Origin of the sequence: Caldimonas sp. KR1-144, from assembly GCF_049446155.1 — a bacterium.
In the GTDB taxonomy this organism is placed as follows: domain Bacteria; phylum Pseudomonadota; class Gammaproteobacteria; order Burkholderiales; family Burkholderiaceae_C; genus Rivibacter.
Genome location: NZ_JBMSEE010000002.1, coordinates 55,336 through 274,179, shown reverse-complemented (window position 1 = coordinate 274,179; position 218,844 = coordinate 55,336). Strand labels below are relative to the sequence as shown.

The 218,844-nt window shown below is 69.3% G+C and carries 223 protein-coding genes, 2 tRNA genes, 1 other RNA gene and 1 pseudogene (2 of these 227 cut by a window edge); 98 read left to right on the top strand and 129 right to left on the bottom strand.

Annotated features, from left to right (window positions below):
- From ACO2TI_RS05260 to ACO2TI_RS05235, 6 genes are all read right to left on the bottom strand, one after another.
- Positions 1–791: the 5' portion of a D-amino acid dehydrogenase gene (locus ACO2TI_RS05260; RefSeq protein ID WP_423282463.1), read on the bottom strand. It extends 490 nt beyond the left edge of the window; 791 of the gene's 1,281 nt are visible here — the first part of the coding sequence; the start codon lies at positions 789–791; the stop codon falls past the left edge of the window.
- A 5-nt stretch (positions 792–796) separates the two neighbouring features.
- On the bottom strand, positions 797–1,519 hold the full coding sequence (locus tag ACO2TI_RS05255) for an aspartate/glutamate racemase family protein (RefSeq protein WP_423282461.1): 723 nt from the start codon (positions 1,517–1,519) through the stop codon (positions 797–799).
- A gap of 1 nt (position 1,520) precedes the next feature.
- Positions 1,521–2,408, bottom strand: coding sequence for an amino acid ABC transporter substrate-binding protein (locus ACO2TI_RS05250; RefSeq protein WP_423282460.1), 888 nt, complete (start codon positions 2,406–2,408; stop codon positions 1,521–1,523).
- A 119-nt stretch (positions 2,409–2,527) separates the two neighbouring features.
- Positions 2,528–3,139: a DUF2242 domain-containing protein gene (locus ACO2TI_RS05245; RefSeq protein WP_423282459.1), complete on the bottom strand. Its 612-nt coding sequence runs from the start codon at positions 3,137–3,139 to the stop codon at positions 2,528–2,530.
- 77 nt (positions 3,140–3,216) lie between these two features.
- Entirely contained in the window at positions 3,217–5,340 is a 2,124-nt protein-coding gene (locus ACO2TI_RS05240) for a phosphocholine-specific phospholipase C (protein WP_423282458.1), read from the bottom strand.
- A gap of 109 nt (positions 5,341–5,449) precedes the next feature.
- Complete coding sequence (locus ACO2TI_RS05235; protein ID WP_423282456.1) at positions 5,450–6,784, bottom strand: PLP-dependent aminotransferase family protein; 1,335 nt, start codon at positions 6,782–6,784, stop codon at positions 5,450–5,452.
- Between the two features lie 95 nt (positions 6,785–6,879).
- Between ACO2TI_RS05235 and ACO2TI_RS05230 the strand changes: the two genes are divergently transcribed.
- Complete coding sequence (locus ACO2TI_RS05230; RefSeq protein ID WP_423283316.1) at positions 6,880–7,482, top strand: DJ-1/PfpI family protein; 603 nt, start codon at positions 6,880–6,882, stop codon at positions 7,480–7,482.
- Between the two features lie 47 nt (positions 7,483–7,529).
- On the opposite strand, the gene ACO2TI_RS05225 is transcribed toward ACO2TI_RS05230, so the two are convergent.
- Positions 7,530–8,066 (bottom strand): hemerythrin domain-containing protein, encoded by a 537-nt coding sequence (locus ACO2TI_RS05225; RefSeq protein WP_423282455.1) that lies wholly within the window; start codon positions 8,064–8,066, stop codon positions 7,530–7,532.
- Positions 8,067–8,335: 269 nt separating this feature from the next.
- Between ACO2TI_RS05225 and ACO2TI_RS05220 the strand changes: the two genes are divergently transcribed.
- Complete coding sequence (locus ACO2TI_RS05220) at positions 8,336–8,623, top strand: DUF4148 domain-containing protein (RefSeq protein ID WP_423282453.1); 288 nt, start codon at positions 8,336–8,338, stop codon at positions 8,621–8,623.
- Between the two features lie 18 nt (positions 8,624–8,641).
- Here ACO2TI_RS05220 and ACO2TI_RS05215 read toward each other — a convergent pair whose 3' ends face one another.
- The 4 genes from ACO2TI_RS05215 to ACO2TI_RS05200 form a co-directional block, all read right to left on the bottom strand.
- The gene (locus ACO2TI_RS05215) at positions 8,642–11,815 is read right to left on the bottom strand and encodes an efflux RND transporter permease subunit (RefSeq protein WP_423282452.1); all 3,174 of its coding nucleotides are present in this window, start codon (positions 11,813–11,815) and stop codon (positions 8,642–8,644) included.
- Positions 11,812–13,284 carry an efflux RND transporter periplasmic adaptor subunit gene (locus ACO2TI_RS05210; protein WP_423282451.1) on the bottom strand — a complete coding sequence of 491 codons (1,473 nt, stop codon included), beginning with the start codon at positions 13,282–13,284 and terminating at the stop codon, positions 11,812–11,814. The genes ACO2TI_RS05215 and ACO2TI_RS05210 overlap by 4 nt, the downstream gene beginning before the upstream one ends.
- Positions 13,281–14,516: a TolC family protein gene (locus ACO2TI_RS05205; protein ID WP_423282450.1), complete on the bottom strand. Its 1,236-nt coding sequence runs from the start codon at positions 14,514–14,516 to the stop codon at positions 13,281–13,283. Before ACO2TI_RS05205 ends, ACO2TI_RS05210 begins: the two co-directional genes overlap by 4 nt.
- A 78-nt stretch (positions 14,517–14,594) precedes the next feature.
- Positions 14,595–14,987: a hypothetical protein gene (locus ACO2TI_RS05200; protein ID WP_423282449.1), complete on the bottom strand. Its 393-nt coding sequence runs from the start codon at positions 14,985–14,987 to the stop codon at positions 14,595–14,597.
- Positions 14,988–15,122: 135 nt separating this feature from the next.
- Between ACO2TI_RS05200 and ACO2TI_RS05195 the strand changes: the two genes are divergently transcribed.
- Both ACO2TI_RS05195 and ACO2TI_RS05190 read left to right on the top strand, forming a co-directional pair.
- Positions 15,123–15,590, top strand: a complete 468-nt coding sequence (locus ACO2TI_RS05195; RefSeq protein WP_423282447.1) for a hypothetical protein — start codon at positions 15,123–15,125, stop codon at positions 15,588–15,590.
- 79 nt (positions 15,591–15,669) lie between these two features.
- Entirely contained in the window at positions 15,670–16,797 is a 1,128-nt protein-coding gene (locus ACO2TI_RS05190; protein WP_423282445.1) for an acyltransferase family protein, read from the top strand.
- Positions 16,798–16,831: 34 nt separating this feature from the next.
- Here ACO2TI_RS05190 and ACO2TI_RS05185 read toward each other — a convergent pair whose 3' ends face one another.
- Entirely contained in the window at positions 16,832–17,134 is a 303-nt protein-coding gene (locus tag ACO2TI_RS05185; protein WP_423282444.1) for a DUF5676 family membrane protein, read from the bottom strand.
- A gap of 133 nt (positions 17,135–17,267) precedes the next feature.
- On the opposite strand from ACO2TI_RS05185, the gene ACO2TI_RS05180 reads away from it, so the two are divergent.
- From ACO2TI_RS05180 to ACO2TI_RS05150, 7 genes are all read left to right on the top strand, one after another.
- Positions 17,268–17,516: a DUF2933 domain-containing protein gene (locus tag ACO2TI_RS05180; protein ID WP_423282443.1), complete on the top strand. Its 249-nt coding sequence runs from the start codon at positions 17,268–17,270 to the stop codon at positions 17,514–17,516.
- Positions 17,497–18,162: a methyltransferase family protein gene (locus ACO2TI_RS05175; RefSeq protein ID WP_423282442.1), complete on the top strand. Its 666-nt coding sequence runs from the start codon at positions 17,497–17,499 to the stop codon at positions 18,160–18,162. The genes ACO2TI_RS05180 and ACO2TI_RS05175 overlap by 20 nt, the downstream gene beginning before the upstream one ends.
- A 55-nt stretch (positions 18,163–18,217) precedes the next feature.
- Entirely contained in the window at positions 18,218–20,440 is a 2,223-nt protein-coding gene (locus ACO2TI_RS05170) for a copper-transporting P-type ATPase (RefSeq protein ID WP_423282441.1), read from the top strand.
- Positions 20,406–21,443 carry a LysR family transcriptional regulator gene (locus ACO2TI_RS05165; protein ID WP_423282440.1) on the top strand — a complete coding sequence of 346 codons (1,038 nt, stop codon included), beginning with the start codon at positions 20,406–20,408 and terminating at the stop codon, positions 21,441–21,443. Before ACO2TI_RS05170 ends, ACO2TI_RS05165 begins: the two co-directional genes overlap by 35 nt.
- 61 nt (positions 21,444–21,504) lie before the next feature.
- Entirely contained in the window at positions 21,505–21,957 is a 453-nt protein-coding gene (locus ACO2TI_RS05160; RefSeq protein ID WP_423282439.1) for a carboxymuconolactone decarboxylase family protein, read from the top strand.
- On the top strand, positions 21,855–22,316 hold the full coding sequence (locus tag ACO2TI_RS05155; RefSeq protein ID WP_423282438.1) for a carboxymuconolactone decarboxylase family protein: 462 nt from the start codon (positions 21,855–21,857) through the stop codon (positions 22,314–22,316). Before ACO2TI_RS05160 ends, ACO2TI_RS05155 begins: the two co-directional genes overlap by 103 nt.
- A gap of 131 nt (positions 22,317–22,447) precedes the next feature.
- Positions 22,448–25,525 carry a two-component regulator propeller domain-containing protein gene (locus tag ACO2TI_RS05150; RefSeq protein WP_423282437.1) on the top strand — a complete coding sequence of 1,026 codons (3,078 nt, stop codon included), beginning with the start codon at positions 22,448–22,450 and terminating at the stop codon, positions 25,523–25,525.
- Here the strand turns inward: ACO2TI_RS05150 and ACO2TI_RS05145 are convergent.
- Positions 25,459–25,824, bottom strand: coding sequence for a hypothetical protein (locus ACO2TI_RS05145; protein WP_423282435.1), 366 nt, complete (start codon positions 25,822–25,824; stop codon positions 25,459–25,461). The two genes, ACO2TI_RS05150 and ACO2TI_RS05145, sit on opposite strands and share 67 nt — an antisense overlap.
- Before the next feature lie 56 nt (positions 25,825–25,880).
- Here ACO2TI_RS05145 and ACO2TI_RS05140 point away from each other — a divergent pair, with 56 nt between their 5' ends.
- From ACO2TI_RS05140 to wrbA, 3 genes are all read left to right on the top strand, one after another.
- On the top strand, positions 25,881–26,543 hold the full coding sequence (locus tag ACO2TI_RS05140; RefSeq protein ID WP_423282434.1) for a response regulator: 663 nt from the start codon (positions 25,881–25,883) through the stop codon (positions 26,541–26,543).
- A gap of 126 nt (positions 26,544–26,669) precedes the next feature.
- Positions 26,670–27,422 (top strand): DNA-binding response regulator, encoded by a 753-nt coding sequence (locus tag ACO2TI_RS05135; RefSeq protein WP_423282432.1) that lies wholly within the window; start codon positions 26,670–26,672, stop codon positions 27,420–27,422.
- A gap of 34 nt (positions 27,423–27,456) precedes the next feature.
- On the top strand, positions 27,457–28,059 hold the full coding sequence (gene wrbA / locus ACO2TI_RS05130; protein WP_423282431.1) for an NAD(P)H:quinone oxidoreductase: 603 nt from the start codon (positions 27,457–27,459) through the stop codon (positions 28,057–28,059).
- A 42-nt stretch (positions 28,060–28,101) separates the two neighbouring features.
- On the opposite strand, the gene ACO2TI_RS05125 is transcribed toward wrbA, so the two are convergent.
- From ACO2TI_RS05125 to ACO2TI_RS05115, 3 genes are all read right to left on the bottom strand, one after another.
- A complete protein-coding gene (locus ACO2TI_RS05125) occupies positions 28,102–28,659 on the bottom strand; it encodes a flavin reductase family protein (RefSeq protein ID WP_423282430.1) in 558 nt (185 codons plus the stop codon).
- Positions 28,660–28,754: 95 nt separating this feature from the next.
- On the bottom strand, positions 28,755–29,501 hold the full coding sequence (locus ACO2TI_RS05120) for an SDR family oxidoreductase (RefSeq protein ID WP_423282428.1): 747 nt from the start codon (positions 29,499–29,501) through the stop codon (positions 28,755–28,757).
- Between the two features lie 157 nt (positions 29,502–29,658).
- The gene (locus tag ACO2TI_RS05115) at positions 29,659–30,564 is read right to left on the bottom strand and encodes a helix-turn-helix domain-containing protein (RefSeq protein WP_423282426.1); all 906 of its coding nucleotides are present in this window, start codon (positions 30,562–30,564) and stop codon (positions 29,659–29,661) included.
- A gap of 266 nt (positions 30,565–30,830) precedes the next feature.
- On the opposite strand from ACO2TI_RS05115, the gene ACO2TI_RS05110 reads away from it, so the two are divergent.
- On the top strand, positions 30,831–31,667 hold the full coding sequence (locus tag ACO2TI_RS05110; protein ID WP_423282425.1) for an oxidoreductase: 837 nt from the start codon (positions 30,831–30,833) through the stop codon (positions 31,665–31,667).
- Between the two features lie 57 nt (positions 31,668–31,724).
- Here the strand turns inward: ACO2TI_RS05110 and ACO2TI_RS05105 are convergent, their stop codons facing one another.
- Both ACO2TI_RS05105 and ACO2TI_RS05100 read right to left on the bottom strand, forming a co-directional pair.
- Positions 31,725–32,690: an AraC family transcriptional regulator N-terminal domain-containing protein gene (locus ACO2TI_RS05105; RefSeq protein ID WP_423282423.1), complete on the bottom strand. Its 966-nt coding sequence runs from the start codon at positions 32,688–32,690 to the stop codon at positions 31,725–31,727.
- Positions 32,691–32,803: 113 nt separating this feature from the next.
- Positions 32,804–33,442 carry an AraC family transcriptional regulator gene (locus ACO2TI_RS05100; protein WP_423282421.1) on the bottom strand — a complete coding sequence of 213 codons (639 nt, stop codon included), beginning with the start codon at positions 33,440–33,442 and terminating at the stop codon, positions 32,804–32,806.
- 285 nt (positions 33,443–33,727) lie between these two features.
- Between ACO2TI_RS05100 and ACO2TI_RS05095 the strand changes: the two genes are divergently transcribed.
- The gene (locus tag ACO2TI_RS05095; RefSeq protein WP_423282420.1) at positions 33,728–34,138 is read left to right on the top strand and encodes an Atu4866 domain-containing protein; all 411 of its coding nucleotides are present in this window, start codon (positions 33,728–33,730) and stop codon (positions 34,136–34,138) included.
- Positions 34,139–34,527: 389 nt separating this feature from the next.
- On the opposite strand, the gene ACO2TI_RS05090 is transcribed toward ACO2TI_RS05095, so the two are convergent.
- The 3 genes from ACO2TI_RS05090 to ACO2TI_RS05080 are packed head-to-tail and all read right to left on the bottom strand — an operon-like array spanning position 34,528 to position 36,746.
- Positions 34,528–35,316, bottom strand: coding sequence for an alpha/beta fold hydrolase (locus ACO2TI_RS05090; protein ID WP_423282418.1), 789 nt, complete (start codon positions 35,314–35,316; stop codon positions 34,528–34,530).
- Positions 35,317–35,351: 35 nt separating this feature from the next.
- Positions 35,352–35,795 carry a DoxX family protein gene (locus tag ACO2TI_RS05085; protein WP_423282416.1) on the bottom strand — a complete coding sequence of 148 codons (444 nt, stop codon included), beginning with the start codon at positions 35,793–35,795 and terminating at the stop codon, positions 35,352–35,354.
- A 57-nt stretch (positions 35,796–35,852) separates the two neighbouring features.
- A complete protein-coding gene (locus ACO2TI_RS05080) occupies positions 35,853–36,746 on the bottom strand; it encodes a pirin family protein (RefSeq protein ID WP_423282414.1) in 894 nt (297 codons plus the stop codon).
- Between the two features lie 99 nt (positions 36,747–36,845).
- On the opposite strand from ACO2TI_RS05080, the gene ACO2TI_RS05075 reads away from it, so the two are divergent.
- The 5 genes from ACO2TI_RS05075 (at position 36,846) to ACO2TI_RS05055 (ending at position 40,857) form a co-directional block, all read left to right on the top strand.
- Complete coding sequence (locus ACO2TI_RS05075) at positions 36,846–37,736, top strand: LysR family transcriptional regulator (RefSeq protein WP_423282413.1); 891 nt, start codon at positions 36,846–36,848, stop codon at positions 37,734–37,736.
- A gap of 119 nt (positions 37,737–37,855) precedes the next feature.
- Positions 37,856–38,632, top strand: coding sequence for an SDR family NAD(P)-dependent oxidoreductase (locus tag ACO2TI_RS05070; protein ID WP_423282412.1), 777 nt, complete (start codon positions 37,856–37,858; stop codon positions 38,630–38,632).
- 20 nt (positions 38,633–38,652) lie between these two features.
- Positions 38,653–39,084, top strand: a complete 432-nt coding sequence (locus ACO2TI_RS05065) for an ester cyclase (RefSeq protein WP_423282411.1) — start codon at positions 38,653–38,655, stop codon at positions 39,082–39,084.
- A gap of 10 nt (positions 39,085–39,094) precedes the next feature.
- Entirely contained in the window at positions 39,095–39,868 is a 774-nt protein-coding gene (locus ACO2TI_RS05060; protein WP_423282410.1) for an SDR family NAD(P)-dependent oxidoreductase, read from the top strand.
- Positions 39,869–39,900: 32 nt separating this feature from the next.
- Entirely contained in the window at positions 39,901–40,857 is a 957-nt protein-coding gene (locus ACO2TI_RS05055) for a quinone oxidoreductase family protein (RefSeq protein ID WP_423282409.1), read from the top strand.
- Positions 40,858–40,959: 102 nt separating this feature from the next.
- On the opposite strand, the gene ACO2TI_RS05050 is transcribed toward ACO2TI_RS05055, so the two are convergent.
- Both ACO2TI_RS05050 and glmS read right to left on the bottom strand, forming a co-directional pair.
- Positions 40,960–41,550 carry an acyloxyacyl hydrolase gene (locus ACO2TI_RS05050; protein WP_423282408.1) on the bottom strand — a complete coding sequence of 197 codons (591 nt, stop codon included), beginning with the start codon at positions 41,548–41,550 and terminating at the stop codon, positions 40,960–40,962.
- 419 nt (positions 41,551–41,969) lie between these two features.
- The gene (gene glmS, locus ACO2TI_RS05045) at positions 41,970–43,841 is read right to left on the bottom strand and encodes a glutamine--fructose-6-phosphate transaminase (isomerizing) (RefSeq protein ID WP_423282406.1); all 1,872 of its coding nucleotides are present in this window, start codon (positions 43,839–43,841) and stop codon (positions 41,970–41,972) included.
- Positions 43,842–43,949: 108 nt separating this feature from the next.
- Here glmS and ACO2TI_RS05040 point away from each other — a divergent pair, with 108 nt between their 5' ends.
- On the top strand, positions 43,950–44,477 hold the full coding sequence (locus tag ACO2TI_RS05040) for an Lrp/AsnC family transcriptional regulator (RefSeq protein WP_423282405.1): 528 nt from the start codon (positions 43,950–43,952) through the stop codon (positions 44,475–44,477).
- On the opposite strand, the gene ACO2TI_RS05035 is transcribed toward ACO2TI_RS05040, so the two are convergent.
- Together ACO2TI_RS05035 and glmU are read right to left on the bottom strand one after the other, a co-directional pair.
- Positions 44,474–45,052 (bottom strand): J domain-containing protein, encoded by a 579-nt coding sequence (locus tag ACO2TI_RS05035; protein WP_423282403.1) that lies wholly within the window; start codon positions 45,050–45,052, stop codon positions 44,474–44,476. The two genes, ACO2TI_RS05040 and ACO2TI_RS05035, sit on opposite strands and share 4 nt — an antisense overlap.
- A gap of 69 nt (positions 45,053–45,121) precedes the next feature.
- Positions 45,122–46,504: a bifunctional UDP-N-acetylglucosamine diphosphorylase/glucosamine-1-phosphate N-acetyltransferase GlmU gene (glmU, locus tag ACO2TI_RS05030; RefSeq protein ID WP_423282401.1), complete on the bottom strand. Its 1,383-nt coding sequence runs from the start codon at positions 46,502–46,504 to the stop codon at positions 45,122–45,124.
- Between glmU and ACO2TI_RS05025 the strand changes: the two genes are divergently transcribed.
- Complete coding sequence (locus tag ACO2TI_RS05025) at positions 46,503–47,405, top strand: DUF6279 family lipoprotein (protein ID WP_423282399.1); 903 nt, start codon at positions 46,503–46,505, stop codon at positions 47,403–47,405. The two genes, glmU and ACO2TI_RS05025, sit on opposite strands and share 2 nt — an antisense overlap.
- A gap of 15 nt (positions 47,406–47,420) precedes the next feature.
- On the opposite strand, the gene ACO2TI_RS05020 is transcribed toward ACO2TI_RS05025, so the two are convergent.
- The 4 genes from ACO2TI_RS05020 to ACO2TI_RS05005 form a co-directional block, all read right to left on the bottom strand.
- A complete protein-coding gene (locus tag ACO2TI_RS05020) occupies positions 47,421–48,104 on the bottom strand; it encodes a DUF4136 domain-containing protein (RefSeq protein WP_423282397.1) in 684 nt (227 codons plus the stop codon).
- A gap of 62 nt (positions 48,105–48,166) precedes the next feature.
- Complete coding sequence (ttcA, locus tag ACO2TI_RS05015) at positions 48,167–49,126, bottom strand: tRNA 2-thiocytidine(32) synthetase TtcA (protein ID WP_423282395.1); 960 nt, start codon at positions 49,124–49,126, stop codon at positions 48,167–48,169.
- Entirely contained in the window at positions 49,123–49,527 is a 405-nt protein-coding gene (locus ACO2TI_RS05010) for a dihydroneopterin aldolase (protein WP_423282394.1), read from the bottom strand. The genes ttcA and ACO2TI_RS05010 overlap by 4 nt, the downstream gene beginning before the upstream one ends.
- Complete coding sequence (locus tag ACO2TI_RS05005) at positions 49,524–50,330, bottom strand: SDR family oxidoreductase (RefSeq protein ID WP_423282392.1); 807 nt, start codon at positions 50,328–50,330, stop codon at positions 49,524–49,526. The genes ACO2TI_RS05010 and ACO2TI_RS05005 overlap by 4 nt, the downstream gene beginning before the upstream one ends.
- A 62-nt stretch (positions 50,331–50,392) precedes the next feature.
- Between ACO2TI_RS05005 and ACO2TI_RS05000 the strand changes: the two genes are divergently transcribed.
- The 3 genes from ACO2TI_RS05000 to ACO2TI_RS04990 all read left to right on the top strand — a co-directional run bounded on the left by ACO2TI_RS05000 (position 50,393) and on the right by ACO2TI_RS04990 (position 51,869).
- Positions 50,393–51,541, top strand: coding sequence for a class I SAM-dependent methyltransferase (locus ACO2TI_RS05000; protein WP_423283314.1), 1,149 nt, complete (start codon positions 50,393–50,395; stop codon positions 51,539–51,541).
- A gap of 13 nt (positions 51,542–51,554) precedes the next feature.
- Entirely contained in the window at positions 51,555–51,749 is a 195-nt protein-coding gene (locus tag ACO2TI_RS04995; protein ID WP_423282390.1) for a DUF2905 domain-containing protein, read from the top strand.
- A 43-nt stretch (positions 51,750–51,792) separates the two neighbouring features.
- Positions 51,793–51,869 (top strand) — tRNA-Met (locus tag ACO2TI_RS04990).
- Between the two features lie 56 nt (positions 51,870–51,925).
- Here ACO2TI_RS04990 and ACO2TI_RS04985 read toward each other — a convergent pair.
- Positions 51,926–52,444: a hypothetical protein gene (locus ACO2TI_RS04985; RefSeq protein ID WP_423282388.1), complete on the bottom strand. Its 519-nt coding sequence runs from the start codon at positions 52,442–52,444 to the stop codon at positions 51,926–51,928.
- A 2-nt stretch (positions 52,445–52,446) separates the two neighbouring features.
- On the opposite strand from ACO2TI_RS04985, the gene ACO2TI_RS04980 reads away from it, so the two are divergent.
- From ACO2TI_RS04980 to ACO2TI_RS04955, 6 genes are all read left to right on the top strand, one after another.
- Entirely contained in the window at positions 52,447–52,683 is a 237-nt protein-coding gene (locus tag ACO2TI_RS04980) for a hypothetical protein (RefSeq protein WP_423282386.1), read from the top strand.
- A 222-nt stretch (positions 52,684–52,905) separates the two neighbouring features.
- A complete protein-coding gene (locus ACO2TI_RS04975; protein ID WP_423282384.1) occupies positions 52,906–53,322 on the top strand; it encodes an SET domain-containing protein in 417 nt (138 codons plus the stop codon).
- Positions 53,323–53,393: 71 nt separating this feature from the next.
- Positions 53,394–54,620 (top strand): NAD(P)/FAD-dependent oxidoreductase, encoded by a 1,227-nt coding sequence (locus ACO2TI_RS04970; protein ID WP_423282383.1) that lies wholly within the window; start codon positions 53,394–53,396, stop codon positions 54,618–54,620.
- A 65-nt stretch (positions 54,621–54,685) separates the two neighbouring features.
- Entirely contained in the window at positions 54,686–55,099 is a 414-nt protein-coding gene (locus ACO2TI_RS04965; RefSeq protein ID WP_423282381.1) for a hypothetical protein, read from the top strand.
- 16 nt (positions 55,100–55,115) lie between these two features.
- Entirely contained in the window at positions 55,116–56,504 is a 1,389-nt protein-coding gene (gene miaB, locus ACO2TI_RS04960) for a tRNA (N6-isopentenyl adenosine(37)-C2)-methylthiotransferase MiaB (protein ID WP_423282380.1), read from the top strand.
- Positions 56,505–56,635: 131 nt separating this feature from the next.
- Positions 56,636–57,178 carry a hypothetical protein gene (locus tag ACO2TI_RS04955; RefSeq protein ID WP_423282378.1) on the top strand — a complete coding sequence of 181 codons (543 nt, stop codon included), beginning with the start codon at positions 56,636–56,638 and terminating at the stop codon, positions 57,176–57,178.
- Here ACO2TI_RS04955 and bioF read toward each other — a convergent pair.
- Genes bioF through ACO2TI_RS04925 form a run of 6 tightly spaced genes read right to left on the bottom strand, consistent with a single transcriptional unit; the run spans position 57,159 to position 61,690 of the window.
- Complete coding sequence (bioF, locus tag ACO2TI_RS04950) at positions 57,159–58,358, bottom strand: 8-amino-7-oxononanoate synthase (protein WP_423282377.1); 1,200 nt, start codon at positions 58,356–58,358, stop codon at positions 57,159–57,161. The genes ACO2TI_RS04955 and bioF overlap by 20 nt on opposite strands.
- A 7-nt stretch (positions 58,359–58,365) precedes the next feature.
- The gene (gene bioD, locus ACO2TI_RS04945; RefSeq protein WP_423282376.1) at positions 58,366–59,019 is read right to left on the bottom strand and encodes a dethiobiotin synthase; all 654 of its coding nucleotides are present in this window, start codon (positions 59,017–59,019) and stop codon (positions 58,366–58,368) included.
- Positions 59,016–60,323, bottom strand: coding sequence for an adenosylmethionine--8-amino-7-oxononanoate transaminase (gene bioA / locus ACO2TI_RS04940; protein ID WP_423282374.1), 1,308 nt, complete (start codon positions 60,321–60,323; stop codon positions 59,016–59,018). Before bioA ends, bioD begins: the two co-directional genes overlap by 4 nt.
- A complete protein-coding gene (locus ACO2TI_RS04935; RefSeq protein WP_423282372.1) occupies positions 60,323–60,745 on the bottom strand; it encodes a 6-carboxytetrahydropterin synthase in 423 nt (140 codons plus the stop codon). Before ACO2TI_RS04935 ends, bioA begins: the two co-directional genes overlap by 1 nt.
- A gap of 31 nt (positions 60,746–60,776) precedes the next feature.
- On the bottom strand, positions 60,777–61,412 hold the full coding sequence (gene queE, locus ACO2TI_RS04930; protein ID WP_423282370.1) for a 7-carboxy-7-deazaguanine synthase: 636 nt from the start codon (positions 61,410–61,412) through the stop codon (positions 60,777–60,779).
- The gene (locus ACO2TI_RS04925; protein WP_423282369.1) at positions 61,409–61,690 is read right to left on the bottom strand and encodes a hypothetical protein; all 282 of its coding nucleotides are present in this window, start codon (positions 61,688–61,690) and stop codon (positions 61,409–61,411) included. The genes queE and ACO2TI_RS04925 overlap by 4 nt, the downstream gene beginning before the upstream one ends.
- 112 nt (positions 61,691–61,802) lie before the next feature.
- On the opposite strand from ACO2TI_RS04925, the gene hemA reads away from it, so the two are divergent.
- The 6 genes from hemA (at position 61,803) to ACO2TI_RS04895 (ending at position 66,988) form a co-directional block, all read left to right on the top strand.
- A complete protein-coding gene (hemA, locus tag ACO2TI_RS04920) occupies positions 61,803–63,098 on the top strand; it encodes a glutamyl-tRNA reductase (protein WP_423282368.1) in 1,296 nt (431 codons plus the stop codon).
- Between the two features lie 81 nt (positions 63,099–63,179).
- Complete coding sequence (prfA, locus tag ACO2TI_RS04915) at positions 63,180–64,265, top strand: peptide chain release factor 1 (protein WP_423282366.1); 1,086 nt, start codon at positions 63,180–63,182, stop codon at positions 64,263–64,265.
- Positions 64,262–65,104: a peptide chain release factor N(5)-glutamine methyltransferase gene (gene prmC, locus ACO2TI_RS04910; RefSeq protein ID WP_423282364.1), complete on the top strand. Its 843-nt coding sequence runs from the start codon at positions 64,262–64,264 to the stop codon at positions 65,102–65,104. The genes prfA and prmC overlap by 4 nt, the downstream gene beginning before the upstream one ends.
- A gap of 180 nt (positions 65,105–65,284) precedes the next feature.
- Positions 65,285–65,971, top strand: coding sequence for a hypothetical protein (locus ACO2TI_RS04905; protein WP_423282363.1), 687 nt, complete (start codon positions 65,285–65,287; stop codon positions 65,969–65,971).
- Between the two features lie 124 nt (positions 65,972–66,095).
- Positions 66,096–66,416 carry a Grx4 family monothiol glutaredoxin gene (gene grxD / locus ACO2TI_RS04900; RefSeq protein WP_423282362.1) on the top strand — a complete coding sequence of 107 codons (321 nt, stop codon included), beginning with the start codon at positions 66,096–66,098 and terminating at the stop codon, positions 66,414–66,416.
- Positions 66,416–66,988, top strand: coding sequence for a UbiX family flavin prenyltransferase (locus ACO2TI_RS04895; RefSeq protein WP_423282361.1), 573 nt, complete (start codon positions 66,416–66,418; stop codon positions 66,986–66,988). The genes grxD and ACO2TI_RS04895 overlap by 1 nt, the downstream gene beginning before the upstream one ends.
- Here ACO2TI_RS04895 and ACO2TI_RS04890 read toward each other — a convergent pair.
- The 3 genes from ACO2TI_RS04890 to ACO2TI_RS04880 form a co-directional block, all read right to left on the bottom strand.
- Positions 66,883–68,430 carry a PLP-dependent aminotransferase family protein gene (locus ACO2TI_RS04890; RefSeq protein WP_423282359.1) on the bottom strand — a complete coding sequence of 516 codons (1,548 nt, stop codon included), beginning with the start codon at positions 68,428–68,430 and terminating at the stop codon, positions 66,883–66,885. The two genes, ACO2TI_RS04895 and ACO2TI_RS04890, sit on opposite strands and share 106 nt — an antisense overlap.
- 83 nt (positions 68,431–68,513) lie before the next feature.
- Positions 68,514–69,107, bottom strand: a complete 594-nt coding sequence (locus tag ACO2TI_RS04885; protein WP_423283312.1) for a lytic transglycosylase domain-containing protein — start codon at positions 69,105–69,107, stop codon at positions 68,514–68,516.
- 17 nt (positions 69,108–69,124) lie between these two features.
- Positions 69,125–70,882 carry a proline--tRNA ligase gene (locus ACO2TI_RS04880; protein WP_423282358.1) on the bottom strand — a complete coding sequence of 586 codons (1,758 nt, stop codon included), beginning with the start codon at positions 70,880–70,882 and terminating at the stop codon, positions 69,125–69,127.
- Between the two features lie 172 nt (positions 70,883–71,054).
- Between ACO2TI_RS04880 and ACO2TI_RS04875 the strand changes: the two genes are divergently transcribed.
- Complete coding sequence (locus ACO2TI_RS04875) at positions 71,055–71,666, top strand: RNA pyrophosphohydrolase (protein WP_423282357.1); 612 nt, start codon at positions 71,055–71,057, stop codon at positions 71,664–71,666.
- 5 nt (positions 71,667–71,671) lie between these two features.
- Here the strand turns inward: ACO2TI_RS04875 and ACO2TI_RS04870 are convergent, their stop codons facing one another.
- From ACO2TI_RS04870 to rplU, 5 genes are all read right to left on the bottom strand, one after another.
- The gene (locus tag ACO2TI_RS04870) at positions 71,672–72,559 is read right to left on the bottom strand and encodes a DMT family transporter (RefSeq protein ID WP_423282356.1); all 888 of its coding nucleotides are present in this window, start codon (positions 72,557–72,559) and stop codon (positions 71,672–71,674) included.
- A complete protein-coding gene (proB, locus tag ACO2TI_RS04865) occupies positions 72,556–73,674 on the bottom strand; it encodes a glutamate 5-kinase (RefSeq protein WP_423282355.1) in 1,119 nt (372 codons plus the stop codon). Before proB ends, ACO2TI_RS04870 begins: the two co-directional genes overlap by 4 nt.
- A 12-nt stretch (positions 73,675–73,686) precedes the next feature.
- Positions 73,687–74,793, bottom strand: a complete 1,107-nt coding sequence (gene cgtA / locus ACO2TI_RS04860) for an Obg family GTPase CgtA (RefSeq protein ID WP_423282354.1) — start codon at positions 74,791–74,793, stop codon at positions 73,687–73,689.
- Positions 74,794–74,907: 114 nt separating this feature from the next.
- A complete protein-coding gene (gene rpmA / locus ACO2TI_RS04855) occupies positions 74,908–75,165 on the bottom strand; it encodes a 50S ribosomal protein L27 (protein ID WP_423282353.1) in 258 nt (85 codons plus the stop codon).
- A 25-nt stretch (positions 75,166–75,190) separates the two neighbouring features.
- Positions 75,191–75,502 (bottom strand): 50S ribosomal protein L21, encoded by a 312-nt coding sequence (gene rplU, locus ACO2TI_RS04850; protein ID WP_423282352.1) that lies wholly within the window; start codon positions 75,500–75,502, stop codon positions 75,191–75,193.
- A gap of 259 nt (positions 75,503–75,761) precedes the next feature.
- On the opposite strand from rplU, the gene ispB reads away from it, so the two are divergent.
- The 9 genes from ispB to ACO2TI_RS04805 all read left to right on the top strand — a co-directional run bounded on the left by ispB (position 75,762) and on the right by ACO2TI_RS04805 (position 82,833).
- Positions 75,762–76,703: an octaprenyl diphosphate synthase gene (gene ispB, locus ACO2TI_RS04845; RefSeq protein ID WP_423282350.1), complete on the top strand. Its 942-nt coding sequence runs from the start codon at positions 75,762–75,764 to the stop codon at positions 76,701–76,703.
- A 42-nt stretch (positions 76,704–76,745) separates the two neighbouring features.
- Positions 76,746–76,822 (top strand) — tRNA-Pro (locus tag ACO2TI_RS04840).
- A 148-nt stretch (positions 76,823–76,970) separates the two neighbouring features.
- Positions 76,971–78,692, top strand: a complete 1,722-nt coding sequence (gene pilB / locus ACO2TI_RS04835) for a type IV-A pilus assembly ATPase PilB (protein ID WP_423282349.1) — start codon at positions 76,971–76,973, stop codon at positions 78,690–78,692.
- Positions 78,693–78,741: 49 nt separating this feature from the next.
- Positions 78,742–79,971 carry a type II secretion system F family protein gene (locus ACO2TI_RS04830; protein ID WP_423282347.1) on the top strand — a complete coding sequence of 410 codons (1,230 nt, stop codon included), beginning with the start codon at positions 78,742–78,744 and terminating at the stop codon, positions 79,969–79,971.
- 21 nt (positions 79,972–79,992) lie between these two features.
- Positions 79,993–80,847: a prepilin peptidase gene (locus tag ACO2TI_RS04825; protein WP_423282345.1), complete on the top strand. Its 855-nt coding sequence runs from the start codon at positions 79,993–79,995 to the stop codon at positions 80,845–80,847.
- 13 nt (positions 80,848–80,860) lie between these two features.
- Entirely contained in the window at positions 80,861–81,463 is a 603-nt protein-coding gene (gene coaE / locus ACO2TI_RS04820) for a dephospho-CoA kinase (RefSeq protein ID WP_423282343.1), read from the top strand.
- A 68-nt stretch (positions 81,464–81,531) separates the two neighbouring features.
- A complete protein-coding gene (zapD, locus tag ACO2TI_RS04815; RefSeq protein WP_423282342.1) occupies positions 81,532–82,287 on the top strand; it encodes a cell division protein ZapD in 756 nt (251 codons plus the stop codon).
- A complete protein-coding gene (locus ACO2TI_RS04810; RefSeq protein ID WP_423282340.1) occupies positions 82,284–82,496 on the top strand; it encodes a DNA gyrase inhibitor YacG in 213 nt (70 codons plus the stop codon). The genes zapD and ACO2TI_RS04810 overlap by 4 nt, the downstream gene beginning before the upstream one ends.
- 115 nt (positions 82,497–82,611) lie before the next feature.
- Positions 82,612–82,833, top strand: coding sequence for a hypothetical protein (locus tag ACO2TI_RS04805; RefSeq protein ID WP_423282339.1), 222 nt, complete (start codon positions 82,612–82,614; stop codon positions 82,831–82,833).
- Positions 82,834–82,852: 19 nt separating this feature from the next.
- On the opposite strand, the gene ACO2TI_RS04800 is transcribed toward ACO2TI_RS04805, so the two are convergent.
- Genes ACO2TI_RS04800 through argB form a run of 7 tightly spaced genes read right to left on the bottom strand, consistent with a single transcriptional unit; the run spans position 82,853 to position 87,799 of the window.
- The gene (locus tag ACO2TI_RS04800) at positions 82,853–83,287 is read right to left on the bottom strand and encodes an NUDIX domain-containing protein (protein WP_423282338.1); all 435 of its coding nucleotides are present in this window, start codon (positions 83,285–83,287) and stop codon (positions 82,853–82,855) included.
- Positions 83,284–84,159, bottom strand: a complete 876-nt coding sequence (locus ACO2TI_RS04795; protein ID WP_423282337.1) for an ATP-binding protein — start codon at positions 84,157–84,159, stop codon at positions 83,284–83,286. The genes ACO2TI_RS04800 and ACO2TI_RS04795 overlap by 4 nt, the downstream gene beginning before the upstream one ends.
- Positions 84,160–84,197: 38 nt before the next feature.
- Positions 84,198–84,854 (bottom strand): ligase-associated DNA damage response endonuclease PdeM, encoded by a 657-nt coding sequence (gene pdeM / locus ACO2TI_RS04790; RefSeq protein WP_423282336.1) that lies wholly within the window; start codon positions 84,852–84,854, stop codon positions 84,198–84,200.
- 12 nt (positions 84,855–84,866) lie between these two features.
- Positions 84,867–85,520 carry a nucleoid occlusion factor SlmA gene (gene slmA, locus ACO2TI_RS04785; protein ID WP_423282335.1) on the bottom strand — a complete coding sequence of 218 codons (654 nt, stop codon included), beginning with the start codon at positions 85,518–85,520 and terminating at the stop codon, positions 84,867–84,869.
- Positions 85,513–86,214, bottom strand: coding sequence for a pyrimidine 5'-nucleotidase (locus ACO2TI_RS04780; RefSeq protein ID WP_423282334.1), 702 nt, complete (start codon positions 86,212–86,214; stop codon positions 85,513–85,515). Before ACO2TI_RS04780 ends, slmA begins: the two co-directional genes overlap by 8 nt.
- On the bottom strand, positions 86,211–86,876 hold the full coding sequence (locus tag ACO2TI_RS04775; RefSeq protein WP_423283310.1) for a diphthine--ammonia ligase: 666 nt from the start codon (positions 86,874–86,876) through the stop codon (positions 86,211–86,213). Before ACO2TI_RS04775 ends, ACO2TI_RS04780 begins: the two co-directional genes overlap by 4 nt.
- Before the next feature lie 11 nt (positions 86,877–86,887).
- Positions 86,888–87,799, bottom strand: a complete 912-nt coding sequence (gene argB, locus ACO2TI_RS04770; RefSeq protein ID WP_423282332.1) for an acetylglutamate kinase — start codon at positions 87,797–87,799, stop codon at positions 86,888–86,890.
- 96 nt (positions 87,800–87,895) lie between these two features.
- On the opposite strand from argB, the gene ACO2TI_RS04765 reads away from it, so the two are divergent.
- Together ACO2TI_RS04765 and ACO2TI_RS04760 are read left to right on the top strand one after the other, a co-directional pair.
- Positions 87,896–88,183 carry a copper-binding protein gene (locus ACO2TI_RS04765; protein WP_423282330.1) on the top strand — a complete coding sequence of 96 codons (288 nt, stop codon included), beginning with the start codon at positions 87,896–87,898 and terminating at the stop codon, positions 88,181–88,183.
- Between the two features lie 207 nt (positions 88,184–88,390).
- On the top strand, positions 88,391–88,684 hold the full coding sequence (locus ACO2TI_RS04760) for a GYD domain-containing protein (RefSeq protein WP_423282329.1): 294 nt from the start codon (positions 88,391–88,393) through the stop codon (positions 88,682–88,684).
- A 16-nt stretch (positions 88,685–88,700) separates the two neighbouring features.
- Here the strand turns inward: ACO2TI_RS04760 and ACO2TI_RS04755 are convergent, their stop codons facing one another.
- Positions 88,701–89,129 (bottom strand): Cd(II)/Pb(II)-responsive transcriptional regulator, encoded by a 429-nt coding sequence (locus tag ACO2TI_RS04755; RefSeq protein WP_423282328.1) that lies wholly within the window; start codon positions 89,127–89,129, stop codon positions 88,701–88,703.
- 118 nt (positions 89,130–89,247) lie between these two features.
- Here ACO2TI_RS04755 and ACO2TI_RS04750 point away from each other — a divergent pair, with 118 nt between their 5' ends.
- Both ACO2TI_RS04750 and dmeF read left to right on the top strand, forming a co-directional pair.
- On the top strand, positions 89,248–89,907 hold the full coding sequence (locus ACO2TI_RS04750) for a cation transporter (protein ID WP_423282326.1): 660 nt from the start codon (positions 89,248–89,250) through the stop codon (positions 89,905–89,907).
- 44 nt (positions 89,908–89,951) lie between these two features.
- Entirely contained in the window at positions 89,952–90,941 is a 990-nt protein-coding gene (gene dmeF / locus ACO2TI_RS04745) for a CDF family Co(II)/Ni(II) efflux transporter DmeF (protein WP_423282325.1), read from the top strand.
- On the opposite strand, the gene ACO2TI_RS04740 is transcribed toward dmeF, so the two are convergent.
- Positions 90,942–93,494: an ATP-binding protein gene (locus ACO2TI_RS04740; RefSeq protein WP_423282324.1), complete on the bottom strand. Its 2,553-nt coding sequence runs from the start codon at positions 93,492–93,494 to the stop codon at positions 90,942–90,944. It abuts the gene before it with no gap.
- Positions 93,495–93,658: 164 nt separating this feature from the next.
- On the opposite strand from ACO2TI_RS04740, the gene ACO2TI_RS04735 reads away from it, so the two are divergent.
- From ACO2TI_RS04735 to ACO2TI_RS04720, 4 genes are all read left to right on the top strand, one after another.
- Positions 93,659–93,871: a hypothetical protein gene (locus ACO2TI_RS04735; protein ID WP_423282322.1), complete on the top strand. Its 213-nt coding sequence runs from the start codon at positions 93,659–93,661 to the stop codon at positions 93,869–93,871.
- A 31-nt stretch (positions 93,872–93,902) separates the two neighbouring features.
- Positions 93,903–94,253 (top strand): hypothetical protein, encoded by a 351-nt coding sequence (locus ACO2TI_RS04730; protein ID WP_423282320.1) that lies wholly within the window; start codon positions 93,903–93,905, stop codon positions 94,251–94,253.
- Between the two features lie 66 nt (positions 94,254–94,319).
- Complete coding sequence (locus tag ACO2TI_RS04725) at positions 94,320–94,955, top strand: LysE/ArgO family amino acid transporter (protein WP_423282319.1); 636 nt, start codon at positions 94,320–94,322, stop codon at positions 94,953–94,955.
- 132 nt (positions 94,956–95,087) lie between these two features.
- On the top strand, positions 95,088–96,350 hold the full coding sequence (locus ACO2TI_RS04720) for an RCC1 domain-containing protein (RefSeq protein WP_423282317.1): 1,263 nt from the start codon (positions 95,088–95,090) through the stop codon (positions 96,348–96,350).
- An 18-nt stretch (positions 96,351–96,368) separates the two neighbouring features.
- Here the strand turns inward: ACO2TI_RS04720 and ACO2TI_RS04715 are convergent, their stop codons facing one another.
- Complete coding sequence (locus tag ACO2TI_RS04715; protein WP_423282316.1) at positions 96,369–96,701, bottom strand: DnaJ family domain-containing protein; 333 nt, start codon at positions 96,699–96,701, stop codon at positions 96,369–96,371.
- 73 nt (positions 96,702–96,774) lie between these two features.
- The gene (locus tag ACO2TI_RS04710; protein WP_423282315.1) at positions 96,775–98,781 is read right to left on the bottom strand and encodes an SDR family oxidoreductase; all 2,007 of its coding nucleotides are present in this window, start codon (positions 98,779–98,781) and stop codon (positions 96,775–96,777) included.
- A 213-nt stretch (positions 98,782–98,994) separates the two neighbouring features.
- On the opposite strand from ACO2TI_RS04710, the gene ACO2TI_RS04705 reads away from it, so the two are divergent.
- The 3 genes from ACO2TI_RS04705 (at position 98,995) to ACO2TI_RS04695 (ending at position 101,847) form a co-directional block, all read left to right on the top strand.
- A complete protein-coding gene (locus ACO2TI_RS04705; RefSeq protein WP_423282313.1) occupies positions 98,995–99,540 on the top strand; it encodes a phasin family protein in 546 nt (181 codons plus the stop codon).
- 167 nt (positions 99,541–99,707) lie between these two features.
- The gene (locus ACO2TI_RS04700) at positions 99,708–100,508 is read left to right on the top strand and encodes an alpha/beta fold hydrolase (protein WP_423282311.1); all 801 of its coding nucleotides are present in this window, start codon (positions 99,708–99,710) and stop codon (positions 100,506–100,508) included.
- An 85-nt stretch (positions 100,509–100,593) separates the two neighbouring features.
- Positions 100,594–101,847: a patatin-like phospholipase family protein gene (locus tag ACO2TI_RS04695; protein ID WP_423282309.1), complete on the top strand. Its 1,254-nt coding sequence runs from the start codon at positions 100,594–100,596 to the stop codon at positions 101,845–101,847.
- Here ACO2TI_RS04695 and ACO2TI_RS04690 read toward each other — a convergent pair.
- Entirely contained in the window at positions 101,795–102,277 is a 483-nt protein-coding gene (locus ACO2TI_RS04690) for a YqaA family protein (protein WP_423282308.1), read from the bottom strand. The two genes, ACO2TI_RS04695 and ACO2TI_RS04690, sit on opposite strands and share 53 nt — an antisense overlap.
- 99 nt (positions 102,278–102,376) lie before the next feature.
- Here ACO2TI_RS04690 and dusB point away from each other — a divergent pair, with 99 nt between their 5' ends.
- From dusB to purH, 3 genes are read left to right on the top strand one after another with little or no spacing between them, the layout of a single operon-like run.
- Positions 102,377–103,420 carry a tRNA dihydrouridine synthase DusB gene (dusB, locus tag ACO2TI_RS04685; protein WP_423282307.1) on the top strand — a complete coding sequence of 348 codons (1,044 nt, stop codon included), beginning with the start codon at positions 102,377–102,379 and terminating at the stop codon, positions 103,418–103,420.
- Entirely contained in the window at positions 103,417–103,653 is a 237-nt protein-coding gene (locus tag ACO2TI_RS04680) for a Fis family transcriptional regulator (protein WP_423282306.1), read from the top strand. The genes dusB and ACO2TI_RS04680 overlap by 4 nt, the downstream gene beginning before the upstream one ends.
- Positions 103,654–103,655: 2 nt before the next feature.
- Entirely contained in the window at positions 103,656–105,236 is a 1,581-nt protein-coding gene (purH, locus tag ACO2TI_RS04675; protein ID WP_423282305.1) for a bifunctional phosphoribosylaminoimidazolecarboxamide formyltransferase/IMP cyclohydrolase, read from the top strand.
- 100 nt (positions 105,237–105,336) lie between these two features.
- On the opposite strand, the gene ACO2TI_RS04670 is transcribed toward purH, so the two are convergent.
- Positions 105,337–105,606 carry a hypothetical protein gene (locus ACO2TI_RS04670; RefSeq protein ID WP_423282304.1) on the bottom strand — a complete coding sequence of 90 codons (270 nt, stop codon included), beginning with the start codon at positions 105,604–105,606 and terminating at the stop codon, positions 105,337–105,339.
- Positions 105,607–105,746: 140 nt separating this feature from the next.
- Here ACO2TI_RS04670 and ACO2TI_RS04665 point away from each other — a divergent pair, with 140 nt between their 5' ends.
- The 3 genes from ACO2TI_RS04665 to ruvC all read left to right on the top strand — a co-directional run bounded on the left by ACO2TI_RS04665 (position 105,747) and on the right by ruvC (position 108,012).
- A complete protein-coding gene (locus tag ACO2TI_RS04665) occupies positions 105,747–106,370 on the top strand; it encodes a lysophospholipid acyltransferase family protein (RefSeq protein ID WP_423282303.1) in 624 nt (207 codons plus the stop codon).
- Between the two features lie 9 nt (positions 106,371–106,379).
- Positions 106,380–107,357, top strand: a complete 978-nt coding sequence (locus ACO2TI_RS04660; protein ID WP_423282302.1) for a phosphatidate cytidylyltransferase — start codon at positions 106,380–106,382, stop codon at positions 107,355–107,357.
- 94 nt (positions 107,358–107,451) lie between these two features.
- Positions 107,452–108,012 carry a crossover junction endodeoxyribonuclease RuvC gene (ruvC, locus tag ACO2TI_RS04655; protein ID WP_423282301.1) on the top strand — a complete coding sequence of 187 codons (561 nt, stop codon included), beginning with the start codon at positions 107,452–107,454 and terminating at the stop codon, positions 108,010–108,012.
- A gap of 4 nt (positions 108,013–108,016) precedes the next feature.
- On the opposite strand, the gene ACO2TI_RS04650 is transcribed toward ruvC, so the two are convergent.
- The 18 genes from ACO2TI_RS04650 to mraZ all read right to left on the bottom strand — a co-directional run bounded on the left by ACO2TI_RS04650 (position 108,017) and on the right by mraZ (position 129,813).
- Positions 108,017–109,978, bottom strand: coding sequence for an ATP-binding protein (locus ACO2TI_RS04650; protein ID WP_423282300.1), 1,962 nt, complete (start codon positions 109,976–109,978; stop codon positions 108,017–108,019).
- Between the two features lie 204 nt (positions 109,979–110,182).
- The gene (locus ACO2TI_RS04645) at positions 110,183–110,368 is read right to left on the bottom strand and encodes a hypothetical protein (RefSeq protein ID WP_423282299.1); all 186 of its coding nucleotides are present in this window, start codon (positions 110,366–110,368) and stop codon (positions 110,183–110,185) included.
- A 21-nt stretch (positions 110,369–110,389) separates the two neighbouring features.
- Complete coding sequence (gene lpxC / locus ACO2TI_RS04640) at positions 110,390–111,325, bottom strand: UDP-3-O-acyl-N-acetylglucosamine deacetylase (RefSeq protein ID WP_423282297.1); 936 nt, start codon at positions 111,323–111,325, stop codon at positions 110,390–110,392.
- A 108-nt stretch (positions 111,326–111,433) separates the two neighbouring features.
- Positions 111,434–112,657 (bottom strand): cell division protein FtsZ, encoded by a 1,224-nt coding sequence (gene ftsZ / locus ACO2TI_RS04635; protein WP_423282295.1) that lies wholly within the window; start codon positions 112,655–112,657, stop codon positions 111,434–111,436.
- Between the two features lie 100 nt (positions 112,658–112,757).
- The gene (gene ftsA, locus ACO2TI_RS04630) at positions 112,758–113,990 is read right to left on the bottom strand and encodes a cell division protein FtsA (protein WP_423282294.1); all 1,233 of its coding nucleotides are present in this window, start codon (positions 113,988–113,990) and stop codon (positions 112,758–112,760) included.
- 8 nt (positions 113,991–113,998) lie between these two features.
- Positions 113,999–114,805 (bottom strand): cell division protein FtsQ/DivIB, encoded by an 807-nt coding sequence (locus tag ACO2TI_RS04625; protein WP_423282292.1) that lies wholly within the window; start codon positions 114,803–114,805, stop codon positions 113,999–114,001.
- A 12-nt stretch (positions 114,806–114,817) separates the two neighbouring features.
- Positions 114,818–115,789, bottom strand: a complete 972-nt coding sequence (locus ACO2TI_RS04620; RefSeq protein ID WP_423282290.1) for a D-alanine--D-alanine ligase — start codon at positions 115,787–115,789, stop codon at positions 114,818–114,820.
- Positions 115,786–117,198: a UDP-N-acetylmuramate--L-alanine ligase gene (murC, locus tag ACO2TI_RS04615; RefSeq protein WP_423282288.1), complete on the bottom strand. Its 1,413-nt coding sequence runs from the start codon at positions 117,196–117,198 to the stop codon at positions 115,786–115,788. The genes ACO2TI_RS04620 and murC overlap by 4 nt, the downstream gene beginning before the upstream one ends.
- Positions 117,195–118,280 carry an undecaprenyldiphospho-muramoylpentapeptide beta-N-acetylglucosaminyltransferase gene (gene murG / locus ACO2TI_RS04610; protein WP_423282287.1) on the bottom strand — a complete coding sequence of 362 codons (1,086 nt, stop codon included), beginning with the start codon at positions 118,278–118,280 and terminating at the stop codon, positions 117,195–117,197. The genes murC and murG overlap by 4 nt, the downstream gene beginning before the upstream one ends.
- A gap of 703 nt (positions 118,281–118,983) precedes the next feature.
- The gene (gene ftsW / locus ACO2TI_RS04605) at positions 118,984–120,273 is read right to left on the bottom strand and encodes a putative lipid II flippase FtsW (protein ID WP_423282285.1); all 1,290 of its coding nucleotides are present in this window, start codon (positions 120,271–120,273) and stop codon (positions 118,984–118,986) included.
- Positions 120,273–122,162 (bottom strand): UDP-N-acetylmuramoyl-L-alanine--D-glutamate ligase, encoded by a 1,890-nt coding sequence (gene murD, locus ACO2TI_RS04600; RefSeq protein WP_423282284.1) that lies wholly within the window; start codon positions 122,160–122,162, stop codon positions 120,273–120,275. Before murD ends, ftsW begins: the two co-directional genes overlap by 1 nt.
- A gap of 22 nt (positions 122,163–122,184) precedes the next feature.
- Positions 122,185–123,366: a phospho-N-acetylmuramoyl-pentapeptide-transferase gene (gene mraY / locus ACO2TI_RS04595; RefSeq protein ID WP_423282283.1), complete on the bottom strand. Its 1,182-nt coding sequence runs from the start codon at positions 123,364–123,366 to the stop codon at positions 122,185–122,187.
- Positions 123,356–124,771, bottom strand: coding sequence for a UDP-N-acetylmuramoyl-tripeptide--D-alanyl-D-alanine ligase (locus ACO2TI_RS04590; RefSeq protein WP_423282282.1), 1,416 nt, complete (start codon positions 124,769–124,771; stop codon positions 123,356–123,358). Before ACO2TI_RS04590 ends, mraY begins: the two co-directional genes overlap by 11 nt.
- Positions 124,768–126,270, bottom strand: a complete 1,503-nt coding sequence (locus ACO2TI_RS04585; protein ID WP_423282281.1) for a UDP-N-acetylmuramoyl-L-alanyl-D-glutamate--2,6-diaminopimelate ligase — start codon at positions 126,268–126,270, stop codon at positions 124,768–124,770. The genes ACO2TI_RS04590 and ACO2TI_RS04585 overlap by 4 nt, the downstream gene beginning before the upstream one ends.
- Positions 126,270–128,057, bottom strand: a complete 1,788-nt coding sequence (locus tag ACO2TI_RS04580; RefSeq protein WP_423282279.1) for a peptidoglycan D,D-transpeptidase FtsI family protein — start codon at positions 128,055–128,057, stop codon at positions 126,270–126,272. The genes ACO2TI_RS04585 and ACO2TI_RS04580 overlap by 1 nt, the downstream gene beginning before the upstream one ends.
- Positions 128,054–128,404, bottom strand: a complete 351-nt coding sequence (gene ftsL, locus ACO2TI_RS04575; RefSeq protein ID WP_423282278.1) for a cell division protein FtsL — start codon at positions 128,402–128,404, stop codon at positions 128,054–128,056. The genes ACO2TI_RS04580 and ftsL overlap by 4 nt, the downstream gene beginning before the upstream one ends.
- Positions 128,401–129,378, bottom strand: coding sequence for a 16S rRNA (cytosine(1402)-N(4))-methyltransferase RsmH (rsmH, locus tag ACO2TI_RS04570; protein ID WP_423282277.1), 978 nt, complete (start codon positions 129,376–129,378; stop codon positions 128,401–128,403). Before rsmH ends, ftsL begins: the two co-directional genes overlap by 4 nt.
- Positions 129,379–129,384: 6 nt before the next feature.
- Positions 129,385–129,813 carry a division/cell wall cluster transcriptional repressor MraZ gene (gene mraZ, locus ACO2TI_RS04565; RefSeq protein WP_423282276.1) on the bottom strand — a complete coding sequence of 143 codons (429 nt, stop codon included), beginning with the start codon at positions 129,811–129,813 and terminating at the stop codon, positions 129,385–129,387.
- Positions 129,814–130,120: 307 nt separating this feature from the next.
- On the opposite strand from mraZ, the gene ACO2TI_RS04560 reads away from it, so the two are divergent.
- Complete coding sequence (locus ACO2TI_RS04560; RefSeq protein WP_423282275.1) at positions 130,121–130,915, top strand: CHAP domain-containing protein; 795 nt, start codon at positions 130,121–130,123, stop codon at positions 130,913–130,915.
- A 48-nt stretch (positions 130,916–130,963) separates the two neighbouring features.
- Entirely contained in the window at positions 130,964–132,082 is a 1,119-nt protein-coding gene (locus ACO2TI_RS04555) for an MBL fold metallo-hydrolase (RefSeq protein ID WP_423282274.1), read from the top strand.
- A 16-nt stretch (positions 132,083–132,098) separates the two neighbouring features.
- On the opposite strand, the gene ACO2TI_RS04550 is transcribed toward ACO2TI_RS04555, so the two are convergent.
- The 6 genes from ACO2TI_RS04550 to rnpB form a co-directional block, all read right to left on the bottom strand.
- A complete protein-coding gene (locus ACO2TI_RS04550; protein ID WP_423282272.1) occupies positions 132,099–133,397 on the bottom strand; it encodes a DUF4397 domain-containing protein in 1,299 nt (432 codons plus the stop codon).
- A gap of 93 nt (positions 133,398–133,490) precedes the next feature.
- On the bottom strand, positions 133,491–133,961 hold the full coding sequence (locus tag ACO2TI_RS04545) for an SRPBCC family protein (RefSeq protein WP_423282270.1): 471 nt from the start codon (positions 133,959–133,961) through the stop codon (positions 133,491–133,493).
- 12 nt (positions 133,962–133,973) lie between these two features.
- The gene (locus ACO2TI_RS04540; protein WP_423282269.1) at positions 133,974–135,380 is read right to left on the bottom strand and encodes a hypothetical protein; all 1,407 of its coding nucleotides are present in this window, start codon (positions 135,378–135,380) and stop codon (positions 133,974–133,976) included.
- Positions 135,381–135,384: 4 nt separating this feature from the next.
- Positions 135,385–136,575 (bottom strand): hypothetical protein, encoded by a 1,191-nt coding sequence (locus tag ACO2TI_RS04535; protein ID WP_423282267.1) that lies wholly within the window; start codon positions 136,573–136,575, stop codon positions 135,385–135,387.
- Positions 136,562–137,791 (bottom strand): multidrug effflux MFS transporter, encoded by a 1,230-nt coding sequence (locus ACO2TI_RS04530; protein WP_423282266.1) that lies wholly within the window; start codon positions 137,789–137,791, stop codon positions 136,562–136,564. Before ACO2TI_RS04530 ends, ACO2TI_RS04535 begins: the two co-directional genes overlap by 14 nt.
- A gap of 33 nt (positions 137,792–137,824) precedes the next feature.
- An RNA gene (gene rnpB, locus ACO2TI_RS04525) (RNase P RNA component class A) lies at positions 137,825–138,169 on the bottom strand.
- Between the two features lie 49 nt (positions 138,170–138,218).
- Here rnpB and cysK point away from each other — a divergent pair.
- Positions 138,219–139,139, top strand: coding sequence for a cysteine synthase A (gene cysK, locus ACO2TI_RS04520; RefSeq protein WP_423282265.1), 921 nt, complete (start codon positions 138,219–138,221; stop codon positions 139,137–139,139).
- 10 nt (positions 139,140–139,149) lie between these two features.
- Here the strand turns inward: cysK and ACO2TI_RS04515 are convergent, their stop codons facing one another.
- The 9 genes from ACO2TI_RS04515 to ACO2TI_RS04475 all read right to left on the bottom strand — a co-directional run bounded on the left by ACO2TI_RS04515 (position 139,150) and on the right by ACO2TI_RS04475 (position 146,358).
- Positions 139,150–139,464 (bottom strand): EthD family reductase, encoded by a 315-nt coding sequence (locus tag ACO2TI_RS04515; RefSeq protein WP_423282263.1) that lies wholly within the window; start codon positions 139,462–139,464, stop codon positions 139,150–139,152.
- 26 nt (positions 139,465–139,490) lie between these two features.
- Positions 139,491–140,237, bottom strand: a complete 747-nt coding sequence (locus ACO2TI_RS04510; protein ID WP_423282262.1) for an NYN domain-containing protein — start codon at positions 140,235–140,237, stop codon at positions 139,491–139,493.
- 16 nt (positions 140,238–140,253) lie between these two features.
- Positions 140,254–141,303, bottom strand: coding sequence for a dihydroorotase (pyrC, locus tag ACO2TI_RS04505; RefSeq protein ID WP_423282261.1), 1,050 nt, complete (start codon positions 141,301–141,303; stop codon positions 140,254–140,256).
- Between the two features lie 118 nt (positions 141,304–141,421).
- The gene (locus tag ACO2TI_RS04500; RefSeq protein WP_423283308.1) at positions 141,422–142,156 is read right to left on the bottom strand and encodes an amino acid ABC transporter ATP-binding protein; all 735 of its coding nucleotides are present in this window, start codon (positions 142,154–142,156) and stop codon (positions 141,422–141,424) included.
- Between the two features lie 42 nt (positions 142,157–142,198).
- Positions 142,199–142,867 carry an amino acid ABC transporter permease gene (locus ACO2TI_RS04495; RefSeq protein ID WP_423282259.1) on the bottom strand — a complete coding sequence of 223 codons (669 nt, stop codon included), beginning with the start codon at positions 142,865–142,867 and terminating at the stop codon, positions 142,199–142,201.
- Positions 142,864–143,613: an amino acid ABC transporter permease gene (locus ACO2TI_RS04490; RefSeq protein WP_423282258.1), complete on the bottom strand. Its 750-nt coding sequence runs from the start codon at positions 143,611–143,613 to the stop codon at positions 142,864–142,866. The genes ACO2TI_RS04495 and ACO2TI_RS04490 overlap by 4 nt, the downstream gene beginning before the upstream one ends.
- Before the next feature lie 211 nt (positions 143,614–143,824).
- Positions 143,825–144,736 carry an amino acid ABC transporter substrate-binding protein gene (locus ACO2TI_RS04485; RefSeq protein ID WP_423282257.1) on the bottom strand — a complete coding sequence of 304 codons (912 nt, stop codon included), beginning with the start codon at positions 144,734–144,736 and terminating at the stop codon, positions 143,825–143,827.
- Between the two features lie 92 nt (positions 144,737–144,828).
- Complete coding sequence (locus ACO2TI_RS04480) at positions 144,829–145,779, bottom strand: LysR substrate-binding domain-containing protein (protein ID WP_423282256.1); 951 nt, start codon at positions 145,777–145,779, stop codon at positions 144,829–144,831.
- A 21-nt stretch (positions 145,780–145,800) separates the two neighbouring features.
- Entirely contained in the window at positions 145,801–146,358 is a 558-nt protein-coding gene (locus ACO2TI_RS04475) for a YaeQ family protein (RefSeq protein WP_423282255.1), read from the bottom strand.
- A 101-nt stretch (positions 146,359–146,459) separates the two neighbouring features.
- Between ACO2TI_RS04475 and ACO2TI_RS04470 the strand changes: the two genes are divergently transcribed.
- The gene (locus ACO2TI_RS04470; protein WP_423282253.1) at positions 146,460–147,674 is read left to right on the top strand and encodes an esterase/lipase family protein; all 1,215 of its coding nucleotides are present in this window, start codon (positions 146,460–146,462) and stop codon (positions 147,672–147,674) included.
- On the opposite strand, the gene ACO2TI_RS04465 is transcribed toward ACO2TI_RS04470, so the two are convergent.
- Positions 147,671–149,509, bottom strand: coding sequence for an ABCB family ABC transporter ATP-binding protein/permease (locus ACO2TI_RS04465; protein WP_423282252.1), 1,839 nt, complete (start codon positions 149,507–149,509; stop codon positions 147,671–147,673). The two genes, ACO2TI_RS04470 and ACO2TI_RS04465, sit on opposite strands and share 4 nt — an antisense overlap.
- Before the next feature lie 59 nt (positions 149,510–149,568).
- On the opposite strand from ACO2TI_RS04465, the gene ACO2TI_RS04460 reads away from it, so the two are divergent.
- Entirely contained in the window at positions 149,569–149,973 is a 405-nt protein-coding gene (locus tag ACO2TI_RS04460; RefSeq protein WP_423282251.1) for an acyl-CoA thioesterase, read from the top strand.
- Here ACO2TI_RS04460 and ACO2TI_RS04455 read toward each other — a convergent pair.
- The 5 genes from ACO2TI_RS04455 to ACO2TI_RS04435 all read right to left on the bottom strand — a co-directional run bounded on the left by ACO2TI_RS04455 (position 149,963) and on the right by ACO2TI_RS04435 (position 156,080).
- Positions 149,963–150,631: a sulfite oxidase heme-binding subunit YedZ gene (locus tag ACO2TI_RS04455; protein WP_423283306.1), complete on the bottom strand. Its 669-nt coding sequence runs from the start codon at positions 150,629–150,631 to the stop codon at positions 149,963–149,965. The genes ACO2TI_RS04460 and ACO2TI_RS04455 overlap by 11 nt on opposite strands.
- A 13-nt stretch (positions 150,632–150,644) precedes the next feature.
- Complete coding sequence (gene msrP / locus ACO2TI_RS04450) at positions 150,645–151,652, bottom strand: protein-methionine-sulfoxide reductase catalytic subunit MsrP (RefSeq protein WP_423282249.1); 1,008 nt, start codon at positions 151,650–151,652, stop codon at positions 150,645–150,647.
- A gap of 101 nt (positions 151,653–151,753) precedes the next feature.
- Positions 151,754–153,166, bottom strand: a complete 1,413-nt coding sequence (gene ccsB / locus ACO2TI_RS04445; protein WP_423282248.1) for a c-type cytochrome biogenesis protein CcsB — start codon at positions 153,164–153,166, stop codon at positions 151,754–151,756.
- Positions 153,163–155,334 (bottom strand): cytochrome c biogenesis protein ResB, encoded by a 2,172-nt coding sequence (locus tag ACO2TI_RS04440; protein ID WP_423282247.1) that lies wholly within the window; start codon positions 155,332–155,334, stop codon positions 153,163–153,165. The genes ccsB and ACO2TI_RS04440 overlap by 4 nt, the downstream gene beginning before the upstream one ends.
- A gap of 113 nt (positions 155,335–155,447) precedes the next feature.
- On the bottom strand, positions 155,448–156,080 hold the full coding sequence (locus ACO2TI_RS04435) for a c-type cytochrome (protein WP_423282246.1): 633 nt from the start codon (positions 156,078–156,080) through the stop codon (positions 155,448–155,450).
- Between the two features lie 84 nt (positions 156,081–156,164).
- Between ACO2TI_RS04435 and yihA the strand changes: the two genes are divergently transcribed.
- The 4 genes from yihA to ACO2TI_RS04415 all read left to right on the top strand — a co-directional run bounded on the left by yihA (position 156,165) and on the right by ACO2TI_RS04415 (position 159,372).
- A complete protein-coding gene (yihA, locus tag ACO2TI_RS04430) occupies positions 156,165–156,830 on the top strand; it encodes a ribosome biogenesis GTP-binding protein YihA/YsxC (protein ID WP_423282245.1) in 666 nt (221 codons plus the stop codon).
- A gap of 68 nt (positions 156,831–156,898) precedes the next feature.
- Positions 156,899–157,837, top strand: coding sequence for an alpha/beta fold hydrolase (locus ACO2TI_RS04425; RefSeq protein WP_423282244.1), 939 nt, complete (start codon positions 156,899–156,901; stop codon positions 157,835–157,837).
- A gap of 86 nt (positions 157,838–157,923) precedes the next feature.
- Positions 157,924–158,556, top strand: a complete 633-nt coding sequence (locus ACO2TI_RS04420; protein WP_423282243.1) for a DUF1326 domain-containing protein — start codon at positions 157,924–157,926, stop codon at positions 158,554–158,556.
- Between the two features lie 9 nt (positions 158,557–158,565).
- Positions 158,566–159,372: a DUF2182 domain-containing protein gene (locus ACO2TI_RS04415; RefSeq protein ID WP_423282242.1), complete on the top strand. Its 807-nt coding sequence runs from the start codon at positions 158,566–158,568 to the stop codon at positions 159,370–159,372.
- 1 nt (position 159,373) lies between these two features.
- On the opposite strand, the gene ACO2TI_RS04410 is transcribed toward ACO2TI_RS04415, so the two are convergent.
- The 6 genes from ACO2TI_RS04410 to groES all read right to left on the bottom strand — a co-directional run bounded on the left by ACO2TI_RS04410 (position 159,374) and on the right by groES (position 168,595).
- Positions 159,374–160,243, bottom strand: coding sequence for a hypothetical protein (locus tag ACO2TI_RS04410; RefSeq protein WP_423282241.1), 870 nt, complete (start codon positions 160,241–160,243; stop codon positions 159,374–159,376).
- A gap of 138 nt (positions 160,244–160,381) precedes the next feature.
- Entirely contained in the window at positions 160,382–162,622 is a 2,241-nt protein-coding gene (locus ACO2TI_RS04405) for a patatin-like phospholipase family protein (RefSeq protein ID WP_423282240.1), read from the bottom strand.
- Positions 162,623–162,632: 10 nt separating this feature from the next.
- The gene (locus ACO2TI_RS04400) at positions 162,633–164,084 is read right to left on the bottom strand and encodes a capsule assembly Wzi family protein (RefSeq protein ID WP_423282239.1); all 1,452 of its coding nucleotides are present in this window, start codon (positions 164,082–164,084) and stop codon (positions 162,633–162,635) included.
- A gap of 179 nt (positions 164,085–164,263) precedes the next feature.
- A complete protein-coding gene (locus ACO2TI_RS04395; RefSeq protein WP_423282238.1) occupies positions 164,264–166,414 on the bottom strand; it encodes a DUF1631 family protein in 2,151 nt (716 codons plus the stop codon).
- 197 nt (positions 166,415–166,611) lie between these two features.
- Positions 166,612–168,252 (bottom strand): chaperonin GroEL, encoded by a 1,641-nt coding sequence (gene groL / locus ACO2TI_RS04390; RefSeq protein WP_423282237.1) that lies wholly within the window; start codon positions 168,250–168,252, stop codon positions 166,612–166,614.
- Between the two features lie 52 nt (positions 168,253–168,304).
- Positions 168,305–168,595 carry a co-chaperone GroES gene (gene groES, locus ACO2TI_RS04385; RefSeq protein WP_009856121.1) on the bottom strand — a complete coding sequence of 97 codons (291 nt, stop codon included), beginning with the start codon at positions 168,593–168,595 and terminating at the stop codon, positions 168,305–168,307.
- Positions 168,596–169,087: 492 nt separating this feature from the next.
- On the opposite strand from groES, the gene ACO2TI_RS04380 reads away from it, so the two are divergent.
- On the top strand, positions 169,088–169,612 hold the full coding sequence (locus ACO2TI_RS04380; RefSeq protein WP_423282236.1) for a hypothetical protein: 525 nt from the start codon (positions 169,088–169,090) through the stop codon (positions 169,610–169,612).
- A 284-nt stretch (positions 169,613–169,896) separates the two neighbouring features.
- Here the strand turns inward: ACO2TI_RS04380 and ACO2TI_RS04375 are convergent.
- Positions 169,897–170,357: pseudogene (locus ACO2TI_RS04375) on the bottom strand (IS1 family transposase); the annotation flags it as partial.
- On the opposite strand from ACO2TI_RS04375, the gene ACO2TI_RS04370 reads away from it, so the two are divergent.
- The 3 genes from ACO2TI_RS04370 (at position 170,323) to ACO2TI_RS04360 (ending at position 172,712) form a co-directional block, all read left to right on the top strand.
- Entirely contained in the window at positions 170,323–170,538 is a 216-nt protein-coding gene (locus ACO2TI_RS04370) for a hypothetical protein (protein ID WP_423283338.1), read from the top strand. The pseudogene ACO2TI_RS04375 and the gene ACO2TI_RS04370 sit on opposite strands and share 35 nt — an antisense overlap.
- Positions 170,539–170,881: 343 nt before the next feature.
- Positions 170,882–172,450, top strand: coding sequence for an anti-phage dCTP deaminase (locus tag ACO2TI_RS04365; protein ID WP_423282235.1), 1,569 nt, complete (start codon positions 170,882–170,884; stop codon positions 172,448–172,450).
- A 43-nt stretch (positions 172,451–172,493) separates the two neighbouring features.
- The gene (locus ACO2TI_RS04360) at positions 172,494–172,712 is read left to right on the top strand and encodes a hypothetical protein (protein ID WP_423282234.1); all 219 of its coding nucleotides are present in this window, start codon (positions 172,494–172,496) and stop codon (positions 172,710–172,712) included.
- A 329-nt stretch (positions 172,713–173,041) separates the two neighbouring features.
- On the opposite strand, the gene ACO2TI_RS04355 is transcribed toward ACO2TI_RS04360, so the two are convergent.
- Genes ACO2TI_RS04355 through ACO2TI_RS04345 form a run of 3 tightly spaced genes read right to left on the bottom strand, consistent with a single transcriptional unit; the run spans position 173,042 to position 176,693 of the window.
- Positions 173,042–175,018, bottom strand: coding sequence for a DUF3732 domain-containing protein (locus ACO2TI_RS04355; protein WP_423282233.1), 1,977 nt, complete (start codon positions 175,016–175,018; stop codon positions 173,042–173,044).
- Positions 175,015–175,503, bottom strand: coding sequence for a three component ABC system middle component (locus ACO2TI_RS04350; protein WP_423282232.1), 489 nt, complete (start codon positions 175,501–175,503; stop codon positions 175,015–175,017). Before ACO2TI_RS04350 ends, ACO2TI_RS04355 begins: the two co-directional genes overlap by 4 nt.
- Positions 175,500–176,693 carry an ABC-three component system protein gene (locus tag ACO2TI_RS04345; RefSeq protein ID WP_423282231.1) on the bottom strand — a complete coding sequence of 398 codons (1,194 nt, stop codon included), beginning with the start codon at positions 176,691–176,693 and terminating at the stop codon, positions 175,500–175,502. Before ACO2TI_RS04345 ends, ACO2TI_RS04350 begins: the two co-directional genes overlap by 4 nt.
- A gap of 948 nt (positions 176,694–177,641) precedes the next feature.
- Here ACO2TI_RS04345 and ACO2TI_RS04340 point away from each other — a divergent pair.
- The 5 genes from ACO2TI_RS04340 to ACO2TI_RS04320 are packed head-to-tail and all read left to right on the top strand — an operon-like array spanning position 177,642 to position 182,951.
- A complete protein-coding gene (locus ACO2TI_RS04340) occupies positions 177,642–178,313 on the top strand; it encodes a TnsA endonuclease N-terminal domain-containing protein (protein ID WP_423282230.1) in 672 nt (223 codons plus the stop codon).
- Positions 178,267–180,228, top strand: a complete 1,962-nt coding sequence (locus ACO2TI_RS04335) for a transposase (protein WP_423282229.1) — start codon at positions 178,267–178,269, stop codon at positions 180,226–180,228. The genes ACO2TI_RS04340 and ACO2TI_RS04335 overlap by 47 nt, the downstream gene beginning before the upstream one ends.
- Positions 180,225–181,202: an AAA family ATPase gene (locus ACO2TI_RS04330; protein WP_423282228.1), complete on the top strand. Its 978-nt coding sequence runs from the start codon at positions 180,225–180,227 to the stop codon at positions 181,200–181,202. Before ACO2TI_RS04335 ends, ACO2TI_RS04330 begins: the two co-directional genes overlap by 4 nt.
- A gap of 43 nt (positions 181,203–181,245) precedes the next feature.
- A complete protein-coding gene (locus ACO2TI_RS04325) occupies positions 181,246–182,163 on the top strand; it encodes a hypothetical protein (protein ID WP_423282227.1) in 918 nt (305 codons plus the stop codon).
- Entirely contained in the window at positions 182,160–182,951 is a 792-nt protein-coding gene (locus tag ACO2TI_RS04320) for a TniQ family protein (RefSeq protein WP_423282226.1), read from the top strand. Before ACO2TI_RS04325 ends, ACO2TI_RS04320 begins: the two co-directional genes overlap by 4 nt.
- Positions 182,952–183,097: 146 nt before the next feature.
- Here ACO2TI_RS04320 and ACO2TI_RS04315 read toward each other — a convergent pair whose 3' ends face one another.
- The 13 genes from ACO2TI_RS04315 to ACO2TI_RS04255 form a co-directional block, all read right to left on the bottom strand.
- Entirely contained in the window at positions 183,098–184,036 is a 939-nt protein-coding gene (locus ACO2TI_RS04315) for a toll/interleukin-1 receptor domain-containing protein (protein WP_423282225.1), read from the bottom strand.
- A gap of 180 nt (positions 184,037–184,216) precedes the next feature.
- Positions 184,217–185,968: a hypothetical protein gene (locus ACO2TI_RS04310; protein WP_423282224.1), complete on the bottom strand. Its 1,752-nt coding sequence runs from the start codon at positions 185,966–185,968 to the stop codon at positions 184,217–184,219.
- A gap of 10 nt (positions 185,969–185,978) precedes the next feature.
- A complete protein-coding gene (locus ACO2TI_RS04305) occupies positions 185,979–186,710 on the bottom strand; it encodes a hypothetical protein (RefSeq protein ID WP_423282223.1) in 732 nt (243 codons plus the stop codon).
- A 112-nt stretch (positions 186,711–186,822) separates the two neighbouring features.
- Positions 186,823–187,218: a hypothetical protein gene (locus ACO2TI_RS04300; RefSeq protein WP_423282222.1), complete on the bottom strand. Its 396-nt coding sequence runs from the start codon at positions 187,216–187,218 to the stop codon at positions 186,823–186,825.
- A 64-nt stretch (positions 187,219–187,282) separates the two neighbouring features.
- Positions 187,283–187,591, bottom strand: a complete 309-nt coding sequence (locus ACO2TI_RS04295) for a hypothetical protein (RefSeq protein ID WP_423282221.1) — start codon at positions 187,589–187,591, stop codon at positions 187,283–187,285.
- Between the two features lie 8 nt (positions 187,592–187,599).
- The gene (locus ACO2TI_RS04290; RefSeq protein WP_423282220.1) at positions 187,600–187,833 is read right to left on the bottom strand and encodes a DUF2188 domain-containing protein; all 234 of its coding nucleotides are present in this window, start codon (positions 187,831–187,833) and stop codon (positions 187,600–187,602) included.
- Positions 187,834–187,941: 108 nt separating this feature from the next.
- The gene (locus tag ACO2TI_RS04285; protein WP_423282219.1) at positions 187,942–188,241 is read right to left on the bottom strand and encodes a hypothetical protein; all 300 of its coding nucleotides are present in this window, start codon (positions 188,239–188,241) and stop codon (positions 187,942–187,944) included.
- A gap of 100 nt (positions 188,242–188,341) precedes the next feature.
- Positions 188,342–188,464, bottom strand: a complete 123-nt coding sequence (locus tag ACO2TI_RS04280; protein WP_423282218.1) for a hypothetical protein — start codon at positions 188,462–188,464, stop codon at positions 188,342–188,344.
- 179 nt (positions 188,465–188,643) lie between these two features.
- On the bottom strand, positions 188,644–189,261 hold the full coding sequence (locus ACO2TI_RS04275; protein WP_423282217.1) for an ImmA/IrrE family metallo-endopeptidase: 618 nt from the start codon (positions 189,259–189,261) through the stop codon (positions 188,644–188,646).
- The gene (locus ACO2TI_RS04270) at positions 189,258–189,623 is read right to left on the bottom strand and encodes a helix-turn-helix domain-containing protein (RefSeq protein WP_423282216.1); all 366 of its coding nucleotides are present in this window, start codon (positions 189,621–189,623) and stop codon (positions 189,258–189,260) included. The genes ACO2TI_RS04275 and ACO2TI_RS04270 overlap by 4 nt, the downstream gene beginning before the upstream one ends.
- Positions 189,624–190,066: 443 nt before the next feature.
- Entirely contained in the window at positions 190,067–190,429 is a 363-nt protein-coding gene (locus ACO2TI_RS04265) for an antitoxin Xre/MbcA/ParS toxin-binding domain-containing protein (protein ID WP_423282215.1), read from the bottom strand.
- 460 nt (positions 190,430–190,889) lie between these two features.
- A complete protein-coding gene (locus ACO2TI_RS04260; RefSeq protein ID WP_423282214.1) occupies positions 190,890–191,168 on the bottom strand; it encodes a MoaD/ThiS family protein in 279 nt (92 codons plus the stop codon).
- Entirely contained in the window at positions 191,165–192,364 is a 1,200-nt protein-coding gene (locus tag ACO2TI_RS04255; protein WP_423282213.1) for a glycosyl hydrolase, read from the bottom strand. The genes ACO2TI_RS04260 and ACO2TI_RS04255 overlap by 4 nt, the downstream gene beginning before the upstream one ends.
- A 206-nt stretch (positions 192,365–192,570) precedes the next feature.
- Here ACO2TI_RS04255 and ACO2TI_RS04250 point away from each other — a divergent pair, with 206 nt between their 5' ends.
- Complete coding sequence (locus ACO2TI_RS04250) at positions 192,571–192,870, top strand: flagellar basal body rod protein (RefSeq protein WP_423282212.1); 300 nt, start codon at positions 192,571–192,573, stop codon at positions 192,868–192,870.
- Positions 192,871–192,924: 54 nt separating this feature from the next.
- A complete protein-coding gene (locus ACO2TI_RS04245; protein WP_423282211.1) occupies positions 192,925–193,821 on the top strand; it encodes a LysR substrate-binding domain-containing protein in 897 nt (298 codons plus the stop codon).
- A gap of 23 nt (positions 193,822–193,844) precedes the next feature.
- On the opposite strand, the gene ACO2TI_RS04240 is transcribed toward ACO2TI_RS04245, so the two are convergent.
- A complete protein-coding gene (locus ACO2TI_RS04240) occupies positions 193,845–194,699 on the bottom strand; it encodes an oxidoreductase (RefSeq protein ID WP_423282210.1) in 855 nt (284 codons plus the stop codon).
- Between the two features lie 198 nt (positions 194,700–194,897).
- Between ACO2TI_RS04240 and ACO2TI_RS04235 the strand changes: the two genes are divergently transcribed.
- Positions 194,898–195,434 (top strand): TlpA family protein disulfide reductase, encoded by a 537-nt coding sequence (locus ACO2TI_RS04235; protein WP_423282209.1) that lies wholly within the window; start codon positions 194,898–194,900, stop codon positions 195,432–195,434.
- Positions 195,431–196,537, top strand: a complete 1,107-nt coding sequence (locus ACO2TI_RS04230; RefSeq protein ID WP_423282208.1) for a transglutaminase-like domain-containing protein — start codon at positions 195,431–195,433, stop codon at positions 196,535–196,537. Before ACO2TI_RS04235 ends, ACO2TI_RS04230 begins: the two co-directional genes overlap by 4 nt.
- A 70-nt stretch (positions 196,538–196,607) precedes the next feature.
- Here ACO2TI_RS04230 and ACO2TI_RS04225 read toward each other — a convergent pair whose 3' ends face one another.
- The 7 genes from ACO2TI_RS04225 to ACO2TI_RS04195 all read right to left on the bottom strand — a co-directional run bounded on the left by ACO2TI_RS04225 (position 196,608) and on the right by ACO2TI_RS04195 (position 204,590).
- Positions 196,608–198,173 carry a methyl-accepting chemotaxis protein gene (locus tag ACO2TI_RS04225; protein ID WP_423282207.1) on the bottom strand — a complete coding sequence of 522 codons (1,566 nt, stop codon included), beginning with the start codon at positions 198,171–198,173 and terminating at the stop codon, positions 196,608–196,610.
- 68 nt (positions 198,174–198,241) lie between these two features.
- On the bottom strand, positions 198,242–198,769 hold the full coding sequence (locus tag ACO2TI_RS04220) for a hypothetical protein (protein ID WP_423282206.1): 528 nt from the start codon (positions 198,767–198,769) through the stop codon (positions 198,242–198,244).
- A 96-nt stretch (positions 198,770–198,865) separates the two neighbouring features.
- A complete protein-coding gene (locus ACO2TI_RS04215) occupies positions 198,866–200,719 on the bottom strand; it encodes a GGDEF domain-containing protein (protein ID WP_423282205.1) in 1,854 nt (617 codons plus the stop codon).
- Between the two features lie 124 nt (positions 200,720–200,843).
- Complete coding sequence (locus ACO2TI_RS04210; RefSeq protein ID WP_423282204.1) at positions 200,844–201,458, bottom strand: acyloxyacyl hydrolase; 615 nt, start codon at positions 201,456–201,458, stop codon at positions 200,844–200,846.
- 237 nt (positions 201,459–201,695) lie between these two features.
- Complete coding sequence (locus ACO2TI_RS04205) at positions 201,696–202,514, bottom strand: class I SAM-dependent methyltransferase (protein ID WP_423282203.1); 819 nt, start codon at positions 202,512–202,514, stop codon at positions 201,696–201,698.
- Positions 202,515–202,529: 15 nt separating this feature from the next.
- On the bottom strand, positions 202,530–203,741 hold the full coding sequence (locus ACO2TI_RS04200) for a vanadium-dependent haloperoxidase (RefSeq protein ID WP_423282202.1): 1,212 nt from the start codon (positions 203,739–203,741) through the stop codon (positions 202,530–202,532).
- 36 nt (positions 203,742–203,777) lie between these two features.
- Positions 203,778–204,590: a class I SAM-dependent methyltransferase gene (locus ACO2TI_RS04195; protein ID WP_423282201.1), complete on the bottom strand. Its 813-nt coding sequence runs from the start codon at positions 204,588–204,590 to the stop codon at positions 203,778–203,780.
- A gap of 270 nt (positions 204,591–204,860) precedes the next feature.
- On the opposite strand from ACO2TI_RS04195, the gene ACO2TI_RS04190 reads away from it, so the two are divergent.
- The 6 genes from ACO2TI_RS04190 to ACO2TI_RS04165 all read left to right on the top strand — a co-directional run bounded on the left by ACO2TI_RS04190 (position 204,861) and on the right by ACO2TI_RS04165 (position 210,839).
- Positions 204,861–205,394: an OsmC family protein gene (locus ACO2TI_RS04190; protein WP_423282200.1), complete on the top strand. Its 534-nt coding sequence runs from the start codon at positions 204,861–204,863 to the stop codon at positions 205,392–205,394.
- Positions 205,395–205,399: 5 nt separating this feature from the next.
- A complete protein-coding gene (locus ACO2TI_RS04185) occupies positions 205,400–206,392 on the top strand; it encodes an AraC family transcriptional regulator (protein ID WP_423282199.1) in 993 nt (330 codons plus the stop codon).
- Between the two features lie 223 nt (positions 206,393–206,615).
- A complete protein-coding gene (locus ACO2TI_RS04180; protein ID WP_423283304.1) occupies positions 206,616–207,518 on the top strand; it encodes an aldo/keto reductase in 903 nt (300 codons plus the stop codon).
- A gap of 10 nt (positions 207,519–207,528) precedes the next feature.
- On the top strand, positions 207,529–208,218 hold the full coding sequence (locus tag ACO2TI_RS04175) for a DUF6064 family protein (protein ID WP_423282198.1): 690 nt from the start codon (positions 207,529–207,531) through the stop codon (positions 208,216–208,218).
- Positions 208,219–208,278: 60 nt separating this feature from the next.
- Positions 208,279–209,652 carry a pyridoxal-phosphate dependent enzyme gene (locus ACO2TI_RS04170; protein ID WP_423282197.1) on the top strand — a complete coding sequence of 458 codons (1,374 nt, stop codon included), beginning with the start codon at positions 208,279–208,281 and terminating at the stop codon, positions 209,650–209,652.
- 8 nt (positions 209,653–209,660) lie between these two features.
- On the top strand, positions 209,661–210,839 hold the full coding sequence (locus ACO2TI_RS04165) for a trans-sulfuration enzyme family protein (RefSeq protein ID WP_423282196.1): 1,179 nt from the start codon (positions 209,661–209,663) through the stop codon (positions 210,837–210,839).
- Between the two features lie 12 nt (positions 210,840–210,851).
- On the opposite strand, the gene ACO2TI_RS04160 is transcribed toward ACO2TI_RS04165, so the two are convergent.
- Positions 210,852–211,595, bottom strand: a complete 744-nt coding sequence (locus ACO2TI_RS04160) for an SDR family oxidoreductase (protein WP_423282195.1) — start codon at positions 211,593–211,595, stop codon at positions 210,852–210,854.
- A gap of 119 nt (positions 211,596–211,714) precedes the next feature.
- Between ACO2TI_RS04160 and ACO2TI_RS04155 the strand changes: the two genes are divergently transcribed.
- The 5 genes from ACO2TI_RS04155 (at position 211,715) to ACO2TI_RS04135 (ending at position 217,475) form a co-directional block, all read left to right on the top strand.
- Entirely contained in the window at positions 211,715–212,698 is a 984-nt protein-coding gene (locus tag ACO2TI_RS04155; protein ID WP_423282194.1) for a LysR substrate-binding domain-containing protein, read from the top strand.
- Positions 212,699–212,800: 102 nt separating this feature from the next.
- Positions 212,801–214,363, top strand: coding sequence for an FAD-dependent oxidoreductase (locus ACO2TI_RS04150; protein WP_423282193.1), 1,563 nt, complete (start codon positions 212,801–212,803; stop codon positions 214,361–214,363).
- A gap of 85 nt (positions 214,364–214,448) precedes the next feature.
- The gene (locus ACO2TI_RS04145) at positions 214,449–215,510 is read left to right on the top strand and encodes an efflux RND transporter periplasmic adaptor subunit (protein WP_423282192.1); all 1,062 of its coding nucleotides are present in this window, start codon (positions 214,449–214,451) and stop codon (positions 215,508–215,510) included.
- Between the two features lie 13 nt (positions 215,511–215,523).
- Entirely contained in the window at positions 215,524–216,768 is a 1,245-nt protein-coding gene (locus tag ACO2TI_RS04140; protein ID WP_423282191.1) for an ABC transporter permease, read from the top strand.
- Complete coding sequence (locus tag ACO2TI_RS04135; protein WP_423282190.1) at positions 216,765–217,475, top strand: ABC transporter ATP-binding protein; 711 nt, start codon at positions 216,765–216,767, stop codon at positions 217,473–217,475. The genes ACO2TI_RS04140 and ACO2TI_RS04135 overlap by 4 nt, the downstream gene beginning before the upstream one ends.
- Before the next feature lie 93 nt (positions 217,476–217,568).
- Here ACO2TI_RS04135 and ACO2TI_RS04130 read toward each other — a convergent pair whose 3' ends face one another.
- Positions 217,569–218,844: the 3' portion of a putative bifunctional diguanylate cyclase/phosphodiesterase gene (locus ACO2TI_RS04130; RefSeq protein ID WP_423282189.1), read on the bottom strand. The gene runs 422 nt beyond the window's last position; only the last 1,276 of its 1,698 coding nucleotides appear in the window; its start codon lies beyond the right edge, outside the window; the stop codon is at positions 217,569–217,571.

The following is a 218,844-nucleotide window of genomic DNA, read 5'->3' as shown; positions in this document are numbered from 1 at the left end:
AGCACGACGTGGTCGGCCGCGATCTCGCGGCAGGCGCCGTCGAGCGTGAGTCCGCGGATCCTGCCGCCCTCGCGCACGAGGCCGGTGACGCGATGGTTCAGCAAGAGCCGCGCGCGGCTCGCGCCGGCCAGCGCGCGCGCGAGCACGGCGGTGTCGATCACCTCTTCGTCCTCGGTCCAGACGCCGAAGGCGATGCGCTCGCGCCGCGCGGCCGCGAGCGCCGGCTCGAGGCGCAGGCACTCGGCCTCGTCGACGAGGCTTTGCCGGCAGCCCAGCTCGCGCTGCCAGGCGAGCTGGCGCTCGACGCCCGGGCGCAGCTCGGGCTTGCGGTAGATCACGAGCTTGCCGGGCCGCGCATGGCCCGCGGCGCGCGCGACGTGCGGCAGCTCGTCGAGCCAGCGGTGCAGCGTCGCGCGGCTGAGCGACGACAGCGCGAGCAGCGCCGCCGTCGTGCGCCGCACCTGCGATGTGCGGCATGCGAGCACGAAGGCCATCAGCCAGCGCAGGTGCGCCAGATCGGGCCGCGGACGCCAGCGCAGCGGCCCGTCGGATGAGAGCAGCCAGCCCGGCAGCGCGCGCAGCGCGGCCGGCGTGGCCAGCGGCTCGACGTAGCTGTAGCTCAGCTGCGCGCCGTTGGCGAGGCTGGTGCCCTGGCCGGGCGCGGCGAGCGCGTCGACCAGCGTGACGTCCCAGCCTTCGCGCGCCAGCGCGTAGGCGGTCGCGCAGCCGACGATGCCCGCGCCGACGACGCAGACGCGGCGCGCTTGCGCCGGCGGCACTCGACCGTTCATGGGCATCAGTCGTGCAGCGAGCCGCGTTGCGCGAGCGACCACGCGACCGCGCGGCGCGCCAGCGCGCCGGTCGCGTCGATCACCGGCAGCGGCGCGTTGGCGGCATCGAGCACCAGCGGGATCTCGGTGCAGCCGAGGACCAGCACCTCGGCGCCGCGCCGCTGCAGCGCCTGCGCGGCTTGCAGCAAGCGCTCGGCCCCCGCTTCGAGCCGGCCGGCCTTCACGTCGGCGATGCCGGGCATCACGAGCTCCAGCGTCTCGGCGGCCGTGGGCAGCAGCCACCGCACCGACGCCGCGCCGCGATTGACGTAGAGGCCCGAAGCCAGCGTCGCGTCGGTGGCCAGGAGGCCGAGCTTCGCGCCCGCACCCGCGACCGCAACGGCCTCGCCGATTGCGGCCTCGACCAGATGCAGCATCGGCAGGCCGATCGCGCGCTGCAGTTCATCGAACCACAGGTGCGCGGTGTTGCACGGCATCACGATCAACTGCGCGCCGGCGTCGGCGAGGCGCTGGCCGCTGGCCAGCATCGCGTCCAGCGGCGAGGCGCCCTCGCCGCGGAAGGCCTCGGTGCGGTCGGGCACCTGCGGGATCGAGCTCACGACCATCGGCACGTGCTGCTGGTCGCACTCGGCCGGCGTCGCGCGCAGCACCTTGTTCATGAAGTCGATCGTCGCCGCCGGCCCCATGCCGCCGAGCACGCCGACGATGCCGCGCACGTCGGGCTGCATCTCAAGTCGCGGGCTTGTCGGAAAGCAACTTGAGGTTGTCGCGCAGCTCCGGGCTCATCGGCGCATTGAGGTTGATGCCCTTGGGCGGGATCGGCGACTGGAACCACTTCTTGTAGAGCGCTTCGAACTGCCCACTCTTGATCAGCGCGACCAGCGTGTCGTCGACCAGCTTCTTGAACGCCGGATCGTCCTTGCGCAGCATGATCGCGTAGGGCTCGACCTGGATCGACTCTCCGACGATCGCCAGCTCGTTCGGGTTGGTCGCGTTGGCGCGCAGGCCGTAGAGCAGGATGTCGTCCATGCCGAAGGCGTCGGCGCGCTCGGACTGGACCAGCAGCGCCGAGTCGGCGTGGTCCTTCGCGGCGATGAGGTCGAAGCCCAGGCCGCGCTCGGCGTTGACCTTGCGCAGCACCTGGTAGTTGGTGGTGCCGGTGGTCGAGACGACCTTCTTGCCCTTGAGGTCGGCCACGCTCTTGACCGGCGAGCCGGCCTTCACGAGGAAGCGCGTGCCGGTGTAGAAGTAGTTGATCGCAAACGCCACCTGCTTGGCGCGCTCGCTGTTGTTGGTGGTCGAACCGCACTCGATGTCGATGGTGCCGTTTTGCATCAGCGGGATGCGGTTCTGCGAGGTCACCGCCTGCGTCTCGACCTTGAGGTCGGCGCGGCCGGTGGCCTTCTTGACCTCGTCGACGATCTTGCCGCAGATCTCCCAGCCGAAGCCGGTGGGCTGGCCGTCGGCGCCGAGGTAGGAGAACGGGATCGACGACTCGCGGTAGGCGACCGAGATGCTGCCGTTGGCCTTGACCTTCTCGAGCGTGGTCTGGGCGAGAGCGGCGCTGCCGCACGCGGCGGCCACGGCGGCAAAGGCGACGAGGATCGAGTGGCGCATGCGGAATCCTTTCCGGCTGGGTGGCGACGGGGCCATGCTATTCGCCATGCCCGCGACGCGGCCATTCGAGTTGGAGCGAGCGCCATAAGGCCAGCTAATGGCCTGCGGGGCGCGGACCGCTACTGGCCCGTCGTCGGCGCGGACGGCGCGGGCGCCTCCACCGCCTCGGGGTCGGCGTCGCTCAGGAAGCGTTCGACCAGCACGAAGAAGCGCTCGTAGAAGGCGCTCGACGAGATCGTCTCGCTGCCCACCTTGACCATCGACTCGTCGCTCGCCGTCAGCGGCACCGACAGCGAGCCCAGCGCACCGACGCCCAGGCTGGCCGAGTTGGCGGCCTTCTTGAGCGTGTAGCGGTCCTGCACCGCGGTCGCGAAGGCCAGCGAGCTGCGGCCGGTGCGGCCGTCGGGCGCGCAGGCGACGTTGAACTGCAGCTCCATGTGGACCTCGGGGTCGGGCTGGAAGCTCTTGCGCGCGATGACCTGCTCGCGCAGCGCCTGCACGATCAGGTAGCCCTGGCTCAGCAGCGCGCGCCGCGCCGCTTCACAGACCTGCACGGTCGGCGCGTCGAGGCTGCGCAGGTGGGTCTCGGTGGATTCAAAGCGCTCGTGCTGGTAGACGCTGTCGCGCGAGGCGGTGGTCGAGCAGGCGGCGAGCAGGGCCAGCGCCGTCGCCGCGCCGGCGCTGCGGCAGGCGCGAAGCGCGCGGTCCGCGCGGGAGAACACGGTTTCCATGGGCGCCATTCTAGGAAGCGGTGCCCTGCGCCGCCGCGCATGCCGACGACCCCGCGCCGTCGGCATGCCCGCCCTCGTCAGCTCCCGAACGCCGGATCGCTGATGCCGTCACGGCCGTTCTCGACGCGCCCGGCCAGCTGCACGCGGAAGTCGGCGTCGCCGTCGACCGTGATCACCAGGTCGTACCAGCGGCCGCTGCGCTCGACCTCCCACTTCAGGCGCAGCTCGCGGCCGGCGTCGAGCTCGATCTTGCGCGCGCGGCCGCCGTACTGGTCGGCAATCCGCAGCACCGCCTTCTGGGCCGAGCGGTTGACGAAGACCAGCGCCAGCGTCGCGTCGTCGTCGCGGCCGCGCGCGTCCTCGTAGCGCGCGCGCACCTGCACGTTGGCGCGGCTCGCGCCGGCCGATGCGCCTCGGTAGGCGCGCAGGAAGCCGTTGGGGCCGTGCACCTCGAGGTCGTAGCGCGGCTGGCCGGCCCAGGCGGCCTGCCACACGCCCTCGAGCTGCTTGCCCGGCTCGACCGTGTAGCAGCGCGGCAGGTCGGCCGAGTTGCCCGAGCGCACCTGGAACACCGCGGTCGCATCGCCCGAGTTGGACATCGCGATCCTGAACGCACCGCTCGAGCCGTCGAGCGCGCCGTCGGCGTGCAGCTCGTAGGGCAGCGCGCGCGAGCGGCGCAGGCCGCGCTCCTGCCGCGGCAGCGCCTGCGTGCCCGGCACCGCGAGACCCATGTCGGGCTGCTTGGTCTTGTCGACCGGCATGTAGTGCGCGACGCTGGGCAGCGCCGGCAGCGCGGCGTTGGGCGTCCTGAAGTTGAACACCGAGGTGAGGTCGCCGGTGACCGCGCGGCGCCACGGCTGGATGTTGGTTTCGACCAGGCCCGGGTGCTCGTCGGCGAAGCGCTTCTCGATGAATTTGATCACCGAGGTGTGGTCGAACAGCTGCGAGTTGACCCAGCCGCCGCGGCTCCACGGCGAGACGGCGAACAGCGGCACGCGCGGGCCCAGGCCATAGGGCCCGGCCGGATGGCCGGACGCGTCGCCGGGGAAGATCTCGTTCGTCACCGGCACCGTCGAGGCGCCGTGCTGGGCCGACATCGGCGGCGTCGGCGGCACCATGTGGTCGAAGAAGCCGCCCTCCTCGTCGTAGTTGATGAGGAGCACCGTCTTGCTCCACACCTCGGGGTTGGCGACCAGCGCCTCGAGCACGCGCGAGATGTACCAGGCGCCGAAGTCGGTCGGCCAGTTCGGGTGCTCGCTGTAGGCCTCGGGCGCGGCGATCCAGCTCACCTGAGGCAGGCGGTTGGCCATCACGTCGGCGCGAAAGTCCGCCAGCAGCTGCATCGGGTCGCGATTGAGGCTCTTGATCTCGGTGCCGGTCTTCGCGCGCAGTGCCAGCGGCGAGCCGGCCGGCGCGTTCTGGTACTGCTTGAAGTACAGCAGCGAGTTGTCGCCGTAGTTGCCGATGAAGGCGTCGCCGGTCCAGCCCCACCAGACGGTGTCGCTGGCGAACAGGCCGTCGCCGATGTCCTGGTAGACCTTCCAGCTGATGCCGGCCTCGAGCAGGCGCTCGGGAAAGGTCTTCCAGCCGTAGCCGAGTTCGGCGTTGGTGATCACCGGGCCGCCGCCGGAGCCGTCGTTGCCGGCCCAGCCGGTCCACATGTAGTAGCGGTTCGGGTCGGTCGGCCCCATCAGCGCGCAGTGGTAGGCGTCGCACAGCGTGAACGCCTCGGCCAGCGCGAAGTGGTAGGGCACGTCGTGGCGCAGGTTGTGCGTCATCGCGACGATGCCCTTGTTCGCGATCCACTGGTCGTAGCGGCCCTGGTTCCAGGCCGCGTGGCCGTCGTTCCAGCCGTGCGGCGGGTCGGGCAGGTAGTGCGCGCCGAGGTGCTCGACCGGCGGGCGGTAGGGCAGCACTTCGCCGGCGCCTGCGGGCTGGTGCCACACCGGCTTGCCCGACGGCAGCTTCACCGCACGCGGATCGCCGAAGCCGCGCACGCCGCGCAGCGTGCCGAAGTAGTGGTCGAACGAGCGGTTCTCCTGCGTCAGGATGACGATGTGCTGCACATCCTTGATGGTGCCGGTGCGTTGGTAGGCCGGCACCGCGAGTGCCTGCTGGATGCTGTCGGGCAGCGCACTGAGCGAACCGACGGCGGCCAGCGCCTTGAGCACCTCGCGGCGCGAACGTGTATCTCGGGTCATGCAAACCTCTTCGGGCAGACGGGGCGTGGGTCGGCGCACGCCGCAAACGCCCGCGCACGGTAGGCAGCGGTGATGACGGGCCGGTGAAACCCGAGCGCGGCAGCGCGCTTCAGCAGGACTGCGCTTCCACCACCCGGCGCACCGTGCCCAGCGCCGCGCGCAGGCTGTGCGGCGGCACCGAGCCCAGGGCCAGGCGTATGGCATGCGGCACATGCCGGGTCGCCGCGAAGGGTTCAGCGGTGGAGACCGAGACGCCCTCTTGCATCAGCGCCGCGGCGACGCGGTCGGCGCGCGTCTCCTCGGGCAGCGGCAGCCAGACGAAGTACGAGGCCGGATGGCGCACGCAGCGCAGGCCGGCGAGCGCCTGCGCGGCGATCTGCTGGCGCGAGCGCGCATCGGCGCGCTTCTCGGACTCGAGCCGCTCGACGGTGCCGTCGTCCAGCCACTGGCAGGCGATGGCCGTCGTCAGGCCTGGCGTGCTCCAGGTCGTCGCGCGGATCGCGCGCTCGATCTTCGCGACCCACGGCGGCGGCGCGGCGACGAAGCCGAAGCGCAGGCCGGTCGCGACGCTCTTGGACAGGCCGCTGACGTAGACCGTCGACTCGGGCGCCAGCGCCGCGAGCGGCGGCGCCGCCTCGGGCGCGAGAAAGGCGTAGGCGGCGTCCTCGATGACGAGCACGCCGTGGCGCCGGCAGATGGCCGCGACGCGACGCCGCCGGCTTTCGCTCATCACCCAGCCGAGCGGGTTGTGCAGCGTCGGCATCGTGTAGAGCGCGCGCACGCGCCGGCGCTGGCACAGGCGCTCGAGAGCGTCCGGATCGAAGCCCTGGCCCAGGGCCGGCAGCGGCGCCAGCTCGAGCCGCTGCATCTCGGCCAGGACCTTGAAGCCCGGGTAGGTCAGGGCGTCGAGCGCGACCACGTCGCCCGGCTTCAGCAGCGCGAGCACGGTGACGGCCAGGCCCTGCTGTGCGCCGTCGACGATCATCACTTGCGCCGCGTCGGCCTCGACGCCGCGCGCCGCGAGATGCCGGGCGACGCAGGCGCGCTCGTGCGGCCGCCCGCCGTGCGGCGCGTAGCGCAGCAACGGCTCGAGCTCCCCGCTGGCCGCGACCTGCCGCAGCGCGGCGCGCAGCAGATCGGCCTGGCCCGGCAGCGAGGGGTAGTTGAAGTTGAGATCCACCAGCCCGGCCGCCACCGCCTGCTGATCGAGGCCCAGATCGCGCGGCAGCGCCACCTCGCGCACGAAGGTCCCCCGCCCGACCTCGCCGCTCACCAACCCGAGCTCCGCGAGCCGCGCATAGGCGCGCGACGCCGTCACCAGCGCCACGCCGTGGCGCTGCGCCAGCAGGCGGTGCGTCGGCAGCCGCGTGCCGGGCGGAAGACGGCCGCTGCGGATCTGCGCGGTCAGTTCGTCGACGAGCTGCTGGTAGCGGGTCTCGGCCATGGCGCGGCGTGCTGGCGCGATGTACTCATGACAATTTTTTGATTGTATTGATCGCGCGGCCTACGATGGCTTCGCACCCCGACACCGAGGCCGCCATGCACATCGCGATCCTGACCTTCGAAGGCTTCAACGAGCTCGACTCGCTCGTGGCACTGGGCATCCTCAACCGCATCAAGACGCCCGGCTGGCGCGTGAGCCTGTGCTGCCCGGCGGCCGAGGTCACGTCGATGAACGGCGTGACGCTGCGCGCGCAGTCGGCGCTGGAGGAGGCGCGGTGCGCGGATGCCATCATCGTCGGCAGCGGCATCAAGACGCGCGAGGTGGTCGAAGATGCGCATCTGATGAACCGCCTCGCGCTCGATCCGGCGCGCCAGCTCGTTGCCGCGCAGTGCTCGGGCACGCTCGTGCTCGCCAAGCTCGGCCTGCTGGGCAACGTGCCCGCATGCACCGACCTGACCACCAAGCCCTGGGTGCAGGAAGCCGGCGTCGACGTACTGAACCAGCCGTTCTTCGCGCGCGGCAACGTCGCCACCGCGGGCGGCTGCATGGCCTCGCCCTATCTCGCGGCCTGGGTCATCGCGCGCCTGCAAGGGCGCGACGCGGCCGCGGCGGCGCTGCACTACGTGGCGCCGGTGGGCGAGAAGGAGGCCTACGTTGCCAACGCGATGAGGCACATCGAGCCCTCGCTGCCGGCCTGAGCGCCTGGCCCAGCCCGCAACCCTCTCCCCGCCAGCGGGAGCGGGATTCAGTGGCTTGCACCGCCGTCCTTCGAGGCCGGCGGCGGCCGAGCCGCGGCGAGCCGCGACGACATCTCAGAAACCAGCAGCGACCACTCTTCCTGCGTCAGCACGCTCTCGGCGTGGCGGCGCAGCAAGGTCTCCTCCTCGTCCATCTGCTGCAGCAGGACTTCGCGGTAGCCCGACAGCAGCGACTGGCAGGTGCTCTGGGCCAGGATGTCACCGTCGGCCGCCGCTTTCAGCAGCGCCTTGGCATGCATGAGGGCCGCATCGGCGCGCGCGCGCGCCGATGCCATCGCGTCGAGATGCAGGTCGGCCGCGGCCGAGCGGCCCTTCATGGTGCCCAGCATCGTGAGGCCCTTGGGCCGGTGCGTCGCCTTGTCGAAGGCCTCCAGCTCGTCGAGCAGCGGCAGCACGCGCCGCGCCGTGGCCGCATGGCAGGTGCCACCGCCCTGCCCGGCGAGCATCACGGCCTCGTCCAGCATCGCGCGCATGTGGCGGTGCTCCGCTTCAAGCAGGCTCCACGCCATTTGAACGGCCAGCATGGCAAGCCTCGTCTGGGTCAGCTCCCTGATCGTCCCTGCGGGGCCCGGTTGTGATCGCGCCGCACCCAGATTACGCCTTTCACGCCGGCTTGTGCGCGCGCAGAGCCTGCCGCCGACCCGCACTTGCGGGCGGCGATTGTTCGTGCCTGTGCAACGGGCCATTGCCGCGTTTGCCGTTTATCCACGGGCGATGCGTTCCTAGAGTCAAGCCATCGAATCGTTCGTGCCCGTCCGGGCGCCATTCGAGCCACTCGAAGGACATCGCCATCATGAACCGCCAAGCCTTGATCGCCGCCCTCGCCGTTGCGCTGCTGGGCGCCAGCCCGTTTGCCAGCGCGCAGGACGGCCCTGCTCCCAAGACCCGCGCCGACGTGCAGGCCGAAGTGGCCGCCGCGCGCGCGGCCGGCCGCATGGACTTCAGCAGCCGCGAGGTCAGCCTGCCGCCGCCGGTCTCGTGGAGCCTCAAGTCCGGCACGCGCGGCAAGGCCGCCGAGCGCGATGACGGCCGCGACGCGCTCGCGCGCGGCGAGCCGGGCCAGGGCGCCGCCAGCCGCTGAATCCGCCCGCTTCGTGCGTCAAATGGCGGTTTCGCCGGCAGGCGCGCCGAGCGTCCGCCCGCGCCGCGCGGCCGCGAGCCGGCGGCGGTGCACGAGGTACCAAGCTGCAGGCACGACGAGCATGCTGAGCAGCGGCGCGGTCACCATGCCGCCGACCATCGGCGCAGCGATGCGCTCCATGACCTCGGCGCCCGTGCCCTCGCCCCACAGCATGGGCAGCAGGCCGGCGAGCACGATGGCCACCGTCATCGCCTTGGGCCGCACGCGCAGCACGGCGCCTTCGCGGATGGCCTCGAGCAGCGTCGCTTCGTCGTCGGGTTCGCCCGCCGCGCGACGGCGCTGCCAGGCGTTCTCGAGGTAGACCAGCATCACGACGCCGAACTCGGCCGCGACGCCGGCCAGCGCGATGAAGCCCACCGCCGTCGCCACCGACACCGAGTGCCCGAGCAGCCAGATCAGCCAGAAGCCGCCGACCAGCGAGAACGGCACCGCGGCCATCACCAGCAGCGCGTCGGTCGCGTCGCGAAACAGCAGGTAGAGCAGCACGAAGATCACGGCCAGCGTCGCCGGCACGACGAGCTTCAGGCGGGCGGTGGCGCGCTCGAGGTACTCGAACTGCCCCGACCACGAGACCGCGTAGCCGGCCGGCATTGGCACGTCCCGCGCGACCGCGGCCTGCATGTCCTTGACCACCGAGCGCAGGTCGCGGCCGCGCACGTCGACATAGACCCAGCCCGACAGCCGCGCGTTCTCGCTGCGCAGCATCGGCGGCCCGTCCTCGACGCGCAGGCGCGCCACGTCCTGCAGCAGCAGCTGGGCGCCTTGCGCGGTCACGAAGGGCAGCGTGCGCAGCCGTTCGAGCGAGTCGCGGATCTCGCGCGGATAGCGCACGTTGATCGGATAGCGCTCGCGCCCGCTGACGACCTCGCCGACGTTGTCGCCGCCGATGGCGGTCGAGACGACGGCCTGCACTTCGGCCACCGGCAGCCCGTGGCGCGCGGCGGCGGCGCGGTCGACATCGACGTCGATATAGCGCCCGCCGCTGAGCCGCTCGGCCAGCGCCGAGGACACGCCGGGCACGCGCCGCACCGCCTGCTCGATCTGCGTCGTCAGCCGGTCGATCGCCTCCAGGTCGGTGCCGGCGACCTTGATGCCGACCGGCGACTTGATGCCGGTGGCCAACATGTCGATGCGGTTGCGGATCGGTGGCACCCAGACGTTGGTCAGGCCCGGCACCCTCACGACGCGGTCGAGCTCGTCGACCAGGCGCTGCGGCGTCATGCCGGCGCGCCACTGCTCGCGCGGCTTGAACTGGATCGTCGTCTCGAACATCTCCAGCGGCGCCGGGTCGGTGGCCGTGTCGGCGCGGCCCGCCTTGCCGAACACGCGCTCGACCTCGGGCACGGTCTTGATGAGCCGGTCGGTCTGCTGCAGCAACGCGCCGGCCTTGGAGACCGACAGTCCCGGCAGGGCCGAGGGCATGTACAGCAGGTCGCCTTCGTCGAGCGGCGGCATGAACTCGCCGCCCAGGCGCGCGAGCGGGAACGCGGTCAGCGCCAGCACGAGGCCGGCGGCGGCCAGCGCGGCCTTCGGAAAGCGCAGCACCAGCTCCAGTGCCGGGCGGTACGCGGCCATCAGCCAGCGGTTCAGGGGGTTCGCGGCCTCGCGCGGGATGCGCCCGCGCACCAGGTAGCCCATCAGCACCGGCACCAGCGTCACCGACAGCGCCGCCGCCGCGGCCATCGCGTAGGTCTTGGTGAAGGCCAGCGGCGCGAACAGCCGGCCCTCCTGCGCCTCGAGCGTGAAGACCGGCAGGAACGACAGCGTGATGATCAGCAGCGAGAAGAACAGCGCCGGGCCGACCTCGACGCTGGCCTGCGTGACCAGGCGCCATCGCTCCGGCGCCTGCGGCCGCCGCGCGTGTTCATGCTCGAAGGCCTCGATGCGCTTGTGCGTCGCCTCGAGCAGCACGACCACGCCGTCGAGCGCCGCGCCGAGCGCCAGCGCGATGCCCGCGAGCGAGAGGATGTTGGCGTTGAGGCCCTGCCAGCGCATCACGACGAAGGCCGCGCCGACGGCGACCGGCAGCGCGATCAGCGCGACGAGCGCCGAGCGCAGGTGGAACAGGAATAGCGCGCAGACCAGCGCGACGGCGACGAACTCCTCGCCGAGCTTGAGCTTGAGGTTGTCGATCGCGCGGTCGATGAGCTTCGAGCGGTCGTAGGTCTCCACCACCTCGACGCCGGGCGGCAAGCTGGCCGCCAGCGCCGCGAGCCGGGCCTTGACGGCGGCGATCGTCGTGCGCGCGTTCTTGCCCGAGCGCATCACGACGACGCCGCCCGCCACCTCGCCCTCGCCGTCGAGCTCGGCGATGCCGCGGCGCATCTCCGGGCCGATCTGCAGCGTCGCGACGTCGCGCAGCAGCACCGGCGTCGCGCCCGAGACGGCCAGCGGGACGACGCGAAAGTCGTCGAGCGTCTTCAGGAAGCCGCGCGAGCGCACCATGTACTCGGTCTCGGCCAGCTCGACGACCGAGCCGCCCGAGGACTGGTTGGCCCGCTGCAGCGCCTCGATCACCATCGCCTGCGTGATGTTCAGCGCGCGCATGCGGTCGGGGTCGAGCACGACCTGGTACTGGCGCACCATGCCGCCGATCGAGGCCACCTCGGCGACGTCGGGCACGGTCTTCAGCTCGAACTTCAGGAACCAGTCGTTCAGCGCGCGCAGCTGGCCGATGTCGTGGCGGCCGCTGCGGTCGACGAGCGCGTACTCGTAGATCCAGCCCACGCCGGTGGCGTCGGGACCCAGCGCGGCCGACGCGCCGGCCGGCAGGCGGCCTTGCACCTGGTTGAGGCTTTCGACCACGCGCGAGCGGGCCCAGTACGGATCGGTCCGGTCGTCGAACAGGATGTAGACGAAGGAGTCGCCGAAGAACGAGTAGCCGCGCACGGTCTTCGCGCCCGGCACGCTGAGCATGGTCGTCGTCAGCGGGTAGGTCACCAGGTCCTCGACCACCTGCGGCGGCTTGCCGGGGTAGCTCGTGCGCACGATGACCTGCGTGTCCGACAGGTCCGGCAGCGCGTCGACCGGCATCGTGGCCGTCGACCACAGCGCCGCGGCGACCAGGCCCAGCGTCGCGGCGATCACCAGGAAACGGTTCGCGATCGACCAGCGGATCAGCGCGGCGATCATGGCGCGCCTCCGATCTTCTGCGCAGCGACCAGCTCCCAGTCCGTCGGCCCGCCTTGGCGGAACTCGAAGCGCACGACGTCGCCGGCTTGGAGATCGGCGAAGGCCTTCGGGTCCGGCTTGCCGAAGCCCATCGTCATTGCCGGCCACTGCAGTTCGGGCAGAGGGCCGTGCGAGATCGTGATGCCGTCGGCGTCGATGCGCTCGACCTTGCCCTCGGCGCGGTAGACATGCGGTGCGGCGGCCGCCGGGGCCGATGCCGGCGAGCCCGCGGCCATCGCGCCGAGCACCGACTTGAGCCGCGCTTCCGAGTCGACGAGGAACTGCCCGCTGGCGACCACCTGCTCGCCTTCGCTCAGGCCGGCCAGCACCTCGACCTGCTCGCCCAGCTCGGCGCCGAGCGTGATCTCGCGCGGCGCGAACGCGCCCTGGGCGTCGCGCACGATCGCGATCGCGCGCGTGCCGGTGCGGATGGCCGCTTCGGCGGGCATCACGAGGCGCGCGGTCGGCGCGGCGGCCAGCTGCAGCCGCATCAGCATGCCGGGCATCAGCCGCGCGCCGCGGTTGTCGAGCGTGAAGCGCGCCTGCAAGCTGCGCGTGCTCGCGCTCACCTGCGGCAGGATCTCCTCGAGCTTGCCGTCGAAGGCCTGCGACGCGTCGGCCTGCAGCACGGCCCGGACCTTCTGGCCGCGCGCGAGGCGCAGCGCCTGCGCCTCGGGCACCTCGGCCACGACCCAGACCTTGCCCAGGCCGGCGATGCGAAACAGCGTCGTGCCGGGCGCGACGGCCGCGCCTTCTCGCACGCCGAGCTCGGCCACCACGCCGCTCACCGGCGCGGTGAGCGTGAAGCGCGCCTGCGCCGTGCCGGCGGCCTCGCTTTGCCGGACCAGCGAGTCGGGGACCGACATCGCGCGCAGCCGATCGCGCGCGGCGGCCACGATCTCCGGCGCACCGCCAGCGCGCTGCAGCGCGAGCAGCTCGTTGATCGGCGCCAGCCACTCCGGCGCGAACACGGTCGCCAGCGCCTGGCCCTTGCGCACGCGCTCCATCGGCGCGCGCACATGCAGGCGCTCGACGAAGCCGGCCACGCGCGTTTGCACCACCATGCCCAGGCGCTCGTCGAACTGCACGCTGCCGATCGCGTCGATCGACGATGCGAGCTCGGCCTTCTTGACCACCGCGGTGCGGATGCCGAGGTTCTGCTGGACCGTCGGGCTGATCTTCACGCCCGCGTCGCCGGCCTCGTCGGCGTAGACCGGCACCAGCTGCATGTCCATGAACGGCGACTTGCCGGGCTTGTCGAAGCGCGGGCCGGGCACCATCGGGTCGTGCCAATAGAGGACCTGGCGCTCGCCGGCCGGCGCGGTTGGCGGCGCGGCATGGGGCGAGCTGGCGCGCCCCGCAAAGAAGCCGGCCGCGGCCAGCGCCAGGCCGGCCAGCGAGACGGCCGCGAACAACACCGTGCGCTTCATCGGGCACCTCCTTGCGCGAGCGGCTTGAGCGCGAGCTCGACCTGGGCCCGGTCGAGCTCGCGTTGCAGCGCGAGCAGCTTGCGCTGCACCTCCACCTCCATGTGCCTCGCGTCGAACAGCGCGGCGAGCGACGCCTGGTTCGAGCGATACGCCGCCAGCGCGGCCGCGGTGCGCCGCCCCGCCGGCGCGACCACCGCGCGCTCGTAGCGCTGGAGGCGCTGGCGCAATCGATCGGCATCGCCGGCCAGCGCCTGGTACTGCGCGGTGGCGGCGCGCGTGGCCTCGGCGAGTTCGGCCTCGGCCTGGTCGACCAGGGCGAGCTTGGCGGCGATCTCGCGGTCCTGGCGTCGCGCCGGCGCGATCTGCAGCGGGATGCTGACGCCGAAGCTCACCAGGTCCGGGTAGCCGGCGCGCTGACCGTAGGCGAGTTCCCAGGTCCAGTTGGCCGATCGCTCGTGGCGGGCCACGGCGGCATTGCGGCGCGCGAGCTCGGCCTCGCTGCGCAGCGCCACGACGGCGGGATGGCGAGCCACGTAGTCCGCCTCGGAGGGCGGCGTGAGACTCGGCGGCGGCGCAATCGATTCGGGCCGAAAGCCGACCCAGCGCGCCAGCGCCACGAGCGCGCTCGCCTGCTGCTGGCGTGCCTCGTCGCTCTCGTCTTGCGCCATGCCACGAGCGGCGTCCAGTTGCAGCACTTCGGCCGCGGCGCCCGCGGCGCCGGCCCATCGGGCACGCGCCGCCTCGAGCTCTTCGTGGAGGTGATGCTCGGTCTGTGCGGCAAGCCGCAGCGCTGCCTCGGCATACCAGGCCTCCAGATAGGCCTGCGCGGCCTGGAGACGAGCGTCACCCTCGGCCACGCCGCCTTGCGCGGCTTCGCGCTGCGCCATCGCCCGCGCGGCGCCTTCGCGCGCGGCGCGCTTGTCGGCGGCCAGCCACTCCTGGCTGATGCCGATGCGCTTCATCGTCATCGGCTCGACCGCCGTGCGCCAGCGCTCGGCGCCAGTGACCGGCAGGTTCTCGATGCCCGCGCGCAGCATCGGGTCCGGCAACTGGCCGGCGGCACGGGCGGACTCGTCGGCGCCCAGCGCGGCGGCGCGGGCGGCGCGCGCGGCTTCCGAGCGCTGGGCGGCCAGGCTCAGGGCCTGGTCGAACGACAACGGCTGCGCGGCGCACCAGGCCGGCAGGATGGCGGCGGCAGCAACGGCGGCTGCTCGCAAGAAGTTGGACGGCATGACGGCTCCGGAGACGAACAGGACGCAGCCGGTGTGCGGACGAAGCCGCACCCGGCGCCGGTCGGTCGGCGGAGCGGGTCAGACTCGAAGCCTGAGCGTGGCGAGGAAGAGCGGGTCCGGTGGCGGCCGCGCTTCGGGCGTGCTCGCCATGGGCGCGCAGCCGGCGCGGTCTGCGTCGAGCACGAGCGGCCGCTCGAGCACCAGGACCACCATCGGCAGCGAGGCCACCGGCAGCTTGACGGGCTCGAAGGTCTTGCCGGGGTCGGCGGCGTGCTGATGGCACAGCACGGGCTGCTGGGCGTCCATGCCTTCGCAAGGTTCGCCGGCGGCCCCCATCTCGGCCATCATCTCGGCCATCGCCAGCGCATCGGCTTGGCCCGGGCACACGTAGCTCGCCAGTGCCAGCTGCGCGAACAGCAGCGACAGCACCAAGAAGAGTGCAGTCGTCAGGCGGGCATGGCGCGGGCGCATAGGAAAACCGAGTTTAGGGCGACGCAGCGCGTCCGGGCGACTGGCCAAAGCTGCCTTCTGTCCGAAAGCAAGCCGCGCCCTCCCCGAACTGCGGGGCACGCGCCGGCATCGCTTTGCGGCGCAACGGTCTATGGTTTGAGCCGCTGTATCGCCGCCTGCGCCCCGCTTCGCAGGCTCCTGGCCGTGAAGTCTGCTCGCCTTTGGATGTCGATCGCAATCGCGATCCTGCTGCCGATCAAAGGCGCGGTGGCGGCCGCGATGCTGTGTTCGCCCGGCGGCCCCGGCATGCAGGTCGAGGAGCGGGTCGACGCGCCGGCGGGCGGACAAGGCGAGGACGAGGAGCGCGAACACTGCGGCCCCGACCGCCACGGCGCGCCGCCGGGCTCGCATCACGCGAGCGATCAGGCCGGCACAGCTTCCGCCCACGCCGGCGCAGGCAGTTGCGACGCGTGTTCGGCGCTTTGCTCGCTCACGCACATGGTGGGCGAGATCTGGTCGATGCCCGATCACGCCGATTCGGGCACGGTCGTCTTTCCTCGCCTGATCGTGCCCGCGCCAAGCTTCCTCTCGGGCGGCCAGGAGCGTCCGCCACGAACCACGTGACCCATTGAACGGCCTCGCGGGGGGCCGAGGGGGCTCGTCGCGCAACGCGCGGGCCTTTGTTCGCTGGCATGGCCAGCCGATGACTGACGTGGTTCGAAAAATGAAAGAGCTCAACTCCCGGGCAACGCCTGCTGGCACGCCCCGCCCGCCGTCTTCCGGGCCCTTGGACGCCGCCGGCGGCCGTTTGGGCTGGGTCGACTATGCAAGAGGCATCTGCATGGTGGCCGTGGTCGTCTTCTACGCTGCCACCGACCTTCACCACGAGCTGTTGCGGCTGGGCCAGCCGCTGCCTCCGGCCAACTGGCTGGACCACGTGGTCGATTTCGCGCGCCCGTTCCGGATGCCGGACTTCTTCCTGATCTCGGGCCTGTTCCTGGCACGCGTGATCGACCGTCCCTGGCGTTCCTACCTCGACACCAAGGTCGTCCACTACCTCTACTTCTTCCTCGTCTGGACGGTGATCATCTTCACCATCCGCGCCGTCGCTAAGCCCTACCCCGGGATCGATGCGCTGGCCGCGGAGTTCGTGAAGTGGCTGTACCAGCCCTTCGCAATGCTGTGGTTCATCCAGCTGCTGGCCGTGTTCTTCGTGTTCACCAAGCTGACGCGGCGAGTGCCGATGTGGGCGATGTTCGCGTTCGCGGCGGCGCTGCACTTGAGCGAGTATTCGGCGCCCATCAAGCAGTTGCAGAACTTCGGCGAGCGCTTCGTGTTCTTCTATGCCGGCTACGTGTTCGCGCCGCGCTTCTTCCAGCTGGTGGCATGGGTCCAGGCGCACCGCGTCGCGGCCCTCGCCGGCCTGGCGCTGTGGGCGGTCTTCAACGCCAGCATGGTGCTGACGGGATGGTCGACGCTTTCGCCGGTGTCGCTGACGCTCGGCCTCGTCGGCGCCTGCGCGGTGATCTCGATCAGCGGACTGTTCAGCCTGCTGCCGTGGATGCGCTGGCTGCGCTATCTGGGCCAGCACTCGCTGGCGATCTACGTCGGCTTCTACATTCCGCTCAACGCCGTGACGCACTGGGCCGTGACCTCCGGATGGCCGGTCCACAACGGCTGGGGCGGACTGGCGATCGCGGTGTTCAGCATCACGGCCGCGCTGTGCCTGTTCTGGGCGCTGCGCAACACCTGGCTGCGCTGGCTTTACCAACGGCCGGGCTGGGCGCGCCTGCAGCGGGCCGGGCCGAAGGCGGTGGCGCTGGCCGACTGATGCGTCTGGGTGATGAAGGCGGCGCAGCGGCGGCTCAGGCGCCGATGCGCTGACGCAGCCACCCGAAGAAGCAGCCGGCCAGGAACGCCCAGGTCGACAGCACCACCGCGGCCGCGAGAAAGCCGCTCCAGGAGAACGCGGCCTGCGCGACGAGCGGCGTGAAATCGAGGCCGTGGAAAAGGTTGTTCATGAACCGCATGAACGCGACCGGTGCGGCCAGCCAGACCAGGGTGCACAGTGCGTAGAAGAGCGCCACGGTGGCCGCAAACGCGATGCCGGTGCGAAGCGCGGTGGCTGCGACTGAACTGGGCGCCGAGGGAAGTGTGAGCGTGCCCATGGTGTGGCTCCTCAGCGGCGTGACGCCGGCTTTTCGAATCTAGACCGCACGGCCACGGCTGCCTTGACGGCCATCAATCGAGGCAAGTGCGGATGCCGTGAAGCTTGCCCACAAGCGAGCCAAGGAGCTGACCATGGACCATGAACACCAGGAGCCGCCGTCGTTCTGGCGCTCATCCGCTGCGTGGGCTCTGCTCGTCGCCGTCGCGGCCGCCGGCTTCTACCTGGTCACGGAGCACACCGCACACCTCTTCGGCGCGCTGCCGTATCTGGTCATCCTGGCCTGCCCGCTGATGCATGCGTTCATGCATCGAGGCCACGACCGCGGTGGCCCTCCTCGCGGCCACCCCAGGAGCGAAGACCGTGAGCAACACCGGCAGTGATTACGGCTTGTGGAGCTTGGTCGTCCTGAACTCCGTCGTCTTCATCGGCTTCGCCTACAGCTTCTTCAAGCCGCTCAACCTGCGCGACTGGCGCGGCTTCGGGGCCTACAGCGCCTTCATCGTGGCGCTGTTCGCCGAGATGTACGGCTTTCCGCTGACCATCTATCTGCTGTCCGGCTGGCTGGGCTCGAAGTATCCGGACGTGAACCTCTTCGGCCACGAGGCCGGCCACCTCTGGTGGGTGCTGACCGGCCGCCACGGCGACCCGCATTTCAGCGTGCTCCACCTGCTGAGCTTCGCGTTCATCGTCGCCGGCTTCACGTTGCTGTCGAAGGCGTGGCATGTGCTGTATCACGCGCAGCGTGCGCACGCACTGGCGACCTCGGGCCCGTACCAGCGCGTCCGACATCCGCAGTACATCGGCTTCGTCGCCATCATGTTCGGCTTCCTGCTGCAGTGGCCGACGCTGCTGACCTTGGGGATGTTCCCGGTGCTGGTGGTCATGTACGTCCGGCTGGCAATCGCGGAGGAGCGCGACGCCGAAGCAGCGTTCGGACAGGCATGGCGCGACTACGCGGCGGTGACGCCGCGCTTCATTCCCCGACTCTCCAGGCACGCCCGTGCAAGAGCGGCCGACAGCCACTAGAACCAGGGTGACAAACCGGCAAGGCCGACACTGCGGACCAGAACGGGAGAACGCCATGCCGAGCTCTCACGCCGAGCACGACGCCGCGCAGCCAGCGGACCGCGACCACGCAAGCCACCATCACGCCGCAAGAAAGGTGCCGCCGGCGCGGCCGCCCGACGCACAGGTCGAGTACACCTGCCCGATGCATCCGCAGGTGCGCCAGATCGGGCCGGGCCACTGCCCCATCTGCGGCATGGCGCTGGAGCCGGTCGTCGCGAGCGCGCATACGGGCGAGAGTGCCGAGCTGCGCGACATGACGCGGCGCTTGTGGATCGGCACCGCGCTGACGCTGCCGGTGTTCGCGCTGGAGATGGGCGGCCACGTGAGCAACCTGAACCACGTGCTGGGCCAGCAGCTGTCGAACTGGATCCAGCTGCTGCTGGGCACGCCGGTCGTGCTGTGGGCCGGCTGGCCGTTCTTCGTGCGCGCCGCGGCATCGGTGCGCAACCGCAGCCTGAACATGTTCTCGCTCATCGGGCTGGGCACCGGCGCTGCCTGGCTCTACAGCATCGTCGGCACGCTCGCGCCCGGGCTGTTTCCGTCGGATCTGAGGCTGGCCGACGGTGCGGTACAGGTCTATTTCGAGGCCGCCGCGGTGATCACGGTGCTGGTGCTGCTCGGCCAGGTACTCGAACTGCGGGCTCGCGAGAAGACTTCGGGCGCGATCAAGGCGCTGCTCGGACTGGCGCCCAAGACCGCCGTCAAGGTCAACGCCGACGGCTCGGACGAGACCGTGCAGGTCGACGCCATCCAGGTGGGCGACTTGCTGCGCGTACGCCCCGGCGAGAAGGTGCCGGTGGACGGCGAGCTGGCCGACGGCAAGGGCAACGTCGACGAGTCGATGGTGACCGGCGAACCCATGCCGGTGGCCAAGGCCGTCGGCTCCAAGCTCACCGCCGGCACGATGAACCAGACGGGCGGCTTCGTGATGCGCGCCGAGAAGGTGGGGGCGGACACGCTGCTTTCGCAGATCGTCCACATGGTCGCCGCCGCGCAGCGCAGCCGCGCGCCCATCCAGCGCATGGCCGACCAGGTGGCCGGCTGGTTCGTGCCCGTGGTGATCCTGGTCGCGGGACTGACCTTCGTCGCATGGCTGGCGTGGGGACCGACGCCCGCGCTCAGCTACGCGCTCATCACCGCGGTGGCCGTGCTCATCATCGCCTGCCCCTGCGCCCTCGGCCTGGCCACGCCGATGTCGATCATGGTCGGCGTCGGGCGCGGCGCGCAGCACGGCGTTCTGATCCGCGACGCCGAGGCACTGGAGCGGATGGAGAAGATCGACACGCTGGTGGTCGACAAGACCGGCACGCTCACCGAGGGCCGCCCGAAGGTGGTTCATGTCGAGTCGACCGAGGGCTTCGGCGCCGACGAGGTGCTGCGCCAGCTCGCCAGCGTCGAGCGTTCCAGCGAACACCCGCTGGCGATGGCGATCGTGAAGGACGCGCAGGAACGCCAGCTCGCGCTCTCGGCGGTGAGCGACTTCGACTCGCCGGTGGGCAAGGGCGTGATCGGCACCGTCGACGGCCGCATCGTCGTCTCGGGCAGCGCCAAGTTCCTCGCCGAGCATGCCGTCGATGCATCGCCGCTCGCGGCCGCAGCGGAGCTTCAGCGACAGAAAGCCGCCACGGTCATCTTCGTGAGCGTCGGCGCGCGCCTGGCCGGCTTCGTGGCGATCGCCGACCCGATCAAGACGACCACACCCCAGGCGCTGCGGGCTCTCGGGGCGGCCGGCGTGCGCGTGGTGATGCTCACCGGCGACGGCAAGACCACGGCCGAGGCGGTCGGCCGTCAACTCGGCATCGACGAGGTGGTGGCCGAAGTCTTTCCCGAGGACAAGGCGGCCGTGGTGCAGCGGCTGAAGTCCGAAGGCCGCGTGGTCGCGATGGCTGGCGACGGCGTCAACGACGCTCCGGCGCTGGCCGCCGCCGAAGTCGGCATCGCGATGGGCACCGGCACCGACGTGGCGATGGAAAGCGCCGGCGTCACCCTGCTCAAGGGCGATCTGATGGGCATCGTGCGGGCGCGCACGCTGTCGCACGCGACCATGCGCAACATCCGCCAGAACCTGTTCCTCAGCTTTGCCTACAACGTGGCCGGCATCCCGCTCGCCGCCGGCGTGCTGTACCCGCTCTCGGGGCTGCTGCTCTCACCCGCCGTCGCGGCCGCCGCGATGGCGCTGTCGTCGGTGAGCGTGATCGCCAATGCGCTTCGGCTGCGCAGCGTCCGCGTCGACTGACGTCGCCGGGCTTGACCTTGCCATGATGGGAATGTCTACGCTGCGTGTCCATGGCAGGAGACGGGCTGGAGCACGCATGGACACGATCGAAGCAATGAAGGCCTTCACCAAGGTGGCCGAGGCGGGCAACTTCGCGGAGGCTGCGCGTCGCCTCGACGTGGCTCCCCCCTTCGTGACCCGTGCGGTCCAGGCGCTCGAGGCGCGCGTCGGCACACGGCTTTTTCACCGCACCACGCGCCGGGTGACGATGACGGAAGCCGGCCAGCGCTACCTCGTGACGGCCGCACGCACCTTGTCCGAACTGGACGAGCTCGAGTCCATGCTGCGCGGCGAGGCCAGCGGCGAGGTGAGCGGCACGCTGAGCCTCGCGATGCCCGTCGCCCTCGGCACTCGCTACATCGTTCCCCTGCTGACCGAGTTCAAGGCCCGGCATCCGCGCCTGCGGCTCGACCTCGACTTCTGCGATCACCTCGTCGACCCGGTCAAGCGGGGCTTCGACGCGGCGATCCGCGTGGCCACGAGCCTGAGCGACTCGTCGCTCAGCGCACGCCGCATCGCGACCAGCCCGGTCGTGCTGGCGGCCGCGCCGGTCTACCTGGCCCGACACGGCGAACCCGGCACGCTGGAGAGCCTGCGTGATCACCAGGTGCTCGAGGCGCCCTCCGGCCGACCCCTGAGCACCGGCCTGCGCGTCGCGAGCGATGCCGACATGCCCCCGGCCGTTCGCGCCAACAGCGCCGAAGCCTTGAAGGGCTTTGCCGTCGCGGGCCTGGGGATCCTGCGGGCGCCGGCGTTCGTCGTCGCGCAGGAAATCGCGCAAGGGCAACTCGTTCGCGTGCTGCCCGACGCGGCGCTGGGCCAGTATGACGTGACGGTGGTCTTCCCGAGCCGCACGATGATGCCGCTGCGCCTGCGGCGCGTGATCGAGCACTTGGCAGGAGGGCTGGCGTCGTTGTCGGGCGAGGTTCGAGCCGACGGCGGCGCTCGGCCGCTGGCGGCTTGACAGGCTTGTTGACCGGATCGCGCCGCGTTTCATCCCCGCGAGCCGTTGTTCGTCGAAGCGGTTGCGGATCGCGTTGACGAGTGGCACGTGCAGGCCCACGACGAGAAGTCCGCGCCCGCGAAGGCCTTCCTCGACGCCTCGGGCAGCGAAGCCTGGCACACGTCACCCGACGAGCCGGCGAGGTTCCAGGCCGGCGAGACGCAGAAGGAGCTTGGGCAGGCGGATCGGCACCGGACGCAGGCGCGCGCCCGATCTGGCGCAGCTCGCGATCGACTTCGCCTATAGGAAGATCTACTCGCGTCCCGGCCTGGACCTTGCCCAGCGCCAGCTCGTGACGCTGTCCGCACTGGCTGCAATGGGTGGCCTCGAACCGCAGCTGCGGTTCCATGTCGCCGGTGCGCTCAACGCAGGATGGTCGCCCAGGCAGTTGTGCTGCGGCAGGCCTTCAAAGAACGCGGCATCTCGGCCGCGCACACGCAATCTCCGCCTGGCGATTCCTACGAGGCCGGCATGACCGCGCTGCGGGACGTCGACGGCGAAGCCGGAGAGAAGGTCATCACGGCGCTCGAGGACGTCCTACCCGACCTGGGCCGATTCATCATCGACTTCGCCTTCGGACGGATCTACACGCGCGACGGGCTGGGCCTGCACCTGAGAGAAATGGTCACCGTCGCGTCGCTCGCGGCGATGGGCTGCGCCACGCCTCAGCTCAAGGTGCATATGCATGGCTTTCTGAACGTCGGTGGTACGAAGGAGCAGCTTGTCGAGGTGACCATACAGATCGCAGCCTATGCCGGGTTCCCTCGGGCCATCAACGCCGCCCTGACAATCCAGGATGTGCTGAGGGAGCGGGCCGCCAGAGTCAGTGACTGAGACGGGGTGCGCTGGCACATTGGTTGCTGCGCTGGCATGCCATGGCCCAGTAGGAACCGCATGCGAGCCTGGTTGTCGGAGTTCTGAAGTTGATTCATCGAGATTGGCATCGTGACCTTAAGCGGGCCGTGATGCTGTGGTTCGTCGCGCTGGCGCTGCCCCTATTGCCGAACACGGCCGTCGGATCCGACCTGCCGGTGCGCCCCTACCATCACACGGCCTGGCGAGCCAGTTCGGGCACGCCGACCGGGGCCGTCAACATGGCCCAGACACCCGACGGCTTTCTGTGGCTGGCAACACCGACCGGCTTGTATCGCTTCGACGGCCTGAGCTTCGAGAAGATCGATACGCTGGGGGCACAGCGCCTGCTGTCGAACAATGTGTCCGGGATCCATGCCGATCCCAGCGGTCGTCTGATCATCGGCTACCGATTCGGCGGCGTCAGCATTCTTCAGAACGGTCGACTGCGGCACTTTGGCCAGGCCGAAGGCGTGCCACGCGGCTCCGCGTGGAGCTTCACGAGCGGACCGGATGGAGAGCTTTGGGGCGGTTTCGCAGGAGGGATCGCACGGTTCGATGGTGGTCGCTGGCACGTGGCCAAGTTCGGTCGCTCGGATGTCGCTACGGGCATCGTCTCGTTCGATCGCGACGGCACGCTGTGGAATTCCCGCGAGGACGGCGTCTTCTACCGGCGCCGAGGAACGAGCGAGTTTGCGCGTGTCGAGGCCGATCTGGGCAGACGACCGATCGTCACGGATGACGGAGTCGGCCAGGTTTGGGCGTTCGACCGCGATCATGGCGCGTTGCAGCGCCTGGTCTGGGCGGGGGACCGCTACACGGTCGATGGCGCCAAGCTGAAGCTTGCCTACCCCGCCATCACCGAACTTCTCACGTTCGATCAGGAAGGCAATGCGTGGCTTCCTGGCGAATCGGGCGTGCTGCGGCTGCCTGCGATCGCCGCCGCGTCGAACTGGCCGAACGTGGTGGCGGAAGCCTACGATGTGGCGTTCGGATTGAGCGGTTCGGCGGTGACCGCTGTGCTGCCCGACCGTGAGGGCAATGTCTGGGTTGCAACCGATGGCGGACTCGACAGGTTCCGCCGCAGCAAGCTGGTGATGGCAGCGCCGCCTGTCAATACAAACGCCAGTGCGATCGCCCCCGCCACGGGCGGTGACATCTGGATGACCTCGTTCCAGGATGGTCTGCTGCGCCTTGGCGCCGGCACCACCCGAAAGTTCGAGGTGGGCAAGCGCGCCACCAGCCTCTACCGCAGTCCGGGCGGTGCACTGTGGGTCGCCGCCCCCGACCAGCTGTGGCGGGTCGATGCCGACGGGCAGCAGTTGGTGCCGCTGCCTGCCGGAGCGGGTGCGTTGCATGGTGGAACCAGCCTGGATATGGTGCAGGCGATCACCGAAGACGGGAATGGCGCGCTGTGGCTCTCCGTGACGCGCCGAGGTGTCTTCAAGCGCACGGGTGGCGGATGGGAGGTCCCTCAAGCCCTCGGCGAGTTCGGGCGCCAGACCGCCATCTCGCTGACGTCCGATCCCCAGGGCAGGGTCTGGTTGGGCTACACGGACAGCCGCGCCGTGCGGGTGGATCGCGACGGAGGACGGTTGGCACTGGGTGCCGCAGAAGGCCTGCAGATCGGCAATGTGCTCAGCATCTTCGCGGGCGACACCCATGCTTGGTTCGGTGGTGACCGCGGTCTGGCCTACCAGTCCGAGGGCGGCAAGGTGCTGGAACTCGCGATCGACGACGCGCTCGGGCTCTCGGGCATTTCCGGCATCGTTGAATCACGGTCAGGCGACTTGTGGCTTGGCGACGCCTCCGGCTTGATCCATGTCCGGCGGGCGCAGTGGCAGCGCGCCGTCCAGTCGCCGGGATACCGCATGGTCATCAGGCGCTACGACTACAGCGACGGCCTGGTCGGGAAACCGTCGCAGCTGCGGCGCATTCCCACGGTCGTCGAGGCTGAGGACGGCAAGATCTGGATGGCGACCGAGGCCGGCATCGCCCTGGTCGATCCCGCGAGGATGTCGTCTCGCACCGAAGGGCCGGCGACGGTCATCAAGAGCGTCAGTGCCGACGGCACTCGCTACAGCCCCGAGGACGCCGTTGGACTGCCACCGAATACCGGCACCCTCCAGATCGACTACACGGCGACCAGCCTGTCTCAGGCCGAGCGAACGCAGTTCGCATACAGGCTCGAAGGCTACGAGAAGGCCTGGCACTCGGCCGGTACCCGCCGGCAAGCCCTCTACACCCACCTGCCGCCGGGCGACTATGTGTTCCGCGTCGGCGCCACGGATGCCGATGGTGTGACGGGCAAGGACACGGCTTCGGTGCGGATCTCCGTGCGACCCGCTTACTGGCAGACAGGCTGGTTCGCGATCCTGTGCGCCATGGCAGCGTTGGGCATGGTCTCGCTGGCCTATCGCCAGCGACTGCGCCGCGTGACCGCGGCAGTGCGCGCGCGCGTGGAAGCCCGGGTCATCGAGCGTGAGCGCATCGCCCGCGACCTGCACGACACGGTGCTGCAGGGCGTGACCGCCCTCATGCTGCACGTTCGCGCCGCAGTCGAGCAGATGCCCAAGGAATCGCCGATCAAGAACGCGTTGGAGCAGGCGCTTGCCAGTGCGCGTGCGACGCTCACCGAAGGCCGCGACCGCGTGGTGGATCTGCGCAGCACGGGCAGTCTCGACAAGCTCTCCAAGGGGAACCTGGCCGAAGCCGTGGCCGATGCGTGTGAGGAGCTGGGGCGAACCTATTGCGGTCCCTCGTACCGCGTCATCAAGGAAGGCCGAGTCCTGGCGCTGTCACATGAGCAGATGGTCGAGGTGTTCTCCATCGTGCGCGAAGCGCTGACCAATGCCTTTCGCCACGCCGGGGCGAGCCAGATCGAGGTGCTCATCAGCTACCAACCGGACTGCCTGCGCGTGTCGGTTCAAGACGATGGGGTCGGCTTCGACGCCGGCACCGGGAGTTCGAGCAGTCCCCCTGGGCATTTCGGACTTCTGGGCATGCAAGAGCGTGCGCGCGGCATTGCCGCCGCATTGGAGATCCGGTCTGGACCGACAGGCACCGAGTTGCTGCTGACGCTGCCGGTCCATGTGTCGGCTTTCCGGCTGCGGGTGCCCTTTCTTCAACGGCGCCTGCGCACCGACACGACAACCCGTCTTCGCCCGAGCCAACGAGCATCGGCGGAATAGCGGCCCGGCCCGAGTATCGACAGGACGATCAAGGCGAACGCGAGGAAACCGGCAGCGTGGATGGGAACGAGCTCCATGAATTCCGCCAACAACATCGTGAACGCACCGGTCAGGCAGCCTGCCGTGTTGGCGAGACCGGCCGCGATCATCAACACCGACAGACCCGCCATCGCGCACAGCAGGTGCTGCCCGTTCCAATGGCTGGCAGACCACAGCTGCGCGCCGGCAAGCACCGCCCGCAGCGCAAGCAAGCCAAGATCGGCGCGCCGCCCGACATGTGCTGAATCAGACCACCCCATGCGTCACAGTGTGGGGTGCCTCATCGAGGCGCGCATATACAACCTTGAACAGTGCCATGCATGACTTTCTGGGGGCCGACAGGCCCTGCCAAGCGGCCTCTCCAGCGATCTCGATATTGGCTGTTGACGACCACAGCCTGATCCTCGGCGGCATCGAAGCCGTGGTGAAGGCGGCGCCCGACCTGCGCTTCGTCGGCGGTGCCCGTACGGCCGCCGAGGCCATCGAGCTGTACCGCCGTCATGAACCGGACATCACCGTGGTGGATGTCAACTTGCCCGATCGCAACGGGATCGAAGTGCTTCGGGAGATTCGCGGCCTCAGGCCCGACGCCCGGCTCATCGTGCTGACGACCTATCGCGGGGATGTGCTCGCGGTGCAAGCACTGAAGAGCGGCGCTTGTGGATTTCTGCTGAAGAGCAGCCTGGAGATGGAGCTGATCGAAGCGATTCGCGCCGTGCATGCGGGCAAGCGCTACATCACGGCCGACATTGCCGCCGAGATTGCGGCCCATGTCGACGCGCCGCATCTGTCAGAACGCGAAGTCGCGGTGCTCAAACTCGCCGCGGCCGGTAGCTCCAACAAGCAGATTGCCCGTGAACTCGCCATCTCCGAGCAGACGGTGAAGGGACATATGTCGAATGCGTTCGGCAAGCTCGGCGCCGCGGACAGAGCGCATGCCGTCGCCATCGCGGTTCAACGAGGCGTCCTGTACCTGTAGGCACGACCTGCCCCCCCCATTCGGGTTGTTCATCTGCACCCCGATGGCGTCGTTGGCAACGCCACCACCCGCTCGGACACTCTCGACATCCCCAACGCGCCGTCGTGGCCGAGCGAGGAGTCGGGAATGCTGCAACTGCCCAAGCGCCTCAAGGCGGCCGTACTGCACGAGTCGGAAGTCATCAGGGCCGGCCTCACGGCCATGCTTTCGGCCAGGCAGGACCTTGAACTGGTGCCGCAAGTGCAGCGCACCGAGTCATGGCAGTTCGATCACAGCGGGATCCATGTCCTGGTGGTCAGCCATGGCATCGCACTGGAGCTTCTCGACTCAGGCTCGGACAGCGACGTTCCGCGCGTGATCGTGGTGGCGCCGTCCTTCGGCGATCAGGCTGCGCGCACGCTGATCAAGTCCGGCGCGCGAGGTCTGCTGATGCTGTCGGTGAATGCCGAGGAACTGCACCATGCCGTTCACCGCGTCGGGTCGGGGCGTCGCCACATCACGCCTTCGGTAGCGGCGGTGATGGCGGAGCACGTGGGCTCGCCCGGCATCACGACACGAGAAGTCGCCTTGCTTGAACTGTTGTCTCGAGGGATGTCGAACAAGGAGATTGCGCGGTCGCTCGGAATATCGGACGGCACGGTGAAGACCCACACGCGATCCATCTTCTCCAAGCTGGGCACGAACAACCGAACCCAAGCCGTTGCGGTGGCCACGAGGCGGGGCATCCTGGTGTCGTCGGGCACGGACATCGAGACCAACGCCTGGCCAGGCGACGAGAGAGTGATGACCGAGGTCTGCGGCTGGCCCGCAGCGCCTGCGTTGACCCGCGGTCGCCAGCCGCTCGCAGACGCGTCCGTCTTCAATCGCCACATTCTTTAACGCGGCATTCCGTCGCAACCTCGAGGAGGGCCGCATGGCCAAGATTCTGGTTCTTTATTACTCGTCCTACGGGCACGTTGAACAGCTGGCGAACGCTGTCGCCGAGGGGGCTCGCGCAGGCGGTGCCTCGGTGGTCGACATCAAGCGCGTGCCGGAGACTGTGCCTGAGCAGGTGGCCAAGAACGCCCACTTCAAGCTGGAACAGTCCGCGCCGGTGGCCACCGTGGCCGACTTGGAGCAGTACCACGCCATCGTGGTCGGCACACCCACCCGATACGGTCGCATGTCGTCCCAGATGGCAGCGTTTCTGGATCAGACCGGTGGACTGTGGGCACGCGGTGCATTCAATGGCAAGGTAGGGGCCGCCTTCACCTCGACGGCGACCCAGCATGGCGGTCAGGAGCAAACCCTGTTCTCCGTCATCGCCAACCTGCTTCACTTCGGCATGATCATCGTCGGTCTGCCCTATAGCCATGCCGGTCAGATGAGCGTGACGGAGATCGTGGGTGGCTCACCTTACGGCGCCTCGACGATCGCCGCGGGAGACGGCTCACGTCAGCCGACCGAGATCGATCTCGCAGGTGCTCGGCACCAAGGGGAGCTCGTTGCCAAGACGGCTGTCAGGCTGTTCGGCTGAGTCGTTCGAGGCCTGTCCGAAGCGGGGCCCGCTGCTGTCACCTCATAGATTCTGCGGCTTGAACCTGTGCCGGCAGTTCACGATCTTTCCCGCGACCATGAACTCGCCTCGACCGAGGTAGTGGACGGTCTCGGGATGCGCGGGCTCCAGCGCAACGTGTGCCTTCACGACTTCCCAGATGAACAGGTTGTAGGCGCCCACCTTGCTGCCGTCGTGCAACCGGCACTCGAAGCTGGCGTATACCTCCCCGATGAGGGGTGCCTCGACGTGATGCGCCGGCTCGACCGTCAAGCCGAAGTGCTCGAACTTGTCGAAGTCCTTGCCCGTGGTATTGCCGACGCCGACCACCTGGTCGAGCAGCGCGCGCGTCGGCACGTTGATGACGCACTGCCGGCTCTTGCGAATCAGCTCGTAGCTGTGGTTGCCGGGCCAGATGTAGCAGCCGAACAGAGCCGGGGTGAAACCCAACATCATGTGCCAGCCCACGGTCATGATGTTTCGCTCGCCCTTGTGGCTCGAGGTCACGAGGACGACCGGGCCGGGCTCCAGGATGCGACGAACCTCGCTGAGGTCGTGATCGGCTTTGGTGATGAGCTTCATGATGCGGCCGACGTTCTCGGCCTCGAAGTACTGGAAGACGGCTTGCCGCTACCGCGGCATGCGGCGGTGCCGTGAACCACGGCACCGCCCTGCCATTACCAGGGTTGGTCGGTCGGAAGAACGAACAGCTCAGCGACGTCCACATGCGCCGGCGCCTGCAGCGCGAACAGCACCGTGTCGGCGATGTTGTCGCCGCTCAGGAAGGACATCTGCTCGCGCAGGCCTTCCATCTGGTCGCGATAGCCCTTGTCGGAGATGTGGTTGAACAGCTCCGTCGCGACTGCGCCCGGCTGGATGCTCGTCACGCGAATGTTGTGCTTCTTGCCGACCTCGAGGCGCAGACCTTCGGTGAAGGCGGTGACAGCGTGCTTGGTGGCGCAGTAGACCGCCAGGCCCGGGAACACCTTGCGACCTGCGATGGAAGAGGTATTGACGATGTGGCCGCAGCCGCGCTTGATGAGGTGGGGCAGCGTCGCAGCGGTGCTGTTCATCAGGCCCTTGACGTTGACGTCCACCATGCGGTGCCACTCGTCAACCTTGAGGGTCTCGACGTCCGAAATGGGCATCAGGCCGGCATTGTTGAACACGATGTCCAGGCCACCGTAGGTCTGAACGAGCTTCGAGACGCCAGCCTCCACGGACGCCTGATCGACGACGTCCATTTTGATGGCGATGGCATCGCCTCCGGCGGTCTTGATCTGGTCGACCAGTTGGTTGAGGCGGTCGATGCGGCGGGCCGCCAGACCGACCTTCGCGCCTGCGGCGGCCAGCTTCAGCGCCGTTGCTGCGCCAATGCCACTCGAGGCACCGGTGACCAGAGCGATCTTTCCATTGAGTTCCATGACAGTTCCTTCAGGGAGTTGAGTTGGATTGCGCGGCAGTTGCAGCTCGGAAGAGTCCTGTCGCTGCCACGGGTGTCATGGTTCTCATCGGCGTCTGCTCGGTCGCTTGCGGATTTGCTCCCGATATCGAAGTTTTGCTGTCGGCTACGCGGCTTGCTCAACGGGTGTTGCGGTAATCGCTGGGGAGCACGCCCACTTCCTTGCGAAAGACCTGGGCGAAGTGGCTCGGGCTGGCGTATCCGACTTCCAGACCGATCTCCACGACAGGCAACTGCGTCTCGCGCAGGAGGCGCCGCGCGCGCTCCATCCGCAGCCTGGTGAGGTACTGGGAAGGAGAGAACCCGGTGCTCTTCTTGAATGATCGAGAGAAGTGCGAGTCGCTCAGCTGCACTGCTCGGGCAAGGCGGCTGAGGTCCAGCTCTTGGTCGATATGTTCTTGCATCGCCGCGAGCACGCGATGGATCTTGAAAGCCGGAAGGCCGCCATGCGGCGCGCGCTGCTCCTGGCTGTCGCTGGCATAGCTTCTGACCAGATGAACCGCCAAGCTGCTTGCCAGGCCTTGAACGAGCATCGTGCTGGGTGCTCGGCGTTCAAGCAGCTCATCGCGAAGAATGCTCATCTGGCCCGTGATGATCGCGTCCGTCCCTCCGGAAACCTCCCTCAGGCGAGGTGGCTGTGCGTCCGACCCGTGCACGTCGATGCCGGCACGACGCATCAGCGGAAGGCCGAAGTACACGTGCATCACGCGGAAGGGCTCCTGCGTCAGCGTGCGCCACCTGAGCTCGCAAGGCCGCGGCGATGTCTGGAGGAAGAAGTCGCCTTCGCGAACCTCGTTGGCCATCCACTCGCCTCCCAGCTCCCGTTCCTCGACGCGTGCAGCGCCGGAAACCACCCAGACGATGAGCGGCTCCGGCACGGCGGGGATGAGCAGGCTGTCCTGGACCGAGCGTCGCGTGAACATCTGGACGAAGAGATCTCGCCATGGGCTGCCCTTGCTGGTCGCGATCAGGTCTCCGGGGACACGCTCGTCCAGCGCCTCTGCGGTGCTAAGTCCATCGTCCATGGGGTCACCGTCCTGCAGTGGTCTCTTGTGGTGTGGTCTGGGGTGGCGCTCGATACGCCCTTGCGCCAGCGGCTTGTAGGTGAGTCTAGGGAGGAAGCCCCGCAGGGCCTGGCCGATCCCAGCGCGAGTCTTGCCTGATCAGCCGAACTGCGTTGGCGATTTGGGCAAGAGCTCTCCAGGAACGAGCACGAGCCGGCGCCGTCCTGTTCCTACGATGAGTTCATGTTCAACCGGCGTGACATGCGCGCCGCAACGTGGAGACTCACATGAGCAAGGTCTGGTTCATCACGGGGACTGGTCGCGGCATCGGCGAGCAGATCGCAAAGGCGGCGCTGACGGCCGGTGACCGGGTTGTCGCGACCGGTCGCAACGCCGAGCAGCTCCAGCAAATCTATGGTGCCTATGGCGATCAGGTGATCTGCCTGCCGCTTGATGCGACGCGCGAGCGAGACGCCGTCCGCGCCGTGGAGGCCGCCCGGGAGCGCTTCGGCAGCATCGACGTGCTGGTCAACAACGCCGGCTACGGGCAGCTCGGGCTGTTCGAAGAGATCGCTTCGGAGGACGTCGAGCGCCAGTTCCAGACCAACGTCTTCGGCCTGATGCACGTGACCCGCGCGGTTCTGCCGGTGATGCGTCGACAGCGCCGCGGACACATCCTGAACCTGTCCTCCGTGGGCGGCTTCATGGGCTTCGACGGCGCATCGATCTACTGCGCTGCGAAGTTCGCCGTGGAGGGCTTCTCTGAATCCTTGGCCATGGAGGTCGCGTCGTTCGGCATCAACGTCACCATCGTGGAGCCCGGCTTCTTTCGTACCGACTTCCTCGACAAGAAGTCCGTTCAGTATGGCTCCCGCCAGATCGCCGACTACGCCGAATCGTCCAGCCACTCGCGGTCGACCTACGAGGCTTACAACCACAAGCAGCCTGGTGACCCCGTCAAGCTCGGACGCGTGATCGTCGAGCTGTCCGCCATGGCCGAACCTCCGTTGCACTTCGTTGCCGGAACGGACGCGGTGGGCTTCGCCAACAGCACCTTCGAACGCCGGCGTGCCGAAGTGGACGCCTTCGCTGCCCTGTCGGTGACGACGGACGGTGACTACTAAGGCTCGGACGGGCCGATCAAGGCGGACGACTCTCGAGTCGTCCGCCGTGCGTCCCGCTCACACGACAGCATCGCGAAGACGCGATGCGTCTTTCGACGGTGGCACGCCAAAGAGCCTGCTGTACTCGCGGCTGAACTGCGAGGCACTCTCGTAGCCGACGGTGTAGCCGGCCTTCGAAACTTCCATGCCTTCGCTGAGAAGCAGGCGACGCGCCTCTTGAAGGCGCAGCTGCTTCTGGAATTGCAGTGGGCTCATCGCGGTGACGGCACGAAAGTGATGGTGCAGCGACGACGTGCTCATGCAGCACTCGCGCGCAAGGTCGTCGATCTTCAGCGACTCGGCGAAGTTGGACTTGAGCCACGAGACGGCCCGCATGACTCGCTTCCCATGGCTGTCAGCGCGTGCGACTTGCGCCAGGCGCTCGCCCTGCTCGCTGCGCAGAATCCGATACACGAGCTCACGAGCCGCCAGCGGGGCCAGCGTCGATGCATCTTCCGGAGCATCGAGCAAGCGCATGAGCCGGATAGCGGCGTCGAGCATGCCATCCGTGACGTCGCTCAGGAAGAGACCCCGAGAAGTGCCGCAACGACGTGCCAGCGGCGCGCCCAGCTGCAACACCAGTTCAGAGACTTCCGTCGGATCGAGGTCAAGGCGGAAGCAGAGGTAAGGCTCGTTGAACTTCGCGTGCGTGACCTGAGCACTGATTGGCAGGTCGGTCGTGAAGACAAGGAACCGAGACGCATCGTAGCTGTACACCTCGTCGCGCAGCATGACTCGCTTGGCACCCTGCGCGATGACGCAAATCGCCGGCGGATGCAATGCGTGAACCAACTCCTCGCTGGGTGCAGATAGCTTGATCGCATGCAACCGAGGAATCGCAGTGGGACAAGTTCCCTCCAGTGATGCATGCCGAGCCACCAGAGCAGCCAGTTCCCGAACCCGGCCGGGGTCAGCGGGCGGGAGGTTCGGTACCGCGGAAAAACGCTGCGCCGCGATGGTGGGAGCGATGTCTTGACTAGCCATGGTTCGACATTAGGTCAGTGTGGCCGGCGTATGTGACCGGCGGTCAGATGGGGCGATCAACCTGCAGCTTTTGGCAATCGGAACGATGCGGTGCGACGAGGCGTGAAGCGGGCTCATGGCGGTCGCGACCGCGAGACGGATTCGCAGGGACGGCCGGCACCGTTCGCCAGAGTCATCTGTGCAAGTTGCGCGCCACAGGGGCCGGTGAGCAGGCGGTACAAGATCTCGCGAGTGACCAGCGGGGCGAGCGCGTCGATGTCCTGCGGGCTGTCCAGAAGCCGCGCGAGGCGCAGCATCGCGTCCAGAAGATCGGGTTGGACGTCGGCAGCGATAACGGCTTGCGGCGTGCCCTGCCGGCTCGCGACACGGTCGATGTCCATCCCGAGCATCAAGGACGACAGCTCCTCGGTGGCATAGGCCAGCGTGAGGGAGAGATAGAGGCGCTGCGCGGACGCGTCGACCACGGGGCCGGACACGGGAAGATGCTGCGACACCATGAGGTAGGTGCTCGGGTCGTCCACATGGATCTCGTCCCCCCAAGGCAGCCGCCGGCCGGCTGAAGCGAGCGTGCAAAGGCAGGGCTCATCAACGTCATGCACCGGGTTGTCGGCGCCATGCGTGCGCACGACGGTCAGCCGTGGCACAGCGGTGCGGAACACACCCTCGCGAGGCGCGTGCCGTTCAATGCAGGCCGCAAGCTCGGCTCTGCGCAGCATCGCCTGCAAGGCCATGTCTCGACGCACTTGGAACATGGCAATCGCGCTTTAGGGGGACATCACGACAGCTTAGATCCGACGCGCAAGGAAATGGCGTGACCAGAAGGCCCCGCAGGTGGGTCGGGCAAGCATCGCGGAGGAATGAGCAAGTGCCCGATTCCCCGCGTTGGGCCTCTGCGCGAGCGGCCTGACTCGCTTTGCAGGATCGGGCAATTTCAAAGGTCTAACCGGCCAACGAAGGCTGCAGCGGCTTCCTAGACCTTCTTCTATCGGATCCACCATCGTGACCGGCAGGTCGCTTGTGCCGAAAGGAGAAACGACATGACGCGACAGACCGCTGTCTACGGAATCACCGTCCTGGTTGCCGTCGCCTCGGCCGCGATGTGGGTCAAGCCAGCGACGGCCCTGGCCGCCGGCCAGGCGATCACGACAACGCAGCCAATCGAAGGAGTGAACATGAGCATCTCAGCACAGCGCACGCCAGCGCAAGCCTTCACGCACCCGTATGTCGGCATGTGGGTCACCGCTGATGGCTACATCCGCCACGAACTCCTGCCCGATGGTCGCTACGACGAGGCTCGCGGCAAGAAGGCGAGCGCGTATCAGGGTCGCTATCGAGTGACCGGAGACCGCATCGACTATGTCGATGACACGGGGTTCACCGCAGACGGTGAGTTTCGCGACGACATCCTCTACCACGCCGGCATGGTCCTGTACCGCGAGCCGAAGTAGCCTTCAGTTGTCCCGCTGCGCGCGCGATGCGAGTCGCCTTGGACGCCCCTGCGCTCAGCTCCGACCAGTCGAGCTCTTCTTCGAGAATGTGGAACGCGTCCTCGTCGATCGAGCCCTCGGCGCGAAGGCGATTGAGAATCCGGCGTTGCTCTTGCAGCGCGCTGAGGCGAACGTCGTCATGCTCCGTCGTGGTCTATCAGCTGAAGGACGGAAGAATCATTCGCGCAGACTCGTACTTCGACTTCTACGGCCTGCACAAGCAGCTCGTCGAATCGAATCCTGCTGCCGCGTGAGGCGCGGCGGATTGCTCCGCCACTTGCAGTCGAAGACGGGGGATCATCGTGTCGATCCCCCGTCTCGCCACCTGCTCCCGCGATCACGCGCAGGCATTACGGCTTCACCTTGGTGGCTTCCATGATGAGGTCGGCGACCGCGCGAGGTTGCGATACGAGCACCGAATGGCTGGCCTTCACTTCCACGGTACGAGCCTTGGCACGCTGGTACATGAAGCGCTGCAGGTCCGGGCTGACGATCTTGTCGTCAGTCGCGACGATGGCGTACGTCGGCTTGCTCCGCCATGCCGCGTCCGGGATCTTTGCCCCGAACGCATCGGCGCTCGAGAGAACCTGGCTGGCCGCGGCAAAGTCGGCGTACTCTTTCGGTGTGTCGGCGGCGATGGACTCGTGCCACTTGTCGCGCTGGAAGTGGATGTATCCGTCTGCGGTGACGGCGACGTGCTTCAGGCTGTCCATCGGGAACTTGCCGTTGAGGTCAGCGACGCTCTCGCCTGCATCCGGTGCGTGCGCGGCGACGTAGACGAGCGCCTTGACATTCGGATCGTTGCCGACCGCAGAGATGATGGCGCCGCCGTAGCTGTGACCCACGAGGACCACCGGGCCCTGCTGCAGCGATAGCGCACGCCGCGCAGCGGCCACATCCGCGTTGAAGCCGGTCAGTGGCTCCTGTGCGATGGTGACTTGATAGCCCTTCGCCGTGAGCTGGCGATACACGGGCTCCCAGTACGAACCATCCACGGAGGCGCCGTGGACAAGCACGACGTTGTTGATCCGGCCGTTCTCCGCGGTGGTCTCCGAATGCCTCGGCGAGGCATTGGCGAAGAGGGCCGCGATGCCGCCCACGATCACGAGTAGGCGGATGAAGTCTTTGAGGGTGTACATGGCGGACTTCTTCCGAGGCGGAGCGCGACAGGTGCTCAGCGAGCGGTTTGCATGACGATGGACGACCGCACTTGGCGCTCATCCAGGCTGAATGCACCGCCGCCAGAGGCGACGTACTGCAGCAGGCCGCCTGCCATCGCGATGTTCTTCAGGAAGTGGAACAGCTGGTTCTGATCGCCCAGGGCGTTGTGGAAGATGACCGCCGAGACGACCGAGAACACCGCCAGCGCCGCGGCGACCCAGCGAGTCCGATAGCCGGCGACGAGCAGCAGGCCACCGCCCAGTTCGGCAGCCAGTGCACCGGCGTAGGCCAGTTCGGGCAGGGGCAGGCCGACCGAGGCGATGTAGCCGATGGTGCCGCTCGGGGCCATGAGCTTTCCGAAGCCGCTGACCAAGAAGATGGCTGCGATGAGGATGCGACCGGTCAGCGACAGGGCAGCGGCGGTCTTCGAGGCGGATGAGATGTTGGTAGGTTGCATGGTGAACTCCTGGTGATCGATAGTGATGAAGAGCTTCTGATGGACTTGGGAGAAGGCCTAAACGGCCCGGCCGCTCGCGCGGAGTTGCTCGCCAAGTCGAGCAATTTCTTGTTCGCCGCGCAGCAGCGCGGCGCGAGTTGTGTGGACCGAGTACGTCCCGAGCACCAGGGGATCGAGGTGCTTGCGAGCCGTCCCAATGACAAAGTCCGTTGCGCCGGATGCCATGAGTTCGATGGACTGCTCGCCTTCGGCGAACACGACCAGCTCGTCGGCGACGCGGTCTGCCCCCGTGAGAAGGGCGCCGGTGTTGACGTGCAGCCAGGCGACGGTGTGGCCAGCAGGAGGGGGCAACGTCAGCACCTCTCCATCGCGCAATGAGGCATGGAGGTACTGGATGCCGTCGGGAGCGGCTACGGCACTGCGCTGGCCGGCGTGCGCCCCGAGGATGACGCGCACGCCATTCACCACGGGGACTTCCGCGGGGGTGAGGTACTGACTCACCGGCGCAGCAAGTTCGCTGTCCTGAGGCAGCGCGAGCCAAAGCTGATATCCGCGCAAACGTTGGCCCCGCAGTGGAATGCCGTCGTGCCAGATGCCCTTGCCGGCATGCATCCACTCCACCGAGCCGGCCTCGAGCTGTCCGCGAGCGCCCGTGGTGTCCTCATAGCGCATTTGGCCTTCCAGCAAGACGGTTGTGGTGGCGATACCCGAATGCGGATGCATCGGGAACATCGCGTCGCCGATCGACTGGAAGTCGAAATAGTCCAGGAAGACGAAAGGCTTGGTCACGCTTCCCAGTCGGTTCGGGCTCAACAGGCGCTTGACGGGGCCATGCATGCGGCCCTGGGTCCTCATCGCGATCGCGCGAGGCTGAGTGTCCCGATTGGCCAGCTGGGCAAAAGACCGTTTAGGGGTAGTTCCTCCCTGCGGCGTTTGGTCGATGGCTTCCATGTCGTTGCTTCGTCTAATTCGATGGACCGAAGCTTAGAAATTGGACATCCAGCTGGGAAGCCTATATGTTTCTATGCAATCCATCCGTAGGACCGATACATGCTCGACGGCGTCTCCCTGGACCAGCTGCGCACCTTCATTGCCGCAGCCGAAGAAGGCAGCTTTTCCGCTGCCGGGCGCAAGCTGCGGCGGGCGCAGTCGGTGGTCAGCCAGACCCTGGCCAATCTGGAGGGGCAGCTCCGTGTGACGCTGTTCGATCGGACGGGTCGGTACCCGGTGCTGACGGACGAGGGCAAGGCGCTGCTGGGGGAGGCAAAAGCGGTCGTGCACGGCATGGACAGCTTCAAGGCGCGGGCCCGGACACTGTCGGAAGGGCTGGAGCCGGAACTCTCGGTGGCGGTCGACGTGATGTTCCCGATGAGCGCCCTGACCGAAGCCGTCGGAGCGTTCAAGGAGCAGTTCCCGACCACGCCCTTGCGGATGTACGTCGAAGCGCTCGGCGCCGTCGTCCAGCCCGTGCTCGAGGGCACATGCCAGATCGGCATCGTTGGTTCTCTGCCCGTCGTCCCGGAAAGCACCCGCTCGGAAGCACTGGCCCAAGTCGCGATGGTGACGGTCGCTTCACCCAGGCACGCCCTTGCCTTTCTGCCGGGCCCGCTCAGTTCACGCGAACTGGAGCGCCACGTTCAGCTGGTGTTGACCGACCGCACGACGCTCAGCACGGGGCGCAGCTACGGTGTGCTGGCCGCTCAGATATGGCGTCTCGCCGACCTGGGCGCGAAGCACGCCTTCCTGAAGGCCGGATTCGGCTGGGGGCACATGCCGAAGGAGATGGTGCAGCGCGACCTGGACAGCGGCGAGTTGGTGCCGCTCAGCCTCGAAGTGCACCAGCCGTCGACGCCCAGCATTGCCATGTACGCCGTGTATCGGAACGACGCACCGCCAGGCCCGGCCGGACGGTGGTTCATCGCTCGCTTGAAGGGCCAATAGGCGAATGCATCGCTGGGACCGATGGATCGCATCGAGACAAAGAGGCTACCGCGATAGATGACCCATCCCTACTCTTCGATCCATGCAGCAACCGGCTGCGCAACTTCGAGGAGTAGCAAATGGCACTCAAGGACTTTGACAAGAAAGTAGCGCTGGTTACCGGCGCAGGCTCCGGGATCGGCCGTGAGGCCGCGCGGGCCTTCGCCGGCCGCGGCGCCATCGTCGTTGCGGCGGACCTGAACGAAGGCGGCCTGGCCGAAACCAGGGACCTCATCGTCGAACTCGGCGGCCGGGTGTTGACGGCCGCAACCGATGTGTCGAACGAGGCGCAGGTGCGCGATCTCATGATCCGCATCGAAAAGGAACTCGGGCGGCTCGATGTGGCATTCAACAACGCGGGCATCACGGGCCAAGCCCATCGCATCGAAGACTACCCGACCGACGATTTCGATCGAGTGATCGCGATCAACCTCAGGAGCGTCTTCCTGGGGATGAAGCATCAGTTGCCCTTGCTGCGCCGTGCCGGGGGGGGCGCCATCGTGAACACCGCTTCGGTGGCTGCCATCACGGGGCCCGGCGGCATGAGTGCCTACGCCGCATCGAAGCACGGCGTCCACGGACTGACCCGTGTGGCTGCGATGGAGAACGCTGCGCTCGGCATCCGCGTGAACACCCTGGCACCTGGCTGGACGCAGACGCCGATGGTCGCGCAGGCCAGTGCTCAGAACCCCGGCTTCGCGCAACTCGCCACTTCCGCCATTCCGGCGAAACGAGGTGCGCATCCCTCCGAGATTGCAGCCGCTGCGGTCTGGCTCGCGTCTGAAGCGTCTTCGTACGTCATGGGTCAGATGCTCGTCGTGGACGGCGGCATGACCATCGGCGGCTTCGAGATCTGAACAACCGAAAGCGAAACATCATGAGCAACATCAATGACATCAGCGAAGCTGCCAAGGCGGTGATCCGTCGCAACACCGCAGAGGTGCAAGGCGGCGGCAACTGGGCCTTGTTCGACGAGCTGTTCGCCGACGACTTCCTGGACCACACGCCGCAGCCGAACTGCACGCCGGACAAGGCGGGTGCGCTGGGCCTGTACAAGAAGCTGCGCGAGGCCTTCCCCGACTTTCATGCCGTCATCCACTGGCAGCGCGCCGATGGCGACGTCGTGACGACCTACAAGACTTACCACGGCACTCACCAAGGCGACTTCCTCGGCATTCCCGCAAGCGGCAAGGCCATCCACTTCGAGACGGTCGATGCCATGCGCGTGCAGGAGGGAAAGATCACCGAGCACTGGGGCGTCGCGAACCTGTACTCGGTCCTGAAGCAGCTTGATGCGCTGCCGCAGTAAGGGGAACCCCATGAACACCAACATCCTGCAATACAAGGTCGTCGTCGTCACCGGCGCGGCGAGCGGCATCGGACGAGCCATCGCCATCAACGCGGCAAAGCACGGTGCGAAGGCGGTCATCGTCTCGGACATCAGCCCTGACCCTCGCGAAGGCGGCACGCCGACGACTCACGAGATCGAAGCCCTCGGCGTCGCCACTCGGTTCGTCAAGGCCGACGTGAGCAAGAAGAACGAGGTGGAGGCACTCGTCGAAGCAGCGGCTGAATTTGGTGGCGTCGATGTGATGGTTGCCAATGCAGGCATCACCCTGCGGGCAGACGGCCCGGATGTGTCGGCTGACGACTTCCACAAGCTGCTCGCGGTGAACCTGGACGGCACGCTGTTCAGCGCGCAAGCCGCGGCTCGCCAGATGAAAGCGAATCAGAAGCGCGGCAGCATCGTCCTGATGGCCAGCATGGGCGGCCTGTCCGGCGCGGGCATCACGGTGGCGTACTCGACCAGCAAGGGCGGCGTCGTCCTGATGGCCAAGTCTCTGGCAGACGCCCTCGGGCCTGACGGCATTCGCGTGAACGCCGTGGCCCCCGGAACGATTGACACCCACCTGTTGCGCACGGCGCCTGGGATCGCTGAGGCCGCCGAAGGCTTCCGCCAGCGCACGCCGCTGCGCCGCCTCGGCCAGCCGTCGGAGATCGGCGATGCGGTCGCCTTCCTGGGCTCCGATCTCTCGAGCTACATCACCGGCACGGCACTGCTGGTAGATGGCGGCTTGCTGGCGGTCATCTGACGGCCCAATCGATACACCCTCAGAGAAACATCATGAACACCACGATTCGATTCCACGCATATGGTGGCCCTGAAGTCCTTCAGGTCGAGGACGCTTCCGATGTCGGGGCGCCCACCGAAGGCCAAGTGCGTCTCCGCCACCTGGCCATCGGCGTCAACTTCATCGACACGATGTTCCGCCAAGGCGTCTTCTCCGTCCCGCTGCCGTCCGTTCCTGGAGTGGAAGGCGTGGGCGTGATCGAAGCTGTCGGTCCCGGCGTGAGCGACCTTCAGCTCGGTCAACGCGTGGCCTACTACCTGGCTCCCGGCAGCTACACGCAGGTTCGCCTGGTCAATGCCAGCGCGTTGGTCCCGGTGCCCGACGACCTCAGCGCCGAGCAGATTGCCGCCGTGCTCACCAAGGGCCTCACGGCTTGGGCAGGCTTGAACGGCTACCACGCATTGAAGCCGGGTGAGACGGTTCTGGTCCAAGGCGCCTCGAGTGGGGTCGGCAGTCTGCTGGCCCGCTGGGCCAAGGCTCGTGGGGCCACCGTGATCGGTACGGCGGGCACTGCTGACAAGCGGCGGGCACTGACTGGGGCGATCGACCACGTACTCCCGTCGGATGCGACAGACCTGGCCGAGCAAGTGCGCAAGCACGCTCCGAACGGCGTCGATGTGGTCTACGAGTTCGTAGGCAAGGCAACGTTCCCGGCCACGCTCGCGTCCATCAAGGACGGCGGGACCATCGTGTCCATCGGTGCCGCCTCCGGAGCGCCTGTGGTGGACAACGATGCGGTGGTCAAACGCGGACTCAAGATGGTGGGCGGACCCATGGCCACGCACTTGGCGGGTCGCGTCGCTCAGGCAACCAACGACGTGTTCTCTGCCTTCAGGGCGGGCCTGCTGGGTGACGTGCCGATCAGGACGTACGCACTGCGAGAGGCGGCCCTGGCGCACGCGGATATCGCCCAGCGAGCGAAGACGGGTTCGCTGGTTCTGCTGCCCTGAGCGCTCGATCGGCGTAGCGGAAGCCGCTGTCAGTAAACACCTCAACGCGAGCTGGGCCGGTCGGTCGGCCCTGATCTCGACGTCCTCGGCCGCTTCCGCCGCTCAATAGCGGTACGCGTACCGAAGCTGAAGAAAGTTCTCGCCGGGATTCGGATGCTTGATTCCGGCATTCGAGAAGTGCTGGATGCGCAGCGCAAGCTCGTGCTGGCCTTGCTCGCCGAGGTTAATGCCGGCGGCAATGTGGTCGCCGAAGTTGAAGGTGGTGCTGAAGCGCTTGTCGTTGGTTCTGTAGATGGGCAGCAGGAAGTTTGCGCCGATGCCTCCTTCGACGAACCACTGCAGCCGGGATGTCGACAAGGTCCAGCGCAAGACGGGTGTCGCGCCGACTTGCGTCACCCACGCTGAGTCCGACCCGGCACCATCCGCTCGATCGGCAAACCAGCGGCCTAGCGATACCTCCCAGTACATGCCCAGGTCTCCGCCGGCAAATGGCTCATCCCACTCGGATCGCCAGATCGCACCGACCACGGCGGCTTGGGCATCCTCTGCGACGCCAGCCTGAACGAACGTTTGATCGGGCATCCAAGACAGCTCGGCAGGAGGGCTGGCTTTCAGTGGCATGCTGAACACGAAAGCGAGACCAAAGGTAGCCAGAGAGACGGGGATTCCGGCACGCCGGAAGAGTGCGTTCACGGTCGTATCCGCATGAGGCTTTAGAGGCCTCAAGGGTGGCCGTCCAATGTCGATGCCGCATCACCATGACGGACTGCGTTGGCACAACCCAATCGGGAGGGTTCGTGCCACCCGTTTAGCGGCGTGCCCGTGACGAACTGACAAAGGAAGGGGAACCAGCCGTGTCAAGCCAATGAGCAGGATCGAACCACGATGGCGGAACTTCAGCGGCCTGGCCGCCTGGCCTACACGTTGCTGCTTGCTCACGTGAACCAGTCGGCTCAGTGCTCACTTTGACTGTCGGCTCAAGCTGAACTGTGACGGTCGACCATGAACTGTCGACCGCCCGCAAGCGTACGCGGTGGAGTTGTTTACGACTTTCTTTTGCCTGTTCACGACTCCATTTAGCGTGAACACCGGAGTGAAGGCGCAGCGGCCCCTCACTCCACCGTCACGCTCTTCGCCAGATTGCGCGGCTTGTCCACGTCCGTGCCCCGCGCGCAGGCGGTGTGATACGCCAGCAGCTGCAGCGGCACCACGTGCAGGATCGGGCTCAGCGCGCCGTAGTGCTCGGGCATGCGGATGACGTGCACGCCTTCGCTGGCCTCGATGTGCGTGTCGGCATCGGCGCAGACATAGAGCTCGCCGCCGCGCGCGCGCACTTCCTGCATGTTGCTCTTGAGCTTCTCGACCAGCGCGTCGTTGGGCGCGACGGTGACCACCGGCATCGCGCTGGTCACGAGCGCGAGCGGGCCGTGCTTGAGCTCGCCGGCCGGGTAGGCCTCGGCGTGGATGTAGCTGATCTCCTTGAGCTTGAGCGCGCCTTCCAGCGCCACCGGATAGTGCAGGCCGCGGCCGAGGAAAAGCGCGTTCTCCTTGGCGGCAAAGGCCTGTGACCACGCGATGATCTGCGGCTCCAGCGCCAGCACGGCCTGCAAGGCCGCCGGCAGGTGGCGCAGCGAGCGCAGGTGCTGCGCCTCGGCCTCGGCGTCGAGACGCCCGCGCAACTTGGCGAGCGTGAGCGTGAGCAGGAACAGGCCGGCGAGCTGGGTCGTGAAGGCCTTGGTCGAGGCGACGCCGATCTCCACGCCGGCGCGCGTGACGTAGGCATGCTCGCACTCGCGCACCATCGCGCTGGTCGCGACGTTGCAGATCGTCAGCGTGTGCTTCATGCCGAGCGAGCGCGCATGCTTGAGCGCCGCCAGCGTGTCGGCCGTCTCGCCGCTTTGCGTGATGGTCACCACCAGCGTGCGCGGGTTGGGCACGCTGTCGCGGTAGCGGTATTCGCTGGCCACCTCGACCTGCGTGGGGATCTGCGCGATCGATTCGAGCCAGTACTTCGCGGTGCAGCCGGCGTAGTAGCTGGTGCCGCAGGCGAGCACGAGCACCGAGTCGATCTCGGCGAAGCTGCGCGCCGCGTTGCGGCCGAACAGCTCAGGGACAAAGGCTTCGACGCCCTCCAGCGTGTCGGAGATCGCGCGCGGCTGTTCGAAGATCTCTTTTTGCATGTAGTGCCGATACGGGCCGAGCTCGGCCGCGCCGGTGTGCGCGTGCACGGTGCGCACCGGGCGCTCGACGCGCACGTGAGCCGCACCGTCGCGCGCGACGATCCAGTGGCGGCCTCGCTGCAGGTCGACCACGTCGCCTTCTTCCAGGTAGGCGATCTGGTCGGTCACGCCGGCCAGGGCCATCGCATCGGAGGCGAGGAACATCTCGCCTTCGCGCTCGCCGACGCCCACGCCCATGACCAGCGGCGAGCCCTGGCGCGCACCGACCACGCGGTGCGGCTCGTCGCGGCAGATCACCGCGATCGCGTAGGCGCCGTGCAGCTGCAAGGTGGCCTGGCGCACGGCCTCGAAGAGGTCGCCTTCGTAGAGTGAGTCGACCAGGTGCGCGATGACCTCGGTGTCGGTCTGGCTCATGAAGACATAGCCGCGCGCCTGCAGCTGGGCGCGCAGCTGCTCGTGGTTCTCGATGATCCCGTTGTGCACCAGGGCCACGCGCGCCGGGCGCTGGCTGCCGTCGGCCGCCGTGGGGCCGGAAGAGAAGTGCGGATGGGCGTTGTGCACCGCGGGCGCGCCGTGCGTGGCCCAGCGCGTGTGGGCAATGCCGGTCAGGCCGCTGACGTGCTCGCTGCCGACCTGCGCGTCGAGCTCGGCGACGCGGGCGGTGCTGCGGGTGCGGCGCAGCGCGCCGTCCTGGTGGACGGCGACGCCGCAGGAGTCGTAGCCGCGGTATTCGAGCCGTCGCAGGCCTTCGACGAGCACGGGAACGATGTTGCGCGTGCCTGCCGCGCCGACGATGCCGCACATGGATGAGCTCCAGGAGGTTCAGAAGATGGCGAATCCTAGGAGTCGTCGCGGGAAATGAGCTCTCTTTAACCAGGCAATATCGAACAATTCTTCCGCTATGATTCACCCATGGAAGAATCATCCGTCAATGAGACTTCTACGGAATATTCATCCGATCTTGACCCCCTCGATCTGAAGGTGCTGGCGCAGCTGCAGCTCGATGCGGGCCTGTCGAACCAGGCGCTCGCGGCGGCGGTGCGCGTCTCGCCGGCCACCGCGCACCGGCGCGTGCGCCGGCTCTGGGACGCCGGCTTCATCGAGGGCGTGGTCGCGCTGCTGTCGCCGCGGCGGCTGGCCGAGGCCGGTGCGCCGGTGCTGCAGGCCATCGTCGAGGTGACGCTGGACGTGCAGGCGAGCGAGCGGCTGGCCGCGTTCGAGCAGCGCGCGGTCGAGGAGCCGGCGGTGCAGCAGTGCTACCGGGTCTCGCCGGGGCCGGACTTCGTGGTGGTGATCACCGTGGCCGACATGGCGGCCTACCAGGCGGTGGCACAGCGCCTCTTCAGCGCCGATGCGAACGTGCGCAACGTGCGCGCGTTCTTCGTCGTGCAGCGCGCCAAGTTCGGACACCGCTTGCCGCTGCCGGCGGCGCCTCGCTAACGATCGGGCGCCGACGCGGCCTTGGGCAGCAAGTGGAGCGCCTCGCGCGCGACCAGCGCGCCGAGGTCGTTGCGCGCCGACAGGATCACCGCGCCCGCACCGGCACCGGCTGCCAGCGCCATCAGCGTGATCGCGATGCCGTAGCGCCGCATCGGCGAGCGCGGCCGGGCGCCCACGCCCATCCAGCGCAGTTCGATGTCGATGGGCTCGGCCTCGGCCGCGCCGAACACGCGCTGCCGCTGCCGCTGCAGCCAGGCGCGCGCGCGGGCGCCGGCGGTGTCGCGTTCGCCCGGGGGCGCTTCGCGCAGGCCCAGGCGCACTTCCTCGTCGCGGATCCACTGGTCATGCGCGGCACGGCTGTCGGGGTCGAGCAGGATGTCTTGCGCCCGGTTGAGCGCGGCGACGACCTGCTCGTGGCGCAGGCTGCCCTGGTGGCGATCGGGGTGGTACTTCTGCACCAGCGCCCGATGCGCGGCGCGGATCACTTCAGGCGGCGCGTCCTGGGCGACCTTGAGCCGCGCGTAGTAGGTGGCGACGCGTGGACGGGATTTCGATGACGACGAGGTGGTGCTCACTTCGGGCGATCGTAAGTGCGCGCTTCGCGTGACGAGCGTGCATCGTTCACGCGCCATCGCCTGCTCCGCTCAGCGTGGCGCCTTCTTCGGACGCTGCCAGCCGCTGACCGTGACCTGCTTCGCGCGCGCCACGGTGAGCTGCCCCGGCGGCGTGTCCTTGCTGATCGTGCTGCCGCCGCCGATCGTGCCGCCCGCGCCGAGGGACACCGGCGCGATCAGCACACAGTTCGAGCCCACGTGGACGTCATCGCCGATCACCGTGCGGTGCTTGTTGGCGCCGTCGTAGTTGGCGGTGATGCTGCCGGCGCCGTAGTTCACGCGCGCGCCGACGGTGGCATCGCCCAGGTAGGCCAGATGGTTGGCCTTGGCGCCGGCGGCCAGCGTGGAATTCTTGACCTCGACGAAGTTGCCGATGTGCACCTCGGCACCGAGCTCGGCGCCCGGGCGAAGCCGCGCGAACGGGCCGATCAGCGCACCCGCGCCGACGCGCGCGCCCTCCAGGTGGCACAGCGGATGCACCACCGCGCCGGCGGCGATCTCGCAGTCGCGCAGCACGCAGTGCGCGCCGATGCGCACGCCGTCGCCGAGCACGACGCGGCCTTCGAACACGCAGCCGACGTCGATCTCGACGTCCTGGCCGCACACCAGCTCGCCGCGCACGTCGAAACGCGCCGGGTCGGCCAGACGCACGCCGGCTTCCATCAGCGCGTCGGCGCGCTGGCGCTGAAAGCGGCGCTCCAGCTCGGCCAGCTGCAGCGGGCTGTTGACGCCCAGCACCTCGATCTCGCCGGCCGGCTGCGCGGCGACCACCGACACGCCGTCGGCGACCGCGAACGCGACGATGTCGGTCAGGTAGTACTCGCGCTGCGCGTTGTCGTTGCGCAGGCGCGCGAGCCAGCGCTTCAGCGCCGCGGTGGGCACGGCCATCATGCCGGTGTAGACCTCGCGGATCGCGCGCTGCGCGTCACTCGCGTCCTTGTGCTCGACGATGCCGAGCACGCGCTCGGGCGCCGCGGCGTCGCGCACGATGCGCCCATAGCCGCTCGGGTCGGCCAGCTCGATGGTCAGCAGCGCCAGCCGCTGGCCGGCGCAGGCCTCGACCAGCGCGCGCGCGGTGGCCGCCGAGGTCAGCGGCACGTCGCCGTTGAGGATCAGCGTCGTGCCTTCGTCGCCCAGCAGCGGCAGCGCCTGCTGCACCGCGTGCCCCGTGCCCAGCTGCGGCTCCTGGCGCACGAAGGCCAGCGGCGCGCCGGGAACCGCCGCGCGCATCGACTGCTCGACCGACTCGGCGCCATGGCCGATGATCGTGATCATCCGGTGGGCATGCAGACTGCCTGCGGTTTCGAGCACGTGCTGCAGCAGCGGCTTGCCGGCCAGCGTGTGCAGCACCTTCGGCCGGGCCGATTTCATGCGGGTGCCCTTGCCGGCGGCCATGATGACGATGTCGAGCATGCTCAAGTTCTCGCGGTGCAGTGAATTGCGCGCCAGGCGCGCCGGGATTATCGCGGTCGCGATCGTCTGCGGCCTCGTCATCGCGGGCTGCAGCGCGCTGCGCCTCACCTATTCGCAGGGGCCGCAGATCGCCTATCTGTGGCTGGATCGCCAATTCGACTTCGACGACCCGCAGGCCGCGCGCGCCAAGGAAGGCCTCGCGCGCTGGTTCGACTGGCACCGGCGCCAGGAGCTGCCGCAGATCGCCGCCTTGCTGTCGCGCGCCTCCGACGAGGTCACGCGCGACATGACGGGCGAGCAGCTGTGCCGCTACTGGGATGCGCTGGCGGCGCATGCCGATGCGGCCGTCGAGCAGGCGCTGCCCGATGCATACGAGGTTGCGCGCCTGCTCGGCGCGCGGCAGCTCGCGACGCTGCGCAAGCGCCAGGCGCGCAGCGACGAGAAGTTCGCCGACGACTACCTGCAGCCCGATCCCGCCAAGCGCCGGCGCGCCGCCATCGAGCGCACGGTCGAACGCGCGCAACGGCTTTACGGGCGGCTCGGCGACGCGCAGCACAAGGCCATCGAGCAGGCGGTCGATGCTTCGCCCTTCGACCCGCAGCGCACGCTGGTCGAGCGCCAGCGCCGCCATGCCGAGCTGCAGCAGCTGCTGGAGCACCTGCAGGCCCAGCCCGCGCTCACGCGCGGCGACGCCGCCTCGGCGCTGCGCCGCTACTGGCAGCACGTTCGGCATTCACCCGACGAAAGCTACGCCGGCTACGCCAGCCACCTGACCGCCTACAGCTGCGAAGCCAGCGCACGCGTGCACAACGCGACCACCGCGGCGCAGCGCGCAACCGCGCGCGAGCGCCTGCGCGACTGGGCCGCCGACTTGCGCCAGTTGGCGACCACGGCGTCGTGAGACGCCGCCGGTGCTTCAGCGCGCGCTCGACGAAGCCGGCGCCTCGGCGGGCACCGCGGCCGTTTGCGACGGCCCCACCGTGATCGTGACCTTGCGCGGGCTCAGCGCCGGGCCAGGGAAGTCGCGCAAGGCGGCGTCGAACATCGGTCCGATCACGCCGGGATCGCTCGAGCGCGTGCTGAGCCGGCCGCGGGTTTCGTAGATCACCTTCTGGCTGCGCTTGTCGCGCAGCAGCACGCCGACTTCGCGCAGGTAGTCGGGGAAGTCGTTGTAGCCTGGCCCCCAGCCAGGCCCCCATCCCGGACCCCAGTAAGGCCCCCAGTACGGGTGCCGGTAGGGCCCCGGCCAGCCGTACCACCAGTTGCTGTGCCAGTAGAACGAACCGGCAAACGGGTCGGGCGTGTAGACCTGGGTCACGCGCGCGCCGACTTGCACCAGCACATCGGCATCGTCGGCGCTCTCGGCCAGCCTGAACCCGGCCCGCTCGATCGCCGGGCGGGCCGCGTCCTCGACGGCCATCTGCTCGGCCAGGTTGGCCTGTTGCGACGGCAGGCGCTCGATCGCGTAGGTGCCCGGCTGGCGGCCGGCCGGCCAGCTGCCGTAGCTGGAGACGTCGACGTCGTAGGTGCGGATCGAGCTGCAACCCGCGGCCATGAGTGCGGCAACCGCGACGACAGTGCTCAGCAAAGCGCGACGCATAACGAACTCCTTGCGAATCTGGTCGGCCAATCCGGGTTGGAGCGCGCGCGGGCTGGCCCGGTTCAGCGCTCGTCGATCCAACGCACCGGCATCGCCGCCGGTGCACCGGCGCTGGCCGGCGCGGCGCAGGCGTCATCGTCCTCATCGAAGGCCTTGTCGCCTTGGGGGTCGGGCGTGCCGCTGGCGACCAGCGTCTCGAACGGGAACAGCGCTCGGTCCTGCAGGTGCGAGGGCACGACGTTGCCCAGCGCGCGCGCCATGTTCTCGATGCGCCCCGGATGCTTGCGGTCCCACTCGCGCAGCATCGCGCCGACCTGCTTGCGCTGCAGGTTCTCCTGGCTGCCGCACAGCGTGCAGGGAATGATCGGGAACTGACGGTGCTCGGCCCAGGCCGCGAGGTCGTGCTCGGGCACGTAGGCCAGCGGGCGGATCACCACGTGGCGGCCGTCGTCGCTCACCAGCTTGGGCGGCATGCCCTTGAGCTTGGCGCCGAAGAACATGTTGAGGAAGAAGGTCTGCAGCATGTCGTCGCGGTGATGGCCGAGCGCGATCTTGGTCGCACCCAGCTCGTCGGCCACGCGGTAGAGGATGCCGCGGCGCAGCCGCGAGCACAGGCTGCACATCGTCTTGCCCTCGGGCACGACGCGCTTGACGATGCTGTAGGTGTCCTGCTCCTCGATGTGGAAGGGCACGCCGCGCGAGCGCAGGTAGTCGGGCAGCACGTGCTCGGGAAAGCCGGGCTGCTTCTGGTCGAGGTTGACCGCCACCAGCTCGAAGGCGACCGGCGCGCGCTGCTGCAGGTTGAGCAGGATGTCGAGCAGCGCGTAGCTGTCCTTGCCGCCCGAGACGCACACCATGACCTTGTCGCCGGCCTCGATCATGTTGAAGTCGCCGATCGCCTGGCCGACCAGGCGATGCAGGCGCTTGCTGAGCTTGTTGGCCTCGAAGTTGTACTTGCGCTCGGCGGCCTCGGTCGGGCCGGCGGTCGCCGCGGGCGGCTGAATGTGAATGACAGCGCTCATCGCGCCTCCTCGTCGCTCTTGAACCGGAAAACCTCGACGCCCACGGCGTCGCAGTCGGGATAGACATCGGGCTTGGCCGTCGCCACGCGCACCGCGCGCACGCCGGGACGCGCGAGCAGCGAGGCGGCGATATCGTCGGCCAGCGTCTCCTGCAGCGCGACGCGCCCGCGCGACACGCGCTCGGCGATGGTGGCGCGGATCACGTCGTAGTCGATCACCTCGTCGATGTGATCCTGGGCCGGTGTCGTCAGTGCGAGCGGCACGTAAAGATCGACGTCGAAGCACATGCGCTGCGGGCCTTGCAGCTCGTGGGCGTGGATGCCGATCTCGGCCTCGATCTCGAAGCCGCAGAGGAACAGCCGCCGGCAGCCGGACAGGCGCGGGTCGAGCAAGCTGCTCATTGGCCGCCTCCGAGCGCGTCGCGCGCCAGGAACATCACGTCACGTCGCTGCGACGCGAGATGCTGGCCGCCGTCGACCAGCAGCGTCGTGCCGGTGATCGCCGGCGACTCGATCAGGAAGCGCACCGCGCGCGCGACGTCCTCGGGCGTCGACGAGCGGCCCAGCGGCGTCATGGCGTGCGAGACCGCGAACTCGGCCTCGTCCATCGGGCCCGAGGGCAGCGTGACGCCGGGCGCGACGCCCACCACGCGCAGCGTGGGCGCCAGCGCCTGGGCGAGCAGCGTGGTCGCGGCCTCGAGCGCGGCCTTGCTGAGCGTGTAGCTGAAGTGGTCCGGGTTCGGGTTCCACAGTTTCTGGTCGAGCAGGTTGACCGCGCAGCCCTGCGCGCCGCGCGCCGCCAGGTGCGCGTGCAGCGCGCGCGCGAGCAGCACCGGCGCCGCGGTGTTGGTGCGCCATTGCACGTCGAGCGTCGCGGCGCTGAAGTCGGCCACGGTGTCGTAGGCGAACGCCGAGGCGTTGTTGACCAGCGCGTCGACGCGGCCGAAGCGCTTCACGACGCCCGGCAGCAGCGCCTCGCAGGCGGCCTCGTCGGCCAGCTCGGCGGCAAAGGCTTCACTGCGCGCACCGTGGGCGCGCAGCGCGGCGAGCGTGAGCTCGAGCTCGGCGTCGTCGTGGCCGCGGTGGTGCACGGCCACGTCGAAGCCATGCGCGGCGAGCTCGAGCGCGATCGCGCGGCCGATGCGGCGCGCCGCGCCCGTCACGAGGACGACGGGGCGTGGGGTCGAAGAAGACGGGGTGGTCACGGCTCGAACGCGAGGGCGTTGCGTGAAGACGGCTTTCCTACAATCGCCGCGTGAAAGACAGCCTGCGCAGTGTAGCCAGCGCCCCTGGAGGGCACGGCCTCGAGGGACATGCCGAATCGCCGCTGCATGCGCGCATCGCGGCCGAGATCACGGCCGGCGGCGGCTGGCTGAGCTTCGAGCGCTTCATGGAGCTGGCGCTGTACGCGCCCGGCCTCGGCTACTACGCGCGCGACGCACGCCAGTTCGGCGCGCTGCCCTCCTCCGGCAGCGACTTCGTCACCGCGCCCGAACTGAGCCCGCTGTTCGGCCGCGCGCTGGCGCGCCAGCTTGCACAGGCGCTGGACGCCACCGACACCGACGAAGTGTGGGAGTTCGGCGCCGGCTCCGGCGCGCTCGCGTCGCAGCTGCTACAGGCGCTGGGCGAGCGCGTGAAGCGCTACGTGATCGTCGACTTGTCCGGCGCGCTGCGCGAGCGCCAGCGCGCAACGCTGCATGAGCGCGTGCCGGACCACGCCCCACGCGTCGAGTGGGTCGACCGGCTGCCCGAGGCCGGCATCGAAGGTGTGGTCGTCGGCAACGAGGTGCTCGATGCGATGCCGGTCGCGCTGCTGCACTGGGACGGCAGTCATTGGTTCGAGCGCGGCGTGGCACTCGACGCGCAGGGGCGTTTCGTCTGGGCCGACCGGCCCACTGGGCTGCGCCCGCCGATCGAGCCCGGCTTCGTGCCGGGTACGACGATCGAGCTGGCGCGCCAGGCCGCCGGCTTCGTCGCGACGCTGGCCGGCACGTTGAATCGCGGCGCAGCGTTCTTCCTCGACTACGGCTTTCCGGAGCACGAGTTCTTTCATCCGCAGCGCACCGGCGGCACGCTGATGTGCCACCGCGGCCACCTGGCCGACCCCGACCCGCTGTCGCACGTGGGCGAGAAGGACATCACCGCGCACGTCGACTTCACCGCGGCGGCGCTGGCCGGCCAGGACGCCGGGCTGGAGGTGCTGGGCTACACGAGCCAGGCGCGCTTTCTCTTCAACTGCGGCCTGGTCGCCGACCTGCACGGCGCCGACGCGCGCACGCTGGCCGCGGCGCAGAAGCTCGTCAACGAGCACGAGATGGGCGAGCTGTTCAAGGCGCTGGGCTTCGTGAAGCAGCCGCCCGGGCCGGTGTTCGACGCGATCGGCTTCGCCGCGGGCGACCGCAGCCACACGCTGTGAGAGAGGACGGAGCATGCTGCGCTGGCTGCTGGTGATCGTGCTGACGCTGCTGGTGTTCAGCGGCCTCAAGCCATGGCTCGCAAAGCTGGGTATCGGCCGCTTGCCCGGCGACTTCGAGTTCCGCATCGGCCAGCGCACCGTCTGGCTGCCGATCGCCTCGACCGTCTTGCTGAGCTTCGTCGCGATGCTGATCGGCCAGCTGATCTGAGTCAGTGGATGGCCCGCGAAGCCACGCTATAATGCGCGGCTCAGGCGCTTTAGCTCAGTCGGTTAGAGCGACGGAATCATAATCCGCAGGTCCGGGGTTCGAATCCCTGAAGCGCCACCAGATACCAAAGGCCCGCAGGTCATTCCTGCGGGCCTTTTCGCTGTTGGACGGTCACTTCAGAGGTTCGACCAGTCGTAGATCGGCACCTCGGCAGGCGCGCTGCCGATCTGGATCGTGATCTCGCGATGCGCGGCCAGCGGGATCGTCGCCGGATCGCCCTCGAAGCGCTGCAGGCCGGTGCCCGCGTCCGGGTCGCGCACGTAGAACGCGATGTTCGGATCGCTGAGCCCGGCCACGTTCGACGCCGACAGCGTCTGGCCCCACAGCGCGAAGAACTGGCCCAGCGTGAAGCTCACCGGCGCCGCCGCCTCGACGTGGATCAAGCCGGAGCGGTCGTGCGTGTGCAGCGCGTACCTGCAAGACGGCACGATGCCGATCTCGGCCGGCACCGCGAGCTGCACGCCATCGCGAAAGATCGTCAGGTGCGCGTGGATGTGGAAGGTCTCGCTGGCCTCGCATTGCACGCCGGCGAAGCTGCCGCCCTGGCCGCCGGCGGCGGTGTTGCCGTCGGGCCATTGGGTGATGCCCTGCTGGCTGCTGTCGAGCGGCGTCATCGTCGTCGCGAGCGGCGGCATGGGTGCCGGTGCCGGTGCCGGTGCCGGTGCCGGTGCCGGTGCCGGTGCCGGTGCCGGTGCCGGTGCCGGTGCCGGCGCTGGCGCTGGCGCTGGCGCTGGCGCGGGCGCGGGCGCGGGCGCGGGCGCGGGCGCCGGTGCGGGTGCGGGACTTGGCGGCGGGCCCGCCGCAGGCGGCGATCGGTCGCCACCGCCGTCGCCGTCGCCGTCGCCGCCGCCGCAGGCGGCGAACTGGAGGCTGAGCGCCAGACACCACCACAAGGCGCGACGTCGCCGATGGCGCAGGGCGTCGTCGGTTCGAGAAGCTGAATCGGCTCGGCTCATGTCGGGCTCCTGAACGGCTGCGGTCGCCGCCAAGGGCAAGCGCCGTTCCGGGTCCGGACCGTTGCGCCACGCCGATGCGGCAAGATCGCGGCATGCCCGAGATCCGCGCCTTCGCTCCGCCCCCTTCGCCCACCGCGCCAGTGCCCCGCAGCGGACCGCAGAAATACGCCGTCGACGTCCGCGAAAGCGCCATCGACGGCCGCGGCGCGTTCGCGGCCGAGGCGATTCCGGCGCGACGCAAGATCGGCGAGATCCGCGGCGAATCGATCTCGGTGCGCGAGGCGCGCCGGCGCGCCAAGGGCCTGGCGCGGATCATGATCGTCGAGGTCTCGGACACGCGCGCGATCGATGCCTCGCGCTCCGAGGATCCGCTGCGCTTCGTCAACCACTCGTGCCGGCCCAATGCGGTCCTGCGCATCCGCCAGGGCCGCGTCGAGTTCTACGCGCTGCGCGACGTGGCGCCCGGCGAGGAGCTGACGGCGCACTACGGCGAGTCGCACCACGAAGGCCGGCTCACCTGCCGCTGCGGCGCGCCGGGCTGCGCCGGCCGGCTCTAAGCTTCGCCCCCGAACGCCTTTGCATTGCCGAGCTGTCGATCGACCAGACAGCGCGCCACCCACCACTTTCCATGAACGACCCCATCGTGATCCTCGGCGGCGGACACGCCGCGGCGCAACTGTGCGCGAGCCTGGCCGAAGCCGGCCTGGCGAACCGCGTGACGCTCGTCAGCGACGACGCCTACCTGCCCTACCAGCGCCCGCCGCTGTCCAAGGGCTTTCTCAAGAGCGCCGATGAGGCGACGCAGGCGTTCCGCGCCGAGGCGTGGTTCCAGGAGCAGGGCATCGCGCTGCGCCTGGGCGACGCCGCGGTGGCGGTCGACCGCGCAGCGCGCACCGTGACGCTGCGTTCGGGCGCCGTGCTGCCGTGGGCCTGGCTGGTGTTCGCCACCGGCGCCCGCGCGCGGCGCCTGCCCGGCCTGCCCGAGGGCCTGTCCAACGTGGCCTTGCTGCGCAGCGCCGCCGACGCGCAGGCGCTGCGCGAGCGGCTTGCGGCGACGTCCAGCCTCACCGTGATCGGCGGCGGCTTCATCGGCCTGGAGGTCGCAGCCACGGCACGCGCGCTCGGCAAGGCGGTGACGGTGCTCGAAAGCGCGCCGCGACTGCTGGGCCGCGCGGTATCGCCGGCGCTGTCTGCCCATGTGCTGGCCGCCCATCGCGCCGCCGGCATCGACGTGCGCACCGGCGTGCGCTGCGGCGCGATGCGGGCCGAGGGCGGCCGGCTCGCAGCGATCGAGGTCGACGGTGCGGTGCATCCGGTCGAGCTGCTGCTCGTTGCGATCGGCGCCACGCCGGAGACCGCGCTGGCACAGGCCGCGGGCATCGCCTGCGACGACGGCATCGTGGTCGACGCGAACATGCTGACCAGCGACCCTTCGGTGCTCGCGATCGGCGACTGTGCGCGGTTCCCGGAGCGCCGCGTCGGCGGCCTGCTGCGGCTGGAGTCGGTGCAGAACGCCAACGACCAGGCGCGCACCGCCGTCGCGACCCTGACCGGCACGCCGCGCGCGCACGACGCGCTGCCGTGGTTCTGGTCGGACCAGGGCAGCCTGCGGCTGCAGATGACCGGCCTGGTGCCGGCCGAAGGCACGCCGGGCCTTTCGAGCGTTCGCCGGCCGGGCGCGAGCGAGGCCGCGTTCTCGCTGCTGCACTACGTGGACGGGCGCTTCGTGTGCATCGAGTCGGTCAACGCGCCGGCCGACCACATCATGGGGCGCAAGCTGCTCGAGGCCGGCCGCAGCCCGGCGCCCGAGGTCGCCGCCGACCCGGGCGTGCCGTTGAAGACGCACCTGGCCTGAAGCCGCGCCGCGGGCCGGGCGGCGATAATGCCGGCCTTCGTTCCAACAGCCTCTGGATCCACACCATGAACCGCTGTGATGTTCGGGCGGGCGCGCTGGCGCTCGCCCTGATCGCGTCGACCATCGCCGTTTCGCTGCCCACCGCCGCTTCCGCCCAGGAAGTCGTGCAGCGCAACTTCCCCCGCAATGCCCTGCGCGGCGAGGTCGTCGTTCTCAGCGAGAGCGAGGCCCTGCTCAACGGCAAGCCCGTGCGCCTGGCGCCTGGCCTGCGTCTGCGCGGCCCCAACAACCTGCTGCTGGTGAGCGGCGCCGCCCAGGGCCAGAAGTTCCTCGCGCACTACACCGTCGACACCTACGGTCTGATCAACAACCTGTGGGTGCTGCGCGAAGACGAGGCCCAGCGCCTGTGGCCCAAGACCGAGCAGGAAGCCGCCGCGTGGGGCTTCGATCCGGTCGCCCAGCTCTGGTTCAAGCCCTGAGCGCGAGGAGATCGACATGAGCGACATGAACGACGAAACGGCAGCCAAGCAAGGCGGCAAGAAGGTCTTCGTCAAGACCTTCGGCTGCCAGATGAACGAGTACGACTCCGACAAGATGCTCGACGTCCTTCGTGCGGCCGAAGGATACGAGCCGACGCAAGACCCCGAGCAGGCCGACCTGATCCTGTTCAACACCTGCTCGATCCGCGAGAAGGCGCAGGAGAAGGTGTTCTCCGATCTCGGACGCATCAAGCATCTGAAGGCGCGCGGCGTGAAGATCGGCGTCGGCGGCTGCGTCGCCAGCCAGGAAGGCGCGGCGATCATCGAGCGCGCGCCCTACGTCGACGTGGTGTTCGGCCCGCAGACGCTGCACCGCCTGCCCGAGCTGCTGGCGCGGCGCGGCGCGCAGGGCCGCCCGCAGGTCGACATCAGCTTCCCCGAGATCGAGAAGTTCGACCACCTGCCGCCGGCGCGCGTCGAGGGCGCCACGGCCTTCGTGTCGATCATGGAAGGCTGCTCGAAGTACTGCTCCTACTGCGTGGTGCCCTACACCCGCGGCGAGGAAGTCAGCCGCCCGTTCGATGACGTGCTGACCGAGGTGGCGGGCCTCGCCGACCAGGGCGTGCGCGAGGTGACGCTGCTGGGCCAGAACGTCAACGCCTACCGCGGGCGCATGGGCGAGACCGCCGAGATCGCCGACTTCGCGCTGCTGCTCGAATACGTGGCCGAGATCCCGGGCATCGAGCGCATCCGCTACACCACCAGCCACCCGAACGAGTTCGGCCAGCGGCTGATCGACGCCTACGCGAAGCTGCCCAAGCTGGTGAACCACCTGCACCTGCCGGTGCAGCACGGCTCGGACCGCATCCTCGCGGCGATGAAGCGCGGCTACACCGCGCTCGAGTACAAGAGCACGATCCGCAAGCTGCGCGCGATCCGCCCGGACCTCAGCCTCTCCACCGACTTCATCGTCGGCTTCCCTGGCGAGAGCGAGGACGACCACGCCAAGACGATGAAGCTGATCGCCGACGTCGGCTTCGACGCGAGCTTCAGCTTCGTGTTCAGCGCGCGGCCCGGCACGCCGGCCGCCGCGCTGCACGACGAGACGCCGCAGGAGCTCAAGCTCGCGCGGCTGGCGCAGGTGCAGGCCGAGATCGAGGCCAACGCGCGGCGCATCAGCGCGTCGCGCGTCGGCACGGTGCAGCGCATCCTGGTCGAAGGCCCGAGCCGCAAGGACGCTTCCGAGCTGATGGGGCGCACCGAGTGCAACCGGATCGTCAACTTCCCCGGCGGCGCGAACCCCAAGCGCCTCGTCGGCCAGCTGATCGACGTGACGATCACCCAGGCCTACCCGCATTCGCTGCGCGGCGAGATCGTCACGCGCGAGCTGCCCGTGGCGGCCTGACGACGGCGGGGCCCCGTGCCTGGGTGGGCGCGGGGCAGCCCGGCGGCGCGGCGTGCCAAATCTCACGCCGCCTGGCGGCAAGCCAGGATCAGAATGCCTGACCGCAACCCTCATCGGCTTGTGGAGGGACGATGGTCAACCGCGAATTTCCGAACACCCACCCCGCACCGCTGGACGCGCTCGAGTTCGAGATCACCGACATCAGCGACGCGCGCCACGCGCTCGATGAGCTGCCACCCGGCGTGGGCGAACTGGAGAAGTTTGCGCCGGGCTACTGGGAAAAGCGGCGTCGCCCGACGATGCCGACCGATCGCGCGCTGACCGGCGCGGCTGTCGAGTGGGCAATCGCGCTGCCGCCCGATCTGCGCCCGCGCGAGCTGAGCGCGCAGTTTCCGCGCCTGGCCAATGCGCTCGCCGCGGCCTGGTCCGACCGCGGTCGCGCGCTTGCGACGCTCGACGGGCTGCTGGTCGATCGCCGCGGCGGACGCCGCGGCCTGCCGCCTGAAGTGATGGCCGAGCTGCAGCGGCTCAACGACTACCTGCGGCGTGCGCCGGCGATGCCGGCCGCGGCGACCGCAGCACCCGCGGCGGCCGCGGTGCCGCCCGAGATGCTCGAGCGCGCCAAGCGCCTGCTCGAATCGGCCGGCTACCGCGTCATTGCGCCGGGCGGCTGAGCTCGCCCAGGGCCGTCAGCAGCGCATCGACGTCGCGGTCCGCATGGGCCGCCGACAAGGTGATGCGCAGCCGCGCCGTGCCCTCGGGCACCGTCGGCGGGCGGATCGCCGGCACCCACAGGCCGCGCGTCTCCAGGCCCGCCATCACAGCCATCGCACGCGCGTTGTCGCCGATCACCACCGGCTGGATCGCCGTGCAGGTGCGCGGCGCGTCCCACGGCAGCGCGGCCAGGCCGGCGCCGAGCCGCTCGCGCAACGCCGCCAGGCGCTCGCGGCGCCAGCCTTCGGACTCGATCACGCGCAGCGCCGCGCGCAGCGTCTCGGCCACCATCGGCGGCGCGCCGGTTGCGAAGAAGTAGGTCCGCGCGCGCTGCACCAGCCATTCGATCACCGGCTCGACCGCGGCGACGAAGGCGCCGGCCACGCCCGCCGCCTTGCCGAGCGTGGCCATGTAGATCAGACGATCCGGCATCGCGCCTTCGCGCAGGCCCCGACCGGCAAACCAATGAGACAGGCTGCCGCGCCCGCCCTCGCCGAGCACGCCGAAACCGTGCGCGTCGTCGATCATCAGCCAGGCGTCGTGGCGCTCGCACAGCGCAAGCATCTCGGGCAGCGGCGCGAGGTCGCCGTCCATGCTGAACACCGCATCGGCGATCACCAACCGACGCCGGGCGCCGCGCGTCTCGACGAGCGCGCGCTCCAGCGCCGCGAGGTCGTTGTGCGCATAGACCTTGAGCTCGGCGCGCGACAGCCGCGCGCCGTCGATCAGGCAGGCGTGGTTGAGGGCATCGGAGATGAGCGCGTCGCCGCGCTCGACCAGCGCGGGGATCGTGCCGACGTTGGCCGCATAGCCGGCGTAGAAGTAGATCGCGCGCGGCAGGCCGACGAAGCGCGCGAGTTCGTCTTCCAGCGCGGCATGCGAGGGGCTGTGGCCACAGATCAGCGGCGACGCGGTCGCGCCGACGCCCAGGCGCTGGGCGGCCTCGCGCGCCGCGTCGATCAGCGCCGGATGCTGGGCAAGGCCGAGGTAGTCGTTGCTCGCGAAACTGATGCGGCGGCTGCCGTCGACGGCGTAGCGCACCGCGTCGCGCTGCTGTGTGCTGGCGCGCCGACGGCGGCGGATGCCGCGCGATTCGAGTTCGGCCAGCGCGGCCGCGAAGACCTGGGACGGATCGGGCATGAGGTGCTCAGTCGGGCAGCGCGAGCTGCAGCGTACGCGCATCGGCCTGCGGCGCCCACGGCCAGTCGGCCAGCAGGGGAGCGTCGATGCGCGTGCGCAGGTAGTCGAGGTTGGCCGCCTGCTCCGGCATGCCGGGGTCGAGGCGGTTGCAGATCCAGCCGGCCAGCGGCAGGCCGCGCGCGAGGATCGCATCGCGCGTGAGCAGCGCGTGGTTCAGGCAACCGAGGCGCAGGCCGACGACCAGGATCACCGGCAGGCCCAGTGCGGCGGCCAGGTCCGCGCCGGTGTGCGACTCGTTCAGCGGTACGAGGAAGCCGCCCGCACCTTCGACGACCACCGCGTCCGCGCGCGCGCGCAGCGCGGCGCAGCGCTGCGCGATCAGGTCGATGTCGATGCGCGCGCCGGCATTCGCGGCGGCGATGTGCGGCGAAACCGGATCGGGCAGCAGGTAGGGGTTGTCGAGCTCGGCAGGCACGACGACGTTGCTGGCGGCACGCAAGGCGTCGACGTCCTCGTTGCGCCCGCTCGCATCGCAACCGGCCGCGACCGGCTTCATGCCGACGGCGCGCAGGCCCTGGCGCGTGAGCCCATGCAGCAGCGCCGCGCTCGCGCGCGACTTGCCCACGCCGGTGTCGGTGCCGGTGACGAACCAGGCCTTCATGACCCGAGCGCGGCGTCGAGCGCGCGCAGGGCGCCGCCCGCCAGCTGCTCGAGCGCCGCGTCGTCGAGCACGTAGGGCGGCATGAAGTACAGCGTGTTGCCGATCGGGCGCAGCAGCAGGCCTTCGGCCAGCGCGCGACGGTGGTAGGCGCCGGAGAAGCCGGGCACGTCGGACTCGACGTCGAAGGCCCAGATCATGCCGAGCCGGCGCGCGTGTCGCACCGCGCGGTGCTGCGCGAGCGGCGCGAGCAGCGCGTCGAGCCGCTGCGCGGTCTGCGCGTTGCGGGCGAGAACGTCGTCGCGCTCGAACAGCTCGAGCACCGTCAGCGCCGCGCGGCACGCGAGTGCATTGCCGGTGTAGGAGTGCGAATGCAAAAAGCCGCGCGACGCGCGGTCGTCCCAGAAGCTGGCGTAGACCGGGTCGGTGGTCAGCACGGCCGACAGCGGCAGCACGCCGCCGGTCAGGCCCTTGGACAGGCAGATGAAGTCGGGCCGGATGCCGGCCTGCTGGTGCGCGAACAGCGTGCCGGTGCGCCCGAAGCCGACCGCGATCTCGTCGCAGATCAGGTGGACCTCGAAGCGGTCGCACAGCGCGCGCGCGCGGCGCAGATACTCGGGATCGTGCATCGCGAAGCCGGCGGCACACTGCACCAGCGGCTCGACGATCAGCGCCGCGGTGCGCTCGTGGTGCTCGGCGAGATAGGCCTCGAGCGCGGCGGCGCAGCGCGCGGCGTGGGCCTTTGCGTCGTCGCCGGGCGCGGCCGTGCGCGCGTCGGGCGACGGCAGCGCGGCCGACAGCCGCACCAGCGGCGCATAGGCCTCGCGAAACAGCGCGATGTCGGTGACCGACAGCGCGCCGACCGTCTCGCCGTGGTAGCCGCCGGCAAGACCCACGAACTCGCACTTGGCCGGCCGGCCCAGGTTGCGCCAGCTGTGCGCGCTCATCTTGAGCGCGATCTCGGTCGCCGAGGCGCCGTCGCTGCCGTAGAACGCATGGCCCAGCCCGGTCAGCGCGCCCAGGCGTTCGCTGAGCTCGACCACCGGCTCGTGCGTCAGGCCGGCGAGCATCACGTGGTCGACGCGCTCGAACTGCGCGACGAGCGCCGCGCGCATCGCCGGATGGTTGTGGCCGAACAGGTTGACCCACCACGAGCTCACGGCATCGAGGTAACGCCGGCCCTGGTCGTCGTGCAGCCAGGGCCCGTCGGCGCGCACGATGGCCAGCGGCGGCTCGTCGTCGAGCCGCTTCATCTGCGTGCAGGGATGCCAGACGGCGCGCCGGCTGCGCTCGGCGAGCGTGGCCATCACGATGCCTCGTGCGAACCGGGCTTCGGACCGATCGCGCGCACGTGACCCTCGGGCCGGTAGGTGCAGCGGTCGCCGCTGCTCTGACGCCACACGCTGACCTGCGTGACGCCGGGCACCGCGGCGGCCAGCGAGCGGTGCAGGTAGACGCACAGGTTCTCGAGCGTGGGCTCGCCCAGGCCCTCGACCTCGTCGAGGAAGTGGTGGTCGAGTTTTTCGCGCAGGCGCGCGACCACCGCGCGCAGCAACGCGAGGTCGACCACCATGCCGGTGGCCGGGTCGCGCTCGCCGCAGACGGTGACCTCGGCCTGGTAGGTGTGGCCGTGGATGCGCTTGCTGCCGGCGACCTCGCGGGCGTCGTCGAGCTGGCGGCGCAGCGTGTGCGCGGCCTCGAAGTAGAAGGACTGGCTCAGTTCGAACATCGGATACGCGGACTTCGTGAACGCCTCGCGTTCAGCGGATGCCGATCACTTTGTGGGTTTGCACGCTCAGGTGCCAGGCCGGATGGTCGAGGCACCACTGCACCGCGAAGGCCGTGGCGGCCGCGCGGTCCGGGCCGTCCATCGGTTGTACCCGACGATGGGCGAAATCGAGTTGCTCTAGCGCGACCAGGTCGATGCCGGCTTGCGGCACGACAACCTTGAGCTCGTCGCCCGAGCGCTGCACCAGCGGCGCGCCGGCCTTGGGGCTGACGCAGATCCAGTCCAGCCCCGCGGGCGCGGCGACGGTACCGTTGGTCTCGACCGCGATCTCGAAGCCCTGGGCATGCAGCGCGTCGATCAGCGCCGCATCAACCTGCAGCAGCGGCTCGCCGCCGGTGAGCACGACGAAACGCTGCCCCGGCTTGCCGGCCGGCCAGAACGATGCGACATGCGCGGCCAGACCGGCGGCCTGCGCAAACTTGCCGCCGCCCGTGCCGTCGGTGCCGACGAACTCGGTGTCGCAGAACTGGCAGATCGCGCTCGAGCGGTCGGCTTCGCGGCCGGTCCAGAGGTTGCAGCCGGCAAAGCGGCAGAACACCGCCGGGCGACCGGCGTGGTGGCCCTCGCCCTGCAGCGTGTAGAAGACTTCCTTGACCGAGTAGGTCATCTCGCGCCTCCGCGCACGAAGCCGGCGACACCCAGCCCCGCAGCGCAGGCCAGCACCATCGCGATGTAGGTCGACATGGCGCCGTCGCGGCCGGTGATGGCCAGCCCGGCCAGCGAGGCCAGCACCGCCGCCGCCGCGCCCCAGGCGGCCAGGCGCAGCAGCGAGCACTGGATCGCGCGCCGCCATAGCAGCTTGGCCAGCGCGGCCGACAGCAGCCCGAGCATCAGCCCCGGCAGCAGCAGGTTCAGCGCATGGATCAGGGCTTGGGTGGCGGTCATTGCATGCGGGCGGATCGAGCGTCGGCCCGGGCGGCACGTCGTCCCGGCGCGATGGCGGGCATTTGAGACATGCCAAGTCGTTGAAAAGACTGTGAATTTTATAATCCGCGCCATGAGTGTGTTCGCCCTCGGCCTGAATCACACGACCGCGCCGGTGGATCTGCGCGGTCGTTTTGCGTTCACGCTTGAACAACTCGCCCCGACGCTGCAGCAGTTTCGCCACCATGTGGTCGGCCCCAGCCAACCGGTGCGGGCCGACGCGCCGCCCGAGGCCGCGATCCTGTCGACTTGCAACCGCACCGAGCTCTACTGCGCCGCCGAGCCGGCGATGGTGAGGCCTGCGCTGGCCTGGCTGGCCGAGGTCGGCGGCGTCGGCACCGACACGCTGTCTTCCCACGCTTACGTGCTCGAGGGCGGCCAGGCGGCGCGCCACGCGTTTCGCGTGGCCTCTGGCCTCGACTCCATGGTGCTCGGCGAGCCGCAGATCCTCGGCCAGATGAAGCAGGCGGTGCGCGAGGCCGACGCCGCCGGCACGCTGGGCACGACGCTGCACCAGCTCTTCCAGCGCAGCTTCGCGGTCGCCAAGGAAGTGCGCACGTCGACCGAGATCGGCAGCCACTCGATCAGCATGGCCGCCGCCGCCGTGCGCCTGGCCGCGCAGTTGTTCGAGGACTTGCGCGAGATCCGCATCCTGTTCGTCGGCGCCGGCGAGATGATCGAGCTCGCCGCGACGCACTTCGCAGCGCGCGCGCCGAAGAGCATCGCCATCGCCAACCGCACGCTCGAGCGCGGCGAGAAGCTCGCCACGCGCTTCGGCGCCGAGGCGATCCGCCTGGCCGACCTGCCGGCGCGACTGCACGAGTTCGACGCGGTGGTTTCCTGCACCGCAAGCACGCTGCCGATCATCGGTCTGGGTGCCGTCGAGCGCGCGATCAAGGCGCGCAAGCACCGGCCGATGTTCATGGTCGACCTGGCCGTGCCGCGCGACATCGAGCCCGAGGTCGCGCGGCTGGGCGACGTGTACCTCTACACCGTCGACGATCTCGCGCAGTTGGTGCAAAGCGCCGGCGAGAAGCGCCAGGCGGCCGTCGCGCAGGCCGAGGCCATCATCGAGACCGGGGTGCAAAGCTTCGTGCACTGGCTCGACCAGCGCGCCACCGTGCCGCTGATCCAGGCGCTGCAAAGCCAGGCCGACAACTGGCGCGAGCTCGAGATCGCGCGCGCACGCAAGCTGCTGGCGCGCGGAGACGACGTCGAAGCCGTGCTGGACGCGCTCTCGCGCGGCCTGACGCAGAAGCTGCTGCACGGCGCCTTCGCCGAGCTGCACGCCAGCGATCCGGCACAGCGCGCCCAGCTGGCCGCCACCGTCTCGCGCCTGTTCCTGCGCGGCGACGCCAAAGGGCGTTAGCGACGATCGCGGCGCTCGCCGCTTTCGACCTCGCGCGGCCGCGCCGCGCCCGCCCTCTTTCCTCTTCGTTTGCACCAGCCCATGAAACCCGCGTTGCGCCAGCAGCTCGACCGCTATGCCGACCGCCTGGCCGAGCTCGACTCGCTGCTCGCCGATCCCGCCGTCATGAAGGACGGCGCGGCCTTTCGCGCACTGAGCCGCGAGCACGTGGAAGTGGCCGGCCTGATCGAGCGCAGCCGCCGCTACGCGCAGCGCGAGTCCGACCTGGCGGCGGCGCGCGAGCTCGCGGCCGATCCCGAGATGGCCGAGATGGCGGCCGAGGAGATCGCCTCGGCCGAAGCGGAGCTGGAGCGCCTGGAAGCGGAGCTGCAGCGCCTGATGCTGCCGCGCGACCCGGATGACGGCCGCAACGCCTTCATCGAGATCCGTGCCGGCACCGGCGGCGACGAGTCCGCCCTGTTTGCCGGCGACCTGCTGCGCATGTACACGCGCTACGCCGAGCGCCAGGGCTGGAAGCTGGAGCTGATGAACGCGAGCGAAAGCGACCTCGGCGGCTACAAGGAGGCTGTGCTGCGCATCGAGGGCGACGGCGTGTTCGGCAAGCTGAAGTACGAGTCGGGCGGCCATCGCGTGCAGCGCGTGCCGGTGACCGAGACGCAGGGCCGCATCCACACCAGCGCCTGCACCGTGGCCGTGCTGAGCGAGCCGGACGAAGCCGCCGAAATCACGCTCAACCCGGCGGAGCTGCGCATCGACACCTTCCGCGCCAGCGGCGCCGGCGGCCAGCACGTCAACAAGACCGACTCGGCGGTGCGCGTGACCCACCTGCCCACCGGCCTGGTCGCCGAATGCCAGGACGACCGCTCCCAGCACCGCAACAAGGCCAAGGCACTGGCGGTGCTGGCAGCGCGGCTGCGCGACCGCGAGCGCAACGAGCGCCTCGCCAAGGAAGCCGCCACGCGCAAGAGCCTGATCGGCTCCGGCGACCGCTCGGACCGCATCCGCACCTACAACTTCCCGCAGGGTCGCGTCACCGACCACCGCATCAACCTGACGCTCTACCAGCTTGGCGCGGTGCTCGACGGCGAGCTCGAGCCGCTGATCGACGGCCTGCTCGCCGCGCGCGAAGCCGAACTGCTCGCGCAGATGGAGATCGGCGACCGATGAGCCTCGAACGCCGGCTCGCAGCGGCCACCGTGCGCGACGCCCTGGCAGCGGCGCGCACGATCGGCGTGGAGCGCCTCGATGCGCTCGCCTTGCTCGAACACGCGCTCGGCCGCCCGCGCGTCTGGCTGATCGCCCATGACGACGAGCTGCTGGCCACAGCCGACGCGCAGCGCGCGGCCGCGCTGTTCGTGCGCCGCGCGGCCGGCGAGCCGCTGGCCTACCTGGTCGGCGAGAAGGAGTTCCACGGCCTCGCCCTGCGCGTGACGCCCGACGTGCTGATCCCGCGTCCGGACACCGAAACGCTGGTCGAGTGGGCGCTGGAACTGCTGCCGGCCGACCGCCCCGTCGCGGTGGCCGACCTCGGCACCGGCAGCGGCGCGATCGCGCTGGCGATCGCCCAGGCGCGCCCGCTCGCACGCATCACCGCGATCGACGCGAGCGACACCGCGCTGGCGGTCGCGCGCGCCAACGGCGAGCGCCTCGGGCTGCGCGTCGCGTGGCGTGTCAGCGACTGGTGGCAGGACCTAGCCGGTCAGCGCTTCGATCTCGTGGTCAGCAACCCGCCCTACATTGCCGAAGGCGACGTGCACCTGGCCGCGCTGGGTCACGAACCGCAGCAGGCGCTCACCTCCGGCATCGACGGCCTGGACGCGATCCGCCGCATCGTCGCCGGCGCGCGCGATCACCTCGCGCCCGGCGGCTGGCTGCTGTTCGAGCACGGCTTCGACCAGGCCCAGGCGGTGGCCGCGCTGTTGGCGAGCGCTGGCTTTTCGTCGATCGGCACGCGGCTCGATCTCGGCGAACGCGCACGCTGCACCGGCGCCCGCGCGCCGGGCTGAGAGAAGCGGCGAGCGGCCTGTCGCCGTCGCGCGACGACCCCCAACTTGAGGCACGCGCGGCGTCAATTGCTCACGCACGCGCCGCAGGGTGCGGGCGTAGCATGACTTCCCGGGTCCCGCTCGCCGCGCGCCCGCATCCCGCGGTGCGGCGCGGCGTCCCGGTCGATGGAGGAGATCGCCATGTCCTCGCCGATCCGTTGCGTGTCCCCGTCCCTTCGCCGCGAGCAGCAGCTTCGCGCGGCCCTGATGTTCGGACTGCTGGCCTGTGCGGCCTGCGCGGCCCTGGCCGACAACGGCCTGCGATGGTCCGCTGGCCCATCGTCGGCCCTCGACGATGGCGCCACCACCGCCGGCTGGCGCGGCCAGCTCGCGGTCAGCGTGCAAGATCCCGGCGACGCGGCGGCCTGGGATCCGGCCGCCGGAAGGCCGGGCAACCTGAGCCTGTTGAGCGGCTACTACTTCTCGAACCGCACGCTGGGTGCATCAGCGGGCGGCTTCCGCGCCACCGGCGGCGTGATCGGCACCCACGGCACGTTGGGTGTGGGCGCGCTGGGCAGTTCGCTGCTCGCGCCGGGCTTCACCAGCGACCGGCGCAGCTACAGCCTGACGGCACCGGCCTGGGCCGGCGATGCCGGCGATGCGGCCGCGGTGCCCTACGTCGGCGTCGGCTACACCGGGCTGATCGGCAAGCGCAGCCTGACCGGCGAGGGCTGGGGCGTCAGCGCCGACCTCGGCATGACCGCGCTGCAACCGCGCTCGGCGGTGCGGCTGGGGCAGACGCCGGCAAGCCAACAGGCGCCGAGCGACCTGGTGCGCGACCTGCAGCTCAACCCGATGATTCACGTCGGCGTCTCGTACGCCTTCTGATCGGTGCCTTCGTGGCAGGGACTTGACGCCGGTCGGGGCAGGCCCCGGGCCGCTGGCGTATAACCCCGGCTTTGCCGCCGGAGATTCCAATCCGCGGCGGCTCGCCAACCGAGGGAGTCAAGCGATGAGCGACGTCCAGCAGCGCATCGACGCGCTGGTGAAGAACCACCGGATCGTGCTGTTCATGAAAGGCACGGCCCAGTTTCCGATGTGCGGCTTTTCCGGCCGCGCCATCCAGATCCTCAAGGCCTGCGGCGTCACCGACCTCAAGACGGTGAACGTGCTCGAGGACGAGGAAATCCGCCAGGGCATCAAGGAATACGCCAACTGGCCGACGATTCCGCAGCTCTACATCGACGGCCAGTTCGTCGGCGGCTCGGACATCATGATGGAGATGTACCAGGCCGGCGAGCTGCAGCCGCTGCTGGTGAAGAAGGCCGCCTGATGGCCGCTGCCGCGCGGCGGCTGGTCGTCGGGCTGACCGGCGCTTCGGGCGCCGTCTACGGCGTTCGCCTGCTCCAGCGCGCGCGCGCGCTGGGCGTAAGTACCCACCTGGTTGCCACGCCCGCGGGCGTGCTCAACGTCCACCACGAGCTGGGGCTCGACCGCGCGGCGCTCGACGCGCTGGCCGACGAGTCGCATGCGCCCGGCGATGTCGGCGCGTGCATCGCCAGCGGCAGCTTCGCGACCGCCGCGATGGTGGTCGCCCCGTGCTCGATGAAGAGCCTGGCCGCGATCGCGCACGGCCTGGGCGACAACCTGCTCACGCGCGCGGCCGATGTCACGCTCAAGGAACGCCGCCGCCTGATCCTGATGGTGCGCGAGACACCGTTGAACCTGGCCCACCTGCGCAACATGGTGGCGGCCACCGAGATGGGCGCGATCGTGTTCCCGCCGCTGCCGGCCTTCTATCACCGGCCCACGACGATCGACGAACTGGTCGACGAAACAGTCGAGCGCGTGCTCGAACTCGCCGGCATCGAGGCCGCCACGCCCAAGGCCTGGCCGGGCTTGTAGCCGGCGTCGGCCATCGCGGCCGCGATGCGGCCCACGCGCTGCAGGGCGCTGCGCCGCGCCTCGTCCCAGTGACCGCCGACGCCCAGGCGGATGCAGTGCCTAAAGCGCTCCGAGGTGCTGAACATCGTGCCCGGCGCGATGCAGATGCCCTCGTCGACGCAGGCGTGGAACAGTGCGATCGAGTCCACCGCCTGCGGCAGCTCGACCCACAGGATGTAGCCGCCGGCCGGATCGGTGACGCGCGTGCCCTTGGGAAAGCTTTGCGCGATCAGGCCGCGGGCATCGTCGACGCGCGCAGCGATGGTCGCGCGCAGCTGGCGGAAGCTCGACTCCAGGCCCGGCTGCGCCAGCAGCTCGGCCAGGGCCGACTCGACCACCGCGGTCTGGCTGCCGCTGGTGCTCGACTTCATGCGCCGCAGCGCCGTGCCCCATCGACCGGCATCGACCCAGCCCAGCCGCAGGCCGGGCGCCAGCGTCTTGGAGAACGAGCCGCAGATCATCACGTTGCCGCTGGCATCGAACGACTTCACCGCGCGACGACGGTCGTCCTGCTCGGCGAGGTCGTTGTAGAGCACGTCCTCGACCAAGGGCACGCGGCGCTCGGCCAGCATCTGCGCCAGCCGGCGGCGCTCGGAAAGCGGCATGCACGCGCCAAGCGGATTCGACAGCGTGGGCACCAGCAGCACCGCGCGCACCGGCTGGGTGTCCAGCGCAAGCTGCAGCGCATCGAGCGAGATGCCGTGGCGCGGATGCGTGGGGATCTCGAGCGCACGCAGGTGCAGGCTTTCAAGGATCTCGAGAAAGCCGAAGTGCGTGGGCGACTCCAGCGCGACCACGTCGCCGGGCCGCGTGACGCAGCGCAGGCACAGCGTGATGGCCTCCAGGCAGCTGCCGGTGATCACGACCTCCGCGGGATCGAGCTCGCAGCCCAGGCCGAGCGCGCGGCGCGCCACCGCGCGGCGCAACTCCTCCTGGCCGGTGCCGAAGGGGTAACGGCACAAGGTCGCGCGCTGTCGCAGCGCGGCACGGTTGAACGCACGGCGCACGCGCTCCAGGTTGAACAGGCCTTCGCTCGGACAGGCGGCGCCGAACGAGATGACGCTGCGGTCGTTGGCGAGCGTCATGACCTGCTCGACCAGGGAGCTGATGTCGACGGCGCGCGAATCGGCGGGCGGCTGAGAGACCTCCGGCTCGGGCAGCCGGCGAACGCGCGCCGCGACAAAGTAGCCCGAACGCGGCCGCGCCTCGACCAGGCGCTGGTCCTCGAGCCAGCGATAGGCCTGCGTCACCGTGGTCAGCGAAACGCCGTGCTGGCGCGCGAGTTCGCGCACCGAGGGCATGCGCTCGCCGCTGTCGAGCGAACCCGAACGGATCGCGCCGGCCAGGCGTTCTGCCACCTGCAGGTAGAGCAAACCGGCGCTGCCGGAATCGGTGGCATCCATGCGCCGATTCTGTACCGGTCGATCGCACGGCGGCCAGCACAGACGCCGCCGGATGCGACCGGAACAGATGGCCGGCGAAGGCCTCAGCCCCAGCGCCGCTGTGCGGCGAACACCGCGTTTGGATACTCGGACCGCCCGCGGCTGCCGTTGTAGCGACCGAGCGCGAGGAAGAGGTCGCCGCGCTCGGTGTCGAGGTAGTGGCGCAGGATCACGCAGCCGAAGCGCAGGTTGGTCTGCGTGTGGAACAGCCGCGCGGCATTGCCGTCGCCGATCAGCCGCGCCCAGAACGGCATCACCTGCATGTAACCGCGCGCGCCGACCGACGAGATCGCGAACTTTCGAAACGCGCTCTCGACCTCGATCAGACCGAGCACGAGTGAAGGATCGAGCCCCGCGCGCTTGCTCTCATACCACAGCGTCTGGAGGAACTCGCGCCGGCTGTCGAAGTCCTTGTTGCGCCGCGCGAGCCGCTCGCTCGCGGCGCCGAGCCAGCGCAGGTAGCCGATGCGCTGCTCGGTGGTCTGGAACTGCGGGCGCGGCGGCGCGGCATTGGCCACCGCCTTGCTGAGCGCCGTGCGCACCGCGTCGGCCAGCGGCTCCTCGACCTGCGCGCCGGCCCAGGCCCGCGACGGCCAGCCGCCGGCCGCCAGCAGGGCTGTTGCGCCGGCGACGCCCAGTGCCTGGCGGCGCGCTCTCAGCACTTCACGCGAGCAGCGACGAAGGCCGCGACGTCGGCGCGCGGCACCGCGGTCGGCTCGGCGTCACGCCGACCCTGGACCTCGGTCTGGCCTTCCTTGAGGCCGCGGTCGGAGATCACCACGCGATGCGGCACGCCGATCAGCTCCCAATCGGCGAACATCGCGCCGGGGCGCTCGCCGCGGTCGTCGAGCAGGACGTCGATGCCCTTGGCGGCCAGTTCGTCGTGCAGCGCATCGGCGCTGGCCTTGACCTCGGCGCTGCGGTCGTAGCCGATCGGACAGATCACCACGGTGAACGGCGCGATCGCGTCCGGCCAGACGATGCCGCGCGCATCGTGGTTCTGCTCGATCGCGGCGCCCAGGATGCGCGTCACGCCAATGCCGTAGCAGCCCATCTCCATCAACTGCGGCTTGCCGGTCTCGTCCAGGTAAGTGGCGTTCATCGCCTTCGAGTACTTGGTGCCGAGGTAGAACACGTGACCGACCTCGATGCCGCGCTGGATCGCGAGCGTGCCCTGGCCGTCCGGCGAGGGGTCGCCGGCGACGACGTTGCGGATGTCGGCCACCAGGTCGGGCTCGGGAAGATCGCGGCCCCAGTTGACGCCGGTGAAGTGGAAGTCGGCATCGTTGGCGCCGCAGACGAAGTCGCTCATCGCGGCGACGGTGCGGTCGGCCACCACCTTGACCGGCTGCCCATGGACCATCTTCATGCCGATCGGGCCCAGGTAGCCCGGCTTGCAGCCGAAGTGGCTCTCGATCTCGGCCACCGTGGCGAATCGAAAGCCCGCCTTGAGGCCTTCGAGCTTGCCGGCCTTGACCTCGTTGAGATCGTGATCGCCGCGCACGAGCAGCAGCCAGACGGTGGTCTTGACGATGTCGCCGGCCTCGTTCTTCTCGTCGGTGGCGAGCACCAGCGACTTCACGGTGCGCGCGAGCGGCAAGCCCAACAGGGCCGCGACGTCCTCGCAGGTGCTCTTGCCGGGCGTCGGCGTCTTGGCCAGCGGCTCGGTCGGCGCGGCGCGTTCGGCGATCAGCGACACGGCCTCGGCCAGCTCGATGTTGGCGGCGTACTCGCTGCCGGTGCTGTAGACGATCGCGTCCTCGCCGGTGTCGGCGATGACCTGGAACTCGTGCGAAAGGTCGCCGCCGATCGCGCCGGTGTCGGCCGCGACCGCGCGGTACTGCAGACCGAAGCGGTCGAAGATGCGCTTGTAGGCCTCGACCATCGCCCGGTAGCTGCGGGTGGCGCCGTCCTTGTCACGGTCGAAGGAGTAGGCGTCCTTCATCGTGAACTCGCGCCCGCGCATCACGCCGAAGCGCGGCCGGCGCTCGTCGCGGAACTTGGTCTGGATGTGATAGAAGTTTTTCGGCAGCTGCTTGTAGCTGCGCAGTTCCTGGCGCGCGATGTCGGTGACGACCTCCTCGCTGGTCGGCTGGATGATGAAGTCGCGCTCGTGGCGGTCTTTCACGCGTAGCAGCTCGGGGCCCATCTTGTCGAAGCGGCCGGTCTCCTGCCACAGCTCGGCCGGCTGCACGATCGGCATCAGAAGCTCGACCGCGCCGGCGCGGTTCATCTCCTCGCGGATGATGGCTTCGACCTTGCGGATCACGCGCAGGCCCATCGGCATGTAGTTGTAGATGCCAGCGCCCAGGCGCTTGATCATGCCGGCGCGCATCATCAGCTGGTGGCTGACGACCTCGGCGTCGGCGGGTGCTTCCTTGAGCGTGGAGACGAAGAACTGGGAGGCTTTCATCGCGGCAGCGAACGGTGTGATCGTCGGCTGCGGGCCCGGATGCGGCCTGGCCCTCCCGGGCGGTGAGCCCAGGCATGGCTCATTCAGGGGACGACCCTGAGGTTTGCGCGGGGTTGCGCAGCGAGGGCCCGCTGCAAATAATGAATTCAGTTAAAGAATTCGAGGTTTCATTATGCTCGACCGTGAGGGCTTCCGGCCCAACGTCGGCATCATCCTGCTCAACCAGCGGAACCAGGTGTTCTGGGGCAAACGCATCCGGACGCACTCGTGGCAGTTCCCGCAGGGCGGCATCAAGCACGGTGAGTCGCCGGAGCAGGCGATGTTTCGCGAGCTTCACGAGGAGGTGGGGCTCTTTCCCGAGCACGTGCGCATCCTCGCGCGCACGCGCGACTGGCTGCGCTACGAGGTCCCCGACCACTACATCCGGCGCGACGCGCGCGGCCACTACAAGGGCCAGAAGCAGATCTGGTTCCTGCTGCAGCTGGTCGGCCGCGACTGCGACATGAATCTTCGCGCGACCGACCATCCCGAGTTCGACGCCTGGCGCTGGAACGATTACTGGGTGCCGCTTGACGTGGTGATCGAGTTCAAGCGCGACGTCTACCAGATGGCACTCAGTGAACTCGCGCGCTTCCTGCCGCGCGGCAGCCACCACAACCGCTACCTGCGCGCCGGCATGCGGCCGCACCGCCGAGAGGCCGACGAGCGCCACGTCAGCGGACCTGCCACGCTGCCGCCGCCCGACGACGACTGCGCGGGCGCGCCGGCCGAACAGCAGGTCTGAATCGCTCAGCCCGCGCGGCGGTTGACCAGCGTGATGCCCAGCACCACGCCGACCAGCGCCAGCACGAGCCGCCAGGTCACCGGCTCGCCGAGCAGCGCCGCAGCGAACAGCAGGCCCGAGATCGGCGTCAGGAACACGAAGGACTGCACACGTGTGGCCGGATAGCGCGTCAGCAGCCAGAACCACAGCAGGTAACTGGCAAAGGTGACGATCACCGCCTGGTAGAACACCGAGCCGATCGACAACCATCCCCAGGCCGGCGGCCATTGCTCGCCGGCCCACCACGCCGCCAGCGGCGCCAGGATGGCCGGCACGAACAGCTGGTAGGCGAGCGTGAGTTCCGACGGCGCGCGGCGCAGCACCGTCATGCGGATCGTCACCGTCGTCAGGCCCCAGAGGATGGCTGCGACGACAGCGAGCGCATCGCCCAGCAGCGTGCCGCCATGCGCCGAGAAGCCCTCGGCAAAGGCGAACGCCACGGCCGCGAACGCGATCAGCAGACCGCCCACCTGCAGCGGCCGCAAGCGCTCGGCCGGCACGAAGGCACCCAGCACCGCCGCGACGATCAGCGGCGAGGTGTTGATGAAGACCGTCGAGCGCGCGGCCGTGGTGTAGCTCAGGCCGATGAAGATGCAGGCGAACTCGACCGCGAACAACGTGCCGGCCAAAAGGCCCGGCCCGAGCGTGCCGTCGCTCGGCGAAAAGCGCACGCCGCGGTAGCGCATCCAGCCCAGCAGCAACAGGGCCGCGATGCCGCTGCGCAGCGAGAGCTGCACCAGCGGCGGCACCTCGGGCAGCGCCGCCTTGATCGCCACCTGATTCAGCCCCCACAGCAGGCAGCACAGCAGCAACCCGGCGACCGCGGTCGCGTCGAGGCGGTCCCGGGAAGTCACGCCAGGACCAGGTTGTCGCGATGGATCAGCTCGGGCTCGTTGGCATAACCCAGCAGCCCTTCGATCTGCGACGAAGGCTTGCGCGCGATGAGCCGCGCCTCGCTGGCGGCGTAGTTGGCCAGACCGCGCGCGATCTCGGCGCCGCGAGCGTCACGCACGGCGATGACATCGCCGCGCACGAACTCGCCCTGCACCTCGATCACGCCGATCGGCAGCAGGCTCTTGCCCTCATCACGCAGCTTCTTGACCGCGCCGTCGTCGACGGTGACCGCGCCGCGCAGCTGGAGGTGATCGGCCATCCACTGCTTGCGCGCGGCGAGCTTGGCGGTCGTGGCGATCAGCAAGGTGCCGATGCGCTCGCCGCCGGCCAGGCGCAGCAGCACGTCGGACTCGCGGCCCCAGGCGATGACGGTGCTGGCACCGCTGCCGGCCGCACGTTTGGCGGCCAGCACCTTGGTGATCATGCCGCCCTTGCCGATGTTCGAGCCGGCGCCGCCGGCCATGCGCTCGAGCTCGGGCGTGCCGGCGGTCGCTTCGTCGATGAAGCGCGCCTGCGGGTCCTTGCGAGGATCGGCCGAGTACAGGCCAGGTTGGTCGGTCAGGATGACGAGCAGGTCGGCCTCGATCAGGTTGGCGACCAGCGCGCCGAGAGTGTCGTTGTCGCCGACCTTGATCTCGTCGTTGACGACCGTGTCGTTCTCGTTGATCACCGGGATCACGTTGAGCGACAGCAGGGTCAGCAGCGTCGAGCGGGCGTTCAGGTAGCGCTCGCGATCGGCCAGGTCGGCATGCGTGAGCAGCACCTGAGCGCTAGCCAACCCCTGGGCGCGCAGCTGCGTCTCGTACATCTGCGCCAGGCCCATCTGGCCGACCGCCGCGGCGGCCTGCAACTCATGGAGCTCCTTGGGACGCGTGCGCCAGCCCAGGCGCTTCATGCCCTCGGCGATCGCGCCGCTGGAGACCATCACGACTTCGCGGCCGTCGCGCGCCAGCGCGGCGAGCTGACGGCACCAATTGCCGATCGCGTCGGCATCGACGCCGCGGCCCTCGTTGGTGACCAGGCTGGAGCCGACCTTGACGACGATGCGGCGGGCGCCGCGCAGCAGCTCGTTCATGGATGAGTCGGATCAGCGAAAGCGTGGATCGTCAGCGGCAGCGCCTTCGCCCGGCGAGGCGGGGCCCGACGGCTCTTCGTCGAAGCGCACGTCGCGCTCGACCACGTGTTCCTGCAAGGACGCGACGTGCTGCCAGATCGCCTGCACGAGGTGCTCGCAGCCCTCGCGCGTGAGCGCCGAGATCTCGAACACCGGGCCCTTCCAGCGATAGCGTTTGACGAACTCCTTGACGCGCGCGGCGCGCTCGTCCTCGGGAACCATGTCGAGCTTGTTGAGCACCAGCCAGCGCGGCTTGTCGTGCAGCGCCGGGTCGTACTTCTTCAGCTCGGCCACGATGGCCTTGGCCTGCGCGACCGGGTCCACGTCGTCGAACGGCGCGAGGTCGACCACATGCAGCAGCAAGCGCGTGCGCTGCAGGTGGCGCAGGAATTGGTGACCGAGGCCGGCGCCTTCAGCTGCGCCTTCGATCAGGCCGGGGATGTCCGCAACGACGAAGCTCTGGCCCACACCGACGCGCACGACGCCGAGGTTGGGATGCAGCGTCGTGAACGGGTAGTCGGCGATCTTCGGTCGGGCATTCGAGATCGCCGCGATCAGCGTCGATTTGCCGGCGTTGGGCATGCCCAGCAGGCCGACGTCGGCCAGCACGCGCAACTCGAGCCGGAGCTTTCTCTGCTCGCCGGGCCAACCGGGCGTCTTTTGCCGCGGCGCCCGGTTGGTGCTGGACTTGAAGTGCAGGTTGCCGAAGCCCCCGTCGCCGCCCTTGGCCAGCAGGAACTTCTCGCCCGGCACCAGCAGCTCAGTGATCACGGCGCCGGTCTCGGCGTCGGAGACGATGGTGCCGACCGGCATGCGCAGCACGATGTCGTCGGCGGCCGCGCCGTACTGGTCGGAGCCGCGCCCGTGCTCGCCGTTGCGGGCCTCATAGCGGCGCGCAAAGCGGAAGTCGACCAGGGTATTGAGATTGCGGTCGGCAACCGCCCAGACGCTGCCGCCGCGCCCGCCATCGCCGCCGTCCGGGCCGCCGAACGGGATGAACTTCTCGCGGCGGAAGCTCGCGCAGCCGTTGCCCCCGTTGCCGGCGACCACATCGATCAGCGCTTCGTCGACGAACTTCATGGCGGTGTGGATGTTATCGAAGCGCCTCGCCTGGCCCGCAGACCAGCGAAGCATCGCTGGAAATGAAAAAGCCCCGGCACGCCGGGGCTTCGTGCAGCCGAGGCGAATCCCGCCTCAGACCGGCGTGACGATCACGGTGCGCTGGTTGCGCGGGCCCTTGACGTCGAACGAAACGGTACCGTCGACCAGCGCGAAGAGCGTGTGGTCCTTGCCGGTGCCGACGTTGGTGCCGGCGTGAAACTGCGTGCCACGCTGGCGCACGATGATCGAGCCAGCCGGAATGGTCTGGCCGCCGAACACCTTGACGCCGAGCATCTTCGGCTGGGAATCACGGCCGTTCCGGGTAGAACCGCCGCCCTTTTTCTGTGCCATGGATCAGCTCCTAACTGGTTGCGGCTCAGCCGTTCACCGCGCTGATCTGCAGCTCGGTGAAGTTCTGGCGATGGCCCTGGTGCTTCTGGTAGTGCTTGCGACGGCGCAGCTTGAAGATGCGCACCTTGTCGTGCCTGCCGTGGGCCACAACCGTGGCCTTGACGCTGGCGCCCGCAACCAAGGGAGTGCCGACCTTGAGCTCAGCGCCGCTGCCGACGGCGAGCACCTGGTCGATCACGATCTCTTGGCCAACGTCCGCAGCAATCTGTTCTACTTTGATCTTTTCGCCGGCAGCAACCTTGTATTGCTTGCCACCGGTTTTTATGACCGCGTACATATCAGCCCTTTCTATCGAACGATCGGCAGCGCGCGAGCGCGCTGCCCCAGCTTCGCCCGCAGCTACGAAACGGCCTGCAAACGGCCGAGCCGCCGCGCCAGAGCGAAGCTTGGAAGTATAGCTGATCCAGCGGCCCAGGAGCGCCGCGCCCGGCTGCTTCCTATAATCCCCGGATTCGCGCCTTTGCGCCCCTGCCCGATCCCATCACGTGTCCGCCGCGCCGCAAGCAGTCACTCCGGCCATCTCGCCCCTTGAACTGATGGCGCCGGAGATGGCGCAGGTCGATGCCGTGATCGCGCGGCGACTGTCATCCGACGTCGCGCTGATCAACCAGATCTCCCACTACATCGTCAGCGCCGGCGGCAAGCGCATCCGCCCGCTGCTGGTGCTGCTGTTCTCGAACGCGCTGGGCTTTCGCGGACCGGAACGCCACGAACTCGCCGCGGTGGTCGAGTTCATTCACACCGCAACACTGCTCCACGACGACGTGGTCGATGAATCCGAGCTGCGCCGCGGACGACCGACCGCGAACGCCCGGTTCGGCAACGCCGCCAGCGTGCTGGTGGGCGACTTCCTCTATTCCCGCGCCTTCCAGATGATGGTGTCCGTGAATCGGATGCGCGTGCTGGAGGTCCTGGCCGATGCGACCAACGTCATCGCCGAGGGCGAAGTGCTCCAGCTGATGAACATGCACGACCCAGACATCTCGGTCGAGGACTACCTGCGTGTCATCCGCTTCAAGACCGCCAAGCTCTTCGAGGCCAGCGCGCGGCTCGGCGCCGTCATCGCAGGTGCCGACCGCTCGACCGAGGAAGCCTGCGCCGATTACGGACGCGCCCTCGGTACGGCGTTCCAGCTCGTCGACGACCTGCTCGACTACGAGGGCCAGACCGAAGAACTCGGCAAGAACGTCGGCGACGACCTGCGCGAAGGCAAGCCGACGCTGCCGTTGCTGGTGGCCATGGAGCGCGGTACGCCCGAGCAGCGCGCGCTTGTGCGCCACGCCATCGAGCACGGTGAGATCGAGCGGCTTGATGAAATCGTCCAGGTGGTGCGCAGCACCGGAGCGCTGCAGGCGACGCGTGACGCAGCGCAGGCCGAGGTCGAACGAGCCGAACGATGCATCGCCGGCTTGCCAGAGTCGGAGTACCGCTCGGCTCTGATATACTTATGTGCTCTTTCGCTGCAGCGCTCGCACTGAGTCGCCGTCAGCAGTGAAAGCGAGCAGCCTTGCGGCTGCCATCGGGGTGTAGCTTAGCCTGGTAGAGCGCTACGTTCGGGACGTAGAGGCCGGAGGTTCGAATCCTCTCACCCCGACCATCGACTTTCGATGGCCGGTAACCCAACCGTTCAAGCCCTGGCCGCTCCTGTAGGCTGCTGGTGACGGGGCCAACCGCTCTCGTTTACAGCGCAGGGTGAATCGGCGATCATCTCCGCGATGTTCCCGCCCATTCTTGCTGCAGCGTAAGTGGATACCCTTGCCGACGCACCGCAAAGCTCGCTCTCGGGCGTGGCCCGCGTCTTGGTCCACGCCGGAAAGCTGAGCACCAAGACGGCGGAAGACCTTGTCCGCAGCGCCAAGGAACAGCGCAAGAGCTTCATTTCGGCCGTGCTCGCCGCCGGAGCAGTACGCCCGACGGAACTGGCGCACACCTTGTCCAGCGTGCTGGCGCTACCGCTGCTCGACCTCTCAGCCGTCGATGCGCAGAAGCTGCCGCGCAATGTCATCGACAACAAGCTTGCGTCGCAGTACCAGGTCTTGGTCTTGGGCAAGCGCGGCAACCGCATCTTCATCGGCGGCGCCGACCCCACGGACCAGGAAGCGGTCGAGCGCATCAAGTTCGCCACGCAGCTGACACCCGAGTGGGTCATCGTCGAGCATGACAAGCTGGTCAAGCTGCTCGACGCCTCGACCGCCGGCGCCGGCGAGACGCTCGAGGCGATCGCCGGCGGCGACTTCGAGTTCGACATCACCGAGGAAGATGCCAGCGGCGCAGCCGAGTCTCAGGATGTCAGCCAGGAGGTCGAGGACGCACCGGTCGTACGCTTCCTGCAGAAGATGCTGATCGACGCGATCAACGCGCGCGCTTCGGATCTGCATTTCGAGCCTTACGAGTACAACTACCGCGTTCGTTTTCGCGTCGACGGAGAACTGCGCGAAATCACCCAGCCGCCGATTGCCATCAAGGACAAGCTGGCGTCGCGCATCAAAGTGATCAGTCGGCTCGACATCGCGGAAAAGCGCGTGCCGCAAGACGGCCGCATGAAGCTGAAGTTCGGCAGCAAGGCGATCGACTTCCGCGTCTCGACCCTCCCGACGCTGTTCGGCGAGAAGATCGTGATCCGTATCCTCGATCCGTCGAGTGCGAAGCTCGGCATCGAGGCGCTTGGCTACGAGAAGGAAGAAAAGGAGCGCCTGCTCAATGCCGTCAAGCGGCCCTACGGCATGGTGCTGGTGACGGGTCCCACCGGTTCGGGCAAGACGGTGTCGCTCTACACCTGCCTGAACATCCTGAACCAGCCCGGCGTCAACATCTCGACGGTCGAAGATCCGGCGGAAATCAACCTGCCCGGCATCAACCAGGTCAACGTGAACGACAAGGCGGGGATGAACTTCGCCGTCGCGCTCAAGGCCTTCTTGCGCCAGGATCCCGATGTCATCATGGTCGGTGAGATCCGTGATCTCGAAACGGCCGACATCGCGATCAAGGCGGCGCAGACCGGCCACCTGGTGATGTCCACGCTGCACACCAACGATGCGCCGACGACGCTCACGCGCCTGATGAACATGGGCGTGGCGCCTTTTAACATCGCTTCGAGCGTGATCCTCATCACGGCGCAGCGGCTGGCCCGGCGGCTGTGCGAGGTCTGCAAGGCGCCCGCCGACTATCCTCGCGAAGCGTTAGTGCGCGCCGGCTTCAAGGACAAGGACATCGACGGCAGCTGGAAACCCTATCGCGCCGTCGGCTGCTCCGCATGCAGCAACGGCTACAAGGGCCGCGTCGGCATTTACCAAGTGATGCCGATCAGCGAGGAGATCCAGCGCATCATCCTGTCCGAGGGCACCGCGCTCGACATCGCCAAGCAGGCGCGCGCCGAAGGCGTGCGAGACCTGCGCGAGTCGGGGCTGGTGAAAGTGAAGCTGGGCGTCACTACGCTGGAAGAGGTGATCTCGGTCACGAACGAGTGACCGCGGTCCCGGCACGCGAAGACGACACAACGGGAGCGTCGGACAGATCATGGCCACGGCAGCAGCAGCGGCAGCCTCGAAGGCGGGCAAGGAGATCGTCTTCGAGTGGGAAGGCAAGGACCGTAACGGCAAGATCGTGCGTGGCGAAATGCGCGCCGGCGGCGAAGCCATGGTCAGCGCCAGCCTGCGTCGTCAGGGCATCCTGGTCCAGAAGGTGAAGAAGCGCCGCATGAGCGGCGGCCGGTCCATCAAGCAAAAGGACATCGCAATCTTCACGCGCCAGTTGGCGACGATGATGCGCGCCGGCGTGCCGCTGCTGCAAAGCTTCGACATCGTCGCGCGCGGCAGCACCAACCCGCGCGTCACCAAGCTGCTGACCGACATCCGCTCGGACGTCGAGACTGGCACCAGTCTCTCGGCGGCGTTTCGCAAGCACCCGCTGTACTTCGACGCGCTGTATTGCAATCTGGTCGAAGCCGGGGAGGCCGCGGGCATTCTGGAAACGCTGCTGGACCGTCTGGCGCTCTACCAGGAGAAGACCCTCGAGCTGAAGGCCAAGATCAAGTCGGCGCTGATCTATCCGATTGCCGTACTCGTGGTCGCCTTCGTGGTCGTCGCGGTGATCATGATCTTTGTGATCCCCGCCTTCAAGGAGGTCTTCACATCCTTCGGCGCCGACTTGCCGGCGCCGACGCTGTTCGTGATGGCCGTCTCGGACATCTTCGTCAGCTACTGGTGGCTGATCTTCGGTTCGATCGGCTTCTTCCTGTACTTCTTCTTCCAGACCTGGAAGCGCTCCGAGAACATGCAGCGCACGATGGACCGCCTGATGCTCCGGCTGCCGATCTTCGGAGACCTGCTGAACAAGTCGGCCGTGGCTCGCTGGACTCGCACGCTGTCGACGATGTTCGCGGCCGGCGTGCCCCTGGTCGAGGCGCTCGATTCGGTTGGCGGCGCGTCGGGCAATGCGGTCTACAAGGACGCGACCGAACAGATCCAGAAGGACGTCTCGACCGGCACCGCGCTCACGACGGCAATGCAGTCCAGCGGCGTGTTCCCGGTGATGGTGCTGCAGATGGCGGCGATCGGCGAGGAGTCGGGTGCGCTCGACCAGATGCTCGGCAAGGCCGCCGAGTTCTACGAGAACGAGGTCGACGAGGCGGTCAAGGGCCTGTCGAGCCTGATCGAGCCGCTGATCATCGTCGTGCTCGGCACGCTCATCGGCGGCATTGTTGTGTCGATGTACCTGCCGATCTTCAAGCTCGGCGCCGTCGTCTGATCACCAGCGTTTCGCCTGCGAATGAGTCCTGACGCCCTGGGCGCCTTGCTGTCGCCCGTCGGCCTGGGCCTGATCGGCCTGTGCATCGGAAGCTTCCTGAACGTCGTCATCCACCGGCTGCCGCTGATGATGGAGCGCGCCTGGAAGCTCGAAGGCGCCGAGATCCTCGGCCTTGACGCGCCCGATGCGGGCGCGCCACTTTCCTTGCTGAAGCCGGCCTCACGCTGCCCTCACTGCGGCCACCGCATCCGCTGGCACGAAAACATCCCCGTGCTCGGCTGGCTGCGCCTTGGCGGCAAATGTTCGGCCTGCAAGACGCGGATCTCCGCGCGCTACCCGCTCGTCGAACTGGTCACCGGCTTGCTATTCGCCGGGCTGGCCTGGCGCTTCGGCGGCCAGCCGGCAGCGCTGGCGTGGGCCCTGTTCGTGGCCTTCCTGATCGCGCTGTCGGGCATCGACTGGGACACCACCTTGCTGCCCGACAGCCTGACCCAGCCGCTGCTCTGGGCCGGCCTGATCGCCGCGGCCATGGGCTGGACCATTCCGCTGACGAGCGCGCTGTGGGGCGCCGTCGCCGGCTACCTGGCCTTGTGGTCGGTCTACTGGCTGTTCAAGCTCGCCACGGGCAAGGAAGGCATGGGCGCTGGCGACTTCAAGCTTCTGGCCGCGCTCGGTGCCTGGCTCGGCTGGCCGATGCTGCTGCCGATCGTGCTCGGCGCGTCCTTGATCGGCGCGGTGGTCGGCATCGCGATGAAGCTGTCGGGCGCCTTGCGCGAGGGCCGCTTCGTGCCGTTCGGCCCGTTCCTCGCGGGGTCCGGCCTGGTGGTGCTGTTCGCCGGCTCCAATCGCGTGCTCGACTGGCTCGGCTGGGCCTGAGGATCGGCCTTCGATGCGGCTGACGCGCATCGGCCTCACGGGAGGCATCGGCAGCGGCAAGAGCACCGTGGCGGCGCGCTGGCAGGCGCTCGGCGCACACGTCGTCGACACCGATGCGATTGCCCGCGCCTTGACGGCCCCGCACGGCGCGGCGATCGACGCGCTGCGGCACGAGTTCGGCGCCGAGGCCATCGGCGCCGATGGCGCACTCGATCGCGAACGGATGCGCCAGTTGGCCTTCACCGATCGCAGCGCGCGCCGGCGTCTCGAGGCCGTGCTGCACCCCCTGATCGGCATCGAGGCCCAGGCGCAAGCCCGGCAGACCGGCCCCGGTCAGCCGGTGCTGTTCGACGTGCCGCTGCTGGTCGAATCGCAGCACTGGCGCGCGCGCGTGCAGCGCGTGCTGCTTGTCGACTGTCCGCAAGCGCTGCAGATCGAGCGCGTGGTACGCCGCTCGGGTTGGCTGCCCGAAGCCGTGCAGCGCGTCATCGAGCAGCAAGCGCCGCGCGAGCGACGACGCGCCGCCGCCGATGCCGTCATCGACAACAGCCACGACGACCTCGCGCGCTTGCATGCCGACGTGGACCGCCTCTGGGCGCTCTGGTGCAGCGGCTGAAGCCTCCACGTCCTGAGCGTATGGAACAATGACCGCACCGCGTGCATCCGCGGGCGTGAGGCGCTGTCTTGATCCTGTACGAATACCCGTTCAACGAGAGCATCCGCACGATGCTGCGTCTCGAGCATCTGTTCGATCGCCTCGCGGTCCTGGTGCTGCGCGAAAGCCCGATCGACCACCACTACGCGCTGGCGACGATCTTCGAGGTCATGGATGTCGCCTCGCGCGCCGATCTCAAGAGCGATCTGCTCAAGGAGCTCGAGCGGCACAAGGCGCAGTTCGCGCACTATCGCGGCAACCCGGCCATCTCCGAGGCCGCCCTGGACGACGTGATCGGCCGCATCGACGTCGCCTTCCACGCGCTCAACGCGCTGCCGGGCAAGGCCGGCCAGGCGCTGACGACGAACGAGTGGCTGATGGGCATTCGCAGCCGCATCAGCATTCCCGGCGGCACATGCGAGTTCGACCTGCCCGGCTACTACGCCTGGCAGCACGAGGACGTCGCGCAGCGCCAGGCCGATCTCCAGCGCTGGATCTCGACGCTGACACCGCTGGCCGACGCGCTGACGCTGCTGCTCGCGCTGCTGCGCGAATCTGGCCATCCGCACATGGTCGTGGCCAGCGGCGGCCAGTACCAGCAAAGCTTGCCGGCCGGACGCAGCTTCCACTTGCTGCGCGTGCGCCTGCCGGCCGAACAGCGCCTGGTGCCGGAGATCAGCGGCCATCGCCTGATGGTGTCGATCCGCCTGATGCGCGCCGACGCCGAAGGCCGTCTCAGGCCCGCCACGGAGGACGCCAGCCTCGAGCTGACGCTGTGCTCGTGAGCGCTCCCTCGCCTTCGCGGCGCCAGGTGCCGTGCCCGGCCTGCGGACAACCCGCGCTGTTCGCGCCCGAGAATCCGTTCCGACCGTTCTGCAGCGAGCGCTGCCGGCAGCACGACCTGGGCGCATGGGCCAGCGAGAACTACCGTGTCGGCAGCCGCGAAGCCGACGACGTCGGCGGCGCCGAGCAGCTCCCGCCCGCCGAGCACTGAGCAGCCCCAAGGGCCAGGCCCCTTCAGCAAGGGATGGCCCTTGCTTCGCTGCGCGACGACACTTCGGCCTCAGCAGTGGCGCGGTGATCATTGCCGCGCCGGAGGGAAGTCGGAGATGGCGCAGAAGAACGTGGTGAAGCAAGACGATGCATGGCCGTGGTCGGCCAGCGTCTCGCCGCAGGCGCCCTTGGCACGCAGCGATGCCGGCACCGCCGGCGTCCGCGAAAGCTGGTTCGACTCCTCCTGGGAACTGCGGCGGGGCCTTCAGGTCGAGGAACTCGACGAGCTGCCCTCGGCGTTCGGCGGCCTGGGCGAAGACGGCGGTCTCGCGCGCTGAGCCTCGCTGCGGGCGCGCATCACTCCCTGTGCGTCGGCCCCTCGTGGCCGCGTTCCTCGGCCAGCCAGCGCAGCACGGGCAGCGTTCCGGGCAACACCGGCCGTTCCTGAACCGGCAGTTGCTGCCAACTCATCGACTGGCCCTCGCGCATCTCGAACTCGCCGCTCCAGCGGCGCACCTTGCAGAAGTGCAGCCGCACGCGCGCATGCGGGTAATCGACGATCTCCACCTGCCAGGGCTGCGCATCGCCGATCGTGATGCCGAGCTCCTCGTGCAGCTCGCGGCGCAAGGCCCGCTCGACTGTCTCGCCGGGCTCCAGCTTGCCGCCAGGGAACTCCCAATAGCCTTCGTAGACCTTGCCGACCGGCCGCGAGGTGAGCAGGAAACGATCGTCTCCGTCGATCAGCACGCCGACCGCCACGTCGACCGGTGTGCGTTCGCCGCCTGCGCTCATGCCGCGTCCGTCCTGCCCGCGCGGTCGCGGGCGAACTGGTAGGCCACGCGGCCCGAGCGCGAGCCGCGCTCCAGCGCCCAGACCAGCGCCTCGGGTTCGGCCTTGGCGATGGCCGCGTCGTCGAGCCCGAAGTGGCGCAGCCACTGCGCGACGATGGCAAGGTACTCGCGCTGGCTGAACGGGTAGAAGCTGATCCACAGGCCGAAGCGCTCGGACAGCGAGATCTTCTCCTCGATCACCTCGCCGGGATGCACCTCGCCGTCATCGGTATGCGTGACGCTCAGGTTGTCGCGCATGTACTCGGGCAGCAGGTGGCGGCGGTTCGAGGTCGCGACGATCAGCACGTTGTCGCCGGTCGAGGCGACCGAGCCGTCGAGCACCGACTTCAGCTCCTTGTAGCCGCGCTCGCCCTCGTCGAAGCTGAGGTCGTCGCAATACACGATGAAGCGCTCCGGCCGCGAGGCGACAAGCGCGACGATGTCGGGCAGGTCCACGAGATCGGCCTTGTCGACTTCGATCAGGCGCAGACCGCGCGCCGCGAAGGCGTTCAGGCAGGCACGCACCAGCGACGACTTGCCGGTGCCGCGCGCGCCGGTCAGCAGCACGTTGTTTGCCGGACGGCCGGCGACGAACTGCTCGAGGTTGCGCGCTAGGCGTTCCTTCTGCGCGTCGATCTCCTTCAAGTCGGCCAGCGTGATCGCCGCAAGCCGCCCGACCGGCTCGATCACCGCCGCGCCGGCCGAGCGCTTGCGGTAGCGAAACGCCACCGCGGCGGACCAGTCGGGCGCCTGCGGCGGATGGGGCAACCAGCCGTCGAGGCGGGCCAGCAGCGCGTCGGCGCGCGCGAGGAGATCGTCGAGGGTCGCAGGCATCGCGCGCAGTGTAGCGACGCGTCGATGCCGTCGACGGCTCAGCGCAGCTCGATCACGCGCTCGCCCTCGACCACCGCGAACAGCCGCCGCTGCGGCTCGCGCCGAACCGCGTGCATGCCGGTGAAGGCGCCGAAGGCCGGCAGCACGCCGACCCGTTCGTCGAAACGAAAGCACGGCAGCCGGACGCGGTCGATGCCATTGCCGATCGAGACGCACGGATGCTCATGGCCCGCGAGCACATAGCCGTTCAGACGGTCACGCGGGTGGTGACACAGCGCCAGCGCGCCCAGCGCAAAAGGCTCGTCGACCGTCTCGATGCCAAGACCGGCGGGCGGATCGCCGGCACGCTCGTCGTGATTGCCGCGCACCAGCGTCAGATCGACGGCCCGGTGGCGGGCGCGCCATTCGGACAGCGCCTGCAGCGTGGCTGGCGCGTGCGCATGCGCGGAGTGAAGGAAATCGCCAAGGAAGACGACGCGGCGCGCACGTTTGTCTTCGATCAGCGCCGACAGCGCGCACAAGGTCTCGCTCGTCGTGCCGTGCGGCACCGGCACGCCCAGCGTGCGGAAGCTGCGCGCCTTGCCGACGTGAACGTCGGCGACGAACAGCGTCTCGTGCGCCGGCAGCCAGGCCGCCTTGTGCGGCAGCAGCGCGAGCCGCTCGCCGGCGACCTCGATCACGAGTTCGCCGCGCATCGTGAATCGCCCTCAGGCCGTCAGCTGGCGCAGCGCGGCGTCGAGATGCTCGGTCGGGCTGCGCTTGAAGCCCGAGCGCGCGTAGCGCTGCAGGCGGCCGATCGCAAAGCTCACCAGCACCGAGGCCTGGGCGTTCGCGTCGACGGTGGGCGTCGACGAGCCGGCGGCGTCGGCGGCGGCTCGCAGCGACTGGCGGAACTGCGATTCGAGCCGGTCGAAGAACTGGCTCATGCGGGCGTTGAGGCGCTCGTGCTCGAACACCAGCGCGTCGCCCACCATCACCCGCACCATGCCCGGGTTCTTCTCGCCGAACTGCAGCAGCACGGCCAGCATGCGCGCGGCGGCGTCGCGGCCGTCGCCCTCGCGCTCGGCGATCTGATTGACCAGCGTGAAGACGCTGGACTCGATGAAATCGATCAGGCCCTCGAACATCTGGGCCTTGCTGGCGAAGTGGCGATACAGCGCGGCTTCGCTGACGTCGAGCTTGGCGGCCAGCGCCGCGGTGGTGATGCGCTCGGCGCCCGGCTGCTCGAGCATCGAGGCCAGGGTCTGCAGGATCTGGATGCGCCGCTCGCCCGGCTTCGGGCGCTTGCGCCCCGCGGGGCCGTCGGCTTCAGCCGGCGTGTCGGTGGGCGCTTGTGGCGCGGAAACAGGCAGGTCAGACATGCAGTCGCACGGCTCGTAACGATTGAAGCGAAGAGATTCTTGCACACACATATGCCGGCCTGCGGTGCAAGCGCGCGCCTACTTCCGGTCCGTGTGCATTGCTTCGCAGATAGCGTTGCATCCACACCGTCGCGAGCCCGACGGCGCGCGCCGCCCGTTGATGGCCGAGCGTGTCCTCGACCAGCACGGTGCGCGCCGGCGGCAGCTTGAGCCGCGCCAGGATCATGCGCAGCATGCGGGCGTCGGGCTTGGGCCGCAGGGCGCCGAACATGCGCATGTCCTCGATGCTGATCACCGCCTCGAAGCAGCCGGCCAGGCCCAGGGCGCCCAGCACGCGGCGAGCATAAGCGGCCGGCGCATTGGTCAGCACGAACTTGCGCCCCGGGAGTTGTCCCAATGCGACGCGGTCGCGAACGTTGCCGCGCAGGCGCTCCTCCAGCCCCGGCAGCCGATGCGTGTGCTCCAAAAAGTGGGCGGCGCGGATGCCGTGGTGGCGCTCCAAACCCAGCAGCGTGGCGCCGTAGCGCCGCCAGTAGTGGAAGCGCAGGCGGTCGGCCTCGTGCGGCTCGACGGCGAGTTCGCGCGCGATGTAGTCGTTCATCGCCAGGTCGAGCATGCCGAACGCGGCGTGCGAGGCGTCGTGCAGCGTGTTGTCGAGATCGAACAGCCAGGCCCGCCGGCTTGCGGGCTTCATCGCAGCTCGGCGACGAAGAAGTGTCCGGGCGCCGGCGCGGCGGGACGCAGCTCGTGCACCGCCCGGACCTCGTGTTCGACAGCCCGTGCAAGACGCGGGCCGTCGAACACAAAGGTGTGGAATTCGCCGTTCTCGCCGCAGGCATCGACCGCCGCGGGCAGGTCGGCGATGAAGGCGGCGTCGAACTCGCGGCCGCAGAAGTGCGCGTCAAGGAAGCGCGCGTCGACGCAGACGACACGGGCGCGATAGCCGAGCGCAAGCAACTCGTCGACCAGCGTGCGGCGATCGCCGTGCCACAGCGGCAGCAATGCGGTCATGCCGGCCGCCGCGCAAACCTTCTCCTCCCAGTCGCGATGCGGCTGCAAGTCGATGTCGCCGAACACGCCATGCGTGATGCCCTGCGCGGCGAAGGCGCGCAGCTGCTCGGTGAACACCGCCTCGTAGTCGGCCCAGCCGGCGCGGCGCATCACGAGCGGCAGCCCCAGCGCTTGCGCCTGCGCCTGCATCAGCGCCGGCGAAATCGCGTGCGAGCGCGAACGCTCGCCCGATTCGTCGAACATCGCCAGCAGCGCCTCGACGCGCACGCCCGCATCGAGCGCGCGGTGCAGGGCAAGCATCGAATCCTTACCGCCGCTCCAGGAGAAGAAGGCGCGCGGGCCCATCGATACAGACGTCAATGGGAGCGGATCATCGTGCCGTAGGCCTGGTCGCTCAGGATCTCCAGCAGCATCGCGTGCGGGACGCGGCCGTCGATGATGTGGACCGCGTTGACACCGCTCTTGGCCGCGTCCAGCGCGCCGCTGATCTTGGGCAGCATGCCGCCGGAGATCGTGCCGTCGGCGAACAGCTCGTCGATCTCGCGCGCCGACAGGTTGGTCAGCAGCTGGCCCGACTTGTCGAGCACGCCCGGCGTGTTGGTCAAGAGGATCAGCTTCTCGGCCTTGAGCACCTCGGCGAGCTTGCTCGCGACGAGGTCGGCATTGATGTTGTAGCTCTCGTTGCGCTCGCCGAAGCCGATCGGGCTGATGACCGGAATGAACTGGTCGTCCTGCAGCGCCTTCACGACCGCGGGATCGATCGCCGTGATCTCGCCGACCTGGCCGACGTCGTGCTCGATCTTGGGGTCGCTCTTGTCGAGCATCTTCAGCTTGCGCGCGCGGATCAGCCCGCCGTCGCGGCCCGTCAGACCCACGGCCTTGCCGCCGGCGGCGTTGATCAGCCCGACGATGTCTTGCTGCACCTCGCCGCCGAGCACCCACTCGACGACTTCCATGGTTTCCTCATCGGTCACGCGCATGCCCTGGATGAAGGTGCCCTTCTTGCCCAGGCGCTGCAGCGCCTCGTCGATCTGCGGGCCGCCGCCGTGCACGACGATCGGGTTCATGCCGACCAGCTTGAGCAGCACGATGTCCTCGGCGAAATCGGCCTGCAGCGCCGGATCCGTCATCGCGTTGCCGCCGTACTTGATCACCAGCGTCTTGCCGTGGAACCGGCGGATGTACGGCAGCGCCTGGGCCAGGATCTCGGCCTTGTCGCGCGGCTGGACATGCGACAGGTCGTGCGAAGCGTCGGGCGGGGTGGTCATGGCAAGTCTCGGCGGCGATCAGGTTGCGGCTCATTGTAGGGAGACCACTAGACTCTCCGGTGACGCGGCGCCGCGCCGCGCTTCCCGGGAGACCCGATGACCCGCATTGCACGCAAGCTCGCCGCGCTGGCCGCGCTCGCGGCCGCCACGATCGCCGCCCATGCCCAGACCACCGACGGCGAGGTCCGCAAGATCGACAAGGCGCAGGCCAAGATCACGCTCAAGCACGGCGAGATCAAGAACCTGGAGATGCCCGCGATGACGATGGTCTACCGCGTCAAGGACCCGGCCGTGCTCGAGACGCTGCAGGTCGGCGACAAGGTCAAGTTCCACGCCGAGAAGGTCGGCGGCCAGTACACCGTCACCGAGATCCGCAAGCCCTGATCCACTCGCCGGCACTGGCTTCGCCCCGCCGGACCGTCGAAGGCTGGCAATTGCCGCCGGGCGGGCTAATGTGGACTATTGGGGTCGTCATGACGCCGTCGCCGAGCTGACTGGGCCGCGGCCGCGGCGCCGTCTGCCGCGGCAACGTGCAAGGGCCCATGCCGCCGCGGCGACGACGCCGCCACAAGGCCCGGCATGGAGACGGCGATGGCGATCTATTACGCCCTGTGCAACTTCACCGACCAGGGCATTCGCAACATCAAGGAAACGACCCACCGGGCCGAGGCGGTGGAGGCCGCGGCCCGCAAGGCCGGCGTCACGGTGCGCAGCATCCACTGGACCCTGGGCACCTATGACGTCGTGTGCCAGTTCGAAGCGCCCGACGACAGCGCGATCACCGCGTTCGGCCTGTCGATCGGCCAGCAGGGCAACGTACGCACCCAGACCCTGCGCGCCTTCACGCGCGACGAGATGAACGAGATCCTGAAGCGCGTGCCTTGACCGAGCCGCCGCGAGGTCAGCCGGTGTGCACGCCACGCACGCCGGCCGGCGCCTCGGCCTGCGACAGCGCCAGCACGATCGCGCAGCGCTCTTCGGCCTTCGCGCTGGCGCAGGCGCCCAGCAGCCCCGCGAGCTGCACCTCGAGTCGTCGCAGGCCGTCGAGGCGCTCACGCACATGTGCCAGGTGACGCTCGACGACCTGGTCGACGGCGCCGCAGTCCGGCTTGGGCGCGTCGATGAAGGCCAGCAGCTCGCGCACCTCGTCCAGGCTCATGTCGAGCGCGCGGCAGTTGCGGATGAAGCGCAGCCGCTGCGCGGCGGCCTCGCCGTAGCGGCGGTAGCCGTTGGCTTCGCGCGCCGCGGCCGGCAACAGGCCGGCCTTCTCGTAGAAGCGCACGGTCTCGACATCCATGGCGGCCGCCGTGGCCAGTTCGCCGATGCGCATCGCTGCGTGTCCCTCGAAGAAGCTGCGGCACGCGGCCGCGATACCGGCACTGTAGGCGTGGTCGCTTGACCCTGGAGCGACTCCAGGGCTTGTAATCGCGGCCATGTCGAACCCGGCTATGTCGAAGGCCCCCCATTGCCACCATACCGGCTGCTGCGCGCCGACCGGTCCCGCGCGCTCGGCGGCCTACCGCCGCGTGCTGCTGGCGGCGCTGGCGATCAATGCGCTGATGTTCTTCGTCGAGATCGCCGCCGGCTGGCGCGCCGCTTCGGCATCGCTGCTGGCCGACGCGCTCGATTTCGCCGGCGACGCCGCCAACTACGGCCTCTCGCTGGCGGTGCTGTCCGCCGCCGCGGCCTGGCGCGCCCGCGCAGCGCTCGTCAAGGCCGCGTCGATGGCGGCCTTCGGCGTCGCCGTGCTGGCGCGCACGGCCTGGCTCGCGTGGAGCGCAACGCTGCCCGAGGCCGCCACGATGGGCGCGGTCGGCAGCCTGGCCCTGCTGGCCAACCTCGCGGTCGCGGCGATGCTCTATGCCTGGCGCGAGGGCGATGCCAATATGCGCTCGGTGTGGCTGTGCACGCGCAACGACGCGCTCGGCAACCTCGCGGTCGTGCTGGCCGCGCTGGGCGTGTTCGGCAGCGGCCGCGCATGGCCCGACCTCGCCGTCGCCGCGATCATGGCCGCGCTCGCCGTCTCGGCGGCCACCGCGGTCGCACGCCAGGCGCGCGCGGAGTTGCGGGTGGGCGCCTCCACCAATGGGCGCATCATCGCGCCCTGACCCGCGATTCCATTCCTGTCCGTTCCCGTTCGCTTCTTTCGTCCATGCACACCCACGACCTCAGCCCCTGGCAGCACCCGCACGACTTCGCCCCCGACCGCCGCGCGAGCGAGCGCCGCACGTGGCTCGTCGTCGCGATCACCGGCGCGATGATGGTCGTCGAGATCGCCGCCGGCTGGTGGTGGAACTCGATGGCGCTGCTGGCCGACGGCTGGCACATGGGCACGCATGCGGTGGCGATCGGCGTGGCCGGCGCGAGCTACTGGCTGGTGCGGCGCTGGCGCGCCGATGCGCGCTTCTCGCTCGGACCGTGGAAGGTCGAGGTGCTGGGCGCCTACAGCAGCGCGCTGCTGCTCGGCGTGGTGGCGATCAGCGTGACGGTCGAGTCCATTGCGCGCCTGTTCCGGCCGGCGGCCATCTCCTACGACGAATCGCTAGTGGTCGCCGTGGTCGGCCTGGCGGTCAACCTGGCCTGTGCCCGGCTGCTGCACCAGGGTGACCACGACCAGGGTCGCGATCATGGCCACGCCCACAGCCACCGTCACGACCATGATCACGAGAGCGATCACGACCATCACCACGGGCACGCCCACAGCCACGCCGACCTGAACCTCAAGGCCGCCTACCTGCACGTGCTGGCGGACGCCGCGACCTCGGTACTGGCGATCGGCGCCCTCGTGGCGGGCAAGTGGTTCGGCTGGGTCGCGCTCGATCCGCTGGTGGGCCTGTTGGGCGCGGCGCTGATCGCCGTCTGGGCGCGCGGCCTGCTGGCCGAGAGCGCGACCATCCTGCTCGATCGCGAGATGGACCACCCGCTGGCCTCAGAGGTGCGCGCGCGACTCGAAGGCGATGGCGACGCCCAGGTCTGCGACCTGCATCTCACGCGCGTCGGCGGCGAGCGCTTCGCGGTGCACGCGACCGTGGTGGCCGACCGGCCTGCCAGCGCCGACGCCTACCGCGAACGCTTGCGCGGCCTCGACGGCGTCGCGCACGCCAGCATCGAGGTCAACCGCTGCCCGCACGCGGCGGACTGATCACAGCTTCAGCAGCAGCGCGGCGCCTTCGTCGTCGAGGCCGGCACCGGCGTCCATCAGGCGACGCAGCTCGGCGGCGTCGAACGCCTCGACCAGCCGCTCGTGCAGGCGGTCGTAATCGGCCTGCCAGTCCTTGGCGCGACGCGCGTTTTCATCGTGGCGACGCACCATCGCGTCGGACCAGCCGTGCAGGCGCGCCGCGTCCTCGAGCCGCCCTTCGAGCGCCGGCAGCAGTGCGATCGCGTCGGCCATCCACCACAGGGTGCCGTCGGCCAGCATCAGCGGCACCGCCAGGCGCATGGCCTCGCGCGCGCGCACCGCGTCGCCGCGCTCGACGAGCAGCACCGCGAAGAAGCTCACCAGCATCGCGCTCGCGCGCAGCTGGCCGTTCGCGCGCACCAGTTCCACGGCCTCGGCCATCACCTCGATCGCCGCGTCGATGTGGCCCAGGTCGCGCTCGACCAGGGCGAGCGACCACCGGGCCATCCAGAGGTTGCGCGGCACGCCGGCCGCTTGGGCGATGGCCAGCTCGGTCTGCCACAGGCGGCGCACCTGCTCCAGCTCGCCGCGCGCGCGCAGTTCGCCCATCTCGGTCCAGCGGCGGTAGCGGCGGGTCAGCATGTGCCAGTCGTCGCGCTCGAGCGCCGCCATCTCGTCGATCAGCGGCTGTCGACCGTCGATGCCCAGGCGCCGCATCAGCACCGTGAGCGTGTAGAGCGCATAGCACAGGCGCCACGCGTCGTCGGTCTGGCGCAGCGCCTCAACGGCCAGGCGCGCCGCCGCGAGCGACTCGCTTTGCTCGTAGGTCGCGCCGGCGGTGCCCAGCGCCGCGACGGCGTAGTGGAACAGCCCGCGCTGCCAGGCGCTGCGGGTCTCGTCGACCCAGGGCCGCACGCGCTCCAGCCAGTCGCGTGCCTCGCGCTTGATGCCTGCGCCCAGTGCGAACACCGCGCTGCAGCCGGCCAGCTCGATGGCGAGGTCCGCGTCGCCGTCGGGGCCGGTGGCAAAGCGCATCGCGGCGCGCAGGTTCTCCAGCTCGGGCAGCGCGCGCAGCGTGAACTGCGCCGTCGGCTGGGCGTAGATCGCGTCGTCGACCTCGCGCATCGTCGCGTGCATCCACCGCAGGTGCGCGCGGCGCAGCGCCGTCTCCTCGCCCGACTCGCGCAGGTGCTCGAGCGCGTAGCTGCGCGCGCTGTCGAGCAGGCGGGCGCGCCGCTGGTCGCCGTGATCCACCAGCTGCAGCAGCGACTTGTCGACCAGCGCCCCCAGCGCGTCGAGCACGGCCCAGGGGTTGAGGTCCTCGCCCGACACCACGGCCTGCGCGGCTTCGAGCGGGAAGCCGCCGGCAAACACCGAGAGCCGGCGAAACACGGTCTGTTCCTCGGGCGACAGCAGGCCGTGGCTCCACTCGATCGCCGCCAGCAGCGTGCGCTGGCGCGGCGGCGCGCTGCGCGCGTTCTGGCTCAACAGCGTCAGGCGCTCGCCGAGCCGATCGAGCACGCCGGCCACGCCCAGCAGCGGCACGCGCGCCGCAGCGAGCTCGATCGCCAGCGGCACGCCGTCGAGCGCGCGGCAGATCTCGACCGCCGCGGCGCGGTTCTCTTCGTCGAGCCGAAAGCCCGGCTTGGCCGCCGCCACGCGCGCGACGAACAAGGCCACCGCGCCGAAGCGCTCGGGCGCGTCGTCCGAGCCCGCCGGGGGCAGCGCCAGCGGCTCCAGCGCGTAGACCTGCTCGTCGGGCAGGTGCAGCCGCTCCTGGCTGGTGGCCAGCACCTGCAGGCGCGGTGCCTGCGGCAGCAGCGCGGCCAGCAGTGCGGCCACCGGCTCGACCAGGTGCTCGCAGTTGTCGAGCACCAGCAGCAGCGACAGCGGGCGCAGCGCGCGGGCCAGCGCGTCGACGCTGCGCGCCGCGTCGGGGTTCAGGTCGAGCGCGCGCACGATCGCGCCGGGCAGCTCATCGGCATCGGTCAGCGCGTCGAGCTCGACCAGCCAGACGCCGTCGGGTGAGCGCTCGCGCAGCTGGTGCGCCACCGCGAGTGCGAGCCGCGTCTTGCCGATGCCGCCGGTGCCGGTGACGCTGACCAGCCGCTGCGCGTCGAGCAGCCTGCACAGCGCGGCGATGTCGGCGACGCGGCCGTGCAGCGGCGCCAGCGCGGGCGGAATGTTGCCGGGCGTGGCAGCGGCCGCCGGGCGCGGCGGCACCGCCGGCGCCGGGGCGTCGGAGGGCAGCACTTCGCCGAGGAAGCGGTAGCCGCGCCGCGACGCGGTCTCGATGTAGCGCGGATGGCGGGCGTCGTCGCCGAGCGCCGCGCGCAGCTGGCTGACCACGGTCTTGAGCACCGACTCGCTGACGAAGCGCCGGCCCCAGACGGCGTCGAGCAGCTCTTCCTTGGTGACCAGGCGGCCGGGCCGCTGCGCCAGGAAGCACAGCAGCTCGAAGGCCTTGGGCGCCAGCTCGACCGCCCGGCCCTCGCGCAGCAGCGTGGCATTGCCGGGGTCGAGCACGAAGGGGCCGAAGGCGAGCGCGGCAGCGGTGAGAGCGGGTTGCGACATGCCGTTCACGGGTCTGCAAGGCCGCCGTCCGCGGCCGGTCGACTGTACCCAAGCGATCCCGGAACAGACCGAAACCAGACCGTTTCGTGACGACTTTCGCGCGGCCCGCGCCGAGACTGCCTTCCATCGCAACGCCGCCCGGCACCGCCACCGAAGGACCCGCCATGAACCTGCACGCCAGCCTCCGTCTCGCCAACGCCATGAGCCTCGGCCTCGTGCTGTGCGCCGGCCTCGCCGCCTGCGGCGGCGACACCGATCACCCGAAGACGCTCGACGCGCTGCGCGCCGACGCCGAGGCAGTCAGCGCCGGCCGCACGCCGGCGTCGGCTCCGCGCCTGGTCGCCGACCAGGCCGCGAGCGCCCGCGACGCGTTCTGACCGCCCACCCCCCATTCAAAGGAGAACCACGATGACGACCACCACCTCCCGTCTGATGCGCCAGGCGCTCGCCGCGCTCGGCCTGGGCCTCGCCGCCGGGCTGGCCCTCACCGCCTTGCCGGCGCGCGCCGATGCCACCGGCGCCGCGATCGCCGACTACCAGCTGTTCGTCGATCCGCCGATGCGCTTCGCCTACATCAAGCTCCCGCAGCGCCAGCCCAACGGCACCTACTGGAAGTTCGTCGGCCAGCTCGACGAGCGCTCGATGGACCTGTTGCCGGCCGGCGCCGTGACCTCGCTGCGCCGCGACCAGGCCCAGACCGCGGCCACGTCGCAACCCAGCGCCGCCACGCCGCTGGACCGCGCCGAGCCGCGCAGCTGACGCGCGGCCGGCCGCCCACCACCCGCACCACGACGGCCCCGGATCGCCGGGGTCGAGGGGATCGCCATGCCTATCGCCCTGCCCGCCCACTTGTCGACCGCCAGCTTCATGCACGGCTTCGGCCTCTCGCTCGGCCTGGTCGCCGCGATCGGACCGCAGAACGCGCACGTGCTGCGCACCGGCCTGCTGCGCCGGCATGTCGGCGCCACCGTCGCGTTGTGCGTCGTCGCCGACCTGCTGCTGATCGGGCTGGGCCTGGCCGGCGTCAGCGAGCTGCTGTCCGACACGCCGCTGCTCGCAACGCTGGGACGCTGGGGCGCGGTGGCGCTGCTCGGCCTGTATGCGCTGCGCTCGCTGCGCGACGCCTGCGGCACGGCGGCCTCGCTCAACGGCCATGGCGGCGCGATGGCCTCGACGCTGCCCGCGGCGCTCGCGGCCACGGCGTGGGTCACGTTCGCCAACCCCGGCGTGTACCTGGAGACGCTGTTGCTGATCGGCGCGGCAGCGCTGGACCACGGCGAGCACGGCCGCTGGCTGTTCGGCCTCGGCGCGCTCAGCGCGTCGGCCGCGTGGTTCGCCGCGCTGGGCTTCGGTGCGCGCGCGGCGGCGCCGTGGCTGGCGCGGCCCGGCGCGTGGCGAACGCTCAACGTCCTCAACGCCGTGGTGATGGCGGCCTGCGCCGCGCGCCTGGCCGGCGGCTGAAACGGCGAAACGAACACTTTCTCGCATCGCAGACGGCACGGTCGCCACGGCGACCGCACGGGGCCTCGGCCTGCTCTGCTCAACCTCGAACCGGCACGCAGCCCCGGCGCCTGCCTTACCCGAAAGACGACCATGAAGACTCTCGACACCCTGCGCCGGCTGATGCACGGCTCCATCCTGATCGGCTCGCTGGCGCTCGTCGCCTGCGGCGGTGGCGGCGGCGGCGGCAGCGACGCCGGCTCCCCGACACCCGGCAACCCCGACGCGCCCGGCGGCAGCACGCCCAACCAGCCCGGCGACCCGACGCCCACGCCGGCCGCGGCGCTGGCCGGCATCACCGCCGCGGCCGGCCGCTACCACTCGGTGGCCGTGCGCGCCGACGGCACGGTCTGGACCTGGGGCGCCAACGGCGACGGCCAGCTCGGCGACGGCAGCAACACCGACCGCGCGACGCCGGCGCCGATCGGCGGGCTCGACGGCGTCACCCACGTCGCGACCGGCGAGTACCACTCGCTGGCCTTGAAGGGCGACGGCAGCGTCTGGGCCTGGGGCAACAACTACAGCGGCCAGCTCGGCGACGGCAGCACGACCTATCGCAACGTGCCGGTGCAAATCGCCGGCCTGAGCGGCGTGAAGGCGATCTACGCCTACGGCGACCACAGCCTGGCGCTCAAGGACGACGGCACCGTCTTCGCGTGGGGCTGGAACGAGTGGGGCCAGCTCGGCGACGGCAGCACGACCAACCGCGCGACGCCGGTGCAGGTCAGCGGCCTGTCGGGCATCAAGCAGATCGCCGCCGGCTACTACCACGGCATCGCGCTGAAGGAAGACGGCACGGTCTACACCTGGGGCGACAACTACCGCGGCCAGCTCGGCGACGGCAGCACCACCACGCGGCTGACCGCGGCGATCGTGCCGGGCCTTTCCGGCGTCAAGTTCATCGCCGCCGGCTGGGACCACAACCTCGCGGTCAAGGACGACGGCAGCGTCGTCGCCTGGGGCTACAACGGCTACGCGCAACTCGGCGACGGCAGCACCACCGACCGCCTCGCGCCGGTGGCCGTGCCGGGCCTGGCCAACGTGGTCAAGGCGCAAGCCGGCGGTGACCACAGCTTCGTCCAGCTCGCCGACGGCTCGCTGATGGGCTGGGGCGACAACGAGTACGGCCAGCTCGGCAACGGCGGCACCAGCACCGTGACGACGCCGGTCGCCGTGGCGGCCGCGGCCACCGGCGCGACCAGCCTGTCGAGCAGCCTGAACCACACGCTCGCGGTGATGGCCGACGGCAGCCTCAAGGCCTGGGGCGCGAACTCCTTCGGCCGGCTCGGCGACGGCTCCAACGCTCACCAGCCGCTGCCGGTGACGGCCCAGATCAGCGGCGTGCGTCAGCCCTGATCCGGTCGCTGCGCGCCGTCACAGCATCGAGTGGATGCGCAGCGACTCCAGCCGCAGCGCGAGCTTTTGTTCCAGCGCGGACAGCTCGCGCTCGAGCTGCTCGCGCTGCGCCGCGTCGCACGACGAGACGATCTGCGCGCGCAGCCGCGCGCGTTCATGGAACAGGCCGACCTCGGGCGGGGCGAAGCCGGCGTCCTTGAGGATCTTGAACGGCATGCGCAGCGCCTCGGGCGTGGCCTCCCAGCCTTCCAGCTCCGCCAGCGGTTTGCCCCAGCTGCGCGCGGCCTGCAATTCGCCCGAGGCGGCCGCTTCGGCCAGGCGCTGCGCGATGGTTTCGTCGAGCGTGGGCATGGCGCGATCTTGCGCCGGCGCCCTCGCCGAGCGAAATTCTCGGGAACTGCCGCTCGGAAACCGCGGCCCGCGATCAGAAGTGGATGCCGCGCATCATCTGCTGCAGCGCGATCGCTTCGGCCGACAGCTGCGGCTTGCCGCCCTTCTCGCCCTTGGCCGCCTCGCTGTCCGGGAACATGCGGAAGCTCGTGTTCATCACGATCTGCGCGACCCGCGGCGCCAGCGCGTGCAGCACCTGGCCCGTGATGCCCAGGCGCGTGGCCATGCGCACCGGCTTGCCGACACAGGCCTGCGCGATCATGTCGGCCGCCTCCTCGGGCGACAGCGTCGGCACGTTGTTGTAGATCTTGGTCGGCGCGATCATCGGCGTGCGCACCAGCGGCATGTTGATGGTCGTGAAGGTCACGCCCACGTCGGCGAACTCGCTCGAGGCGCAGCGCGTCCAGGCGTCGAGCGCGGCCTTGCTGGCCACGTAGGCCGAGAAGCGCGGCGCATTGGTCAGCACGCCGATCGAACTGATGTTGACGACGTGGCCGCGACGCCTGGCGACCATGCCGGGCAAGAGACCCATCGTCACGCGCAGGCAGCCGAAGTAGTTCAGCTGCATCGTGCGCTCGAAATCGTGGAAGCGGTCGTAGCTCGACTCGATCGCGCGGCGGATCGAGCGCCCCGCGTTGTTGATCAGGAAGTCCACGCCGCCGTGCTCGCGCGTGATGGCGTCGATGAAGTCCTTGCAGCCTGCCTCGTCGGCGATGTCGACCGAGTAGCTGTGGATGCGCGCGTCCTTGCCGGCGACGGCCCTGATCTCGGTCACCGCGTCGACCAGCTTGTCCGCGTCGCGTGCGCAGATCAGCGTGATCGCGCCGGCTTCGGCGAACTTCTTCGCGGCCGCCAGGCCGATGCCCGAGCTGCCGCCGGTGACCAGCACCACCTTGCCCGCGACGGCGCCGCGCAGGGAGCGGTCGATGAACAGATCGGGGTCGAGGTGGCGTTCCCAGTAGTCCCACAGCCGCCAGGCGTAGTCGTGCAGGTTCGGGCAGACGATGCCGCTGCCCTTGAGCGCGGCCGTGGTCTCGCGGCAGTCGAAGCGCGTCGGGTAGTTGATGAAGGTGAGCATGTCCTCGGGCAGGCCGAGGTCCTTCATCACCGCGTTGCGCACGCGGCGCACTGGCGCCAGCGCCATCAGGCCCTTCTTGACGCTCTTGGGAATGAAGCCGAGCAGCGCCGCGTTGACGAACAGGTTCATCTTCGGCGCATGCGCGGCCTTGGAGAAGATGTCGAGCACGTCGCCGACGCGATAGCCCACCGGGTCCACCAGATGGAAGCAGCGCCCGGCCACGCCTTCGAGGTGGCTGATGTGGTCGAGCGCGTCGACGACGAAATCCACCGGCACGATGTTCACGCGCCCGCCCTCGATGCCGACCGCCGGCATCCACGGCGGCAGCAGCTGGCGCATGCGCTGGATCAGCTTGAAGAAGTAGTAGGGGCCGTCGATCTTGTCCATCTCGCCGGTGTGCGAGTCGCCGACCACCATCGCGGGGCGGTAGACGGTCCAGGGAACCTTGCACTCCTTGCGCACGATCTTCTCGGACTCGTGCTTGGTCATGAAGTACGGATGGTCCAGGCCCTCGGCCTCGTCGAACATGTCCTCGCGGAACACGCCTTCGTAGAGGCCCGCGGCGGCGATCGACGAGACGTGGTGGAAGTGGCCGGCGTCGATCGCCTTCGCGAACTCGACCGCGTTGCGCGTGCCCTCGATGTTGACCTGGACCTGAGACTCTTCCGACGCGCCGAGGTCGTACACGGCCGCGAGGTGGTAGACCGAATCGACCTGGCCCTTGAGCGCCTTGAGGTCCTCGGCCGCGACGCCGAGCTTCTTCGCTGTGAGGTCGCCGAACACCGGCTGCACGCGCGCCTTGGCGGCCGCGCTGTTCAGGCCCCACCAGGCCTGCAATTCCGCGAGCTTGCCTTCGCTTTCCGGGCGCATCAGGAAGTGCACCGTGGCGCCGCGGCGCTCGAGCAGCTTGGCGACCAGCCGCTTGCCGATGAAGCCGGTGGCACCGGTGACGAAGTAGCGCATCGGAAATCTCCTCTTGCATCGAAGTTCGCGCCGATTCTTCGCGAAAGGCCCGTGCGCGCCACATCGGGGCCAGCCCGGGGCCTCGGTGTTTTCCCTTTGCGAGCCTTCGTTGGCGGCGCGATAGACGCCACTGCCTATCGCTTTAGGCAGCCGCCTCCAGGGGCGCGCGCCTACAGTTCGCCGCATCCGTTGGCAACGAAGAGGGAATCGACCATGGTCAAGAAGCTGCAGAAGATCGCCGCCAAGAAGGAAGCCGCCGCGCCGCTGGGCTCGCTGGGCCAGCTGCTCGACGGCGAGCTGGCGAGCACGGTGAAGGAGTCCGCGCAGCAGATCTGGCTGGCCGGCCTGGGCGCCTTTGCGAAGGCGCAGGAAGAAGGCAGCAAGGTGTTCGAGTCCCTGGTCAAGGAAGGCGTCTCGATCCAACGGCGCACGCAGGCGGCGGCCGAGGAGAAGCTCGGCGACGTGGCCAGCAGGATGACCGGCCTGGCCGGCGAGGTGCAGAGCAAGGCGGGCCAGTCCTGGGACAAGCTCGAGACCATCTTCGAGGAGCGCGTCGCGAAGGCGCTCAACCGGCTGGGCGTGCCCTCGAGCAAGGACATCGACGCGCTGATCGCGCGCATCGACGCGCTGGCGGCCCAGGTGGGCGGCCCGGCCGCGGCACGCAAGGCGGCCCCCGCACGCAAGGCCGCGCCGGCGAAGAAGGCCGCCCCTGCGAAGAAAGCGCCCGCCAAGCGCGCGCCGCGCAAGCCGACCGCCTGACGGCGCCGTTCTGGGCGACGGGAAAAAAGGGGCGCGATCGCGCCCCTTGCTCGTTGCGGGCGCACGGCCGGCGCAACACGGCTGAGACAAAGCCAGCGCATCGCGACACCGCATCGATACCTGCGCGGCCCAAGCTCCGGTCCATGCCCCACCGACCGGAGCCTTGCATGTACGACGATCCCGCGCCGCGCGCATCGCGCGCGCTCTTCCTGCACTGCAGCGGCGGCAACGGCCGCCAGTGGCAGCCGATCACCGCGCCGCTGGCCGGCCGCATCGACTGCGTCGCGCCCGAACTGATCGGCTACGGCGAAGGCGATGCCTGGCGCTGCGGCGCCGCGCTCTCGCTCGACGACGAGGTCGACCGCATCGCCGCGCACTTGTATGCCCATGTCGAGGGCGTGCACCTGGTCGGCCATTCGTACGGCGCGGCGATTGCGCTGCAGGCAGCGCTGCGCCACCCGCACCAGGTGCGAAGCCTCACGCTGTACGAGCCGGTGCGCTTTGCGCTGCTGTTCGGCTCGCCCGCGACCGTCACGGCGGCGCGCGAGGTGATCGCCCTCGGCCGCGAGGTCGAGCGCCTCGCGCTGGCCGGCGAGCTGACGGCCTCGGCCGAGCGCTTCGTCGACTACTGGTCGGGTGCAGGCGCCTGGGCGCAGATGAAGCCCAGCCGCCAGCAGGCGCTGGCCGCGCGCATGCCCAAGATCGGCGCCGAGTTCGACGCGCTGTTTTGCGACGGCACGCCAGCGCATGCCTACCGGCGTCTCGCGATGCCGGTGCGCCTGCTGGCCGGCGAGCGCTCGCCGCAGCCGGTGCGGCTGATCGCCTTGCGCCTGGCCGCGCGGCTGCCCAACGCCGAGCTGATCGCGATGCCGGGCTTGGGCCACATGGGTCCGCTGACGCATCCGCAGGCGGTGGCCGACAAGCTGCCGGCGTGGCTCGCGCCGAGTGCGCCGGCGCTGGCCGCCTGAGCGCGCCTGCCCCGGGGCAAACCCCGGGCCACTCTAGACGCGCGGCCCGACGGCGCCCATGCGAGCGCCGCCTACACTGGCCCGCATGACGAGACCCGTTCCGCGCCGCGCGCCGCGCATCGGCCTGGCGCTCGCCGGCGGCGGCCCGCTCGGGGCCATCTACGAGATCGGCGCCCTGTGCGCGCTGGAGCATTCGATCCGCGGCTGGCGCGCCAGCGAGGCGCAGGCCTTCGTCGGCGTCTCGGCCGGCGGCTTCGTCGCCGCGGGCCTGGCCAACGGCATCGGCGCACGTGAGCTGTGCCGCTCCTTCATCGAGAACGAAGGCCCGTCGGGCGACGTGTTCGATCCGGCCTTGCTGATGCGCCCGGCCTGGGGCGAGATCACGCGCCGGCTCGCGCGCCTGCCCGCTCTGGCCGCGGGCGCCGCGCTCGACCATGCCTTCGGCTTCGCCTCGCGCGGCCAGGTGCTGCAGCGCCTGGGCGCGGCGGTGCCGACCGGCGTGTTCTCCAACGATGCGGTGCACGAGCACCTCGCGCGCACATTCTCGGCGCCGGGGCGCAGCAACGATTTCCGCACGCTGGCGCGCACCCTGGTGCTGGTCGCGGTCGACCTCGATTCGAGCGAGCCCGCGCTGTTCGGGCGCGCCGGCTTCGACCACGTGCCGATCTCGCGCGCGGTGCAGGCCAGCGCCGCGCTGCCGGGCTTGTTTCCGCCGGTGGAGATCGACGGGCGCTTCTACGTCGACGGCGCACTGCGCAAGACGCTGCATGCCTCGGCGATCCTCGATGAGGATCTGGACCTGCTCATCGCACTGAACCCGCTGGTGCCCTATGCGGGCCACGGCGAGACGGCGGCGCGCCAAGGCCCCGGCGCCGCGCCCGCGCGCCTGGTCGACGGCGGCCTGCCGCAGGTGCTGTCGCAGACCTTCCGCTCGATCATCCGCTCGCGCATGGAGCTGGGCCTGCGCCGCTACCACACCGAATACCCGGGCACCGACATCGTGCTGTTCGAGCCCGACGCGCGCGACGAGCAGATCTTCTTCACCAACCCGTTCAGCTACTCGCAGCGTCGCTGGCTGGCCGAGCACGCCTTCCAGGCCACGCGCGCGCAGCTGCGCGCGCGGCGTGCGGAGCTGGCGCCGACGCTGGCGAAGCACGGCCTGGCGTTCTCGATCGCGCTGGACGATCCGCGCGCGAAGCTGCTCGATGCGAGGCCGTCGCCGCGTGGGCGCGCGCAGCATGCGCTGCGCAGGCTCGAACGCGTCCTCGACGATCTCGAGGCGGGATTCAAGGGTGAAACTGCCCCGGCAGCACCCACAGCAGCAGCGCCGTCATCGTGAGGTAGCGCGCGAACTTGCCGATCGCCATGTAGGCCATGCAGGGCCAGAACGGCAGGCGCAGCCAGCCGGCCACTGCGCACAGCGGATCGCCCACCACCGGCAGCCAGCTCAGCAAACAGGCCTTGGCACCGAAGCGCTGCAGCCAGCCCAGCACGCGGTGCTCGACCGGCTTGTGGCGCGCATGCTCCCACGCGCGCTCGGCGCCCCAGCCCATCCACCAGCTCACGGCGCCGCCGGCGGTGTTGCCGAGGGTGGCGACGAGGATCGCCGGCCAGAACATCGCGGGGTTCAACTTGACCAGGCCGAACACCGCCGGCTCCGAGCCCAGCGGCAGCAGCGTGGCCGAGATGAAGGCCACGACGAACACCGTGCTCAGGCCGAACTTCGGCAGCGCGAGCAGGGCCAGCAGCGACTCGATCCAGGCTTCCATCGGCGGCGATTATTCGTTGCGCACAGCAGCAAAGGCGGCCTGGCGCGCGTCGCTATACTCTGCCTCCTTTTTCAGCAGTCCATCACCCCGGCCCACACCATGAAGATCGGCTCGATCGAGCTGGCGAACCGCTTGTTCGTCGCGCCGATGGCAGGGGTCACCGACCGGCCCTTCCGCCAGCTGTGCAAGCGCCTTGGCGCCGGCTATGCGGTCAGCGAGATGGTGACCTCGCGCCGCGAGCTGTGGGATTCGCTCAAGACCTCGCGGCGCGCCAACCACGACGGCGAGGTCGCGCCGATCGCGGTGCAGATCGCCGGCACCGAGCCGATCATGATGGCCGAGGCCGCCGCCTACAACATCGAGCGCGGCGCGCAGATCATCGACATCAACATGGGCTGCCCGGCCAAGAAGGTGTGCAACAAGTGGGCGGGCTCGGCGCTGATGCGCGACGAGAGCGCCGCGCTGCGCATCGTCGAGGCGGTGGTCACCGCCAGCGCGCCGCACGGCGTGCCGGTCACGCTGAAGATGCGCACCGGCTGGTGCGACGCCGAACGCAATGCGGTGAGCCTGGCGCGCGGCGCCGAGGCCGCCGGCGTGGCCATGCTCACGGTGCACGGGCGCACGCGCGAACAGGGCTACCGCGGCTTCGCCGAGTACGACACCGTCGCCGCGGTCAAGGCCGCGGTATCGGTGCCGGTGGTCGCCAACGGCGACATCGACTCGCCGCGCAAGGCACGCGCCGTGTTCGAGCGCACCGGCTGCGACGCGGTGATGATCGGCCGCGCCGCGCAGGGGCGGCCGTGGATCTTCCGCGAGATCGCGCACTTCCTCGCCACCGGCGAGGACCTGCCGGCGCCGCGCACGGCCGAGGTGCGCGACTGGCTGGTCGAGCACCTGCACGACCACCACGCGCTGTACGGCGAGCAAAGCGGCGTGCGCAGCGCGCGCAAGCACATCGGTTGGTACGTGCACGGGCTGCCGGGCGGCGAGCAGCTGCGCGCACGCATCAACACCGTGACCTCGGCCGGCGAGCAGGTATCGCTCGTGGCCGACTGGTTCGACTCGCTGGCCGACCGCCACGAGCGGCTGCCGCAGCACATCGGACTTCTTCAAGAACCCAACGAAGAACAAGAAGCAGCATGAGCAAGAAGCACATCGAGGCCTGCATCCGCGACAGCCTCGAAACCTATTTCAAGGACCTGCGCGGCGCCGAGCCGCACAACGTCTACGACATGGTCATGCAGGTGGTCGAAAAGCCCCTGCTCGACGTCGTGATGCAGCAGGCCGAACACAACCAGTCGCGCGCGGCCGAGTGGCTGGGCATCAACCGCAACACGCTGCGCCGCAAGCTGCTCGAACACAAGCTCGTCAAGTGATCATGGCCTCCACGCTCACCGCCCTCCTCTCGGTCTCCGACAAGACCGGCATCGTCGACTTCGCCCGCGCGCTGCATGCGCAGGGCGTCAAGCTGCTGTCCACCGGCGGCACCGCCAAGCTGCTCGCGCAAGAGGGCCTGCCGGTGACCGAGGTGGCCGAGGTCACCGGCTTTCCCGAGATGCTCGACGGCCGCGTGAAGACGCTGCACCCGCGCATCCACGGCGGCCTGCTCGCGCGGCGCGACCTGCCGGCGCACATGGCCGCGCTGGCCGAGCACGGCATCGGCACGATCGATCTGCTGATCGTCAACCTCTACCCGTTCGCGCAGGCCACCGCGCGGCCCGACTGCACGCTGGAAGACGCGATCGAGAACATCGACATCGGCGGCCCGGCGATGCTGCGCGCGGCGGCCAAGAACTGGCAGGACGTCGCGGTCGTGATCGACCCCGCCGACTACGAGCGCGTGCTCGGCGAGCTCAAGGGCGCGGGCCTCACGCGCGCGACCAAGTTCATGCTGGCCAAGAAGGTCTACGCGCACACCGCGGCCTACGACGGCATGATCACCAACTATTTCACCGCGCTCGAGGCCGGCGCCGAGGAGCGCACGGCCGAGGTGCCCAAGCGCGCCGCCTACCCCGAGGTCTTCAACCTGCAGCTCGCCAAGACGCAGGACCTGCGCTACGGCGAGAACCCGCACCAGAGCGCCGCCTTCTACCGCGATGCGCAGCCGGCCCCCGGCACGCTGGCGCGCTACGCGCAACTGCAGGGCAAGGAGCTCTCGTACAACAACATCGCCGACGCCGACGCGGCCTGGGAGTGCGTCAAGACTTTCGACGCGCCGGCCTGCGTGATCATCAAGCACGCCAACCCCTGCGGTGTGGCCGTGGGCGCGAACCCGGGCGAGGCCTATGCCAAGGCGCTGCAGACCGATCCGACCTCGGCCTTCGGCGGCATCATCGCCTTCAACCGCACGCTCGACGGCGCCGCCGCGGCCCATGTGGCCAAGCAGTTCGTCGAGGTGGTGATCGCGCCCGAGATCAGCGCCGAGGCGCGCACGGTGTTTGCGGCCAAGCAGAACGTGCGCCTGCTCGAGGTGCCGCTGGCCGCCGACACCAACGTGCTGGACTTCAAGCGGGTGGGCGGCGGCCTGCTGGTGCAGTCGTCGGACGCGAAGAACGTCCAGCCGGGCGAACTGCGCGTGGTGACCAAGAAGGCACCCACGGCGCAGCAGCTCGAGGACCTGATGTTCGCGTGGAAGGTGGCCAAGTTCGTCAAGAGCAATGCCATCGTCTACTGCGCGGGCGGCATGACGCTGGGCGTCGGCGCGGGCCAGATGAGCCGCATCGACTCGGCGCGCATCGCCTCGATCAAGGCGCAGAACGCCGGCCTGTCACTGCAGGGTTCGGCGGTCGCGAGCGACGCGTTCTTCCCGTTTCGCGACGGGCTCGACGTGGTGTGCGACGGCGGCGCGAGCTGCGTGATCCAGCCGGGCGGCTCGGTGCGCGACGACGAGGTGATCGCGGCCGCGGACGAGCGCGGCATCGCGATGGTGTTCACGGGGACGCGGCACTTCCGGCACTGACCGGCGGATGGGGTCCGAGAGCTTGCGCGGATCCGGCTTTGCCGGTCCGCAGCAAGGGCCCCCCTCGGGGGGCAGTGAACGCAGTGAGCGTGGGGGCCTCTTACACGATGACGTACCGCCCCGGCAACAGCGGCAGCGCCATGCACAGGTGCTCCACCACGCGCGGGAACCACGCCGAGCTGGCCTCGCTGGCGTAGATCGCGCGCGACTTGCGCTGCGCGTCGTAGCCGACGTTGACCAGGCAGGCATCGGTCGCGGTGCCGTACTCGATCAGCTCCGGCCCGATCCAGCGCACGGCCCAGCCGTCGGCGCATTGCACGTTGCCGCTGGCATCGCGGTCGAGCTGGTAGTCGGGCATCGGTCGGATCATGGCGGCGGCTCCTGAGCGGGTGCGTTGTCGTTCTTTCCTTGGCCGCCAGTGTCGAAAGCCGCGGTTGCAGGGCCGCTGCGCGCAAGCCGCGGGTTTGTTTCATTCGTTTCATCGGCGCCGCGCCGCTACGATCGCTGCCCATGTCCCTTGCCGCCGAAGCCGCCGGCCTGCTGCTCGCCTTCATCGCCCGCCTGGTCACCGGCGCCCAGGGCCATTGGTACGGCTGCCCGCCCAAGGCCGAGCAGCGCATCTACTTCGCCAATCACCAGAGCCATCTCGACTGGGTGCTGATCTGGGCCGCGCTGCCGCGCGACCTGCGCCAGCGCACGCGCCCGATCGCCGCGCGCGACTACTGGACCTCGAGCAAGCTCAAGCACTGGATCACGCGCGAGATCTTCAACGCGGTCTACGTGTCGCGGCAGCGCAGCGACGACCAGGATCCGCTCGAGCCGCTGGTCGACGCGCTGCACCGCGGTGATTCGCTGGTGATCTTTCCCGAGGGCACGCGCAATAACAAGGGCGATCCGCAGCCGTTCAAGAGCGGCCTCTTCCACCTGGCCGAGCAGTTTCCGCAGGTCACGCTGGTGCCGGCATGGATCGACAACGTGCAGCGCGTGATGCCCAAGGGCGAGGTCGTGCCGGTGCCCATCCTGTGCTCGGTGACCTTTGGCGCGCCGATCCTGCTCGAGCCCGGCGAGGACAAGCGCGCCTTCCTCGAGCGGGCGCGCGAGGCGGTGCTCGCGCTCAAGGACGTCGCGGCGTGACGTGATGCGATGAACATCAGTCTTCGCCAACTCACCGCCGGCCAAGAGGTCGGCGCGCTGTTCCTGATCCTGTTCGGCGTGCTCGCGCTCGCGACGCTGGGCGCCTTCTTCGCGTCGCTGCGCGAGCTCACGCCCGCTCAGCGCGAACGCCACCAGCGCTACAAGCGCGACCTGCGCGCGGTCTGGGCCAGCTCGACGCTGTTCTGGCTCGCCTGGATCAGCGGCCCGCTCGGCGCGACGCTGCTGTTCGGCGCCTTCAGCTTCCTCGCCTTGCGCGAGTACATCACGCTGATGCACACGCGGCGCAGCGACCACCGCAGCCTGATCCTCGCGTTCTTCGTCATCCTGCCGCTGCAGTTCTATCTGGTCGGCACGCGCCACTTCGACCTGTTCTCGGTCTTCATTCCGGTCTACATGTTCCTGGCCGTGCCGGTGGTCAGCGCACTGTCGGGCGACCCGCAGCGCTTCCTCGAGCGCAACGCGAAGATCCAGTGGGGCATCATGGTGTGCGTCTACGGGCTGTCGCACACGCCGGCACTGCTGCTGCTCGATTTCGCCAGCTTCCGCGGCCGCGGCGCCTTCCTGGTGTTCTTCATGGTGTTCGTCGTCGCCACCGCGCAGATCGTGCAGGAGGGCGCGAGCCGTCGGCTGCGCCGGCGCCCGGTGGCGCGGCAGATCAGCCGCAGCTTCAGCTACCGCGCCTGGCTGATCGGCGCGTTCACCGCGGCCTTCGTCGGCGGACTGCTGTACTGGATCACGCCGTTCAAACCCGGCCAGGCGATGGCGATGGCGCTGATCGCCAGCGGCGCCGGCACGATGGGCGAGTTCGTGATGAAGGCGCTCAAGCGCGACGCCGGCGTGCGCTACTGGGGCAACCGAAGCTCGGTGACCGGCGCGGTGGGCCTGCTCGACCGAATCGCTCCGCTGTGCTTTGCCGCACCGGTGTTCTTCCATTCGGTTCGCTGGTACTTCAGGATCCCCCTGTGAGCTGTCGACCCCCACGCTCGCTTTGCCCGCTGCCCCCCCGAGGGGGCTGGCCGCGCTTGGGGCGGCCCGGCGCACGGCCGATGGACCCTTTGACATGAGCAGTTCCGTTCGGATCCTCGGCGTCGACCCGGGCCTTCGCACCACCGGCTTCGGTGTGATCGAGGCCGCCGGTGCGAAGCTGCGCTACGTCGCCAGCGGCACGATCAAGACCGACGCGCTGCCCACCGGTGACCTGCCGGGGCGGCTCAGGATCCTCTACGAGGGCCTGTGCGAGGTGGTGCGGCGCTACGAGCCGGTCTGCGCCTCTGTCGAGATCGTGTTCGTCAACGTGAACCCGCAGTCGACGCTGCTGCTCGGCCAGGCGCGCGGCGCGGCGCTCACGGCGCTGGTCGCGAACCGGCTGCCGGTGGCCGAGTACACCGCGCTGCAGATGAAGAAGGCCGTGGTCGGCCATGGCCAGGCGCGCAAGGAGCAGGTGCAGCAGATGATTGCGCGCCTGCTCGCGCTGCCCGGCCTGCCCGGTCCCGACGCCGCCGACGCGCTGGGCATCGCCGTCACGCATGCGCACGCCGGCGCCTCGCTCGACGCGCTGGCGGCCGCCAGCCCGCTGGCGCGCCGCGCGCATGCGCAGTACCGCAAGGGCCGCGCCTACTGATCCGCTACGGCGTCGCCGCCGGCTCGTAGATCCAGTCCAGCCCGAGCAGGCGGCCGATCTCGTCGGCCAGCTCGCGCAGGTCGACCGGCTTGGACAGGAAGGCACTGGCGCCCGCTTCGAGGCTGCGCTGGCGCGAGGCCTGCGTGGCGCTGGCCGAGACGCAGACGATCGGCACGTGGCGCGTGTCGTCGCCGGCGCGCAGCCGCCGCGTCGCTTCGAGGCCATCGAGCACGGGCATGGTGTTGTCCATCACGATGAGGTCGGGCGCCACCGCGCGGGCGCGGTCGAGCCCCTGGACGCCATCGGCCGCCTGGTGGACCTCGAAGCCCAGCGGCAGCAGGTAGTCGACCATCAGGGCGCGGTTGTTGATCACGTCGTCGACCACCAGCACGCGGCGGCGCGGCCCGTGGTAGCCGCGGATGCGCCGGGGTGCGGCCTGCACGGTGCCCGGCGCGTCGACCACCGGCAGCCAGACGTCGAGTGAGAAGCGGCTGCCCTGGCCCGGACGGCTCGTGACGCTGATGTCGCCGCCCATCATGTGCGCCAGCGAGCGGCTGATCGCCAGGCCCAGGCCCGAGCCCTGCGCCCGGTGCGAGGCCTGCCCCGCCTGCTCGAAGGGCTCGAAGATGCGCTGCAGGTGCTCCGGCGCGATGCCCACGCCGCTGTCCTCGACCGCGATGCCCACGTGCGCGCGTTCGGCATCGCTCGCCAGCAGCGAGATCTCCAGGCGCACGCTGCCGTGCTCGGTGAACTTGATCGCGTTGCCGAGCAGGTTGAGCAGCACCTGGCGCAGGCGGCGCTCGTCGGCGAGCACGGTGCGCGGCAGCCACGAAGGAAAGACCAGTTCGAACAGCAGGCCCTTCTGGTCGGCGCGCACGCGCACGATGTCGGCCACCACGCGCAAGAAGGCGCGCAGGTCGACCGGCTGCGGCGCGAGGTCGAGGCGGCCCGCCTCGATGCGAGAGAGGTCGAGGATGTCGTCGATCAGCGTGAGCAGGTGGTGCCCCGCCTGCCCGATGACCTTGACGCCCATGCGCTGCCGCTCGCTGAGCGAGGCGTCGAGATCGAGGATCTGCGCATAGCCGAGGATGCCATTGAGCGGCGTGCGCAGCTCGTGGCTCATGCGCGCGAGGAAGTCGCTCTTCGCGCGGTTGGCGACCTCGGCGCGGTCGCGCGCGGCGGCCAGCTCCGCGTTCGCGCGGCGCAGCAGCTCCTCGGCGCGCTTGAACTCGGTGCGGTCCTCGACGATCCAGATCGTGGCCTGCGTAGGGTCGGCCGTGTTCTGGACGTAGGCGATCATGCTGGTCCAGAAGTCGCTGCCGTCCTGACGCCGCGCGAACATCTCGCACTGGTAGGGACGGCCGGTCGACAGCAGCGGCGCGGCGCGGCGGCCGAGTTCTTCGTATTCCTCGTCGCTGCGCAAGAGCACGCGCGCCGGCTGACCGATGCCGGAATCGGCCGTGAAGCCGAACATCTCGGCAAAACGCGCGTTGTAGCGGGTGATGCGCCGGTCGTGCGTGAACACGATGCCCACCGGCGCGTTGTCCATGATCCCGGCCATCTCGCTCGTGGTGGCCTGCAGCTGCAGCCGCGCGCCGCGGCTGGCGGTGATGTCGTCGACGATCCAGACCGTGCCGCGCCCAGGCCCGGCGACGGCCTTGCCGTGCAGGTGGCACCACAGCGTGCTGCCGTCGCGCTTGCGCATCTGCCAGTCGGCATCGAACGGCAAGCCCGCGTCGAGCTTGGCCGCGGCCTCGCGACCAAGCCGCTCGAAGCTTTCGCGGTCGGGGTAGACCACCAGCGCTGTCTGGCCGACCAGTTCGTCGGGCGACGAGAAGCCGAAGATCTCCGCCGCCCGGGCGTTGCACAGCCGGATGCCGCGATCGCTGGTGAACAGGATGCCGACGGCCGCGTTCTCGAGGATCGCGTTCATCTCTTCCGGCGTGGCGCGCAAGAACTCTGGCATGGCGGCCCCCAGGCGATTTCGCTCGTGGCGAACGTTTGACCGGTGGCAAGCGGGGGGCGACGTGCACGTCGAGGCGTCGAGGCGGCCCCGATCCCCGCCAGCGCAAACATTATTGCTCCGGGTCCGAGGTCGTCGTTGGCCACCACCCCGCGGATCGGCAGGTTGCCGAGGGCCTGCGGCCTGGGATTCCTGCCGCGCAGACTCCTAGATCATCACCGCCATGCGCTCGAGGATCAGCACCGCAAAAAAGCCCAGCGCCGCCAGCACGGTCCACTTGACGATCACCAGGCCCCGATGGCGCCAGCGCACGTCGCCGGTGCCGATGGCCATCGCGAAGCACAGGATGCCCGCGACCAGCAGCAGCAGGATGATCCAGCGAAAGACCAGCATGCGTGCGCGGGCTGCGAGGACCTACCAGGCCGGCGCCAGCTCGGCAAAGCCGCGCGGTGCGTCTTCGCTGCGCTCGAAGCTCACGATTTCGAAGGCGCTGGCATCGGCGAACAGCGTGCGCAGCAGCTTGTTGTTCAGCGCGTGGCCGCCCTTGAACGAGGTATAGCTCGCCAGCAGCGGATGGCCGGCGATGTAGAGGTCGCCGATCGCGTCGAGCAGCTTGTGCTTGACGAACTCGTCGTCGTAGCGAAGGCCCTCGGCATTGAGCACGCGCTCGTCGGCGACGACGATGACGTTGTCCATGCTGCCGCCCAGGCCCAGGCCGCGCGCGCGCATCGCGTCCACGTCCTTCGAGAAGCCGAAGGTGCGCGCGCGCGCGATGTCGCGCTTGTACTGCCCCTCGGCGAAGTCGAACTCGACGCGCTGGCCGGTCTGGTTGACCGCCGGGTGGTCGAACTCGATCTCGAACGCCAGCTTCCAGCCGTGATGCGGCTCGAGCCGCGCCCACTTGAGCGCAGCGCCCTCGCCTTCGCGCACCTCGACCGTCTTCAGGACGCGCACGAAGCGCTTGGGCGCGTCCTGCAGCACGATGCCCGCGCTTTGCAGCAGGAACACGAAGCTCGCCGCCGAGCCGTCGAGGATGGGCATCTCGTCGCCGGCGATGTCGACCTGCAGGTTGTCGATGCCGAGCCCGGCGCAGGCCGACATGAAGTGTTCGATGGTCTGCACCTTCGGTGCGCCCGCGTCGCCGCCGGCCGAGATCGTCGAGGCCATGCGGGTGTCGCTGACGGAGTCGAAGCGTGCGGGAATGTCGACCGGATTGGGCAGGTCGACGCGACGGAACACGATGCCCGCATCCGCCGCCGCCGGCTTGAGCGTCAGCTCGACGCGCTGGCCGCTGTGCACGCCGAGACCCACCGCGCGGGTGATCGACTGGAGGGTGCGTTGCTTGAGCATCGGCGAATTGTAGAAAGCGCGGCGCCTCACCGGCTGAGGCGCCGCGCTATGACCGCGGTAGGGACTTGCCATCCCTGCCGCGCTCCAAACGACGAAGTAGAGGCTCGATCAGTCGGCTTGCTTGCGCAGGAATGCCGGGATCTCGATCTCGTCCATGCCGTTGCTCGCCAGCGCATCCACCTTGGCCGCCGCCTGCGTGCGGCCGCTGCGCCAGACGCTGGGTACGTGCAGGCTCTCGTACGACGGCGCGCTCGGATGCGCCGAGGGCATCGCCGGCTGGCCGTGGCCGACGGTCTGCGTCAGCACGGGCAGGTCGTGCGTGCCGGTGCGCTGCACCGGCTGGCTGTGCACGACCTGGATCGGCGCCTTCTGCGCGCGCGACGAGGCCAGGCCGGTGGCGATCACCGTGACGCGCAGCTGGTCACCCAGGCTCTCGTCGTAGGCGGTGCCATAGATCACGTGCGCATCCTCGGCCGCATAGCGGCGGATGGTGTTCATCGCGTTGCGGCTCTCGGCCAGCTTGAAGGTCGACTTGCTCGCCGCAATCAGCACCAGCACGCCGCGCGCGCCGGACAGATCGACGCCCTCCAGCAGCGGGCAGGCCACCGCGGCCTCGGCGGCCTTGTTGGCGCGGTCCGGGCCGCTGGCGGTGCCGGTGCCCATCATCGCCTTGCCGGGCTCGCCCATCACCGTCTTCACGTCCTCGAAGTCGACGTTCACGTGACCCGGGATGTGGATGATGTCGCTGATGCCGCCGACGGCGTTCTTCAGCACGTCGTTGGCATGCGCGAAGGCCTCTTCCTGCGTGACGTCGTCGCCCAGCACCTCGAGCAGCTTCTCGTTGAGCACGACGATCAGGCTGTCGACGTTGGCCTCCAGCTCGGCGAGGCCGGCCTCGGCCTGCTTCATGCGGCGACCGCCCTCGAACTCGAAGGGCTTGGTGACGACGCCGACCGTCAGGATGCCCATCTCCTTGGCCACGCGCGCGATCACCGGCGCGGCGCCGGTGCCGGTGCCGCCGCCCATGCCCGCGGTCAGGAAGATCATGTTGGCGCCGGCGATCGCCTCCTTGATGCGCTCGCACGCCTCTTCGGCCGAGGCGCGGCCGGCCTCGGGCTTGGAGCCCGCGCCCAGGCCGGTGCTGCCGAGCTGGATCAGCTGGTCGGCGCTGGAGCGGTGCAGCGCCTGAGCGTCGGTGTTGGCGCAGATGAACTCCACGCCTTGCACGCCGCGGGAAATCATGTGTTCGACAGCGTTGCCGCCGCCGCCGCCGACACCGATCACCTTGATCTTGGTGCCGAGGTCGAACTCCTCGATCATCTCGATGGCCATGGTCGTCACTCCTTCGTCGTCGTTGGGTTTGCAGTTGCCGGTTGGAAAGTCTTCAAAAGAACGTCAGTACGGTTCACCGTGTCTTCCTTTGTGATGCCGGTCAGAAGTTCCCGATGAACCAGTCGCGCACGCGGCCGAACAGGGACGTCACCGACCCCGCCTGCTGCGCCGCCTTGAACCCGCGCGTTCTGGCGAGCCGTGCTTCTTCGAGCAGGCCCATCACGGTGGCCGAGCGCGGGTTCGCCACCATGTCGTACAAAGCGCCGGAGTACGTGGGCAGGCCCTTGCGTACCGGCTTCAGAAAGATGTCTTCGGCGAGCTCGACCATGCCGGGCATCACGGCGCTGCCGCCGGTCAGCACGATGCCCGAGCTCAAGAGCTCCTCGTAGCCGCTCTCGCGGATCACCTGGTGCACCAGCGAGAAGATCTCCTCGACGCGCGGCTCGATCACGCCGGCCAGCGCCTGGCGGCTCAACATGCGCGGCGCGCGGTCGCCGAGACCCGGCACCTCGACCTGCTCGGACGGATCGGCCAGCAGCTGCTTGGCCACGCCGTGGTCGACCTTGATCTCCTCGGCGTCCTTGGTCGGGGTGCGCAGCGCCATCGCGATGTCGCTGGTGATCAGGTCGCCGGCGATCGGGATCACGGCCGTGTGGCGCACCGAGCCGTCGGTGAAGATCGACACGTCGGTGGTGCCGGCGCCGATGTCGACCAGCGCGACGCCCAGGTCCTTCTCGTCGGCGGTGAGCACCGCCGCGCTCGAGGCGCTGGGGTTGAGCACGAGTTGATCCACCTCGAGCCCGCAGCGGCGCACGCACTTGACGATGTTCTCGGCCGCGCTTTGCGCGCCGGTCACGATGTGCACCTTGACCTCGAGGCGCCCGCCGCTCATGCCGATCGGCTCCTTGACCTCGTGGCCGTCGATCACGAACTCCTGCGGCTCCACGAGCAGCAGGCGCTGGTCGTTGGGGATGTTGATCGCCTTGGCCGTCTCGACCACGCGCGCCACGTCGACCGGCGTGACCTCCTTGTCGCGCACGATGACCATGCCGGTCGAGTTCATGCCGCGGATGTGGCTGCCGGTGATGCCGGTGTAGACGCGCGTGATCTTGCAGTCGGCCATCATCTCGGCCTCTTTCAGCGCCTGCTGGATCGACTGCACCGTCGCGTCGATGTTGACCACCACGCCGCGCTTGAGCCCGTGCGACGACGCGGTGCCGATGCCGGCCACGCGCAGCTCGCCGTCGGGCAGCACCTCGGCGACGACCGCCATCACCTTGGCGGTGCCGATGTCCAGGCCGACGACGAGATCCTTGTATTCCTTGGTGGCCATGGAGTTCCTCAGTTCGATTTCTTCTTCGGCAGGCTTTCGACCGTGCCGACGCCGCGCAGCTTCACCGCATAGCCGTCGGCATGGCGCAGGTCGGCCGAGGCGAGCGGGCGCGAGTAGCGCTGCGTGACGTCGCCCACGGTTCCGACGAAGGCCTGCGAGCGCGCGACGACCTCGTCGTCGCTGCCGCGGCCCAGCTCGATCTCGGCGCCGCTGTCCAGGACGAGCCGCCACGAGCCGCGCGCCGACAGCGACAGCGTCTCCACGCGCGCCTCGAGCGGCGCGAACACCGGGTCGAGCCGGCGCAGCAGCGCGAGCATTGCCGGCGCCTGACGCTCATCGGGGCCAGCGAGCGTCGGCAGGCCCTCGTCCTCGACGTCGCCCGGGTTGGCCTCGAAGACCTCGCCTTGCAGGTTGACCAGCTTGTCGTCGGCGTTCTCGCGGTGCCACCAGGCCGCGACGCGGTGCTCCTCGAGCTGCACCGCGAGCCAGTTCGGCCAGCGGCGCGAGACCACGGCGCGCCGCACCCAGGGCACGGACTGGAACGCGGCCTGGGCGCGCTCGAGGTCGAGCGTGAAGAAGTTGCCCGCCAGCTTGGGCAGCGCGTTGGCGCGGATCGTCGCGGCGCTGTTGCGGCCCACGTCGCCCTCGATGCGCACCGCCTGCAGCGTGAACGCCGGCAGCCGCACAAGCCACGCGAGGCCGAAACCGAGCAGCGCGAGCGCGGCCACGACGAACAGGACCGACGCGGTCGCATTCATCAGGCGCACGTCGATCGGCGGCGCGGTCTTGGCGGGCGTGGGGCGCTGGCGCGGCATGGTGGTGCTCGGTCAGGCTCCGGCGGGCGGCGGCGAGTCGAGCGACGCGGCGGCCACCAGCTGCAGGCACAGCTGCTCGTAGCTGATGCCGGCCGCCTTGGCCGACATCGGCACCAGCGAATGGCCCGTCATGCCCGGCGAGGTGTTCATCTCGAGCAGGAAGGGCTTGCGGTCGCTGGCGCGGATCATCAGGTCGGCCCGGCCCCAACCTCGGCAACCCAGGGCGCGGTACGCGGCCACGACGATGCGCTGGATCTCGCGCTCCTCGGCCTCGGGCAGCCCGCTGGGCACGAGGTAGTGCACGTCGTCGGTGAAGTACTTGTTCTGGTAGTCGTAGGCGCCCTCGGGTGCCACGATGCGGATCACCGGCAGCGCTTGCGCGGTGCTCCCCTCGCCGAGGACGGGGCAGGTGACTTCCTCGCCCTCGATGAACTCCTCGCACAGCACGTCGGGGTCGTAGCGCGCCGACAGCGCCACGGCTTCTTGCATCTGCGAATAGCCCAGCACCTTGGTCACGCCGATCGACGAGCCCTCGCGCGGCGGCTTCACGATCAACGGCAGGCCCAGGTCGTCGGGCACCGCGCGCACGCGTTCGCGCGCCTGGTCGTCGGGCGCCAGCCACGCATAGCGCGGCGTCGGCAGGCCCTCGGCGATCCAGACGCGCTTGGTCATCACCTTGTCCATCGCGATGGCCGAGGCCATCACGCCGGAACCGGTGTAGGGAATGCCCAGCAGCTCGAGCGCACCTTGCACGGTGCCGTCTTCGCCGTGGCGGCCGTGCAGCGCAATGAAGCAACGCGCGAAGCCGTCGCGCTTGAGCTCGTCGAGCGCGCGCTCGGCCGGGTCGAAGGCATGCGCATCCACGCCCTGGCTTTGCAGCGCCTTCAGCACGCCGGTGCCGCTCATCAGCGAGATCTCGCGCTCGGCCGAGGTGCCGCCCATCAGGACCGCGACCTTGCCGAGGGTCTTGGGATCGATCTTCATGACGTCATTCCTTGCGCGAGCGTCACCACCTGCTGCGGCACGCCGCCGATCGAGCCGGCACCCATGGCGATCACCACGTCGCCGGCGGCGGCGTGCTCGACGATGGCCGACGGCAGCTCGGCGATCTCGTCGACGAACACCGGGTCGACCTTGCCGGCGACGCGCAGCGCGCGCGCCAGCGAGCGGCCGTCGGCCGCGACGATCGGCGCCTCGCCGGCGGCATAGACCTCGGTGAGCAGCACCGCGTCGGCCGTGCCCATCACCTTGACGAAGTCCTCGAAGCAGTCGCGCGTGCGCGTGTAGCGGTGCGGCTGGAACGCCAGCACCAGGCGCCGGCCGGGGAAGGCGCCGCGCGCCGCGGCGATCACCGCCGCCATCTCGACCGGGTGGTGACCGTAGTCGTCGATCAGCGTGAACGTTCCGCCGTCGCTCGACGGCAGCTCGCCCCAGCGCTGGAAGCGCCGGCCCACGCCCGAGAACTTGGCCAGCGCCGCGACGATGGGCGCGTCGGGCAGCTCCAGCTCGGTGCCCACGGCGATCGCCGCGAGCGCGTTGCGCACGTTGTGCTCGCCCGGCAGGTTGAGCGTGATCTCGAGGTCGGGCATCGCGACGCCGTTGCGGCGCTGGCAGGAAAAGCGCATCTGCCCGCCGGGCAGTGCCTGCACGTTCACCGCGCGCACCTGCACGTCCTCGCCCATGCCGTAGGTCACGACCGGGCGCGAGACCAGCGGCACGATGGAGCGCACGCCCGGATCGTCGCCGCACAGGATGGCCGAGCCGTAGAACGGCATGCGATGCAGGAACTCGACGAAGGCGCCCTTGAGCCGCGCGAAGTCGTGCCCGTAGGTGTCCATATGGTCGGCGTCGATGTTGGTGACGACCGACAGGATGGGCATCAGGTTCAGGAACGAGGCATCGGACTCGTCGGCCTCGACGACGATGAACTCGCCGGCGCCGAGGCGCGAGTTCGCGCCCGCGCTCTCGAGCTTGCCGCCGATCACGAAGGTCGGGTCGACGCCGGCCTCGTGCAGCACGCTGGTCACGAGCGAGGTCGTCGTGGTCTTGCCGTGCGTGCCGGCGATCGCGATGCCTTGCTTCAGGCGCATCAGCTCGGCCAGCATCACGGCGCGCGGCACCACCGGCACGCGCTTGGCGCGCGCGGCGATGACCTCGGGGTTGTCGCCCTTCACCGCGGTCGAGGTGACCACGGCCTCGGCGCCCGAGATGTGCGCGGCGTCGTGGCCGACCGCGATGCGGATGCCCAGGCCGGCGAGCCGGCGCGTCGTGGCGCTGTCGTGCTGGTCGGAGCCGGACACGATGTAGCCGAGGTTGTGCAGGATCTCGGCGATGCCGCTCATGCCGGCGCCGCCGACGCCGACGAAGTGGATGTGCTTGACGGCGTGCTTCATGGCACGAGCCTCTCGATCTCGTCGGCAACGCGCGCGGCCGCGCGTGGACGCGCAAGCGAACGGGCCTTTTCGGCCATCGCCTGCAGTTGTTGTCGGGTCAGATGGCGCAGCTGGTCGGCCAGCTTCTGTGGCGTCAACTCGGACTGCGGCAGGTGGATCGCCGCACCGTGCTGGGCCATGAACTGCGCGTTGTCGCGCTGGTGCGAGGTGGTGCTCACGATCAGCGGCACCAGCACGCTGGCCACGCCGGCGGCGCACAGTTCGCTGACCGTCACCGCGCCGGCGCGGCAGACGATCAGGTCGCAGTCGGCCAGGCGCTTGGCCATGTCGTCGATGAAGGCCAGGACCTCGACGTCGCGCTCGGGGTCCAGCCCCTGTTCGCGATAGGCCTCCTTGACCGCGTCGCGGTTCAGCGCGCCGGTCTGGTGAACGACGCGCGGGCGCTCCTCGGGCGCGAGCATCGCCAGCGCCTTGGGCAGCGTCTCGTTCAACACCTTGGCACCCAGGCTGCCGCCGACCACGAGCAGGCGCAGCGGCCCGCCGTGCGCTGCATAACGCTGCGCCGGCGCCTCGATCGCCTCGATCTCGGCACGCACCGGGTTGCCGGTCACGAGCGCGCGCTTGGTCTTCGTGGCCGCCGCGCCGTCGAAGCCGAACGCCACCCGGTCGGCCACCGGCAGCAGTGCCTTGTTGCTCATCAAGAGCGACGCGTCGGCATTGACCAGCACCAGCGGCTTGCCGAGCGCCGCGCTCATCAGCCCGCCCGGAAAGCACACATAGCCGCCCATGCCCAGCACCGCGTCGGCACTGCGCCGGCGCAGGATGGCCAGGCATTCCCAGAACGCCTTGAGCAGGCGCAGCCCGCCGGTCAGCGTGTGCATCAAGCCCTTGCCGCGCAGGCCGGAGAAGCCGATGTTGTCCATCGGAATGCCGCTCGGCGGCACGAGCTTGTTCTCCATGCCCTGGGGCGTGCCGAGCCAGCTCACGGTCCAGCCGCGGTGCTGCATTTCCTTGGCCACGGCGAGGCCGGGCATGACGTGGCCGCCGGTGCCGGCGGCCATGACGACGAGGTGTTTGGTCATCGCTTTGGTCCTTTCGCGATGACGGTGTGCTGGGGTCGCCCTGCGGGCGGCTGTGTGCTGTCTCTGCAAGGCTCGATGCCGGGATTTCGCCCCGGCGGGCGACCTACTTTCTTTGCTTCGCCAAAGAAAGTAGGCAAAGAAAGGCGACCCCCGCTCAGGCGCCCGGCTGCGCCGGGTGCCCTGCGGTGCTCGCGAAGCGGGCGCGCCGCATAACTCGCTGCGTTCGCTGCGCTCACTGCGCTCGGACAAAGCGGCGAGTTTGATGTCGATGCGCGCTGGCGCGCGCCGCCCGCTTCGCTGTGCTCCTCGGCGCCTTCGAGGGGGCCCAACGGCGACTGCAACGGCAACACACCCCCGAGCGGGGTTGCGACCGTCTGGCTGGGGCCCCCTAGGAGGCGCCGAGGAGCGCAGTGCAAGGGGCGGCGCGCGTGAGCGCGCTTCAACTTCAAACTCGCCGCGACTGTTCGAGCGCACGAACGCAGTGAGTGCAGCGAGTTAAGCGGCGCGCCCCTGGAACGAGCACCGCAGGGCACCCACGGCGCAGCCGTGGGCGCCGGATCGGGGGTCGCCTTTCTTTGCCTACTTTCTTTGGCGAAGCAAAGAAAGTAGGTCCGCCGCCGGGCGGACATCCCGGCATGCGGGCCCGCAGGGCCGCACGCCACCCGCAGGGTGGCCTCAATGCAGCAGGCCAGCATGAACCCACTCATGCCCGCCCCCCACGCATCAGCTGCCGATTCTCGATATCCACCCGCAGCACGATCGCCAACGCCACGCAGTTCATCAAGATCGCCGACCCGCCATAACTCATCAGCGGCAAGGTCAGCCCCTTCGTCGGCAGCACGCCCAGGTTCACGCCCATGTTGATGAACGCCTGGCCGCCCATCCAGATCCCGACGCCCTGCGCGAACAGCCCGGCGAACACGCGGTCCAGCGCGATCGCCTGCCGCCCGATGTGGCAGATGCGCCGCGTGAGCCAGAAGAACGCGAAGATCACGCCGGCCACGCCGATGAAGCCGAGTTCCTCTCCGATCACCGCGAGCAGGAAGTCGGTGTGCGCCTCGGGCAGGTAGTGCAGCTTCTCGACCGAGGAGCCGAGCCCCTGGCCGAAGATCTCGCCGCGTCCGAAGGCGATCAGCGAGTGCGAGAGCTGGTAGGCCTTGCCGAGCGTGTACTTCTCGTCCCAGGGGTTGAGGTAGGCAAAGATGCGCTCGCGCCGCCATTCGCTGAAGGTGATCATCATCACGAAGGCGCCGACCAGCACCGCGGTGATGAGGAAGAACATGCGCCCGTTGACGCCGCCGAGGAACAGGATGCCCATCGCGATCGCGGCGATCACCATGAAGGCGCCCATGTCGGGCTCGGCCAGCAGCAGCACGCCGATCACCGCGACGGCCACCGCCATCGGCGCGACCGCGTGGAAGAAGTTCTCCTTGATCTCCATCTTGCGGACCATGTAGCCCGCGGCGTAGATGGCGATCGCGAGCTTGGCCAGCTCGCTCGGCTGGAAGTTCATCAGCCCGAGCGGTATCCAGCGGCGCGCGCCGTTGACGCCCTTGCCGATGCCCGGCACCAGCACCAGCACGAGCAGCAGCAAGGCGCCGACGAACAGCCACGGGCCGTGCTTCTCCCACGTGGCGATCGGGATCTGCACCGTCACCAGCGCGGCGATGAAGGCCAGCGCGATCGACAGGATGTGGCGCGTGAGGAAGTGCGTCGGCGCATAGCGCGAGAAGCGCGGGCTGTCGGGCAGCGCGACCGAGGCCGAATAGACCATCACCGTGCCCAGCGCGAGCAGCAGCACGACGATCCACACCAGGTGCTGATCGAAGCCCATCAGCCGCGCCGGCTGACCGGTCGAGACGCTGATCCAGTCGCGCACCGGCACCGCGCCGTCGGCCTCGCCACGGCGGCCGAGCAGCGACGCGACGCGCGCGCGCAGCGCGGCTGCGAAGCCGGGCTTCGCGGCGGTGGCGGACGCGGTGGTCGCGGCCATCAGGCGAGGTCCTCGCCGCGCTCGAGCGCAAGCTCGCGCACCGCGGCCGCGAAGACCTCGGCGCGATGCGCGTAGTTGCGAAACATGTCCAGGCTGGCGCAGGCCGGGCTCAGCAGCACGGCGTCGCCCGGCTCGGCCTGGGCGAAGGCCCAGCGCACCGCGGCGTCGAGCGTCTCGTGGCGCTGGAGCGGCACGCCGCTGGCGGCGACGGCCTGCTCGATCGCCTCGGCATCGCGGCCGATCGTCGCGACCGCGCGGGCGTGCTGCGACACGGGCTGCGCCAGAGGCGCGAAGTCCTGGCCCTTGCCGTCGCCGCCGAGGATCACGACCAGCTTGCCGGGCGACTTGTCGGCGCCCAGGCCGTGGAGCGCGGCCACCGTCGCGCCCACGTTGGTGCCCTTGCTGTCGTCCACCGCCTCGACGCCGCCGATCGTGCCGATCACCTCGACGCGATGCGGCTCGCCGCGGTACTCGCGCAGCCCGTGCAGCATCGGCGCGAGCGGACGGCCGGCCGCGGTGGCCAGCGCCAGCGCGGCCAGCGCGTTGCTCGCGTTGTGGCGGCCGCGGATGCGCAGCGCATCGGCCGGCATCAGGCGCTGGAGGACGATCTCCTCCGCTTCATCCTTCTTGCGCTTGACGGTCTCGTCGCTTTCCATCGCGCGCACCAGCCAGGCCATGCCGTTCTCGACCACCAGGCCCCAGTCGCCGGGGCGGCGCGGCGCGTCGAGTCCGAAGCGCACGACCTTGCGTTCCATCGTCTTGCTGCGCTGGCCGCGCTGCGTGGGCTTGATGATCACCGGCGCGGGCACCATGGCCTCGACCGCGGGCTCGTCGCGGTTGATCACCATCACGCTGTCCCAGGCGTCGGCGGGGCCGAAGACGCGCGCCTTCGCGGCGGCGTAGGCGGCCATCGAGCCGTGCCAGTCGAGGTGGTCCTGGGTGACGTTGAGCACCGTGCCGGCGGTCGGCGCGAAGCCTTCGACGCCCTCGAGCTGAAAGCTGGAGAGCTCGAGCACCCAGACCTCGGGCAGGTGCTCGAACACCGGGCCGGGCGGCGGCGGCGGGATCAGGTGCGGCGGCGGGCCGCCGCCGGTGACTTCGGCGTCGTCGGGCACGGCGGCTTCTTCGATCGCCGCTTCGGCGGGCGTGTCGATGGCGACGTCGAGCGTGGCCTCGGTGGGCGCGGTCTCGGCGGCCGCGTCGATCGATTCAGGCGAGGGGGTTTGCGTCGCTTCGGCCGGTTCGAGCGGCTGGGCTTCGCCCTCACCCCCGCCCTCTCCCGCTTCGGCGGGAGAGGGAGCCGACGGCGCTTGCTCGACAGGCAGCTCTTCGGCGCCGGCGATGGCCTCGGGTTGGGCATTGGCCTGCGGCTCGGGCTCCAAGGCCAGCGCCGCCGCCAGCGTGTCGAGCATGGTCGGGCCGACATTGCCGGCCACCGCGACGCGCGCGCCGCTGCGCTCGACGAGCTGGCCGCACAGCATCGTCGTCGTGGTCTTGCCGTTGGTGCCGGTGATCGCCAGCACCTTGGGCGCATAGCCGCGCTCGGCCTTCAGATCGGCCAGTGCCTGCGCGAACAGGCCCAGCTCGCCTTGCACCGGCACGCCGCGCTCGCTGGCCGCGGCCAGCAGCGGCGCGAGCTGCGCGTCGTGGGGCGAGAGGCCCGGGCTCTTGAGCACGCGGTCGATGCCGTCGAGCAGCGACACGTCGAAGCCCTGCACCAAGGTCGCATCGGGCAGTTCGGCCGAAAGCTCGCCAGCCTTGGGCGGCGCCGCGCGCGTGTCCGCCACGGTGACCGACGCGGCCCCGCAGCGTTGCGCCCAGCGCGCCATGGCCAGGCCGGACTCGCCCAGCCCCAGCACCAGCACGCGTTGATTCGAAAGCGACTTCATGAAACTCGTCTGCGCGCCGGGTTCAGCGCAGCTTCAGGCTGCTCAGGCCGATCAGGCACAGCAGCATGGTGATGATCCAGAAGCGGACGACGACCTGCGTCTCCTTCCATCCGCTCTTCTCGAAGTGGTGGTGCAGCGGCGCCATCAGCAAGATGCGCTGGCCGGTGCCGGTGCGCCGCTTGGTCCACTTGAACCAGCTGACCTGCACCATCACCGACAGCGCCTCGAGCACGAAGATGCCGCCCATGATCGCGAGCACGATCTCCTGGCGCACGATCACGGCGATCGTGCCGAGCGCGCCGCCGAGCGCGAGCGCGCCGACATCGCCCATGAAGACCTCGGCCGGATAGGCGTTGAACCACAGGAAGGCCAGGCCCGCGCCGGCCATCGCGGCGCAGAAGATCAGCAGCTCGCCGGCGCCGGGAATGTGCGGCAGCAGCAGGTAGTTCGCGAACACGGCGTTGCCGGTCACGTAGGCGAACAGGCCGAGCGCCGAGCCGACCATCACGACCGGCATGATCGCGAGGCCGTCGAGGCCGTCGGTCAGGTTCACCGCGTTGCTCGAGCCGACGATCACGATGTAGGTCAGGAAGATGAAGCCGAACACGCCGAGCGGGTAGCTCACCGACTTGAAGAACGGCACGATCAGGTCGGCCTTGGGCGGCAGGTCGTTCGCGAAGCCGCTTTGCACCCAGCGCAGGAACAGCTCCAGCACGCGCGCGTTGGAGGTCTCGGAAACGCTGAACGCGAGGTACAGCGCCGCCACCAGCCCGATCACCGACTGCCAGAAGTACTTCTCGCGCGAGCGCATGCCCTCCGGGTCCTTGTGGACGACCTTGCGCCAGTCGTCGACCCAGCCGATCGCGCCGAAGCCGAAGGTCACCAGCATCACGATCCAGACGAAGCGGTTGCTCCAGTCGAACCACAGCAGCGTCGAGATCGCGATCGCCAGCAGGATCAGCGCGCCGCCCATGGTCGGCGTGCCGCGCTTGGCGAGGTGCTCCTGCACGCCGTACTCGCGGATCGGCTGGCCGATCTTGAGTTCGGTCAGGCGGCGGATCACCACCGGCCCGAGCACCATGCCCAGCAGCAGCGCCGTCATCGCGGCCATCACGGCGCGAAACGTGAGGTACTGGAACACGCGCAGAAAGCCCAGCGCGTCCGGGTACTCGCTCGCGAGCCACTGCGCGAGGCTAACCAGCATGGGCGTTCCCCTCGGCCGCGGCGAGCGCCGCGACCACCTGTTCCATCTTCATGAAGCGTGATCCCTTGACGAGCACCGAGGCGCAGGCCGGAGCCTGCGCGGCCTTCGGGCCCAGCGCCGCAACGATCGCGGCGGCGTTGTCGAATGCCAGCGCGGTCGGGCCGTAGACCGCGGCGGTCTCGCGGCTCGCGGCGCCGGCGCACCAGCAGTGCTCGATGCCGCGCTCGCGCGCATAAGCGCCGACCTCGGCATGGAAGGCCGGGCCCTGGTCGCCGACCTCGCCCATGTCGCCCAGCACCAGCCAGCGCGGCGCCGGCAGGCCGGCGAGCACGTCGATCGCGGCGCGCACCGAGTCGGGGTTGGCGTTGTAGCTGTCGTCGATCAGCGTGACCGCGCGGCCGTGCAGCCCCACGCTGCGGATCTGCGAGCGGCCCTTGACCGGCGCGAAGGCCTCGAGGCCCTGCACGATGGTCGCCAGCGGCGCACCGGCCGCGAGCGCGCACGCGGCGGCCGCGAGCGCGTTCTTGACGTTGTGGCGGCCCGCGACGCGCAGTTCGATCGGCGCCTCGCCCGCCGGCGTGCGCATCAGCAGCGCCCAGTGGCCGCCCGCGCCGTTGAGCTGCCAGCTGGCCTCGCCGCGCACGTCGGCCGTGTCGTGATCGAGCGCGAAGCTCAGCACCGGGCGCGTGCCGGCCAGGCCCTGCCAGGTCGCGGTGTGCGCATCGTCGGCCGGGAACACCGCGACGCCGGCGACCGGCAGCGCGGCGATGACGCTGCCGTTCTCCAGCGCAACAGCCTCGACGCTGGCCATGAACTCCTGGTGCTCGCGCTGCGCGTTGTTGACCAGCGCGACCGTCGGCCGCGCGATCGCGGCCAGCTCGGCGATCTCGCCCGGATGGTTCATGCCCAGTTCGACCACCGCGGCGCGGTGCTGCTGCGGGCGCAGGCGCAGCAGCGTCAGCGGCACGCCGATGTCGTTGTTGAAGTTGCCTTCGGTCGCCAGCGCCGCGTCGCCCTGCCAGGCGCGCAGGATGCTCGCGAGCATCTGCGTGACCGTGGTCTTGCCGTTGCTGCCGGTCACCGCGACCAGCGGGCCGGTGTAGAGCTGGCGCCAGCCGGCGGCCAGCGTGCCGAGGGCGCGGCGCGTGTCGGGCACCACCAGGCCCGGCATTGCGGGCACGGCGGCCAGCGCGTCCGCGCGCTCGACGATGGCCGCGCTCGCGCCGGCCGCGCGCGCCTGCGCGAGGAAATCGTGCGCGTCGAAACGCTCGCCCTTGAGCGCGACGAACAGGTCGCCCGGCTGCAGCGTGCGCGTGTCGGTGTGCACGCGCGCGAGCGCCGTCGCGGCGTCGCCGATCAGGGTGCTGCCGGGCAGCAGGGCGTGGGCCTGGGCGAGCGTCATCATGCCGCGGGCCTCCTCGCGAGCGCGCGCTGCGCCTCGTCGATGTCGGAGAACGGATGCTTGGTGCCGGCGACGTCCTGGTAGTCCTCGTGGCCCTTGCCGGCGATCAGCACCACGTCGCGCGCACCGGCCTCGGCCACCGCACGCGCGATCGCCTCGCGGCGGTCTTCGAGCACCAGCGCGTCGGCCGGCCGCGCGAGGCCGGCGACGATGTCCGCGAGGATCGCGCCCGGCTGCTCGTGGCGCGGGTTGTCGCTGGTGATCACGCTGCGGTCGGCGAGGCGCTCGGAGATCGCGCCCATCAGCGGGCGCTTGCTGGCGTCGCGGTTGCCGCCGCAGCCAAACACGCAGACCAGCTTGCCGCCGCGCGCGTTCGACAGCGAGCGCAGCGCGGCAAGCACCTTGTCGAGCGCGTCGGGCGTGTGCGCGTAGTCGACCACCGCGAGCGGCTGGCCGGCCGCCGCCGGCACGCGCTGCATGCGCCCGGGCACCGCGCTCAGCTGCGGCGCGAGCGCGGCCATCTCGGCCAGCTCCACCCCCAGCGCGCGCAGGCCGCCGAACACCGCCAGCAGGTTCGAGACGTTGTAGTCGCCGATCAGCGTGGTGCGCACGGCGGCCGTGCTGCCGCCCTGCTCGGCCAGCGTGAACGCCAGGCCGGTGTCGGTGTAGTGGACGTCGCGCGCGGCCAGTCGCACGTCGTCGCGGTTGACGCCGTAGGTCCACAGATCGAGCGTGCCGGCGAGCTCCTTGGCGAGCTGCGCGCCTTGCGCGTCGTCGGCGTTGACCGAGGCGGCCTTGAGCTGCGGCCACGCGAACAGCTGGCGCTTGGCGGCCCAGTAGGCCTCCATCGTGCCGTGGTAGTCGAGGTGATCGCGCGTGAAGTTGGTAAACAGCGCCACTTCGACCAGCGAGGCGTCGAGCCGGTGCTCGACGATGCCGATCGACGAGGCCTCCATCGCGCAGGCCACGAAGCCGTCGTCGGCCATGCGCGCGAACGCGGCGTGCAGCGTGACCGGATCGGGCGTCGTGAGGCCGGTGAAGGCGATGCGCGCCTCGCGGCCCGCGACCGGCGGCTCGCCGATGCCCAGCGTGCCGATCACGCCGCAGCGCTGGCCCAGCAGCGTGAGCGCCTGCGCGGTCCACCAGGCGGTCGAGGTCTTGCCGTTGGTGCCGGTGGTCGCGATCACGCGCAGCCGCTCGCTCGGGCGACCGAAGACCTCGTGCGCGATCGCGCCGGTCGCCGCCTTCAGGCGCGGCAGCGCGGCGATGCGCGCGTCGGTGAACGCGAAGGCCTCGACGCCTTCGCTCTCGACCAGGCAGGTGGTCGCGCCGGCATCGAGCGCGGCCTGCACGTACTGGCGGCCATCGTTCGCGTAGCCGGGCCAGGCGATGAACGCGTCGCCCGGCTTGACGTGGCGGCTGTCGGTGCGCAGCGTGCCGGTGACCCATTCGGTCAGCCAGCGCGCGGCGGCCTGGGGAGATTTCAATCGAGTGAGCGGCATCAGAAGCTCTCCTCGACGGACTCGTGCTTCGCGACGATCTGCGTTCTCACGTCAAGATCGGGCGCCACGCCCATCGTGCGCAGCGTCTGCTGCACGACCGAGCTGAACACCGGCGCGGCGACCGTGCCGCCGTAGTACTTGCCGTTGCCCGGCTCGTCGACCATCACCGCGACGATGATGCGCGGCTTGTCGATCGGCGACAGGCCGACGAACCAGCTGCGGTACTTCTTGTCGGCGTAGCCCTTGCCTTCCTGCTTGTGGGCGGTGCCGGACTTGCCGCCGACCGAATAGCCCATGGTCTGCGCGAGCGGGCCGGTGCCGCCTTCGCCGGCGGCCATCTGCAGCATGTGGCGCATGGCCTTGGCGGTCTCGGGCGAGAACACGCGCACGCCGCCCACCGGTTGCTCGGCCTTGGTGATCGTGACCGGCAGCAGCTCGCCGTCGGTGGCGAACACGGTGTAGGCGCGCGCGAGCTGCAAGAGGCTCGCCGAGAGGCCGTAGCCGTAGCTCATCGTCGCCTGCTCGATCGGGCGCCAGGTCTTGTAGGGCCGCAGGCGGCCGCTGACCGCGCCGGGAAACTCGATCTGCGGCTTCTGGCCCAGGCCGATCGCGGTGAACATCTCCCACATCTCGCGCGCAGGCATCTGCATCGCGATCTTGGTGGTGCCGACGTTGCTCGACTTCTGGATGATCTGCTCGACCGTCAGCACGCCGTGCGGGTGCGCGTCGCTGATCGTGCTGCCGGTGATGCTGATGCGCCCGGGCGAGGTGTCGAACACGGTGTTCGGCTTCACGCGCCCGGTCTCCAGCGCCAAGGCGACGGTAAACGGCTTCATCGTCGAGCCGGGCTCGAACGTGTCGGTCAGCGCGCGGTTGCGCAGCTGCGCGCCCGAGAGGTTCTTGCGCTCGCCGGGCGTGTAGCTCGGGTAGTTGGCCAGCGCCAGCACCTCGCCGGTCTGCGCGTCGAGCACCACCACGCTGCCCGCCTTGGCGTTGTGTTCGGCCACGGCGTCGCGGATGCGCTGGTAGGCGAAGAACTGGATCTTGGTGTCGATCGACAGTTCGATGTCGCGCCCGTCGATCGGTTGCACGCTCTCGCCGAGGTCTTCGACCACGCGGCCCAGTCGGTCCTTGATCACGCGGCGCGTGCCGTCGCGACCCGACAGCTCGCGCTGGAAGGCCAGCTCGATGCCCTCCTGGCCCTGGTCCTCGACATTGGTGAAGCCCACGACGTGCGCCGCCGCTTCGCCCTCGGGGTACTTGCGCTTGTATTCGGTGAGCTGGTGCACGCCCTTCAGGCCCATGGCCTTGACGCGCGCCGCCACGGCCTCGTCGACCTGCCGACGCAGGTAGACGAAGTTCGGGTTCTCGCCCAGGCGCTTGTCGAGCTCGGCCATCGTCATGCCCAGCAGCTTGGCGAGCTCGCGCTTCTGGTTCGCGCCGGCCTCGATGTCCTTGGGGATGGCCCAGATCGTCGGCGCCGGCACGCTCGATGCGAGCAGCAGGCCGCTGCGGTCGATGATGCGCCCGCGGTTGGCCGGCAGCTCCAGCGTGCGCGCGTAGCGGCTGGCGCCCTGGCGCTGGTAGAAGTCGGTGCCGATCACCTGCACGTAGACCGCGCGGCCGATCAGCAGCACGAAGCCCAGGCCGAGCGCGGCGACGAGGAACTTCGAGCGCCACGGCGGCGTCTTGGAGGCCAGCAGCGGGCTGGTCGCGTAGCGCACGCTGCGCGCGACCGCGCCGCGCCCACGTGGCGCTTCATTGCGGGCAAACAGGCGGCGGATCATGGCCGGCCTCCCGAGGCCGCTGTCGCGGCCGAGGAAGCGGCCGCGCTCGCCGCGGCCGACGGCCAGGCCGCCACCGGCGACGAGGCGGCGAGCGCGACGTACTGCGTCACCGCCGGCGTCGCGCCGCGCATCGCGAGCTTCTCGCGCGCGACCTTCTCGACGCGCAGCGGCGTGGCCTGCGCGCGGCGCTCGAGCTGCAGCCGCTCGTGCTCGTGCTCGATCGCCGCGGCGTGCTGCTGCGAGCGGTCGAGCTCGGCGAACAGGCGGCGCGACTCGTAGGACACGCGCACGAGGTAGAGGCTGCTGGCGACCAGCGCCACCAGCAGCAGGAGGTTGAGCCGCGTCATGCCGCGAACCCCTCGCCGGTGCCCGCGCCGTAGCCCACGCTCGTCCGCTCTGCGACGCGCAAGATGGCCGAGCGCGCGCGCGGGTTCGCCGCCACCTCGGCCTCGCCGGGCTTCACACGCGCGAGCGCGCGCAGGCGCAGCGGCGGCGGCGGCGCGAACGGCGCGCGGCGGTCGATCTCGGCGCGGCTGTGGCGCGCGATGAAGTTCTTGACGATGCGGTCCTCGAGCGAATGGAAGGCGATCACGGCCAGGCGTCCTTGCGGCGAAAGACGCTCTAGGGCGCTTTCGAGCGCCTGCTCGAGCTCCTCGAGCTCGGCGTTGACCAGAATCCGAAGGGCTTGAAACGTGCGCGTTGCAGGGTCCTGGCCCGCTTCGCGGGTGCGCACCGCACGAGCCACGAGCTCGGCCAGCTCGCGGGTGGTGCGAACAGGCTGCCCTGCCTCGCGGCGAGCCACAAGCGCCTTTGCAATCGAAACAGCAAACCGTTCTTCGCCGTAGTCACGAATCACCTCGGCGATCTCGCGCTGCGTCGCGCGGGCCAGGAAGTCCGCGGCACTCTCGCCGCGGGTGGTGTCCATGCGCATGTCCAGCGGGCCGTCGTGACGGAAGCTGAAGCCGCGCGCGGGGTTGTCGATCTGCGGCGAGCTCACGCCGATGTCCAGCAGCACGCCGTTCACGCGCTCGATCCCCAGGCGGTCGAGCACCGCGGCCAGCTCGCTGAACGGCGCGTGCTCGATGCGAAAACGCGGGTCGTCGACCCGCGTGGCGCCCGAGCTCGCATGGGCGACCGCGTCCGGGTCCCGGTCGATCGCGATCAGCCGGCCTTGCGGCGCGAGCTTCGAGAGGATCAGGCGCGAGTGCCCGCCGCGGCCGTAGGTGCCGTCGACGTAGATCCCGTCCGGCGCGGTCACGAGGGCGTCGACCGCCTCGTGCAGCAAGACGGTGGTGTGCTGCCAAGGTTGCTCCTGATTCACGGCGGGTCAGAAGCTGAAGTCCTGGAGCGCCTCGGGCAGCCCCTGGGCCATCACCTGCGCCTCATGCGCGGCGTAGCGCTCTGCGTCCCACAGCTCGAGGTGGCTGCCCATGCCGAGCAGCATCGTGTCCTTGGCGAGGCCCGCCGCGGCGCGCAGCTCGGGCGAGACCAGCAGGCGCGAGGCGCCGTCGATCTCGACATCCATGGCATTGCCGAGGAAGACGCGCTTCCAGCCCTCGGCCGCCATCGGCAGCGCGGCGACCTTGTCGCGAAAGCCTTCCCAGACCGGGCGCGGGAACACCAGCAGGCAGCCGGCCGGATGCTTGGTGAGCGTGAGCTGCCCGCCCGCGGTGGCCGCGATCACGTCGCGATGGCGCGCCGGGACGGTCAGCCGCCCCTTGGCATCCAGCGCGAGGCGCGAAGCCCCTTGGAACATAAAGACAGACACGATCACCCACTAAAGTGCACTTTCTCCCACTTTAGCGGCCTGGGTATTGGGGGTCAAGCACAGCGGCTGAAATTCTTCAATGAAATCAAGCACTTACAGCTGATTTCAAACGCGGATGCACTGAAAATGTGCTTCAAAAATAAGGACTTGCGATAGGGTGTGGAAGTGGCGCATGAAGTACAGGGGCGCCGGCGCTCTCCCCTCGTCGCGGGGTGCGGCCTCGGGATTCAGAGATCGTAGGCGCAGTGATAGCACCGCGGCTGTGGGGCCAACAAGGGCCAACAAGGGGCACGCCATGCGCTATCCCGGTCGCGTGATCAAGATGGGCGAGTCCGACGCCCGCGTCGTCAAGGCGCTCAAGCAGGCGCTCAACAAGGCGCTCGCGCTGCGCGGCATCGACGCGATCCGGCTCGACCCCAACCAGCCGAGCTTCGGGCCGCGCATGAAGCAGGCGGTGCAGCTGTTCCAGGCTCGCCACCTCGATGCCGAGGGTCAGCCGCTCAAGCCCGACGGCGAGGTCGGCTCGATCACCTGGGGCGCGCTGTTCGGCATCGACCGCGTGCCGCACGAGGCCGCGGCCGCCGACGCCTTGCTCGCCGCCGTGGTGTGCGTGGCCGCGGCCGAAGCGGCCAAGGGCGTGCGTGAAGTGCCGAAGAACAGCAACCGCGGCCCCGAGGTCGACGTCTACCTGCGTCGTGCCGGCGTGCGCCCGGGACTGGCGTGGTGCTGCGCCTTCACCTACTGGTGCTTCGACGAAGCCGCGCTCGCGACCGGCCGCGCCAACCCGATGGTCCGCACTGCCGGCTGCCTGGATCACTGGAACCGCGCGCCCGGCCACGGCGCGCGGCGCATCGCGGCCAAGGCGGCGACCGGCAACCCCGCGCTGCTGCGCCCCGGCATGCTGTTCGTGATGGACTTCGGCGGCGGCCTGGGGCACACCGGCATCGTCGAGCGCGTCGAGGGCGGCCACATCGTCACCATCGAGGGCAACACCGACGCCTCGATGACGCGCGAAGGCGGCGGCGTCTACCGCCTCACGCGCAAGCTGGTGAGCATCAACAAGGGCTTCATCGACTACGCGCGCGGCTGAGCCGGCGGCTTGCTACGCTGCGTCGCTTCCAAGCTTGCCGCCGCCGCCATGAAGTCGCTCGGACAACGCGCCCGGGGCCTGCGCCTGGAGCGCATGCGCAGCTCGCCGATGTGGGCGGGCGATGGCTTTCGCAACATCCATCCGGTGCTGCCGGGGCTGCGCGACGCGCAGGCCGAGCGTCCATCGCTGGGCGACTTCCTGTGCGGCGGCGAGCGGCGCGTGCCGATGGGTCCGCTGCCCTCGCTCGATCCGCGCGAGGCCTGGTCGCGCCCCGCCGGCAGCGGCCTGCGCGCCACCTGGCTGGGCCACTCGACGGTGCTGATCGAGATCGACGGCGTGCGCGTGCTGACCGACCCGGTCTGGGGCCCGCGCGCATCGCCTTCGCGCATCGCCGGGCCCAAGCGCTTCCAGCCGGTGCCGGTGGCGCTGCGCGCGCTGCCGCCGGTCGACGTGGTGGTGATCTCGCACGACCACTACGACCATCTCGACTACCCGACGATCCGCGAGCTCGCCGCGACGCAGGTGCCCTTCGTCACTTCGCTCGGCGTGGGCGCGCACCTCGAGGCCTGGGGCGTGCCCACCGAGCGCATCGTCGAGATCGACTGGTGGGAGCGCCACGCGCTGCCGGGCCGCGAGGTCGAGATCGTCGCGGCGCCATCGCAGCACTTCTCCGGCCGCGGGCTCAAGGACCGCAATGCGACGCTGTGGTCGTCGATGGTGATCCGCTCCCCGCGCCACGCGGTGTTCTTCAGCGGCGACACCGGCCTGACGACGCAGTACGCGCAGATCCGCGAGCGGCTCGGGCCGTTCGACCTGGTGATGCTCGAGGTCGGCGCCTTCCATCCGTCGTGGGGCGACATCCACCTCGGCCCGCGCAACGCGCTCGAGGCGCACGCGCTGCTCGGCGGCGGCGCCTTCCTGCCGATCCACTGGGGCACCTTCAGCCTGGCGATGCATGCCTGGGACGAGCCGGCCGAGACGCTGCTCGCGCTGGGCGCGCAGCGCGGCACGCCGCTCTTGATGCCGCGCCTGGGCGAGCCGGTCGAGCCGCATCGGCTGGAGGCGGTGGTGCCGTGGTGGCGCGCGGTCGATGCACGCGCCGCACCCACGGCCGCGCCGACGTCGCCCGAAACGCTGCCGAAGTCGATGCCCTGGCCGATCGACTAGGGCCTGCGCTCGTGCGTCAGCGGTCTCGCCGCAGCACGGCCGAGACCGTGCTGCCGTCGGTCATCGCGAACACGGTGTAGACCGCGTCGGCCAGCAGGTCGACCGCGGTCAGCGTCGCGACGCTCAGGCCGCTGCCGTCGAGCACGTCGATCTGCGCATCGTCGATCGCGGTGAACTGCAGGTGGTCCGAGGTCTCGCCGGGCGCGGTCGTCAGCACCGCGCTGCCGAGGTCGATCGACAGCGACAGCGAGCCGCCGCCGTCGACCAGGTTCACGAGCCGGATGCGCGCCTGGCCGCTGACCGTGGGCGCGCGGTTGTCGTCGGCGATCACGATCACCTTGGGCGCGCTGTCGGCGCCATAGATCGCGCAGGTCGCGTCGATCGCGCCGGCGAGCGTGACGGTGGTCGTGAAGCTCGAGCCGTTGACCAGCGCACCGACCGTGCGGTCGCCGGTGTCGGCTTCGACATAAGAGGCCGCCGTGCGCGCCGGCAGTGTCGAGCCGCTGGCCGTGCCGTCCAGCGTGGGCGTGATCGAGGTGCTCGACGCCAGCGCATTGACGAAGCGCAGCCGCGCCTTCGGGTTGACGAGGCTGATGGCGTCGCGCTCCTCGACCAGCAGCACCGCGTTGACCAGCAGGCCGCTGGTCGACGGATAGATCACCAGCGTGCCGACGCGCTCGCCGCCGAGCGTGACGGTCGTGTCCAGCCGAACTTCGGTGCGGTTGCCGCCGGTGGTCAGGCGCAGCCGCCAGGTGCCGGAAGCGATGTCGTCGAACGCGGTCAGCGTTTCCTGCGCGGCGCCCGAGACCGCCGGCGCCACCGCGCTGAGCAGCGCGTCGGCGTCGGTCACGTAGACGTCGATCGTCTCGGTGGCCGAGGCATTGAACGCGCGCAGGCGGAATTCGTCGTCGTCGGGCTGATCCTCGTCTTCCTGGTAGGCGATGAGGCCGAAGCTGCTCTCGGCGCCGAAGAAGATCGCACTCCAGCGCTCGTCGATGTCGATGCCCAGGCTGGTCTCGGCCAGCGTCGTGCTGCCCGAGCGGATGCCCAGCGTGTGGCTGTCCTCGTCGATCTCGACGTTGAAGAAGCCGTCGACGCTTTGCGCCGCCACGCCCGTGCGCTCGACGTCGTCGTTGATCTCGATGTCGACGTTCGGATAGGCGATGCTCGCGTTGGCCAGGCGCAGGCGGCCGTCGCCGCTGCCGCCGCAGCCCGGCAGCAGGCCGGCCAGCGGCACCGCGCCGAGCAGCACGACGAAACCGCGGCGCGAGGCGTTGACCGGTCGGCGAGGCGAAAGCGTGATCTTGCGTGCCATGGAATCTCCCGTTGTCTGTCGCCGAGCCGGCGAAGCCGCGAGCCTAGCCGCGGCGCGTGAAGCCGATGTTGCCAGCGCGTTTCCGGTTCGGCCTCACAAGGTCGCATCGCGCAGCCAGCGGCGCAGTTGGCGCACCATGTCGCGGTCGTTGCCAAGCCAGGCCTGGGTGCGCACCTCGTCGGTCTGCGGGTCGTCGTGCTCGGGCGGCGAATCGTAGGCGAAGCGCAGGAACAGCGCATCGGGCGCCGGCTCCTCGATGGTGATCGCCAGCCGCACCGCGGCGAGCCCGGGCTGCGGCCGCGGCGTGAAGACCACGCGGCGCTGCGGCTCGAGCGTCACCTCGTCTTCGATGCGCAGCGCGCCGAAGTGCACCGTGCGCGCGAGCTGCGTGCCTTCGCCGCGCAGCGCGATCTGCTCGACGACCTCACAGCGGTCGGGGCCGAGCTCGAAGCGCTGCGGCTCGCGCACGCGGCGCTCGATGCCGCGCCACAGCTGCTCGCGCGTCATCGGCTCGACGAGCGGGTTGCCGGGGTCGTTGATCTGGATCAGGTGTTCGTAGTGCATCGCATCCTCGCTTCAGCGCGCTTGGGCGTTTCGTTCGCGCAGCGCCTGGCGCGCCGCGCCGACCTCGCCGAGCGTGGCCACACGCTGGAAGTGGCTGCGCAGCGCCGCGACGCCGTCGCAGGTGGTGGGGTGGCCGGAGGGCAGTTGCGCGGTCAGCGCGTCGGCCGCGTCCTTGCGCTCGGCTTCCAGGTCGGCCAGTCGCTCGGCCGGCCAGCCGAGTTCGCGGCCGAGCGCCAGCCCCAGGCCCAGCAGGCCTTGCGTGTCGGCATCGTGCACCAGGCGCTCGGCCACCGCCTGGCACAGCGTGCGGCGGTTGGGGTCGGCCAGCCGTGCGCCGCCGCAGGCCTGCTGAAGCGCCGGCCAGCCGGGCAAAGCGACCTGCTCGATGCCGATCGCGTCGAGCGCGGCCAGCGCCTGCAGGCCCTCGGGCAGCTCGGGCAGCGGCAGCGACAGCAGGGTCGCCGCGGCGCGGCCGAAGCCCTGCTCGATGCGCCGCGCCTGGCCCAGGCGGTACAGCGCGTCGTCGAACTCGGCGGCCTGGCCGCGCTCGGCCGCCTGCTCCAGCGCGACCAGCCACGGCAGGCCGTTGTCGGGATCGAGCCGCGACCACTGCGCCGTGCGCAGCGCCGCGCACGCCGCGCCCATCGACGCGCGTGGCCCGAGCGTCGTCGTGCAGGCGCTCCAGGCCAGCGCGTAGACCTGCGGGTCGTGCGTGCGCGCGGCCATCGCCGCGAGCAGGTCGCGCGTCTCGCGCGGGCGCGGGCCCTGCGCGCCGGAGGGCGGCGCGGCGTTCGCGCAGCCGCTGGCCGCGGCGCAGGCGCTGGCCGTCGCGGCGCCGGCGGCCTGGGCCTCGCTGGTGCAGGTCCTGCGACCCGTGCAGGCCGCCTCGGTCGCGGCCTGGACCGCCTTGGCCTGCGACGCGCAGCCGCTGCGCGCCAGGCAGGCCGCGGCCGCCGCCGACTGCGCGCGATCGTCGGCCAGCATCTCGAGGCCGTCGCTCAGCCACAGGCCGACCGCGCGCCGGCGTTCGTCGGCGTCCGCGCGCAAGCGTTCGGTGATCTGCAGCGAGGCGGCCGCGACCGCGCCGTCGAGCTCGGGCCAGACCGTCTCCAGGTTCTGCTGCGCGGCAGCCGAGCCGTCGGCCAGCGCGCGGCGACCGAAGCCGCACACCTCGATCGCGGCCGATTCGCCCGATGCCGCTGCCTGCACGAGCATGCGCCTCGCCGGCGCGCGCGGCGCCGCCGGCGCGGCCGACGAGGTCACGGACCACAGCGCGACGGCATCGGCGGTGCGCGCGCTCAATTCGACGCGCGCGAGCGGGCGCTCCGAGATGCGCCACACCACGGCCGCCAGCGCAAGCAGCAGCAGGCCCACCCCGACCAGGCCGGGGCCGGTGGGAATGGCGTGGCCGCTCGTCATTGCTTCACTGCGTCGGCAGGGCCATGGCCGCGCGCGCGGCGCCGAGTTCGCCGTGCGCGGCCACGTTCCGGAAGTACGAGCGTAACGCCGGCACGCCCTCGCAGGAGGCGAAATCGCGCGGCGCGCGCGCCTGCAGCACCTGCGCCGCCTCGCGGTACTGCCGCTCCAGCGCTTGCACGCGCGCGGCCGGCCAGCCCAGGCGCTTGCCGACGCCGATGCCCACCGCCAGCGCCAGCTTGGACCCCGACGCATCGACCAGGCGTTCGGCGACCGCTTCGCACAGCGCGCGGCGGTTCGCATCGGCCAGCGCGGCGCGTTCGCAGACCTGCGACAGCGCGCCGAACGCGGGCAGGTTCAGCGACTCGATCCCGCTCGCCGAGACCGCGACCAGCGCCTGCAGGCCGCTGGGCAGTTCCGCCGGCTCGAGCGCGAGGATCTGCGCCGGCGCGCGCCCGAAGCCGTCGTCGAAGCGCGTCGACTGTCCGAGGCGATACAGCGCCTCGGACAGCTCGGGCTGCGAATGCTGCGCGCTCGCGCGCTGCAGCGACCACAGCCACGGCACCGCATTGCCCGGATCGAGCCGCGCCCATTGGTCAATGCTCAGGCGCTCGCAGCCGTGCCCATCGTCATCGGCGTTCGTCGGCCCCGAGCCGGGATGGCAGGCGGCCCACGCGCGGGCGTAGACCTCGGCATCGCGCGTGCGCAAGGCCAGTCCCACCAGCGCCGCGCGCGGCGCGCCGCCGGCCGGCGATGGCGTGCCCTTGCCCAGCAGTCGCTCGTACACGTCGGCCAGCCACAAGCCGATGGCGCGCGAGCGCTCGTCGCTTTCGCCTTGCAGCTGCGCGGCCATGCGCTGCGCCGCCACCGCGGCGGCGGCTTCGAGCTCGGGCCAGTCGTCCGGTGGCAGCGCGCCGGCGGCGCTCGCCGGCTCGTCCGGCGGCAAGGCGCGCCGGCCGAAGCCGCAGACCTCGAAGTGAGGCACGTCGTCCGCCGGTGACGCCGACGCGGCGCTGGCTGCCGGCGCCGGCTCGGCGACCCCGGCGCGCCCGTCCGAGAAGTACCAGGGGAACGACGAGCCGCGCACGGCCGGCACGGCGGACTCGGTCTCGACCTCGGCGCGCAGCGCAACCCACGCGAGCGCCGCGACGATCAGCGCCGCGCCCAGCGCGGCGGCGCGGCCTTCACGCGGCGACACCGACGCCCGCGGGCGTGAGCCGCGGGCGCACCCACAGCCACGCGACCAGCCCGATGCCCATCATCAGCAGCGACGCGACCGCCAGCGCACGCGTCGAATGCATCACCAGCGGCGCGATCGCACCGGCCACCAGCGCGTTGGCCAGGCTGCCGACGAAAGCCTGCAGCGAGCTCGCCATGCCGCGCCGCTCGGGGTGCAGGTCCAGCACCAGCAGCGTGACCACCGGCACCATCAGCGCCCAGCCGAACGCGAAGATCGCGATCGGCGGCAGCGCCCACCAGGCGCTGGGCTCGAGCGCAAAGTTCAGCGCCACGTTGACGAGCGACACCGCGACCATGATGCGAAAGCCCCGCCGGATCTGACGCTGGGGAGGCAGCCTGCCGGCCAGGCGCCCGCTCCACCAGGCGCCGCCCATGATGCCGCTGATGGTCAGCATGAAGAACCAGAAGAACTCGGTCGGCGCGAGCCGCAGGTGCTCGCCGAGGAACACCGGTGCCGACAGCACATACAGGAACATGCCGTTGAACGGGATGCCGCTGGCGAAGGCCAGCGTCACGAACTTGAGGCTGCCGCCGAGCTGCCAGTAGCCGGCCATCAGGTGCTTGAACTCGAACGGTTGGCGATGGCTGGCGTGCAGCGTCTCGGGCAGCAGCCGCCAGTTCGAGATCCACAGCGCCGCGCCCACCAGCGTGAGGAACCAGAAGATCGAATGCCAGCCGAGGTGCACGAACAGCCAGCCGCCGATGATGGGCGCGACCGCAGGCGCGACGCCGAAGTAGATCGTCACCTGCGACATCACGCGCTGCGCGTCGGCGGGCGGGAACATGTCGCGGATCACCGCGCGCGAGACGACGATGCCGGCGCCGGTCGACAGCCCCTGCAGCGCGCGAAAGAACACCAGCTGGCCGATGCTCTGCGACAGCGCGCAGCCGGCCGAGGCCAGCGTGAACACCGCAATGCCCCACAGCACCACCGGCCGGCGCCCGAAGCTGTCGGACAGCGCGCCGTGGAACAGGCTCATGAAGGCGAAGCCGAACAGATACGCCGACAGCGTCTGCTGCATCTGCAGCGGCGTCGCGTCGAGCGACCTGGCAATGCCGGAAAACGCCGGCAGGTAGGTGTCGATCGCGAACGGCCCCAGCATGCCCAGGCAGGCGAGCAGCACGGCCAGTGCCCACTTGGGGGCTCGCCAGATGTCATGGGCGTCGGGGTTCATCGATCCTGGGCCTGTGGACCCTTGTTGTTCAAAGTGTGAAGCGGACCGATAGGCCGGATTCTGTGCACGCGCCGCGCCTTGCGACGCCGCGCGCGTGACCGCCATTCCTCTGGGCCGCCGGTCGCCCGTGCGGCTCGGTGCCACCTACCCGCACACTCCCCGGGCCGGATCGATGTGTGCCTATTTGGTGTTGCTGCGCGTAGAGATTGCCCGTTTCACCCCTCGACCCGGCCAAAGCCGCGCCGAAGACTCGTCTCTGTTGCTCTGATCCTCACCTCGCGGTGGACAGGTGTTACCTGCTACGCTGCCCTGCGCAGTCCGGACCTTCCTCCAGCACCACCTTTCGGTGATCGTGCCAGCGGCGGTCTGGTCCGCTTCACGAGCGTCATTATCGGCCCACCCTCCCGACCCACGGAGCCTCACGGACATGAAAGCCCAAAGCGTTCTCGACACCATCGGCGCGACGCCGCACATCCGCATCAACCGGCTGTTCGGCGCGTCGCACGAAGTGTGGGTGAAGTCCGAGCGCTCGAACCCCGGCGGATCGATCAAGGACCGCATCGCCTTGTCGATGATCGAGGCGGCCGAGCGCGACGGCCTGCTGAAGGCCGGCGGCACGATCATCGAGCCGACCTCGGGCAACACCGGCGTCGGCCTCGCGATGGTGGCCGCGGTCAAGGGCTACAAGCTGGTGCTGGTGATGCCCGAGAGCATGAGCGTCGAGCGCCGCCGCCTGATGCTGGCCTACGGCGCGACCTTCGTGCTGACGCCGCGCGAAAAGGGCATGAAGGGCGCGATCGCGCGCGCCGAGGAACTGCAGGCGCAAACGCCCGGCGCGTGGATCCCGCAGCAATTCGAAAACCCGGCCAACATCGACGTCCACGTGCGCACCACCGCGCAGGAGATCGCCGCCGATTTTCCCGACGGGCTCGATGCGCTGATCACCGGCGTGGGCACCGGCGGCCACATCACGGGCTGCGCACAGGTGCTCAAGGCCCGGTGGCCGCGGCTCAAGGTCTACGCCGTCGAGCCGGCCGCGAGCCCGGTGATCAGCGGCGGCAGCCCGTCGCCGCACCCGATCCAGGGCATCGGCGCGGGCTTCATCCCGCGCAACCTGGACACGAGCCTGCTCGACGGCGTGATCACCGTCGAGGCCGAGGCGGCCAAGGACATGGCACGCCGCTGCGCGCGCGAGGAAGGCCTGCTGGTCGGCATCTCCTCGGGCGCGACGCTGGCGGCGATCGCGCAGCACCTGCCCAAGCTGCCGGCCGGCGCGCGGGTGCTGGGCTTCAACTACGACACCGGCGAGCGCTACCTGTCGATCGACGGCTTCTTGCCGGTGGAATAGGCGCCTCGACTCAGCCTTTGACGACTTCGCTGATCTGGATCTGCGGCTGCAGGTCGGTGTAGTTCGCGATGTCGCCGAGGATCTCCTTCGCGTGCGGGCCGAAGCCGGCGTTGAAGGACTCGACCGAGTCGCAGAACAGGTGGCACATCGCCACGTAGGTCGGCGGCGCGTCGGGCGTGCCGCCGGCCAGGCCCTTGTCGACCGTGTAGGACTTCAGCTGGGCGCCCATGCGCGCGGCGACCAGCGGCATGTGCTTGTCGCGGTAGTAGGCGTGGTCGAAACGGGCGCCGGGCGTGTTGGGGTACATCACGCTGACCTTGATCATCGCGGTCTCCTTCAGTGGCTGGGTCTTCAGCGGGCCTTGTAGAGCACCTTGTTCGGCTGCCGGGTCGGCGTGAGCTCGAAGCGCTCCGGGTACTTCTTGAACAGCTTGGTCGACGGCGCATTGCGTGCCAGCAGGCCGGCCGCGCGCAGCAGCGAAGCGGCAGTGCCGAGTTCGACCTTCTGGCCTTCCATCAGCGCCGGCACGGCCTCGAGGATGCGACGCAGCTCCTCGTCGAGCGGCGGGTGAAGGATGGCCACGCTCGCGCCCGCCGGCTTGGGCGGCTGCGCGCGCGCGGTCTGCTTGCGCGCAGTCGTCTTCACCGCCTTGGCCGCCGCGCTCGTCGCGACGACCGAGAACTCGTCGTAGACGCGCAGGTAGTCCTTCAGGTCGCGCGCGGTCTTGCCCTCCTGGCCGAAGCCGATCACGCGGCAGCCCAGTTCGCGCAGGCGCACCACCAGCGGCAGGAAGTCGCAGTCGGAGGTGACGATGGCCGCGTCGTCGTACGGCTCGTTGATCGCCAGCTCCACCGCGTCGATCGCCAGCGCGATGTCGGTACCGTTGGTGCCGGCGTAAGTGGTGCAGACGAATCGGATCGCATGCTGCTGGCACAGCGCGGCGAACTCCTGGGCCTTCTGCAGGCTGCCGTAGGCGCGACGGTGCTGCAGGCGGCGCACGCCGCCCGACTCGAGCCGGCGGATCACTTCGGCGACGACCTCGACGTTGACGTTGTCCGCGTCGATCAAGAGCGCGGTGCGGATCCAGTCGTCGTCCATCGTCGTCGGCTCCAGGTCAGTTCACGAGACGCCAGCGCAGCGTCTCGCCGCCGCGCAGTGGCTTGAGCGTCGCGTCGCCGAACGGCACGGTCTCGGGCAGGGTCCAGTTCTCGCGCCGCAGCGTCACGGTGCCGGTGTTGCGCGGCAGGCCGTAGAAGTCGGGGCCGTGGAAGCTGGCGAAGGCCTCGAGCTTGTCGAGCGCACCGGCCGCCTCGAAGGCCTCGGCATAGAGCTCCAGCGCCGACAACGCCGTGTAGCAGCCCGCGTGGCCGGCGGCATGCTCCTTGAACTGCGCCGCGTGCGGCGCGCTGTCGGTGCCGAGGAAGAAGCGGTCGCTGCCGCTGGCGACGGCGGCCACCAGCGCGAGGCGATGCTCCTCGCTCTTGAGCACGGGCAGGCAGTAGTAATGCGGGCGCAGGCCGCCGGTGAAGATGGCGTTGCGGTTGTAGAGCAGGTGCTGCGGCGTCACGGTGGCCGCAGTGAAGCGCCCGGCCTCGGCCACGTACTGCGCGCCCTCGCGCGTCGTGATGTGCTCGAACACGACCTTGAGTTCGGGGAAGTCGCGGCGCAGCGGGATCATCTGGCGCTCGACGAACACCGCCTCGCGGTCGAACAAGTCGATGTCCGGGTCGGTGACCTCGCCGTGCACCAGGAACAGCAGGCCCTCGCGCTGCATCGCCTCGAGCGTGCGATAGCACTTGCGCAGGTCGGTGACGCCGGCGTCGCTGTTGGTCGTGGCGCCGGCCGGATAGAGCTTGAGCGCGACGACGCCCGCGTCCTTGGCGCGACGGATCTCGTCGGGCGGCGTGTTGTCGGTCAGGTAGAGCGTCATCAGCGGCGCAAAGCCGCTGCCCGGCCCCTCTTTCGGCCGCGCCGCGAGGATGCGCTCGCGATAGGTCAGCGCCTGCGCCGCCGTGGTGACCGGCGGCTTGAGGTTGGGCATCACGATCGCGCGCGCGAACTGCGCGGCCGTGTGCGGCAGCACCGCGGCCAGCGCAGCGCCGTCGCGCAAGTGCAGGTGCCAGTCGTCGGGACGGGTGAGGGTCAGGGAGTCCGGGGAGGCCATTCCCGGATTCTGCGTCAGCCGGCGCACAGCGCCGGCCCCAGGACTTGCGCGGATCCGGCTTTGCCGGTCCGCAGCAAGGGCCCCCTCGGGGGGCAGCGAACGCAGTGAGCGTGGGGGCTCAGTGCTGGAGGATCTTGGAGAGGAAGTCCTTCGCCCGCGGCGACCGGGCGTCCGGGTTGCCAAAGAAGTCTTCCTTCTTGCAGTCCTCGATGATCTTGCCCTGGTCCATGAAGACCACGCGGTGGCTGACCTTCTTGGCGAAGCCCATTTCGTGCGTCACGCACATCATGGTCATGCCTTCGTGGGCCAGCTGCACCATCACGTCGAGCACCTCGCCGACCATTTCCGGGTCGAGCGCCGAGGTCGGCTCGTCGAACAGCATCACGATCGGGTCCATGCTCAGCGCGCGCGCGATCGCCACGCGCTGCTGCTGGCCGCCGGAGAGCTGGCCGGGGAACTTGTCCTTGTGCGCCATCAGACCGACGCGGTCGAGCATCTTGAGGCCGCGCTTGATCGCTTCGTCCTTGCTGCGGCCCAGCACCTTGATCTGCGCCAGCGTCAGGTTCTCGGTCACCGACAGGTGCGGGAACAGCTCGAAGTGCTGGAACACCATGCCCACGCGCGAGCGCAGCTTGGGCAGGTCGGTCTTGGCGTCGCAGATCGAGATGCCGTCGACCTTGATGTCGCCCTTCTGGATCGGTTCCAGCGCGTTGACGGTCTTGATCAGCGTCGACTTGCCCGAGCCCGAGGGGCCGCAGACCACCACCACCTCGCCCTTGTTGACGCTGGTAGTGCAGTCGGTCAGCACCTGGAAGCTGCCGTACCACTTGCTGACGTTATTGAGTTCGATCATCGCGGGCATGTTGATGTGCTCCGGTTCGGGATTTCTTTGCTTTCAGCGGATGATGGCGATCTTCTTCTGCAGCCTCTTGACGAGCTGCGACAGCGCGAAGCAGATCACGAAGTAGACGACGGCGGCCGCGAGGTAGGCCTCGATCGGGCGGCCGTTGTTCTTGCCGGCGACCTCGAAGCCCTTGAGCAGGTCGTAGGCGCCGATCGCGTAGACCAGCGAGGTGTCCTGGAACAGGATGATGGTCTGCGTCAGCAGCACCGGCAGCATGTTGCGGAACGCCTGCGGCAGGATCACGAAGCGCATGTTCTGGCCGTAGCTCAGGCCCACGGCCTGGCCGGCGAACACCTGGCCGCGCGGAATGCTCTGAATGCCCGCGCGCATGATCTCCGAGTAGTAGGCCGCCTCGAAGATCGTGAAGGTGATGATGGCCGAGAGCTCCTTGCCGATGGCCTGGCCGGTGATGAAGGGGATCAGCAGGTAGAACCACAGGATCACCATCACCAGCGGGATCGAGCGCAGGCCGTTGACGTAGATCGTCGCCGGCACCTCGAGCAGCTTGATGCCCGACAGCCGCATCATCGCCAGCACCGTGCCGATCAGGATGCCGCCGACCATCGCGATGATGGTCAGCTGGATGCTGAAGAAGAAACCCTTGAGGACGAAGTCCTGGATCAGCGCCCAGCTGTAGAAGCTGAAATCGAAATTGCTCACTTGCCGCCTCCCACGTAGCCGGGGACGCGCACGCGCTTCTCGATGAAGGCCATGATCCGGTTGACCACCAGCGCCGAGACGATGTAAAGGCCGGTGACGGCCAGGTAGACCTCGATGCCGCGCGAGGTCTCCTCCTGCGCCTGCATCGCGAACTGCGTCATCTCGGCGATGCTCACCGCGAACGCCACCGACGAGTTCTTGATGATGTTCATCGCCTCGCTGGTCAAAGGCGGCAAGACGATGCGAAACGCCATCGGCAGGACCACGAAGCGATAGGTCTGCGGCACCGTCAGGCCCATCGCCGAGCCGGCCATCATCTGCCCGCGCGGCAGGCTCTGGATGCCTGCGCGCACCTGCTCTGCGACGCGCGCCGACGTGAAGAAGCCCAGTCCGAACACCACCAGCACAAAGGGCGGCACGCTGCGCATGAAGGGCAGCAGGGCCGGCACCACGTGGTACCAGACGAACAGCTGCACCAGCAGCGGGATGTTGCGAAACACCTCCACCCACACGTTGCCGAGCAGCTGCAGCTTGCGGTTCGGCGCGGTGCGCAGCGTGCCCATCAAGGCACCGATCAGCAGCGCGACGAACCACGCGCACACCGCCACCGACAGCGTCCAGCCCCAGGCCGAGAACAGCCAGTCGAGGTAGGTGGTGCTGTCAGCCCCCTTCCCCAAGCAGCCCGCGACGGGCGTGCCGTCGATGGTGTCCTTGCAGAACACCTGCCAGTCCCATTGATATGCCATGCGTGTCTCCGGGCCGGGGCGCAGCGCGCCCTCCCTCCAGAAGCAAATGACTTCGACTTAAGCGAATGCCGTGCCGGCCGGGCCGGTGGGCCGCAGTGGACATGGCCGCCAGGGGCCTTGTCAATCGGGCCGCACCGCGCCGTCCGGTGCCGGTCGGGAAAAAACAAAAGGGCCCACCTCGGCAGGTGGGCCCGGGAGCGAGGAAGCCGCCTTACTTCTTGGCGTAGGCTTCCATCGGGTTGTCGTTGGGGTTCGCGATCGCGGCCTTGAGCGTCTCGCCCATCGGCAGGTTGACGTTCACGTTCTTCGGCGGGATCGGCGAGGTGAACCACTTCGCGTAGAGCTTGGCGAGGTCGCCGCTCTTCATCATGTTGCGGATCGAGTCGTCGACCGCCTTCTTGAACGCCGCGTCGTCCTTGCGGAACATCACCGCGATCGGCTCGACCGACAGCACCTCGCCGACGATCTTGAAGTCGGCCGGGTTCTTGGCGTTGGCAATGTTGCCGGCCAGGATGTTGTCGTCCATCACGAAGGCGTCGGCGCGGCCCGACTCGAGGATCAGGAACGAGTCGGCGTGGTCCTTGCCGTAGACCTCGTTGAAGTTCACGCCGGCGGCGCGCTCGTGCTTGCGCAGCGTCTGCACCGAGGTCGTGCCGGTGGTGGTGACGACGTTCTTGCCGTTGAGCTGGCTGATCGAGTTGATGCCCGAGGCCTTGTTCACCGCGGTGCGCACTTCGGTGATGTAGGTCGTCAGGCCGAAGGCCACCTGCTGCTGGCGCGCGGCGTTGTTGGTGGTCGAGCCGCACTCGAGGTCGACGGTGCCGTTTTGCACCAGCGGGATGCGGTTCTGCGAGGTGACCGGCGTGTAGTCGATCGAGATGCTCGACAGCCCGAGCTGCTTGCGGATGTCGGACACGATCTTCTCGCACAGCTCGACGTGGTAGCCGGCGAACTTGCCGCCGCCCAGCGTGTACGACAGCGGCGACGACGACTCGCGCACGCCCATCGTGATCTTGCCGCTGGCCTTGACTTTGGCCAGCGTGTCGGTGGCCTGGGCATGGGCCGCACCGGCCGCGACGAGCGCGGCAGCGAGGACGGCGAGCGACTTGTTGATCGTCGACATACGGGCTCCTTGTGGGATGGGGTCAGAGAAAACTGGGGCGCAATGTACCCGAGACGGGCGAACCTTCGAGCGGGTGGACGGGGTGATCCCTGTCATCGCGCGGCGGATTGTGCTTCAAGCATGGAACGCGCCTGCTCGCGCAGGTGCTCCCATAGCGCGAGGGCCCCCGGCTTGGCGTGGCGCGCGGTCTCCGGGCGCTCGCGGTAGATGCGCAGGTCGATCGTCAGCTCAAGCTGGCCGCCCGGCGCGGCCGGCACCAGCAGGCGCTGGCGTAGCTCCTTGCGCACCGCGCTGGCCGGCAGGAAGGCCAGGCCGTGGCCTTCCAGCGCCATGGCCTTGAGGCCCTCGGCCATGTCGGTCTCGTAGATCGGCTCGAGCGGCAAGGGCTGCTCGGCCTGCTTGATGATCAGGTCGACCATCTGGCCCAGGTAGGCGCCGGCCGCATAGCCGAGGAAGGGCAGGCGCTCGCTGCTGCGCCCGGGCAGCCGGAACATCGGCTCGCCGTCGGGCCCGGCCTTGGCATAGGCCGAGATGCGCTCCTCGCCCAGGCTCAGCCATTCGTAGCGCTCGGTCGACAGCTGCAGCGGCTGCGCCGGGTGGTGGTAGGCGATCAAGAGGTCGCAGCCGCCTTCGGCCAGACGCAGCACCGCGTCGTGCACGTTCATGGCCGTGAGCCGGCTCTTGATCGGCCCGAAGCGCCGCTTGAGCTCCATGACCCAGTGCGGGAAGAACGCGAACGCCAGGTTGTGCGGCGCGGCGAACTCGATCATGTCCTGCCCCACCGCGCGATGGCCGCGCAGCAGGTTGCGCGCGACCTGCAGCGCGCCCAGGATCTCCAGCGCCTGCCCGTGCAAGGTCTCGCCGGCCGGCGTGAGGCGCGTCGGGTAGGAGCTGCGGTCGACGAGGTCGGTGCCGGCCCAGGCTTCGAGCGCCTGGATTCGGCGCGAGAAGGCCGGCTGCGTGACGTGGCGCAGCTGCGCCGAGCGCGAGAAGCTGCGCGTCTCGGCCAGGCTCACGAAGTCCTCAAGCCACTTGGTTTCCACGGCCTGGCAGTGTAGGAGCGCTCAGCGAACCTGCGCGGCCTTGATTTCCCTGGGCGTCACCTCGACCGAGCCGGCGTCGCCGGCGACGAAGATGTGGCCGTCCTGGATCGTGAAGCTCAGGCGCATGCTCCGTTCGGCCATGGCCGCGAGCGCGGCCGTCTGCTCGGGCTCGAGCTGCATCACGCGCAAGCCCTGCAGGCGCTCGATCGGCCCACGGTTGGCCTGCCACCAGGTCTCGCCGGTGCGGCCGTAGACGTAGAGCACCTGCTCGCGCGTGCGATGGCTGGCCTTGCGCAGCCATTTCTCGTCGGGCAGGCCGACATCGACCCACAGCTCGATCTCGTCGGCGTAGTTCTTGCGCCAGAGGTCGGGCTCGTCCATCTCGGTCATGCCGTTGGCGAAGGCCAGCGCGGGCTCGTCGTCGCTGGCGTGCAGCGCGTAGGCGAGCAGGCGCACCATCAGCCGCTCGTCGTTCTCCGACGGATGGCGCGCCAGCGTGACCGCGTGCGTGCCGTAGTGGCCGCGGTCCATGTCGGCGATCTGGAGCTCCGCCTTGAAGACGGTGGATTTGAGGGCCATGAAAGCGAGGCGGTGGGTCGGAGGCGAAACAGCGAAGTCTGGCACAGCGGCGCCGGACAACCGCAGGTGCCCTGCCTAGTCGCCGGCATCACACTGCTTCAATGACCTCACGTGCACCGCTGCGGCGTGCCGACCTGCGCGGCGCAGCGCGCCTGGCCGCCGACGCCACCGTCGGGCTGACCGACCTGGTGGAGGCGATGCACGCGCGCATCGCCCGCCGCCCGGGCAGCGGCGCGCCGCACGAACACCCGCGAGCCGGCGTCATCAGCGCACAGGTCTACAACACCGTGCGCGGCGTGACCCGGCTGGTGAGCGGCGGCGTCGACGCGCTGCTGGCCCTGCCGGTCCCCGCTGCAACGGCCCGCGACCCGAGTCCGCGGCGCGAGGCCATCGTTGCGGCGCTCAACGGCGTGATCGGCGACCACCTCGCCGCAACCGCGAACCCCCTGGCCACGGCGATGGCGCTGCGTCGCGACGGCCGCGCCCTGGTGATGGAGCCGCGCGCCCTGGCGGCGAGCGTGCCGCAGGCCACGGACCGTCTGCTCGTGCTGGTCCACGGCCTGTGCATGAACGACCTGCAGTGGTCGCGCGAGGGTCACGACCACGGCGTCGCGCTGGCGCGCGAACTCGGCTTCACGCCGCTGTACCTGCACTACAACAGCGGCCTGCACGTCTCGCTCAATGGCCGCGCGCTGGCGCAGCAGCTGGAGCGCCTGCTCGAGCACTGGCCGCGCCCGGTCGAACGCCTCGTGCTGCTCGGCCACAGCATGGGCGGCCTGGTGGCGCGCAGTGCCGTGCACTACGCGACGCAGGCCGGCCACCGCTGGCCGGCGCGGCTGCGCGACCTGGTGCTGCTCGGCACGCCGAACCACGGCGCGCCGCTGGAACGCGCCGGCCACTGGGTCGATCTTGCACTCGGCGCGACGCCCTACGTCGCGCCGTTCGCGCGCCTGGGCAAGCTGCGCAGCGCCGGCGTCACCGACCTTCGCCACGGCAACCTGCTCGACGAGGACTGGGCCGGCCACGACCGCTTCGCGCATGGCGCGGATCGCCGCCGGCCACTGCCCTTGCCGCAAGGCGTGCGCTGCTACGCGGTGGCCGGCAGGATCGGACGGCAAGGCAGCGACCTGAAGGACCGCCTGCTCGGCGACGGGCTGGTGCCGCTGGACAGCGCGCTCGGGCGGCACCGGGACCCGGCGCGCACGCTGGCCTTCGACGAGCACCGGCAATGGGTCGGCGAAGGCATCAACCACCTCGAGTTGCTGAACCGCGCCGAGGTGAGCGCGCAGCTGCAGCGCTGGTTGGCTACGGCCTAAGCAGCCGCTTCCTCGCTGTGGCTGCGCTGCAGCGCCCACATCTGCGCATAACGCCCGCCCTTGGCCAGCAGTTCGGCATGCGTGCCCTGCTCGACCAGGCGGCCGGCCTCCAGCACCAGGATGCAGTCGGCATCGACCACGGTTGACAGCCGGTGCGCGATCACCAGCGCGGTCTTGCCGCGCGCGGCGCGCTTGATCTCGGACTGGATCGCGCGCTCGTTGGCCGAGTCGAGCGCCGAGGTGGCCTCGTCGAAGATCACGATCGGCGGGTCCTTGAGCAGCGTGCGCGCGATCGCCACGCGCTGCTTTTCGCCGCCCGAGAGCTTGAGCCCGCGCTCGCCGACCATGGTCTCGTAGCCCTTGGGCGTCGAGACGATGAAGTCGTGGATGCGCGCGGCGCGTGCGGCCGCCTCGATCTCCTCGCGGCTCGCGCCGGGGCGTCCGTAGGCGATGTTGTAGGCCACCGTGTCGTTGAACAGCACCGTGTCCTGGGGCACGATGCCGATCGCGCGGCGCACGCTGTCTTGCGTGAGCTCTCGCAGGTCGTGGCCGTTCACCGTGATGCGGCCGGCGTTCACGTCGTAGAAGCGGTAGAGCAGGCGCGCCAGCGTCGACTTGCCGGCGCCCGAGGGCCCGACCACCGCGAGCGTGTGGCCGGCCGGGATCTCGAAGCTCAGGTCGTGCAGGATCTCGCGCTCGCGCTCGTAGCCGAAACCGACGTGCTCGAAGCGCACCGTCGGCGGCGCGTCGAGCGCCAAGGGCCGCGCGCCCGGCGCGTCGCGCACCTCGCGTTCGCGCTCGAGCAAGGCGAACATCTTCTCCAGGTCGGCCAGCGCCTGCTTGATCTCGCGGTAGATCACGCCGAGGAAGTTCAGCGGGATGTAGAGCTGGATCATGAAGGCGTTGACCATCACCAGGTCGCCGAGCGTTAGTCGCCCGGCGACGACGCCCTCGGTCGCCAGCCACAGCATCGCGATCAGCGCCACCGCGATGATCAGCTGCTGGCCGCTGTTGAGCATCGACAGCGTGGTCTGCGACTTGAGCTTGGCGCGGCGCAGCGCCTCCAGGCTCTCGTCGTAGCGTTTGGCCTCGAAGGCCTCGTTGTTGAAGTACTTGACGGTCTCGTAGTTCAGCAGCGAGTCGATGGCCTTGGTGTGCGAGGACGAGTCGAGCTCGTTCATCTGCCGACGGTACTTGGTGCGCCATTCGGTCACGCTGACGGTGAAGCCGATGTAGGCCAGCAGCGCCGCGCCGGTGATCCACGCGAACGCGGCCTCGAACTTGACCGCCAGGATGGCCAGCACGAGGCCCACTTCGACCAGCGTCGGCAGGATGCTGTAGAGCGAGTACGAGATCAGCGACTGCACGCCGCGCGTGCCGCGCTCGATGTCGCGCGTCATGCCGCCGGTCTGGCGCTCGAGGTGGAAGCGCAGGCTCAAGGCGTGCAGGTGGCCGAAGACCTGCAAGGCGATGTGGCGCGCCGCGCCTTCGGAAGCCTTGGCGAAGATCAGCTCGCGCAACTCGGTGAACACCGAGGTGGACAGGCGCAGCAGGCCGTAGGCCAGCAACAGACCGACCGGCACCACCAGCGCGGCGCGCGCGTCGCCGGCCTTGATGTCGAGCGCATCGACCAGGGCCTTGAGCAGGATCGGCACGCCGACGTTGGACGCCTTGGCGGCGACGAGGCACGCCAACGCGAATCCGACGCGCCAGCGGTACTGCCAGAAGTACGGCAGCAGCTGGCCGAGCGTCGCCCAGTCGGAGCGCTTGGGCGCGGGTTCGACCCCGCCGGGGGCGACCACTGCCGCGCGCACGGCCGATTCATGTCCTCGCATGTCTCACAATTCCTGCCTCGTGCACCACCGCACGCCACCGCACATCAACGCACCGACCCATGAACGCCTGCGCCCCCACCCTGCTGCCCACCGACATGGAACTCGTGCTGCGGGTGATGCCGCTGCCCGCCGACGCCAACGGCAACGGCGACGTCTTCGGCGGATGGATCATGGCCCAGGTCGACCTCGCCGGCTCGGTGCTGCCGGCGCGCATCGCCAAGGGACGCATTGCCACGGTGGCGGTCAAGGAGTTCATTTTCAAGCAGCCGGTCTCGATCGGCGACCTGCTGAGCTTTTATGCCCGCGTCGAGCGCGTGGGCCGCACCTCGGTGACCGTGCACGTGGCCGTCTTTGCAGAGCGCAACCCGGCCGACCCGGTGGTCTGCAAGGTGACCGAAGCCACCCTCACCTACGTCGCGATCGACCGCGACGGCCAGCCGCGCGAGATTCCGGCTAGGGCTTGATGGCCAGGCGCCGCCACAGCCGCGCGCCGAGCAGCAGCGCCAGGATCGCGGCGTAGACGGCGACTTCGGCGAAGTCGTTCTTCCCGGCGCGCATCCAGAAGAAGTGCAGGATCGCGAGCCCGGCGATCGCGTAGACCGCGCGATGCAACGCCTGCCAGCGCGGCGCACCGAGCCAGCGAATCGCGCGGTTGAACGAGGTCGCCGCCAGCGGCAGCAGCAGCACGAAAGCCGAGAAGCCGACCAGGATGAACGGCCGCTTGGCGATGTCCTTGGCGATCTCGCCCGGATCGAGCCCCATGTCGAGCCAGCCGTAGGCCAGCAGGTGCCAGCTCGCGTAGAAGAACGTGAACAGGCCCAGCATGCGGCGCAGCCTGGCGAGCGCGTGCCAGCGCGTGGCCTGGCGCAGCGGCGTGATCGCCAGCGTCAGGCACAGGAAGCGCAGCGTCCAGTCGCCCAGCGAGCGGATCAGCGCCTCGGCGGGGTTGGCGCCCAGCGTGTTGGCGATCGCGCCGTAGAGCAGCCATGCGAACGGCAGCAGGCTGGCGGCGAAGACGATCGGCTTGGCGGCGCGATGCGACAGCCAGGCATTGACCCCGCGGCGCGCTGGGGCCGATGGGGCCGGGCCCCGGGCGGAGGCAAGGTTCGTGGCGGCCGACATCGGCATGGCCCGCTCAGTAGTTCTTGACCAGGTCCATGCCCGCATACAGCTGGCCGACCTGCGCCTCGTAGCCGTTGAACATCAGCGTCGGGCGCTTCTTCTGGAACAGGCCGTCCTCGCCGATGCGCCGCTCGGTCGCCTGGCTCCAGCGCGGATGGTCGACCTTGGGGTTCACGTTCGAATAGAAGCCGTACTCCTGCGCCGCGGCCTTGACCCAGGCCGTCTTGGGCTGCTGCTCGACGAAGCGGATCCTGACGATCGATTTCGCGCTCTTGAAGCCGTACTTCCAGGGCACCACGAGCCGCAGCGGCGCGCCGTTCTGGTTGGGCAGCACCTCGCCGTAGAGGCCGAAGGCCAGCAGCGTCAGCGGATGCATCGCCTCGTCGAGGCGCAGGCCCTCGACATAGGGCCAGTCGAGCACGCTTGAGCGCACGTAGGGCATCTGCTTGGGATCGGCCAGCGTGTGGAACTCGACGTACTTGGCATTGCCCGTGGGCTCGACGCGCTTGATCAGCTCGGCGAGCGAATAACCCACCCACGGGATCACCATCGACCAGCCTTCGACGCAGCGCAGCCGGTAGATGCGCTCTTCCATCGGCGAGAGCTTGAGCAGCTCCTCGATGCCGATCGTCTGCGGCTTCTTCACCTCGCCCTCGATCGAGACCGTCCACGGCCGCGTGAGCAGCTTGCCGGCATTGCGCGCCGGGTCGGATTTGTCGGTGCCGAACTCGTAGAAGTTGTTGTAGCTCGCAACGTCGCCGTAGGCGGTGAGCTTGTCCATCGTCACCGCGCCGGGCACGCTGCTGCGCACGCCCGCCAGCGCGGCCAGCTTGTTGGGTCGGGCCACGGCCGCCGCCTGCGCGCGCGCGTCGCGCGCGGCCCAGGACGCGAGCACGGCGCCGGCCGAGCCGGCCGCCAGGGTCTTGAGGAAATCGCGCCGCTGTTCGTAGAGCGAGCGTGGGGTGATCTCGGACGCAAGGGCGTGAACGAAGCCTTGCGCGCGGTCCTTGGGAATCAGCATGGGAGTCGCTCCGTCGAAGGCTGTCGGAGCCGCGGATTCGCCATCGAGTTCCGCCGCGCGCCTGACGCCATGCCCGTCAGTCGTGCCGACCGGTGCGCTCCTTACAGCTCGCCGTAGGAATGCAGGCCCGACAGGAACATGTTCACGCCCAGGAAGGCGAAGGTCGTGACCAGCAGGCCGATCAGCGCCCACCAGGCCGCGACGCCGCCGCGCAGGCCCTTCATCAGCCGCATGTGCAGCCAGGCCGCGTAGTTGAGCCAGACGATCAGCGCCCAGGTCTCCTTCGGGTCCCAGCTCCAGTAGCCGCCCCAGGCCTCGGCGGCCCACAGCGCGCCGAGCACTGTTGCGATCGTGAAGAACGCGAAGCCGACCGCGATGGCCTTGTACATCACGTCGTCGAGCACCTCGAGCGCCGGCAATCGCGCGACGATCGCATCGCGCAGGCCGAGCGTCAGCGCGCCGAACACGGCCACGCCCGCCACCATGCGCAGGCTCTTGACCAGCGCGCCTTGCACGTCCGGCGAGACGCCCGCGGCCATGAAGCCGCCCAGGATCGCGGCCACCGCGAGGGGCACCGCGACGAAGGCGATGCCCAGCGCTCGCTTGCTGGCCGTCTTGAGCAGGTAGGCCCAGGCCACCATCGCGGCCAGCGCGAAGGTGCCGTAGCCGACGAAGTTGGCCGGCACGTGGACCTTCATCCACCAGCTCTGCAGCGCCGGCACCAGCGGCTGGATCTCGTGCGCCTCTCGCGAGACCGTGTACCAGAGCAGGAAGCCGACCGCCGCGCTGACCACCAACATCACGAAGGCGCCCAGCGCGCGGACCTGGCCCGCACCGGCGCGGCGCTCGTAGCGCGACTCGAAGTAGAGGAAGAACAGCGTCGTCAGCCAGGTGAACAGCACGAACACTTCGTACAGGTTGCTGACCGGGATGTGGCCGATGTCGGGCCCGATCTGGTGGCTTTCGTACCAGCGCACCATCGTGCCGACCAGGGCCATGAAGACCGCGCCCCACGCGAAGCCCGAGCCCAGGCGCAGCGCGGTGTTGGCCTGCCCCGCCTGCTGGCCGGCGCGCTGTGCGAACAGGCCCGCCCAGTACAGCAGCGTGCTCAGGAACACCAGCACGCCCATCCACAGGATCGCGCTCTGGCTGGCGAGGAACCACTTGAGCAGGAAGTGCTGCTGGCCGGCGGCGAGGTCGGCGCCGAAGCCGTCGGTGGCCTGCGCGTACTGGCCGATCACCAGCAGGCTCGCGGCCGCGACGCCCAGCACCAGCACGCGCAGCGGCGACCAGAACCAGCCCAGCCAGATCGTCAGCGGCACCGCGCCGACCAGGATGCCGCGCTCGTAGACGTCCATCGACTGGCCGTAGCGGCTGAAGGCGTAGCCGGCGCCGAGCACGACCAGCGCGGCGTAGATCCAGTCGAATGCCGAACGCTTGCTGAAAGCCCCCGGGCGGCCGAGGCTGACGCTGCCCAGCGTGGTGGTCGGGGTCGGGGAAGTCGTGGTGTTCATGGAGCGTCCTTGCGTGCGGCTGGGTTCGCTGTAGCCGTTGCGGCGTCCTGATCAAGCAGGGCCTGCTTCCACTGCTCGAACTCGCGATCGGTGTCCAGCGTCTGGCGCGTGCACGACAACGCAGTGGTCACCTGCGTGCGGCCTTCGCCTGCGTCTTCGAGCCAGATCCACAGCCGGCGTTCCCGAATGTAGAGCATCGCGAAAACGCCCACGATCAGCAGCGCGCAGCCGAGGTAGACCAGGTTCTTGCCCGGCGAGCGGGTGACTTGGAAGACGCTGGCCTGGCGCTGGTCGAAGCCGGTCGGCATCAACAGCACAGGCGCGGGATACAGCATCGCGTCGGACAGCGAGATCACGGCCTGGGTCATGAAGGCCTGCGTGGTGTCGTCGGTCGCCAGGGCTTTCAGGCCCGCGCGTTCGCGGGCAAGGTTCACCAGCTCGAACAGGCTGCCGTTGAGGATGCGGATCAGCACGTCCGAGGTGCGCGCGCGATCGGCCTGCGGCACGTTCGCGTCGAGGAAGTCGGCGATCGCCTGCAGGCCGCCGGCCGGCTGCGCGCCGCTCTTGGCAGGCTCGGCGCCGGCAAACAGCGACAGCGCGCGCTGCGCGGAGATCGCCAGTTGCTGCGCGAGTTCGGGCCGGTCGGTCGGCGCGGCCAGCTTGACGTAGCGACGCACGGCCTCCTCGCGCGCTGCGGGGTCACCGAGCGCCGCGCGCAGGCGCATCCAGCCGTCGAGACCGCCGGTCTCGTCGGCGGGGATGCGCAGGTAGCGAAAGCCCTCGTTGGGGTTGTCGCGCACGCCGGCAAGGAAGACGCGCTGGCCGTCGAGCTCGATCGGCAGCATGTAGTTGTTGAATTCGCGCGCCTGGCCCGCGGCATCGCGCAGCTTGTAGCTGATCGACGGGCCGACGTTGGTGAGCGTCTTCTCGGTGCGCGTGCGCGCGCCCGAGCCGAGATGGCTCTCGAGGCTTTGCACCAGGTCGACCTTGCGCACGTCGGTCGCGCCGCTGCCGGAGGCCGCGGCGAGGTTCTCGACGTTGATCACGCGCAGCCCGGTGAGCTCGAGCGTCGCCATGCCGTCGGGCAGCGCGAGCGGCTGGCTCGCGCCGACCTCGCCCTGGAGCTCGGCCGCCGGCGCGCCGGGCGCGAGCGGCCAGGACTTCAGCGTGAGCTTCGAGCCGCCGTCGTCGAAGCTCGACTGGTAGACCGCCACGCCGTGGACGATGGCCGGCTCGTTGACCTTGATCGTCGCGGGCGTCGTCTTGCCGGTCTCGTGGTCGTGGATCAGCACCTCGCTGGCGAACAGCTTGGGCATGCCCGTGTCGTAGTAGTCGACGATGAACTTCTTGAGCTCGATGTCGAACGGCAGCGGCTGCAGCACGATGCCGTCGCCAAGCTGGATCACCGCGGTACCGGTGCGCTGGCCCTCGGCGACGAAGACGTTGCCGCGGTAGGTCGGGTTGGCCGCGCTCAGCACATGCTCGGGCGGCACGCTCGAGATGGCGCCGCTGCCCCGGTAGGGCAGCTTGCCGGTCAAGGCCATCTGCGCGCGCACGACCAGGTTGCCGTCGAGCAGGCCGCCGATGCACACCAGCACGATCGCCGAGTGCGCGCACAGGTAGCCCAGCTTGTTGGCCGTTCCCTGGCGCGCCGCGACCATCACGCCGCCCGCGTGGCCCTCGGCCGGCGCGCGTGTCTGCGCGCGCGCGGCCCAGCCACCCGCCTTGAGCAGCGCATCGACGCGCGCGATCGCCGCGTCGCGGCCCATCGCCAGCTCGCCGTGCGCGCGATGGTGGAAGGCCTTCAGGCTCGACGCGCGCAGGTGCTCCTTGAACGTGCGCAGGTCGTGATTGATCTTGGGCAGGTTGCGCGCAATGCACAGGCTGGTGGAGATCACCAGGAAGGCCAGGATCAGCAGGAACCACCAGGTGCTGTAGACCGTGTACAGCCCCGCCGCGTCGAACACCCGCGCCCAGAACGGGCCGAACTGGTTGACGTAGTTCGGAAACGGCTCGCCCTGGCGCACCACGGTGCCGATCACCGACGCGATGCAGATCACGCTCAGCAGCGCGATCGCGAAGCGCATCGAGGACACGACCTCGACCGCCTCGCGCAAGGCTCGCGAGCGGGATGAGACGACGATGCCGGAGGTGGTGACGGCAGACATGCGGCGATTATCCGAAGCGACCGTCATCGGCCGCTGTTGCGGAGCGTAAGCCCCCAAAGCAAAGGGCCGGCATGGCCGGCCCTCTTCGCATGCGCTAGCTCAATGCAGCGCGATCACTGCAGGCCGGCGATGTAATCCGCCACGGCCTTGATCTCGCGGTCGTTCATCTTCGCGACCACGCCCGACATCTGCGCGTTGTTCTTGCGCCCGCCGTCGCGGAAGCCGAGCAGCTGGGCCTGCGTGTAGTCGGCGTGCTGGCCGGCCAGGCGCGGATAGACCGAGGGGATGCCGGCGCCGGTGGGGCTGTGGCAGCCGGCACAGGCCGGCACGTTGCGGTCGGCGATGCCGCCGCGGAAGATCTTCTCGCCCAGCGCGACCGTGTCCTTGCTCTTCGCGAAGCCCGGCTTGGCCTGCTTGGTGGCGTAGAAGGCGGCGACGTTCTTCATGTCCTCGTCGGACAGCGTCGAGGCCATGCCCTTCATGATCGCGTTGTCGCGCTTGCCCGACTTGAACTCGGACAGCTGCTTGGCGAGGTACTCGGGGTGCTGGCCCTGCAGGATCGGGTTGGCCGGGCTGCCGCGCGAGCCGTCGGCGGTGTGGCAGGCGGCGCAGACCTGCGTGGAGATGGCCTCGCCCTTCTTCAGGTCGGGCTTGGCGCTCGGCTTCGCGGTCTCGGCATGCGCCGGCACAACGGCAAAGGCGCTGATCGCGGCGGCCAGCAGGAACGTCGACAGGGCAGGCTTCATGGGCGAAATCGGATGGTTCCGCGAGGAAAACAGCGCTGCGCACGGGCGCGGCCCCAAGCGCAATCGGCGATTTTACAATGCCGAATGACCGAGCCGACCTCGACCGCCGCGCGCGACGCGCTCGCCTGGGCCCACAGCGCCCGATTCCTCACCACCGCAGCCCAGCTCCACCAGCTGCCGCCCTCCGAGCTGCCGGAGATCGCCTTCGTCGGCCGCTCCAACGCCGGCAAGTCGACCGCGATCAACACCCTGGCGCAGCAACGGCGCCTGGCCTTCGCGTCCAAGACCCCGGGGCGCACGCAGCACATCAACCTGTTCGAGGTCGGCCCCAGGGACGCGCCCGATGCGCTGCTGGCCGACCTGCCCGGCTACGGCTACGCCGCGGTCGAGCGCGCCGCCAAGCTGCGCTGGCAGCAGGTGATGGCCGACTACCTGGCCCAGCGCCGGCCGCTGCACGGCGTGGTGATGCTGGTCGACTCGCGCCACGGCCTGACGCCGCTCGACCGGCAGCTGCTCGAGTTCGTCGGCCCGCGCGTGGCGACCGGCGAGGTCAAGCTTCTCGTGGTGCTCACCAAGGCTGACAAGCTCAACCGCAGCGAACAGCACAAGGCCGTCGCCGCGGTGCAGCCGCTGCTCGATGGCCTGGCGACCGAGAACGCCGACATCGGCATCCTGCTGTTCTCCGCGCTCAACCGCCAGGGGCTCGATGACCTGGCCCTCACGCTGCACGGCTGGGCGTCGCCTGCGTGACGAGGCGCCGCCCGCGCGGCCCGGATACTCGCGCGCAGCCCGCCCCCGACGGGCGTTCAGGAGACGCGATGAGCCCTTGCGCCGCGAGCGACACCCCCGGCATCGACACCTTCGACCTCGCGCTGCCGCACGGCATCCGCCTGAGCTGCCGCGCCGCGGGCCGGCCCGGCGCGCCGCTGATCGTGTTCCTGCACGGCTTTCCCGAGGCCGCCTTCATCTGGGACGAGCTGCTCGCGCACTTCGGCGCGCGCTATCGCGCCGTGGCGCCCAACCTGCGCGGCTACGAGTGCAGCTCGGCGCCGGCCGAGCCCGAGGCCTACCGCGCCAAGGCGCTGATGGCCGACCTGGTCGCGCTGATCGAGGCGCTCGCGCCCGACGGCCGCGCGGCCGCGGTGGTCGCGCACGACTGGGGCGGCGCGGTGGCCTGGAATCTCGGCATCGCGCAACCTCAGCTGCTCGAGCGGCTGGTGATGATCAACTCGCCGCACCCGGGAACGTTCGCGCGCGAGCTGCAGCGCAACCCGGCGCAGCAGGCGGCCAGCGCCTACATGAACTTCCTCGCACGGCCCGACGCCGCCGCGCTGCTGGCCGAGAACGACTTCGCCCGGCTGTGGCCCTTCTTCACCAACATGGGCGGCGAGCAGTGGCTCACCCAGGCGCTGCGCGAGCGCTATCGCGCCGTGTGGCGCGGCGACGGATCGAGCGAGCCCGGCCGCGGCCTGGTCGGACCGCTCAACTACTACCGCGCGACCCCGCTGCGCCCGCCGAGCGCGAGCGACGACGCGGCGCAGCGCGTGCACCTGAGCGACGAGCAGGTCACCGTGCACGTGCCGACCACGGTGTTGTGGGGCGAGGCCGACACCGCGCTGCCGCCGGCCCTGCTCGACGGCCTGGAGCGCTGGGTGCCGCGCATGGACCTGATCCGCGTGCCCGGCGCAACGCACTGGATCCTGCACGAGCAGCCGCAGGCGGTGATCGCGACGATCGAGCGTGCGCTGGCCGGTTGACGCGGCGCCGGCACGGTCCTAACTTGCATGGATGGTGGTCACGCCGCGCGACCGGCGCGGCGCGCTCGCCGGCAGGAGGTCCGACCATGGCTCAAGCAGACTGGCGCCTCGAAGGCGAATGGATCAAGAACTGCAGTTGCGCGTGGGGCTGCCCGTGCGACTTCAATGCCCGGCCCACGCAAGGCTGGTGCAAGGGGCTGGTGGGCATGCGCATCACGAAGGGCCACTTCGGCGAGGTCGGCCTTGACGGCCTGTGCTTCGCGGTCACGGTGTCCTTCCCCGGCGCGCTGCACGAGGGCAACGGCCATGCGCAGCCCATCATCGACGAGCGCGCGAGCCCCGCGCAGCGCGACGCGCTGCTCGCCATCCTGTCGGGCCAGCACTCGGCCGAAGGCACGCTGTTCAACATCGTCAGCCTGATCGTGGTCAAGCTGCACGACCCGGTGTTCGCCCCGTTCACGTTCGAGTTCGACAAGCCCGGGCGCGTCGCGCGGCTGAGCATTCCCGGCGTGCTCGAGACCGAGGTCGAGCCGATCAAGAACCCGGTCACCGGCGCGCCGCACCGCGTGCAGGTCGTGATGCCCGAGGGCTTCGAGCACATCGAGGGCGAGATCGCCTCGTCGAACATCCGCAGCAGCGGGGCGCTGCAGTTCGAGACGAAGGGCGGCCACGCGACCCTGGCCAACGTGACGCAAACGCCGCAAGGCGTGGTGGCCTGAGGCCGGGCGGTGGCAGCACCCGGCGCGGGCGTGCCCGCCGCCGCCTGGCTGCAGCGGCTGCTGCAGCGCGAACGGGTCGTCGTGGCCGGCGGGCTGCTCGCGGCCGTCGGCCTGGCCTGGGGCTATCTGCTGGCCGGCGCCGGCACGATGGAAGAGATGGACGGCATGCTGATGCCGATGTCGTCCGGCCCGTGGACCGCCGGCCACGCGGCGGTGATGCTGGCGATGTGGGCCGTGATGATGGTCGCGATGATGCTGCCCGGCGCGGCGCCGACCATCCTGCTGTACGCCAGCATCGCGCGCCGGCGTGCCGGTACCGCCGGTGCGCCGGCGCCCGGCACGCTGGCCTTCGCGGCCGGCTATCTCGCGGTCTGGGGCGCCTTCAGCGTCGCGGCCGTCGCGCTGCAGTTCGCGCTCGAACGCGCCGCGCTGCTGTCGCCGATGATGGAGACGAGCAGCATCGCGCTGGCCGCGGGGCTGCTGATCGGCGCCGGCGCCTACCAGTGGACGCCGCTCAAGCGCGACTGCCTGCGCCGCTGCCGCTCGCCGCTGGAGTTCGTGCTGACGCAATGGCGCGAAGGGCGGCGCGGCGCCTTCGCGATGGGCTGGCGCCACGGCGCCTACTGCGTGGGCTGCTGCTGGGTGCTGATGCTGCTGCTGTTCGTCGGCGGCGTGATGAACCTGGGCTGGATCGCCGGGCTGGCGGTCTACGTGATGATCGAGAAGCTCGCGCCGGCCGGCCACTGGATCGCGCGCGCCGGCGGTGCCGCGCTGATCGCCTGGGGGCTCGCGCTGCTGTGGACGCTGCGCGGTTAGTTCAGGCCAGGCCGAGGTCGCTGCGCGCCCGCAGCGAATCGGCTTGCCAGTACCACAGCCGGTACGGCGGCGGCACGTCCCAGTAGCCGTACGGGCCCAGGTCGCGGCCGCTGCGCAGATCGACGCAGCAGCGCTGGAAGGCGGCGCGCACGCCGTCTTCGGGCCGCTGCGCGTCGGCCAGCTTGATGCACGCGCGGTACTCGTAGGCCAGCAGCAGGCCGCGACCGAACTCGTCCCAGGCGCCGCGCTTCTTCTTCCAGGCGGCCTCGGCCTCGCCGACCGCGAGCTCGAGATCGCCGTTGGACGGCAGGCTGGGATAGACCGGGAAGAAGGCCGCCCAGCCCGAGGCAACCATGTCCAGGTTGAGCGTGCGCCGGCGCGCATCGCTGCGCGGCGGCAAGGGCTCGGCGCCGCCGAAGTGCGGCGCGAAGTAGGCGAGCAGGCGGCCGTAGGTGTCGACCATCTCGCCGGTAGGCATCACCGCGAGCGAGCGCCGGCTGCCGTCGTCGCGCAGCAGTCGGCGCTCGAGCAGCGCGTCGAACTCGGCACTGGCGCGCTCGCCGGCGGCGATGTGGCGCGCCGCCGCGCCGTCGTCGAGCTTGTCGATCAGGTGGTTGCGCAGGCCCTTGGGCAGCAGCGCCTTGTAGAAGTCGCCCTTGAGCCGCGCGCGGCATTCGTCGAGCTTGCGTTGCGCCAGTTCGGGTCGGCCGGCGTAGCCGCTCTTCTCGGGCGTGTCGCACGAGACCATGCGGATCGGCTGCTCGATCACCGGCGCGTCGCCTTCAGAATGGCGCAGCAGCTTGCGCGCCGCGGGGGTTCGTGTCGCGCGGACGAAGTCGAAGCTGACGATGTCGATCGGCTCGGCGGGCATGCGCTCTCCTGTGACGAAGCCGCATCACAGCAGCGACCGATGAAGCTCGCGTGAATCGGCCCCGCGCGAATGTGACGAACCGCATCGTGGCGTCGTGCGCACGCGCCGCCCATCCTCAAACCTCAGGGCATCACGGCCTCAAGGCCGGCCGAGGAAGAGGTAGACCGCCGCGTCGCCGCGTGGCGCCCAGGCCAGGCCGAAGTAGAGCGGGCCGATGCCGGTGTCGGCGCCGAGGAAGGCGCTGAAGCCGCTGCGCAGCCCGCCCAGGCTCACGTCGTCGCGCCGGCTCCAGGCGTTGCCGGCCTCGAGCGTGACGCCGGCGAACATGCCGCGCGTCAGCGCCACCGGCGCGAGCCGGTAGTAGTAGCTCAGGCGGCCGAACACCAGGTAGTTGCCCTCGACCTGCCCGGGCTTGTAGCCCGACAGGTTCTGGAAGCCGCCCAGGTTGTACAGGCCCTGTCCCTGCACTGCCGCGCCGCCGGCCATCTGCGTGCGCGCGTAGACGCTCACGGTGTGGCGCCTGGCCATCGTGAAGGCAATGCTGCCGTCGCCTTCGAAGCGCGTGTAGTGGTCGGCATTCGAGCTGCCCGACTCGCGCAGCGCGCCGCCGGCCAGCTCGCCTTGCACGCGGTAGCCGGACTGAGGGAAGAACGCGTAGTCGAGCTGGTCGATCGTCGCGCGCACGCGCAAGCCCTGCTCGCGGCGCGTGCGCGACTCGGTGCTGCCGGTGTAGCCCTCGCCGATCAGCAGCGGCTTGTCGGTCCAGCGCCGCACGTAGGCGCCCAGGCGCAGCTCGCCGAACTGGCCCCAGGGTTGGCCGAGGTCGAGGCCCAGGCCTTCTGTGGTGCGGCGCAGCCGGCCGCTTTCGGGGCCCTCGGGGCCGGCATAGGTGGTGAACTGCTCGCGGCGGATCACGCCGGCCGGCGCGATGAACCAGTCCCAGCCGAGCGATTCGCTCCAGCGCAGCGGCCGGTAGAACTCGCTGAACCAGGTCGGCTGCGAGCCGATCTGCACGATGTTGCGCCACTCGCTGCCGTTGGCGTCGAGCCAGTGGCGGTTGTGCGAGATCTTGATGTTGAAGTCGCTCTCGCCGCTGAAGTCGGTGCTGAGGTCCAGGCCGACCTTGAAGTAGTTCGGCCCCCAGGCCTTGTCGTCGAGCGCGAACACGACGCCGTCGACGCCGTCGCTGGCGTGCACGATCTGGAAGTCGACGCGGTCGTAGTCGCCGCTGGCCGCGAGCCGGCGCACGTCGCGCTCGGCGGCCGCAGGATCGAAGCGCAGGCCGGGCTGCGTCTCGAGCTGCGCGGCAAAGCGCTCGGGGTGCGTGAGCTCGCTGCCCTCGAAGCGCACGAAGGCCAGCGGCGGGCGATCGCCCGGCGGCTGCGCGCGCGCGGCGGCCCACTGCCGGTACGCCGCCTCGCCGACCGCGAAGTCGCCCAGCTGCAGCACCTGCGCGTTGGCCTGCAGTTCGCCGAGCTGGAAGAAGTCGGCGGAGCGCGCGAAGTCGGCCGAGGTGAGGCTGCCCAGCGGCGGCGTGATCAGCAGGTCGCGCGGCGTCAGCGAGGCGAGGCTGCGCTGCACGTTCTGCTCGGTGAGGATGTTGATCATCTGCGCCGTCACGCCGAGCAGCGTGCCCAGCGTCTCGCGCTTGGCCAGCGGCGTGCCGACGTTGACGACGATCACGATGTCGGCGCCCATCGCGCGCGCGACGTCGACCGGCACGTTGTCGACCAGGCCGCCGTCGCCGAGGATGCGGCCGTCGATCTCGGTCGGCGAAAACACGCCCGGCACGCTCATGCTCGAGCGCAGCGCCAGCGCGAGGTCACCCTCCTTGAACACCACGGGCTGGCCGGTCTCCATGTCGGTCGCGACGGCGCGAAACGGCGTGGGCAGGCGGTCGAAGTCGCGCACGTCGCGCACCGCCAGCGTGTAGCGGCGCAGGAGCAGCTCGAGGCCGCGGCTGGAGACCGTGCCCAGCGGCACGCGGAACTCGCCGTCGCGCAGCCCGACCTCGATCGCGGGCGCGATCTCGTAGTCTTCTTCCTTGCGCCGCTGCGACAGCTCCTGGCGCGAGACGCGGCTCGCGAACAGGCCGTCCCAGTCGACCTTGAGCAGCTCGCGCTCGAGCTGCTCGGCGCTCATGCCGCTGGCGTACAGGCCGCCGATGATCGCGCCCATCGAGGTGCCGGCGATCACGTCGATCGGCACGCGTTCGCGCTCCAGCACCTTCAGCACGCCGACATGCGCCAGGCCGCGCGCGCCGCCGCCGGACAGCACGAGGCCGACCTTCGGGCGCGCCAGCGGCGTGCCGGCGGGCGCTTGCGCCCAGCTCGCCGCGAACCAAACAGACAGGACGAAAGCAGCGAGACAGCGGCGCATCGGCGCGATGTTACGGGCGCGCGTCCCAGGGAAACTCGACGCGTCCGATCACGCCCCAGTCCGCCCGCCCGGTGGCCGGCGCATGCTGCGCGTCCAGCGCGACGCGCCAGCGCCAGCGCGGCATGCTGGCGTGCAGCGCGAGGCTGGCGCCGTAGATCTCGCCGTCGCCGGGGAAGGCCTGGTTGATGCCAACCTGCCCGTTCGAGGCAATGCGACCGTGCCACAACAGCGCCTCGACGCGCGGCTGCGTCGCGTCGCTGGTGCGCGTCCAGTCCAGCCCGGCGACGACGATGCGCGCGCCGCCGCCGGTGAAGGCGCCGATCGGCAGGCCCTGGTGGTAGTGGCCGGTCACGTAGGTCGAGTGCGTGTAGACCGGGCCGAGGCTCGCGCCGTCGAGCCCGAACAGCGCGCTCATGCGCGTGTCGGTGGCCTCGAGCGTCCACTGCCAGCGGTCGGCGCCGACCAGGTGTCGCCATTGCGCGCCGACGGTGCCGAAGCGCTTGGACGGCAAGTAGCCCGCCTCGTCCTCGCCGGCGATCTGGCCGTAGAGCATCAGCGTCGAGTCGCCGAGCGGCACGGCCCAGCGCGCGTCGAGGCCGGCGATTTCGTTGCCGGGATCGGGGCCGTCTTGCGCAACGTCGTCGATGTTGGAGCGCGAGCCGGTCAGCGCGCGCCACAGCGAGCCCGGGCTTTCGCTGCGGCCCTCGCCGCCCCAGTACAGGTAGCGCGCGGCGCCCAGTTCCAGGCCGGGCAGCGGCCGCACGGTCAGCCGCATGCCGATCGCCTTCGGCCGCGCCGGCTGGTAGTCGCGCGGCTGGGCGACCGACAGCTCCCAGCTCCACGGCCCGATCCACTGCAGCCACTCGCTGACCGGCGCGCTGTCGGCCGCGCGGCGCAGCAGCAGGCTCGCCTGCGGCGCAGCGACGTTGCCCAGGATCGGCGCCGCATAGCGGGTCGGTCCCCACCAACGGTCGAACTGGCCCGCTGCCGCGAGCGCGAACTCGCCGATGCAGGCGCCGTAGCTGCCGTCGATGCCGGGGCCGTCGTCGTCGTGGCCCAGCGGCTCGGAGCGCATGTTGATGCTCAGCTGCCCGGCGCAGGACTCGCCGGCCAGGCGTGCCGTCGCCGTCGCCGTGCCGCGCGCACGCTGGGGCCAGGCGGCGCCGACCGGCACATGGCGCGCGGTGTTGACGCCGAAGGCCAGCGACGCGGCCGCGCTCGCGTGACGCAGCGCCTGCTCGACGCGCGCCAGCGCGTCGCGGTCGGCTTCAGTCAACGGCGCATCCGGCGCTTGGGCGCGCAGTGCGTCGATCACGACCGCCGCGGCGATCGGCCACTGGCCTTGCGTCAGGTCGATCACGCGGCGGTCGGCCAGCCAGGCGAGGTCGTCGCGCAGGCCCGTGTCGCCGGGGTCGAGCAAGGTCGCACGCGGCGGGTCTTCGGCCCAGGCGGGAGCGCTCATCGCGAGCGCTAGGCAGGTGACGAGCGGCCATGGCGCTCGAAGGTTCTGGATCAAACGGTCGGCAACGGACATCGGACGGGACTTGTCTTCGCGCAAAAGGCGCAGACCAGAGCAAACGGCATGCCCTGGTGTACCTCCATGCGGGGCGCGGCGCCGTCCCCAGATGTGAGCTTGTGTAGTCAGCGCGCCTGCGCCAGCAGCCGGTCGACGGCGCGCTCGAGCAGGCTGCGCTCTTCGAGCGGCGCGGCGAGCTGGAGCGCGACCAGCCGCTCCAGCGCGCTGCGCGTGAGCGCGTGCGTCTGGCCTTCTCGCGCATCGCTGAACAGCCACATCTCGCGCGCCGGCCCGACCCACAGCAGGCGCGCGGCCGTCCAGCAGCCGCGCGCGACCAGGCGCAGCCAGGTGCCCGGCTCGAGGCGGCGCAGCCAGTCGCCAGGCGCGGCGCCGAGGGCCACCTCGTCGAGCAGCGCGGCCGGCACGGTCGGCAGCGAGCCGACGTCGAAGGCCGTGTCGCCGCCGACGGCCGACGGGCCGGCCTGGGCCTCGTCTTCCGCACGCAGGCGCCGCACGATCTCCTGCGGCTCGAGGCCGGGCGGCGCGGCCATCGGCAGCTCGCCGCGCAGCAGGTCGCCGCGCAGCAGCTCGCGGTGGCGATTCATCAGCAGGTCCAGCACCGCCTGGCGCTCGCCCGCGGGCAGGCCGATCAGCGCGCAGCCCTGCTCGATGCGCTGCACGATGGCCGGCACGCGCGCGATCAGGCGCTCGCGCTCGCCGCTGCCGCGGATCGGGCGCAGGCTGTCGAGGACGTCGTCGACCAGGGCCACCGCAGCACGCGCGGCGGGCGAGTCCTCGCCGTCGCGCAGCGCGATCTCGACCATCGCGTCGACCCACGGGCCGGTGAGAAACGCCGCGAGCTGCGCATCGACACGCGCGGCCGTCAGCTGCCCGCGGCCCAGCGGCTCGGCCTGGGCGTGGTGCACGTGCGCTTGCGCCATGCGGCGCAGGCCGACGCGCAGCGCGCTGCGCCGCTCGGTGCGCTCGAGCCGCTCAATCAGCTCGCGCGCGTCGAGGCGCTCGGCGTCGAGGTCGGCGCGCGCCAGCGCCTCGAACTGCTCCAGCGCATGCGCGAACGCGGCCGCGTCGGCGCGCCGGCCGCCGGCCAACTCGGCGCAGACCGCGTCGACGCCTTGCATCAGCGCGCCCAGCCGCGGGTCGGCGTCGTCGTCGAAGCCCAGCGTGTGCGAGCCCAGGCGCTCGAGCAAGCGCCACGCCGGATGGGTGTAGTCGTTGAGCAAGGCCGGCTCGCGCAGCGCCAGCCGCAGCAGCGGCACCTGCAGCCGCGCCAGCGCCGCGCGCACCGGCATGCGCAGCGCCGCGTCGCCGATCAACGCCTCGACCAGACCGGCCATCAGCTCCATCACCTGGCGATCGGCGATGTCGCGCGCGAGCGCCTCCAGGAGCGGCAAGCGCTCGCGCACGCGGTTGACCAGCGCCGCATCGCCGGCGCCGGGCGCTGCCGCGCCGAGCATGCGCAGCACGTCGGCGTCGAGCGCCTCGAGCGATCCGCTGCCGGTGGTCGGGGTGCCCAGCTGCGGGCGCATGCGCACGCGCAAGGCGTCGAGCGCGCCGGGCCGCGTGACGTCGAAACCCGAGGACACGGGCGTCGGCACGCGGCGGTCGCGCGAGGTGTGGGCACGCCAGGCGGCCGGCTGGACGCCTTGCGCTTCGAGCCGCGCGAGCGCGTCCGTGGCGAGGCGGCCGAGCGCGTCGATCAGCGGCTGCGCGAGCGCGCGCAGCAGGGCCAGCCGTGCCGGCCCGGCCAGGCCGAGCACGCCGGCGGCGTCCCAGACCACGCGCGCGAGGAGGTCGGGGCGCAGCGGATTGGATTCGGCGCGCACGCGGTCGTGACCGGCCAGCGTGGCGGCACGCGCCTGAAGCTCGCGCAGCACGGCGTCGTGACTGGACTCGACGGCCTGCACGATGCGCAGCAGCTCGACGTTCTCGTCGGCCTGGTCTTCGTCGACCAGGCTCAGGCTGTCGAGCGAGCGCGGGGTGGCGCGGCGCGTCGCGGTGGGCGCCAGCGGCGCCTCGAAGTCGGCGCGCCAGCGCTGTTCCAGCAGTTCGGCGACGCGGCGCGCCCACAGCGGATGGTGCTGGTGCACCGCGACCTCGGCGTCGAACAGCGGCGCGCCGGCGGTGCCGCGCAGGCTGCGCGTGGTGGTGGGCGACTGAAGCTGGCCGCGCGTCTCGTGCGCCAGGCGGCTCATCCAGCGAGGCACCCCGGACAGCAGTTCGTCGAGGGCCCGCTGCAGCGGTGCAGGTATCGGCATGATGGGGAAAACGGCGACAAACGGTCGCTCGGAGCCGATTATCGGCGCCGGCACTGTCGCTCGGCTGTCGGTTGGGCCATCGATCGGACGACCGCATCCCGCCGGCGACCGCGCTGTTGTACTGCCGGTCCCGCAAAGAAAAAGGGCCGCCTTCCGGCAGCCCTTTTGCTGAATCGAAGAAACGACTCAGGCGGACATCACATGTCCATGCCCATGCCGCCCATGCCGCCCGGCATGCCGCCGGCCGCGGGCGCTTCGTCCTTCGGCGCCTCGGCGACCATGGCCTCGGTCGTGAGCATCAGCGAGGCCACCGACGCGGCGTTCTGCAGCGCGGTGCGGGTCACCTTGGTCGGGTCCAGGATGCCCATCTCGATCATGTCGCCGTAGGTGTCGTTGGCGGCATTGAAGCCGTAGTTGCCCTTGCCGTTGAGCACCGCGTTGATCACCACGCTCGGCTCGCCGCCGGCGTTGGCGACGATCTCGCGCAGCGGGGCTTCGATCGCCTTGAGGATCAGCTTGACGCCGGCGTCCTGGTCGGCGTTGTCGCCCTTGATCTCGCCGGCAGCCTGGCGGGCGCGCAGCAGCGCGACGCCACCACCGGCGACGATGCCCTCTTCCACCGCAGCGCGCGTGGCGTGCAGGGCGTCCTCGACGCGGGCCTTCTTCTCCTTCATCTCGACTTCGGTGGCGGCACCGACCTTGATGACGGCCACGCCGCCGGCCAGCTTGGCCACGCGCTCTTGCAGCTTCTCGCGGTCGTAGTCGCTGGTGGCTTCCTCGATCTGGATGCGGATCTGCTTGACGCGCGACTCGATGTCGGCAGCGGCGCCGGCGCCATCGATGATGGTGGTGTTTTCCTTGCCCACCTCGACGCGCTTGGCCTGGCCCAGGTCGGCCAGCGTGACCTTCTCGAGCGTCAGGCCCACTTCCTCGGCGATGACCTTGCCGCCCGTCAGGATGGCGATGTCCTCGAGCATGGCCTTGCGACGGTCGCCGAAGCCCGGCGCCTTGACGGCCACGACCTTCAGGATGCCGCGGATGGTGTTGACGACCAGGGTCGCCAGCGCCTCGCCTTCGACTTCCTCAGCGACGATCAGCAGCGGGCGGCCGGCCTTGGCCACCTGCTCCAGCGTGGGCAGCAGGTCGCGGATGTTGCTGATCTTCTTGTCGAACAGCAGCACGAACGGGTTCTCGAGGATCGCCGACTGCTTTTCGGGGTTGTTGATGAAGTACGGCGACAGGTAGCCGCGGTCGAACTGCATGCCCTCGACGACGTCGAGCTCGTTGTCCAGCGACTTGCCGTCTTCGACGGTGATGACGCCTTCCTTGCCGACCTTGTCCATCGCGTCGGCAATGATCTTGCCGATCGACTCGTCCGAGTTGGCCGAGATCGCGCCCACTTGAGCGATTTCCTTGCTCGTCGTGGTGGCCTTCGAGGCCTTCTTCAGCTCGGCGACCAGGGCGGTGACGGCCTTGTCGATGCCGCGCTTGAGGTCCATCGGGTTCATGCCCGCGGCCACGTACTTCATGCCTTCGCGCACGATGGCCTGGGCCAGCACGGTGGCGGTGGTGGTGCCGTCACCGGCGTTGTCCGAGGTCTTGGAAGCGACTTCCTTGACCATCTGGGCGCCCATGTTCTGGAGCTTGTCCTTGAGCTCGATCTCCTTGGCGACCGAGACACCGTCCTTGGTGACGGTGGGGGCGCCGAACGAACGCTCGAGCACCACGTTGCGGCCCTTGGGGCCCAGCGTGACCTTGACCGCATTGGCCAGGATGTTCACGCCCTCGACCATGCGCGCGCGGGCTTCACCGCCGAACACGACGTCTTTTGCTGCCATGAGTTTTCTCCGTATTCCTGTGATTCAGATCGCTTGAGCTGCGGCGGCCGGATTACTTCTCGACCACGGCGAAGAGGTCTTCTTCGCGCATCACGAGCAGCTCGTCGCCGTCGACCTTGACGGTCTGGCCGCTGTACTTGCCGAACAGCACGCGGTCGCCGACCTTGATGTTCAGCGCCACGAAGTCGCCCTTGTCGTTGCGCTTGCCCGGGCCGACGGCCAGGACTTCACCCTGGTCGGGCTTCTCGGCCGCGTTGTCGGGGATCACGATGCCCGAGGCGGTCTTGGTCTCGTTCTCGAGGCGCTTGACGATCACACGATCGTGCAGGGGACGAAGTTTCATCGCATCTCCTTCATGCATTGCCACTGGCGGGCAGATACCAGGCTTTCCAAGCGAGCCTGCGAAGTTTGCGCAGACTCACAAAACGTCACCGCGCCCGGACGGGGCTCTGCGGCGCGGTGTTAGCACTCGTCTCTCGTGAGTGCTAGCGAAGGGATTATAGGGACGCTTGGCGGCAGTTCAATGGCGGGTGTCGAGATTCACTGAGTCTTGAATTCGAGCCGCCGAGTTCTGAACTCGGAAGGCCGAGCGCCGAGCACCCAAGCCGACATGGGTTGGTTTTCAAGCGTTCGAAACGCCACGTACTGTCTCAGTCTGAGATGTGACGATCAGGAGGCCGCCGATCGCCCCATCGTTCGCCGGCAAAACAGGACCGGCATTGAGTCAGGTGGCGCAACGCTGCGTTGCGCGGCTGGCACGGGGATTGCCTCTTGTCAAGGGGTGCCATCAACATAGACATTATTGATGTTCCCGGCACGTCGTGAGGGGCGCACGATGGCACATAGGCAGTGGGGGGCGCTCATGTCCGCAGCAAGGAGCGGACTAAAGAGGCACCCCAAGTCCGTTCTTTTGGTTGTTTCGCTGGTCCTTGCGTGGCTTACCTTGTGGGTAGTGCTGTGGTGGTGGACCGAATGCCTCCCCCCGCTGCGGCCGTGGATAGAGACGCTGAACGGAGCAACGTGGTCTGACGAGTGGGAGCGGCTGTGGAGCGAGAGTCCGTTCTGGTTCGCCGGAGCAATCGCTACACGAACCGCCATCAACTTTGCGGGTCCAATCGGCGTACTCGTGACTCTGGCGTGGTTCCTCGTCGGATTGGAGCGGTTTATGTACATGTCTCGGCTCGAACTTCTCACACTGCTCAATGCCGAGCTGGTGCCAACGCTGGCGGCCGTGCTCAAGAGGCGTAGCCACGTCATCTCGGACGAGGACAAGGCCGAGATGCGAGCGGCGGCCGACGAACTCATCAAAGACTTCGTCAAGGACGCTGAGGAGATTTCAGACAAGCAAGGCGACAACTAAGAACTCGCGAACCCGGCAAGGGTTCGCGCGCGAACAATCCGTCCAGCGGGGAGTGGCATGGACGAAAGTCACTTGAATGACTATCGCGACTATCTCAGTCAGGCCCTCAAGTTCTGCACCTCTTGGTGGTTCGTCGAGAAGCGCCTACGGCGGCTCTGGAAGGAACTCAACAAGCCGGCAGTTCTGACGCCGGGGCCAGCGCCTGAGCCGATAGACAGGTTCCTAAAGGAAGCCGAGGCCTGGTACAGCAGACAGTACATGCTCAACGGATGCCCGCGGCGCTAGCTGGCCAAGTCGGCAATCTCTTCCAGAGTCCAAACGTGGTCACTGATGCCCGCCTCCATGGCCGGCGTCACGCGCAGCGTCTTGTGGATGCGCGCGAAGTTGTAGTGCATGAAGTGCAGCGACACAGCATGTCAAGGTTCTCGACCTTCTTCGAGAGCCGTTCGTCAGCCGCGTGAAGCGGCGCATGCCCATCCGCATTGTCAGGTTCTGCCGCTCCACATAGCTGGTGGAGGCATGAGCCAAGTCCGGGTCGCCCATCACGACGCGAGTTGCTGTAGCGGCGCTGGTCTTCCTTCGGGCCTTCGCCGTAGATCTTCACCAGCATCGCGAAGTCGCGGAAGTTCGCCGGCAGCGCTTCAAGGTATGCCTTGTCGCCATCGGTCGTGAGTTGGACCGGGTTCGCGAGGCGACGCGAGAGATCGGCCATGAACGCCTGCCCGATGGCCTCGAAGGTGTTTCTCGGCACCGCGAACGTTTTCCAGGTGTTGGCCGATCTCTTCCTCGGTCAGATACCTGGCGATCAACTTGCCACCTTCGATCGCAAGGTTGCCAAGTGGATGACCGAACTGTCGGAGCCAACGACAACCCCGTCCTTGCAGCGAATGCCGGCAAAGACGGTCATCCGCGGAATACGCTGTTGACCTTCATCTCTGGGTACGCCTTGTAGATGGACGAGACCAGCTCGGAGAAGCTCAGGCGCCGCACGAACTAGGACCCCGATAGGGGCAGTTCGGCAGGCGCTGTTCACTTGAAGTGACGCGAACCGTATACAGCCAATCGCTGAACCCGACATCCATCAAGCAGTGGGCATGATGGGTTGCAGATCCAGGTGTCTGGCGCTGGCGGCCGCGGTCTTGGTAGGGGCGTGCGGCTTATGATTTCGCCACAGGCTGCCTGAGACGCGGCCGGGCGCACGAAGAAGCCAGCGCAGAGGACGGACGCGGTGCCGCTGCGAAGACCCTCTGGCGCTACGAAGGGGGACATATGGCAACCAACTTGGCCGTCGTTTCAGGACCATCGCCGTCGGGCGGAACGTTCAGCGCACACCAGCGCATCACGGGTCTTCAGAAGGACGAGATCGTCATCGCACTGTGCGGACCACTCGGCACGCCGCTGCATGAGGTTGCCGAGGCCTTTAAGGAGCAACTCGAGTCCAAAGACTTCGGCTACACGCATGTCGAAGTCATCCGCTTGAGCCGCGTGATTCGCACCCAGGCCAAGCTGTCCGATGGCGCGACCATCAAGCAGCTCATCGATGCCGGCAACGACCTTCGAGACAGCCACGGAGCCGGCTTCCTGGCGCAGCATGCGATCAAGCACATCTTCACGCAACGGCAAAAGCACTTCCCGGCCGATGCCGCCGACGGTCAGGGCGGACTGTTCGAGACCGGTTCAACCGCGCCGGCCGTCGTCCCGACCAAGAGCGGTCGGGTGTGCCACATCATCGATTCGATCAAGAACAGCCAAGAGCTTCGCCTGCTGAGGCAGGTGTACGGCGACATGCTGCACGTCGTGGGCGTCTACACCCCGATCGAACAGCGCATCGATCGCTTGAGTCGCAACCCGAACTCCAAGGACGACATCCACGCCTTGATCGATCGAGACTCCGGTGAAGAGATGGCGCACGGCCAGCGCGTACAGGAGACGTTCCCGCAAGCGGACTTCTTCTTGCGTGCTGACGCCGGAACGAGCAGCCAACTTGAAGCGCGCGTCAAACGGTTCTTGGCGTTGATGCTGGGCACCAGCATCATCACGCCCACGCAGTCCGAGCGAGCGATGTACGAGGCGTTCTCGGCTGCGCGCAACTCGGCTTGCCTGTCTCGGCAGGTGGGTGCCGCCATCGCTGACAAGGATGGCCACGTCCTGGCCACCGGATGGAACGACGTTCCTCGAGCTTTCGGTGGGCTCTACGAGACGATCGACATGCGCACGTCGCCCGACGTGGATCACCGTTGTTGGAACAAAGACGGCGGCAAGTGCTTCAACGATGAAGAAAAGACGTTCCTCGCCCAGCAGGTGATCGGCAAACTGGCTGAAGCAAAGGTCATCCAACCTCAAGACGTCGGGCGCGCAACCGAACTGATTCGCCACGACAGCCAGCTCAGAAGCTTAATCGAGTTCTCCCGTGCGGTTCATGCCGAGATGCATGCGCTGCTCAATGCGAGCACGAGCTACGGCGGGCGCATCCGCGAGGGCAAGCTCTTCGTCACCACGTATCCGTGTCACTCGTGCGCCCGGCACATCGTTGCAGCGGGGATCGCCGAGGTCTACTTTCTGGAGCCCTACCGCAAGAGCTTGGCGACTAAGCTGCACGGCGATGCGATCACGGAGTCCGAGACCGACACCAAGAAGGTGCGCATCATGCCGTTCGACGGCGTCGCTCCTTCGCGCTTCTTGAAGTTTTTCGGCTATCCCGAAAGTGGGCGCAAGGACCAGGCGTCGGGGCGCATGATCACCGGCTCGCCACAGCCCGTCATGTCGATCACGATGGAGGCTGTAACGACGCTTGAGGGCCTGGTGATCAAGGAACTAGAATCTTCGGACGGACATTGATCACGACCGCCGCGGGATGCGGCGACAACCTCTGGAGGAAGCGATGACCACGCCCGATGGCCAGCAGCTCGATCTAAGGTTCGATCACTCCACGTTCGGCGAGGATGACGGCGCGAAGCGCGAAGACCATGATCGCTTGTCAGCCGACGTGGTTGTCTTGTCGACCTTTCGGCACGCCCCACGGATTGCCCAGCAACGCGAGGATGAGGACGAACGCACGATCGTCCAGCGCGCACTAGCGAGCGTTCGGCTGTTTAGCTAATCCCGTCGGCCTACGCGAGCCCGTTCGATCCGCGCCCAGGCACGGCTCGCCCAGTACTCGATCTTCCCGTTGACCTCGCACTTGCAGACCATCCGAGTTGGCTCACGCAGCTTGGCGGTCTGTGACTGCGTCGCGAGCTCGTCGACAGCACTGCGCGTTCGTGTCCACGTAGCTGTGCCGAGCGTCGTCGCCGACGTCAGCTGGTCGCGCTTGAATCTATCGGCGTTGACAGCGGCGCTGTCTACGCCGGTCCACCCGCGGCTTCCGAGAGCAGCCAGCTTGGCGGGTGGAAGAACTGGTCCCATATAACCAGTGCTGGCGTCGCCGCCCTACTTGCTCCAGCTGGGCCAGTCTTGTGGAACCAGCGCCGGCGGATTCATCCAGGGCTCTTCGACTAGGGCGTCCTGGAACCAGTCATCAGCGAAGTTGGCATGTTCGGTGACGATGAGCTGGAAGCCCGGGACCAGCTCCTTCGTGTAGTTCAGCAGCGTCTCAAACAGCTTCCTGGCGGCCTCTAGGTCGGCGTCCACGCGCTTGACCTGCTCCGAATCCCCCGCTACAGATTCATAGATGGTTTGCGACGGGAAATAGACCTGCGTCGGCTGATCCAGCATCAGGAAGCGGGGGATAGGGATGCAGTTTTCCGCTGCGTAGTGGTGCAGGGCCAGCAGTGCCGAGATGTGATACGCAAGCCAGTTCGCGCCGCCGCCGGTGCGAATCATTGGGACTGGATTGCCGGGACGCTGCACGACCACGGTCAAGTTGCGCATGTCCAGCCGGAACGGAAACTCCGAGAAGAAGGCCTTGAACTCCTTCACCAGCGACGTCATGGTGCTAGAAATGTGGGTAATGACCGATTCCATACGCGCGTCTGCATCGTCGTCGGCACCCACGCTACGGTCAATCTGGTCGAGCTTCGCCTGCAGCCGGTCGACTTTGAGCTTCAGCGTGCTGATGGCATTGCTTGGATTCAAGTTGTCCAGGTAGAAGCTGACTCGACCTTGAACCTTCAAAGCGCGCGCGTTGGCGTCCTCTTGCGCTGCTGCCTTCTCATCGGCCAGAACCGCGGCGTTGAGGTCGACTTCGACCTCACGGATGGCATCCTTCAGTTTGCTGGAGCGGTCGGTGAGTGCTGCTAGGTGCTCATCCAGGCGAGGGCGCGCGCCGCCAACGTGCTCAAGCTCGCTGTCCAGGCTCGATAGCTCGGTCATCAGTGATTGAGCGATGCCATCCATGCGGGCGTCTTCCTCTTTCAGGAACGGCCACTGCCAAGCGCCATTCGATGCACGCGGCAACGCATTGATGGACTCAAGGCGGGAACGCTGCTCCTGTGCCTCGGTCTGGAAGTCGGACGCACCTTTGACATACCTCTGCGCAGATGCAATCCGGTCCAGGACCTGGCGACGCTCGGTCCGCAGATTTGAACGGCGTGCCTGGAGCTTCGCCAACTCACTCTCCGCCATGAGCGCTACCTGCCCGGGTCGCCAGCTTAGGACCTCCCGAAGGGACGCGACCAGGTCGCTCTCGGCTCCGTCCGTGCTCGGCACGGCATGGCCTGGCGAGTTGCTGAAGGGGATACCCACAGTCCGCGCCTCAGCCAGCAGGCCCAAGCCGCGCGTGTCCAGCGCATCCTCAGTCTCCTGTGCTAGCTTCAGTTCTTTCTGAGCAATCTTCAGCTCGCGCTGCGTGGCACGTCGGATCGCCTCAGTCTCCATGTCACCGACGTTGGAGATGCCGAAGAGGACGGCAAATGTGTCACGGATGGTCTGAGGAAGGTGTTCCTCTGCCTGTCGGTAGAACAGCAACTCCTTGCTGGCCACCAGGCCTTGCTTCTGGAAGAGGTAGAACGCCGTGTGCTTGACGTTGACGGAGTAGCCCGAGCGACTGCTGCGCTCAGGAACAGGCGTCTTAGTCTCCGGGATGCCCAGCAGGGACGAAAGCAGTTCGTGGACAAGCTCGTCACCACCGTTGTGCTTGAGGGAGCTGTAATCCGGCGTCTGAATCTGCCGGCCACGCATGACCATTGCGAGCGAGCACTGAACCTGGCCCGGCTTGGGGTTGGGCTTGGCGACGAACACCTGCTCATGTGGAAACTGGAACGTGACCGCGAACCAGGACACCTTCTCGCGGATGAAGCCCTCCGCAATCTTGCACTCGTCCTCGCCCATGCAGTACTCGACGATGTCCGAGAGGGACGACTTACCTGTCGAGGCCAGGCCGGTGATGATGTTCAGCCCATCGGGATTTAGGGTGAGGTCGCGCCTACGACCGTCGTGGCTGTAGATGTGAATCGAAGCAATCTTCATGGGCGGATGGACAAGCTGGTGTAGACCGTCACGCGGTCGTCAATCTGGGCGAAATCGCGACCGAGGACGACTGCAGCGGCGCGACACCTTTCGGCGTCTTCAGTGTTCAGCGGCTGGGGTGACACCCGCCTGGGGATTAGGCTGATGCCCCCGTCATCGCCGACCTTGATGCAGTCCTTGCTTGCAAGCAGTGCAAAGGCCTCTGTGGCGTACTGAACCAACGCTCGCGCCCGCTCAGCGAAGTCGACCAGCAAGTCTGGCCGGAGCGCGAAAACGCGCAGCACAGACAGCCTCTTGTTCTCCAGAATCTGCTCGCGCGAGGCCAGGTGCAGGCACATCGGCAGCACAAGCAGGGTCAAGGAGTACGGCATTGGCTTCCCCAATACGCGCTCGTACTCGCGAATGGCTGCAGCCAAGACCACCGCGCAGAACGCCGGGTTGAAGAGATTTCGCTCTTCAAAAGGGCGAGATGACCAGTCCCTCATGCAGGAACCTTCGACGTGGCAGCCTTCAGGCGCTCGAGGAACTGGGGATGCCAGTGCACACGAGGCATCGGCTTCTCGTCTGCGAGGATGTGAAAGCTGCCGCGGCGAACAAAGTCCTCCGTAACGTCCTTGCGGATCTGCAGGCCCTTGGACTGATTCTCGGCCCAGTCATACAACTGGCGACCCGCAGCTTGGAACTCGGCCTCGTTCTGCGGTGCCTTCACCATGGCCCAACCCCTGGCGCGCTTCCACTCTTCGACAAGGCGCAGCTCGAACTTGCGAATCTCGCCGCCCACAAGGGCGTTGACTCGGGTCCAGTGCGCGCGTTGGGAGAACGCGCGGTAGAAGTCCAGGATTGCCATCTCCAGGCTGTCGCTGGACATGCCAATCGCCCGCAGCTGCTCGACGAACTGCCGCGTGTCATTCATCGCGTCGATCTCCTCATCGGGGTACGCGTCGTCGAAGGTGATTGGCAGACGCTCGTCGTAGTACTCGCTGTTGACCTGCGCGAACTTCGCCCAGACTTCGGCGCCGGTGATGGGCTTGCGCTCGCCCTGAATGAGCTCGATGGCTTCCCTGAGCCACCAACCTTCCATACGTTCGCGGACATCAATGCGAAATTTCGCCGCCACCGACCGCAGCAGCGGCGCGAAGGCCGTGTCGAGCTCCTTAATGCGTAGCGAACTGTCGGCAATCACGATGCGAGCCAGAAAGTCGTCCTGTTGGGTCGCGTTCAGCGAGCTGAACGTGGTTTCAATCTGCGCACTCAGCGCCGCCTTCGAGCCCTTGAGCTCGTTGACGAGCTGCTTTGCAAAGTCCGCTGGCTTGGCACCGGCACCATCGAGGAAATACTGAAGCAGCGAGGTGGGACCGACGCGCGCCGTCGTCGCCATGCAATACGAGTGGTCGCAGGCGAGATTGCCATCGCGGATGTACCGGTCGAGCCAGATGCGGACGGACTTCCAGAAGTCGGTCGACAGCGTGCCAACGGTCTCGCCGACCTGTTTGTGCTTCAGCGAAATCAGCGTCTTCTTACCATCAACGTCACGCAGTTCGACGTCATCGTCGGCCTCGATGAGCAGCGCTTGGTTCTCATCCTGCTTCATCAGGTGCGCAAGCGCGAAGCGAATCTGATAGACGTAGCCGAGCCCCTGCTCGCCAGCGGCGTACTTGTCTGTATGTGTTGCCACTTGTCCTCCCTTGCTTGCCCGCAATCAATCACGGGCACCTGATGCCCATGTCCTGGGTCTTCAGGATCGTGCCGATGCAGGAGTCATAGTCATCGACACATGTCTGGCTCTGCGGATAGACCAGAGAGCGCAACTAGACGCGTGCCAAGGCGACGCTCGCGCAAGGGCGCCGTGCTTTTACCGCGCGTTGGATTGGATGTCTAGCAGGAAGTGGCCGCCGTGCGCTGGGTCTGGCCGCTTCCGGCCGCGGCGACAGCCTCGCTAGAGGGGCGGGCCAAGGGCGTGTGGCAGATGCCTGTCGGCGCAGAGTCTGCTCCCGGCCTTGCCCGGTCAACCACCATTGTTCGGACCAGGCATTTCCAACGTTAAAAGTCGCGAACACTCTATTCTCTCGCACCCTCTCAAAGTGATTTGAATATATTAGTACTTAAATTCATTTTCCCCACCAACAGAAAACCCTTTACGTTCATAGAGTTTGCGATTAGCGTTCCGATATTGACAGGCTTCGAGTCCCATCTGTGGCACACGACAGCAAAGCTCAGCAGGAAACTTCGATTGTTGAGCCCGAGCTTCGGGCCCAGTACGGCGCCGTAATGTCTACGGAAGAGGTCGCGACGACTCTCAAGATGACTGTGCCGGCGTTACGGCTCGCCTGTGCGACGAGCCGATTGCCGCTCACTCCGATCAAGATCAAAGGCCGACGAGGTCAGCTTTACAGCACGAGAGCCGTCGCGCGGCTGCTCGAGTCATGGCTGGAATCGGACCATGAGGAGGCTGCCATGTAACGACAAACGCCGAGTACCCTTTCGGATGACTCGGCGCTGCCGCTTCGGCGAGAGGCTCGCTTTAGATCTGGCGATCTGAGTTTCTCCCTCGCGGTGACGCCTGTCAAGCCGAGGGAGCCCATTTGGGTTCCTTCGGCGAGTCCAACTCACCCTGGAGAAACGTATGAACGCCTCCGCACGACGGGTGGTGACGCGTTCGCCTGCGCGGACGGTCATGCTCGTCAATCTTCCAGCGCTGCTACCCCATCCGGTCGAAGCCGAATCCTCGTATGAGCGCGACTTCATCCGTCTGGCAGCGCTGTACGTCGGCACGCGTGCCATCGCCCATCAGCCGTTCAGGCTGAGCCTCGCAGCCGGCAATTACACGCCCGACTTCCTCGTGACGTTTGCCGACGGCTCGAAGGTCGTCGTGGAAGTCAAGCCACAGGCAAAGGTCGAGCAGCATCAGCAGTTGTTCGCCGAGGCTGCCGACACCTTGGCTGAGCGAGGCCTCTCGTTCCTCGTGGCGACCGAGCGCGAGCTACGGCGCGAGCGAGTCAATGACAGGGCGCGCTTGCTGCTGCGTTACGCCAAAGGTCAGCCGGCTCCTAGCGATCTCGAGCGTGTGCTGCAGATGTTCGTCGAACAGCCCACCGGCCTTCCGCTCGGCACGCTAACCAAGCGCGCTCGCGTAACCAGGGAGACGATCTTCCACCTGATCGCCCACCGCCATCTCACCACGGGTCGCCGGCTGCTGCTCGACGACGCCGTCGTGGTGAAGACAACCACCCAAACCAAGGAGACGACCAATGCAGTTCAGTTTGCAATCTGGATTGGTGCTGCGCTGTGGTCATAGGACGCTCGAGATCGTGCGCGAACTAGAGAACGACCAGTTCCAACTCGAAGATCGCCTGACGCGCCGCCCATCCATCATCAGTCGCTCAAACCTCCTTAACCGCATCTGGAAGGGGGAGTACGTACTCGTGACGCAGGGCGACGCCGACGAGACCAAGCCTAAGGGCAAGCGTGCTCCACTGGCATTCGCCCGCGTTCATCTTGGATCACTGCCTGAGTCGCAGCGCGCCCTTTTCGAGCGCCGGCTGCGCTATGTCAAAGCCGTTGAGAAGGCGCACGTCAGACGCGGACAGCGTGAACGAATCAAGGCCGTCGTGCAGAAGGTGGCCAAAGCGTCGAACGACCCGAGACCACCGTCAGCATCAGCCGTAATGACCTGGCTGCGCCGGCACCAGCAGAGCGGTCATGCACAGGCGGCGCTCCTGAGCGGAAACCACCGGCGACGGTCGCCTCGCCGAAAGTGCCCGCTCCTGGACAAGCTGATCTCACGCGTTCTACGTGAGGTCTACCTCACCCGAGCGCGCCACACGCTGAGACACGCGCTCGACCGAGTCCGCCAGGAAGCAGAGAGGGCCGTCGAACTGGGCGAGCTGGAAGCTAAGGACTCGAAGGTCAGCTATTCGACGCTGCAGCGTCGGCTCCGCGAGGTCGACCTCTTCCAGCGAATCGCGGCCCGCGAGGGACCTGCGCGAGCGAGGATGGTCTGCCGTACGACCTTTGGAGGCGCGGGCGCCAGCTATCCGCTCGAACGCGTCGAGGTGGATCACACGGTCCTCAACTGGGTCGTCATCTGCGACACCACCGGCTTACCGCTTGGCCGGCCTTGGCTGACCGTGATGATCGACGCGTACTCGGGCTACTTGCTGGGCTTCTATGTCAGCTTCTATGGACCCGGCCTCACCAGCGTTTCAGGCGTGATCCAGAACGCCGTGAAGCCGAAAGACGAATTCTGTGCTGGCGTGCAGTTGGAGCACCCGTGGCTGGCCCATGGCCTGATGGACGATCTCATCATGGACAACGGTCTCGAGTTCCACGCGAGGACGTTCCAGCTCATGGGGTGGGACCTCGGGGTCGACATGACGTACTGCAAGGTGCGCACGCCTTGGCTCAAGCCGCATGTTGAACGATTCTTCGCGACGCTCAACCATCTGACGCTGGTACGCGGCCGGGTTCACAAGCGCGTGGCCAACGTGATGAACATCGACCCAGCGAAGGACGCAGCGATCTCCTTCTCGAATCTGGTCAAGGGATTGACCATGTTCGCCGCCGACGTGCATCCCTTCCAGATCAATGAGCGCAAGCTGGCGCGGCCCTATGACCTCTATGTCGAAGGCCTCGAGCGGGCGCCAGCAGTGACTTACCCGGGCAGCTGGGAGCAACTGCGCCTGACGTCGGCTCTGTCCGCGTCATTGTCGGTGGGGCCAGGCGGCGTGCAACTGCGTGGCTTGCCGTACGGAGGCGGCGAACTGCTGGCGATGCACAAGCGCATTGGCAGCTCCTTCAGAACGCTGGTCAAGTGGGACCCGGACGACATGGCGCAGGCCTACGTCCAGGACCCGCGAGACAAAACCTGGGTCACTTCGCCATGCCGTTGGACGGACTACGCCGACGGCCTGAGCTGGAACCAACACTTGCTCATTAGCAAGTTCGCCCGAGAGGATCTAGACGCTAAGGATGCCGAGGGCACGCTGCGTCGCGCTCGGCTTCGTCTGTACGACCACTGGCTCGGCTCGACGACGTTCAAGAACGGCCGCGACGCAATGACGGCCGCGCGCTTCTCTGGCGTGACCTCCGCTCGCGTGCAGTCTCGGCCCGTTGCCGTTGATTTGGCGGCGCCTGCAGCTCCCATCGCGGACGTCGAGATCGCAAGCGACTCGTCAGAGATTCCTTCCTTCGAATCCTTCGAGATGTCATGAGCACCGAACTGTTCGAGTGCGCCACGGAGGTCGAGGTCGAGATTCCTGAGGATGCGTCACGAGTTCGCCGCCGAATGGCGACCTACTCAGTGGAAGCCTTGATCGTCGCCCAGGAGGTCGACCGAACCTTCGTCATCGACGTTCAGTTCAAGTTGGCTTTGCAGGCGTGTGACCGGGCCTTTCAGCTCTCCAGAGTGCTGTCCACGCCGCAAGGCGCACACGTCCATGGGCCAACCGGCACCGGCAAGTCCACGCTGGCGCAGTACTTCAAGTGGTCGCTGCCGCCCTCGAGTCTCTTCGAGGCGGACTACGGCGCCTTGGCAATCCGTCTTTCAGGTCGACCGTCCCCGGGGGAAATCATCTCGGCCATCCTACGGCGCTTGCGACACCCATTCCCGAACGTCACCAACACCACGCACTACATCAAGCGCGATCTAGCGATCGAGATCTTGAACCTCAAAGGCACGAAGTTGATCTTTGTCGACGAGGGCCAGCACCTTGCGAAACAACGGCGCGTCTTGGTCAAGGATGGCACGTCGACCGGCAAGTACACCTATGCCTCAGAGTTGTTGCGCGAACTGATGGACGACACCAAGGTAGGGCTCGTCATCCTGTCGGACTCGACCTTGACGTCGCTGCACGAGGTCGACCCGGCGCTCGATGGACGGATCTCAACAAGCGTGAAGTTCGAAGACTACGTCGACGTCCGGGCTTGGCTTGGGTTTCTCCAAGCGGCGTGCAAGCAGTGCAAGAGCTTCGACCTCACGTGGCTATGCGACGCTGAGCCCGCAAAGCTCTTGCTCGTCGCAACCGAAGGCAACAAGCGACAGTTCAAGTTGCTTGTCACTGAGGCAGTCCTAGTGGCGGTCGACGCCGGCCGGCACAGCCTCGACATGCGCACTCTGCGCACTGCGTTCGACCGTCTATTTGGCATCGACAGCCCAATGACGAACCCTTATGCGCCGCAGCCTTGACCCTTTGCCGGTGACCATGGCCGCGAGGCCACACGAGGCTGGAATGAGCCTGCTGCTGCGGACGCTGGCGGCCAACCGCATCGGTATGGACGTCCTTCTCGAACACCTGGGGATCGGCCGCTCGATATACCTCGCAGGGTCTCGGTTGCGCACCGTGGCTTGGACCGCTGGCATCGACTCGGACTGGTTGCAACAACGCACGGTGCAACGTCACACCGAAGCTGGCGATCGCTTCTTTGTTTTGGCTGGGCATAGGGTTCACGGCCGATTGCTCGTTCGTGGCGCTTGTCCTCAACTTTGCGCCAAGTGCGTGCATGCGGGAGGGTGTTGCCTCCTCCCCTGGGAGCTCGCATGCGTCTGCGCCTGTCCTCTGCACAACTCGTTGCTGCTCGATCGGTGCCAACGATGCCGGGCCGTGATCCGATGGAACCGTCAGGCACTCGACGTGTGCCACCATTGTCAGTGGCCGTTCGCCCCTTCATCGGAATCAGCAGAAGTGCCAGCCGGTGCGATACGTTGGAGCACGTGGATCACGCAGCGGCTCGGCGATCCACCGTATGCAGCGGCCTGCGCGCTGGGCATGCCACGATGGTTGGATGGCCTGTCGATCGACGGCGCGTTTCGAGTCGTTGAGGCGTTTGGTTGCATCGAGCAGGACGCACGCCCGGTGGAGCATCGGAGTCAGGCTCTAATTTCGGCCCGATCGATGGCACAGATGCTCGATCGCGGTTTGAACCGCCTCAACATGCTCGAGGTTTCCAGCGCCGAACAACGACAGTTGGTCGACTTGGTCGATCTACCAACGTTGGAGCGTCTGGCCAAGTACGGCATCACCGAAACAGACCGGTTGACGGGGCGTGCACTTCTTAGAGCTGGCGGCCTGCGAAGACCGAAATCGATGCGCAAAGGAGGTCGCCGGCAACGAGGCCAACTCTCGCTCTTCGACTCGGAGGCCCCATGAACCATGTCGCAAGGCCGCATGGCAAGGCATGCCTTGCGGGGGTGCCGGCGCCATTGCCGCTGGAGGCTTTCACCAGTTGGCTCAGCCGCGCCGCGTTATCCCAGGGGGCCGGTCTATGGGAGTTCGCAAAGTTCCTTGGGATCAGTTTGAAACGGGATCCCGACTTTTGGCTGCCTAACGACACGATCGACCGCGCACTCGACACATGTGGGCTGCCTGCGACATCGTTCGCCGATCTTCATCGGTTCTTCGGATCGCTAAGATCGATCACCAGCAACGGCGAGCCTTTTCTTGCACGCACGCGCGGTCGCGCACAGTTTCGCTACTGTCCAAGCTGTCTGCGCGAACAGCCGACGCCCTACTTGTCGCTCCTTTGGCGTTTCATCGCTTGGCGTTGGTGTCCGACCCATGACTGCCGTCTTGAGGACCAGTGCCCGAAGTGCAAAGCCGCACTTGAGGGACCGATTGACCTGGTGGCCACCAGTTCATGTGGCGATGGCTTGCTCAGTCGCTGCAGTCACTGCGGAGAACGACTACACAGCGCGAGGCCAGGACTGGTGGGCGGGCCGGACCGTGTTGGGTTGGATGCGATGGAAACGATCCTTCTCAAGAACGCTTGCGCTGTACTGTCTGCGCTGTACTTGGGTCGCGTCGCAGACACGTTCAGCGAAGAGCCGATTGGCGTCGCGGAGCTGATTCACCTGCGCCGCCTCGGATTGCTTTCCCACCGATTTGATTGGCTCTCCGATCGCACTACGAGGCATCGGGCGGTCGAGGCGAACGAGTAGGGCTCAAGCTGAGCTCAGCGCCAGCTTCCAGGTTTCCATCCCCGCATCAGCGAGCAGCCATAAAGTCGCAGACCGGCCATCGGCCGACTCATTTCGGCGACGGCTTTCGGGAGGTCGAAGGTGCGAAGGACCCTGTGGTCCCTTCGTCATTTATGCGGTGTGTACTTGATCTGCGCCTTCACGGACTCAGGCAGCGCCTTCAGGATCGTAGGCACGACTTCGATGTCATCGACCGTCTTCCACACCAGCGTCTTCAATGGGGCGGGGACTCTATCGTCGGAGCCGCCGTGCTGAGCCAGCACGATGGGGATGATCCTGAACCCATCGGGACGCATCGCCTGCTCGTGAATCGCGCGGTCGATCTCGCGTTGAATCACGCCTGCGTCAGCGAACTGACCTGACAGGAAGAACACCGCTGCGGAGCACTCTGCGAAGGCGTTGTCGACGCCGCGCACCAGCGGGTCGCCCGCAGTGAGGTCATCGCGGTCAAACCAAGTCTTGAGGCCGACGAGTCTGAGCGCCTGATCGACCTTGTCGATGAGAGGTTTGTTCGCCCCCTTGTGGCTCAAGAAAATTCGCGAGTTCTCCATGGCGTGTCTCCGCTTCTGCGCCCAGGCAATCATGAGTCGGGCAACGGCGAGGCCGGCAGCCTCCTTCTGTGCCTTCGACGTGTCATCGTATGTTCCCGCAGGGAAGATGCCAGCCGCACCGAAGCCCTCGGTGAACTGCATTGCCTGAAACATCTCCTTCGTTGACTGAAGCTCACTGATGTCCACGAAGTCCTTCAGCGGGCCAAGTACGTCACGGCCTTCCTCGCGAAGCTTCGGCAGGTGCTTCGTTTCCATGCCTCTAGCGGGAAGATGCCCGCGCTTCTCCGGAGAGATTAAGAGCATGAACTTGTTGCCGTCCCAGGTGAAGAACAGGTCGACGTCCATCATGTCCGGGACGTAGTTCTTCAGCTCGGGATGCTTGAAGACCAATTCGTGAAGCCGCGCTTGAACCAGCCCCAGGAGATCGGCGTACGGGAGAAAACAGCCGTCGGCAATTGAGAGGTGATCGCCTCGAACAAAACCTAAGCCATCCATAGTGATTCCCCGAGATATTCTTGCTTGCGATGGTACTGTCGTCCAATGAATGGAGGGGCTACCAGAGTCCAGTTCCGGGCGCCCAACCTCGACATATCTACGCCCGCTTTGGGTCGGAAGCGGCAACCACTGAAGTCCGCTTTCGGCCCAGGAACAGACCCTACTTAACGCGACGCAGGATCAGCTTGACTGCGAGGTCGGTCCAACGCTGTCGGACCTATCGACCAACGACCCAACGAGGAGCTCTGCCCAACGCAGGCAATCGAACACCAGCGATCGCAGGATCGGCTTGGTACCGTGGACATCTCCCATGTGCGATCGAAGCGTCTGCATCACGTATGCACCTTGGTTCAGCGCGCCCTCAAGGTTCTTCTTAAAGGGCGTCGCATCAGCGTCAAGCCATCCGAGCGCATGTAGCTGGCGATCGAGTTCGGTCAGAACGCCCTTGGCCAGGGCTGCCTTTCTGCAGCGCTCCTGAAACGACGCCTTCGTCGGGTCACCAAGGTCCATGTCCTCATAGATCTTGGAAGTGACAGCATCAACGGCTCCGCAGGCGGCTGAGATAGCGCCCCCGAGATCCCCGTCGCGCAGTCGCTGCGCGGCCTTCACCAAGTCGTGGTGGGACTCCCGAGGCGTGTCTGACAGGATGTCGACATCAAACACATCCAAAGGAATCAGCGTCTGGTTAACGAAGGTCCACCCAAGCCGGCTTAGATACTCATTGAGCGTCTCGGCCGCGTCCGGTCGTCGGCGGAGAACCTCCTCAATGAGGATCGTGAGGAAGCGCCTTATGGCAGCCGGATCCATTTTGGCCACCTGTTCATCAACGGTGGACATTAGCTGCCCCTTGGTGGCACCGCCTTGCGCCTTTTGCACGAGTTGGGCGGCGGCGGTGACGTCAAAGCCCGCAAGTCCGGCAACCGCCTTGATGTCGTAGAAGCTGAACTCTTGCAAGCACGCTCTGACAGCTGGCCAAGCCCTAAGCAAGTTGTCCATGTGAGTAGGCTCCTCGGCTTTGGCAATGGCTTTGGGCGCTGTCTTGACGACAGCGAGTCGTCGCACTTCCGGAACGATGAAGCTCTTGACGAGTTCCATCGCCTCTACGGCGTCACCGCGAAGCGGTATGAGCTTCTTAAGCTGGCCAGCTAGGCCTTGCCAGCCAATGGTTTGGCAGTAGACGCGCAGAGTGTTGATCTTGCCGGTAAGGACACTGTCAATGACGCCTCGCGGTTCAAGGTCGTCGTAGTAATCGTTGAGACTGAAGGTCATGCCCTCAAGATCTTCCGCGACGGACAGCACCGCACTGGCTTGCGCTGCCGGAAGCTCGCGCTCCACATCGAACCGAGTCAGATCCGCTTCTCCGGCGCGCAGCACCGAGGGAAGATCCATACTCCTGCCAGAGGAGTTCTCACTCCAGCTTCGTACCTCTTCGACGAGGTTTGCAAAGGTCTCGTGCTTCAAGACCACCTCCGAAGGACAAACGAATGCGTCCTCCTTGTTCAAATCAGCCGACCTGCCCATACACCAGATCGACGTATCCAGCATTAGCCGAAGGGCTGTAGTGACGTCGGTACGTGACAACTGCGCTTCTGCGACCAACATGGACAACGGGACCGGGGCTTGCTGCGCCTTCCGATACTGGGTCCTGAGCGCGGCATATACACGCTCGACAGTCGCCAGCAGACGTCGAGCAGGCTCTGCGCTCAAAAACGGAAGGACGGCGGACTGGACGACATAGTGGTCGTCTTCCCGCTTTAGCCACCCCTCAGACTCAAGTTGGTCCAGAGCTCCGACCTGTGAATAGTGGTCAGCCCGGAACTTCAGCGCGGGCACCCCTCCTTGCAGAGCAAGCATCAGCTCAAGCAGTTGAGCCAGAAGGGCACTTTGTGATGCGGAGAGGAGAACTGGCAGAGCCGGCGAAGAGGTGTTCATCTGTCAATGATCACTCAAGGATGTCGCCGCCTTCTCGACTCAAAATCTTGCTCAGCCGATGCAGCAGGCTTGGAAGGCCGAGCCGCAGGGCAAGCTTGATCGCTGATTCTGCAGAGCTGCGCTTTACATGCCTCAAGAGCAGGCGCTCTTTCGTCCGCAGGTCTGTGTGTGAGTAAAAGATCGCCCACAAGACAGTGTCGGTCGGCTCCTCCCTTGCCTGCGGAGGCACTTTGCTGTCGATCAATAGCCCAAGGATCTCGGCGGTTCGGTCCGGATGCTCCCGCCCTTCGTACGCGGCGCGAGCCCAGGCCACGATCTGCCTGTTGCGCTTGGGATAGCGGAGCAGACGATTCAGCGCGTGTGTCGAGTCAGGTGCGGCCGCTATCAGCCAGGCGAGCTGATCCTCGCTGAGCTCACGGTCCCTGATGAAGGCACCCACGCACCATTGAATGTCCGGATTGCTGGAGCCGACGAAGTGCTGATAGAGCCGAAACAGCAACCCGACTGTGCTCGGCTCGAGCGTTTGACCAGGCGGCGCGTTGCGGATCGTCGAACGAACGGTTCGAAGGCAATCGAGCGTGCGGAAGCGCTTCTTGCCTTCGATGGCCTCGACAAGGAGCGAAGCCAGCCACTTGACGACAAAGTCCGTCCCTGGCGCGAGCCTTAGGGCACGCCGATTTGCGTGCATGAGCCGAACACTCGAGGCAAGAGCCGGGAGGAACCGCTCGGGCTCGAACACCACCAGGTGAGCTTCAACGTCGGATGGAGTGACCACAGGTACCAACTTGAGCCAGACAACAGTGGAAGCGGCGAGTGGACAGACTAAGCACTCCGGGCGTACCAAGTGATCTCCGTCAAACCCGCGCAAGCAACATGAGCTTGCCCGCTGCGGCGAACACGACAAGACACAGCACGGAGTAGAGAACAATATTTACTCTATTGGTCTTCTGCAGCTTACCTGCCGCCACAAGACCGTGAGCAAAGTTCGCCGCGAAGAGTATCCACGGCAGAGCAAAGAGCAGCGCACCTGCTGCAAGCGTGAGCGTCCTCTCAAGGATGCCAGGCTCCGATCCGGCTTCAGTCAGCACCTTGACGGCCGCCCAAAGCATCGCGCCACAGATCCCGTAGTTTCGGATGTGGTCAAAGATGAACTTAAGGTTCACATCCTTGGGCTCGATATGGAGGATGTGCTTCAGGAATTGGTCTTGAGTCAATGAGTCCTGCGACTCAGTAATCAGCTCAGTTTTCATCGGGAACAGCAGCGGCTACAAGGGTCCAAGGTACTTGAATCGAGGCATAACGCTCCTCGCGTGACTAAAGGTAGGCGCGCAGACGCTCGCCCATCTGCGTTAGCACTATCCCCGTGATCACGGCAACCACAGCGGGCAGGCATCCGACGATCGACTCTGGGATCCACCAAGTTGGAAGACTTGGATAGAGCGTGGCAAGGGTCTGCTCGGTCGCCAATTTCTTTCCCATCGTCTGAACAATGCCCACGGCCGCATTCGCAACGTTGCCGATCGCACCTATGGTCAAGACGCCGCCGCCAAAGCGGATCAGGGCGCGGCCAAGGCTCGTTAGGCGACGAGGTTCAGTTAAGAAGTACTCGATGACGCGATCCATAGGAACTCCTAGTGCTTGTCGTCCTTGGGCGGGTTAGGGTCGTTGCCGTAGCTATTGCTGTTTCGGATCGTTCCATCGGGCCGGTGGATAACGACCTCAACCTTTTCGCGCTTGGCTTGCTCGCGCGCCTTCTCGATGGCCTCCCGTTGCGTGTCGGCAGTGCGACCGATGCGGCTCGCACCTTCCGTTCGCGTCGCCCAGCCATCCTTATGCGGCACGACGTGGATGTCCTTCTTGGTCATTGCATGCTCCTTGTGGCGCCCTGCGGGCACGGTGGAGGGATCCGAAGCTCGAACTCGCTGGCGCTCTCGTACGAACTCACTCCAGCGACAGTCGAGCCCGGCGGGTGATCACGCGTACTGGCCCCAGTTCTGAATCAACCATTGGTCGATTCCTTGACGTGAGCGGACGTTGCTGGGCACGTGCTGCCGGATCAGTCGCTCTGCCTTCTGGGCACTCGCCTTGGTAGCCGGCGGCGGATTCCAGGTATGACGATCACAGAAGCGACTGATGAAGTGGAGCACCTCGTAGCCTTCGTGGCGATTGAGGAGCGTGGCATCGGGCTCGCCGGTGAGGCGAGGGTCGTCGCCTCGAAAGGTGGACCAGCTGTAGTCCTTGTAGATCAGATCGGACTTGGTGATGATCGGCATGATGATCTAGTCGAAGTTCGTGCGAGAAGGCGCTTCGGACAACCAGCCGAAGCCACAGAGGGCAGCCGCTCGAAGGCGGCCGCCTCTTACCCTGGAAGAATCAGCTGAACAACGCCAGCTGACCCGGATGTGAGCGCCAGTGCTGCGACACCCACTCCCACTTCCCGAAGCGAAAGCGGCGATAGGCCATCACGAAGACGCTCTTCACGCGTGCGTAAGCCATGCTTACCTCCTGTGAAGAAGGTGGCAGGGTTTTGGCTTGTACCCGGGCTCGCAGTGCGACTAAACTCGCCGGCGTCTTCCCCAAGACATTGACAAGTGGACCCGGTGGATGAGGTAGACCCTGATTCACCCCACCCTGAACGCCCGCGAATCGTTGGAAGCGATTCGTGGGCTTTCTCTTTAGCGCAGGTCGTCGAACAACCCCCTCTCGTTCTTGGCCGGGATGACGCCGCGCTTGACCAAGTTGTCGATTCGATAACCCGCCGCTTGCGCGCTCGTGCCGCAAAGCTGGGCAAGTTCGTGGGCGGATCGCGCCTGCACACATGCCTCGATCGGCATCATGACTGCAGCGGTCAGCGCCTTGGCTTGCCACTCGGAGTCTTCATAGAACTCATGCTTGCCCAGGGTCGCACCACGATGCAGCGTGACCGCATGGTTGAGCACGATGTGCGCGAGTTCATGGACAACGGTGCTCCGCGAGAACACGTCGTCGTCAAACAGACCCTCGTAGACATCCTCGCGGACCACGACGATCTTGCGTTCGGGCATCGCGAACGCAGCGCAGTCCTGCAGCTCGGCGACTGCTTCATAGACGTAGTTGTAGCCGGCCTTGGGTAGGGTCTGCTCCAACACACGCAAGCAGTCGATCGCCGTATCCGAGCGTCCGCGGCGCGAGATCGTCGGCAACAGCGGGCGTAAGTCACGGGCAACGACTTCGAGCTTGTCGTAGCTCATGCCCGCGACCTTCATGCCAGAAGGCGTGCGCGCGCCGCGGGCGGCGGTTCCCAGGGTGGTCATTTGCTGCGGCCCTTCTTCTTGATCCACTCGCGGATCTCCGGGGTGGGCGAGTCACCTTCCTGGAGGCGCCGAGCAAACGCGGCCACCAAGCCGCGCGCGTCCGGGCTCAGCGTGTCCATCACGATCAGGTCCTTCGACGCCTCGCCGGCTTCGAGCAACTGGTCGAGCTCCGGATGGGTCGCATGGGGACGGAAAAAGTCCAGCGCCGACTTGATGTGCTGATCGGTCAACCGTCGTTCCCCATATTCGATGCCGCTCAGGTAAGAAGAACTGATCTTCATGGCGTCGGCCATCGCCTTCAGAGACGTCTCGTACCGCATTCGCAGGTGGCGGACCTTCTCGCCAAACGGGGTAAGTTTCATGGTTGCTCCTGCAGTGACGGGGGGGTGCTCTAGGTCGTTCGCGAGATTGTATAGGAATTCACAAACTTGTGAAGACATTCTCTATGTTGAGATGCAACACCATTCCCTCACCCATGCCCTGAGTGCGAGCTGGGCGCTCGGATCCGGTCCCAGTTCAATGACGACGTTGCAGCCGCTATGCTGGCTAGATGGTGACCAAGATCCAACCGCCGGGAGCCCAGCGGGCCATCGACACTGGCACAAGGCTCGGTACGGTGCCGCCAAACTGCGACTCGGCGACACGGCAGTCGATAGCGTCCCTCGTGTCGAATGAGGCTGGGCGCCGGCTCACCGAGAACCTACGCCTTCTGGCGACCGATGAGGAACTGCGCTCTTGGGTTAGCCGCCGGCTGGTCTAGGCGTGGAAGGCCAAGTCGAGATTCCGCCGCGACCAGCTTTCGACGTTAGCTGTAGACGCCGAACTCGAGGCGAGTCAGAAGATCGTTGACCACCTTCGCGCCCTCGGTGGTTCGCAACAGCTCAATCGGGCGTTGGCAGCCAAGTCCAATTGCCGGGTCGGACAACCATTGTTCAGCCCGCGCCAGACTGCCAAGGACTTCGGAAGCAGTAGCCACCGTCTCCGCAATGACCCATGCCTGGCTAGCCAAGTTGGGCGCCATGGGATTCCGAGGCGACGCCTTCTGTCGATGCAGCGTGCGCGCGTTAATCCCTAGGACCTTGACGACATCACCGTGGGGGATCGACCCAAGGCTCGTCATGAGGAAGAACAAGGACCGGAACTGGAACACACCTTCGAGGATGGCCAAGTGCACATCCAGTCGGCAGGTTAGGGGACGCTTGAAGAGCTTCCCAGCGCCCAAAAGCTCGCTCGACACCCTTAGGAGACGAGCCTCACGCTCCGCAAAGCCCAGGTATGGCGTCTCCGCGGCCGCTAGGCCAGCGCGGGCCGCGCTTTCAGCCGGCCGCCGGTCTTGCCCTTGCTCGATGGCACGCATCAGCCAAGTTTGGCACGCCCAGGTCAGGGCTGTTCGGAATCAGCGCCCCAGCCCGCAAACGAGAGTTCAGAACTCAGTGAGCAAGGCTGCCGAAAGTTCAGACTTCAGTGACTAACGCGTTCAAACGTTGTTGACCTAAACCCGCGTAAGTCTTTGTCGGACAACAGTTTCCTGTTCAACGCTGAGTGAATCTCGACAGCGGGTTCGACACGACGCATCGATCCGCCACACTGCTTCGTTTCGGATCCGGGCGCGCCGCGCCCCGAGCGGCTCAGCCGCCGCTGAGCGCCAGAACGACCGCCACGAAATCCTCGGCCTGCAGCCCATGCCCGAGGTCGCGCACCCCCAGGCCGTTGACGAAGATGCGCATGTTCGGGCGCAGCCGGTTCTGCTCATCGACCACCCGAAAGCGCAGCCCCGGGTAGCGCCGATCGAGATCGTCGAACAGCGCATCGAGCGTCGCGCCGGCGGCCTCGACCCGCGCCGCATGCGTGTAGCTGCGCAGCGCTTCGGGCAGCAGCACCTTCACCGGTCCATCTCCCGTGCTCATGCGACTTCAGCCGCTTCCACCGCGTAGATCTCCGGCAGGTGGCGCGCGATATTCGACCAGCGCGCGCCCTCGTCGTGCCCGATCCACAGCTCGCCGCTGGTCGTGCCCAGGTACAGCGCCGGGTTGGCCTGCGCATCCACCGTCATCGCCTGGCGCTTGACGGTCCACCAGGCCTGGCTCGCGGGCAGGCCCTGGTCCTGACGCTGCCAGGTGCGCCCGCCGTTGCGCGTCACGTAGGCCGCGGGGCAACCATCGGGGCTGGTGCGCGGCCACACCGAGGTGCCGTCCATCGGGAACACCCAGGCGGTGTCGGCGTCGTGCGGGTGCACCACCATCGGAAAGCCGATGTCGCCGACGCGCTTGGGCATCTTCCGGCCGATGCGCTCCCAGGTATCGCCCGGCCGGTCGAGGCGGTAGATGCCGCAGTGGTTCTGCTGGTACAGCCGGTCGGGGCGGCTCGGGCACAGCCGCACGCAGTGCGGGTCGTGAAAGGTGACGACGGCGGGATCGAATCCCTCGACCACCTCCAGGCCCTTGATCAGCGTGGCCCAGCTGCGCCCGCCGTCGCGCGACTCGTGCACGCCGCCGCCCGACATCGCGAACAGCAGGTGCATCGGGTCGCGCGGATCGACGATCACCGAATGCAGCTTGGGCCCGTCGGGCGTGCCGTCCTGCGCCGAGCCCATCCACTCGCGAAACCGCGGGTCGTCATTGACCGACGCCAGCGGCGCCCAGCTCGCGCCGCCGTCTTCCGAGCGAAACAGGCCTTGCGGCGAGGTGCCCACGTACCAGGTGCCGCGCTCGCTGGCATGCCCCGGCGTGAGCCAGAAGCTGTGGTCGACCGAGCGCGCCGGCAGGCCGCCGGCCGCAGGCTGCGCGAAGGCCGGCGGCCGCTCGGCCTCTTTCCACCTGCGGCCGAGGTCGGTCGAGCGAAAGATCGTCGGCCCCAGGTGGCCGGTCTTGGCCGCGGCCAGCAGCGTGCGGCCGTCGCGGGGGTCGAGTTGCAGGTGGCTGATGTTGTGGCCGAGGAAATGCGGCCCGTCGGCCGTCCAGGTCTTGCGCCGCGCATCGCCGTGGAACAGCCATGCGCCCTTGCGCGTGGCGACGAGCAGGACCAGGCGTGCCGGCGGCGCGCCGCGCTCGCGCGAGGCAGACGGCTTCGAAGCGGACGAGGCGGGGGCGGAAGGTCTTGGCATGGCGGTTCCTCGGTGTTGGGTGGCGACGGACGAAGCGGTGTCAGCTCCACGACGATCGAGACCGTCCGATCTCGACAGGCGACGCGACGGCACGCGCGAGACCCTGTTGCCGGCCATGCAACGTCGGCGTGAAGCATTCGACGCCCGCTCCATGGGCGTCAGCCCCCGACGCGCACGATGCCATCGTCACCGGGACAATGTTCTCGATGCAATCCGTCTTGGCCATCGCCCGCACCGGCATGAGCGCCGCCCAGTCGAGCCTCGGCTCGTCGGCGCACAACATCGCCAACCTGGGCACCAATGGCTTCCGGCGCGAGCAGGTCTTGCAGGTCGAGCAGGCCGAAGGCGGCGTTGCGACCTCTCGATACCAGGCCTCGCAGCCCGGCAACGAACTCGAGCGCGACGTTGTCGGCCAGCTCGCGGCCAAGAACGCCTTCCTCGCCAACCTGGCCGTGTTCCGCACCGCGGACGCGATGGCCGGCAGCCTGCTCAGCATCCGCGCCTGAGTTCGTCGGGCCCGCGCGTCGGCGGGCCGGCTTCGGCAAGAATCGCCGCCAGCCATGGACGACCTCAAGGCCTTGTCGACGCTCGCGCTGGTGGTGGAAACCGGCAGCTTCCGGCGCGCCGCGGTCGAGCTGGGCGTCGCGCCGCAGGCGACGAGCAAGACCGTGCGCCAGCTGGAGGCGCAGCTGGGCGTGCGGCTGCTGCACCGCACGACGCGGCGGCTCAATCTCACCGACGAAGGCGAGCGGCTGCTGGCCCAGGTGCGTCCGGCACTGTCGACGATCCGCGACGCGATGGCGCAGTCGCGCGTGTCACGCGCCGAGCTCGGCGGCATGCTGCGCATCACCGCGCCGCGCTCGCTCGGGCAGCACCTGGTGCTGCCGCTGATCGCGTCCTTCGTCGAGCAGCATCCCGAGGTCCAGGTGGAGCTCGAGCTGGAGGACCGGATCTCCGACACCGTGGCCGACAAGATCGACGTCGGCTTTCGCACCGGCGGCGGCATGGACCGCAACGTCGTCGCGCGGCGGCTGTTGGACATCCAGCACTGGATCTGCGCGTCGCCTCAGTACCTGGAGCGCCACGGCCGGCCGCGCCAGTGGGCCGATCTCGCGCGGCACCGCTGCACGGGCTTTCGGCACGTCAACACCGGCAAGCTGATGCCGTGGGAGTACGGCGAGAACGGCGAGACCACCTACCGCGACGTGCCCGCCAGTTTCACGACCAACGATGTCGACGCCGAGGTGCACGCGGTCGTCGCCGGCCTCGGCATCGGCCAGCTGCCGAGCTACATCGCCGCGCCGCTGATCCGCGAGGGCCGGCTGGTGCAGGTGCTCGCACGCCACACCAGCGAGCGCATCGGCCTTTATCTCTACTACCCGCAGCGCGCCCACCTGGCAACGCGCGCGCGCCGCTTCATCGACTTCGCGGTCGCGCAGCTGCGCCCCCCGCGCTGAGGGCGCGGCGGCCGAACGAGGGGTCAGCTCGCGACGTCGTCATGGTCGGTCGAGACCGCGAGTTCGCGCCAGGCGGCCAGCTCAGCCTCGACCACGCGGTGCTTCTCGCCAAGCCGCGCAACCGTGTCGCTGCCCAACGGCAGGTGCACCGGCGGCTCGGGTGCGTCGACCAGCTTCAGCAGCGCCTGCGCCAGCTTCTTCGGGTCGCCCGGCTGCTGGTGGTTGGCGCCGCGCATCAGCGTGCGCATCGCGCCGACCGTGGGCGCGTAGTCGGCGATCTCGCGCGCGGTCTTGACCATCGAGCTGGCGTCGAGGAAGTCAGTGCGGAAGAAGCCGGGCTGCACCGTCGTCGCGCGGATGCCCAGCGGCGCCAGTTCGAGCGCCAAGGCCGCGGTCAGGCCCTCGACGGCGAACTTGGTCGCGCCGTAGACGCCCCAGCCCGCATAGGCGGAAAAGCCGCCGACCGACGAGATGTTGATCACGTGGCCCGCGCCGGCGCGGCGCATGTGCGGCAGTACCGCGCGCGTCACGTTGAGCAGGCCGAACACGTTGGTCGCGAACTGACGCTCGGTCTCCTTCGCGCTCGCCTCCTCGACCGCGCCGAGCAGGCCGTAGCCGGCGTTGTTGAGCAGCACGTCGATGCGGCCGAAGCGCGCGATCGCCAGCTCCGCGGCCGCTTGCGCCTGCAGCTCGTCGGTCACGTCGAGCGCGACGGCGAGCAGCCGCTCGTGGGCGCCGAGCGCGGCCTGGATCGCCTCGGGCCGGCGTGCCGTGGCAACGACGCTGTCGCCGCGCGCCAGCGCGGCGCGCGCGGTGTCGAGGCCGAAGCCGCGCGACGCGCCGGTGATGAACCAGACCTTGGGTTGCTGCGTAGCCATGTCGATGTCCTTTCGATGAGAAGTGGAGGCAGAAGTCACGGAACGAAATCTAGGCAAGGACACCGGCATCCGGTAGATCGCCAATCGGCGTTTGATTGGCAACCCGGCGTTGCCAATGCACGGTACGGCCGCGCGGCGGCCCGAAGCGCGCGCCCGCTGGTACGACAATGCGCGCCCGTCCTCGTTTGCCGCTTCGCCATGCCCCGCCGCCGTGATGTCCTCGCCGCCTTGTGCACGCTCGGCACCGGCGCGGCGGCGGCGCAGGCCGAGCGCCGCATCGCGCGCTTTCGCCGCTGGCCCGCCAACCAGCCGACGCCCGCCACCGAACTCCCCGGCTGGGACGGCGGCGCGCCGCTGCGCCTGGCCGAGCTGCGCGGCCAGGTGGTGGTGCTGAACTTCTGGGCCAGCTGGTGCGAGCCCTGCCGCAGCGAGCTGCCCTCGCTCGAGCTGCTCGACGAGCGCCACGGCCGCGACGGCCTGCGCGTGATCGCGGTCAACTACCGCGAGACCGACGGCACGCTCAAGCGCTTTCTCTCGCAATGGCCGTTGTCGCTGCCGATCGTGCGCGACGCCGACGGCGCCGCCGCGCGCGCCTGGCAGGTGCGCGTGTTCCCGACCACCGCCGTCGTCGCGCGCGACGGCCGCGCCGCCTTCGTCGTCACCGGCGAAGTCGACTGGATCTCCGACGAAGCCCTTGGATGGCTGCGCCCGCTTCTTCAATCCCGCCGACCATGAACGCCTCCCTCTCCCGCCGCCGCTTGCTGAAGACCCTGGGCGCCGCTTGCTCGCTGCCCGCGCTGGCGCACGCCGCCGCCGCGCGCCGCTTCGAGCCGCAGCCCGGCGCCTGGCGCAGCTTCGACGTCACCACCACCGTCGAGGTCGCCGAGCCGCAGGGCACGACGCGCCTGTGGCTGCCGGTGCCCGACATCGACACCGGCTGGCAGACCACGCTGGACCATCAGTGGAGCAGCAATGCGACGAGTGCGCGCCTTGTCTCCGACGCGGCACGCGGCACGCGCATGCTCCACGCCGAGTTCGCACCGAACGTCGAGCGCCCGGTGATCGCGCTGACCAGCCGCGTGCGCACGCGCAGCCGCGCGGTCGACTGGTCGCAGCGCAGCGATGTTCGCGAAGACCCGGCCGTGCTGCGCGCCGCACTCGCCCCCACCGAACTGCTGCCGCTCGACGGCATCGTGCGCGAGACGGCCCGCGATGCCACGCGCGGCGCGAAGACCGATCTCGACAAGGTGCGCGCGATCTACGACTGGGTCATCGCCAACGCCTGGCGCGAGCCGAAGACGCGCGGCTGCGGCACCGGCGACATCAAGGCCATGCTCGAGACCGGCAACCTCGGCGGCAAGTGCGCCGATCTCAACGCAGTGTTCGTCGGCCTGTGCCGCGCCAGCGGCGTGCCGGCGCGCGATGTCTACGGCCTGCGGCTCGCGCCCTCGGCGTTCGGCTACAAGGAGCTGGGCGCCAACCCGGCCAGCCTCAAGGGCGCGCAGCATTGCCGCGCCGAGGCCTGGATCGCCGGCTTCGGCTGGGTCGCGATGGACCCGGCCGACGTGCTCAAGGTCGCCCGCCAGGAAACGCCCGAGTGGCTCAAGGACCCGGCGCACCCGGTGGTCGCGCCGGTCAAGGCCGGCCTGTTCGGCCGTTGGGAAGGCAACTGGGTCGGCTGGAACACCGCGCACGACTTGCGCCTGCTGAACAGTGCGGCCAAGGGCACGCTGCCGTTCCTGATGTATCCGATCGGCGAGAACGCGAGCGGCCGCTTCGACGAGCTCTCGCCCGACAGCTTCCGCTACACGATCGCGGCGCGCGAGCTCGCGGCATAGGTTCCCTTGCTCCCGCAGAAAAGGGCGAAACCGCGCTCGAGCTGCTTTCCTTTCAATGGCGCCGGTGCGTTCAAGCGCCTGGCGCCGCCTCGAAACGGAACACCGCCACGGCCTGCTGCAGGCGCTGCGCCTGCTCCTTGAGACTCTCGGCCGCGGCGGCGCCTTGTTCGACCAGCGCGGCGTTCTGCTGCGTCATCCGGTCGAGGTTGGTGACGGCCGAGTTGACCTGGCCGATGCCGTCCGATTGCTCGGCGGCGGCCGCGGTGATCTCGCCGATGATGTCGCTGACGCGTCGCACCGAGGCGACGATCTCGTTCATCGCACCGCCCGCGTCTTGCACCAGCTTGGCGCCCGAGTCGACCTTCTCGACCGAAGCGCCGATCAGCGTCTTGATCTCCTTGGCCGCGTCGGCGCTGCGCTGCGCGAGGCTGCGCACCTCGGAGGCCACGACCGCGAAGCCGCGGCCTTGTTCGCCGGCACGCGCGGCCTCGACCGCGGCGTTCAAAGCGAGGATGTTGGTCTGGAACGCGATGCCGTCGATCACGCCGATGATGTCGACGATCTTCTTCGAGCTGGCGTTGATCTCGTCCATCGTCGCAACCACCTGCGCGACCACCTCGCCGCCCTTGGCGGCCGAGGTCGAAGCGGAAGACGCCAGCTGATTGGCGGTGCGCGCCGAATCGGCCGTCTGCTTGACGGTGCCGGTCAGCTGCTCCATCGACGCCGCGGTTTCCTGCAGGTTCGACGCCGTCTGCTCGGTGCGCGCCGAGAGATCCTGGTTGCCGGTCGCGATCTCGGTGCTGGCGGTCGTGACGCCGTCGGCCGAGCGGCGCACCTGACCCAGCAGCGTCACCAGCGAGGCGCGCATGGCATTGAGGCCGCGCTGCGCCTGCGACAGTTCGTCGCGGCCGTGCGCGCCGAGCGCCGATCCGAGGTCACCGGTCGCCCATGCGGCCACCGCGTCCTGCAGCTCGTGCAGCGGGCGCGTGATCGAACGGCTGATGGCCAGCGTGAGCCAGGCGCCCAGCGCCACGGCCAGCGCGGTCGCGCCCAGCATCATCGCGTGCGCCTGGCGCGTGCGCTGCACGAGTTCGGCCTGCGCTGCCTGCGCGCGCGCGTCGATCGCCTCGACCAGCGCGGCCAGCGCCGTGTCGGCGGCGCGCACCTCGCCCTTGAGACTTTCCATCGCGGCATTGGCCGCCCAAGGGTCGTTGAGCTCGCCGCGGTCGATGCGCTGGTTCAGGCCGAGCAGACCCTGGCGGTAGTTCGAGATGCCCTCGGCCAGTCGCTCGACGACGGCGTGCTGCGCCTCGGGCAGGCCGGCGCTCGCCTCGCCGATGCGCGCCAGCAGCGCGTCGATCTCGGCCTGCCAGAGCTTGCGGTAGTGCTCGGTCTGTTCCTCGTTGCCGAGGTTGAGGAACTGGTCCTTCTCGTAACGCCGCGCATTGGCCACGCCGGTGCGCACGTCGCCCAGCGCACGCATTGCGGCCATGTTGGTGCGCAAGGTCGCGTCGGCACGCTCGGCTTCGCGTGAAAGCTGCAAGCCGGCGTAGACGCCCAGCGCCACGGCAACCAGGCAGGTCAGCGCCAGCAACAGCATTAGGCGGGTACGGATCTTCAGGTCGGAGAGTTTCATGTTCGCGGCGGTCGCCCGTGGGGACCGCGGTCAATGGCATCGAGCGATATCGGCGACCAGGACGCCTTCTATAGGGAGACGTCGAGCGCCGCGGGCTCGGGCAGCTGGCGGCCGACGCGCTCGCGAAACACCGCCGCGCGGTCGGCGCCGGCATGCTCGGCCACCGCCTCCGCGGCCCGTTCGATCCATGCGCGCAGCTCGGCCTCGTCCTGCACCTCGCGCGAGGCCTCGCGCAGCGCGCCGTCGCGGCCCGGCAGCATCAGCGCAACGAGGTCGAGCGCGTACAGCTTGACCGCACCGAGCGGCAGACCCGCGCGCGCCGGTTCGCTCGGCGCGGCAGGCGCGCTCGGGGCGGCCGCCACCGGCGCGAGCCAGCCCTCGGCCAGCATGCGGCGCAGCCCCGGCTCGTCCAGGCCGAGCGAGCGCAGCGGCGCCGCCAGTTCGCGCAGCGGCTTGCGGCCGTCGACGATGATCAGGAACAGGCGCTGCGAGCGCGTGCCGGGAAAGCTGCCGTCGCGCAAGGCGTTGCGCGCCCGCACGGTCTTGGCGAGCACGGTCGAGGCCGCGAGCGCGATCGAAGGAGTTGGGGACTGCATGGCGCGCGACAGCGTGGCAGCCCCGTGCGAAACGACGATGACGCGCGCCGCCGAGCCGCACGCGAACGGGCTTTGCGTGACCTGCTTCTCGCGCCGTCAGCGCGGCGCTTCGGCAGGCACCGGCGCCTCGTCGTTGCGCACCAGCACGCCGCGGTTGGCGTGCTTGGCATGGCGCTTGGCCCAGGCCGCGGCGTTGGCGACATCGGCCGCCTGCCGGTAGCGCTGCGGTGCGACCGGCACCGCGCCGATCGTCAGCGTCGTCACCGGATGGAAGCGCGGCACGCCATGGCGGTCTTCGGCCCAGATGCCGCCGGCGGCGAGCGCCTCGGCATCGAACAGCTCGCGCGCCGCGGCGTTGAAGGCCGCGACGATGCGCTCGCAGCGCTCGAGCCAGTCGTCGCTCTGGAACAGCACGACGAAATCGTCGCCGCCGACGTGGCCCACGAAGTCGCGCCGCGCATCGCAGTGGGCCACCAGCGCGCGCGCCACCAGGCGGATCATCTCGTCGCCGCGCCAGTAACCGTAGTGGTCGTTGAACGGCTTGAAGTGGTTCAGGTCCGCATACGCGGCGACGAAGTCGCGCCCGCTTTCGAGCAGGCGCTCGATGTGGTCGGTGATCGGGATGTTGCCGGGCAGGAAGGTCAGCGGGTTGGCATGCCGCGCGGCCTCGATGCGCGCCTCGGTCACCGCGCGCACCAGCGACTCGCCGGTGCCCAGCCCGCGGTAGCGACCGCCCTCGATGAGCACGAAGCCCTCGGTCAGGTAGCGCTGGTCCGACGAGGTCAGCACCGTGGTCAGCTCCTCGATGCCGGTGTGCACGTCGATCAGCAGCGGTGAAAGGTTGGCGAAGGTGGTGCAGGGCTTGCGGCCGTACAGCTCGCGGAAATAGGGCTTGGCGTAGTGCGCGACGAAGGCCTGGCGGTTGAGCAGCCCCTTGACGCGCTGGTCGGCGTCGACGATCGCCACCGCGTGCAGCGACTCGTGCAGGCGCAGCAGCTCGAACACCTCGTCGTGCGGCGTCTGCGGCGCCACGGTGGGCGCCGGGATGCGCAGCCGCGCCGCCGTGATGCCGCGGTTGCTGGCGCGCCGCTGCTGCGGAAAGACCGCGATGTCCGGGCTTTCGAGCACGCGGCGCGCCGCCGGCAGCGGCTCGTCCACCGGCTGCAGGGCCGGGCGGCCGAGCGCGAAGCCCTGGCCCAGCGGCACGCCGAGGTCGCGCAGCAGGCGCAGCTCGTCGTCGCTCTCGATGCCCTCGGCGACGATGCGCGTGCCAAAGGTCTCGGCGATCTGCAGCAGCGCGCGCCAGGTCTGCAGCTTCTCGCCCTTGCGCGCCAGGTCGCGGGTGAAGAACTTGTCGATCTTCACCAGCTCGGGCTTGAGCTCGGACCACAGCCGCAGCGACGAGCGGCCGTCGCCGAAGTCGTCGAGCGCCAGCGCGACGCCTTGCTCGCGCAGCGGCTGCACCGCCGCCAGCAGCGCCTGCGTGTCGCGCACGTGCTCGTGCTCGGTGAGCTCGATCACCAGGCTGGCCGCCGCGACGCCCGAGCCGGTGGCGGCCCACACGAGGTCGCGGAAGTCCTGCGTCTGCAGCACGTCGATCAGCGCGCCGGCCGAGAGGTTGACGAACAGCTTGCCCGGCGTCGCATGCCGGTCCCAGGCCGCGAAGGCCTCGTGCACGCACTCGGCCTCGAGCCGGTGCGAGACCTGCTGCTCGCGCGCGGCGGCGAACAGCTGGTCCGGCGTCGGCCACAGGCAGCCGGCGGGCGGGCGCACCAGCGCCTCGTGGCCGAAGACGGCGCCGCCGGCCAGCTCGACGATGGGCTGGAAGTGGATCCTCAGCGCGCGCTGCTCGATCAGCTGCAGCACGCTGCGCGAGGCCAGCGGCGCGTAGACCGAGGCGTCGCCGTGGTACGCCGGCAGCGCGGCAAGAGCGGAAGTCGGCGGGGCCATCGTGAGCGGTCAGGGGGGCGAACGAGGTTCGCGCCCGCCGGTGACAGCCGCGTGACGGCGCCCGCGCCGCGCCGCGCGGCGTGAGATGTTCACGCCGCCTTCGGCATGGCCGGTGGCCGCGACCCTACAGCGGCTGGCTCCAGCGCAGCTGCAGGAAGTTCTCGCCCGGGTTGGGCTGCTTGATGCCGGCGTTCGAGAAGTGCTGGAAGCGCAGGCTGATCTCCGCGCCCTTGGGCCCCCAGGGCCGCATGCCGACGCCGATGTGGTCGCCGAAGTTGAACGCGGTGCTGAAGCGCTTGTCGACGGTGCGGTAGATCGGCGCGATCACGTTGACGCCGATGCCGATCTCGCCGAACACGCCCAGCGGCCCGCTGGAGGTCAGGCGCAGCGTCGGGGTGAAGCCGAGCTGGGTGTTGGTGCTGCTGGCCGAGCCGCCGCTGTCCTTGACGTGCCAGTGGCCGATCGACAGCTCGGTGTAGGCGCTCAGGCGCGCGTCGCCGAAGGCCGTCCAGCCGCGGTCGAGCTCCCACAGCAGTCCGGCGTTGAGGCTGTCGACGTCATCGCCGGCGCCGGCCTGCAGATACCAGCGGTCGGGCACAAGCCAGCGCGACACGGCGGGCGATGCCGGCGCCGCTTCGGGCGCCGCGCCGGCCTGCGCGAAAGCAGGCTGCGACAACAGCAAGACAAAGGCGACGCTCGCGATCGCGGCGGTCGACGCGGCTCGGACTCCTGGACTCATGATCGTTCACCACAGCGTGTTTTCAGCTGGATCTGGTGACGCGAAAGCGCAGAGAAAAGGTCCTCGTGATGGAACACTGTGTTGCCGCGACGGCAACTTTGGGGCCCGTTCGTCCAACGCCTTGCGCCGATCATCACTGTGGTCCACGGCGCGCGCCGGCGCATCGCCAGGTCGGCCGTGTCCGCGACGCCCCAGGGGGCGGTGGGCGGCGTCCGTCTTAGGGATGATGTGCCGCTGCTAGGCGGCCTCGGCCTGCACGACGACGAACTCGGCCGGCACGCGAAAGCCCGCGCCGCTTCGCCACGGCGCCAGCGCTTCCAGGTAGTGCCGGCAGGCGCGCTCGCGCACGGCCGGCGCAAAACGCGACCAGGCCAGCGCGACCGGCCCGCCGACGAAGGCCGCGCGGCAGGCCGCGTCGCCGTCCGCATAGTCGAGCGTCGAGGCGATGCGCCGCTGGGCGCGCGGCGCCAGGCCCGCCGACGCGCAGGCCACGGCGAGCGCATCGCCTCGGCCGAGCCGGAAGAACAGCGGACAGACCTCGCTGGCCACCTCGGCGTCGACGATCTCGAACACCGGCGCGAAGCCGCAGCGCGCGCGCTCGCCCCACACCGCCGCGACCAGCCGTCCGCCCGGGCGCAGCACGCGGCGCATCTCGCGCAGCGCCGCCTCGGGATCGGGCAGGTACATCAGGCCCAGCGCGCACAGCACGACGTCGAAGCTCGCCGACGGCAGCGCGAGCGACTGCGCGTCCATGCGCGCGAAGCTCGCGGTCCAGACCTCGCGCTGCCGCGCGCGCCGCATCGCCGCCTCGACCATGCGGCCCGACAGGTCGACGCCGACCACGCGGCCCGACCCGCCCACGGCCCGCGCGGCCGCGAAGCTGACCAGGCCGGTGCCGCAAGCCACGTCGAGCACGCGCTCGCCGGGCGCGAGCGCCGCCAGCTCGAGCAGCGCGTCGCGCGGCGCGGCGAGCTGGGCCTCCCAGGTGGGCTCGTAGTCACCCGCCGCCAGGTCCCAGCCGTAGCGCTGGATGCGTTGCTGGACGCGGGCCTCCATCGGGGTCTCGCGAACTCAGCGGTTCGAGGCGAGCTGCAGCCGCTGCACCGCCAACTCGCCCACTTGGCGCCCGAGGGCGGTGCCGACCTCGGTCGAGCTGCGGTAGTGAATGCCTTCCCAGACGCGCGCGTTGGCCACCTCCTGCAAGAAATCCTCGAGCCGCGTCCAGCGCCGCGTCGCGCCTTGCGCCGTCGGGCTGCTGGTCGACAGCTCGGGCATCGGGCCGGCGCCGACCTCGGCCGCGAGCACGCTGCCGACCGCGCCGGCCAGCACGCTGTGCGCGCTCGGGTACTCGGGGTGCATCGGCGCGTCGATGAACGAGACCCAGGTCGCGTCGCGCTCGGTGGCGTCGTTGCCGTCGGCGTCGCCGTTGCGGATCGCCGTGACGGGGCGCCAGAAGTGGTAGTGGTACTTGGCGTCGGCGACCGCGATCATCGCGTCGTCCATCGCCTGCGCGACCGCGGCGAACAGGCGCGCATTGCCGGCCAGATCGCGCCCCGGCTGCGCCGCGACCGAGCGCACCACGCCGTGGTAGATCGCCGGCAGCGAGTACTCCCAGAAGCGCGCCACCTCGGTCTGCTCGGCACTGCGCCTGGCGCTCTGCTTGCCGCCCATGGCCTTGACCTCGTTGAAGTCACGTGCCCAGGCCGCGCTGTCCAGCGCCGGCGGCGGCGCCGGGCGGAACTGCGCGGGGTCGCGCATCAGCCAGGGCTGGCGGGCGGGCCACTGCGGCACGGCCGGCAACGCGGTCGGCACGTAGACGCCGGGCGCGGCGTGCGGGCGATAGGCCTCGGCGGGCATCTTCAGGTCCGCCGCGCGCCGCGCCAGCACCGCGGCGGCCGCGCGCTCGCCGAGCGCGATGCCGGCGCGCTTGTCGGCGCCGTCGACGATGGGCTCGAGCGCCGCGCGGTAGGCGGCGTCGACCGACGCCGCCTGTGCCGGCAGCAGCGCGGCGAACGCGGCACGGTGCGCAGCGGCCACGGCCGCGTCGGCGGTGGCGCGCGCCGGCGCGCTGCCGGCGGCCAGCACGGCCTCGTGCGCGGCGGTCTGCACGATCGCCATCACGCGGATCGCCGGCGGCGTGCCGATCTTGGCCTCGCTGACGATGCCGGCCGAGACGACGTTCCAGTCGGTGATCGCGTCGGCCTGCGCGTCGGGCATGAAGGCGGTCATCACCAACGCGGCGAAGACGCAACCGATGGCCTGGGTGCGGGGGTAGGTTTTCATGGGAACTCCCTATGGGAATCGCTTGGATGGAGAGGATCAGCGTCGCGTCACGACAATCTCGAGGTATTCGCTCGGCACCAGCAGCGTCTTCGGACCGCCGCGGTTCAGGCCGTCGAGCAGTTCGACCAGCTCGCGCTCGAGCTGCGCCGCGCCCTCGGCCGGCAGCGCGGCAAAAGCCTTGTGCACCGGGCCGTACCAGCGGCGGAACACGTCGACGAAGTGCGCCGCCGAGCGGTAGCGGAAGTTGAAGACGCGCTGCGTCGCGGCGATCGCCGAAGCCTGCGCGCCGAACAGTGTGTGCAGGTGCGCCTCGGTGCCCCACAGCGCGGGCGGCTGCAGGCCGGCCGGCGGCGGGACGTGGCGGCCGAGCACCTTGAACATCTTTCCGACCAGGCTGTCGGGCGTCCAGTTGGCCAGGCCGATGCGCCCGCCCGGGCGGCACACGCGCGCCATCTCGGCCGCCGCGCGCGCCTGGTCGGGCGCGAACATCACGCCGAAGGTCGAGACCACCGCGTCGAAGCTGGCGTCCTCGAACGGCAGTGCCTCGGCGTCGGCGGCCTGGAACGTGACCTCCAGGCCCTCGGCGCGGGCGCGCTCGGCGGCGCGCTCGAGCAGGCCGGGCACGTAGTCGGTGGAGACCACGCGCGCGCCGCGGCGCGCCGCCGCCAGCGTGGCATTGCCGTTGCCGGCGGCGATGTCGAGCACGCGCTCGTCCCAGTGGAGGTCGCAGGCCTCGGCCAGCGATTCGCCGACGATCTGCAAGGTGGTGCCGATGACGGCGTAGTCGCCGCTGGCCCAGGCGGCCTGCTGGCGGGTCTTGACGGCGCTGAAGTCGATGGGAGCGTTCATGGAGTTGCCTCGTGTCGGTTGCCGATGGAGCGTGAATGCGCAGGGCGTCGAGCCCTGGTGCGCAGTGGAAGCCCGCGAGGCCGCGCGCGTCCTGCTCGTGCGTCGCGCATGGCTACCCATTCGTCCGTGGATGCCGCTGCACGCGCGCCGGGCTGACTTTGCGTCCGCAAGGCCTGTCCGATCGTCCGAGCGGCCCCTCGGCGCACTTGCCTCGCGCGCGTGCCTGCCGACAATGGGGGCCATCCCAGCTCGCAGCCGGAGGCCAAGGTCATGAGCAGCTCCGAGACCGCCAGCGCCTTGCGGCGCGTCGAGCAGGCGCTGATACGCCGGCCCGATGTCGGCCTGCACGATGACGCGCCGGCGCAGGCGACGCTGTCGCGCGGCACGCGCGTGCTGATCCGCCATCCCAACGGCACCGAGGTCGAAACCGACATGCCCGACGAGTTCGGCGGCAGCAGCACGCTGCCGACGCCGGGCTGGCTGTTTCGCGCCGGGCTGGCGGGCTGCGCCACCACCTCGATCGCGATGGTCGCGGCGATGCGCGGCGTCGCGCTGTCGCGCCTGGCGGTGCGCGCCGAGAGCCGCTCCGACGCCTGCGGCATGTTCGGCCTGCCCAATGCGCAAGGCGATCTGGCCGACGCGGCGCCCGTCGAGATGCGGCTGATCGTCGAGATCGCCGCGCCCAACACTGCCGCGGTCGCGCTACGCGCGCTGGTCGACAGCGCGCTCGAGCGCTCGCCGATCCCCTCGCTGGTGCGCCGCGCGATCCGTGTCGATCTGCGCATCGAAACGGCACCGGCCTGACGACGATGGACGCCCTCTCCGAAACCCTGCGCGTGGTGCGCCTGGTCGGCGCGATCTTCATCAACGCGCGCTTCACCGCGCCGTGGTGCTACCAGTCGCCGCCGGCGGCATCGGCCGCGCCGCTGCTCGAGCCGGGCGCCGAGAACGTGGTCATCTTCCACCTGATCACCGAAGGCGAGTGCTACGCCGAGGTCGGCGAGGCCGCGCCGGTCCACCTCGTCGCCGGCGACGTGATCGTGTTCCCGCAAGGCGACGCGCATCGCATGACGAGCGAGCCCGGCGTGCCGCCGGCGCGCCCCGGCGCACAGTTGCAGGAGGTGCTGTCGAGGCGGCCTCGGCAGCTGGTCTATGGCGGCGGCGGAGCGTCCACGCGCATCGTCTGCGGCTACCTTGCCTGCGACGCGCGGCTCGCGCGCATGCTGTTCGCCGGCCTGCCGCCGCTGGTCAAGGTGAACGTGCGCGGCTCGAACGCCGGCATGTGGCTGGAGGCCTCGGTGCGCTACGCCCTGGCCGAGGCGCGCTCGCCGCGCCCCGGCGGCGCCGGCGTGCTGGCCAAGCTGGCCGAGGTGCTGTTCATCGAGGTGCTGCGCATGTACGTCAACGAGGGCGCCGAGGGCCGCACCGGCTGGCTCGCGGGGCTGGGCGACCGCATCGTCGGCGTGGCGCTCAACGCGATGCATGCGCGCCCCGCCCACGCCTGGACGCTCGACGAGCTGGCCCAGGTGGCGCACACCTCGCGCTCGGTGCTCGCGCAGCGCTTCCAGCAGATCGTCGGCACCGCGCCGATGCAGTACCTCACGCAGTGGCGCATGACGATGGCGGCCAACCTGCTGTGCCGCAGCAAGGCACCGCTGGCACAAATCGCCGAAGACGTGGGCTACCAGACCGACACCGCGTTCAGCCGCGCGTTCCGGCGCGAGTACGGCGTGCCGCCCGACGCCTGGCGGCGCCATCGGGGGATGGCCGAGCGGGATGCAGCCGCGCGCGTGCCCGCATAGCCCGGCCGCCGCCGGGCCGTCCCAAGGCGACCGCGCCCCCTCGGGGGGCAGCGAACGAAGTGAGCGTGGGGGCCCGACGATCACCGCCGGGCCGCCCCAAGGCGACCGCGCCCCCTCGGGGGGCAGCGAACGAAGTGAGCGTGGGGGCCCGACGACCACCGCCGGGCCGCCCCAAGGCGACCGCGCCCCCTCGGGGGGCAGCGAACGAAGTGAGCGTGGGGGCCTGACGCGGCGACGCTGGCTCGCGGCGGCGCTCGCCCTGACGGCGGCACGCGGCGCGGCGCAGGCGCCGGCGTCGGCGCCGATCTCGCGCCGCATTCCGTCGAGCGGCGAGGCGCTGCCGGTCGTGGGCCTGGGCAGCTGGATCACCTTCAACGTCGGCCGCGACGACGCCGCGCGCGAGGCCTGCGTCGAGGTCGTGCGCGCCTTCTTCGATGCGGGCGGGCGCATGATCGACTCGTCGCCGATGTACGGCTCGTCGCAGCCCACGATCGGCCACGCGCTCGCGCGCCTGGGCCGGCCGGCCGCACTGTTCTCGGCCGAGAAGGTCTGGACCGGCGACGGCACGCGCACCGCAGCGCAGATCGAGGCCTCGCGCGCCTTGTGGGGCGTGGCGCGCTTCGACCTGGTGCAGGTTCACAACCTGCTCGCCTGGCAGCAGCACCTGCCGCGCCTGTTCGAGATGAAGGCCGCAGGAACGCTGCGCTACGTCGGCATCACCACCTCCGAAGGCCGCCGCCATGCCGAGATCGAGGAGGTGATGCGCGCGCATCCGATCGACTTCGTGCAGCTCACCTACAACCCGCTCGACCGCGAGGCCGAGCAGCGCCTGCTGCCGCTGGCGCACGAGCGCGGCATCGCGGTGATCGTCAACCGGCCGTTCCGCGAAGGCGCCTTGCTCGACGCGCTCGCGCGCCAGCCGCTGCCGGCCTGGGCCGGCGAGATCGACTGCGCGCACTGGGCACAGCTGGTGCTGAAGTTCATCGTCTCGCATCCGGCGGTGACCTGCGCGATCCCCGCGACCAGCCAGGTCGAGCACCTGCGCCAGAACATGGCCGCGGCGCGCGGGCGCCTGCCCGACGCGGCGCTGCGCGAGCGCATCGCGCGCGCGATTGCGGCCGTCTGAGGACCACGGCATGAGCGAGTGGTGGACCTACCGCCCCTCGGATCTCCTGATGTTCTCGCCGCGCATCTACTGGCGGCTGTTCGCGTCGATCAACGAGGCGTGGTGGCCGACGCAGCTCGCCGTCGTTGCGCTGGCGCTCGGCTGGCTGCTGCGTGCGGGCCGCGCGCATCGGATCGCGGCCGCCGCCCTGGCCGCGGCCTGGGCCTTCGTCGCGTGGGCGTTTCACTGGCAGCGCTTCGCGGCCATCAACTGGGCGGCCGAAGCTTGCGCGTTCGCGTTCGCGCTGCAGGCGGCGCTGCTGGCCGCGCTCTGCGCGTTAGAGCTTCATGCGTCGGCCTCGCCGTGGCGCCGGCGCGTCGGCGTGGCCTTGCTGCTGTGGGCGCTGCTGGGTCACCCGCTGCTGGCGCCGGCCTTCGGGCGGCCGTGGACGCAGGCCGAGGTCTTCGGCTTCGCGCCCGATCCGACCGCGATCGCGACGCTGGGCTGGCTGCTGCTCGTTCAGGCCAGCGGGCGCCTGCGCGCGGCGCTGCGCATCGCAGGGTGGCTGGCGGCGCTGTGGCTCGCGGTCAGCGCGGCGACGCTGGCGACGATGGGCTCGTGGCAGGCCGTCGTGCCGCTCGCGGCGCTGGGCGCCGCATCATGCGTTGCCCTCATGAGCATCCCCGATTTGCGCAGGCGAGATCCGGCCGGGCTGCGCTAGGCTCGCCCTGACGCTGCCCACGAAGCGGCGCCGCCGAGGCAAAGCCCAGGAGACAAGCCCATGGTCACACCCGACCGCCCCGCCGTCCTCGACCTGATCGGCCACACGCCGCTCGTGCGCGTCACGCGCTTCGACACGGGACCTTGCACCCTCTTCCTCAAGCTCGAGTCGCAGAACCCCGGCGGCTCGATCAAGGACCGCATCGGCGTCGCGATGATCGAGGCCGCCGAGGCCGGCGGCCGGCTCAGGCCCGGCGGCACGGTCGTCGAGGCCACCGCCGGCAACACCGGCCTCGGGCTCGCGCTGGTGGCGCGCGCCAAGGGCTACCGCGTGGTGCTGGTGGTGCCCGACAAGATGGCGACCGAGAAGGTGCTGCACCTGCGCGCGCTCGGCGCCGAGGTGCACATCACACGCTCGGACGTCGGCAAGGGCCACCCCGAGTACTACCAGGACATGGCCGCGCGCCTTGCCGCCGGCATCCCCGGCGCCTTCTTCGCCGACCAGTTCAACAACCCCGCCAACCCGCGCGCGCACGAGACCACCACCGGCCCCGAGCTCTGGGAGCAGACCGGCCACGACCTCGACGCCATCGTCGTCGGCGTCGGCTCCAGCGGCACCATCACCGGCCTGACGCGCTACTTCCGCCGCGTGCAGCCCAAGCTGCGCTTCGTGCTGGCCGACCCGCTCGGCTCGGTGCTGGCCGAGTACACGCGCTCCGGGCGCGTCGGCGAGGCCGGATCGTGGGCCGTGGAAGGCATCGGCGAGGATTTCGTGCCCGGCATCGCCGATCTTTCCGGCGTCACCCACGCCTACACGATCGACGACCACGAGAGCTTCGAGACCGCGCGCGAGCTGCTGCGCCGCGAGGGCATCCTGGCCGGCTCGTCGACCGGCACGCTGCTGGCCGCCGCGCTGCGCTACTGTCGCGAGCAGACCGCGCCGCAGCGCGTGGTGAGCTTCGTCTGCGACACCGGCACGCGCTACCTCTCCAAGGTCTACAACGACGCCTGGATGCTCGACCAGGGCTTGCTCGAGCGCCCGAAGTTCGGCGACCTGCGCGACCTGATCTCGCGCCGCGCGAGCGACGGCAGCGTGGTCAGCGCGGGGCCGAACGACACGCTGCTGACCGCGTTCCAGCGCATGCGCCTGGCCGACGTCTCGCAGCTGCCGGTGCTCGACGAGGGGCGCGTGGTCGGCATCGTCGACGAGTCCGACCTGCTGATGGCGGTGCATGCCGACGCCTCGCGCTTTCGCTCGCCGGTCTCGCAGGCCATGACGCCCGCGCCCGAGACGATCGCGCCGACCGCGAGCCTGGCCGAGCTCGAAGCGCTGCTCGATCGCGGGCTGACCGCCATCGTCGCCGACGCGAAGGGCTTTCACGGCCTGATCACGCGCTACGACCTGCTGATCCACCTTCGCAAGACGCTCGCCTAGGAGACCTCATGAGCGAACAGGAACGCCGCCTCGGCTTTGCCACCCGCGTGATCCACGCCGGCCAGTCGCCCGACCCGAGCACCGGCGCGATCATGCCGCCGATCTATGCGACCTCGACCTATGTGCAAAGCAGCCCCGGCGTGCACAAGGGCCTGGACTACGGCCGCTCGCACAACCCGACGCGATGGGCCTTCGAGCGCTGCGTCGCGGATCTGGAAGGCGGCGCGCAGGCCTTCGCCTTCGCCTCGGGCCTGGCAGCGATCTCGACCGTGCTCGAAGTGCTCGATGCCGGCTCGCACATCGTCAGCGGCGACGACATCTACGGCGGCAGCTTTCGCCTCTTCGAGCGCGTGCGCACGCGCAGCGCCGGCCACCGCTTCAGCTTCGTCGATCTCGCCGACCCCGCCGCGCTGGCCGCGGCCATCACGCCGCAAACGCGCATGGTCTGGGTCGAGACACCGACCAATCCGCTGCTCAAGCTCGCGGACCTCGCCGCGATCGCCCGGCTGTGCCGCGAGCGCGGCGTGCTCGCGGTGGCCGACAACACATTCGCCAGCCCCTACGTGCAGCGCCCGCTCGAGCTCGGCTTCGATGTCGTCGTGCACTCGACCACCAAGTACCTCAACGGCCACTCCGATGTGATTGGCGGCGTCGCGATCGTCGGCGGCGAGCCGCGCCATGCGGCCTTGCGCGAGCGGCTGGGCTTCTTGCAGAACGCGGTCGGCGCGATCGCCGGGCCGTTCGACAGCTTCCTCGCGCTGCGCGGCGTCAAGACGCTGGCGCTGCGCATGCAGCGCCACTGCGAGAGTGCGCTCGAACTCGCGCAGTGGCTGGAGCGCCAGCCGCAGGTCGAGCGCGTGCACTACCCGGGGCTCGAATCGCATCCGCAGCATGCGCTGGCGAAGCGCCAGATGAAGGGCTTCGGCGGCATGATCTCGGCGACCTTGCGCTGCGACCTCGCCGGCGCGAAGCGCTTTCTCGAAGCGGTGCGCATCTTCGCGCTGGCCGAAAGCCTGGGCGGCGTCGAGAGCCTGATCGAGCACCCGGCGATCATGACCCACGCGACGATTCCGCCCGAAACCCGCGCGCAGCTCGGCATCGGCGATGCGCTGGTGCGCCTGTCGGTCGGCATCGAGGACGTGGAAGACCTGCGGGCCGACCTGGCGCAGGCGCTGGCGCGCATCTGAGCGCACGCCTGCTCAGACCAGGCCACCGTTGGCTCGCAGCGTCTGGCCGTTGATCCACGCCGCGTCAGACCCGACAAGGATCGAGATGGCCGAGGCAATGTCCTCGGGCTCGCCCAGGCGCTCCAGCGGCGCCGCCTTGGCGAGGCGCTCGATCGCCTCGGGCGTCTTGCCGTCGAGGAACAGCGCGGTGGCCGTAGGCCCCGGCGCGACCGCGTTGACGGTGATGCTCCTGCCGCGCAGCTCCTTGGCGAAGATGTTCGTCATCGTTTCGATCGCCGCCTTGGTGGCGGCGTAGACCGAGTAGCCGGGCAGCGCGGTGCCGACCAGGCTGCTCGAGAGGTTGACGATGCGCCCGCCGCCTTGCAGGCGCTTGGCGGCCTCGCGCATCGTGTTGAAGCTGCCCTTGAGGTTGATCGCGACCAGGCGGTCGAAGGTGGCGTCGTCGGTGTCGGCCAGCGCCGGCAGCGAAGGCGGCATCACGCCGGCGTTGTTGACCAGCACGTCGACGCGGCCGAAGGCGCGCTCGGCTTCGTCGAACAGGCGGCGCACCGCGGCGGGATCGGCCACGTCGGCCTGCACGGCGACGGCGCGGCCACCGGTCGATTCGATGGCCTGAACGACCTCGGCGGCCTCGCCGGCGCGGCCGGCGTAGTTGACGACGACGGCATGGCCGTCGCGGGCCAGGCGCTCGGCGATGGCAGCGCCAATGCCGCGCGAGGCGCCGGTGACGATGGCAACGGGGGCGGGGTTCTTCATGGCTTGCTCCAGCGAAGTGGTGAATCGGTGAGCTCATTCTTGTGTTTGCGCTTCTATCGATAAAGGCGCTAGATTCGCCATGACTATCCAGAAGCCGCAAACAATCCAGGAGCCGCGCCATGGACCGCTTCGACGCGATGAACATCTTCGTGCGCATCGTCGAGCGCAAGAGCTTCACCAAGGCGGCCGACGAGTTGCGGCTGCCGCGCGCCACGGTGACCCACGCGGTGCAGCAGCTCGAACGCCGGCTCGGCGTGCGCCTGTTGCACCGCACGACGCGCCAGGTCAGCGCCACGCTCGACGGCGAGGCCTACTACCAGCGCTGCCTGCGGCTGCTGGCCGACATCGAGGAGACCGAGTCGGCCTTCGGCAGCGCCGCGCAACGCCCGCGCGGCAAGCTGCGCGTCGACCTGCAGGGCACGCTGGCCACGCACTTCCTGCTGCCGCACCTGGGCGAGTTCTTCGAGGCCTATCCCGAGATCGAGCTCGAGATCGGCCTCGGCGACCGCCTGGTCGACCTGGTGCGCGAAAGCGTCGACTGCGTGCTGCGTGCCGGCGAGCCGCGCGACTCGAGCATGGTCGGGCGCCGCGTCGCGCTGCTCGATCAGGTGACCTGCGCCAGCGCCGCCTACCTGGCGCACCACGGCACGCCGCGCACGCTGGAGGAGTTCCGCACGCATCGCGCAGTGAACTACGCCGGCAGCAGCGGCAAGCTGCTGCCCTTCGAGTTCGTCGTCGACGGCGAGCGCAAGACCATGCTGCTGCCGGGCAGCGTCACCGTCGCCAGTGCCGACGCCTACACGCTTTGCTGCGAGGCCGGCCTGGGCTTCGTGCAGCTGCCGCGCTACCACGTCGAGCCGCAGTTGGCCGCCGGCACGCTGCGTGCGGTGTTCCCGTCGCTGCAGCCGCCGCCGATGCCGGTGTCGGTGCTGTACCCGCACCATCGCCAGCTGTCGCCGCGCGTGCGGGTGTTCGTCGACTGGGTCGCGGGCCGGATGCAGCGGGCGTCGGCGCCTGGCGGCGAACCCTCGCCCCGGCCTTCCCCCGCGCGCGGGAGAGGGAGCCACTCCCTCTCCCCCGCCAGGGGGAGAGGGCGGGGGTGAGGGGGCTGCGCGGCAGCACTCGATCGCGGTGAATGCGCCCCGGACATGCCCTAGGATGCACCCGCAGGCCGCGCCCCCACCGCGGCCCCGCGGGGAGCTTGCGTGGAGACAGACGTCCTGATCGTCGGTGCCGGCCCCACCGGGCTGATGCTGGCCTGCCAGCTCGCGCGCCGCGGCATACGCCCTCTGATCATCGACCGCCACGCCGGCCCGGCGCAGCAGACGCGCGCCTTGGGCGTGCAGGCGCGCACGCTGGAGATCTATCGCCACCTCGGCATCGCCGAGCGCGCGGTCGCGCTGGGCAAGCGCGGCACCGGCGCGAACCTGTGGGCCGAGGGCCGGCGCACCGCGCGCATTCCGCTCGGCGAGGCCGGCGCGGACCTGAGCGCCTTTCCCTTCATCCTGATCCTCGGCCAGGACGACAACGAGCGCCTGCTGGGCGAGCGGCTCGCCGAGCTCGGCGTCTCGGTGCAGTGGAACACCGAGCTGGAGAAGATCGAGCAGGGCCCGCGCGATGCGATCGCGACGCTGCGCGACCCGCACGGCGAGCGACGGCTGGTGGCCGCCCAATGGATCGCCGGCTGCGACGGCGCGCGCAGCGCCGTGCGCGCGCTCAACGGCATCGACTTCCCCGGCGCGCCCTACGAGCACGTGTTCTTCGTCGCCGACCTGACCGCGCGCGGTCCGATGGTGCCCGACGAGGTCAACGTCTACCTCTGGCAGGACGGCTTTCACCTGTTCTTTCCGATGCGCGGCGAGGATCACTGGCGCCTCGTCGGCATCCTGCCGGCCGCGCTGCGCGGGCGCGACGACGTCGCGTTCGAGGACGTCGCGCCCTCGGTGCGCGACGAGGCCGGCACCGCGCTTTCGGTCAGCGAGTGCCGCTGGTTCTCGACCTACCGCATCCACCACCGCCACGCGGCGCGCTTTCGCGCCGGCCGCAGCTTCCTGCTCGGCGACGCCGCGCACATCCACAGTCCGGTCGGCGCGCAGGGCATGAACACCGGCCTGCAGGACGCCTACAACCTCGCCTGGAAGCTCGCCGCGGTGCTGCGCGACGGCGCCGACGAAGGCCTGCTCGACACCTACGAGGCCGAGCGCCTGCCGATCGCGCAGCGACTGCTCGCGACCACCGACCAGGCGTTTCGCGTCGCCGTCACCGACAACCGCGTCGCCGGCCTGCTGCGCACCGAGGTCATCGCGCGGCTGGCCGCGTTCGCGATGCGCCGCCCGCGCGTGCAGTCGCTGGCCTTTCGCACCGTCTCGCAGATCGGCATCCACTACCGCTCGAGCCCCCTGAGCGAAACGGCCGAGCGCTGGCCCGCGCAGGCGCCGCGCGCCGGCGACCGCTTCCCGTGGCTGAAGCTGGTACTGCGCCCCGGCGGCGAGGTCGAAGACCTGTATGCGCGGCGCGACGACACGCGCTGGACGCTGATCCTCGCCGGCCAGAGCGCGCCGGCCGAGGCGGCGCCCGAATGGCAGGTGATCGCCTTGCCCGATGCGCCAGCCAACGACGCGGCGCTGGCGCGCGCGCGCATCCCGCGGACGTCGTGCTTCCTGCTGCGCCCCGACGGCCACATCGGCTGGTGCGCGGCGCGCTTCCACGCCCCGGCCGTGGCGCGCTACCTCGCGAAATGGAAGGCACCGGCCGACGCGGTGGGCTGAGTTCACCGGCATCTGAGGCCGATCAATCGGCGCGCAGGGCCGGCGTGCAACAGTGTCCCGGCCATCCACGCCGCAGGAGCGGGCTTTGCAGCGAAGAACCAAGATCATTGCCGTCGCCGTGGTCGCCGCCGTGCTGGCAGGCGCCGGCGCGGCATGGCTGTGGGGGCCTGTGCGGGTCGAGACCGCACGGCCTTCGCGCGGGCCGGCGATCGAGGCGGTGTATGCGACCGGGGTGGTCGAGCCGACCGTGATGGTGCCGATCGCACCGCGCAGCGGCGGGCGCCTGGTCGCGCTCGAGGCCGACGAGGGCGCCAGCGTGCGGCGCGGCCAGGTGCTCGCGCGCATCGAAGCGGCCGACCTCGACCAGACCGTGCAGGAAATGCAGGCGCGCGAGCAGCTCGCGCGCGCGCAGCACGAGCGCACGCGCGAACTCGTGTCGCAGAAGTTCGTGTCGCCGGCCGAGCTGGACCGCACGCGCAGCGAACTGCAGGCCGCGGAGGCGGCGCTGCGCCGCGCGCAGGCGCAGCGCAACTACAACCAGCTCGTCGCACCGGCCGACGGCCTGGTGCTGCGCCGCGACGGCGAGCTGGGCCAGTACATCCCGGCCGGCCAGCCGGTGCTCACGCTCGCCTGCTGCGCGCCGCTGCGCGTGACGGCCGACGTCGACGAGGAAGACATCCCGCGCGTCACCGTGGGCCAGGCGGTCGTGATGCACACCGACGCGCTGCCCGGGCGCGTGTTCGACGGCAATGTCGCCGAGATCACGCCCAAGGGCGACACGGTCTCGCGCAGCTACCGCGTGCGCATCCGCTTTCGCGAGCCGGTCGAAGTGGGCGCCGGTCCGCTGCGCACCGGCATGACGATGGACACCAACCTGATCGTCGCGCGCCGCGACAACGCGCTGCTGGTGCCCAACAGCGCGCTCAAGGGCAACGTGCTGTGGCTGGTCGATGCCGACGACCGACTGCAGCGGCGTGAGGTCCGCAAGGGCGCCACCGGCACCGAGCGCACAGAGGTCCTGGCCGGCCTGCGCGACGACGAGTCGGTCGTGCTCTCGCCGGCCGAGGGCCTGCGCGAAGGCCGGCGCGCGCACGTCAAGCCGCCCATCGCGGAGGCCTCGGCGGCCTCGCCGGCGGCCTCGCGCTGACGCGGCCCGGGCCATGTCGATCACGCTCGACGTCGCGCTCGCGCACCTGACGAGCCGCAAGCGCCAGACCCTGGTCTCGCTGACCGGCGTGGTGCTCGGCGTGGCCTTCTTCCTCGCCGTGTCGGCACTGATGCGCGGCTCGGAGCGCGACTTCATCAAGCGCCTGGTCGACAACAGCCCGCACATCACCGTCTACGACGAGGTGCGCCAGGGGCGCCTGCAGCCGGCCGAGCGGCGCTGGCCGCAGGCCGCGGTGGCGGTGTCGAACGTGCGCCCGCTGCCCGACCGGCGCGGCATCCGCGGCTGGGCGCAGCGGCTGGCGACGATCGAGGCGCTGCCCGGCCTGCGCGCCGCACCGGTGCTGACCGGCGCGGCCGTGCTGACCTTCGCCGGGCGCGAGCAAGGCGTCACGCTGTCGGGCGCGCTGCCCGAGAAGATGAAGCAGGTCACGACGATCGAGGAGAAGATGACCGCCGGCTCGCTCGACGATCTCGCCTCCGATGCCAACGGCATCATCGTCGGCCAGGGCCTGGTCGAGAAGTTCAGCCTGCGCATGGGCGGCTCGGTCAACGTGCTCGCGGCCGACGGCTCGACGCGCTCGCTGCGCGTGGTGGGCATCTTCCGCACCGGCACCGCGGCCTACGACGAGGGCCAGGCCTTCGTGCTGCTCAAGCGCGCGCAAGCCCTGCTCGGCCGCGAGAACCGCGTCAACCGCGTGATCATCCAGCTCGACGATCCCTACCGCGCACAGGACATCGCGCAGACCATCGAGGCGGCCACCGGCTACAAGTCGGTCTCGTGGATCGAGGCCTCGGAAGACATCCTCAGCCTGCTGCTGGTGCGCAACATCATCATGTACAGCGTGGTCTCGGCGATCCTGCTGGTGGCCGCGTTCGGCATCTACAACACGATCTCGACCATCGTGATGGAGAAGACGCGCGACATCGCGATCATGAAGTCGATCGGCTTCCATGCGCGCGACCTGCGGCGCATCTTCCTCGTCGAGGGCCTGATCGTGGGCCTGATCGGCAGTGCCGCCGGCGTGCTGCTGGGCATTGGCCTCATGGCCCTGCTCGGCAGCGTGGAGATCCGCCCGCCCGGTGTCGCCGACGTGGTCCACCTGCCGGTGTGGTGGGGCCCCGAGCAGTACGCCATGGCCATCGGCTTCGCGATGCTGGCCTGCGTCGGGGCATCGTGGCTGCCGGCGCGCCGCGCGGGCCGGCTGCGGCCGGTGGCGATCCTGCGAGGTGCCACGTGAGCGCGCGGCCGGGCGACGACGGCGTGGTGATCCGCGTCGACCACGTGAGCCGCATCCTCGAGGGCGAGGTGCCGGTGACGCTGGTCGACGACGTGAGCCTCGAGATCCGGCGCGGCGAGTTCGTCTGCATCATGGGCCCGTCCGGCTCGGGCAAGTCGTCGCTGCTGTACCTGCTGGGACTGCTCGACCTGCCGACGCAGGGGCGCATCTGGATCGACGGCGAAGACACCAGCGACTTCGACGATGACCGGCTGACGGACTTCCGGCTCGCGCGCCTGGCCTACGTGTTCCAGTTCCACTTCCTGCTGGCCGAGTTCAGCGCGCTCGACAACGTTGCGCTGCCGATCCGCAAGCTCGGCCGCCTGAGCGACGAGGAGGCGCGCGCCCGCGCGGCCCAGTTGCTCGACCGCCTCGGCCTCGCGGGCCAGCACCACAAGCGGCCCAGCCAGCTCTCGGGCGGCCAGCGCCAGCGCGTGGCGATCGCGCGCGCGCTGGGCAACGAGCCGCTCGTGGTGCTGGCCGACGAGCCGACCGGCAATCTTGATTCGGCCTCCAGCACCAACGTGCGCGACATCCTGCGCGAACTCACGCGCGACCTCGGCACGACCGTGATCGCCGTCACCCACGACGGCAGCTTCGCGTCGGCCGCCGACCGCCGCATCGGCATCGTCGACGGCCGCATCGACATGAACTGGCGGCCGGCCTGAGTCGAGCCCCCACGCTCACTTCGTTCGCTGCCCCCCGAGGGGGCGCTCGGCCGCTTGGGAGCGGCCCGGCGCGGCCTCGGGGTGTCCTCGCCGTCAGGCTCGTTCGGCGGCGAAGCTTGCGAGCGCGTCGGCCACCATCGGTCGCGCGAACAGAAAGCCTTGCGCCTCGTCGCAGCCCAGCGCGCGCAGCTCGTCGCACTGGGCCTGGGTCTCGACGCCTTCGGCCAGGCAGCGCAGGCCGAACTGGTGCGCGAGCTTGACGATCATCGAAACGACTTCGCGCGCCGCGTCGGCGCCGCTGCCGAGGTCGGCGACGAAGGCGCGGTCGATCTTGAGCCGATGGATCGGGAAACGCCGCAGGTAGGCGAGCGAGGAATAGCCGGTGCCGAAGTCGTCGATCGACAGCATCACGCCGGCCGCGCGCAGCTCGTGCAGGTTGCGCAGCACCTCGTCGATGTCGCCGATCAGCATCGACTCGGTGAGCTCGAGCTCGAGGCAGTCGGGGCCGAGCCCGTGGCGCTCGAGCGCCTCGCGCACGCGCCGCGCGGCGCCCGGGCGGTGGAACTGCTCGGCCGAGAAGTTGACCGCCACCCGCGGCACCGGCACGCCCTGCGCACGCCAGCGCGCAAAGTCGGCCAGCGCCGCGTCGAGCATGCGCTCGCCCAGCGGCAGGATGAGATGGCGGCGCTCGGCCAGCGAGACGAACACGCCGGGCGGCACGTCCTCGACATGGCGGCGACGCCAGCGCGCGAGCGCCTCGACGCCGACGAGCCCGCCGCTTTCGAGATCGACCTGCGGCTGGTAGGCCGCGCGGATGCTGCTGCCGTCGAGGATGGCACGCTGCAGGTCGGCGAACATGTCGCGCTCGCGACCGAGCGCGTCGGCATCGCCGGCCAGGTGAGGCTCGAGCGCGGCGTCCAGCCGCGCCGCGTCGGCGCGCACCAGCGCCTCGGCGGCGCTGTCTTCATCGCAGCGGAGCAAGGTCTCGCCGAACGAGAACTGCGCCGCGTGCCCTTGCGCAAACCCGAGGTCGAAGGGCTCGGCGAGGCTGGCGCGCAGCTGCTCGCCGAGCGATGCAGTGGCCTCCACGGCGCCGGCCACCGCGACGGCGAACTGGTCGGCGCCGACGCGGCCGACCGCATGCGCGCAGCGCGTCGCGGCGGCGACGGCGGTGCAGCGCAGCGCGACCTGGCGCAGTAGCCGGTCGCCGACCTCGATGCCCAGGCTTTCGTTGAGCCGGGTGAAGTCGCGGATGTCGGTGCTCGTCAGCCGCACCGGCGCGCCGGCTTCGCGCAGCGCGTCGACCGCGGCCGTGAAGCGCGCGCGCGACAGCACGCCGGTCAGCGCGTCGGTCGAGACCTGCTCGGGA

Coding starts and splice junctions, on each gene's coding strand:
- ACO2TI_RS05255 (WP_423282461.1), bottom strand. CDS start 1,519: ATGCAGCCCGACGTGCGCGGCATCGTCGGCGTGCTCGGCGGCATGGGG.
- ACO2TI_RS05250 (WP_423282460.1), bottom strand. CDS start 2,408: ATGCGCCACTCGATCCTCGTCGCCTTTGCCGCCGTGGCCGCCGCGTGC.
- ACO2TI_RS05245 (WP_423282459.1), bottom strand. CDS start 3,139: ATGGAAACCGTGTTCTCCCGCGCGGACCGCGCGCTTCGCGCCTGCCGC.
- ACO2TI_RS05240 (WP_423282458.1), bottom strand. CDS start 5,340: ATGACCCGAGATACACGTTCGCGCCGCGAGGTGCTCAAGGCGCTGGCC.
- ACO2TI_RS05235 (WP_423282456.1), bottom strand. CDS start 6,784: ATGGCCGAGACCCGCTACCAGCAGCTCGTCGACGAACTGACCGCGCAG.
- ACO2TI_RS05230 (WP_423283316.1), top strand. CDS start 6,880: ATGCACATCGCGATCCTGACCTTCGAAGGCTTCAACGAGCTCGACTCG.
- ACO2TI_RS05225 (WP_423282455.1), bottom strand. CDS start 8,066: ATGCTGGCCGTTCAAATGGCGTGGAGCCTGCTTGAAGCGGAGCACCGC.
- ACO2TI_RS05220 (WP_423282453.1), top strand. CDS start 8,336: ATGAACCGCCAAGCCTTGATCGCCGCCCTCGCCGTTGCGCTGCTGGGC.
- ACO2TI_RS05215 (WP_423282452.1), bottom strand. CDS start 11,815: ATGATCGCCGCGCTGATCCGCTGGTCGATCGCGAACCGTTTCCTGGTG.
- ACO2TI_RS05210 (WP_423282451.1), bottom strand. CDS start 13,284: ATGAAGCGCACGGTGTTGTTCGCGGCCGTCTCGCTGGCCGGCCTGGCG.
- ACO2TI_RS05205 (WP_423282450.1), bottom strand. CDS start 14,516: ATGCCGTCCAACTTCTTGCGAGCAGCCGCCGTTGCTGCCGCCGCCATC.
- ACO2TI_RS05200 (WP_423282449.1), bottom strand. CDS start 14,987: ATGCGCCCGCGCCATGCCCGCCTGACGACTGCACTCTTCTTGGTGCTG.
- ACO2TI_RS05190 (WP_423282445.1), top strand. CDS start 15,670: ATGACTGACGTGGTTCGAAAAATGAAAGAGCTCAACTCCCGGGCAACG.
- ACO2TI_RS05185 (WP_423282444.1), bottom strand. CDS start 17,134: ATGGGCACGCTCACACTTCCCTCGGCGCCCAGTTCAGTCGCAGCCACC.
- ACO2TI_RS05180 (WP_423282443.1), top strand. CDS start 17,268: ATGGACCATGAACACCAGGAGCCGCCGTCGTTCTGGCGCTCATCCGCT.
- ACO2TI_RS05170 (WP_423282441.1), top strand. CDS start 18,218: ATGCCGAGCTCTCACGCCGAGCACGACGCCGCGCAGCCAGCGGACCGC.
- ACO2TI_RS05165 (WP_423282440.1), top strand. CDS start 20,406: ATGCGCTTCGGCTGCGCAGCGTCCGCGTCGACTGACGTCGCCGGGCTT.
- ACO2TI_RS05155 (WP_423282438.1), top strand. CDS start 21,855: ATGGTCGCCCAGGCAGTTGTGCTGCGGCAGGCCTTCAAAGAACGCGGC.
- ACO2TI_RS05150 (WP_423282437.1), top strand. CDS start 22,448: ATGCTGTGGTTCGTCGCGCTGGCGCTGCCCCTATTGCCGAACACGGCC.
- ACO2TI_RS05145 (WP_423282435.1), bottom strand. CDS start 25,824: ATGGGGTGGTCTGATTCAGCACATGTCGGGCGGCGCGCCGATCTTGGC.
- ACO2TI_RS05140 (WP_423282434.1), top strand. CDS start 25,881: ATGCATGACTTTCTGGGGGCCGACAGGCCCTGCCAAGCGGCCTCTCCA.
- ACO2TI_RS05135 (WP_423282432.1), top strand. CDS start 26,670: ATGCTGCAACTGCCCAAGCGCCTCAAGGCGGCCGTACTGCACGAGTCG.
- wrbA (WP_423282431.1), top strand. CDS start 27,457: ATGGCCAAGATTCTGGTTCTTTATTACTCGTCCTACGGGCACGTTGAA.
- ACO2TI_RS05125 (WP_423282430.1), bottom strand. CDS start 28,659: ATGAAGCTCATCACCAAAGCCGATCACGACCTCAGCGAGGTTCGTCGC.
- ACO2TI_RS05120 (WP_423282428.1), bottom strand. CDS start 29,501: ATGGAACTCAATGGAAAGATCGCTCTGGTCACCGGTGCCTCGAGTGGC.
- ACO2TI_RS05115 (WP_423282426.1), bottom strand. CDS start 30,564: ATGGACGATGGACTTAGCACCGCAGAGGCGCTGGACGAGCGTGTCCCC.
- ACO2TI_RS05110 (WP_423282425.1), top strand. CDS start 30,831: ATGAGCAAGGTCTGGTTCATCACGGGGACTGGTCGCGGCATCGGCGAG.
- ACO2TI_RS05105 (WP_423282423.1), bottom strand. CDS start 32,690: ATGGCTAGTCAAGACATCGCTCCCACCATCGCGGCGCAGCGTTTTTCC.
- ACO2TI_RS05100 (WP_423282421.1), bottom strand. CDS start 33,442: ATGTTCCAAGTGCGTCGAGACATGGCCTTGCAGGCGATGCTGCGCAGA.
- ACO2TI_RS05095 (WP_423282420.1), top strand. CDS start 33,728: ATGACGCGACAGACCGCTGTCTACGGAATCACCGTCCTGGTTGCCGTC.
- ACO2TI_RS05090 (WP_423282418.1), bottom strand. CDS start 35,316: ATGTACACCCTCAAAGACTTCATCCGCCTACTCGTGATCGTGGGCGGC.
- ACO2TI_RS05085 (WP_423282416.1), bottom strand. CDS start 35,795: ATGCAACCTACCAACATCTCATCCGCCTCGAAGACCGCCGCTGCCCTG.
- ACO2TI_RS05080 (WP_423282414.1), bottom strand. CDS start 36,746: ATGGAAGCCATCGACCAAACGCCGCAGGGAGGAACTACCCCTAAACGG.
- ACO2TI_RS05075 (WP_423282413.1), top strand. CDS start 36,846: ATGCTCGACGGCGTCTCCCTGGACCAGCTGCGCACCTTCATTGCCGCA.
- ACO2TI_RS05070 (WP_423282412.1), top strand. CDS start 37,856: ATGGCACTCAAGGACTTTGACAAGAAAGTAGCGCTGGTTACCGGCGCA.
- ACO2TI_RS05065 (WP_423282411.1), top strand. CDS start 38,653: ATGAGCAACATCAATGACATCAGCGAAGCTGCCAAGGCGGTGATCCGT.
- ACO2TI_RS05060 (WP_423282410.1), top strand. CDS start 39,095: ATGAACACCAACATCCTGCAATACAAGGTCGTCGTCGTCACCGGCGCG.
- ACO2TI_RS05055 (WP_423282409.1), top strand. CDS start 39,901: ATGAACACCACGATTCGATTCCACGCATATGGTGGCCCTGAAGTCCTT.
- glmS (WP_423282406.1), bottom strand. CDS start 43,841: ATGTGCGGCATCGTCGGCGCGGCAGGCACGCGCAACATCGTTCCCGTG.
- ACO2TI_RS05040 (WP_423282405.1), top strand. CDS start 43,950: ATGGAAGAATCATCCGTCAATGAGACTTCTACGGAATATTCATCCGAT.
- ACO2TI_RS05025 (WP_423282399.1), top strand. CDS start 46,503: ATGCTCAAGTTCTCGCGGTGCAGTGAATTGCGCGCCAGGCGCGCCGGG.
- glmU (WP_423282401.1), bottom strand. CDS start 46,504: ATGCTCGACATCGTCATCATGGCCGCCGGCAAGGGCACCCGCATGAAA.
- ACO2TI_RS05020 (WP_423282397.1), bottom strand. CDS start 48,104: ATGCGTCGCGCTTTGCTGAGCACTGTCGTCGCGGTTGCCGCACTCATG.
- ttcA (WP_423282395.1), bottom strand. CDS start 49,126: ATGAGCGCTGTCATTCACATTCAGCCGCCCGCGGCGACCGCCGGCCCG.
- ACO2TI_RS05010 (WP_423282394.1), bottom strand. CDS start 49,527: ATGAGCAGCTTGCTCGACCCGCGCCTGTCCGGCTGCCGGCGGCTGTTC.
- ACO2TI_RS04995 (WP_423282390.1), top strand. CDS start 51,555: ATGCTGCGCTGGCTGCTGGTGATCGTGCTGACGCTGCTGGTGTTCAGC.
- ACO2TI_RS04985 (WP_423282388.1), bottom strand. CDS start 52,444: ATGCCGCCGCTCGCGACGACGATGACGCCGCTCGACAGCAGCCAGCAG.
- ACO2TI_RS04970 (WP_423282383.1), top strand. CDS start 53,394: ATGAACGACCCCATCGTGATCCTCGGCGGCGGACACGCCGCGGCGCAA.
- ACO2TI_RS04965 (WP_423282381.1), top strand. CDS start 54,686: ATGAACCGCTGTGATGTTCGGGCGGGCGCGCTGGCGCTCGCCCTGATC.
- miaB (WP_423282380.1), top strand. CDS start 55,116: ATGAGCGACATGAACGACGAAACGGCAGCCAAGCAAGGCGGCAAGAAG.
- ACO2TI_RS04955 (WP_423282378.1), top strand. CDS start 56,636: ATGGTCAACCGCGAATTTCCGAACACCCACCCCGCACCGCTGGACGCG.
- bioF (WP_423282377.1), bottom strand. CDS start 58,358: ATGCCCGATCCGTCCCAGGTCTTCGCGGCCGCGCTGGCCGAACTCGAA.
- bioD (WP_423282376.1), bottom strand. CDS start 59,019: ATGAAGGCCTGGTTCGTCACCGGCACCGACACCGGCGTGGGCAAGTCG.
- bioA (WP_423282374.1), bottom strand. CDS start 60,323: ATGGCCACGCTCGCCGAGCGCAGCCGGCGCGCCGTCTGGCATCCCTGC.
- ACO2TI_RS04935 (WP_423282372.1), bottom strand. CDS start 60,745: ATGTTCGAACTGAGCCAGTCCTTCTACTTCGAGGCCGCGCACACGCTG.
- queE (WP_423282370.1), bottom strand. CDS start 61,412: ATGACCTACTCGGTCAAGGAAGTCTTCTACACGCTGCAGGGCGAGGGC.
- ACO2TI_RS04925 (WP_423282369.1), bottom strand. CDS start 61,690: ATGACCGCCACCCAAGCCCTGATCCATGCGCTGAACCTGCTGCTGCCG.
- hemA (WP_423282368.1), top strand. CDS start 61,803: ATGAGTGTGTTCGCCCTCGGCCTGAATCACACGACCGCGCCGGTGGAT.
- prfA (WP_423282366.1), top strand. CDS start 63,180: ATGAAACCCGCGTTGCGCCAGCAGCTCGACCGCTATGCCGACCGCCTG.
- prmC (WP_423282364.1), top strand. CDS start 64,262: ATGAGCCTCGAACGCCGGCTCGCAGCGGCCACCGTGCGCGACGCCCTG.
- ACO2TI_RS04905 (WP_423282363.1), top strand. CDS start 65,285: ATGTCCTCGCCGATCCGTTGCGTGTCCCCGTCCCTTCGCCGCGAGCAG.
- grxD (WP_423282362.1), top strand. CDS start 66,096: ATGAGCGACGTCCAGCAGCGCATCGACGCGCTGGTGAAGAACCACCGG.
- ACO2TI_RS04895 (WP_423282361.1), top strand. CDS start 66,416: ATGGCCGCTGCCGCGCGGCGGCTGGTCGTCGGGCTGACCGGCGCTTCG.
- ACO2TI_RS04890 (WP_423282359.1), bottom strand. CDS start 68,430: ATGGATGCCACCGATTCCGGCAGCGCCGGTTTGCTCTACCTGCAGGTG.
- ACO2TI_RS04880 (WP_423282358.1), bottom strand. CDS start 70,882: ATGAAAGCCTCCCAGTTCTTCGTCTCCACGCTCAAGGAAGCACCCGCC.
- ACO2TI_RS04875 (WP_423282357.1), top strand. CDS start 71,055: ATGCTCGACCGTGAGGGCTTCCGGCCCAACGTCGGCATCATCCTGCTC.
- proB (WP_423282355.1), bottom strand. CDS start 73,674: ATGAACGAGCTGCTGCGCGGCGCCCGCCGCATCGTCGTCAAGGTCGGC.
- cgtA (WP_423282354.1), bottom strand. CDS start 74,793: ATGAAGTTCGTCGACGAAGCGCTGATCGATGTGGTCGCCGGCAACGGG.
- rpmA (WP_423282353.1), bottom strand. CDS start 75,165: ATGGCACAGAAAAAGGGCGGCGGTTCTACCCGGAACGGCCGTGATTCC.
- rplU (WP_423282352.1), bottom strand. CDS start 75,502: ATGTACGCGGTCATAAAAACCGGTGGCAAGCAATACAAGGTTGCTGCC.
- ispB (WP_423282350.1), top strand. CDS start 75,762: ATGGCGCCGGAGATGGCGCAGGTCGATGCCGTGATCGCGCGGCGACTG.
- ACO2TI_RS04830 (WP_423282347.1), top strand. CDS start 78,742: ATGGCCACGGCAGCAGCAGCGGCAGCCTCGAAGGCGGGCAAGGAGATC.
- ACO2TI_RS04825 (WP_423282345.1), top strand. CDS start 79,993: ATGAGTCCTGACGCCCTGGGCGCCTTGCTGTCGCCCGTCGGCCTGGGC.
- coaE (WP_423282343.1), top strand. CDS start 80,861: ATGCGGCTGACGCGCATCGGCCTCACGGGAGGCATCGGCAGCGGCAAG.
- ACO2TI_RS04805 (WP_423282339.1), top strand. CDS start 82,612: ATGGCGCAGAAGAACGTGGTGAAGCAAGACGATGCATGGCCGTGGTCG.
- ACO2TI_RS04800 (WP_423282338.1), bottom strand. CDS start 83,287: ATGAGCGCAGGCGGCGAACGCACACCGGTCGACGTGGCGGTCGGCGTG.
- ACO2TI_RS04795 (WP_423282337.1), bottom strand. CDS start 84,159: ATGCCTGCGACCCTCGACGATCTCCTCGCGCGCGCCGACGCGCTGCTG.
- pdeM (WP_423282336.1), bottom strand. CDS start 84,854: ATGCGCGGCGAACTCGTGATCGAGGTCGCCGGCGAGCGGCTCGCGCTG.
- slmA (WP_423282335.1), bottom strand. CDS start 85,520: ATGTCTGACCTGCCTGTTTCCGCGCCACAAGCGCCCACCGACACGCCG.
- ACO2TI_RS04780 (WP_423282334.1), bottom strand. CDS start 86,214: ATGAAGCCCGCAAGCCGGCGGGCCTGGCTGTTCGATCTCGACAACACG.
- ACO2TI_RS04775 (WP_423283310.1), bottom strand. CDS start 86,876: ATGGGCCCGCGCGCCTTCTTCTCCTGGAGCGGCGGTAAGGATTCGATG.
- argB (WP_423282332.1), bottom strand. CDS start 87,799: ATGACCACCCCGCCCGACGCTTCGCACGACCTGTCGCATGTCCAGCCG.
- ACO2TI_RS04765 (WP_423282330.1), top strand. CDS start 87,896: ATGACCCGCATTGCACGCAAGCTCGCCGCGCTGGCCGCGCTCGCGGCC.
- ACO2TI_RS04760 (WP_423282329.1), top strand. CDS start 88,391: ATGGCGATCTATTACGCCCTGTGCAACTTCACCGACCAGGGCATTCGC.
- ACO2TI_RS04755 (WP_423282328.1), bottom strand. CDS start 89,129: ATGCGCATCGGCGAACTGGCCACGGCGGCCGCCATGGATGTCGAGACC.
- ACO2TI_RS04750 (WP_423282326.1), top strand. CDS start 89,248: ATGTCGAAGGCCCCCCATTGCCACCATACCGGCTGCTGCGCGCCGACC.
- dmeF (WP_423282325.1), top strand. CDS start 89,952: ATGCACACCCACGACCTCAGCCCCTGGCAGCACCCGCACGACTTCGCC.
- ACO2TI_RS04740 (WP_423282324.1), bottom strand. CDS start 93,494: ATGTCGCAACCCGCTCTCACCGCTGCCGCGCTCGCCTTCGGCCCCTTC.
- ACO2TI_RS04735 (WP_423282322.1), top strand. CDS start 93,659: ATGAACCTGCACGCCAGCCTCCGTCTCGCCAACGCCATGAGCCTCGGC.
- ACO2TI_RS04730 (WP_423282320.1), top strand. CDS start 93,903: ATGACGACCACCACCTCCCGTCTGATGCGCCAGGCGCTCGCCGCGCTC.
- ACO2TI_RS04725 (WP_423282319.1), top strand. CDS start 94,320: ATGCCTATCGCCCTGCCCGCCCACTTGTCGACCGCCAGCTTCATGCAC.
- ACO2TI_RS04720 (WP_423282317.1), top strand. CDS start 95,088: ATGAAGACTCTCGACACCCTGCGCCGGCTGATGCACGGCTCCATCCTG.
- ACO2TI_RS04715 (WP_423282316.1), bottom strand. CDS start 96,701: ATGCCCACGCTCGACGAAACCATCGCGCAGCGCCTGGCCGAAGCGGCC.
- ACO2TI_RS04710 (WP_423282315.1), bottom strand. CDS start 98,781: ATGCGCTACTTCGTCACCGGTGCCACCGGCTTCATCGGCAAGCGGCTG.
- ACO2TI_RS04705 (WP_423282313.1), top strand. CDS start 98,995: ATGGTCAAGAAGCTGCAGAAGATCGCCGCCAAGAAGGAAGCCGCCGCG.
- ACO2TI_RS04700 (WP_423282311.1), top strand. CDS start 99,708: ATGTACGACGATCCCGCGCCGCGCGCATCGCGCGCGCTCTTCCTGCAC.
- ACO2TI_RS04695 (WP_423282309.1), top strand. CDS start 100,594: ATGACGAGACCCGTTCCGCGCCGCGCGCCGCGCATCGGCCTGGCGCTC.
- ACO2TI_RS04690 (WP_423282308.1), bottom strand. CDS start 102,277: ATGGAAGCCTGGATCGAGTCGCTGCTGGCCCTGCTCGCGCTGCCGAAG.
- dusB (WP_423282307.1), top strand. CDS start 102,377: ATGAAGATCGGCTCGATCGAGCTGGCGAACCGCTTGTTCGTCGCGCCG.
- ACO2TI_RS04680 (WP_423282306.1), top strand. CDS start 103,417: ATGAGCAAGAAGCACATCGAGGCCTGCATCCGCGACAGCCTCGAAACC.
- purH (WP_423282305.1), top strand. CDS start 103,656: ATGGCCTCCACGCTCACCGCCCTCCTCTCGGTCTCCGACAAGACCGGC.
- ACO2TI_RS04670 (WP_423282304.1), bottom strand. CDS start 105,606: ATGATCCGACCGATGCCCGACTACCAGCTCGACCGCGATGCCAGCGGC.
- ACO2TI_RS04665 (WP_423282303.1), top strand. CDS start 105,747: ATGTCCCTTGCCGCCGAAGCCGCCGGCCTGCTGCTCGCCTTCATCGCC.
- ACO2TI_RS04660 (WP_423282302.1), top strand. CDS start 106,380: ATGAACATCAGTCTTCGCCAACTCACCGCCGGCCAAGAGGTCGGCGCG.
- ruvC (WP_423282301.1), top strand. CDS start 107,452: ATGAGCAGTTCCGTTCGGATCCTCGGCGTCGACCCGGGCCTTCGCACC.
- ACO2TI_RS04650 (WP_423282300.1), bottom strand. CDS start 109,978: ATGCCAGAGTTCTTGCGCGCCACGCCGGAAGAGATGAACGCGATCCTC.
- ACO2TI_RS04645 (WP_423282299.1), bottom strand. CDS start 110,368: ATGCTGGTCTTTCGCTGGATCATCCTGCTGCTGCTGGTCGCGGGCATC.
- lpxC (WP_423282297.1), bottom strand. CDS start 111,325: ATGCTCAAGCAACGCACCCTCCAGTCGATCACCCGCGCGGTGGGTCTC.
- ftsZ (WP_423282295.1), bottom strand. CDS start 112,657: ATGGCCATCGAGATGATCGAGGAGTTCGACCTCGGCACCAAGATCAAG.
- ftsA (WP_423282294.1), bottom strand. CDS start 113,990: ATGGCCACCAAGGAATACAAGGATCTCGTCGTCGGCCTGGACATCGGC.
- ACO2TI_RS04625 (WP_423282292.1), bottom strand. CDS start 114,805: ATGCCGCGCCAGCGCCCCACGCCCGCCAAGACCGCGCCGCCGATCGAC.
- ACO2TI_RS04620 (WP_423282290.1), bottom strand. CDS start 115,789: ATGAAGATCGATCCCAAGACCCTCGGCAAGGTCGCGGTCCTGATGGGC.
- murC (WP_423282288.1), bottom strand. CDS start 117,198: ATGAAGCACGCCGTCAAGCACATCCACTTCGTCGGCGTCGGCGGCGCC.
- murG (WP_423282287.1), bottom strand. CDS start 118,280: ATGACCAAACACCTCGTCGTCATGGCCGCCGGCACCGGCGGCCACGTC.
- ftsW (WP_423282285.1), bottom strand. CDS start 120,273: ATGGCCGCGACCACCGCGTCCGCCACCGCCGCGAAGCCCGGCTTCGCA.
- murD (WP_423282284.1), bottom strand. CDS start 122,162: ATGAAGTCGCTTTCGAATCAACGCGTGCTGGTGCTGGGGCTGGGCGAG.
- mraY (WP_423282283.1), bottom strand. CDS start 123,366: ATGCTGGTTAGCCTCGCGCAGTGGCTCGCGAGCGAGTACCCGGACGCG.
- ACO2TI_RS04590 (WP_423282282.1), bottom strand. CDS start 124,771: ATGATGACGCTCGCCCAGGCCCACGCCCTGCTGCCCGGCAGCACCCTG.
- ACO2TI_RS04585 (WP_423282281.1), bottom strand. CDS start 126,270: ATGCCGCTCACTCGATTGAAATCTCCCCAGGCCGCCGCGCGCTGGCTG.
- ACO2TI_RS04580 (WP_423282279.1), bottom strand. CDS start 128,057: ATGATCCGCCGCCTGTTTGCCCGCAATGAAGCGCCACGTGGGCGCGGC.
- ftsL (WP_423282278.1), bottom strand. CDS start 128,404: ATGACGCGGCTCAACCTCCTGCTGCTGGTGGCGCTGGTCGCCAGCAGC.
- mraZ (WP_423282276.1), bottom strand. CDS start 129,813: ATGTTCCAAGGGGCTTCGCGCCTCGCGCTGGATGCCAAGGGGCGGCTG.
- ACO2TI_RS04560 (WP_423282275.1), top strand. CDS start 130,121: ATGCGCTATCCCGGTCGCGTGATCAAGATGGGCGAGTCCGACGCCCGC.
- ACO2TI_RS04555 (WP_423282274.1), top strand. CDS start 130,964: ATGAAGTCGCTCGGACAACGCGCCCGGGGCCTGCGCCTGGAGCGCATG.
- ACO2TI_RS04550 (WP_423282272.1), bottom strand. CDS start 133,397: ATGGCACGCAAGATCACGCTTTCGCCTCGCCGACCGGTCAACGCCTCG.
- ACO2TI_RS04545 (WP_423282270.1), bottom strand. CDS start 133,961: ATGCACTACGAACACCTGATCCAGATCAACGACCCCGGCAACCCGCTC.
- ACO2TI_RS04540 (WP_423282269.1), bottom strand. CDS start 135,380: ATGACGAGCGGCCACGCCATTCCCACCGGCCCCGGCCTGGTCGGGGTG.
- ACO2TI_RS04530 (WP_423282266.1), bottom strand. CDS start 137,791: ATGAACCCCGACGCCCATGACATCTGGCGAGCCCCCAAGTGGGCACTG.
- cysK (WP_423282265.1), top strand. CDS start 138,219: ATGAAAGCCCAAAGCGTTCTCGACACCATCGGCGCGACGCCGCACATC.
- ACO2TI_RS04515 (WP_423282263.1), bottom strand. CDS start 139,464: ATGATCAAGGTCAGCGTGATGTACCCCAACACGCCCGGCGCCCGTTTC.
- ACO2TI_RS04510 (WP_423282262.1), bottom strand. CDS start 140,237: ATGGACGACGACTGGATCCGCACCGCGCTCTTGATCGACGCGGACAAC.
- pyrC (WP_423282261.1), bottom strand. CDS start 141,303: ATGGCCTCCCCGGACTCCCTGACCCTCACCCGTCCCGACGACTGGCAC.
- ACO2TI_RS04500 (WP_423283308.1), bottom strand. CDS start 142,156: ATGATCGAACTCAATAACGTCAGCAAGTGGTACGGCAGCTTCCAGGTG.
- ACO2TI_RS04490 (WP_423282258.1), bottom strand. CDS start 143,613: ATGGCATATCAATGGGACTGGCAGGTGTTCTGCAAGGACACCATCGAC.
- ACO2TI_RS04485 (WP_423282257.1), bottom strand. CDS start 144,736: ATGTCGACGATCAACAAGTCGCTCGCCGTCCTCGCTGCCGCGCTCGTC.
- ACO2TI_RS04475 (WP_423282255.1), bottom strand. CDS start 146,358: ATGGCCCTCAAATCCACCGTCTTCAAGGCGGAGCTCCAGATCGCCGAC.
- ACO2TI_RS04470 (WP_423282253.1), top strand. CDS start 146,460: ATGACCTCACGTGCACCGCTGCGGCGTGCCGACCTGCGCGGCGCAGCG.
- ACO2TI_RS04465 (WP_423282252.1), bottom strand. CDS start 149,509: ATGCGAGGACATGAATCGGCCGTGCGCGCGGCAGTGGTCGCCCCCGGC.
- ACO2TI_RS04460 (WP_423282251.1), top strand. CDS start 149,569: ATGAACGCCTGCGCCCCCACCCTGCTGCCCACCGACATGGAACTCGTG.
- ACO2TI_RS04455 (WP_423283306.1), bottom strand. CDS start 150,631: ATGTCGGCCGCCACGAACCTTGCCTCCGCCCGGGGCCCGGCCCCATCG.
- msrP (WP_423282249.1), bottom strand. CDS start 151,652: ATGCTGATTCCCAAGGACCGCGCGCAAGGCTTCGTTCACGCCCTTGCG.
- ccsB (WP_423282248.1), bottom strand. CDS start 153,166: ATGAACACCACGACTTCCCCGACCCCGACCACCACGCTGGGCAGCGTC.
- ACO2TI_RS04440 (WP_423282247.1), bottom strand. CDS start 155,334: ATGTCTGCCGTCACCACCTCCGGCATCGTCGTCTCATCCCGCTCGCGA.
- ACO2TI_RS04435 (WP_423282246.1), bottom strand. CDS start 156,080: ATGAAGCCTGCCCTGTCGACGTTCCTGCTGGCCGCCGCGATCAGCGCC.
- yihA (WP_423282245.1), top strand. CDS start 156,165: ATGACCGAGCCGACCTCGACCGCCGCGCGCGACGCGCTCGCCTGGGCC.
- ACO2TI_RS04425 (WP_423282244.1), top strand. CDS start 156,899: ATGAGCCCTTGCGCCGCGAGCGACACCCCCGGCATCGACACCTTCGAC.
- ACO2TI_RS04420 (WP_423282243.1), top strand. CDS start 157,924: ATGGCTCAAGCAGACTGGCGCCTCGAAGGCGAATGGATCAAGAACTGC.
- ACO2TI_RS04410 (WP_423282241.1), bottom strand. CDS start 160,243: ATGCCCGCCGAGCCGATCGACATCGTCAGCTTCGACTTCGTCCGCGCG.
- ACO2TI_RS04405 (WP_423282240.1), bottom strand. CDS start 162,622: ATGCGCCGCTGTCTCGCTGCTTTCGTCCTGTCTGTTTGGTTCGCGGCG.
- ACO2TI_RS04400 (WP_423282239.1), bottom strand. CDS start 164,084: ATGAGCGCTCCCGCCTGGGCCGAAGACCCGCCGCGTGCGACCTTGCTC.
- ACO2TI_RS04395 (WP_423282238.1), bottom strand. CDS start 166,414: ATGCCGATACCTGCACCGCTGCAGCGGGCCCTCGACGAACTGCTGTCC.
- groL (WP_423282237.1), bottom strand. CDS start 168,252: ATGGCAGCAAAAGACGTCGTGTTCGGCGGTGAAGCCCGCGCGCGCATG.
- groES (WP_009856121.1), bottom strand. CDS start 168,595: ATGAAACTTCGTCCCCTGCACGATCGTGTGATCGTCAAGCGCCTCGAG.
- ACO2TI_RS04380 (WP_423282236.1), top strand. CDS start 169,088: ATGGCACATAGGCAGTGGGGGGCGCTCATGTCCGCAGCAAGGAGCGGA.
- ACO2TI_RS04370 (WP_423283338.1), top strand. CDS start 170,323: ATGAACGCCTGCCCGATGGCCTCGAAGGTGTTTCTCGGCACCGCGAAC.
- ACO2TI_RS04365 (WP_423282235.1), top strand. CDS start 170,882: ATGGCAACCAACTTGGCCGTCGTTTCAGGACCATCGCCGTCGGGCGGA.
- ACO2TI_RS04360 (WP_423282234.1), top strand. CDS start 172,494: ATGACCACGCCCGATGGCCAGCAGCTCGATCTAAGGTTCGATCACTCC.
- ACO2TI_RS04355 (WP_423282233.1), bottom strand. CDS start 175,018: ATGAAGATTGCTTCGATTCACATCTACAGCCACGACGGTCGTAGGCGC.
- ACO2TI_RS04350 (WP_423282232.1), bottom strand. CDS start 175,503: ATGAGGGACTGGTCATCTCGCCCTTTTGAAGAGCGAAATCTCTTCAAC.
- ACO2TI_RS04340 (WP_423282230.1), top strand. CDS start 177,642: ATGAACGCCTCCGCACGACGGGTGGTGACGCGTTCGCCTGCGCGGACG.
- ACO2TI_RS04335 (WP_423282229.1), top strand. CDS start 178,267: ATGCAGTTCAGTTTGCAATCTGGATTGGTGCTGCGCTGTGGTCATAGG.
- ACO2TI_RS04330 (WP_423282228.1), top strand. CDS start 180,225: ATGAGCACCGAACTGTTCGAGTGCGCCACGGAGGTCGAGGTCGAGATT.
- ACO2TI_RS04325 (WP_423282227.1), top strand. CDS start 181,246: ATGAGCCTGCTGCTGCGGACGCTGGCGGCCAACCGCATCGGTATGGAC.
- ACO2TI_RS04320 (WP_423282226.1), top strand. CDS start 182,160: ATGAACCATGTCGCAAGGCCGCATGGCAAGGCATGCCTTGCGGGGGTG.
- ACO2TI_RS04315 (WP_423282225.1), bottom strand. CDS start 184,036: ATGGATGGCTTAGGTTTTGTTCGAGGCGATCACCTCTCAATTGCCGAC.
- ACO2TI_RS04310 (WP_423282224.1), bottom strand. CDS start 185,968: ATGAACACCTCTTCGCCGGCTCTGCCAGTTCTCCTCTCCGCATCACAA.
- ACO2TI_RS04300 (WP_423282222.1), bottom strand. CDS start 187,218: ATGAAAACTGAGCTGATTACTGAGTCGCAGGACTCATTGACTCAAGAC.
- ACO2TI_RS04295 (WP_423282221.1), bottom strand. CDS start 187,591: ATGGATCGCGTCATCGAGTACTTCTTAACTGAACCTCGTCGCCTAACG.
- ACO2TI_RS04290 (WP_423282220.1), bottom strand. CDS start 187,833: ATGACCAAGAAGGACATCCACGTCGTGCCGCATAAGGATGGCTGGGCG.
- ACO2TI_RS04285 (WP_423282219.1), bottom strand. CDS start 188,241: ATGCCGATCATCACCAAGTCCGATCTGATCTACAAGGACTACAGCTGG.
- ACO2TI_RS04280 (WP_423282218.1), bottom strand. CDS start 188,464: ATGGCTTACGCACGCGTGAAGAGCGTCTTCGTGATGGCCTATCGCCGC.
- ACO2TI_RS04275 (WP_423282217.1), bottom strand. CDS start 189,261: ATGACCACCCTGGGAACCGCCGCCCGCGGCGCGCGCACGCCTTCTGGC.
- ACO2TI_RS04270 (WP_423282216.1), bottom strand. CDS start 189,623: ATGAAACTTACCCCGTTTGGCGAGAAGGTCCGCCACCTGCGAATGCGG.
- ACO2TI_RS04260 (WP_423282214.1), bottom strand. CDS start 191,168: ATGAGCACGGGAGATGGACCGGTGAAGGTGCTGCTGCCCGAAGCGCTG.
- ACO2TI_RS04255 (WP_423282213.1), bottom strand. CDS start 192,364: ATGCCAAGACCTTCCGCCCCCGCCTCGTCCGCTTCGAAGCCGTCTGCC.
- ACO2TI_RS04250 (WP_423282212.1), top strand. CDS start 192,571: ATGCAATCCGTCTTGGCCATCGCCCGCACCGGCATGAGCGCCGCCCAG.
- ACO2TI_RS04245 (WP_423282211.1), top strand. CDS start 192,925: ATGGACGACCTCAAGGCCTTGTCGACGCTCGCGCTGGTGGTGGAAACC.
- ACO2TI_RS04240 (WP_423282210.1), bottom strand. CDS start 194,699: ATGGCTACGCAGCAACCCAAGGTCTGGTTCATCACCGGCGCGTCGCGC.
- ACO2TI_RS04235 (WP_423282209.1), top strand. CDS start 194,898: ATGCCCCGCCGCCGTGATGTCCTCGCCGCCTTGTGCACGCTCGGCACC.
- ACO2TI_RS04230 (WP_423282208.1), top strand. CDS start 195,431: ATGAACGCCTCCCTCTCCCGCCGCCGCTTGCTGAAGACCCTGGGCGCC.
- ACO2TI_RS04225 (WP_423282207.1), bottom strand. CDS start 198,173: ATGAAACTCTCCGACCTGAAGATCCGTACCCGCCTAATGCTGTTGCTG.
- ACO2TI_RS04220 (WP_423282206.1), bottom strand. CDS start 198,769: ATGCAGTCCCCAACTCCTTCGATCGCGCTCGCGGCCTCGACCGTGCTC.
- ACO2TI_RS04215 (WP_423282205.1), bottom strand. CDS start 200,719: ATGGCCCCGCCGACTTCCGCTCTTGCCGCGCTGCCGGCGTACCACGGC.
- ACO2TI_RS04210 (WP_423282204.1), bottom strand. CDS start 201,458: ATGAGTCCAGGAGTCCGAGCCGCGTCGACCGCCGCGATCGCGAGCGTC.
- ACO2TI_RS04205 (WP_423282203.1), bottom strand. CDS start 202,514: ATGGAGGCCCGCGTCCAGCAACGCATCCAGCGCTACGGCTGGGACCTG.
- ACO2TI_RS04200 (WP_423282202.1), bottom strand. CDS start 203,741: ATGAAAACCTACCCCCGCACCCAGGCCATCGGTTGCGTCTTCGCCGCG.
- ACO2TI_RS04195 (WP_423282201.1), bottom strand. CDS start 204,590: ATGAACGCTCCCATCGACTTCAGCGCCGTCAAGACCCGCCAGCAGGCC.
- ACO2TI_RS04190 (WP_423282200.1), top strand. CDS start 204,861: ATGAGCAGCTCCGAGACCGCCAGCGCCTTGCGGCGCGTCGAGCAGGCG.
- ACO2TI_RS04185 (WP_423282199.1), top strand. CDS start 205,400: ATGGACGCCCTCTCCGAAACCCTGCGCGTGGTGCGCCTGGTCGGCGCG.
- ACO2TI_RS04175 (WP_423282198.1), top strand. CDS start 207,529: ATGAGCGAGTGGTGGACCTACCGCCCCTCGGATCTCCTGATGTTCTCG.
- ACO2TI_RS04170 (WP_423282197.1), top strand. CDS start 208,279: ATGGTCACACCCGACCGCCCCGCCGTCCTCGACCTGATCGGCCACACG.
- ACO2TI_RS04165 (WP_423282196.1), top strand. CDS start 209,661: ATGAGCGAACAGGAACGCCGCCTCGGCTTTGCCACCCGCGTGATCCAC.
- ACO2TI_RS04160 (WP_423282195.1), bottom strand. CDS start 211,595: ATGAAGAACCCCGCCCCCGTTGCCATCGTCACCGGCGCCTCGCGCGGC.
- ACO2TI_RS04155 (WP_423282194.1), top strand. CDS start 211,715: ATGGACCGCTTCGACGCGATGAACATCTTCGTGCGCATCGTCGAGCGC.
- ACO2TI_RS04140 (WP_423282191.1), top strand. CDS start 215,524: ATGTCGATCACGCTCGACGTCGCGCTCGCGCACCTGACGAGCCGCAAG.